185 protein-coding genes and 20 pseudogenes (1 of these 205 only partly in view) are annotated in these 230,686 nt (G+C 69.5%); 103 read left to right on the top strand and 102 right to left on the bottom strand.

Translation table 11 applies throughout. The features are described 5' to 3' along the window. Window positions 1–1,592 carry the 5' portion of a glycoside hydrolase family 127 protein gene (locus AAFF41_RS04665; protein WP_343323527.1) on the bottom strand. The gene continues 430 nt to the left of window position 1, outside the view, so the window shows 1,592 of its 2,022 coding nt (coding positions 1–1,592); the start codon lies at window positions 1,590–1,592; its stop codon lies off the left edge, out of view. Between the two features lie 247 nt (window positions 1,593–1,839). On the opposite strand from AAFF41_RS04665, the gene AAFF41_RS04660 reads away from it, so the two are divergent. Further along, window positions 1,840–2,859: a LacI family DNA-binding transcriptional regulator gene (locus AAFF41_RS04660; RefSeq protein ID WP_060895856.1), complete on the top strand. Its 1,020-nt coding sequence runs from the start codon at window positions 1,840–1,842 to the stop codon at window positions 2,857–2,859. A 79-nt stretch (window positions 2,860–2,938) separates the two neighbouring features. Here AAFF41_RS04660 and AAFF41_RS04655 read toward each other — a convergent pair whose 3' ends face one another. The 3 genes from AAFF41_RS04655 to AAFF41_RS04645 all read right to left on the bottom strand — a co-directional run bounded on the left by AAFF41_RS04655 (window position 2,939) and on the right by AAFF41_RS04645 (window position 5,145). Next, entirely contained in the window at window positions 2,939–3,538 is a 600-nt protein-coding gene (locus AAFF41_RS04655) for a histidine phosphatase family protein (RefSeq protein WP_343323526.1), read from the bottom strand. Next, entirely contained in the window at window positions 3,535–4,527 is a 993-nt protein-coding gene (locus AAFF41_RS04650) for a Ppx/GppA phosphatase family protein (protein WP_319752014.1), read from the bottom strand. Before AAFF41_RS04650 ends, AAFF41_RS04655 begins: the two co-directional genes overlap by 4 nt. A 198-nt stretch (window positions 4,528–4,725) precedes the next feature. Then, window positions 4,726–5,145 (bottom strand): arsenate reductase ArsC, encoded by a 420-nt coding sequence (locus AAFF41_RS04645; protein WP_343323525.1) that lies wholly within the window; start codon window positions 5,143–5,145, stop codon window positions 4,726–4,728. A 127-nt stretch (window positions 5,146–5,272) separates the two neighbouring features. On the opposite strand from AAFF41_RS04645, the gene AAFF41_RS04640 reads away from it, so the two are divergent. Further along, on the top strand, window positions 5,273–5,587 hold the full coding sequence (locus AAFF41_RS04640; protein WP_054229381.1) for an ArsR/SmtB family transcription factor: 315 nt from the start codon (window positions 5,273–5,275) through the stop codon (window positions 5,585–5,587). A gap of 49 nt (window positions 5,588–5,636) precedes the next feature. Here AAFF41_RS04640 and sbnA read toward each other — a convergent pair whose 3' ends face one another. Then, window positions 5,637–6,623, bottom strand: coding sequence for a 2,3-diaminopropionate biosynthesis protein SbnA (sbnA, locus tag AAFF41_RS04635; protein WP_319752012.1), 987 nt, complete (start codon window positions 6,621–6,623; stop codon window positions 5,637–5,639). Between the two features lie 487 nt (window positions 6,624–7,110). Between sbnA and AAFF41_RS04630 the strand changes: the two genes are divergently transcribed. The 3 genes from AAFF41_RS04630 to sbnB all read left to right on the top strand — a co-directional run bounded on the left by AAFF41_RS04630 (window position 7,111) and on the right by sbnB (window position 13,680). Then, window positions 7,111–9,756, top strand: a complete 2,646-nt coding sequence (locus tag AAFF41_RS04630; RefSeq protein WP_343323524.1) for a Pls/PosA family non-ribosomal peptide synthetase — start codon at window positions 7,111–7,113, stop codon at window positions 9,754–9,756. Window positions 9,757–9,791: 35 nt separating this feature from the next. Beyond that, on the top strand, window positions 9,792–12,347 hold the full coding sequence (locus AAFF41_RS04625) for a non-ribosomal peptide synthetase (RefSeq protein WP_343323523.1): 2,556 nt from the start codon (window positions 9,792–9,794) through the stop codon (window positions 12,345–12,347). Window positions 12,348–12,645: 298 nt separating this feature from the next. Next, the gene (gene sbnB / locus AAFF41_RS04620; protein WP_343323522.1) at window positions 12,646–13,680 is read left to right on the top strand and encodes a 2,3-diaminopropionate biosynthesis protein SbnB; all 1,035 of its coding nucleotides are present in this window, start codon (window positions 12,646–12,648) and stop codon (window positions 13,678–13,680) included. A 54-nt stretch (window positions 13,681–13,734) separates the two neighbouring features. Here the strand turns inward: sbnB and AAFF41_RS04615 are convergent, their stop codons facing one another. Next, entirely contained in the window at window positions 13,735–14,160 is a 426-nt protein-coding gene (locus AAFF41_RS04615; protein ID WP_054229379.1) for an ATP-binding protein, read from the bottom strand. A 198-nt stretch (window positions 14,161–14,358) separates the two neighbouring features. Here AAFF41_RS04615 and AAFF41_RS04610 point away from each other — a divergent pair, with 198 nt between their 5' ends. Both AAFF41_RS04610 and glpK read left to right on the top strand, forming a co-directional pair. Continuing rightward, window positions 14,359–15,123, top strand: a complete 765-nt coding sequence (locus AAFF41_RS04610; RefSeq protein WP_319752008.1) for an IclR family transcriptional regulator — start codon at window positions 14,359–14,361, stop codon at window positions 15,121–15,123. Between the two features lie 42 nt (window positions 15,124–15,165). Continuing rightward, window positions 15,166–16,680, top strand: a complete 1,515-nt coding sequence (gene glpK, locus AAFF41_RS04605) for a glycerol kinase GlpK (protein WP_319752007.1) — start codon at window positions 15,166–15,168, stop codon at window positions 16,678–16,680. Window positions 16,681–16,826: 146 nt separating this feature from the next. Here glpK and AAFF41_RS04600 read toward each other — a convergent pair whose 3' ends face one another. From AAFF41_RS04600 to AAFF41_RS04585, 4 genes are all read right to left on the bottom strand, one after another. Continuing rightward, complete coding sequence (locus AAFF41_RS04600; RefSeq protein WP_343326250.1) at window positions 16,827–18,893, bottom strand: DUF1996 domain-containing protein; 2,067 nt, start codon at window positions 18,891–18,893, stop codon at window positions 16,827–16,829. 177 nt (window positions 18,894–19,070) lie between these two features. Beyond that, complete coding sequence (locus AAFF41_RS04595; protein ID WP_319752006.1) at window positions 19,071–20,354, bottom strand: sugar ABC transporter permease; 1,284 nt, start codon at window positions 20,352–20,354, stop codon at window positions 19,071–19,073. A gap of 5 nt (window positions 20,355–20,359) precedes the next feature. Further along, complete coding sequence (locus AAFF41_RS04590; RefSeq protein ID WP_319752005.1) at window positions 20,360–21,142, bottom strand: ATP-binding cassette domain-containing protein; 783 nt, start codon at window positions 21,140–21,142, stop codon at window positions 20,360–20,362. A 38-nt stretch (window positions 21,143–21,180) separates the two neighbouring features. Beyond that, window positions 21,181–22,269 (bottom strand): substrate-binding domain-containing protein, encoded by a 1,089-nt coding sequence (locus AAFF41_RS04585; RefSeq protein ID WP_319752004.1) that lies wholly within the window; start codon window positions 22,267–22,269, stop codon window positions 21,181–21,183. A gap of 181 nt (window positions 22,270–22,450) precedes the next feature. Between AAFF41_RS04585 and AAFF41_RS04580 the strand changes: the two genes are divergently transcribed. Together AAFF41_RS04580 and AAFF41_RS04575 are read left to right on the top strand one after the other, a co-directional pair. Then, window positions 22,451–24,985: a SpoIIE family protein phosphatase gene (locus AAFF41_RS04580; RefSeq protein WP_343323521.1), complete on the top strand. Its 2,535-nt coding sequence runs from the start codon at window positions 22,451–22,453 to the stop codon at window positions 24,983–24,985. Then, window positions 24,982–26,067, top strand: coding sequence for a sugar ABC transporter substrate-binding protein (locus tag AAFF41_RS04575; protein ID WP_319752002.1), 1,086 nt, complete (start codon window positions 24,982–24,984; stop codon window positions 26,065–26,067). The genes AAFF41_RS04580 and AAFF41_RS04575 overlap by 4 nt, the downstream gene beginning before the upstream one ends. 40 nt (window positions 26,068–26,107) lie before the next feature. On the opposite strand, the gene AAFF41_RS04570 is transcribed toward AAFF41_RS04575, so the two are convergent. The 4 genes from AAFF41_RS04570 to AAFF41_RS04560 form a co-directional block, all read right to left on the bottom strand. Next, window positions 26,108–26,902 (bottom strand): polysaccharide deacetylase family protein, encoded by a 795-nt coding sequence (locus AAFF41_RS04570; RefSeq protein WP_319752001.1) that lies wholly within the window; start codon window positions 26,900–26,902, stop codon window positions 26,108–26,110. A gap of 78 nt (window positions 26,903–26,980) precedes the next feature. Next, complete coding sequence (locus AAFF41_RS51460; RefSeq protein ID WP_351521918.1) at window positions 26,981–27,184, bottom strand: hypothetical protein; 204 nt, start codon at window positions 27,182–27,184, stop codon at window positions 26,981–26,983. Next, a complete protein-coding gene (locus AAFF41_RS04565; RefSeq protein ID WP_343323520.1) occupies window positions 27,181–27,339 on the bottom strand; it encodes a hypothetical protein in 159 nt (52 codons plus the stop codon). The genes AAFF41_RS51460 and AAFF41_RS04565 overlap by 4 nt, the downstream gene beginning before the upstream one ends. Window positions 27,340–27,577: 238 nt before the next feature. Further along, window positions 27,578–27,808 (bottom strand): hypothetical protein, encoded by a 231-nt coding sequence (locus tag AAFF41_RS04560; RefSeq protein ID WP_343323519.1) that lies wholly within the window; start codon window positions 27,806–27,808, stop codon window positions 27,578–27,580. Window positions 27,809–27,895: 87 nt separating this feature from the next. Between AAFF41_RS04560 and AAFF41_RS04555 the strand changes: the two genes are divergently transcribed. After that, window positions 27,896–28,621, top strand: a complete 726-nt coding sequence (locus tag AAFF41_RS04555; RefSeq protein ID WP_343323518.1) for a GNAT family N-acetyltransferase — start codon at window positions 27,896–27,898, stop codon at window positions 28,619–28,621. A gap of 80 nt (window positions 28,622–28,701) precedes the next feature. Here AAFF41_RS04555 and AAFF41_RS04550 read toward each other — a convergent pair whose 3' ends face one another. Both AAFF41_RS04550 and AAFF41_RS04545 read right to left on the bottom strand, forming a co-directional pair. After that, window positions 28,702–30,372, bottom strand: coding sequence for an MFS transporter (locus AAFF41_RS04550; protein ID WP_415925975.1), 1,671 nt, complete (start codon window positions 30,370–30,372; stop codon window positions 28,702–28,704). 104 nt (window positions 30,373–30,476) lie between these two features. Further along, the gene (locus tag AAFF41_RS04545; RefSeq protein WP_319751996.1) at window positions 30,477–30,938 is read right to left on the bottom strand and encodes a MarR family winged helix-turn-helix transcriptional regulator; all 462 of its coding nucleotides are present in this window, start codon (window positions 30,936–30,938) and stop codon (window positions 30,477–30,479) included. Window positions 30,939–31,159: 221 nt separating this feature from the next. Between AAFF41_RS04545 and AAFF41_RS04540 the strand changes: the two genes are divergently transcribed. From AAFF41_RS04540 to AAFF41_RS04530, 3 genes are all read left to right on the top strand, one after another. Continuing rightward, window positions 31,160–32,716, top strand: coding sequence for a tol-pal system YbgF family protein (locus tag AAFF41_RS04540; protein ID WP_343323517.1), 1,557 nt, complete (start codon window positions 31,160–31,162; stop codon window positions 32,714–32,716). A gap of 125 nt (window positions 32,717–32,841) precedes the next feature. Continuing rightward, window positions 32,842–33,699, top strand: a complete 858-nt coding sequence (locus tag AAFF41_RS04535) for a class I SAM-dependent methyltransferase (RefSeq protein WP_319751994.1) — start codon at window positions 32,842–32,844, stop codon at window positions 33,697–33,699. 138 nt (window positions 33,700–33,837) lie between these two features. Continuing rightward, window positions 33,838–34,530 carry a class I SAM-dependent methyltransferase gene (locus AAFF41_RS04530; protein WP_343323516.1) on the top strand — a complete coding sequence of 231 codons (693 nt, stop codon included), beginning with the start codon at window positions 33,838–33,840 and terminating at the stop codon, window positions 34,528–34,530. Between the two features lie 36 nt (window positions 34,531–34,566). Here AAFF41_RS04530 and AAFF41_RS04525 read toward each other — a convergent pair whose 3' ends face one another. Both AAFF41_RS04525 and AAFF41_RS04520 read right to left on the bottom strand, forming a co-directional pair. Continuing rightward, window positions 34,567–35,034 (bottom strand): hypothetical protein, encoded by a 468-nt coding sequence (locus AAFF41_RS04525; protein WP_343323515.1) that lies wholly within the window; start codon window positions 35,032–35,034, stop codon window positions 34,567–34,569. Between the two features lie 43 nt (window positions 35,035–35,077). After that, a complete protein-coding gene (locus AAFF41_RS04520) occupies window positions 35,078–35,347 on the bottom strand; it encodes a hypothetical protein (protein ID WP_343323514.1) in 270 nt (89 codons plus the stop codon). A gap of 210 nt (window positions 35,348–35,557) precedes the next feature. Between AAFF41_RS04520 and AAFF41_RS04515 the strand changes: the two genes are divergently transcribed. Both AAFF41_RS04515 and AAFF41_RS04510 read left to right on the top strand, forming a co-directional pair. After that, entirely contained in the window at window positions 35,558–36,889 is a 1,332-nt protein-coding gene (locus AAFF41_RS04515) for a hypothetical protein (protein ID WP_343323513.1), read from the top strand. Window positions 36,890–37,191: 302 nt separating this feature from the next. Continuing rightward, window positions 37,192–37,905, top strand: coding sequence for a DUF3472 domain-containing protein (locus AAFF41_RS04510; RefSeq protein ID WP_343323512.1), 714 nt, complete (start codon window positions 37,192–37,194; stop codon window positions 37,903–37,905). A gap of 213 nt (window positions 37,906–38,118) precedes the next feature. Here the strand turns inward: AAFF41_RS04510 and AAFF41_RS04505 are convergent, their stop codons facing one another. Then, window positions 38,119–38,817, bottom strand: coding sequence for a response regulator transcription factor (locus AAFF41_RS04505; protein WP_319751990.1), 699 nt, complete (start codon window positions 38,815–38,817; stop codon window positions 38,119–38,121). A gap of 234 nt (window positions 38,818–39,051) precedes the next feature. Here AAFF41_RS04505 and argG point away from each other — a divergent pair, with 234 nt between their 5' ends. Beyond that, window positions 39,052–40,500 (top strand): argininosuccinate synthase, encoded by a 1,449-nt coding sequence (gene argG / locus AAFF41_RS04500; protein WP_075029507.1) that lies wholly within the window; start codon window positions 39,052–39,054, stop codon window positions 40,498–40,500. A gap of 274 nt (window positions 40,501–40,774) precedes the next feature. Here argG and AAFF41_RS04495 read toward each other — a convergent pair whose 3' ends face one another. After that, window positions 40,775–41,908, bottom strand: a complete 1,134-nt coding sequence (locus AAFF41_RS04495) for a glutathione-independent formaldehyde dehydrogenase (protein ID WP_343323511.1) — start codon at window positions 41,906–41,908, stop codon at window positions 40,775–40,777. Window positions 41,909–42,084: 176 nt separating this feature from the next. Between AAFF41_RS04495 and AAFF41_RS04490 the strand changes: the two genes are divergently transcribed. Continuing rightward, window positions 42,085–42,276 carry a hypothetical protein gene (locus AAFF41_RS04490; RefSeq protein ID WP_060896721.1) on the top strand — a complete coding sequence of 64 codons (192 nt, stop codon included), beginning with the start codon at window positions 42,085–42,087 and terminating at the stop codon, window positions 42,274–42,276. Between the two features lie 174 nt (window positions 42,277–42,450). Here AAFF41_RS04490 and AAFF41_RS04485 read toward each other — a convergent pair whose 3' ends face one another. Further along, window positions 42,451–43,749 carry an MFS transporter gene (locus AAFF41_RS04485; protein WP_319751988.1) on the bottom strand — a complete coding sequence of 433 codons (1,299 nt, stop codon included), beginning with the start codon at window positions 43,747–43,749 and terminating at the stop codon, window positions 42,451–42,453. Window positions 43,750–43,824: 75 nt separating this feature from the next. On the opposite strand from AAFF41_RS04485, the gene AAFF41_RS04480 reads away from it, so the two are divergent. Beyond that, window positions 43,825–44,382, top strand: coding sequence for a TetR/AcrR family transcriptional regulator (locus AAFF41_RS04480; RefSeq protein WP_319751987.1), 558 nt, complete (start codon window positions 43,825–43,827; stop codon window positions 44,380–44,382). A 74-nt stretch (window positions 44,383–44,456) separates the two neighbouring features. Here the strand turns inward: AAFF41_RS04480 and AAFF41_RS04475 are convergent, their stop codons facing one another. Next, window positions 44,457–44,900 carry a hypothetical protein gene (locus AAFF41_RS04475; protein WP_319751986.1) on the bottom strand — a complete coding sequence of 148 codons (444 nt, stop codon included), beginning with the start codon at window positions 44,898–44,900 and terminating at the stop codon, window positions 44,457–44,459. Between the two features lie 135 nt (window positions 44,901–45,035). Then, entirely contained in the window at window positions 45,036–46,487 is a 1,452-nt protein-coding gene (locus tag AAFF41_RS04470; protein WP_319751985.1) for a purine-cytosine permease family protein, read from the bottom strand. Between the two features lie 417 nt (window positions 46,488–46,904). On the opposite strand from AAFF41_RS04470, the pseudogene AAFF41_RS51455 reads away from it, so the two are divergent. Continuing rightward, window positions 46,905–47,147: pseudogene (locus AAFF41_RS51455) on the top strand (calcium-binding protein); the annotation flags it as partial. Between the two features lie 72 nt (window positions 47,148–47,219). Beyond that, window positions 47,220–47,834, top strand: coding sequence for a calcium-binding protein (locus AAFF41_RS04460; RefSeq protein ID WP_343326249.1), 615 nt, complete (start codon window positions 47,220–47,222; stop codon window positions 47,832–47,834). A 199-nt stretch (window positions 47,835–48,033) separates the two neighbouring features. Here the strand turns inward: AAFF41_RS04460 and AAFF41_RS04455 are convergent, their stop codons facing one another. Continuing rightward, on the bottom strand, window positions 48,034–48,342 hold the full coding sequence (locus AAFF41_RS04455) for a putative quinol monooxygenase (RefSeq protein ID WP_319751981.1): 309 nt from the start codon (window positions 48,340–48,342) through the stop codon (window positions 48,034–48,036). A gap of 594 nt (window positions 48,343–48,936) precedes the next feature. Then, complete coding sequence (locus AAFF41_RS04450) at window positions 48,937–49,311, bottom strand: helix-turn-helix transcriptional regulator (RefSeq protein ID WP_343323510.1); 375 nt, start codon at window positions 49,309–49,311, stop codon at window positions 48,937–48,939. 365 nt (window positions 49,312–49,676) lie between these two features. On the opposite strand from AAFF41_RS04450, the gene AAFF41_RS04445 reads away from it, so the two are divergent. After that, window positions 49,677–50,081, top strand: a complete 405-nt coding sequence (locus tag AAFF41_RS04445; protein ID WP_319751978.1) for an ANTAR domain-containing protein — start codon at window positions 49,677–49,679, stop codon at window positions 50,079–50,081. A 19-nt stretch (window positions 50,082–50,100) separates the two neighbouring features. Here AAFF41_RS04445 and AAFF41_RS04440 read toward each other — a convergent pair. Next, window positions 50,101–50,912 (bottom strand): annotated as a pseudogene (locus AAFF41_RS04440) (SAM-dependent methyltransferase). A 142-nt stretch (window positions 50,913–51,054) separates the two neighbouring features. On the opposite strand from AAFF41_RS04440, the gene AAFF41_RS04435 reads away from it, so the two are divergent. Both AAFF41_RS04435 and AAFF41_RS04430 read left to right on the top strand, forming a co-directional pair. Continuing rightward, the gene (locus AAFF41_RS04435; RefSeq protein WP_319751976.1) at window positions 51,055–52,458 is read left to right on the top strand and encodes a PP2C family protein-serine/threonine phosphatase; all 1,404 of its coding nucleotides are present in this window, start codon (window positions 51,055–51,057) and stop codon (window positions 52,456–52,458) included. An 80-nt stretch (window positions 52,459–52,538) separates the two neighbouring features. After that, entirely contained in the window at window positions 52,539–52,694 is a 156-nt protein-coding gene (locus tag AAFF41_RS04430) for a DUF6131 family protein (RefSeq protein ID WP_319751975.1), read from the top strand. Window positions 52,695–52,792: 98 nt separating this feature from the next. Here AAFF41_RS04430 and AAFF41_RS04425 read toward each other — a convergent pair whose 3' ends face one another. Together AAFF41_RS04425 and AAFF41_RS04420 are read right to left on the bottom strand one after the other, a co-directional pair. Further along, on the bottom strand, window positions 52,793–56,002 hold the full coding sequence (locus AAFF41_RS04425; RefSeq protein WP_319751974.1) for an alpha-L-rhamnosidase: 3,210 nt from the start codon (window positions 56,000–56,002) through the stop codon (window positions 52,793–52,795). 180 nt (window positions 56,003–56,182) lie between these two features. Further along, window positions 56,183–58,291: an acyltransferase family protein gene (locus tag AAFF41_RS04420; protein WP_343323509.1), complete on the bottom strand. Its 2,109-nt coding sequence runs from the start codon at window positions 58,289–58,291 to the stop codon at window positions 56,183–56,185. A 289-nt stretch (window positions 58,292–58,580) separates the two neighbouring features. On the opposite strand from AAFF41_RS04420, the pseudogene AAFF41_RS51450 reads away from it, so the two are divergent. The 7 genes and pseudogenes from AAFF41_RS51450 to AAFF41_RS04390 form a co-directional block, all read left to right on the top strand. Continuing rightward, a pseudogene (locus AAFF41_RS51450) lies at window positions 58,581–58,892 on the top strand (hypothetical protein); the annotation flags it as partial. Further along, window positions 58,847–59,392, top strand: a complete 546-nt coding sequence (locus AAFF41_RS04415) for an MFS transporter (RefSeq protein ID WP_343323508.1) — start codon at window positions 58,847–58,849, stop codon at window positions 59,390–59,392. The pseudogene AAFF41_RS51450 and the gene AAFF41_RS04415, both read left to right, overlap by 46 nt. A gap of 300 nt (window positions 59,393–59,692) precedes the next feature. Next, window positions 59,693–60,115 (top strand): nuclear transport factor 2 family protein, encoded by a 423-nt coding sequence (locus tag AAFF41_RS04410; protein ID WP_343323507.1) that lies wholly within the window; start codon window positions 59,693–59,695, stop codon window positions 60,113–60,115. Beyond that, on the top strand, window positions 60,115–60,954 hold the full coding sequence (locus tag AAFF41_RS04405) for an NmrA family NAD(P)-binding protein (RefSeq protein ID WP_319751970.1): 840 nt from the start codon (window positions 60,115–60,117) through the stop codon (window positions 60,952–60,954). The genes AAFF41_RS04410 and AAFF41_RS04405 overlap by 1 nt, the downstream gene beginning before the upstream one ends. Beyond that, window positions 60,951–61,295: a hypothetical protein gene (locus tag AAFF41_RS04400; RefSeq protein ID WP_343323506.1), complete on the top strand. Its 345-nt coding sequence runs from the start codon at window positions 60,951–60,953 to the stop codon at window positions 61,293–61,295. The genes AAFF41_RS04405 and AAFF41_RS04400 overlap by 4 nt, the downstream gene beginning before the upstream one ends. Further along, on the top strand, window positions 61,292–61,477 hold the full coding sequence (locus AAFF41_RS04395; protein WP_343323505.1) for a hypothetical protein: 186 nt from the start codon (window positions 61,292–61,294) through the stop codon (window positions 61,475–61,477). Before AAFF41_RS04400 ends, AAFF41_RS04395 begins: the two co-directional genes overlap by 4 nt. Window positions 61,478–61,615: 138 nt before the next feature. Beyond that, a complete protein-coding gene (locus AAFF41_RS04390) occupies window positions 61,616–62,221 on the top strand; it encodes a TetR/AcrR family transcriptional regulator (RefSeq protein ID WP_343323504.1) in 606 nt (201 codons plus the stop codon). A 539-nt stretch (window positions 62,222–62,760) separates the two neighbouring features. On the opposite strand, the gene AAFF41_RS04385 is transcribed toward AAFF41_RS04390, so the two are convergent. The 3 genes from AAFF41_RS04385 to AAFF41_RS04375 form a co-directional block, all read right to left on the bottom strand. Continuing rightward, window positions 62,761–62,967, bottom strand: coding sequence for a three-helix bundle dimerization domain-containing protein (locus AAFF41_RS04385; protein ID WP_343323503.1), 207 nt, complete (start codon window positions 62,965–62,967; stop codon window positions 62,761–62,763). 28 nt (window positions 62,968–62,995) lie between these two features. Beyond that, complete coding sequence (locus AAFF41_RS04380) at window positions 62,996–63,391, bottom strand: luciferase domain-containing protein (protein ID WP_319751966.1); 396 nt, start codon at window positions 63,389–63,391, stop codon at window positions 62,996–62,998. Between the two features lie 222 nt (window positions 63,392–63,613). After that, window positions 63,614–64,441, bottom strand: a complete 828-nt coding sequence (locus AAFF41_RS04375; protein ID WP_343323502.1) for an SDR family oxidoreductase — start codon at window positions 64,439–64,441, stop codon at window positions 63,614–63,616. A 77-nt stretch (window positions 64,442–64,518) separates the two neighbouring features. On the opposite strand from AAFF41_RS04375, the gene AAFF41_RS04370 reads away from it, so the two are divergent. Further along, window positions 64,519–64,968, top strand: coding sequence for a MarR family winged helix-turn-helix transcriptional regulator (locus AAFF41_RS04370; RefSeq protein ID WP_319751964.1), 450 nt, complete (start codon window positions 64,519–64,521; stop codon window positions 64,966–64,968). A gap of 74 nt (window positions 64,969–65,042) precedes the next feature. Here AAFF41_RS04370 and AAFF41_RS04365 read toward each other — a convergent pair whose 3' ends face one another. Further along, the gene (locus AAFF41_RS04365; protein ID WP_343323501.1) at window positions 65,043–65,981 is read right to left on the bottom strand and encodes a TIGR03620 family F420-dependent LLM class oxidoreductase; all 939 of its coding nucleotides are present in this window, start codon (window positions 65,979–65,981) and stop codon (window positions 65,043–65,045) included. A 188-nt stretch (window positions 65,982–66,169) separates the two neighbouring features. Here AAFF41_RS04365 and AAFF41_RS04360 point away from each other — a divergent pair, with 188 nt between their 5' ends. Continuing rightward, window positions 66,170–67,099, top strand: coding sequence for a LysR family transcriptional regulator (locus AAFF41_RS04360; protein ID WP_319751962.1), 930 nt, complete (start codon window positions 66,170–66,172; stop codon window positions 67,097–67,099). 110 nt (window positions 67,100–67,209) lie between these two features. On the opposite strand, the pseudogene AAFF41_RS04355 reads toward AAFF41_RS04360, so the two are convergent. The 3 genes and pseudogenes from AAFF41_RS04355 to AAFF41_RS04345 form a co-directional block, all read right to left on the bottom strand. Continuing rightward, window positions 67,210–67,639 (bottom strand): annotated as a pseudogene (locus tag AAFF41_RS04355) (DoxX family protein). Window positions 67,640–68,086: 447 nt separating this feature from the next. Continuing rightward, window positions 68,087–69,088: a zinc-dependent alcohol dehydrogenase family protein gene (locus tag AAFF41_RS04350; RefSeq protein WP_319751960.1), complete on the bottom strand. Its 1,002-nt coding sequence runs from the start codon at window positions 69,086–69,088 to the stop codon at window positions 68,087–68,089. An 88-nt stretch (window positions 69,089–69,176) separates the two neighbouring features. Beyond that, window positions 69,177–69,776, bottom strand: a complete 600-nt coding sequence (locus AAFF41_RS04345; RefSeq protein ID WP_343323500.1) for a TetR/AcrR family transcriptional regulator — start codon at window positions 69,774–69,776, stop codon at window positions 69,177–69,179. Window positions 69,777–69,966: 190 nt separating this feature from the next. Here AAFF41_RS04345 and AAFF41_RS04340 point away from each other — a divergent pair, with 190 nt between their 5' ends. Next, the gene (locus AAFF41_RS04340) at window positions 69,967–71,085 is read left to right on the top strand and encodes a PP2C family protein-serine/threonine phosphatase (protein ID WP_319751958.1); all 1,119 of its coding nucleotides are present in this window, start codon (window positions 69,967–69,969) and stop codon (window positions 71,083–71,085) included. A gap of 629 nt (window positions 71,086–71,714) precedes the next feature. Here the strand turns inward: AAFF41_RS04340 and AAFF41_RS04335 are convergent. After that, window positions 71,715–72,779, bottom strand: coding sequence for an LLM class flavin-dependent oxidoreductase (locus AAFF41_RS04335; RefSeq protein ID WP_319751957.1), 1,065 nt, complete (start codon window positions 72,777–72,779; stop codon window positions 71,715–71,717). 113 nt (window positions 72,780–72,892) lie between these two features. Then, window positions 72,893–73,453 (bottom strand): NADPH-dependent FMN reductase, encoded by a 561-nt coding sequence (locus tag AAFF41_RS04330; protein WP_343323499.1) that lies wholly within the window; start codon window positions 73,451–73,453, stop codon window positions 72,893–72,895. An 85-nt stretch (window positions 73,454–73,538) separates the two neighbouring features. On the opposite strand from AAFF41_RS04330, the gene AAFF41_RS04325 reads away from it, so the two are divergent. After that, window positions 73,539–74,000, top strand: a complete 462-nt coding sequence (locus tag AAFF41_RS04325) for a MarR family winged helix-turn-helix transcriptional regulator (protein ID WP_054233414.1) — start codon at window positions 73,539–73,541, stop codon at window positions 73,998–74,000. Between the two features lie 16 nt (window positions 74,001–74,016). Here the strand turns inward: AAFF41_RS04325 and AAFF41_RS04320 are convergent, their stop codons facing one another. The 7 genes from AAFF41_RS04320 to AAFF41_RS04290 all read right to left on the bottom strand — a co-directional run bounded on the left by AAFF41_RS04320 (window position 74,017) and on the right by AAFF41_RS04290 (window position 82,510). After that, on the bottom strand, window positions 74,017–75,207 hold the full coding sequence (locus AAFF41_RS04320) for a thiolase family protein (RefSeq protein ID WP_319751956.1): 1,191 nt from the start codon (window positions 75,205–75,207) through the stop codon (window positions 74,017–74,019). Between the two features lie 50 nt (window positions 75,208–75,257). Further along, a complete protein-coding gene (locus AAFF41_RS04315) occupies window positions 75,258–75,902 on the bottom strand; it encodes a CoA transferase subunit B (protein ID WP_343323498.1) in 645 nt (214 codons plus the stop codon). After that, the gene (locus AAFF41_RS04310) at window positions 75,902–76,684 is read right to left on the bottom strand and encodes a CoA transferase subunit A (RefSeq protein ID WP_319751954.1); all 783 of its coding nucleotides are present in this window, start codon (window positions 76,682–76,684) and stop codon (window positions 75,902–75,904) included. Before AAFF41_RS04310 ends, AAFF41_RS04315 begins: the two co-directional genes overlap by 1 nt. A 117-nt stretch (window positions 76,685–76,801) precedes the next feature. Beyond that, window positions 76,802–78,565 carry an FAD-dependent oxidoreductase gene (locus tag AAFF41_RS04305; protein WP_319751953.1) on the bottom strand — a complete coding sequence of 588 codons (1,764 nt, stop codon included), beginning with the start codon at window positions 78,563–78,565 and terminating at the stop codon, window positions 76,802–76,804. Between the two features lie 14 nt (window positions 78,566–78,579). Continuing rightward, window positions 78,580–80,571: a maleylacetate reductase and hydroxyquinol 1,2-dioxygenase domain-containing protein gene (locus AAFF41_RS04300; RefSeq protein ID WP_343323497.1), complete on the bottom strand. Its 1,992-nt coding sequence runs from the start codon at window positions 80,569–80,571 to the stop codon at window positions 78,580–78,582. 204 nt (window positions 80,572–80,775) lie between these two features. Next, window positions 80,776–81,651 (bottom strand): AraC family transcriptional regulator, encoded by an 876-nt coding sequence (locus tag AAFF41_RS04295; protein WP_319751951.1) that lies wholly within the window; start codon window positions 81,649–81,651, stop codon window positions 80,776–80,778. A 286-nt stretch (window positions 81,652–81,937) separates the two neighbouring features. Continuing rightward, a complete protein-coding gene (locus AAFF41_RS04290) occupies window positions 81,938–82,510 on the bottom strand; it encodes an ester cyclase (protein WP_319751950.1) in 573 nt (190 codons plus the stop codon). Window positions 82,511–82,668: 158 nt separating this feature from the next. Here AAFF41_RS04290 and AAFF41_RS04285 point away from each other — a divergent pair, with 158 nt between their 5' ends. The 3 genes from AAFF41_RS04285 (at window position 82,669) to AAFF41_RS04275 (ending at window position 84,188) form a co-directional block, all read left to right on the top strand. After that, window positions 82,669–83,280: a TetR/AcrR family transcriptional regulator gene (locus tag AAFF41_RS04285; protein WP_343323496.1), complete on the top strand. Its 612-nt coding sequence runs from the start codon at window positions 82,669–82,671 to the stop codon at window positions 83,278–83,280. 261 nt (window positions 83,281–83,541) lie between these two features. Next, window positions 83,542–83,994: an organic hydroperoxide resistance protein gene (locus AAFF41_RS04280; RefSeq protein WP_343323495.1), complete on the top strand. Its 453-nt coding sequence runs from the start codon at window positions 83,542–83,544 to the stop codon at window positions 83,992–83,994. Further along, entirely contained in the window at window positions 83,907–84,188 is a 282-nt protein-coding gene (locus AAFF41_RS04275) for an SDR family oxidoreductase (RefSeq protein ID WP_319751947.1), read from the top strand. The genes AAFF41_RS04280 and AAFF41_RS04275 overlap by 88 nt, the downstream gene beginning before the upstream one ends. A 50-nt stretch (window positions 84,189–84,238) precedes the next feature. Here AAFF41_RS04275 and AAFF41_RS04270 read toward each other — a convergent pair whose 3' ends face one another. After that, a complete protein-coding gene (locus AAFF41_RS04270) occupies window positions 84,239–84,679 on the bottom strand; it encodes a MarR family winged helix-turn-helix transcriptional regulator (RefSeq protein ID WP_319751946.1) in 441 nt (146 codons plus the stop codon). A 117-nt stretch (window positions 84,680–84,796) separates the two neighbouring features. Here AAFF41_RS04270 and AAFF41_RS04265 point away from each other — a divergent pair, with 117 nt between their 5' ends. Both AAFF41_RS04265 and AAFF41_RS04260 read left to right on the top strand, forming a co-directional pair. Beyond that, a complete protein-coding gene (locus AAFF41_RS04265) occupies window positions 84,797–85,633 on the top strand; it encodes an SDR family NAD(P)-dependent oxidoreductase (protein WP_343323494.1) in 837 nt (278 codons plus the stop codon). A gap of 224 nt (window positions 85,634–85,857) precedes the next feature. After that, window positions 85,858–87,024 carry an MBL fold metallo-hydrolase gene (locus AAFF41_RS04260; RefSeq protein WP_343323493.1) on the top strand — a complete coding sequence of 389 codons (1,167 nt, stop codon included), beginning with the start codon at window positions 85,858–85,860 and terminating at the stop codon, window positions 87,022–87,024. Window positions 87,025–87,202: 178 nt separating this feature from the next. Here the strand turns inward: AAFF41_RS04260 and AAFF41_RS04255 are convergent, their stop codons facing one another. Then, complete coding sequence (locus AAFF41_RS04255; protein ID WP_343323492.1) at window positions 87,203–87,958, bottom strand: helix-turn-helix domain-containing protein; 756 nt, start codon at window positions 87,956–87,958, stop codon at window positions 87,203–87,205. Window positions 87,959–88,196: 238 nt separating this feature from the next. Between AAFF41_RS04255 and AAFF41_RS04250 the strand changes: the two genes are divergently transcribed. From AAFF41_RS04250 to AAFF41_RS04240, 3 genes are all read left to right on the top strand, one after another. Next, the gene (locus tag AAFF41_RS04250; protein WP_319752021.1) at window positions 88,197–88,862 is read left to right on the top strand and encodes a DUF4097 family beta strand repeat-containing protein; all 666 of its coding nucleotides are present in this window, start codon (window positions 88,197–88,199) and stop codon (window positions 88,860–88,862) included. 33 nt (window positions 88,863–88,895) lie between these two features. Further along, window positions 88,896–89,726, top strand: a complete 831-nt coding sequence (locus AAFF41_RS04245; RefSeq protein WP_343323491.1) for an alpha/beta fold hydrolase — start codon at window positions 88,896–88,898, stop codon at window positions 89,724–89,726. A 438-nt stretch (window positions 89,727–90,164) separates the two neighbouring features. Further along, window positions 90,165–90,656, top strand: a complete 492-nt coding sequence (locus AAFF41_RS04240) for a hypothetical protein (protein WP_343323490.1) — start codon at window positions 90,165–90,167, stop codon at window positions 90,654–90,656. A 42-nt stretch (window positions 90,657–90,698) separates the two neighbouring features. On the opposite strand, the gene AAFF41_RS04235 is transcribed toward AAFF41_RS04240, so the two are convergent. From AAFF41_RS04235 to AAFF41_RS04225, 3 genes and pseudogenes are all read right to left on the bottom strand, one after another. Next, the gene (locus AAFF41_RS04235; RefSeq protein ID WP_425526232.1) at window positions 90,699–93,578 is read right to left on the bottom strand and encodes an AfsR/SARP family transcriptional regulator; all 2,880 of its coding nucleotides are present in this window, start codon (window positions 93,576–93,578) and stop codon (window positions 90,699–90,701) included. 52 nt (window positions 93,579–93,630) lie between these two features. After that, a complete protein-coding gene (locus AAFF41_RS04230; protein ID WP_319752023.1) occupies window positions 93,631–93,777 on the bottom strand; it encodes a hypothetical protein in 147 nt (48 codons plus the stop codon). Further along, window positions 93,778–93,899: pseudogene (locus AAFF41_RS04225) on the bottom strand (carotenoid oxygenase family protein); the annotation flags it as partial. 384 nt (window positions 93,900–94,283) lie between these two features. Between AAFF41_RS04225 and AAFF41_RS04220 the strand changes: the two are divergent. The 3 genes from AAFF41_RS04220 to AAFF41_RS04210 all read left to right on the top strand — a co-directional run bounded on the left by AAFF41_RS04220 (window position 94,284) and on the right by AAFF41_RS04210 (window position 98,691). Next, on the top strand, window positions 94,284–94,901 hold the full coding sequence (locus AAFF41_RS04220; RefSeq protein WP_319751939.1) for a DUF3159 domain-containing protein: 618 nt from the start codon (window positions 94,284–94,286) through the stop codon (window positions 94,899–94,901). Window positions 94,902–95,097: 196 nt separating this feature from the next. Next, window positions 95,098–96,306, top strand: a complete 1,209-nt coding sequence (locus AAFF41_RS04215) for a carbohydrate-binding protein (protein WP_319751938.1) — start codon at window positions 95,098–95,100, stop codon at window positions 96,304–96,306. A 291-nt stretch (window positions 96,307–96,597) separates the two neighbouring features. Then, window positions 96,598–98,691 carry an FUSC family protein gene (locus AAFF41_RS04210; protein ID WP_343323488.1) on the top strand — a complete coding sequence of 698 codons (2,094 nt, stop codon included), beginning with the start codon at window positions 96,598–96,600 and terminating at the stop codon, window positions 98,689–98,691. Window positions 98,692–99,350: 659 nt separating this feature from the next. Here the strand turns inward: AAFF41_RS04210 and AAFF41_RS04205 are convergent. The 4 genes from AAFF41_RS04205 to AAFF41_RS04190 form a co-directional block, all read right to left on the bottom strand. Continuing rightward, window positions 99,351–100,916 carry a DUF1254 domain-containing protein gene (locus tag AAFF41_RS04205; RefSeq protein ID WP_319751936.1) on the bottom strand — a complete coding sequence of 522 codons (1,566 nt, stop codon included), beginning with the start codon at window positions 100,914–100,916 and terminating at the stop codon, window positions 99,351–99,353. 96 nt (window positions 100,917–101,012) lie between these two features. Further along, window positions 101,013–101,882, bottom strand: a complete 870-nt coding sequence (locus AAFF41_RS04200; RefSeq protein ID WP_343326248.1) for a geranyl diphosphate 2-C-methyltransferase — start codon at window positions 101,880–101,882, stop codon at window positions 101,013–101,015. A gap of 83 nt (window positions 101,883–101,965) precedes the next feature. Further along, window positions 101,966–103,024, bottom strand: a complete 1,059-nt coding sequence (locus AAFF41_RS04195) for a family 2 encapsulin nanocompartment cargo protein terpene cyclase (RefSeq protein WP_319751935.1) — start codon at window positions 103,022–103,024, stop codon at window positions 101,966–101,968. Further along, the gene (locus AAFF41_RS04190) at window positions 103,021–104,451 is read right to left on the bottom strand and encodes a family 2B encapsulin nanocompartment shell protein (protein WP_343323487.1); all 1,431 of its coding nucleotides are present in this window, start codon (window positions 104,449–104,451) and stop codon (window positions 103,021–103,023) included. The genes AAFF41_RS04195 and AAFF41_RS04190 overlap by 4 nt, the downstream gene beginning before the upstream one ends. 537 nt (window positions 104,452–104,988) lie before the next feature. Between AAFF41_RS04190 and AAFF41_RS04185 the strand changes: the two genes are divergently transcribed. Next, window positions 104,989–106,434 (top strand): glyceraldehyde-3-phosphate dehydrogenase, encoded by a 1,446-nt coding sequence (locus AAFF41_RS04185; protein ID WP_060898151.1) that lies wholly within the window; start codon window positions 104,989–104,991, stop codon window positions 106,432–106,434. Window positions 106,435–106,534: 100 nt separating this feature from the next. Here the strand turns inward: AAFF41_RS04185 and AAFF41_RS04180 are convergent. Then, window positions 106,535–106,690: pseudogene (locus tag AAFF41_RS04180) on the bottom strand (sugar phosphate isomerase/epimerase); the annotation flags it as partial. Window positions 106,691–107,100: 410 nt separating this feature from the next. Here AAFF41_RS04180 and AAFF41_RS04175 point away from each other — a divergent pair. The 4 genes from AAFF41_RS04175 to AAFF41_RS04160 all read left to right on the top strand — a co-directional run bounded on the left by AAFF41_RS04175 (window position 107,101) and on the right by AAFF41_RS04160 (window position 112,431). Next, window positions 107,101–107,301, top strand: coding sequence for a DUF6229 family protein (locus AAFF41_RS04175; protein ID WP_095858363.1), 201 nt, complete (start codon window positions 107,101–107,103; stop codon window positions 107,299–107,301). Window positions 107,302–107,662: 361 nt separating this feature from the next. Further along, window positions 107,663–110,533 carry a type 2 lanthipeptide synthetase LanM family protein gene (locus tag AAFF41_RS04170; protein ID WP_343323486.1) on the top strand — a complete coding sequence of 957 codons (2,871 nt, stop codon included), beginning with the start codon at window positions 107,663–107,665 and terminating at the stop codon, window positions 110,531–110,533. A 279-nt stretch (window positions 110,534–110,812) separates the two neighbouring features. Continuing rightward, window positions 110,813–112,006, top strand: coding sequence for a PP2C family protein-serine/threonine phosphatase (locus tag AAFF41_RS04165; RefSeq protein WP_388412177.1), 1,194 nt, complete (start codon window positions 110,813–110,815; stop codon window positions 112,004–112,006). Window positions 112,007–112,239: 233 nt separating this feature from the next. Further along, on the top strand, window positions 112,240–112,431 hold the full coding sequence (locus AAFF41_RS04160; protein ID WP_343323485.1) for a hypothetical protein: 192 nt from the start codon (window positions 112,240–112,242) through the stop codon (window positions 112,429–112,431). Between the two features lie 73 nt (window positions 112,432–112,504). Here the strand turns inward: AAFF41_RS04160 and AAFF41_RS04155 are convergent, their stop codons facing one another. Then, a complete protein-coding gene (locus AAFF41_RS04155; RefSeq protein ID WP_319751931.1) occupies window positions 112,505–113,077 on the bottom strand; it encodes a dihydrofolate reductase family protein in 573 nt (190 codons plus the stop codon). A gap of 969 nt (window positions 113,078–114,046) precedes the next feature. Beyond that, on the bottom strand, window positions 114,047–115,720 hold the full coding sequence (locus tag AAFF41_RS04145; RefSeq protein ID WP_343326247.1) for a glycoside hydrolase family 76 protein: 1,674 nt from the start codon (window positions 115,718–115,720) through the stop codon (window positions 114,047–114,049). A gap of 511 nt (window positions 115,721–116,231) precedes the next feature. Here AAFF41_RS04145 and AAFF41_RS04140 point away from each other — a divergent pair. Continuing rightward, window positions 116,232–119,120: an alpha-L-rhamnosidase-related protein gene (locus AAFF41_RS04140; RefSeq protein ID WP_343323484.1), complete on the top strand. Its 2,889-nt coding sequence runs from the start codon at window positions 116,232–116,234 to the stop codon at window positions 119,118–119,120. A gap of 54 nt (window positions 119,121–119,174) precedes the next feature. On the opposite strand, the gene AAFF41_RS04135 is transcribed toward AAFF41_RS04140, so the two are convergent. The 4 genes and pseudogenes from AAFF41_RS04135 to AAFF41_RS04120 form a co-directional block, all read right to left on the bottom strand. Next, on the bottom strand, window positions 119,175–119,510 hold the full coding sequence (locus AAFF41_RS04135; RefSeq protein WP_319751929.1) for a hypothetical protein: 336 nt from the start codon (window positions 119,508–119,510) through the stop codon (window positions 119,175–119,177). A 289-nt stretch (window positions 119,511–119,799) separates the two neighbouring features. Continuing rightward, window positions 119,800–120,349: pseudogene (locus AAFF41_RS04130) on the bottom strand (extracellular solute-binding protein); the annotation flags it as partial. A 93-nt stretch (window positions 120,350–120,442) separates the two neighbouring features. Beyond that, window positions 120,443–122,068 (bottom strand): multicopper oxidase family protein, encoded by a 1,626-nt coding sequence (locus AAFF41_RS04125; RefSeq protein ID WP_343323483.1) that lies wholly within the window; start codon window positions 122,066–122,068, stop codon window positions 120,443–120,445. Window positions 122,069–122,143: 75 nt separating this feature from the next. Next, window positions 122,144–122,572, bottom strand: coding sequence for a DUF6153 family protein (locus tag AAFF41_RS04120; RefSeq protein ID WP_319751927.1), 429 nt, complete (start codon window positions 122,570–122,572; stop codon window positions 122,144–122,146). 124 nt (window positions 122,573–122,696) lie between these two features. On the opposite strand from AAFF41_RS04120, the gene AAFF41_RS04115 reads away from it, so the two are divergent. The 4 genes and pseudogenes from AAFF41_RS04115 (at window position 122,697) to AAFF41_RS04100 (ending at window position 125,658) form a co-directional block, all read left to right on the top strand. Then, window positions 122,697–122,828 carry a hypothetical protein gene (locus AAFF41_RS04115; RefSeq protein WP_319751926.1) on the top strand — a complete coding sequence of 44 codons (132 nt, stop codon included), beginning with the start codon at window positions 122,697–122,699 and terminating at the stop codon, window positions 122,826–122,828. A gap of 95 nt (window positions 122,829–122,923) precedes the next feature. Continuing rightward, window positions 122,924–123,127, top strand: coding sequence for a pyridoxine 5'-phosphate oxidase C-terminal domain-containing protein (locus tag AAFF41_RS04110; protein WP_319751925.1), 204 nt, complete (start codon window positions 122,924–122,926; stop codon window positions 123,125–123,127). Then, window positions 123,117–123,808 (top strand): annotated as a pseudogene (locus AAFF41_RS04105) (M24 family metallopeptidase). Before AAFF41_RS04110 ends, AAFF41_RS04105 begins: the two are co-directional and overlap by 11 nt. Window positions 123,809–124,047: 239 nt before the next feature. Continuing rightward, a complete protein-coding gene (locus AAFF41_RS04100; protein WP_319751924.1) occupies window positions 124,048–125,658 on the top strand; it encodes a purple acid phosphatase family protein in 1,611 nt (536 codons plus the stop codon). Window positions 125,659–125,719: 61 nt separating this feature from the next. On the opposite strand, the gene AAFF41_RS04095 is transcribed toward AAFF41_RS04100, so the two are convergent. Further along, on the bottom strand, window positions 125,720–126,190 hold the full coding sequence (locus AAFF41_RS04095) for an STAS domain-containing protein (protein ID WP_425526103.1): 471 nt from the start codon (window positions 126,188–126,190) through the stop codon (window positions 125,720–125,722). Between the two features lie 236 nt (window positions 126,191–126,426). Here AAFF41_RS04095 and AAFF41_RS04090 point away from each other — a divergent pair. The 5 genes and pseudogenes from AAFF41_RS04090 to AAFF41_RS51445 all read left to right on the top strand — a co-directional run. Next, window positions 126,427–127,226 (top strand): annotated as a pseudogene (locus tag AAFF41_RS04090) (alcohol dehydrogenase catalytic domain-containing protein); the annotation flags it as partial. An 86-nt stretch (window positions 127,227–127,312) separates the two neighbouring features. Continuing rightward, window positions 127,313–127,660 (top strand): annotated as a pseudogene (locus AAFF41_RS04085) (pyridoxamine 5'-phosphate oxidase family protein); the annotation flags it as partial. 215 nt (window positions 127,661–127,875) lie between these two features. Then, window positions 127,876–128,709: a universal stress protein gene (locus AAFF41_RS04080; protein ID WP_343323482.1), complete on the top strand. Its 834-nt coding sequence runs from the start codon at window positions 127,876–127,878 to the stop codon at window positions 128,707–128,709. A 135-nt stretch (window positions 128,710–128,844) separates the two neighbouring features. Then, window positions 128,845–129,462, top strand: a complete 618-nt coding sequence (locus AAFF41_RS04075; protein ID WP_319751922.1) for a DoxX family protein — start codon at window positions 128,845–128,847, stop codon at window positions 129,460–129,462. Between the two features lie 124 nt (window positions 129,463–129,586). Then, window positions 129,587–130,042: pseudogene (locus AAFF41_RS51445) on the top strand (universal stress protein); the annotation flags it as partial. A gap of 177 nt (window positions 130,043–130,219) precedes the next feature. Here the strand turns inward: AAFF41_RS51445 and AAFF41_RS04070 are convergent. Both AAFF41_RS04070 and AAFF41_RS04065 read right to left on the bottom strand, forming a co-directional pair. Next, window positions 130,220–130,639 (bottom strand): hypothetical protein, encoded by a 420-nt coding sequence (locus AAFF41_RS04070; RefSeq protein ID WP_319751921.1) that lies wholly within the window; start codon window positions 130,637–130,639, stop codon window positions 130,220–130,222. Window positions 130,640–131,400: 761 nt separating this feature from the next. Further along, window positions 131,401–131,736 carry a hypothetical protein gene (locus tag AAFF41_RS04065; RefSeq protein ID WP_319751920.1) on the bottom strand — a complete coding sequence of 112 codons (336 nt, stop codon included), beginning with the start codon at window positions 131,734–131,736 and terminating at the stop codon, window positions 131,401–131,403. Between the two features lie 432 nt (window positions 131,737–132,168). Here AAFF41_RS04065 and AAFF41_RS04060 point away from each other — a divergent pair, with 432 nt between their 5' ends. Further along, window positions 132,169–132,591, top strand: coding sequence for an Hsp20/alpha crystallin family protein (locus AAFF41_RS04060; protein WP_343323481.1), 423 nt, complete (start codon window positions 132,169–132,171; stop codon window positions 132,589–132,591). 566 nt (window positions 132,592–133,157) lie between these two features. Here AAFF41_RS04060 and AAFF41_RS04055 read toward each other — a convergent pair. From AAFF41_RS04055 to AAFF41_RS04045, 3 genes and pseudogenes are all read right to left on the bottom strand, one after another. Beyond that, window positions 133,158–133,670, bottom strand: coding sequence for a universal stress protein (locus AAFF41_RS04055; RefSeq protein ID WP_343323480.1), 513 nt, complete (start codon window positions 133,668–133,670; stop codon window positions 133,158–133,160). A gap of 132 nt (window positions 133,671–133,802) precedes the next feature. Next, window positions 133,803–134,455 (bottom strand): annotated as a pseudogene (locus AAFF41_RS04050) (DUF4389 domain-containing protein). Between the two features lie 30 nt (window positions 134,456–134,485). Next, window positions 134,486–134,710: a hypothetical protein gene (locus AAFF41_RS04045; protein ID WP_319751916.1), complete on the bottom strand. Its 225-nt coding sequence runs from the start codon at window positions 134,708–134,710 to the stop codon at window positions 134,486–134,488. Between the two features lie 1,270 nt (window positions 134,711–135,980). On the opposite strand from AAFF41_RS04045, the gene AAFF41_RS04035 reads away from it, so the two are divergent. Beyond that, window positions 135,981–136,181: a hypothetical protein gene (locus AAFF41_RS04035; protein WP_319751915.1), complete on the top strand. Its 201-nt coding sequence runs from the start codon at window positions 135,981–135,983 to the stop codon at window positions 136,179–136,181. A 367-nt stretch (window positions 136,182–136,548) separates the two neighbouring features. Here the strand turns inward: AAFF41_RS04035 and AAFF41_RS04030 are convergent. Continuing rightward, window positions 136,549–136,743: pseudogene (locus tag AAFF41_RS04030) on the bottom strand (transposase); the annotation flags it as partial. On the opposite strand from AAFF41_RS04030, the pseudogene AAFF41_RS04025 reads away from it, so the two are divergent. The 3 genes and pseudogenes from AAFF41_RS04025 to AAFF41_RS04015 all read left to right on the top strand — a co-directional run. Then, a pseudogene (locus AAFF41_RS04025) lies at window positions 136,744–139,176 on the top strand (bifunctional acetate--CoA ligase family protein/GNAT family N-acetyltransferase); the annotation flags it as partial. 12 nt (window positions 139,177–139,188) lie between these two features. Next, window positions 139,189–139,920, top strand: a complete 732-nt coding sequence (locus AAFF41_RS04020) for a CBS domain-containing protein (RefSeq protein WP_319754059.1) — start codon at window positions 139,189–139,191, stop codon at window positions 139,918–139,920. Window positions 139,921–139,941: 21 nt separating this feature from the next. Beyond that, window positions 139,942–140,450 (top strand): annotated as a pseudogene (locus tag AAFF41_RS04015) (flavodoxin domain-containing protein). Window positions 140,451–140,548: 98 nt separating this feature from the next. Here AAFF41_RS04015 and AAFF41_RS04010 read toward each other — a convergent pair. Next, window positions 140,549–141,526 (bottom strand): GerMN domain-containing protein, encoded by a 978-nt coding sequence (locus AAFF41_RS04010; RefSeq protein ID WP_319754061.1) that lies wholly within the window; start codon window positions 141,524–141,526, stop codon window positions 140,549–140,551. A gap of 247 nt (window positions 141,527–141,773) precedes the next feature. Between AAFF41_RS04010 and AAFF41_RS04005 the strand changes: the two genes are divergently transcribed. Then, the gene (locus tag AAFF41_RS04005) at window positions 141,774–142,760 is read left to right on the top strand and encodes an Acg family FMN-binding oxidoreductase (protein WP_343323479.1); all 987 of its coding nucleotides are present in this window, start codon (window positions 141,774–141,776) and stop codon (window positions 142,758–142,760) included. 136 nt (window positions 142,761–142,896) lie between these two features. Here the strand turns inward: AAFF41_RS04005 and hypE are convergent, their stop codons facing one another. From hypE to AAFF41_RS03950, 11 genes are all read right to left on the bottom strand, one after another. After that, on the bottom strand, window positions 142,897–143,931 hold the full coding sequence (gene hypE / locus AAFF41_RS04000) for a hydrogenase expression/formation protein HypE (protein WP_319754063.1): 1,035 nt from the start codon (window positions 143,929–143,931) through the stop codon (window positions 142,897–142,899). Next, complete coding sequence (gene hypD / locus AAFF41_RS03995) at window positions 143,928–145,031, bottom strand: hydrogenase formation protein HypD (RefSeq protein ID WP_319754064.1); 1,104 nt, start codon at window positions 145,029–145,031, stop codon at window positions 143,928–143,930. Before hypD ends, hypE begins: the two co-directional genes overlap by 4 nt. Next, the gene (locus AAFF41_RS03990) at window positions 145,028–145,648 is read right to left on the bottom strand and encodes a CBS domain-containing protein (protein WP_319754065.1); all 621 of its coding nucleotides are present in this window, start codon (window positions 145,646–145,648) and stop codon (window positions 145,028–145,030) included. The genes hypD and AAFF41_RS03990 overlap by 4 nt, the downstream gene beginning before the upstream one ends. Next, entirely contained in the window at window positions 145,641–147,002 is a 1,362-nt protein-coding gene (locus AAFF41_RS03985) for a Ni/Fe hydrogenase subunit alpha (RefSeq protein ID WP_343323478.1), read from the bottom strand. The genes AAFF41_RS03990 and AAFF41_RS03985 overlap by 8 nt, the downstream gene beginning before the upstream one ends. After that, on the bottom strand, window positions 146,999–147,751 hold the full coding sequence (locus tag AAFF41_RS03980) for an NADH-quinone oxidoreductase subunit B family protein (RefSeq protein WP_343323477.1): 753 nt from the start codon (window positions 147,749–147,751) through the stop codon (window positions 146,999–147,001). The genes AAFF41_RS03985 and AAFF41_RS03980 overlap by 4 nt, the downstream gene beginning before the upstream one ends. A 1-nt stretch (window position 147,752) precedes the next feature. Beyond that, window positions 147,753–148,559, bottom strand: coding sequence for an FAD/NAD(P)-binding protein (locus tag AAFF41_RS03975; protein ID WP_343323476.1), 807 nt, complete (start codon window positions 148,557–148,559; stop codon window positions 147,753–147,755). After that, window positions 148,556–149,020: a Crp/Fnr family transcriptional regulator gene (locus AAFF41_RS03970; protein ID WP_319754070.1), complete on the bottom strand. Its 465-nt coding sequence runs from the start codon at window positions 149,018–149,020 to the stop codon at window positions 148,556–148,558. The genes AAFF41_RS03975 and AAFF41_RS03970 overlap by 4 nt, the downstream gene beginning before the upstream one ends. Next, complete coding sequence (locus AAFF41_RS03965; protein WP_343323475.1) at window positions 149,020–150,159, bottom strand: 4Fe-4S dicluster domain-containing protein; 1,140 nt, start codon at window positions 150,157–150,159, stop codon at window positions 149,020–149,022. Before AAFF41_RS03965 ends, AAFF41_RS03970 begins: the two co-directional genes overlap by 1 nt. Window positions 150,160–150,308: 149 nt before the next feature. Continuing rightward, the gene (locus AAFF41_RS03960) at window positions 150,309–150,566 is read right to left on the bottom strand and encodes a HypC/HybG/HupF family hydrogenase formation chaperone (RefSeq protein ID WP_319754072.1); all 258 of its coding nucleotides are present in this window, start codon (window positions 150,564–150,566) and stop codon (window positions 150,309–150,311) included. Window positions 150,567–150,572: 6 nt separating this feature from the next. Beyond that, a complete protein-coding gene (gene hypF, locus AAFF41_RS03955) occupies window positions 150,573–152,861 on the bottom strand; it encodes a carbamoyltransferase HypF (protein WP_319754073.1) in 2,289 nt (762 codons plus the stop codon). Further along, complete coding sequence (locus AAFF41_RS03950; protein ID WP_343323474.1) at window positions 152,858–153,364, bottom strand: hydrogenase maturation protease; 507 nt, start codon at window positions 153,362–153,364, stop codon at window positions 152,858–152,860. Before AAFF41_RS03950 ends, hypF begins: the two co-directional genes overlap by 4 nt. A 1,047-nt stretch (window positions 153,365–154,411) precedes the next feature. On the opposite strand from AAFF41_RS03950, the gene AAFF41_RS03945 reads away from it, so the two are divergent. Together AAFF41_RS03945 and ppdK are read left to right on the top strand one after the other, a co-directional pair. Further along, window positions 154,412–155,314 carry a universal stress protein gene (locus AAFF41_RS03945; protein ID WP_343323473.1) on the top strand — a complete coding sequence of 301 codons (903 nt, stop codon included), beginning with the start codon at window positions 154,412–154,414 and terminating at the stop codon, window positions 155,312–155,314. A gap of 15 nt (window positions 155,315–155,329) precedes the next feature. Next, window positions 155,330–158,017 carry a pyruvate, phosphate dikinase gene (gene ppdK, locus AAFF41_RS03940; RefSeq protein ID WP_343323472.1) on the top strand — a complete coding sequence of 896 codons (2,688 nt, stop codon included), beginning with the start codon at window positions 155,330–155,332 and terminating at the stop codon, window positions 158,015–158,017. A 319-nt stretch (window positions 158,018–158,336) separates the two neighbouring features. Here ppdK and AAFF41_RS03935 read toward each other — a convergent pair whose 3' ends face one another. Then, on the bottom strand, window positions 158,337–158,960 hold the full coding sequence (locus tag AAFF41_RS03935; RefSeq protein WP_343323471.1) for an SGNH/GDSL hydrolase family protein: 624 nt from the start codon (window positions 158,958–158,960) through the stop codon (window positions 158,337–158,339). Window positions 158,961–159,472: 512 nt separating this feature from the next. Here AAFF41_RS03935 and trpC point away from each other — a divergent pair. The 4 genes and pseudogenes from trpC (at window position 159,473) to AAFF41_RS03915 (ending at window position 162,919) form a co-directional block, all read left to right on the top strand. Next, window positions 159,473–160,235 (top strand): annotated as a pseudogene (gene trpC, locus AAFF41_RS03930) (indole-3-glycerol phosphate synthase TrpC). Between the two features lie 650 nt (window positions 160,236–160,885). Then, entirely contained in the window at window positions 160,886–162,298 is a 1,413-nt protein-coding gene (locus AAFF41_RS03925; RefSeq protein ID WP_343323470.1) for a non-reducing end alpha-L-arabinofuranosidase family hydrolase, read from the top strand. Between the two features lie 246 nt (window positions 162,299–162,544). Beyond that, window positions 162,545–162,769 (top strand): hypothetical protein, encoded by a 225-nt coding sequence (locus AAFF41_RS03920; protein ID WP_319754079.1) that lies wholly within the window; start codon window positions 162,545–162,547, stop codon window positions 162,767–162,769. Next, window positions 162,770–162,919 (top strand): hypothetical protein, encoded by a 150-nt coding sequence (locus AAFF41_RS03915; RefSeq protein WP_319753240.1) that lies wholly within the window; start codon window positions 162,770–162,772, stop codon window positions 162,917–162,919. A 22-nt stretch (window positions 162,920–162,941) separates the two neighbouring features. On the opposite strand, the gene AAFF41_RS03910 is transcribed toward AAFF41_RS03915, so the two are convergent. The 3 genes from AAFF41_RS03910 to AAFF41_RS03900 form a co-directional block, all read right to left on the bottom strand. After that, entirely contained in the window at window positions 162,942–164,477 is a 1,536-nt protein-coding gene (locus AAFF41_RS03910) for an RICIN domain-containing protein (RefSeq protein ID WP_425526102.1), read from the bottom strand. A 288-nt stretch (window positions 164,478–164,765) separates the two neighbouring features. Beyond that, entirely contained in the window at window positions 164,766–164,900 is a 135-nt protein-coding gene (locus AAFF41_RS03905; RefSeq protein ID WP_319753242.1) for a hypothetical protein, read from the bottom strand. A gap of 117 nt (window positions 164,901–165,017) precedes the next feature. After that, window positions 165,018–167,249, bottom strand: coding sequence for an alpha-L-fucosidase (locus AAFF41_RS03900; RefSeq protein ID WP_343323469.1), 2,232 nt, complete (start codon window positions 167,247–167,249; stop codon window positions 165,018–165,020). Window positions 167,250–167,673: 424 nt separating this feature from the next. Here AAFF41_RS03900 and AAFF41_RS03895 point away from each other — a divergent pair, with 424 nt between their 5' ends. From AAFF41_RS03895 to AAFF41_RS03845, 11 genes are all read left to right on the top strand, one after another. After that, a complete protein-coding gene (locus AAFF41_RS03895) occupies window positions 167,674–168,735 on the top strand; it encodes a sugar ABC transporter substrate-binding protein (RefSeq protein WP_343323468.1) in 1,062 nt (353 codons plus the stop codon). Between the two features lie 45 nt (window positions 168,736–168,780). Beyond that, a complete protein-coding gene (locus tag AAFF41_RS03890; protein ID WP_343323467.1) occupies window positions 168,781–170,343 on the top strand; it encodes a sugar ABC transporter ATP-binding protein in 1,563 nt (520 codons plus the stop codon). Beyond that, entirely contained in the window at window positions 170,336–171,373 is a 1,038-nt protein-coding gene (locus tag AAFF41_RS03885) for an ABC transporter permease (protein WP_319753246.1), read from the top strand. The genes AAFF41_RS03890 and AAFF41_RS03885 overlap by 8 nt, the downstream gene beginning before the upstream one ends. A 94-nt stretch (window positions 171,374–171,467) precedes the next feature. Next, window positions 171,468–172,802, top strand: coding sequence for an enolase C-terminal domain-like protein (locus AAFF41_RS03880; protein WP_343323466.1), 1,335 nt, complete (start codon window positions 171,468–171,470; stop codon window positions 172,800–172,802). Between the two features lie 69 nt (window positions 172,803–172,871). Continuing rightward, complete coding sequence (locus tag AAFF41_RS03875) at window positions 172,872–173,309, top strand: RbsD/FucU family protein (RefSeq protein WP_319753248.1); 438 nt, start codon at window positions 172,872–172,874, stop codon at window positions 173,307–173,309. Further along, on the top strand, window positions 173,306–174,349 hold the full coding sequence (locus AAFF41_RS03870; RefSeq protein WP_319753249.1) for a zinc-dependent alcohol dehydrogenase: 1,044 nt from the start codon (window positions 173,306–173,308) through the stop codon (window positions 174,347–174,349). The genes AAFF41_RS03875 and AAFF41_RS03870 overlap by 4 nt, the downstream gene beginning before the upstream one ends. Continuing rightward, the gene (locus AAFF41_RS03865; protein WP_343323465.1) at window positions 174,346–175,107 is read left to right on the top strand and encodes an SDR family oxidoreductase; all 762 of its coding nucleotides are present in this window, start codon (window positions 174,346–174,348) and stop codon (window positions 175,105–175,107) included. The genes AAFF41_RS03870 and AAFF41_RS03865 overlap by 4 nt, the downstream gene beginning before the upstream one ends. Then, window positions 175,104–175,730, top strand: coding sequence for a bifunctional 4-hydroxy-2-oxoglutarate aldolase/2-dehydro-3-deoxy-phosphogluconate aldolase (locus tag AAFF41_RS03860; protein WP_343323464.1), 627 nt, complete (start codon window positions 175,104–175,106; stop codon window positions 175,728–175,730). The genes AAFF41_RS03865 and AAFF41_RS03860 overlap by 4 nt, the downstream gene beginning before the upstream one ends. Further along, window positions 175,727–176,764, top strand: a complete 1,038-nt coding sequence (locus AAFF41_RS03855) for a sugar kinase (protein WP_319753252.1) — start codon at window positions 175,727–175,729, stop codon at window positions 176,762–176,764. The genes AAFF41_RS03860 and AAFF41_RS03855 overlap by 4 nt, the downstream gene beginning before the upstream one ends. Before the next feature lie 35 nt (window positions 176,765–176,799). Further along, window positions 176,800–177,813 carry an aldo/keto reductase gene (locus AAFF41_RS03850; RefSeq protein ID WP_343323463.1) on the top strand — a complete coding sequence of 338 codons (1,014 nt, stop codon included), beginning with the start codon at window positions 176,800–176,802 and terminating at the stop codon, window positions 177,811–177,813. Further along, window positions 177,804–178,526, top strand: a complete 723-nt coding sequence (locus AAFF41_RS03845) for a FadR/GntR family transcriptional regulator (RefSeq protein WP_319753254.1) — start codon at window positions 177,804–177,806, stop codon at window positions 178,524–178,526. Before AAFF41_RS03850 ends, AAFF41_RS03845 begins: the two co-directional genes overlap by 10 nt. 29 nt (window positions 178,527–178,555) lie before the next feature. Here the strand turns inward: AAFF41_RS03845 and AAFF41_RS03840 are convergent. The 7 genes and pseudogenes from AAFF41_RS03840 to AAFF41_RS03810 form a co-directional block, all read right to left on the bottom strand. After that, a pseudogene (locus AAFF41_RS03840) lies at window positions 178,556–178,732 on the bottom strand (Zn-dependent alcohol dehydrogenase); the annotation flags it as partial. Window positions 178,733–178,844: 112 nt separating this feature from the next. Next, window positions 178,845–179,756 (bottom strand): amidohydrolase family protein, encoded by a 912-nt coding sequence (locus AAFF41_RS03835; protein ID WP_319753255.1) that lies wholly within the window; start codon window positions 179,754–179,756, stop codon window positions 178,845–178,847. Further along, window positions 179,753–180,094 carry an L-rhamnose mutarotase gene (locus tag AAFF41_RS03830; protein WP_319753256.1) on the bottom strand — a complete coding sequence of 114 codons (342 nt, stop codon included), beginning with the start codon at window positions 180,092–180,094 and terminating at the stop codon, window positions 179,753–179,755. Before AAFF41_RS03830 ends, AAFF41_RS03835 begins: the two co-directional genes overlap by 4 nt. After that, window positions 180,094–182,076, bottom strand: coding sequence for a DUF8034 domain-containing protein (locus AAFF41_RS03825; RefSeq protein WP_343323462.1), 1,983 nt, complete (start codon window positions 182,074–182,076; stop codon window positions 180,094–180,096). The genes AAFF41_RS03830 and AAFF41_RS03825 overlap by 1 nt, the downstream gene beginning before the upstream one ends. Before the next feature lie 74 nt (window positions 182,077–182,150). After that, entirely contained in the window at window positions 182,151–183,053 is a 903-nt protein-coding gene (locus AAFF41_RS03820; protein WP_343323461.1) for a carbohydrate ABC transporter permease, read from the bottom strand. Window positions 183,054–183,108: 55 nt separating this feature from the next. Then, the gene (locus AAFF41_RS03815; protein ID WP_319753259.1) at window positions 183,109–184,023 is read right to left on the bottom strand and encodes a carbohydrate ABC transporter permease; all 915 of its coding nucleotides are present in this window, start codon (window positions 184,021–184,023) and stop codon (window positions 183,109–183,111) included. After that, a complete protein-coding gene (locus AAFF41_RS03810; RefSeq protein ID WP_343323460.1) occupies window positions 184,020–185,384 on the bottom strand; it encodes an ABC transporter substrate-binding protein in 1,365 nt (454 codons plus the stop codon). Before AAFF41_RS03810 ends, AAFF41_RS03815 begins: the two co-directional genes overlap by 4 nt. Window positions 185,385–185,757: 373 nt before the next feature. On the opposite strand from AAFF41_RS03810, the gene AAFF41_RS03805 reads away from it, so the two are divergent. Then, window positions 185,758–186,555: a FadR/GntR family transcriptional regulator gene (locus tag AAFF41_RS03805; RefSeq protein WP_319753261.1), complete on the top strand. Its 798-nt coding sequence runs from the start codon at window positions 185,758–185,760 to the stop codon at window positions 186,553–186,555. Between the two features lie 737 nt (window positions 186,556–187,292). Then, window positions 187,293–187,589 (top strand): annotated as a pseudogene (locus AAFF41_RS51440) (cellulose binding domain-containing protein); the annotation flags it as partial. A 157-nt stretch (window positions 187,590–187,746) separates the two neighbouring features. On the opposite strand, the gene AAFF41_RS03795 reads toward AAFF41_RS51440, so the two are convergent. Continuing rightward, window positions 187,747–188,769: a LacI family DNA-binding transcriptional regulator gene (locus AAFF41_RS03795; protein WP_319753262.1), complete on the bottom strand. Its 1,023-nt coding sequence runs from the start codon at window positions 188,767–188,769 to the stop codon at window positions 187,747–187,749. Window positions 188,770–189,890: 1,121 nt separating this feature from the next. Between AAFF41_RS03795 and AAFF41_RS03790 the strand changes: the two genes are divergently transcribed. The 11 genes and pseudogenes from AAFF41_RS03790 to AAFF41_RS03740 all read left to right on the top strand — a co-directional run bounded on the left by AAFF41_RS03790 (window position 189,891) and on the right by AAFF41_RS03740 (window position 209,984). Further along, window positions 189,891–191,486 carry an arabinofuranosidase catalytic domain-containing protein gene (locus AAFF41_RS03790; protein WP_343323459.1) on the top strand — a complete coding sequence of 532 codons (1,596 nt, stop codon included), beginning with the start codon at window positions 189,891–189,893 and terminating at the stop codon, window positions 191,484–191,486. A gap of 246 nt (window positions 191,487–191,732) precedes the next feature. After that, window positions 191,733–194,183 carry an RICIN domain-containing protein gene (locus tag AAFF41_RS03785; protein WP_343323458.1) on the top strand — a complete coding sequence of 817 codons (2,451 nt, stop codon included), beginning with the start codon at window positions 191,733–191,735 and terminating at the stop codon, window positions 194,181–194,183. A gap of 57 nt (window positions 194,184–194,240) precedes the next feature. Further along, complete coding sequence (locus tag AAFF41_RS03780) at window positions 194,241–195,344, top strand: ricin-type beta-trefoil lectin domain protein (protein ID WP_343323457.1); 1,104 nt, start codon at window positions 194,241–194,243, stop codon at window positions 195,342–195,344. 71 nt (window positions 195,345–195,415) lie between these two features. Further along, window positions 195,416–196,882, top strand: a pseudogene (locus AAFF41_RS03775) (glycoside hydrolase family 10 protein); the annotation flags it as partial. 424 nt (window positions 196,883–197,306) lie between these two features. Further along, complete coding sequence (locus tag AAFF41_RS03770) at window positions 197,307–198,728, top strand: arabinofuranosidase catalytic domain-containing protein (RefSeq protein WP_343323456.1); 1,422 nt, start codon at window positions 197,307–197,309, stop codon at window positions 198,726–198,728. 42 nt (window positions 198,729–198,770) lie between these two features. Continuing rightward, a complete protein-coding gene (locus AAFF41_RS03765) occupies window positions 198,771–200,420 on the top strand; it encodes a glycoside hydrolase family 27 protein (protein ID WP_425526101.1) in 1,650 nt (549 codons plus the stop codon). 137 nt (window positions 200,421–200,557) lie between these two features. Further along, window positions 200,558–202,033: an arabinofuranosidase catalytic domain-containing protein gene (locus tag AAFF41_RS03760; protein ID WP_425526231.1), complete on the top strand. Its 1,476-nt coding sequence runs from the start codon at window positions 200,558–200,560 to the stop codon at window positions 202,031–202,033. A 90-nt stretch (window positions 202,034–202,123) separates the two neighbouring features. Continuing rightward, a complete protein-coding gene (locus AAFF41_RS03755; RefSeq protein ID WP_319753269.1) occupies window positions 202,124–203,956 on the top strand; it encodes an RICIN domain-containing protein in 1,833 nt (610 codons plus the stop codon). Window positions 203,957–204,099: 143 nt separating this feature from the next. Next, window positions 204,100–206,508 (top strand): ricin-type beta-trefoil lectin domain protein, encoded by a 2,409-nt coding sequence (locus AAFF41_RS03750; protein WP_343323453.1) that lies wholly within the window; start codon window positions 204,100–204,102, stop codon window positions 206,506–206,508. Window positions 206,509–206,566: 58 nt separating this feature from the next. Then, the gene (locus AAFF41_RS03745; RefSeq protein ID WP_343323452.1) at window positions 206,567–208,549 is read left to right on the top strand and encodes an alpha-L-fucosidase; all 1,983 of its coding nucleotides are present in this window, start codon (window positions 206,567–206,569) and stop codon (window positions 208,547–208,549) included. Between the two features lie 121 nt (window positions 208,550–208,670). Next, the gene (locus AAFF41_RS03740) at window positions 208,671–209,984 is read left to right on the top strand and encodes a ricin-type beta-trefoil lectin domain protein (protein WP_343323451.1); all 1,314 of its coding nucleotides are present in this window, start codon (window positions 208,671–208,673) and stop codon (window positions 209,982–209,984) included. A 1,550-nt stretch (window positions 209,985–211,534) separates the two neighbouring features. Here AAFF41_RS03740 and AAFF41_RS03735 read toward each other — a convergent pair. From AAFF41_RS03735 to AAFF41_RS03725, 3 genes are all read right to left on the bottom strand, one after another. Then, window positions 211,535–211,882, bottom strand: a complete 348-nt coding sequence (locus AAFF41_RS03735; protein WP_343323450.1) for a LamG-like jellyroll fold domain-containing protein — start codon at window positions 211,880–211,882, stop codon at window positions 211,535–211,537. 19 nt (window positions 211,883–211,901) lie between these two features. Beyond that, a protein-coding gene (locus tag AAFF41_RS03730) for an IS5 family transposase (protein ID WP_415925852.1) occupies window positions 211,902–212,695 on the bottom strand; the annotation gives its coding sequence in 2 pieces (ribosomal slippage) (window positions 211,902–212,360 and window positions 212,363–212,695; 792 coding nt in all). Further along, window positions 212,673–213,647, bottom strand: a complete 975-nt coding sequence (locus AAFF41_RS03725) for a LamG domain-containing protein (protein WP_343323449.1) — start codon at window positions 213,645–213,647, stop codon at window positions 212,673–212,675. Before AAFF41_RS03725 ends, AAFF41_RS03730 begins: the two co-directional genes overlap by 23 nt. A gap of 200 nt (window positions 213,648–213,847) precedes the next feature. On the opposite strand from AAFF41_RS03725, the gene AAFF41_RS03720 reads away from it, so the two are divergent. The 6 genes from AAFF41_RS03720 (at window position 213,848) to AAFF41_RS03695 (ending at window position 221,620) form a co-directional block, all read left to right on the top strand. After that, the gene (locus AAFF41_RS03720; RefSeq protein WP_343323448.1) at window positions 213,848–215,149 is read left to right on the top strand and encodes an IS256 family transposase; all 1,302 of its coding nucleotides are present in this window, start codon (window positions 213,848–213,850) and stop codon (window positions 215,147–215,149) included. A gap of 168 nt (window positions 215,150–215,317) precedes the next feature. Further along, on the top strand, window positions 215,318–216,952 hold the full coding sequence (locus AAFF41_RS03715; protein WP_343323447.1) for a polymorphic toxin-type HINT domain-containing protein: 1,635 nt from the start codon (window positions 215,318–215,320) through the stop codon (window positions 216,950–216,952). Window positions 216,953–216,969: 17 nt separating this feature from the next. Beyond that, entirely contained in the window at window positions 216,970–217,458 is a 489-nt protein-coding gene (locus tag AAFF41_RS03710) for a hypothetical protein (RefSeq protein WP_343323446.1), read from the top strand. A gap of 316 nt (window positions 217,459–217,774) precedes the next feature. Next, a complete protein-coding gene (locus AAFF41_RS03705; protein ID WP_343323445.1) occupies window positions 217,775–218,953 on the top strand; it encodes a DUF3556 domain-containing protein in 1,179 nt (392 codons plus the stop codon). Further along, on the top strand, window positions 218,946–220,361 hold the full coding sequence (locus AAFF41_RS03700; RefSeq protein ID WP_343323444.1) for a phytoene desaturase family protein: 1,416 nt from the start codon (window positions 218,946–218,948) through the stop codon (window positions 220,359–220,361). Before AAFF41_RS03705 ends, AAFF41_RS03700 begins: the two co-directional genes overlap by 8 nt. Then, complete coding sequence (locus AAFF41_RS03695) at window positions 220,358–221,620, top strand: PucR family transcriptional regulator (protein WP_319753278.1); 1,263 nt, start codon at window positions 220,358–220,360, stop codon at window positions 221,618–221,620. The genes AAFF41_RS03700 and AAFF41_RS03695 overlap by 4 nt, the downstream gene beginning before the upstream one ends. Before the next feature lie 67 nt (window positions 221,621–221,687). Here the strand turns inward: AAFF41_RS03695 and AAFF41_RS03690 are convergent, their stop codons facing one another. The 6 genes and pseudogenes from AAFF41_RS03690 to AAFF41_RS03665 form a co-directional block, all read right to left on the bottom strand. After that, window positions 221,688–222,137, bottom strand: a complete 450-nt coding sequence (locus AAFF41_RS03690; protein WP_343326244.1) for a TOBE domain-containing protein — start codon at window positions 222,135–222,137, stop codon at window positions 221,688–221,690. Window positions 222,138–222,329: 192 nt separating this feature from the next. Further along, window positions 222,330–222,808: pseudogene (locus AAFF41_RS03685) on the bottom strand (ABC transporter ATP-binding protein); the annotation flags it as partial. Window positions 222,809–222,811: 3 nt separating this feature from the next. Beyond that, complete coding sequence (locus tag AAFF41_RS03680) at window positions 222,812–223,342, bottom strand: ABC transporter permease (protein ID WP_343323443.1); 531 nt, start codon at window positions 223,340–223,342, stop codon at window positions 222,812–222,814. Further along, window positions 223,339–223,641, bottom strand: coding sequence for a hypothetical protein (locus AAFF41_RS03675; RefSeq protein ID WP_343323442.1), 303 nt, complete (start codon window positions 223,639–223,641; stop codon window positions 223,339–223,341). The genes AAFF41_RS03680 and AAFF41_RS03675 overlap by 4 nt, the downstream gene beginning before the upstream one ends. Beyond that, window positions 223,628–224,509 (bottom strand): ABC transporter permease, encoded by an 882-nt coding sequence (locus AAFF41_RS03670; RefSeq protein WP_319753282.1) that lies wholly within the window; start codon window positions 224,507–224,509, stop codon window positions 223,628–223,630. Before AAFF41_RS03670 ends, AAFF41_RS03675 begins: the two co-directional genes overlap by 14 nt. Then, window positions 224,509–225,618 carry an extracellular solute-binding protein gene (locus tag AAFF41_RS03665; RefSeq protein WP_319753283.1) on the bottom strand — a complete coding sequence of 370 codons (1,110 nt, stop codon included), beginning with the start codon at window positions 225,616–225,618 and terminating at the stop codon, window positions 224,509–224,511. Before AAFF41_RS03665 ends, AAFF41_RS03670 begins: the two co-directional genes overlap by 1 nt. A gap of 576 nt (window positions 225,619–226,194) precedes the next feature. Here AAFF41_RS03665 and AAFF41_RS03660 point away from each other — a divergent pair. Further along, the gene (locus tag AAFF41_RS03660) at window positions 226,195–227,640 is read left to right on the top strand and encodes a gamma-aminobutyraldehyde dehydrogenase (RefSeq protein ID WP_425526100.1); all 1,446 of its coding nucleotides are present in this window, start codon (window positions 226,195–226,197) and stop codon (window positions 227,638–227,640) included. Window positions 227,641–228,728: 1,088 nt separating this feature from the next. Here the strand turns inward: AAFF41_RS03660 and AAFF41_RS03655 are convergent. Both AAFF41_RS03655 and AAFF41_RS03650 read right to left on the bottom strand, forming a co-directional pair. Next, window positions 228,729–229,550, bottom strand: coding sequence for an SCO6745 family protein (locus AAFF41_RS03655; RefSeq protein ID WP_319753118.1), 822 nt, complete (start codon window positions 229,548–229,550; stop codon window positions 228,729–228,731). 46 nt (window positions 229,551–229,596) lie between these two features. After that, entirely contained in the window at window positions 229,597–230,436 is an 840-nt protein-coding gene (locus tag AAFF41_RS03650; protein ID WP_343323441.1) for an alpha/beta fold hydrolase, read from the bottom strand. Between the last annotated feature and the right edge of the window lie 250 nt (window positions 230,437–230,686).

Below are 230,686 nucleotides of genomic sequence, written 5' to 3'. Positions count from 1 at the left end.
CAGCCGTCGGCGACGGGGGCGTCGGCCTGGTCGTACGTCCGGTCGCCGCACCGCACGCGGTACTCGTGGCACCACTGCGGGATGCGCAGGGACAGCGTCCAGGGCCGCTCGCGCGGGGTCTCCTCGACGGTCAGGGACACCGCGCCGTGCCAGGGGTAGCCGGTCTCGGCGGACACGGTGACGGGCGTGCCGTCGAGGTCACCGCGGTAGCGGCCCGCGACGTACTGGTGGATCTGCAGGCCCTGTCCCTCGGCGTCGGTCGAGGAGAGGTAGTGCTCGAGCCCGGCCAACAGCCGCATCACGTTCGGGGGGCAGCAGGCGCAGCGGAACCAGCGGGTGCGGCGGGCCGACTGGTCGCCACCGGGGTCGGTGTGGCCGTCACGGACCTGGAGCGGATTGACGTACAGCCAGCCTTCGCCGTCCAGCGAGACACCGGCGAGGAACCCGTTGTACAGGGTGCGCTCGATCAGGTCGCTGTAGCGGGCCTCGCCGGTGAGCAGGGCCATGCGCCAGCTCCACTGGATCGAGGCGATGGCGGCGCAGGTCTCGCAGTAGGCGCGTTCGTTGGGCAGCTCGAACGGGTCGCCGAAGTCCTCCTCGTCGTGGTGCGCCCCGAGACCACCGGTCAGATGGGTCTTGGTCGTGGTCATCGCCCGCCACAACCGCTCGGCGGCGGAGCGCAGTTCGGCGTCGCCGGTCTCGGTGGCCACGTCCGTCGCACCGGCCAGCAGATACAACTGGCGCACGGCGTGCCCCTCGACGGTGACCGCCTCGCGCAACGGCACGCGGTCCTGGCAGTACGCCTCGCCGCCGAGCAGGCCGTGGCCGTAACGGTCGACGAAGTAGCCGGCGAGATCCAGATAGCGTCGCTCGCCGGTCTCCCGGTACAGCTCGACCAGGGCGGTCTCCACCTCCGGATGGCCGTCGACGCCGTCGATCGGCCTGCCGCTGCCGGGAAGGCCGAAGACGGAGTCGAGGTGGTCGGCGAACCGTCGCGCCACGAGGAGGAGTTCGTCGCGACCGGTCGCACGGTGATGGGCCACCGCCGCCTGGATCAGATGGCCCGCGCAGTACAACTCGTGCCCCCAGCGCAGGTCCTGGTAGCGCTCACCGTTCTTGCGGACCTGGAACCAGGTGTTGAGGTAGCCGTCGGACTGCTGGGCGTCGGCGACCAGGGCGATGATCCGCTCGACTTCGGCGGCGAGTTGACGCAGGTGGGGGCTGTTCTCCTCACCGTCGGCCGGTGGCCCGCTGCGGGCGAGCTGCCAGGAGGCGGCCTCCAGCCACTTGTAGACGTCGGTGTCGACGAAGGGGTAACCGCCCTGGAACGCGCCCTGGGCCGTGCCGGCCGCCAGGCGCAGGTTGTGCAGGTTTCCCGCGGACTCCAGCAGAGCGGGGCCCTGCGGGATCGAGGTGTGCGCGTTGACCTCGCGCCGCTCGTGCCAGAAGCCGGTGCGCACCTCCGCGGCGGCGGGGCGCAGCGCGGCGGGGGCGTCCGGGCCGAGCCGGACCGGGCCCACGGGGGCAGCTCCCCGTTCGGTGGCAGCCGAGACGTCGGTGCGGAAGGGCAGGGCGGAGTCTGTGCGGGGCATGGTTCTCCGAGAGGGGGGAGGGAGGGGCCGGGCTGCGGGGCAGGGCACGACGGCCCCCGTGCTCAAGAGGCGAGTGGTTCTCGGAACTCGTTTGAGCAACCGTTTTTCCTGCCGAGAAGTAGAGGGCAGCGGGGTAGTCGGGTCAAGAGTCGCGGCAAGAGATTTTTTCTGTTGCCCGTGGCTGGCACTCACCCCCGGGAGGCTGCGACGATGGACGGGCCGTTGCCGTCCAGGAAAAGGTTTGCTCGTGACCGTTGCTCCAGGTTCCCGCTCCGCCGGCCCGGCGAAGCTCGCCGACGTCGCCGCCCTGGCGGGCGTCAGTGTGGGTACGGCGTCGAAGGCGCTGAACGGCGGCGGGCGGATGCGTCCCGAGACCCGCCAGCGGGTCCTCGACGCCGTCGACGCACTCGGGTTCCGGCCCAACCAGCACGCGCAGAGCCTGCACACCGGGCGGAGCTGGACGGTCGGGCTGATGACGACCGACGGCATCGGCCGCTTCAGCACCCCCGTACTGCTCGGTGCCGAGGACGCGCTCGGGGCCGGCAAGATCTCCGTCCTGCTGTGCGACACCCGCGGCGACGCGATCCGGGAACAGCACCACCTGCGCAACCTGATGGACCGCCGGGTGGACGGCATCATCGTCACCGGCCGCCGTACGGACCCCCGTCCGCCCCTGGACGGCATCGAGGCCGTCCCCATCGTCTACGCGCTCTCGCCGTCCACCGATCCGGCCGACACCTCGGTGGTCTCCGACGACCGGGGCGGGGCCGTACTGGCCGTCGAGCACCTGCTGGCCGCGGGCCGCACGCGCATCGCCCACATCACCGGCCCGGAACACCACGCGGCCGCCCGCGACCGGGCCCGGCACGCGGTCGAGCATCTGGAGCGGGCCTCCCTCGGACTCTCGACGGGGCGGGTGCACCACGGGGAGTGGAGCGAGGCGTGGGGGCGCCGCGCCGCCGACGCGGTCCTGCGCACGGCACCGGACACGGACGCCTTCTTCTGCGGCAACGACCAGATCGCCCGGGGTGTGGCGGACGCGCTGCGCGAGCGGGGCGTCAACGTGCCCGGCGACATCGCGGTCGTCGGCTACGACAACTGGGACACCATGGCCCTGGCCAGCAGGCCGCCCCTCACGACGATCGACATGGACCTCACCGAGATCGGCCGGATCGCCGCCCTGCGACTCCTCGAAGCCATCGACGCCGACCCGGCACCGGGCGTGCACACCGTCCCGTGCCGACTGATCGTCCGCGAGTCCAGCTGAGGCGATCCGAGTCGCAGCGGGTCCCCGTGATCCGATCCCACAGTCGGCCGGGCGCAGCCGTCAGGTCGCGTGTGTCAGTTCAGTGGGTGCCGCCCTGATCGCCGCCCGCGGCGAGACCGAGCGGTCTCCCGAACGTCGCGTTCCAGCGTCCGGCGCGACCGCTGAACTCGGTGGCGGTCAGTGGCGGTACATCGATCCGCCAGAACGCCGACTCCGGTGCCCCGAGTGCCCGAACGGCCGCGGCTCGTACGACTTCCGGCTCCACCACGGCGACGGTCCGTCCGGAGAACCCCGCGGCCTCGTCCAGCCAGGCCGCGACCCGCTCGCACAACTGGTGCACCGACTCACCGCCGTGCGGTGCGGCGGCCGGGTCCGCCAGCCAGAGGGCGACGGCGTCCGGGGCGTCGGCGCTGACGTCGGCCAGCGTACGGCCCCGCCAACCACCCACGTCGAGCCCGGCCGGCGCGGTCTCGACAGCGCCGTCGAACCCCAACGCCGACGCGGTCTCCCGGCATCGCGGAGTGGGGGATACGAGTAGCCGCTGTGCTGCCGGAAGGGAGCCCGCGGCCGATCGCGCTCGCGCGGCGCCGGTGGCCTCGAGCGGGCATCCGTCGTCGAAGCGCGCCTCCCGCAGCGCCGCACTGATCGCGGGAGAGATCATCATCACTCGGCTCGTCATTCGCCCACCCTCATGTCCGACTTCCCGGTCCGCCCAGACCGGTGAGACTCCGGACCACCGGGTGTGTCGTGGAGGGCGGCGAGGTGCTCGAGCAGCAGGCCTTCGCGGGTGGACCAGGGGCAGACCTCGACCGCCTTCGCCTCGCAGGCCTCCATGAGGGCCTCGGCGACCAGAGCTCCGGCCAGGGACTGCTCGGCACGGTGCCGGGAGATGCCGGGGAGCTTGGCGCGGCGCGCCGGATTCGCGGCGGCCAGTACCGGGACGCAGGCATGCAACTGGGACAGGGCCAGCCTCCGTTGCGAGCGGTGTGCCTTGCCCCGGGCGGCGGCGAGCCGGGCGAGCTGCTCGAAGGTCTTGGAGCAGGCCAGCACGTGGGTGCCCGGTTCCGCCCGCGGCAGATCGGGGACGGCTTCCAGCTTTCGACGCAGATACCGACGGATCTCGGTGAGACCCTGTTTGGACGGGGCGATGCCGCCGGGCAGCCAGTCCCGGGTGATTCTGCGGGCGCCCAGGGGCAGGGAGTGGACGCTGTTCGGCTGGTCTCCGGTACCCGAGGCGATCTCCACGGTGCCGCCGCCGACGTCCAGGACCAGCAGTCGGCCGGCCGCCGGGCCGACCCACTGTCGGGCGGCCACGTAGGCAAGCCGCGCTTCCTCTTCGCCGTCCAGCACGCTCAGTTGGGTGCCGGTTCTGCGCGCCACGCGCCTGATGACCTCGTCGCGGTTGGGCGCGTCCCGGATGACGGAGGTGGCGAACGCGAACATGTCGGTGCCGCGCAGTCGGGGGTCGGCGGCGATCGCCTGGGCGACGGCGCGCTCGACGCTCTCCACCCCGGCGTCGTCGAGTCGGCCCTTGCGGTCGAGCGTCTCGTGCAGTCGCAGCCGCACCTTGTGGGAGAACACCGGCTCCATCACATGGCCCGGCCGCGATCGCACCACCGTGAGCAGCGCGCTGTGGCACCCGACGTCGAGTACACCGGCCTGCCGCATCCCATCGCCTCCCCTGGTCTCGTCCTCCATGTCGGAACGGATCGACTGCGTCTCCCCGTCGTCCGACGGCCCCGTCACCGACGTGCCGGGACTTCCGGTCCACTGCGTGCACGTTCCCTCACCAAGCGTGTACCCTACGTCCCGCTCGAATGAGACGGAGCCGCGGTCGACGCGCACCTGGAGGGAGGGCCGACGGCCTCACGCCTCCGGCCGGGCATCGATCTCGCTGATCAGGTTCTCGACACGGGCCTTGATCTCGTCCCGGATGGGGCGCACGGACTCCACACCCTTGCCTGCCGGGTCCTCCAGGGCCCAGTCGAGGTACTTCTTGCCGGGAAAGACCGGGCAGGCGTCGCCGCAGCCCATGGTGATCACGTAGTCGGACGCCTGGACGGCCTCGGTGGTGAGGAGCTTCGGCTGTCGGCCGGCGATGTCGACGCCGACCTCCCGCATGGCCTCGACCGCGGCCGGGTTGACCTGCTCGCCCGGGATCGAACCCGCCGAGCGGACCTCGATCCGGTCGCTCGCGAGATGCGAAAGGAAGCCGGCCGCCATCTGTGAACGCCCGGCGTTGTGCACACAGACGAACAGCACGGAGGCGAGCGGAGTGGCAGACATCGGTACTTCTTTCGCGGTCAACGGGTCGTGAGTCGTGAGGGGGTGAGTGTCGGCCCGGAGGGCGTGAACCCTGGTCGGTGTCGGCCGGAACTCGTATCAGCCTCGAGTGATGTGACAGTATCAGTCCATGCTGACGTCAGCCGATGCTGATCTGATGCGGGTCCTGGCCGACCCCCTCAGACTCCGGATCGTGACCCTCCTCGCCCGGGAGACGCTCTGTACCACGCACCTGATCGAGGAGACGGGCGCCAAGCAGACCAACCTCTCCAACCACCTGAAGGTGCTGCGCGAGTCCGGGATCGTGGAGACGGAGCCGTGCGGCCGGTTCGTCTACTACCGGCTCAGGCCCGAGGCGCTCGCCGCCCTCGCCGGTCGATTCGCCGACTTCGCCGCAACCGCGCGCACCACCGCCGAGAACAACACCAAGCGGTCCTGCCCCTGACCTGCCGTCAGTTTCCGTAACGGTTGCGGGACGCTGAACGGACACGGGGTCAGGCGGCCCGGGACGTGCCGGTCAACGCCTGGGAGTCGACGGCGTCCTCGCCGTACAGGTCCCGCACCCAGTTGGTCTGGTAGATGGTCTCCAGATACCGCTCACCCAGATCCGGGGCGATGGCCACCGCGGTCAACTCCCGCTCCTGGTGCCGGGCCAGCCAGTCCATCGCGCCGCTGACCACCGTGCCGGTGGACCCTCCGAACAGAAACCCGCGCCCGGCCAGCCGGTGACAGGCCCGGATGGTGTCGGTCTCGGCCACGCGCACCACGTCGTCCACATACGACTCGTCCAGCATCGGCGGGCGTCTGCTGGCGCCCAGGCCGGGAATCATCCGCCGACCGGCGTCGCCGCCGAACGTCACGGAGCCCACGCTGTCCACGGCCACGACGCGCACCGGGCGGTGCCACTCGCGGAAGTAGCGCGCGCAGCCCATCAGGGTCCCGGTCGTGCCGGCCCCGACGAACAGGACGTCCAGGTCCGGGAACTGCCGGGCGACGGCCGGTGCGGTCCTGCGGTAGTGGGCCATGCCGTTGTTGGGGTTGGTGTACTGGTTGAGCCACACATAGCGGTCCTCGGAGGCGCACAGCGCGCGGACGTGGTCGATGCGCGCGCCGAGGAAGCCGCTGACGGGGTCGGGTTCGGTGATGACGTGGACCTGGCCTCCCAGGGCTTCCATCATCAGCCGGGTCGCCAGGTTGCAGCGGGAGTCGGTCACGCACAGGAACGGGTAGCCCTTGGCGGCAGCGATCATGCTCAGAGCCACGCCCAGGTTGCCCGAGGACGACTCGACCAGAACCGAGCGCGGCCTCAGCAGGCCGTCGCGTTCGGCGGCCTCGACCATTTCGGTGGCGGCCTTGAGTTTGATCGAACCGGCGAAATTGAAGCCCTCGCACTTGAGGAACAGCGAGTGCCCGAACATTCCCTCCAGGTCGACGAAGAGATCGTCCTCGTTGTAGTCCTGGGGGACGGATATGACGGGCATGGTCGTCTCCTTCACTGCGGGGGTGGGATCGTCATCCGGTCGTCCTGCCGCTGATCCGTCCGGGTGCGGCGTGGAGAGGAATTCGGAGCGGCGAGTCGCGAGTCGCCGGAACGACTTCAGTACGCCCGAATCCAGGCCCCCTGTCATGCCACCGAAATTCGGGACTTGACACGCGCTGTCTGCGGGCAAAAGCAGTCGTGACCGGGCCGGGCGCGGCCGTTCAGCCCAATTCCCGGGTGGGTTTCCCGCGGGTCGAACGGGGCTCTGTGAGGCGTGGTCCTAAGCCTGCGCGACGCGCACGGAAAGTAGGGGATCGCGGGGCGAAGACGGGCAAAATGGCCGGACTGTCAAGACCCATGCGCTTCGTCAAGCCCCGAAATGCAGGGGCAGGACACGAAGCCCTCGGCCGGGCCTACTGGAGAGGCGCGGACATCACGAATCCGTCCGTACCGACCGACGCCGAATGAAACGTCATCGAGGAGCTCACGTGCTAGAGAAATCCGTGGAGGTCTTGACGGCCGAACCGGCTGACATCCCACCCCTCCAGGGCAGTGGGGACGCCGATGCGGCGACCGACACCGAAAGGCTTCTGGCCGACGTGCTGGCCGGGGTCGTCCGCGTCGAGCAGGTCCCGGTCGACGGCCACTTCTTCAACGACCTGGGTGCCGATTCCCTGGTGATGGCCCAGTTCTGCGCGCGGGTCAGGAAGCGGGGGGACATGCCGGCGGTGTCGATGAAGGACATCTACCGGCACCCCACCATCCGGAGCCTGGCCACCGCGCTCGTCGATGCCGCTCCCGCTCCTGCCCCCATCTCCACCGCCGCCCCCGTCCCGTCCCCGTCCGCGGAGGCGCCGTCACCGGCGCGGACACCGACCGACGTGCGGGCCTCTGCAGAGGGGACGGCGCGGGCCGAGGCGCAGGCGGCGGCTCGTACACGGCGCTACGTCGTCTGTGGAGTGCTGCAGTTCCTGATCTTCCTGGGCTATTCCTGCCTTGTCGCCCTGGCCGTCGAGGAAGGTCATGAGTGGATCTCCGCGGGATCAGGCCTGTTCGACCTCTATCTGCGGTCCGTCCTGCTCGCCGGCGCGGGCTTCCTCGGCCTGTGCGCCCTTCCGATCGTGGTGAAGTGGACGCTCGTCGGCCGCTGGCGGTCCGGGGAGTTCCCCCTGTGGGGCATGGCCTATGTGCGTTTCTGGGTCGTCAAGACGTTGATCCGCACCAGCCCCGTGCGTCTGTTCGCCGGTTCACCGCTCTACGTGCTCTACCTCAGGGCGCTCGGGGCACGGATCGGCAAGGGCGTCACGATCCTCTCCCACACGATCCCGGTCTGCACCGACCTGCTCACCGTCGGCGAGGGCACGATCATCCGCAAGGACGTGCTGCTGTCCTGCTACCGCGCCCACGCCGGCGTGATCCAGACCGGCCCGGTCACTCTCGGCAGCAACGTGCTCGTCAGCGAGCACACGGTCCTGGACATCGAGACCTCGATGGGCGACGGCGCCCAGCTGGGTCACGCATCCTCCCTGCACACCGGCCAGGTGGTGCCCGCCGGCGAACGCCGACACGGCTCCCCCGCGCAGCCGACCGAGGTGGACTACCGGAGGGTCGACCCCGCCGACTGCTCCACCGCCAAAAGGACCGCGTACGGCGTTGTACAGCTGCTGAGCCTGCTGGCGGTGTACCTGCCGCTGGCGCTGGGCGGCGTGACCGCCCTGCTCACGGGTCTCCCGCAGCTTCAGACGTTCCTGAACCCGCAGCCGATGGCCAGCCCGGCGTTCTACGTCGATGCCCTGATCGCCTCCGTGGTCCTCCTGTTCGGATCCCTGCTCGCCGGCCTCCTCGTCGTGGGCACCGTGCCGCGTTTTCTGAGCCGGGCCGTCCAACCCGGCAAGGTCTATCCGCTGTACGGCTTCCACTACGGCATTCAGCGGGCGATCGCGGTGATGACCAACAGGAAGTCCCTCACCACCCTCTTCGGCGACAGTTCCGGCATCGTCCACTACCTGCGCTACCTCGGATACGACCTGTCCCGCGTCGAGCAGACCGGGTCGAACTTCGGCACCGAAGTGCAGCACGAGAACCCCTACCTGAGCTCGGTCGGCACCGGCACCATGATCGCCGACGGACTGTCCCTCATGAACGCGGACTTCTCCAGCACGTCCTTCCGTGTGTCCCGCACGTCGATCGGGCCGCACAACTTCCTCGGAAACCGCATCGCCTACCCCGCGCAGGGCAGGACCGGAGACAACTGCCTGCTCGCGACGAAGGTCATGGTCCCCATCGACGGACCCGTGCGCGAAGGCGTGGGCCTGCTGGGCTCACCCAGCTTCGAGATCCCGCGCACGGTGATGCGCGACAACCGGTTCAACCACCTCGAGACCGGCGACGAACTGCGCCGCCGCCTGGCCGCCAAGAACAGGCACAACGCGGCGACCGCCGGCCTGTATCTGCTCGCGCGGCTGATCCACTTGTTCGTGATCACCCTCATCACCATGGGCGCGGTCGACCTCTACCCGTCGTTCGGCGCGCTGGCGATCGCACTGGCCAGTGTCCTCACCCTGACGTACACCGTCGTCCACTTCGCGCTCGTCGAGCGGGCCTCCACCGGATTCAAGCCCCAGAAGCCGTTGTACTGCTCGATCTACGAACCCTCCTTCTGGCGCCACGAACGCTTTTGGAAGATGGCCTCGGTCCACTACATCCAGGCCTTCGACGGCACCCCGTTCAAGAACGTGATCTGGCGGCTGCTGGGGGCCCGGATCGGCAAGCGGGTCTTCGACGACGGCTGCTTCTTCCCGGAGCGCACCCTCGTCACCATCGGCGACGACAGCACGCTGAACGCGGGCACCGTGGTCCAGTGCCACTCGCAGGAGGACGGCGCCTTCAAGTCCGACCGCAGTGCCCTCGGCAACGGCTGCACCCTCGGCGTCGGCGCCTTCGTCCACTACGGCGTGACCATCGCGGACGGCGCCGCGCTGGCCCCCGACTCCTTCCTCATGAAGGGCGAGGAGATCCCCTCGCACGCCCAATGGGGAGGCAACCCTGCCCGGGAGATGCCGGACCACAGGACCCAGGTCGAGGCCGGTAAGGAACCCCACACCAGCCAGTCCGCCCCGGCTCGCGGCCTCTGACACCGCGCGCCGCCGACAAGCAGAGGAAAGACCCGATGGACACGCATGTCAGTCCCAGTCGGACCGCCCGCGCATACTGGCGCGACGCACTGACAGCCGGGGGCTTCACCCCCGCCCCACGCTGGACCCTTCAGCCCGTGCCCGGCGTGGGGGAGTACGAGACACCGGTCCCCGAGGACACCGTGACCGGGCTGCGCCGTCTGGCGGCGGAGCTGGCGGTACCACCGGCCTCGCTCCTGCTGACCGCGCACGCCAAGGTGGTCGCGGCACTGTCCGGAGAGAGGGAGATCACCACCGGCTACGTCGCCCGGGGCGGCAGCCCGCTCCTGTGCCGGCTCACCACCGCGCCCGCCTCCTGGCGCGAGTTGCTGCACCACGCCCACCAGGTCGCCACCGAACTGCCGGCGCACCAGGACGTCCCGGCCGAGGACATCGACGCTCTGAAGAGCGAACTGGGCCTGACCGGGCCGCTGTTCGGGACCGTCCTCGACCTCACCGAGACCCTCTTCGACCCCACCGAGTCCGTTCTCGATCCCGCCGCGATCGACGGAGCCCTCACCGAGGACACCGCACTGCGGGTGGGCGTCCGTCACCACGACGGGCGGCTCGTACTGCGGCTGCGCTACCGCACCGACGCGCTCGACGCCGACAGCGCCGCCCGTATCGCCGGCTACCACCTGACCGCGCTCGCGCTGATCACCGCCGACCCCGATGCCGAGCACACGCACCAGAGCCTGCTGTCCGCCGAGGAATTGCGGTTCCAGCTCGACCAATTGGCCGGACCGGTCCGGGAACTGCCCGACGCGCGGATGCACGAGCTGTTCGAGGACCGGGTGCGCAAGCATCCGGACGCCGTCGCCGCCGTGCATGCCGACCGGCAGTGGACGTACGCGGAACTCAACGCCCGGGCCAACCGGCTCGCCCGCGCCCTGGTAGCTCGTGGGCTCGCCCGCGAAAGCGTGGTCGCGGTGGTGACCGCACGCAATCTGGACTGGCTGGCCGCCGTCATCGCGGTCTTCAAGGCCGGAGGCGCCTACCTCCCCGTCGAGCCGCACTTCCCGGCCGCACGCATCGCCGCCACGCTCTCCCGCGCCGCATGCACCCTGGTGCTGACCGAACCCGGCAGCACCACCACCCTCGACCGGGCCCTCGACTCCCTTCCCGGAACCGAGCGGCTCCTCGTCGACACGGCCTACGCGGAAGACCACCCCGACGGTGATCTCGGCATCCCGGTCACGCCCGACCAGCTCGCCTACATCTACTTCACCTCCGGCTCCACCGGTGAGCCCAAGGGCGCGATGTGCGAGCACGCGGGCATGCTCAACCACCTCTACGCCAAGATCGACGACCTCCACGTCGGCGAGGGACACGTGGTGGCCCAGACCGCGCCCCAGTGCTTCGACATCTCCCTGTGGCAGTTGGTCTGCGCGCTGCTGGTCGGCGGGCGGACCCTGCTGGTCGCACAGGACGTCATCCTCGACGTACCCCGCTTCCTCGACACCCTCACCGACGGCGAGGTCACCGTCCTCCAGGTCGTGCCGTCCTACCTCGAAGCCGTCCTGACGGAGCTCGAACAGCGCCCCCGCCCGCTGCCGGACCTGCGGTTCGTGTCGGTCACCGGCGAGGCGTTGAAGAAGGAACTCGCCGAGCGCTGGTTCGCCGTCCAGCCCGGGATCAAGCTGGTCAACGCCTACGGGCTGACCGAGACCTCGGACGACACCAACCACGAGGTCATGGACCGGGCGCCGGACCGCATCCTGCTCGGCCGCGCCGTCAACAACGTACGCGTCCACGTCGTCGACGAACACCTCACCCCGGTGCCGCTCGGCGCTCCGGGCGTGATCGCTTTCTCCGGGGTCTGCGTCGGCCGCGGCTACATCAACGACCCCGAACTCACCCGGGCCTCCTATCTGGTCGATCCGCACCGCGAAGGCACACGGCTGTACCTCGGCGGCGACCACGGCCGCTGGCACCCTTCGGGCAAGCTGGAGTTCCTCGGCCGCCGCGACGCCCAGGTCAAGATCCGCGGCTTCCGGATCGAGATCGGCGAGATCGAGAACACTCTGCTTCGTCTCCCCGGTGTCCGCGACGGCGCGGTGGTGACGGTCGAACGCGCCGACCGGAGCAAGCACTTGGTCGCCTTCTATTCCGGCCCGAAACCCCTGGACACGGGGACCCTCAGCGACCGGCTCGCCGAGTCGCTGCCCGAGTACATGGTCCCGTCGGCCTTCCACTGGCGCGAAAGCCTGCCGCTGACCGCCAACAGCAAGATCGACAAGAAGGCCCTGGCGGCACTCGCCGCAGCACCCGCCACCACCGACGACGAGCACCAGCCGCCGGTCACGTCGACCGAGCAGCGCCTGGCGGCCGCCTGGGCGAAGGTCCTCGGTGTCCCGCAGGACCGGATCGGACGCCGCGACCACTTCTTCGACCGCGGCGGCACCTCCCTCTCGGCGGTGAAGCTCGCCATCACCCTGGACCGCGCGGTCTCCCTCAAGGACGTCACCGCACACCCGGTCCTCACCGACCTCGCCGCGCTGGTCGACCACGGACCCCAACGCCACACGACCCCACCACCGACCTCCGCCTGACCGACATCGAAAGGACCTGACCGACATCGAAAGGACCTGACCGACATCGAAAGGATCAGCACCATGCGGTACGCGGCCCCGGCGTCCCTCGTCGAGGTGCACCTGAACCCCGGCGGACCCCCGACCCCGCACACCGACATCCCTGTTGTTCGCCTGCCTGAGCGCACAGCAGCGAGGCCTTCCAAGGGCCACGCGAGGTCCTCGCCATGGCCGAGCCGCTGCGCAGGGCCGCGTGGTCGCCGACCGGCGAGGTGAGCGCCGTACGACCCCCGACCTTTCCCTCGCACTGGAGCCCGTCATGTCCCAGCCGCACCTCGTGCCGACCTTCGCAGTGATCTCCGGCGCCCAGGTCCAGTACGCCCTTCAGGATCGGGAGAAGCAGATCGTGGACCTCGTCGAGGCCACCTATCACCTGCACGCCGCCGGAGAGTCGGTCAACCCCCCGTCCTACTTCCTGCGCTTTCCCGACCGGCCCACCGCCCGGATCATCGCGCTGCCCGCCTCGATCGGCGGACCGGCGCCGGTGGACGGCATCAAATGGATCTCCAGCTTTCCGGACAACGTCCAGGCCGGCATCCCCAGGGCCTCCGCGGTGCTGATCCTCAACGACCACGACACGGGCTACCCCTTCGCCTGCCTGGAAAGCTCCATCATCAGCGCCACCAGAACCGCCGCGTCGGCGGCACTGGCCGCCGACCACCTCACCCGCAACCGGCTGCGCCCCACCCGCATCGGGTTCTTCGGTACGGGTCTGATCGCCCGCTACATCCACACCTTCCTGACAGCCCTGGGATGGTCCTTCGAGGAGACCGGCGTCCACGACCTGTCGGGCGACAGTGCCGCCGGTTTCCGCGACCACGTCCAACAGAGCGACGCCACGGGACAGGTCACCGTGCACGAGACTCCCGAGGCGGTCATCCGCTCCAGCGACCTCGTCGTCTTCGCCACCGTCGCGGGCCGGCCGCACATCGGCGACCCGGCCTGGTTCGACCACAACCCCCTGGTCCTGCACGTGTCCCTGCGCGACCTCGCACCCGAGGTCATCCTCGCCTCGGCGAACATCGTCGACGACGTGGACCACTGCCTCAAGGCCGGCACGTCCCCCCATCTGGCCGAGCAGCTCACCGGCAACCGTGACTTCCTGCACGGAACACTCGCCGATGTCATGACCGGCCGAGTGACACCGCCCACCGACCGGCCCCTGGTGTTCTCACCCTTCGGACTCGGTGTGCTCGACCTCGCCGTCGGCGCATACGTCTACAACGAGACGGCCCGCTCCGGGCACCTCCACGTCATCGAGGACTTCTTCCACGACCTGCGCCGACACGGCTGATCGGCAGAGTTCGTTTCACACGGAGTGAGACATGCCCCAACGAGAGGTTTGCTCTCAGGGTGCGACGAGATCGGCCCAGCGAGTGATTCCGCCGGAGTGGACACGTATGCCGTGCCGAGCCGCCAGCGCGTGGACGATCTCCTGGCCCCGGCCGTGTTCGTCCGGATCGATTCCCGGGGGCGACTGTCCGGCCGGAAGCTTGGATCCTGCGTCGGTGACTTCGACGCGCAGCGTGCTGAGCCCCTCGGCCCGTACCCAGGACAGGCGCAGCTCCGCCGGGGGCAGGGCGTGGACGATCGCGTTGGTGAGCAGCTCCGACACCACCAGAAGACAGTCCTCGGCGATCTCGCAGGACACGTTCCAGTCGGCGAGGACCGCCTTCACCCGCCGGCGTGCGGCCGAGACGACCTCGGCGACGTGAGGCAGCGGACCGACGTGTTCGACCGCCTCCCGAAGCATCGTATTGAGCTGTGCCGCCATGTCTTCTCCTCCGGAGCGCTGTCGGCGGGTTGCCGAGCCTCAGCGCGCGTTGCCGGGCCTCAGTGAACGGTAGGAAGCGAAGTGGGGCCGGTCAATGAACGGCGGTCGCCATTACCGAACGCTCACCTTCGCCCGGTGGTGAACCGACGGTGGCCTGCACGTAAAGCGAACCCTCCGTGGCGGTACTAGGCTCGCCTCATGGCCGGCCCAGTCCAGTCGATCGAACGGGCGGCGGCGATCTTGCGTCTGCTCGCTGGTGGGCCCCGTCGACTCGGGCTCGGCGAGGTGGCGGCCTCGCTCGGGCTGGCGAAGGGCACGGCGCACGGCATTCTCCGCACCCTCCAGCACGTGGATTTCGTGGAGCAGGACGCGTCGACGGGAAAGTACCAGCTCGGCGCGGCGCTGCTGCACCTCGGCACGAGCTACCTCGACATCAATGAGCTGCGGTCGCGCTCCATCAACTGGGCCGATGCCCTGGCCGCCCGTAGTGGGGAAGCGGTCCGCCTGGGCACCCCCTTCGAGGGCCAGGTCCTCGTGATCCATCACGTGTTCCGGCCGGACGACACCCTCCAGACCCTGGACGTGGGTTCACTGCTGCCTCTGCACGCCTCCTCGCTCGGCAAGGTGCTGCTGGCGTACGGAACCGCGTCCCTGGAGTCGGCCTCGGAAGCCGGGCTGGAGGCCTACACCCGGCACACCCTGGTCGCACCGGAGAAACTCACCCGCGCGCTCGCCGGGGTCCGGGAAGTCGGCTGGGCCGCGGAGATCCAGGAGATGAGCATGGGGGAGGCCGGTATCGCCTCGCCGATCCGCGGGCACGGCGGCCTCGTCGTGGGCGCCGTCGGCCTCTCCGGCCCGGTCGAGAGGATCTGCGACAGCCACGGCCGTCCCCGGCCGAACCTGATCACCCTGCTTCGCGAGGCCGCACGGGCGATCTCCAGAGATCTGGGAGCAGCACGCTAGGAGAACCCCGCCTCCTCGACACATCGGAAGGCAGACCGGATCATGGTTGAACGGTATGTGATGTCCATCGATCAGGGCACCAACTCCACCCGATGCATTCTGTTCGACCACCACGGGCGGCTGGTGTCGGTCGTCCAGCGGGAGCATCAGCAGCACTTCCCCAAGCCCGGCTGGGTCGAGCACGACGCCGTCGAGATCTGGCGCAATCTGCGGCGCATCATGCCCGAGGCGCTCTCCGACGCCGACGTCGGCGCGGGAGAGGTCGCCGCCATCGGTATCGCCAATCAGCGCGAGACGACGGTGCTGTGGGACCGGCGGACGGGTGCGCCGCTGGGCAGGGCGATCGTCTGGCAGGACACGCGTACGGCACCGCTCGTCGAGGACCTGAGAAAGCGGCCCGGGGACGAATTCTTTCTCGAGCGTTGCGGTCTGCCCCCCTCGACCTACTTCTCGGCACCGCGGATCCGCTGGCTGTTCGACCACGTGAACGGGCTGGATCAGCGCGCCAAGGACGGCGAGGTGCTGTTCGGCACGATGGAGACCTGGCTGATCTGGAACCTCACCGGGGGCGCGGACGGTGGTCTGCACATCACCGACGCCACCAACGCCAGTCGCACCATGCTGATGAACATACGGGCCCTCACCTGGGACGAGGAGCTGCTGGAGTTCTTCGGGGTTCCCCGCCCCATGCTGCCCGAGATCCGGTCCTCGGCCGAGGGCTACGGGGATGCCCGCTCGGTCCTCCCGGGTGTCCGCATCACGGCAGCCCTCGGTGATCAGCAGGCCGCTCTGTTCGGCCAGACCTGCTTCACACCGGGTGAGGCGAAGTGCACGTACGGAACGGGCAGCTTTCTGCTGCTCAACACCGGTACCGATCTCGTGCGGTCCCGGCACGGACTCCTCACGACCGTCGCGTACAAGATCGGGGACCAGCCCCCGGTCTATGCCCTGGAAGGATCGATAGCCGTCACCGGCTCGCTGGTCCAGTGGTTCCGTGACCGACTGGGACTGATCAACAGCGCGCCGGAGATCGAGACGCTCGCGCGGACGGTCGATGACAACGGCGGTTGCTACATCGTCCCCGCGTTCTCGGGTCTCTTCGCACCCCACTGGCGCAGCGACGCACGCGGTGTCATCGTCGGTCTGACCTCCTACATCACCAAGGGACACCTGGCCAGAGCCGTCCTGGAGGCCACCGGCTGGCAGACGCGCGAGGTCGTCGACGCCATGAACGCCGACTTCCCGGTCGCGCTGAAGGAGCTCAAGGTGGACGGCGGCATGACGGCGGACAACCTGCTCATGCAGTTCGTCGCCGATGTGCTCGATGTGCCCGTGGTGCGGCCCATGGTCGCCGAGACGGTCTCCCTCGGCGCCGCCTACGCCGCGGGGCTTGCCTCCGGCTACTGGCCGGACCTGGAAGTGCTGCGCCGCAACTGGCATCGGGCCGCCCAGTGGCTGCCGGACATGGACCCCGAGCGGCGGGACCTCGAATACGACAACTGGCAGCGCGCCGTCGAGCGGTCGCTGGGGTGGATCAAACCGCCGAGGGCCAGGTGATTCCCGGGCGACGTCGACCGCGCGCCGGAGTGCCCGGCCGTGGGCTGCCGGGAACGACGAACACCGCGCCGCCCGTACCCGCGGAGTTGCGGGTACGGGCGGCGCGGTATGTGCGGTTCGGGGGTGTCGTTACCCCGGGGGTGTTGTTACACGGAGCCGCGCCGGATGCGGCGCAGGAGCACCAGGCCCGCGATCACGAGAACCCCTCCGGCCGCGGCCGGCCAGAGGTTCGTGCCGGTGTCGGCCAGATCGCCGGTGACCGTCTGCGGTTCGGTCTGCGACTGCGACTGCGACTGCGAACCTGCCGGTGACGTGTCCTGCGCTGTCGCCTGCGTGGACGGGGTGTCCGCGCCCGCGCCCGCGGCCGGCGTCTGCGGTCGGTGGGTCGCTTCGCTGCCGTGGTGCCCGTGCGCGCCGCCCTGCGGTGCGGCGGCCGTGTCGCTCGCCTCGGCCGAGGGTGACGTGTCCGCCTTGGGCACGACGACAGTGTGGCCGGTACCGGTGCCGGTGCCTGTGGTCTGGCCGCCGCGCGTCGGTTCGGTGGTGCCGGGCGTACTGGCCGGAGGCTGCGTGGTCTGCGTGTCCGTGGGGGTTGCGGAGGCTGTCGCGTCGTTGCCGCCGGACGAGGCGTCAGGACTCGGGGACGGCTCGCCCGTGCCGGCTCCGCCGTTGCCACCGGCACCGCCATTGTCACCGGCACCGCCGCCGGCCCCTCCACCGGCACCGTCGCCGCACTGTCGCCCGGCGTTGATGCAGTCCACCATCTCCCGCATGAGGGATGCGTCGAAGACGTTGATGAAGTCGTCGTGGTCCGTGATCGCCTTGTGCACCTGCTCCGGGAACCCGTCCACGGCGTACGGGTTCTTCACCTGGCCGTTCTCGAGGGTCGGCGCCGGAACGTCGTAGACCAGGCGCATCGTCAGCTGCGGGATCGCCTTGAAGCCGCCCGCGCAGTTGCCGTTGGCGTCGGCGAAGGCGACGTGCGTGCGGTGGTTGGCGCTGTCGATGTTCTGACCGTCCCAGCAGCTCTGGAAGGCGAACGACCGCACCACGCTGCTGCCCTGGGGACAGATCGGGTACTTGTCCGTCAGCTGCACCTTGTCCTCGAAGCCGGTGCAGCTCCAGTGGGCGTTGGCGTTCGCGGGGCCGTTGGTGAACGCCTTCGCGTCGCCCGTGATGATGCGCAGGAACGTCGGCATCTCGACGACCTTGCTCTGCGGGTTGCCGATGAACTCGATCTGCGCCTGCTTCGCCTGCAGGACCTTTCCGACGTTGCCCTCCAGGCCGCCCCCGTTCTTGTCGGCGTCGAACTCCTGCGTACCGTCCTGCACTCGGAGCACCGGCCAGTAGTACGTGGACTTGTCGCCCTGGTTCTGGCACGTGGTCGCGGCTTTGGCGAGATCGTCGTTCGTGGCGAACGCGTCGTTCGACTGGTTGCCGACGTAGTCGTGCAGGTGGTGGGCGCCGTTGGTGACACCGGGGGCGACGATCACGTTGTCGGTGTTGAACTTCTTGTTGGCGTTCACACCGCACGAGCTGGTGAACGTGCCGGTCGAGGCGTTGCCGCCGCTGCCCGGCTTCTGCGGCACGTTCGGCTGGAGCGTCGTGATGTCCACGAAGTCCGCTGCGACGGGGCCGCTGGCGGCGCTCGCGCCGCCGCCCTGCTGGCCGCCGCCCTGTTGCCCGCCCTGCTGGCCGCCGTTGTTGTTCTGCTGCTGGCCGTTGCCGTTCTGGCCACCGGCGTTGTTCTGGGGCTGGTCCGCGGGGACCGCGGTGCAGGTGGCCAGAGCGTCGAGCGAGTTCGGGGCTTCGGCGCCCGCGTTCTTGAAGCCGGTCTTGATGCGGTCGATGACCGCGCCCCGCTTCTCCTTCAGCGGACCGAGGATCGCGTTCTGGACGAAGTCCGCGTCCTGTGCCTTGGCCTGCTGCTCCGAGGTCATTCGTGCGTACGCCTCGGAGATCTGCTGGTCGAGAAGGGCGAGTTCCTTGTCGACGTCCGCCCGTGCCTGCTGTGGCACCTCGGCGAGTTTGCTGCCCACGTCCGGACAGTCGATCGTGGCGGCTCCCGACCAGGTCTGGTTGCTCGGGTTCGCCTGACCGGGCGCACCGGCCGAGCCGCTCTCGGTCGCTGAAGCGTAGACATTGACCGCTACGAGCCCTCCTCCGCCCAGTATCAGTGCGGCTGCGGCAAAGGTTGCACGCTGTGCCCCCATGGGGCGTCTGCGCGTGTTGCGTCTCACGTGTGTACTCCTACGTCCCGTGGCAGGCCAGGCATGGAAATCCCCCGTCCCATACGCAGGCGAGCCCGGTAGCGTTCAAACGCCGCACGAATTCACAGCAGCCTCGTAGCTCGCGGCCAAACCTGCCACGGTGATCTCGGGCCACACCCGTCAAGCCCGCCCGTGTGCCTTCTGCGAGCGGCGTGACAGCGAGTCGATGACCACCGCGGCGAAGAGCACCCCGCCCGTGATGACGAACTGGACGGCAGCGGGGATGTCCGTGAGTGCCATGCCCGAGGCGATCGACTGGATGATCAGCATGCCGAGCGCGGCGGACCAGGTCGTGCCGCGTCCTCCGAACAGGCTGGTGCCCCCGATGACGGCCGCCGCGATGGCATTGAGGAGCAGGACGCCCGAGCCCGAACTCTGGCTCACCGAGGTGATGCGCGAGGCCAGGAACAGACCGCCGATCGCGGCCATGGTGCCCGAGATCGCGAGCACCGCGGTCTGCACCCCCGTGACACTGAGACTGGCGCGGCGGGCTGCCTCGAGGCTGCCGCCGAGTGCGTAGATCTGCCGCCCGTAGTGTGTGCGGCGCAGCACGATGTCCAGGCCGGCCACCACGACGAGGAAGATCAGGAGGGCGAGCGGCAGGCCCTGGAAGCGGTTGAGCAGATACGCGCCGGTGAACGCGATCACCGCGAGTAGTCCGGTGCGCGCCACGATTCCCCGCAGCGAGCGGTACGGCATGCCGACGGTCTTGCGGCGCCGCCTGTCCTGGTAGCCCACGAGGAAGACCAGGGCCGCGGCGATCGCCGCCAAGCCGTAGGCGACGGCGTCGTTGGTGAAGTAGTAGCTGGTCAGCTTGGCGACGAGCCCTTTCTCGTCGAGGTTGACGGTGCCGCTGGTCCCGAGGATGTAGAGCATGAAGCCGTTCCAGGTGAGCAGTCCCGCGAGTGTGACGACGAACGCCGGCACCCGGGTTTTCGCGAAGGAGAAGCCCTGGATGGTTCCCGCCGCGGTACCCGTGAGCACCCCGATGATGGCGGCAAGCCATTCGGGCACGCCGTTGTTCACGTTGAGAACGGCGAAGACGGCCGCCGCGAGACCGCTGATCGAGCCGACCGACAGGTCGAGTTCACCGATCAGGAGGACGAAGACGATGCCTACCGCGATGAGACCGGTGCCCGCGACGTCCACGCTGAGATTGGACAGGTTCCGGGGCGAGAGGAAGCTCTGGTTCAGGGACTGGAAGGTGATCCAGACCGCGGCGAGGACGAGGACGACGGGCAGTGAGCCCAGTTCGCCGGCGCTGAGCTTGCGCCGGGCGACGGCGGCCCAGCGATGGACGACACCAACGACGGCGCGGACGAAGGCCTGCCCGTGACGGGGCCGCGGGGCCTCGGCGTCGGGTTCGGTGGGTTCGGCCCGAGCGTTGTCCGCCGTCCTGCGCATCCCTTTCACCACCCCGACTCGTGGGAGGCCATCCGGTGGGGCTCGTTCTCCGTGGCGCCGGTGACGGAGGAGATGATCTGTTCCTGAGATGCGGTGTTCACGTCGAAGAAGCCGTTGTTGCGACCGAGCCGCAGCACGACGGCCCGGTCCGCGAGAGCTTTGACGTCGCCCATGTTGTGACTGATGAGCAGTACTCCCAGGCCGCGGTCGCGCAGCTGGTCGACGAGGTCCAGGACCTCGCGCGTCTGCTCGAATCCCAGAGCCGCGGTCGGTTCGTCCAGGAGGAGAACCCGCGGGTTGCCGAGGAGTGAGCGGGCGATGGCGACTGTTTGCCGCTGGCCGCTGGAGAGTGAGACGGTGGGGACCCGCAGATCGGGGACACCTTTGGTCAGGCGTTCCAGCAGGTGCCTGGTGCGGCGCTCCATCTCCACCTCGTCGAGGAACCCGAACCTGCGGATCTCGCGTCCGAGGAAGAGGTTGCCGACGACATCGAGGTTCCCGCACAGCGCGAGGTCCTGATAGACGGTGGCGATACCGAGGTCCCGGGCGTCGTGGGGGCGTTTGATGGGGACCGCCCGGCCTTCCCACTCGATGGTGCCCTTGTCCGCGGGGGCGACGCCGGAGATGACATTGACGAGGGTGGACTTGCCGGCACCGTTGTCCCCCAGGAGAGCGACGACCTGGCCGGCGTAAATCTCCAGTTCGATGTCGGTGAGCACCTCGACGACGCCATAGCGCTTGCACACGCCACGCAGCGCCAACAAGGGGGGAGTCGGCACGGTCACCATCTCCTTCCCGGGGCCCGGACCTGCTCGGTACCTGCCCGTCAGGTGAGCCCCGCCTTGCCGCAGGCGGCCGCGAGTTGGGGTGTGCAGATCTGCCGGATCGTGTAGACGCCGTCCTTCACCAGGGTGTTCTTGATGTTGTCGGCGGTCACGGACACGGGGGTGAGCATGGTGGCGGGAACCGTCCTCCCGTCGCGGGTCCTCACCTTGCCCGTGGTGACCCGGTCGAGGTTTTCATGGCGGGCCGCGGCCACGGCCATGGCCGCGGCCGCGGAAGCCTCGGGAGCGAAGGGTTTGTAGACGGTCATGTACTGATCGCCGGCGACGATGCGCCGCAGGGCTCCCAGTTCGGCGTCCTGTCCGGTGACGGGAGGCAGTGGGGCGACCTTGTTCGCCTTGAGGGCGGAGATGCTGCCGGCGGCGAGGCCGTCGTTGGCGGCGTAGACCCCCTGGATGGCGGAGACACCGAGAGCGGAGATGGCGCCGGACATGTCGAGGTTCGCGCCCTCCGGCCGCCACTGGAGGATGTCGTACGCCTTGCCGATCTTCACTTTCCCGTTGAGCACGGACAGCGCGCCCTTCTTGAACGCCACCGCGTTGGGGTCGCTGGGATCGCCGTTCATCATGACGACCGCGCCGGTGCGCGCCTTGGCGCCCATCGCCTTCAGCAGTGCCCTGCCCTGGAGCCTGCCGACCTCTTCGCCGTCGAAGGAGGCATAACCGGAGATCGGGCCCTGGGAGAGACGGTCGTAGGCGATGACCGGGATACCTGCCGCATGGGCCTTCTTGACCACGACGCCGAGCGATCTGGCGTCGACGGCCGCGAGCACGATGGCATCGACCCCCCTGGTGATCATCGAGTCCATCTGCTCCTGCTGGGTGGCCACGTCGCCCTTGGCGTTGACGTGCTCGACCGTGCAGTCGTGGCACAGCTCCGTGATCTTCTTCGTGAGCAGCGGCGTGTCCTGTGTCTCCCAACGAGTCGTGGCGGCGTCGGGCAGCAGCACACCGATCGTCAGGTTGTTGCCACCGCCGGAGCCGCTCCCGGCGTCGTGCCCGCAGGCCGTGAGAGCGACGGCCGTCGAGATCGCGGTCACGACGACGACCGCGCCCCGGATGCAGGCCTTCATGCGAGAGACCTCCCTGTCCTTCACCTCGCGCGGCGAGGGCCCGGTGGCAGGACGACCACGTCGTAAGTGTGACACCGGCTGATGGATATGTCCTATTGATACCCATATACGATTCTGGTGTGCGGGTGCCTGATTTCCATCCGTCGGCACCTGACGCATCGACGGGAGGTAGGTCGCCGACATGCCTCATGACGGCCGTGCCCGGACCGGGGTCTCGGAGCCACGGGCACGCGAGGCCGACGCCTTCGACACCGGTTCACCGCCTCCGGTGCCGGAGGCGGTCACGAGCGAGCGGGCCCTGACGTTCGTGGGGGCGGCGCTGACAGCGGTCTATCTGCCCGGTGCCGGGAACCAGGAGCTTCGGCTGGTGGAAACCGCCGGAAGCGCCCGTCGCGAGTACGGGCTGCCGGAGCGTTTGCCGCTGTCCGGCGACTCACCCGCGGCGCACACCTTTCGCACCGGCCGGCCACTGTGGCTGACGTCCGAGGCGCTCGCCTCCTACTCCACGGGCGGGCCCACACCCCCGCGGCCGGAGGCGTCGCTCGCCACACTGCCGCTCGGGACGGAGCGCGGTCGCCTGGGCTGCCTCGTCGTCGTGGGGGATTCGGCGGACGGCTTCGAGGCCGAACAACGCCGCTTCCTGGAGCAGTACGCCGACGCGGTCCTCGCCGTGCTCCGGACGGGAACGGGCGGGCCCGCCCCGTCGCCGCTACTGAGTCCGGCCCTGCGGAGTCTGTGCGTCGGCTCCTTCGTCATCACGCCGGACACCGGTCTGATCGAGGCGGACGAGACGCTGCTCGAATTGGCCGGCATCACGCCCGATGACTTCGACGGCAAGGCGGACACGCTGCTCGCGCATGCCCTCCCGGAGGACATGCACGCGCTGATGTCGGTCCTGGAGCCCTCCACCCAGACGGTCGGCCGGCGGGAGCTGGAGTTCCGTGTCCGCCGCCCGACCGGTGAGATGCGCTGGCTGAGCCTGAGCTGCCGGGTGGCGGCGGGCTGTGACGGCCGGCCCGAACAGGTACTGGGTGTGGTGACGGCGACCTCGGTCCTGCGGCAGAGCGCCGACGACGTGTCCAGGATCCAGTGGCTGACTGCCGCACTCGACGATGCCGTAACGGTCCGTGACGTCAGCCGGGTGGTGGTCACCGCGCTGGGCGAGCCGCTGGGCGCAGACCGGGTGGCGCTCGCCGAGTTGCAGGACGACCGGTTCGCCGTCACCGTGCTCGATCCGCCCGAGCCCGCCGCCTGGCCGCAGTGGTGGCGTTCCGAGTGGCGTTCGGAGTGGCCCGACGCGCCCCTCAGTGCCCTGCCCACCCTTCAGATGGCTCTGCGGGACGGACGTATGGATCTGTGGTCCGCCGGCGCGGCCCTCGAACCCGGGCTCGCGGGCATCGGCGCCGGAGGTCTGGCCGTCCTGCCGCTCCCCGCCAAGGGCTGGGTCGCCGGCGTGTGCCTGGTCGGCTGGGACCAGCCGCACGAGTTCGTCCCCGAGGAGCGGTTCCTGCTGACCGCCACCGCGGCACTGGTGGGACAGGCCCTCAAACGTGCGCGCGCACACGACGCCGAACAGGAGCTCGCGACGATGCTGCAGCGCAGTCTCCTGCCCCGGCGCCTGCCCGAGCTGCCCGGCGGGACGGCCGTCGCCCGCTATCTGCCCGCGAAGCGGGGGTTGCAGGTGGGCGGTGACTGGTACGACGTCATAGCCCTCTCCGAGGACCGGGTGGCGCTCGTCATCGGTGACGTCCAGGGACACAGCGCCGGAGCCGCGACGATCATGGGCCAGATGCGTACCGCGATCAGGGCGTACGCCGTGGAGGGCCATCCGCCCGACGTGGTCGTCTCGCACGCCAACCGGCTCCTCGTCGGTATGGAGACCGATCTGTTCGCCACCTGCTGCTATGCCGAGTTGGACATGGAGGAGGGCAACGCCCTGTTCGTACGGGCCGGGCACCTCGCACCGCTCCTGCGCCACCCCGACGGCAGGACCGAGGAGGTACAGGTCGAGGGCGGACTCCCGCTGGGCATCCTCGCGGACGCGGAGTTCCCCATGACCACCTGCGCCCTGGCCCCCGGCACGGTGATCGTCATGGTCACCGACGGCCTGGTCGAGGGCGTCGACCTGCCGCTGGACGAGGGCATGGACCGGACCCGCACCGCGCTCGCCGCGGCTGATCCGGCGGATCCGGGGGAAATGGCCGACCAGCTGCTCGGCGAACTCGACCCTCGAGAGGACGACGTGGCGCTGTTGCTGCTGCGCTACGACGGCATGAAGACCCGACCGATACGGGCCGGCTGGGCGGTGTGGCGGCTGCCCGACGCCGTCATGCACGCACGCCGCTTCACCGCACGCGCGCTGCGTCGGTGGAAGGTCGAAGAAGTGACCGACGCGGCGTTGCTGGTCGTGTCGGAACTGGTCACCAACGGCCTCGTGCACACGCAGGGCCCGGTTCGCGTCGACCTGATGCTCCGCGGAGACCGGGTGCGGGTCAGCGTGAGCGACTGCTCGCCGCGTGCCCCGGCCAAGCCGGTGATCGTGGACTGGGACGCGACCGGCGGCCGAGGTCTGCTGCTCGTCGAAGCGATGTCGGAGTCCTTCGGCTCCGTGCCGGTGGCCGGCGGCAAGCAGGTGTGGAGCGAGCTCGTCGTGCCGCACTGCGAGCAGCCCCACGTGGACCCGGGGCCCCGGACGCAGCGAAGGGGGCTGCCATGAGGACCCGTACATGGCACGTCGTCGCGGTGCTCGTCGCGGGATTCATGACGACGTCCCTGGCCGCCTGCGAAGAACTGGAAGAGGGGAGGGGCAAGGACGGCTTCACCGTCGGCCTGCTGCTCCCGAGCCGAACCATCCCCCGCTGGGAGCGGTCCGACAAGCCGCTGATCGAGAAGCGGCTGAAGCAGCTGTGCCCCCACTGCACCTTGGAGTACGCCAACGCCCAGAACGACGCGATGAGGCAGCGGCAACAGATGAGCTCCATGATCACCAAAGGGGTCAGGGTCCTGATCCTGGACGCCACCGACACCAGGGCGCTGCGCTCCTCGATCCAGGAGGCGCACGAGTCGGGTGTCCCGGTCCTCGCCTACGACCGGCTCGCCGAAGGCCCGATCTCGGGCTACGTCAGTTTCGACGGCGCGCAGGTCGGCAGGCTCCAGGGCGAGGCGCTCCTGAAGGCGATGGGCGACAAGGCGAACGGCGGAAACGTCGTCATGATGAACGGTGATCCGAGCAGCCCCAACGCGGATTGGTTCCGTCGCGGCGCACTGTCCGTCGTCTCCGGCAAGGTGAAGATCGGAAGGGCGTACGACACCCAGGGCTGGAGCATGGACAGCGCCCACGCCAACATGTCCGCCGCGATGGCGGCCCTGGGCCCGGACCGGATCGACGGCGTCCTGGCGGCCAACGACACCATCGCCGCGGGCGTCATCTCCGCTCTGAAGAGCGCCCGGGTCAAGGACCTTCCTCCCGTCACCGGCCAGGACGCCAACCTTGACGCCGTGCAGCGCATCGTCAAGGGCGAGCAGTACATGACGGTCTACAAACCCTTCAAGGCGGAGGCCGACGCGGCCGCCGCCATGGCCGTCGCCCTGGGACGCGGAGAGGAACTGCGCAAGATCGCCACGACGACGACCGACAGTCCCACCACCAGGCACATCCCCTCCGTCCTGCTCACGCCGAGGGCGGTGACGGTGGACAAGATCAAGCCGACGCTCGTCAAGGACGGCATGTACAGGGTCGACGAGATCTGCACCGCCGAGCTCCGGCCCGCCTGCGAAAAGGACGGACTCACCCGCTGAAGGGTCGGACTCACCCGCTGAGAGGACGAGTGGCGGGTACTCAGCGCACGGGAAAGCCGAGGGAGTAGCCCTGCTGCTTCAGCCAGGGCAGGACCTCACGCAGGGCGGCCACGGTCTGGGAGCGGTCCCCGCCGGCGTCGTGGAAGAGGATGGTCGGGCCGTTGGAGATCTCGCTCTTGACGGTGGCGACGATGGCGCCCGTGCCGGGGTGTTCGAAGTCCTTGGAGTCGACGTTCCAGCCGAGCGGTCGCATGCGGTGGGAGGCGGCCAGGTGGCGGCTGTAGGGGGTGAAGGCGCCGCCCGGGGCGCGGTAGTACTCCGGCCGGACGCCTCCGGAGGCCTGGGTGATCATGCGTTCGGCGTCCAGGATCTGCTGGGACTGGTAGGCCTGGGACTTGGTGTCCATGGTGGTGTCGTGCGAGACGGTGTGGTCGCACAACCGGTGTCCGGCGGTCACCACCGCCCTGACCAGGTCAGGGTGGGTCTGGGCCTGGGTGCCCACCATGCAGAAGGTGGCCTTCACGCCGTTGTCCCGCAGCACCTGGAGGACCTGCGGCGTCCACGTGGGGTCCGGTCCGTCGTCGATGGTGATGTTGACACCGCGGGCCCCGCGGTCGGAGGAATGGGCGATGTCCACCGACACCGGCGTCCCGCCCGGAGCCTTGGACCCGGCGTTCGGCGCGCCGGAGTGCGCCGAGCTGGCGGCCGGTGTGTGCTGCCCCTCGACGGGATTGGCCTGCGCGGTCCACATCGAGGTGGCGGCAGCCGCAGCCGTCACCCCGACCGCCGCCGCGAGAACCCGACCGTGCCAACTCCGTCCCCCATGCCGCGACATGTCCGCCCCACTCCTCGTCGTGCTCGTGGATCTCGTGCATCCGTGAGGACGGCGATGGGCCGCCGGGGGATGCGTCCGTTACCGATCACGGACAATTCCGCGGGGATTCGGAGACAGAGCGGCGACACCACGCAGGGAAAGTCCTCCGAACGAGCGGCGGTGAGCCCGGTGTTGGTGCCCCCGACCCCCTTCTCCGACGGCGGCGAGCCCACCCGCGTCGTCGACCCTGAACATCACCTTGAGCGTCGCGTCGGGGACGAGACGGCCGTGGCTGTCAGTCACTTCGACGAGCACGCGCGCGTCATCGGGCGGCCGGGCCCGACGTCCCAGGGCCAGCTCGCCAACTCGTCGAAGTCGCCCCACCAGACGACCACTTGCTCGGTCCCCGGCAACGTCGCACGCTCCACCGGCATGTCCACCGGGCCGACGCCGGACACGGCCGCCCGCTCGGCGCGTGCGGTGTGGAGGCTCGGTGAGTCGGGGGACCACAGTGCGGCCCGCTCGATCGGGAGGTCGAGCGAGGAGTCGGCCGTGGCGCTCGATCCGACACTCCGTGCAGGAGCGTGTCGCGTGCCCGCGCGGGTCGAGGACCGTGACCCGTACGTACGCAGGGGCGGCCCGTGCGCCGAGGTTGGCGACCGACACCCGAGCGGTGCTCGCTCACCTCGGGCGTCGTCACGTGAACGCCCCGGAGCGGGATCCGCACAGGCCCCGCACGGTCAGCCACGTATGCCCCAGGTGCGGGGGCAGGTCGTCGGCGAACGCCGTGTAGCCGTAAGGGAGGAAACCCAGGTGCACGCCGTTGAGCCAGACGTCCGCGTTCTGGTGGACGCCGTTGTTCATCGTGTCGAACGGGCTTATCGCCTGGGGAGGTTCGGGCGCCGACGGGTCGGGTTCCTTGAGCACGAGGAGGGACGGGTCGCTGGTGCTCCGCCGTCGGTGGAGGTGGCGTACGGGAGGTCCTCGATGTTCCAGCCGTGCAGGATGAGGGCCATGTCGAGAGAAGCGCTGCTGGTCAGAGCCCGTGGGCTGTGGGAGGGCCTGGCCCGGGTGCCGGTGTCGTTCGCGCCGACGGGCGGTGTGAGCGTGGTGGAATCCCCGGAGTCCGAAATGTGCCCGGTCGGCTGGGTCGGCGTGGTCGCCCTGGGCGGATCGGCGATCGTGACCGTGCCGAGCGCGCGTGCCGCCGTGATCGTTCGCGACGCGTTGGCGGGTCTGTCGGTGGAAGACGCCGTGGATGGCGTTGCGGTCCGGGAGGTGCTGCCCGTGGCCCGGGTGCTGGGGCCGGCGGCGCTGGCGTACGTGTCTGCGGAGGCTTTCCGGCCGGTGGAAGCCGGTGCGTCGACGGTGGAGCAACTGCCCGCCAGTCACCCGGAACTGCGGCTCCTGGAGCGGGCGGCAGGTCGTGAGGACGCCGGCGAGGCCGTACTGGACGAGATCACGTCGCCCGTGTTCGTGGTCCGAGAGCATGGTCAGGTGGTCGCTGCTGCCGGGTATCGGGCCTGGCCGAGTCGGACGGCACACATCGGCGTACTGACGGCGCCAGGAGCGCGAGGACGCGGGCTGGCCCGGGTGACCGGCTCGGCGACGGTCGCGCATGCCCTCGCTGCCGGACTCCTGCCGCAATGGCGCGCGCGGCCTCCCGCCTCCCGACGTGTTGCCGCCGTACTGGGTTTCGTGGAACTGGGCTCCCAACTCAGCGTTGAGATCGCCGGTTGAGATCGCCCGGAAGCGGTCGACGGTCGTTCTCGTGCCGCCCGTACCGGCGTCGCACCGCCGGCCTGGGCGATGACCCGCGCCTACGAGGGTGCGTTGTTCCGGCGCTGTTCCGCCGGTGCCGGGTCGGCCACAGTGGGCGGTCGGCTCCGCGGCGGGTTGTCCGGAGCGGTACGCTGCCCGCCGCGTAGGGCCGAGGCGAGGGCGGAGACCAGCGCCATGCCCGCGGCGACGCCGAAGACGATGGCCAGGCCGTGGTGGAACGGACCGGAGACCAGTTGCGGGAAGAAGGTGTGACCGGTCAGGGCGGCGTGCTGGGCCGCGGTGAGGTGGGTGAGGGTTCCACCGGATCCGAGCAGATGCTCGATGGGGTTGTTGCCGAGGAACGTGGCGAACAACGTGCTCACCGGGGGCAGCGACGCGGCGTGCTCGGCGGTGCCGGCCGGTACGCCGTGCGCCTGGAGTCCGCTGCTGAGCGCCCCGGGCAGGGATGAGGCCAGTCCGGAGACCATCAGGGAGAAGAACACACCGATGGACAGAGCGGTGCCCGAGTTCTGGAACGTGGAGCGCATGCCCGAGGCGACGCCCCGGTACTCGGGCGGCACGCTGCCCATGATCGAGGACGTGTTCGGCGCGGAGAACATACCCTGGCCCAGCCCGTTGAGCAGGAGCAGCGCCGCGAAGAGCCCGTAGTCGAAGTCGATGGGTAGCGCGAGCAGCCCGAGGAAGGAGACCGCGACCACGACCAGGCCGGTCGTGGAGAACATCCGGGCGCCGAACCGGTCCGACAGGTAACCCGACACCGGACCCGCGATCAGGAAGCCGAGCGTCAGCGGCAACATGAAGATGCCCGCCCACAGCGGGGTGTCCTCGAACGCGTAGCCGTGCAGGGGCAGCCAGATGCCCTGCAGCCAGATGATGAGCATGAACTGCAGCCCGCCGCGTGCGATCGCGGTCAGCAGCGCCGCCAGGTTGCCCGCGGCGAACGCCCGTACCTTGAACAGCGACAGGGTGAACATGGGGTCGGCGACGCGCGACTCGACGTAGCAGAAGAGCAGCAGCAGTACGACGCCGCCGATCAGGCCGCTGAGCACCCACGGATTTCCCCAGCCGGTGGCGTCGGAGCCGTAGGGCTGGATGCCGTAGGTGATGCCGGCCAGCAGGATTCCGGCGCCCGCGGCGAAGGTGATGTTGCCCAGCCAGTCGATGCGGCCGGGGCGTCCCGCCGCGGTCTCGCGCAGGCTCAGGTACGACCAGATGGTGCCGGTGACGCTGATCGGCACGCTCACCCAGAACACCGCGCGCCAGTCGACGGCGGCGAGGAGGCCACCGGCGAGGAGGCCGAGGAACTGGCCGGCGAGCGCGGTGATCTGGTTGATGCCGAGGGCCATGCCGCGCTGCCGGGTGGGGAAGGCGTCGGTGAGGATCGCGGCCGAGTTGGCGGTGAGCATGGAGCCGCCGAAGGCCTGCACGATGCGCCAGAGAATCAGCCACATCGCGCCGGCGCCGGCCCGGAAGGGGTCGAGGGACAGCGCGACGGAGGCACAGGCGAAGATGAGGAAACCGAGGTTGTAGATCTTGACCCGGCCGTACATGTCGCCGAGTCGGCCGAGGACGACGACGAGTACGGCCGACACCAGGAGATACCCCAGGATCATCCAGAGCAGATAGCCGATGTTGCCGGGCGCGAGCGGGTCGAGCCCGATCCCGCGGAAGATCGCGGGCAGCGAGATGATCACGATGGAGGCGTCCATCGTGGCGATCAGCACACCGAGCGTGGTGTTGGACAGGGCGACCCACTTGTAGCCGGGGCCCGCGGGGGTGTCCTTCCGGCGCGTCCAGCGTGAGGTGCGCGCGGTCACAGCCGTTCCGCCAGTCGGTCGAGGAGGGGCAGGGCCGACGCGAGTGTCCCGCGCTCCTCCGGGGTGAACTCGTCGAGGACGGCCGAGAGCCGGTGTACGGACTCGGAGCGCCGCTCCGCCAGCATGGCCCGTCCCTCCTCGGTGATCGCCACGATGATCCGTCGCCCGTCCGCCGCGTCGGGGCCACGACCGACGAGCCCGCGCTGTTCTAGTACGGCGAGTGTGCCGGCCATCGCCTGTGGCCGTACGCGTTCCAGGTCGGCGAGGGATCCCGGGGAGCCGGGGCCGTCGGCGGCGAGCCGCGCGAGCACCGAAACGCCGGAGAGTGACACGTCCCCCACGGCGTGGGCCTGGCGCAGTCGCCTGGTCATGCGGCCCACGGCGAGGCGCAGGTCGGAGGCGAGCCGGACGGTGTCGGGCGGTCCGTGGGGGTGATCGGTACCTGCTTCTCTCTCCACCTGCACAAGTACTAACAATAGGTTTATCAGTCTGGGCTGGCAAATAAAATGTCGGTCATGACGAGCGGGTGATCTCCGACGGAGACAGGGTGATCCCCGACGCCGACACTCCGCTCACCGCGTGTCCGCACTGCCGCGGCGCATCCTCTGTCGCGCCCGAAAGATTGAACGTACTCTGACAAGTCATGGAACTTCGGGCGTGATTGACTGGGGGAGCCGTCATGTCCTGGGACAACAACGGCCCGCGCGCCGGATTCGTCGTACCGCCGATGCCGAGCGCACCGCCGCCCGCTGCGGCTGACGGGCTGCGAGCGGCCGCGGTGGCACTGCTGAACCTGTGCGGACTGGGCCTGGGTTATGCGCTGGTGCGCCGTCGGGGACTCATGGCGCTGTGCTGGGTCGCGACCGCGCTGCTGCTCTGGGTGGCCCTTCCCGCGGACCCGGACGGCGTCCCGGGCGCAGCCGTCGTCGCCTACCTGGTCTTCCTCGGTCTCGCGGTCGTTCACGGGGCGGTCGTGGGTCTGCGGACCCGTCTGGTGTGGGCGCCGCGCGCCTGGCTCGCGATCACGCTCGGGGTCGTCCTTCTGGCCGTGCCGACCGGAGGCGTCGTCCTCTATGACGGCGCGCGTGACGAGGCCACCGAGGCGATGCTCATGGACCGGTTGGAGCGGGCGGACAAGCTCGTCCAGACCGCCGGCAAGCAGCCGTTCGCGACGGCGGAGGCCGACTACCGTCGGGCACTGACGGTCTATCGGGGCCTGCGCGGCGACCATCCCGGCTCACGCGCGGCCGCCCGGGTCCCCGATCGGCTCAAGACGTACTACGCCACAGTCGGTGCGCCCTTCGACCGGAAGAACTACTGCGACGCCATAGCGCCCTTGAAGTACCTGCGCACGGTGCCGAGGACCATGGGCAAGCGGGACCTCGGAGCACTGTCCACGTGGCCCGACGATCGGCTGGCGACCTCGCTCTACGCGTGCGCGTCGCGGTCGCTGAGCGGTGGCGAGGCGGACTGGACCACGCACTTCAGCGATCTCCTGACGACGTTCCCGCGGTCCGCGGCGGCCGCGAAGGTGGAGCCGGCGGTCAAGACCGCGGTCGACAAGGCCGCGAAACAGGTGGCCGGCGGCGATCCCTGCACGGCCGTCCAGCACCTCAACAGCCTGGGTACCCAGGTCCGCGCGTTGCCCGGAGAAGAGGCGGGTGTGGCCGCGGACCTCGGCAAGGACGCAGACCGGGCCGACAGGACCGCGGACGCGGGTACGTACGCCTGCGGAGTGGACCAGTACAAGAACGGACGCTTCGACGAGGCCGTCACCACGATGAACGACTTCGTCAAGAACCATCCGCACCACACGAACCGAGCCCGCGCCCAGAAGATCGCCATCGCGGCGGAAATCGCCCAGACGGTGCCCGCCGCGGGCAAGAGGCTGCCCACGACGGCGTCCGGCGGCAGTATCTCCGTCACCGTCAAGAACGACAGCCCCGACGACATCACCGTGATGTACACGGGGCCGGTGACGGGAAGCTTCCCTCTCAAGGCCTGCGGGAGTTGCACGTCCTACTCCCTCGCCAGCACGCTGGTGCGAGGCTTCACACCGTGCAACGACAGCGGGAAGAACTATCCGCAACGGACCATCCGACTGCCCGCGGGCACCACGTACTTCGTGCACAAGGCCCGGAGCGGAACCGGGAAGTCCCCCGCCTCGGACACGGCCGAGCTGCGGTCCGGCTACATCTACACCGAGTGCGCCTACACCACGAGCTTCGGCTACTGAGGCGCCCCGGCGTGTGGGATGGTCGTGGCCCCGACTGATCGCGACGCTGTCGCCCGGTGCGCCGGGAACCCACGTCGCGGTCGTCCACGGCCGACTCGGAGACTGACCGCAAGGAGAGGGGCATCGTGGCGGACGAGCAGAGCGAGGTGCCGGACAGCACCGCGGTGCGCGTCGCCCTCTGGCGGGCGATGCACGTGCGGGTCGACTCGCCGCCCCACGTGATCGAGGACGAGATCGGGCTGCGACTGGCGGCACCTGACGAGGGATGGCAGCGCCGCCCGGACATGGATCCGCGGGGCACCAGCGGGTTCCGGGCGGCCATCGTGGCCCGAGCCCGGTTCATCGAGGACCTGGTGGCCGAGCGGGCCGGCCACGGCGTCGCCCAGTACGTCGTGCTGGGCGCCGGTCTGGACACCTTCGCCCAGCGCAGGCCCGAGATCGCCGCCCGCCTGAGGGTGTTCGAGATCGACCAGCCGGGCACCCAGGCCTGGAAGCGCCGACGCCTGATCGAACTCGGCTACGGGATCCCCGACTGGCTGCGACTCGTGCCGGTCGACTTCGAGGCGGGCGCGGACTGGTGGGAGCAACTGTCCGACGCCGGCTTCGATCCCGGCCGGCCGACGGTCGTCGCCTGCACCGGCGTCACCATGTACCTCACCAAAGACGCCACCGCGGCGACCCTGCGGCGACTCGCCCTGCTCGCCCCCGGCTCGACGCTCGCCGTGACCTTCATGCTGCCGGCCGAACTCGTCGATGACGCCGACCGCCCCGCGCTCGAGGCGACCAAGCCACGGGCGCAGGCGGCCGGAACGCCGTTCATCAGCTTCTACGCCCCGCAGGAGATGCTGGCGCTGGCCCGCGACGCCGGCTTCAAGGACGTCCACCACGTGTCGGGAACCGTCCTCGCCGAACGCTACTTCGCCGATCGGACCGACGACCTTCGCCCGTCGAGCGGAGAAGATCTGTTGGTGGCCACTACCTGACGGGTGCTCGCATGGCAGGTGACGTGAGATTCGAGCCCGATCTGTACCGCGGTACGGCCCACTACTACGACCGGTTCCGGCTTCCCTACCCCGACGCGATGATCGCCGATCTCGTACGCCGGGCAGCCCCCTCGGGGCGTGGGCGGCTGCTCGACCTGGCCTGCGGCACCGGCCAACTCGCCTTCCCGCTGCGCGGCTCCCGCGGAGGTGTGGTGCGTGGACGCCGAGCCCGACATGACCGAAGTGGTCCGCGCCAAGGCGATCGCCGTGGGCGCGACACACATTCGCGCGATCACCGTCGGCGCCGAGGATCTGCCCGCCGGGCCGGACAGCTTCGAGTCGATCGTCATCGGCAATGCCTTCCACCGGCTCCGCCGCGCCGCGGTCGCCGGACTCGCCCACACCTGGCTCAGGCCCGGTGGCTGCCTCGCACTGTGCTGGTCGGCCTCGCCCTGGGCGGGTTCCCGGGACTGGCAGCGGGCGCTCGCCGGCGTGCCGCGCACAGGGCGGAACGTCCTCGGCGCGGCCGGACGCCATCCGCCCGGCTGGGACCGGCCGAGGCAGCGGGACCCTGACCACGACGTGGTGTCCCGCGCAGGGTTCGAGCCCGCCGGACGCCACGAGTTCTCGGTCGAGCACCACTGGACGATCCGTGAACTCGCCGGACACATCCGGTCGACATCGTTCCTGCCGCCGCCGGTGCTCGCGGACCACGCCGCCGCCTTCGACGCCGACCTCACCGCCGAACTCGGCCGCCACACGGCCGACGACCGCCTCACCGAGACGGTCGGCTTCGCCTACGAACTGGCCCGCAAGCCGGCACGGGCGTGAAAGCAGGCGGGCCGCGGTGGTGGGTTGTGGGTTGCTTCAGGATGGCATCGGCTCGTCGAGGAGGGTGAGGGCGAGGCGGCGCAGCTCGTCGTCGTCCTTCCACGTGACGCGACGCGGAGAGGTGGCACAGAGTTCCAGCAGGGGCCGCAGCTCCGGCGGGGTGGTCGCGAGGGCGCCGGCTGTCCGCATGCCGGCAAGGACGCGCAGGGCATCACGGCGGTCGTACCAGGCGGTGTCGTTCGAGGCGTAGGTGGTGGTGGGTGCGGCCCGTGTGAGGAGGAGGGGGAGCACGGGCCGCGGGTTGCCGGTGATGCGCCAGTAGGCGTCGGCGGCCTGCGAACGGCCGTACTCCCGTGGGTCGTTGAGCAACGTGACGACCTCCGGCGCGAGTGGCGCAGCGAGCGGGCCCAGCCGCCCGACGGCAGGGAGGATGCCGGGCGGGGACGGCGTACGCAGCAGGCCGCGCAGGGTCTCGTCGAAGGCGGCGGCGTGGTCCGCGAGCACCGGCGGCGGCAGGAACGATGTCGACCGGATGTGTCCGGCGAGTTCACGGATCGTCCAGGACAGCTTCTCGATGCCAGGTCACGTGCAGCGCCAGATGGGCCAGGAACGGTACCGCTTCCACCGTCGCCGGATACAACGACCCCTGATGGTTGAGGTTGTTGATCAGCTCCTCACCGACGCTCTCGCCGCGCTCCGTCTCCGGGGACTCTTCCGCGTACAGGACGCGGATCATCTCCGGAACGTCGCCGGCCGGCCCATAGGCATGCTCAAGGGCCGCCCAGTCCACCTCGTTCAGCTCTTCGGGTGCGCGCACGCCCGCACCCTATCGACCTCGGCGGCGACCTCGACGGTGGCATCGTCGACGGACGGAACAAGGGACGCAGTAGAGTGGTCGAACGGGCGCGCGGGGCGCCTCCGGGTCCGCGGGAAGGGCAGAGCCCACCTGGTGTACACGAGGGCGTCATGACGGCCTACCGTCCCTTCGGCCGGTTCGGCGGACCACCGGTTCACCGAAGGAGGCTCCGTGCCGACCACACCAACGCCCGTGCCCCTGCCCGAGCGCGCCAGTCTGGAACAGCTCAGGAAGCGGGCGAAGGACTTGCGGCGGGCCGTGCGCTCCCAGCAGCCCACCGCCTTGGCGCTCGTCGCGCGGCACGCGCCCGAGAGTCGGGATCCACTGGCCGAATTCAACCTCGACACCGCGCAGTTGGTGATCGCCCGCCTGCATGGATTCCCGAGTTGGCCGCGCCTGCGGCAGCACCTCGCCGCGCATGCCGGGGCGTCCGGTGACCAACCACGCTCCGGCACTCGTCAGGTGGAGGACTTCTACCGTCTGCGGACCGGGTGGGCCTCCACGGCGGACGTACGCCGCTGCGCCGCGGCCGCGACGCGCGCGCATCCCGATCCGGCCGACTGGCAGCCGTTGTTCACCGCGGGCCGCAACGGCATCAGGGCGATCGCATTCGGCTCGCCGGACGGAGTGGTGTTCGCGGAACTCACCCCGAAGCGGGTCACGTTGTCCCGGCCAGCCGTCGGCGCGTCGGCCGGTGAAGGAGCGTCGGTGACGTTCCACACCGAGTTCGGCACCATCGCGGGCGTTGCCGCACCCGAGGTCGGCAGCCTGGTCGTGGAACGGCCCGCGGACCGGCGCCCGCTGGGATGGACGGTGGTCGCCGACGGTGTGTTCGTGGCTCCCAACGCGTTCCTCGTCGACGCCACCGGCCTCGTGCTGCGGACCAACGGCAGCCCCAAGGGCGAGATCGTGCCCGTCGCGGCCCTGCCGGCGCGCGCGACCGCCGTCGTGGACCGGCCCGCGTCGGCCGTCGAGGACCCCGCGCTCGCCACCGAGGATCTGAGCGCGGTTCTCGCGGCGGCCGACGCACCTCCGATCGTCGATCCGGAGCAGTGGCGACCCGGTGCTCACGCCGATCTCACACCGCGCGAACGAGTCCGGCTCGGCCGCTACGGCAAACTGCTCGTCTGGCACACCACCGGTGACCGACCGAGTGCCGAGGACCCGTTCGTGTTCGACTTCACTCCTCAACAGGGCCCGGTTCGGGACTTCGCCGTGGTCGGCAGGAACATCGCGGCCACCCGGATGTACTACGACTTCGCGGACGGCGCCAGTGGGACCATCGCGGTTGTGGGCCTGGTGGAAGACGCCCACATCGCCTCGGTCGTGCTGCGCCGCGACGGCATGCCCGACCTGGCGGCACGCATCACCGGAGGGACGTTCCTCATCGCGGGGCCCGACCTCACCGACCTGCCGGAACGCGGCCCCGTCACGGCCGTCCTGGTCGCCCGGGACCACTCCGGAAACGTACGCGAAGAGCTTCCCTACCAGCGGCAGGACTGACGCGACCGCACGGAAGGACGTGGACGAATACGCGCAAGTGCGGCGCGTGGACGTCGTAGAGGGGGCGTGACGGAGCACTCGGGCAGCGTGCCCTTACTTCTCCTCACGCCCCTTATGTCTTCTATGCCCGTTCGCCTAGCGTGGTGGCGCACGACCACCGCCGGGTCCGGACCGCCGACGCGGGGGTGGTCGGCGTGAACAGGGGGGTGGGGACGATCAACAGCGCAATGGCACGCCCACGGGGTCGGCGCTCTCGGGCGCGCGGGGTTCTGGGATTCGTCGCGGCCGTCTGCGCGGTGCTCATGCTGAGCACCGCGCCGGCACAGGCCGCACAACACCAGGACGCCAACGAGTACGCGATATGGAACTTCCACGGCGCCAACGGGTTCTGGAACATCGACCAGCGGGTGCAGATCACACAGAAGGCGAACCACTCGTACTGGGCCGTGATGTGGGACTTCACGGCCACACCGGGCAACGGCGGGTACATGGGCCTGCAGACCGACGGGACGCGCTTCAACCACACGACCGGTGAGACGGCGATCTTCTCGCTGTGGAACGCCAACGCCGGCAGGGGGAGCTGCGGGCCGTTCGGCGGCGAGGGAACGGGACTCAGCTGCCGGCTCGCTTATGCCATCGACCGGCAGACCGACTACCGGTTCCGGGTGTGGCGCCTGAACGCGGACGCCGGCGGGCAGTGGTGGGGCGCGTGGATCCGGAACATGAGGACAGGTGTCGACACCGCCATCGGAAGTCTCCGGGTGCCGCGCAACCAGACCCTGCTCGGCGTCCCGTCCAACTTCAGCGAGTACTTCGGCACCGCCGTCGCCTGCGACAAGGTGCCTCGGTCGGTCGCCTACTTCACCCAGCCCGCGGCGAATGCACAGGGCAACGGCACCTACCGATACGGCTCCACGTACGAACGCTCGACCCGCGGCCGTTGCACGGGCGGAAGCGTGCGGCTGGTCGACCTGGGGCGCACGAAGGCCGCCAAGGTGACGCTCGGCGGACGGTGACATCACGCTCGGGCGCCCCCAGTGGCCCACCCAGCTCGCGGTCGGCGAAGGTCGGAGAACGGCCTGACCTCCGTGGAGGTCAACAGCGGCGCGTTTTGGGGTCGCGGCGGCCTCGGTCGGGGCGCGGCGCGAGGGGGAGGCGTGGCCTGCGGGGAGTGGTACCGCGACCCGGACCTGCTCGCGGAGTCGCCGGCCGTGCGGTGGGGGTCGGCGTCAGGCGGCCGGTCGCACCAGGCCCGACTCGTAGGCGAAGGCCACCGCCTGTACGCGGGCGCGGGCCCCGATCTTGGCGAGGATGTGGCTGACGTGTGACTTGACGGTGGTCGGCGCGATGGACAGCCGCGTGGCGATCTCGGCGTTGGACCAGCCGGAGGCGACGGCGGTGAGGACGTCGCGTTCCCGCTCGGTGAGCATGTCGAGCCCTGTTTCCTGCTCGGGGGTGCGGGCCGGGCGCTCCTGGCGGACGGCGTCGATGAGCGCACGGGTGACGCTGGGAGTGGTGACGGCGTCTCCGGCGGCCACGATACGGACGGCCGCGGCCAGTTCGTCGGGGGTGGCGTCCTGGGGGAGGAACCCACCGGCTCCGGCGCGCAGTGCCGCGTAGGCGTACCCCTCGTGGCCGCTGGGGGTCAGGACCAGTACGCGCGGGGGGCGCCCGCCGGCTCTGACGGGCTCGGGCGCCGGAAGCGGGGTGAGGGGCCGGGTGATGCGACGGATGGCTTCGACGCCGTTCGGATCGGCTGCGTGGTCACCCATCACGACGACGTCGGGACCGAGCGCGGCGCTCATGGGGACCGCTTCGGTGCCACTCGTCGCCTGGCCGACGACGGTCAGGTCGGCCTCGGCCGCCAGCAGCATGTGCAGACCGAGCCGGTGCAGGGACTGGCTGTGCACGACGAGTACGGAGGTCATGACGGGCGCCCTTCGTGAGGGTGGGGGCGCGCCCGCCGACGTGGGTCGGGTGTCCGCCACCGCACTCCCCATGAACGAAACGGTTTCGTTCACTTCGATGGCATCAGCGTAGCTCCGGTGCTATCGAAACGGCATCGTTTTCTTTGTGGTCTCGGTCACTTCCTCGTCGGCGGGACGCCTGACCGTCGGCAGAGTGGCCTTGCATGACCATGCGAGATGTTGCATAATTTTGCCATGTCCAAGGTCCTCACTTCCCTCCCCACCGGCGAGCGCGTCGGCATTGCCTTCTCCGGCGGGCTCGACACTTCGGTCGCCGTCGCCTGGATGCGCGACAAGGGCGCGGTCCCGTGCACGTACACCGCCGACATCGGTCAGTACGACGAGCCCGACATCGCGTCCGTGCCCGGCCGTGCCACCGCGTACGGCGCCGAGATCACCCGGCTCGTCGACTGCCGTGCCGCGCTGGTCGAGGAGGGGCTGGCCGCGCTCGCCTGCGGCGCGTTCCACATCAGGTCGGGCGGGCGCCCGTACTTCAACACCACGCCGCTGGGGCGTGCCGTGACCGGCACGCTGCTGGTGCGGGCCATGCTCGAGGACGGGGTGCAGATCTGGGGCGACGGCTCCACGTTCAAGGGCAATGACATCGAGCGGTTCTACCGGTACGGGCTGCTCGCCAACCCGCACCTGCGGATCTACAAGCCCTGGCTGGACGCGGACTTCGTCACGGAGCTCGGCGGCCGCAAGGAGATGTCGGAGTGGCTGCTCGCGCACGGGCTGCCGTACCGGGACTCGACGGAGAAGGCGTACTCCACGGACGCCAACATCTGGGGCGCCACGCACGAGGCCAAGACCTTGGAGCACCTCGACACCGGTATCGAGACGGTCGACCCGATCATGGGCGTGCGGTTCTGGGACCCGTCGGTGGAGATCGCCACGGAGGACGTGACGGTCGGCTTCGACCAGGGCCGTCCGGTCACCGTCAACGGCAAGGAGTTCGGCTCCCCGGTCGACCTCGTCATGGAGGCCAACGCGATCGGTGGCCGGCACGGCCTCGGCATGTCCGACCAGATCGAGAACCGGATCATCGAGGCCAAGAGCCGCGGCATCTACGAGGCCCCCGGCATGGCGCTGCTGCACATCGCCTACGAGCGTCTGGTCAACGCGGTGCACAACGAGGACACCGTGGCCGCGTACCACAACGAGGGTCGGCGGCTGGGCCGGCTGCTCTACGAGGGCCGTTGGCTGGACCCGCAGGCACTGATGGTGCGCGAGTCGCTGCAGCGCTGGGTCGGCACGGCGATCACCGGCGAGGTGACCCTGCGGCTGCGCCGCGGCGAGGACTACTCGGTCCTCGACACCCGGGGCCCGGCGCTCAGTTACCACCCGGACAAGCTCTCCATGGAGCGGACCGAGGACTCGGCGTTCGGCCCGGTGGACCGCATCGGCCAGCTCACCATGCGGAACCTGGACATCGCCGACTCCCGTGCCCGTCTCGAGCAGTACGCGGGCCTGGGCCTGGTCGGCAGCGACCACCCGACGCCGATCGGCGCCGCGCAGGCGGCCTCGACCGGTCTGATCGGCGCCATGGACGAGGGTGGCGCCGAGGTGATCGCCTCGCGGGGCGAGGCCACGGACGAGGAGACGATGCTGGACCGCGCCGCGATGGAGTCCGGCACGGACTGACGCGGGTCACCGGTCGTACGTACCCGGGTGGCGGGCCCCGGCGGATTCTGTTCCGCCGGGGCCCGCCGTCGTCCGGTGCGCGAGCGGAGGGGGTTCACCGCCTTGGCTCCCGTCGCCGAAAGCGACCTCACGCATGGGGAGTGGCGGGGCCAGGCTCACTGACGCACCGTCCGCCGACGTTCCCTGCCCGCCGGGAAACTCCCGGCGCATCTGGCAGGACATCACATCGCGACAGCCGGCGAGCGGCAGTGGCCGGAGGCCGCGGTCCGCAGGGCTACGGGTGCAGTATCACCTTCGTGTAGCCCTCGATCCGCTTGTCGAACTTGTCGTAGCCCGACGGTGCCTGATCCAGGGGCAGTTCGTGGGAGACGACGAAACTGGGCTTCGCCCTGCCCCCGATGATCATGTCGCGCAGGTACCGGTTGTAGCGCTTCACGTTGCACTGTCCCGTCCCCATCCGCAGGCCCTTCTCGAAGAGCTTGCCGATCGAGACGAGGAGCTTGCCCTGCTTGGCCTGCTCGTCCGGGCCGCCGGGGTCGGAGGGCACATAGAGGCCGGGCACGCCCAGCGCTCCGGTGGCTCGAACCGTGCCGACGAGCGAGTTCAGGACGGTCGCCGGTTCTTCGCGGTCCGTGCCGTGCCCTGTCGCCTGGTAGCCGACGGCGTCAATGCCCTTGTCCGTGCCGATGCCGTCCGTCTGGTCCTTGATCTGCTCGATCGGGTTGCCCTCGGAGAAGTTGATCGGAACCGCGCCTATCTCCGCGGCCTTCTGCAGCCGTTCGGGGACCCGGTCCACGACGAAGACCTTCTTCGCGCCGCGCAGCAGAGCCGAGTAGGCGGCCATGAGTCCGACAGGCCCTCCGCCGTACACCGCGACGCTCTCGCCCGGGCGGACCTGGGCGAGCTCACAACCGTGGTATCCGGTGGGGAAAATGTCGGCGAGCAATATGAAATCACTCTCGTGCTCGTTTCCCGGCGGCAGCTTCAGGCAGTTGAAGTCGGCGAACGGTACGCGCAGGTATTCGGCCTGGCCGCCCTTCCAGGGGCCCATGGCGACGTATCCGTACGCGCCGCCCGCGAAACCGGGATTGACGGTCAGACAGTAACCGGTGAATCCCTCGACGCAGTTCATGCAGAACCCGCAGGCGACGTTGAAGGGCATGACCACACGGTCGCCCTCCTTGAGCGAGGTGATGCCCTGGCCGAGTTCTTCGATGATTCCCATGTTCTCGTGGCCGAAGACGATGCCGGGCTCGGCGGCGGTACGGCCCTCGTACATGTGCAGATCGGATCCGCATATCGCGGTGGAAGTGACCCGTACGATCACATCGTTCGGATGCTGGATGCTGGGCTTTTCAACCTCTTCGACCGCAACGCTGAACGGCCCTTTGTAAACGACGGCCTTCACGGCTGCCACCTCCGCTCGGTGACGCATGTATGTGATGTCCACGCCCCCGCCCACATTCTCCGCGTGACCCATCTCTCATGATTCTCCGTCCTGGGCGATCGGACAAGCCGGTACCGTCGATGTGAATAACTGCCCGGTGCCGTGCAGAGAAATGCAGTGGAGAGGGAGGCCGAAAGATGTCAGCACAGCGACTGGGAACGCTGCTTGTTCCCGTGCCGGGATTGTCCGGCACCACCTACCCGCCGGGAACGACCGTGACGGTCCGCGGCCGAGGCGCTACGGTCGACGGCTTCGTCAACGGCGACTGGCTTCCGCTGTCATGGTGGGAATTCTCCGACGGCCTGCGCGAGGACATCGCCGACCGCTGACCTTCCGCGCCGATGCCGTCGCGGGCATCGGTGGTGACGACGGTCCTGGGCGCGGTCGTGTCGTTCGTCTGGAAATCAAAGCTCCCCGGCAGTGGGCCTCTGTGCCTGCCGGGGGCTTCGTGTGCCCGCCACCCGTCATGGATGGGTGGTGAGGGTGTCCGTGTCGGGGTTTCTCTAGTGGTGGGCCGTGGCGGGCCGGCCGCACTGGCCGGTGTTCCTGGCCCGTCCCGTGCGGAGCCGTTGGGCGGCGAGCGCGAGGGCGCTGAAGGCGATGACGGCCGCGCTGTAGACGACCGAGGTCTCGTGCAGGCCGACGTTCGTGGCGGCGATCCCTGCGACCACGGCCGGGATGCTGAAGGCCAGGTAGGAGATCACGAACGCGACCGCGAACAGTTCGCCCCGCTCGGCCGGCTCGGCGATCCGGGCCAGAGTGCCGAAGCTGGCGAGAGCCGAGCCGCCGAAGCCGACTCCCGCGAGGGCGGTGCCGGACGCGGCCATGGTGAGCGAGTTCGCCTCCACGCCGCCCAGACCCACGGCCGTGCCGAGCAGCAGCAAGGTGGCCGAAAGGGCGAGCGTGCGCTCGGTGGGCCAGCCGCGCAGCGCGAACGCCGTGATCGAGGCGGGCACGCAGAGCAGGGTGACCACGAGGCCGCCGATGACATGGCTGGACAGGCCGAACAGGTTGGCGGCCACTGACGGACCGAGTGAGAGATACAGTCCGCCGAGTGCCCAGCTCGCCACCAGGATCGGGACGAGTGCCATCAGGTCCGTGCGCAGCCGCGGAGCGACGCCGAGGCGCGGCTGGAGCGACCGTACGACGCCGGGCCGGCGCTGTGCCGTCTCGGGTATGAGGGCGATGAGCAGACCGGCGAGGACCAGAGCCGCGAGCAGCAGCACGTAGACCAGTCGGGTCGGGTGCGGCCCGTACTCCGCGAGGACACCACAGCCCAGTGCACCGAGGCCCAGCCCGAACGTGGGGGCCGCACCGGTGATGACGCCGGCGCGGTGCGGTGCGTGGGGCGGGTTGAGATCGACGAGGGTCGCCCCGAGCGTGGTCATGGCCGCGCCGGTGGCGATGCCCTGGACGAAGCGGGCTGTCAGAAGGATCGAGACGTCGTCGGCGACGATGAACAGTGCCATCGCCAACGCTTCGAGGGCGATGGCCGATGCCAGGACCGGTCGGCGGCCGATGTGATCGGACAGCGCGCCGAGCACCAGGAGTGCCCCGATCATTCCTACGACGTACACCGCGAAAACGGTGGTCAGCGTGGTCGCCGAGAAGCTCCACTCGTGCTGGTAGATGACGTAGAGCGGCGACGGCGCGCTGGACGCGGCCATGAAGAGGACGAAGACGGCCGCGATGGAGGCGAAGGCCACCGGTCGGCTCAGCCCCCGCCGCACACGACCGGACGGCGGGCCACCTGGGGCTGAGGCCGACGGGACCTTCTTGTGGGACGTGGATACGTCAGGCATGCGCTCTCTCCGAATGCAGTGATCGCTGCGTTAGCAGTTCTCCCCTAACGCAGCGATCAGTGCGATAATTTCCGCATGACCGAAGCAACAGTCCAACCCCGTCCCGGCGGCCGATCCGCGCGGGTACGCGCGGCCGTTCACCGCGCGGTCGGGGAACTGCTCGCCGATGAGCCGGCCGAGGCGCTGACCATTCCCGCCATCGCGGCGCGCGCCGGCGTGCACGCGACCACGGTGTACCGGCGGTGGGGTTCAGTGGCGCAGCTCCTGGCCGACGTCGCCACGAGTCGGTTCAGTGGCGACGTCGTGGTGCCGGACACCGGCTCTCTGGTGGGTGACCTGGAGCGGTGGACGGGCGATGTCGCCACCGACCTCGCCGATCCCGACGTCCTCGCCCTGATGCGGGCGACGATCGGCTCGGGCCCGGAGGGCGGCAGCGCCTGCACGGCCGACCGGCACGCTCAGCTCGGGGCGATCATCGAGCGGGAGCGAGCTCGAGGAGGCAAGGTGCCGAGCGTGGAGCGGGCCGTCGACGGACTGCTCGGTCCGCTGTACTACCGCGCGATCTTCAGCGGGGAGCCCGCGTCCGGCGAGTGGGCGCGAGGTCTGGTCGCGCCGATGCTCGCGGCGGTCTAGTTCTGTGACCGCACAGGTCGGTCGGGGCGGAAGGGCAGTGGCAACCGCTCGTGCGGAAGGCGGCGTCGGCTGCGTCACACGTCGTACGCCGAGAAATCGACGACCGCTGTCGAGTCCTCGCCGTACTGCACGGTGATGTCTACCGCCATCGCCCCGCCTTCGGCTTCAGGGTGCAGATCGATGTGAGCGCAGACGTCCACCGGTGTCCCGGAGCAGTACTCCGACGTGAGACGGGTGCCGGGATAGGCCTCCTTCAGCCACGCGTCCAGATCCGCTCGTGTGATCGTGAATCGGGCCCGGTATTCCGTGTCCAGCCAGGCGCGGACGGTGCACTTCGCGTCTTGAGCCCCCTTGGGCAGCCCGTCCTGGTCCGCGTAGCGCAGGGCGTCCTCGCACGAGGCGGCTTCCACCTGGGTCATCGGGTCGGCGGTGAGGGCCGTGAAGACCGTCCAGGCGATCCACCCCACGAAAGCCACCGGAAACACCACGACTGCGGCGAGCACCCGTCTCCGCCTCATGATCACCCTTTGCTGTTGTTCGCGCCCCGAGCGGCGGCCGTCACTCCGCAAGACGGACAGGACGCATAAAAGTGCCCTGCGGTTCCCGGCCCGTAGCTCCGGGCGCCCATCGCAAGGTCGGCGTCCATGGCAAGGTCATGGCTCTCGGTGCTCATGGGCCGCCGATTCCAGCGTCGCGATCTCCGCCTCGGCCAGGCGGGCCTCGGCATCGACGTCGATCGACCGGGTGAGCAGCCAGTAGAGCACCGCGGAGACGGGCAGCCCGATGAACAGGGCGATGTCCGCACCGCCGAGCGCGTGGGCGGCGGGTCCGACGAAGAGCGTGCCGACGGAGAAGAACGGCACCATGACCGCGAAGCCGACCAGGTAGGCGATGATGCCGTGCCAGCCCCAGCGGCCGTAGATGCCGTGCGGGTTGAAGATCTCGGCGACCGCGTAGTGGCCGCGGCGCACCACGTAGTAGTCCATGAGGTTCACGGCGGTCCACGGAATGAACAGGTAGAGCACCAACAGCAGGAAGTTGTTGAAGTTCTCGAGGAAATGGGCGGTGGAGGCCAGTGCCCCCACCACGGAGAGCGCCGCGGTGAGGCCGATCGTCACGAGCCGTACGGCGACGGTCGGCCGCACTCTCTTGAACGAGTCGATCGCGCTGATGAGTGTGAGGGACCCGCCGTACATGTTCAGGGCGGTCACCGAGATCAGGCCCAGGGCGGAGAACAGCAGGACGATCGCGCCGAAGCCGCTGAAGACCTTGTCGCCCGCCGCGTTGATCGAGCGGACGGTCTCGAAGTCCTTGCCCGCCCACGCGGCGAGCAGAGCCCCGAGGCACATCAGCCAGATGCCGCCGAGCGCCGACCCGAAGTACGTCCAGTAGAAGGTCTTGCGGACGGTCACGTCCGGCGGGAGGTAGCGGGAGTAGTCCGAGACGTAGATGGCCCAGCTGATCTGGTATCCGGCGACCACGCCGAACTGCGCGAGGAACGGGGTCCACTGGAAGCCGCCGAGGTCGAAGGAGCCCGGGGGATAGTGCAGGGTGAGCAGGATGCCCACGGTGAAGATCCCGAAGACGACCAGGAAGGTGTAGGTGAGAATCCGCTCGGCGCGGTGGATGACGTCGTAGCCCACCAGCGCGATGACGAACCCGACGAGTGTGACCACGACGACCCACAGCTTGACGCCGCCGTGCACTGTGGTGTGCAGGGCCTCACCGGCCAGGATCGTGTTGAAGACGTTGAACCCCGCGTACTGCACATAGGCGAACAGCCATACGAGCAGAGCCCCGACGTAGCCGAACTGCGGCCGTGACTGGATCATCTGCGGCAGTCCCAGCTGCGGGCCCTGCGCGGAGTGGAAGGCCATGAAGAACGTGCCGAGGATGGTGCCCGCGGCGATCGCGATCAGCGACCAGATGAGGTTGCCGCCCTCGGTGATGCTGATCAGCCCTACCGCCAGGGTGGCGATCTGCGCGTTGGACATGAACCACAGAGGCCCCAGGTGCCAGAGTTTTCCGTGCCGCTCGTCGAGGGGGACGTAGTCGATGGAGCGGATTTCCAGACCCGATACCCGTGGCTGCGACGATGTGGTCACGAGTGCCTCCTTTGAGCGGGTTCATCATGTGATGAGAAGATTAACCATCTGTAATCACGTTCATACTCTTGTCGTACAAGCCGAGGGGGGCTGTACCGGTCACTATGTCCGGCCGGTGTGCCGTGCAACCCCAGGTGCGCCACGCCACTGAAAGGATGAAAACGACCCCGGCCGGGCTGCTCCGGGCGACGCGCCCTGGAAGGGATCCCGCGTCAGGTCATCGCGACGACCCCCGTGGAGCATCCGTGCCGGAGAACCGTCGGAAGGGACCGGGGCGTCTGGGCGTCCTGTCCTGCAGTGTCGTCGTCCTCGCGGCGACCGCCCTCGTAGGAGCGCGGGAGGCGCAGGCCGCCGTGCGGGTGCTCACCTGTTTCGGCCGGCCCGGCGACGGCCACGGGCACCAGCGGGACACCGGGGCCGGACGTGATCATCGGTACCGCGGGCGCCGACGTCATCGACGGCCGCGGTGGCAACGACCTGATCTGCGGTCTGGGCGGGGACGACCGTCTCATCGGTGGACCGGGTGCCGACTCCCTCGACGGCGGAGACGGTGACGACAGCCTGATCGGCGACAATTTCGGCGCCACCGGAGCCGTGAACGCCGCCACAGGCCGGGACCTGCTGTTCGGGCGTGCCGGGAACGACACTCTGGTGGGCGACAACTCCGCTCAGCAGGGCGCCGCGGTCGGCGCCTCGGCCGACCGCCTGTTCGGCGGCCCCGGAGACGACAGCATGGTCGGTGACAGCAGGGGCGACACCGCCTCCGGGGGTGCGAACGACCATCTCGAGGGCGGCGACGGCAATGACAGCCTCATCGGGGACGCCTTGGGATTCTTCGGCGCCTCGGGGGCCGGTGACGACGTACTCCTGGAGGGGCCCGGGGAGTTGGGTGACGCGACGGGCGACAGCGTCGCGGTCTCGGGGAACGCGAGTGGGGCCGGCGGTGACGACGTCATCGACCTCGGCGAGGACGGCGGCACGATCGCGATCGGGGACCACTCCGCTTCCGGGGGCACCGCGGTCGGCTCCGGCAACGACCGGATCGCGGGAGGAAGCGCGGGGGAGTTCCTCATCGTCGGCGACAGTTCCCTGGGGGACGCCACCGGGGCGACCGTCGGGCGCGATGTGATCTACGGGCGCGGTGGCAACGACCTGCTGTTCGGCGACAACATCGACCAGAACACCCGGAGCGTCCCGGGAGTGGGCGGGGGCGACTCGATCGACGGGGGAGCCGGGGACGACATCCTCAGGGGCGGCCCCAACGCCGATCTCCTCAACGGCAACACCGGTAGGGACGACTGCGACGGCGAGCAGGGGACCGACGTAGAGATCAACTGCGAGATCTGACCGACCAGGATCCGATGACCGAGCCGGAGCCGCCCGTCCTGCGCGAGATATGCCTGCGAGCAAGCGCCCACGCAACCTGCCGGCGGACTCCCTGCCACCAGGAGGGACACCCAACTCCCGAGCCTGCCTGCGGAGTCGTCACGTAACCGGTCACGTATTCCTCCGGGCACAGGGCCCGGGGGCCCCATGGGCCGCGGGATTACGCGCGGCCGGGGAGCTTGCTCGCGAGCACGCCGACGTACTCGATGGAGGGCGGTTCACGGAGCAGTTCGGGTCCCTTTTCCGAGAGTGCCTTGCCCACGCCGCCGACCAGGTGGGCCCGGCGGCCGGCGTCGTCGGGGAACGCGTCGAAGATGGCGAAGGTGGACTCGTCCAGTTGCACGGCGAACCACGCCACCGTTTCGGGTTCATCCTCGACGACGGCCCGAGCGCCGGTCAGAAACTCCGCGAGGTCCCTCTCCCTGCCGGGTTTGGCCTGGACCCGGACCCACAAGCCGACGTTGACCATGTCAGCCGCCTCCCAGCACGCAGCTTGTGGTCGTTTTGTCACTGCCTCAACCCTGCCATGCCCAGGGGGCATGTCAACCGGGGCCTCTTCCCCCGGGTCGGGCCCCCGGCGCCGCACCGCAGGGCTTCGACGCGGGCCGAGCGGATCGGTTTCCTTGACCGCGGACGCGTTTCCGGAGAAGGGTCCGGCGGGTACGTGTGCCACGGTCCCCGCGTCGGACGGCCGGGCTTCGACGGTCCTGTCGTGGGGCGGCGGCTGTGCGGCGTCCACCCGTGTGGGCGGATACGGGTGGTGAGGAGACGGCGGCGGAGCGGCCTGAGTGGCGAAGGTGTCCGGATGCCGGAGGGTCTCCGGGGCGGCGATCTGCTGAGTCCACCCCGGCTCGGTGAGGTCCGAAGCCCTGGCCGCTGGGGTCGGCGGTGCGCGGCCACTGACGCGGGTCCGGTACGGCGCTCGCGGCGTCCGGGGTCCTTGGCCACGCCCGCGATGGTCAGGTCACGCAGCGCGGGGTCGGTGACGGCGTCGATGTCCGGCTCCCTCAACAGCCCCCGGCGACACGCCGGTTGGCCGCAGCTCTCGTTCCGGCCGCGGAGGTCAGTCCGTCGCGTGCCGAGCGGGACGGTCGAACGCCAGCGAGTGGTGCTCGGGCTCGGGCCTGCCGTCGCGCCGTGCCTCGTGCTGGTCGAGGAGGGTCAGCAAGCCCTCTACGCTCAACCCGGCCTCCGCCGGGTGCCGGAGGATGGTCCCCGGTTCGATGTGGTAGACGTTGCAGCGGCCCTGGCGGGTGTGGGTGAGGTAGCCGTCCTGTTCCAGATCGGAAATGATCTTCTGAACGGCGCGCTCGGTGAGTCGGCACCGTGCGGCGATGTCGCGAATACGGGTTCCCTGATCCCTGGAGATCGCGGCCAGCACTCGGGCGTGGTTGGTGAGAAAGGTCCAGCCGGTATGTCCCTGCGGTACTTCACCCATGTCTCGAGGATACGGCTCGGCATTCGCGCATTCAAAAGGGTGAAAGAAAGTTCCTGTATCTCTTGACGTGTGAGGATCCGAAGGTCGACGCTTGGAGTAGTGAGATAGGCGGATGCCCCAGGAGCGACTGCCATGCACGAACGTCCACTCTCCGTCCAGGTCGGCAGCGAAGGCTTTGGCCGGCTTCTGAAGGTCGTGGCACGTTCGGCGGGTGGGCGGGCGGCCGTCGGGATCTCCGGTGACATCGACACCGAGCACCAACTCCAGCGCTCGCTGTGCGAAGCCCCTACGCGGTCGATCGGCGGACCGCCGACGGCCGTGACGGGCATCCCGGCAAGAACGACTGAGCGCACAAGGAGGACGGGTTGAGCGACGACGCCGAGCAGGACCTGCGCACCGAAGTCGTCCAGCTCAAACGGGCCATGCAGACCCGGCCGGTCATCGATCTGGCCCGGGGAGTCCTGATGGCCTCGTTCGGCCTGAGCGCCGCCGACGCCTGGAACGTATTGGTCGAGGTGTCCCAGCACGCCAACACCAAAGTCCACCATGTCGCCGAAGACCTGGTCGCCGCCGTCAATGGCGATCCGCTTCCCGACCCGCTCCGGCAACACGTGTCCGCGGCGGTCGCCGAAGTCCTCGGTCCCCATGCCCCCAACCATGCGAGCGCCGGGTGGACCCCTCCCGTCGACCGGACGTCACACGCAGACGGTGACAAGGACACGCCGCCCATGTCCGACCGACGTCGCGACCTGTCGTCGGACCCACTCTGACGCCCGGCCTTTGGTCCCGTCACGCCCGCTTGCGACCGACGCCCGCGTACACCCAGTACTCCGACGGGTTCTCCGGGACGTGGTCGTCAGGGGCCGGGCGCCACAGGGGTACGTAGACGAGGTCGGGCTCCACGAGGTCGAAGCCGTTGAAGAGATCCCGGATCTCGCCGTGCGAGCGGGCGGTCACCGGTGACGTGGCCTTGGACCGGTACAGCTGCCCCACGGCGGCGGCCGTGTCCGGGCGATCCTGGTTCGTCGCATGCGTGAGCGCCAGCCAGCTCCCCCCGGGAGGGCGTCCCGGAACGCGGCCACGATGCCGGCGGGGTTCTCCTCGGGCGTGATGAAGTGCAGGATCGTGATCATCAGCACCGCGACGGGCTGCTCGAAGTCGATCAGTTTCCGCACCTGCGGGGACGACAGGATGTCGGCCGGCCGGCGGATGTCGGCGTCGACGATGTCCGCGCCGGGGTTGTCGGCGAGCAGGGCGGTGCTGTGGGCCACGGCCACCGGGTCGCTGTCCACGTAGACCACCCGGGCGTCCGGGCTGGCCGCCTGGGCCACCTCATGCACGTTGCCCTGTGTCGGGATGCCCGATCCGAGGTCGATGAACTGCCGTACCCCGACCTCGATCAGAAAACGCACGGCCCGGCCGAGAAAGGCGCGATTGGCCCGCGCCAGCGTGCGCACCTGGGGGTCGATCGCCGTGAAGGCCGCCAACGCCTCCCGGTCTATGGGGAAATTGTGCTGTCCGCCGAGCATCGCGTCGTACATCCGGGCAACGCTCGCCTTGTCGGGATCGATCCCCTGCGGGAGACCGTCGTTGTCGGCCAACTCAACTCCCTGTCATGTCCGTGATCTTGACGCTCCATCATATAGTTGCCGACCATGTGTGGCGGGACGATGCCCAGGCCACGCTGCCGGAGTCGCGCCCCACCGGAAAGGCACAACCCTGCGGAACGAAGCGCACTGTCCCATGGACGACGAACCCGCCGCCGCGCGTTCACCCCGCCGGCCGGTCTTTTCCCCCGCGGCCGACGCCATCGGCTCGGAACTCGACCTGCGCCTGACCGGCAGCCATGTCGTCGACGCGCTGACGCCCGGGTTCTGCGACGCGGCCTCCGTCTACCTGTTGGAGCGCTGGCTGCTGGAGGAGAACGCGTACGCCTCCGCGGAACCACCCCAGATCGAGGCCCGTCGACTCGCGCTGCGCATCGGAACGGACGCGCCGGAGGACTGGGAGGGGCTGCTGCCGGTCGGCGAGGTCATCGTCTTTCCACGCGGGACGCCCTACACACGTGCCACCGCCACTCTTGAGACGCAACTGCTCGACACGGTCGACGCCCATACGTCCGCGCGGCTCAGCACCTCCGGCGGCGGCGACGCCCGCATGGACGTCCTCCTGCGCACGGCTTCCTTCCTCGTCGTCCCGCTGCATCTACGTGGTATCGCCGTCGGATTCGTCGCCTGCACGCGCGGCCCGGACCGGGCGCCCTTCCTGCCCGCCGAAGCCGAGGCCGTGGAGTCGCTGGCGGCGCGCGCCTGCGTGGCCCTGGACAACGCGCGCCGGTACGAACGCGAACGCCGTACGGCACTCGCCATCCGCCGAAGCCTGCTCCCCGCCACCGAGCAGGTGTTCGAGGGATGCCGTATCGCCCACGGCTACCTCCCCGCCGGGCATGACAACATCATCGGCGGTGACTGGTTCGACGTACTGCCCCGGTCGGGAGGCCGCGTCAGTCTGATCGTCGGGGACGCCATGGGGCACGGTCCGGAGTCGGCCGTCGCCATGATCCAGCTGCGCACCGCCGTCCGTACCCTGGCGGGGCTGGACATCAGCCCGGCCGAGTTGATGCACCGTCTCGACGCGCTCGCCTGTGACACACCGGGAGCTTCCTTCGCCACGTGCATGTACGCCGAATGGGACGCGAGGCGCCGTATCTGCACCTTTGTCGGAGCCGGCCATCCGCCGCCGCTGATCCGCGATCCGGGCGGACAAACCGGGCCGGTCACTCTCACCAGCCCGGGTCTGCCCCTCGGACTCGGCATGGGGACGTACGAACCCACCGTTCTGCACGTGCCCGACCCGGTGCTGCTCCTGCTCTACAGCGACGGCCTGGTCGAGTCCCGCCACACCGACATCGACCAGGGCATCGCCCGCCTCGCGGGCCTTCTCGACACGGACGGCGAGGACCCCGACCGCGTCACCGGCCCGGACACCCTGGAGTCGCTGTGCCGGCGGCTGCTGCGCGGCACGTCGGCCACCAACGACGGAGCGGACGACCGTACGCTCCTGCTCACCGAACTCGTACCCGCGAAGAGCCCACCCCCGCCGCAGGAGTCGGAGAGCTCCCCCGATCGCCTGCCGCAACCGCGTTAATCGCCTGCCGCGACCGCGTTAGGAGTTGCCCTGCGGTGGTACACGGAGGGCACGAGGGGGGCTCATTGCGGGAGGTTGCCATGCTTGTCCTCGGCATCATTCTGCTCGTCGTCGGTTTCGTCACGGGCATCAGCATTCTTTGGACGATCGGCGTGATCCTTGCGGTCATCGGACTCGTCCTGTGGATCCTCGGGGCTGCCGGACACGCTGTCGGTGGTCGCCGCCACTATTGGTGACTGGGCACGCGCGCGTCCTGCCGCACGGAAAGGTGGAGCAGTCTCACGGACACACACCCGCCCGCGGTTCCCGAGCCACGGGCAGGTCCGCGTGCCCGTTACGTCGTGAAGCGGTGCTCGCCGGAGCCGACCCGGTACACCACGCAGCCGGCCTCCGTCCGCAGCAACGTCGCGTGGGTGTGGGTCACCGCGTCCGGGTCTTCCCCGGGGACCCACACCTCCGCGGTCGTGTTGGGAGGCACGGCGCAGCTCAGGACGAACTCGCCGGATCGCTGCCGCCACCGCGTGGAGACCGGGCCGTAGCCGGAGGTGAACGTGGCGCGGGAGGAGGTGACGTCGCCGCCCGGGCGGGGGCGTATGACGATCTCGCGGTAGCCGGGCCGGCCCGCCGAGATACCGGCGATGTTGGCGTACATCCACTCGCCCACCGAGCCGTACGCGTAGTGGTTGAAGGAGTTCATGGCCGGGGTCTGGAAGCTGCCGTCGGGCTGGATGGAGTCCCAGCGCTCCCACATCGTGGTGGAGCCCTTGTCGATCTGGTAGCCCCAGCTGGGGAAGGAGCGTTGCCGAAGCAGCCGGTGGGCGACGTCGGTGTGGCCGGTGTCGGTGAGGACGGGCAGCAGCCGGGGTGTGCCGAGGAAGCCCGTCGAAAGGTGCCAGTCCTTGGCCTCGATGAGCGCGACGAGGCGGTCGGCCGACGCCTTGCGCAGCCCCTCCGGCAGCAGGTTCATCGACAGGGCGAGGACATAGGCCGTCTGCGTGTCGCCCTTCACCCTGCCCGCGGCGGTGACGTAGGCGTTCTGGAAAGCGGCGCGGACGCGCTCGAAGAGGTCGAGGTAGGGGGCGGAGTCCTTGCCGAGCTCCTTGGCCGTGCGGGCCGCGAGGTCGGCGCTGTGCGCGAAGTAAGCGGTGGCGATGACGTCCTTGGGAGTCTCGTCGGAGACGTTCAGCCAGTCGCCGTAACCGCCGGCCGGCCGCAGCAGGTGGTCGCTGTTCTTCTCCAGGTACTTCAGCCAGGCCTGGATGGAGGGCCAGGCATCTTCCAGGACCTGTCGGTCCCCGTACGCCTGGTACAGGGACCAGGGGACCGTGACGCCCGCGTCGCCCCATCCGGCGACACCGTTGCCGACCGTGCCGACCATGGGTGCCACGTCCGTGAAGGCGCCCTCCGGAGTCTGTGCGTCGCGCAGGTCCACGAGCCACTTGGTGAGGAAGCGGGCCGATTCCATCGTGTACGCCGCCGTGGGTGCGAAGACGTTGATGTCGCCCGTCCACCCCAGGCGCTCGTCGCGCGCGGGTGTGTCCGTCGGGATGGACAGGAAATTGCCGCGCTGTCCCCAAGTGATGTTGCTGTGCAGCTTGTTGAGCGTCGGGACGTCGGTCTCGAAGTCGAGGGTGAAGGGCGCGGAGGTGTGCATGACGCGGCCGGTCACGGCCGTCGCCGGGGGAGTGCCGGGGAACCCGGTCACCTCGACGTAGCGGAACCCGTGGAAGGTGAAGCGCGGCTCGTACGTCTCCTCGCCGCCGCCCTTGAGGGTGTACGTGTCGGTGGCCGAGGCGGTGCGCAGATTCGCGGTGTAGAGGGTGCCGTCGGGGTTGAGCACCTCGGCATGCCTCAGACGTACGGTCGTTCCCGCCTCGCCCGAGACGCGCAGCCGTACCGATCCGACCATGTTCTGGCCGAGATCGAAGACGAAGACGCCCGGTTCTGGTTCGGTCACCGTCTTTGCCGTGAGTTCCCCGGCAACCCGGACCGGGCCGTCCACCTGCGCGACGATCAGGCCGGGAGCGGCGTCGCCCGCGGCGCGGACGTCGAGCCAGGTACGGTCGTCGAAGCCGGGTGAGGTCCAGCCGGAGGTCTCCTTGCGCGCGTCGTACGTCTCGCCGCCCAGCAGGTCGGCGGAGACGATCGGTCCGGAGGCGGCCCGCCAGTCCGTGCCCGAGACGACGCGCTCACTCGTCCCGTCGGTGTACTCGACCTCCAACTGCGCGAGCAGCGCGGGGTGTTCGCCGTACTGATGGGGTCCGAACATACCGACGTTGCCCGCGTACCAGCCCGGGGCCACGTACGCGCCCACGGCGTTGGCCCCGGGCCGCAGGAGCGTAGTGACGTCGTACGTCTGGTACTGGACGCGTTGGCGGTAGTCCGTCCAGCCGGGAGCAAGCTGGTCGCGGCCCACGCGGCGGCCGTTGAGGTGGGCTTCGTACAGGCCCAGAGCCGTGGCGTACAGGCGGGCGCGGGCCACCTTCTTGCCCGGGAGCCTGAACTCGTGGCGCAGCTGGTTGGCCGCGTACGACGCCGGGACGACCCGCCCCCAAGGCCCGGCTCCCCAGGCGGCGGCCTCCTTCGCCGCCGGCCAGCCGCTGTCGTCGAAGTCCGCCTCGCGCCAGTCGGCGGCGGGCTCCTTGTCCGTCGACCTCCAGGAGTCGTCGGTGACGATCCGCTGTTCGCCGGTCGCCGTGTGCAGGACGAGAACGGCGACCAGACCGGCGGGTCCCTCGGTCGCGTTCGTCGCCGAGACCGCGAGGACGTTCTTCCCGGAGCGCACCTGAGCGAGGACGTCGAGCACGGCCGGCCGGCGCCAGCCCTCGTTGTCCGTCGCCAGGTCGGTACGGGCCACCTCGGTGCCGTTCACGGAAACGGCGTACACGTTGTCGGCGGTGATGGCCAGGGCCGCCGCCGTGACGCCGTCCGGGAGATCGAGGGTGCGACGGAACCAACGGGTGGCCGCGGGCGCGCTGTTGGCCGGTTCGCCCTCGGGGAACCAGATCCAGGCGCTGCCCTCCAGCGACGGTGCGTCGGTGAGAGCCGGAGGGGCCGAGACCCATTCCGCCGACCACTGCGCGGCGTCCATGAGGCCCGTCTCCCACCATGCCGCCGCGCTCCAGGCGGAGGCGTCGCCCTTGGCGTCCCAGACACGTACGGACCAGAAGTAGCGCGTCCGCGGCTTCAGTTGGGGGCCCGCGTACGGGACGAGTACGGACTCACCGGAGGTGACCTTCCCGCTGTCCCAGACATCCGGATGCGGGAGGCCCGATGCGCTGGAGGCGACACGGATCTGATAGGCACTCTGGCGCACCCCCGGATCGTCCGAGGCCATCGGCCAGCTCAGCCGCGGGTGTTGCGCGTCGAGGCCCAGGGGGTGCTGAACGTACTCGACGGTGGGCGTGGTGATGCGCAGGGCACCGCGTGACGCACCCGTTCGGGCCGGTGCGGACGCCGTTGCGGCCACTGCTGATCCGGTGTCGGCGACGGCCGCGGCCGTTGTGGCCGCCGATGCCGCCAGGAAGTTCCTCCTGCTGATCATTGGGGCCCCTCACGTAGAAACGATGAATCGATTCACGGCGGTGAACGTAGGGGCGTGCGGGGTGGAGGTCAATGAGTGTGCGGGATTTTCTTGCTGAGCTTCCGGGTGAGCACGTGCTTCGGGTGGAGCCCGACACGTCCGAGACGGGGGCGATTGAACGGTTTCAATCGCCCCGTGCGCTCAGGACGAACCGACGAGGCGGCCCAAGGAGTCGGCGAGGACGGGGGTGAGGGCCGCGGCGTAAGCCTCGGAGAGGTGGCTTTCGTCGCGGTAGACGACGGTGTTGGCGACGACGACGGGGCAGATGCCGGTGCGGACCGCGCAGACCCAGAAGCGGGGGTCGACGACCGTGGCGCCGGTCACGGCGGCGGCGCTGCGGATGGCGGACTGGCGGGTCGCATCGTGGATCGCGCCCGGCAGGTGGTTCGCGCAGGCGTGCAATTGCAGGGAGTTGTCGGCGGCGCAGTCGACCGGGTCGCCCTTGGGCCATGGGGTGTCGAGCAGGGCGGCCACATGGGCGCCGGAGGTGCCGAGGTCCCGGAAGGTGTCCTCGAAGCCGGTGGTCCACTGCCGCAGGGTGTCGTCGGCGGGCTCGGCGGGGTCGCCCGCGTCCGAGGAGGAGACGACCACCAGGGCAGGGTGAAGGGCGTTGATCCTCGCCACGGCGTTGGAACGCCAGGTGTCGCAGGCCGTGTACGGCTTGTGGCGGTTGATGATGGTCACGCCGGCGACCTTGCAGGAGGCCTTCGTCAGTGAGACCAGCTTCCATCCGCGCTCGGTCGCGAGGCCCTGCAGAGCCGGGAACCACTGGGCCGCGTGGGAGTCGCCGAACAGCACGACGGTCCGTGAGGACGCGCGGTTGCCGTAGACGCACGGCGGATTCCGCGTGCTGTCGTAGTCGACGTGGCAGCCGTCCCGGTAGACCGCGGACCGGGCGGACTTCACCTTCGGCAGGGCCGGGGCGAGGTTGTTCGGCAGGCTGCCGGAGGACGCGGCCAGGAGTTCGGCCAGCCGCGCCTGCGGGTCCGATGCGCCGGCCAGTTCCTGCGCCAGTACGGGCGCGGGGCCGCCGACTTCGATCGTCGGCGGGACTGCCGCCGCCGTCAGCGCCAGCACCGTCGCCCCCGCCGACAGCCCGACGCCGAGCGCCAGGGCCCGGTTCGGCCGTCCCCGGAACGCCCGGTGGAAGCGGACCGGGTTCTCGACGAGGCGCAGCGTCGGCCAGGCCAGGCCCAGCGCGACCGCGCACAGCCCGAGCGCGAGCGGCACCCCGGCGGTGCCGTCCGTGAGGCCCAGCGCCACCGGGGCTACGACCAGCAGCGGCCAGTGCCACAAGTACCAGCCGTACGAGAGCCCGCCCAGCCACACCATCGGCCGCCGCCCGAGCAGCCACCCCGCGCCGTGCGAGGCGGGCGCGCAGCCGCCGGCCAGGACGAGCGTGGCGCCGAGGACCGGCAGGAGGGCGTGGTAGCCCGGGAAGGGCGTCTCGTCGTCGTACCAGACCGCCGCCAGCGCGACGCAGGCCAGGCCGAGCCAGGTCAGCGGGACCGCGAGGGCGGCGGGCAGCCGTCCCAGCCGGGCCGTGGCAAGCGCCGGCAACGCGCCGGCGCCGAGCTCCCAGCCCCGGGTGGGGGAGCCGAAGTACGCCCAGGGCGCCGAGGAGTTCGTCACCAGGACGCTGACCACGAACGACCCCACGCACAGCGCCCCGAGCACCAGCGCGATCGGTCGGCGCCGGCCGCGGGCGGCCCGCCAGCTGAGCAGCAGGAGCAGCGGCCACACCAGGTAGAACTGCTCCTCCACGGCGAGCGACCAGAAGTGCTGGAACGGCGAAGGCGGACTGTTCTGGGCGAGATAGTCCGTACCGGCCGCCGCCAGCCGGAAGTTGACCGCGTACAGCGCGCTGCCGAGGGCGTCGCCCGCGTACTCGGCGAGCCGCGCCTTCGACAGGAACAGCCATGACCCGGCCAGCGTGACCGCGATGACCAGGGACGACGCGGGCAGCAGCCGCAGCGCACGGCGGGCGTAGAAGGTGCGGACCGACAAGCGGCCGGTGGTGGCGAGTTCGCGCAGCAGCAGGGACGTGATGAGGAAGCCGGAGATCACGAAGAAGACGTCGACCCCGACGTATCCGCCGCTGACCTGAGGCACCCCGGCGTGGGAGAGCACCACGAGCGTGACGGCCACCGCGCGCAGCCCCTGGATGTCCAACCTTGACGAGTGGCCTCGTGGTGCGGTTCTGCCGCCCGCTGGGGTGGTACGGACCTCGGCGGGCGTGGTGCTCGGCATCAGGCGCAACTCCTTGGGGGACTGACATGGATTGATGCCGTACTGTCCCGGCCGCCGCCCGGAGTTCGGGTGAACAACGCCTCAACTTCACGAGAATCCCCGGTGTGACGAGATGCCCCGGCGCGCGCGTGCGGATCCCGCTGGTCGGAGGGCTGACCCCGCCGTGCGGATGTCGGGCGGTCGAATGGGGGAGGGGAGGTGACCCGTTCGAGCGTCGCGGTCCGCCACCTGTCCGTGGCGATGGTGGTGGCGGGTCGGCTCCCGCACGATCTCCCGGGGGATTCCTGGAATGTCGTGCTCGAGTGAGAGACGTCTTGATTCCGCGACGGCGACCGACCATGCCGCCGTTCGTGCCATGCCGCTGGGCGAGGCGCTGGACGGCGCGCCGATGTCCCGGTTCCATGTCCGGTTCTGGCTGCTGGCGGGACTGGGCATCCTGCTGGACGGCTTCGACTTCTTCATCATCGGGGTGGCCGATCCGCTGGTCGCCAAGGACTTCACGATCGGTTCCGCGCTGCAGGAACTGGTCTCGGCCGCCGCGATCGTCGGTGCGATGTGCGGCGCCGCGCTGCTGGGGCCGTTGGGGGACCGGATCGGCCGCAAGCCGGATCTTCCGGCTGGACCTGTGGGTGTTCGTGGTCTTCTCGGTGCTGTGCACCCTGCACCCTCGCCTGGGACGCCTGGTCGCCGGCGGCGTGCAGATTCGCTCTGGGGCCGGCGGTCGGTCTCGACCACCCCATCGCCGCCGGCTGCCTCGCCGAGATCCTGCCGTCCAAGAACCGCGGGCGGAGGTTGGTGGGCGCGTTCAGTCTGCAGGCCGCGGGGATCCTGCTCGGCGCGGTGGTCGGTGTCGTGGTCCTCAACGTCCGGCCCGAGGTCGACTCCTGGCGGATCATGCTGGGGTTCGGCGTGCTGCCCGCCCTCCTGATCATCTGGCTGCGGCGCGCGGTGCCGGAGAGTCCGCGCTGGCTCGCCCGGAACGGACACGAGGAGGAAGCCTGCGAGATCGGTCGGGCACTCGCGGGTGGACCCGTGACGGTGACCGGTGCCGACCGGGAACGCCAGGAGGCGCGATCACCAGCGCGCTCGGCTTCCTGGTGACGTACCTCTTCCGCATCGAGCCGCGCGGACGGTCGTTGCAGGAACTGTCGGGACTCGACGCCGCCGCACTGGCGCCCCGTATCACCCCTCCGTGACCCGTCGGCGTCACCGGTCGCGCTCACGCTTGCGAAGCGGACTGGCGGTCCGTATGCTGCGGTACATGCGGACTGTCGGTCCGCTTTCATTCGAGTGGCCCGTCGCGGGGAACCGTCATCACTGGATAGCGCGCTTCTCGTGACGAGTGGCCGTACCCCACGGGCTGGGATCGCCGTGTCTTCGAGCAGAACGGAAACCTTGATCATGGCAATGCCGATGACGGCCGCTGAGCTGTTCCGCCACGGTCTGCGACTGCTGGTGGAGAAGGACGTCCCCGGCTGGGTGGACCTGTGGGACGAGGCAGGCGTCCTCGAGTTCCCCTTCGCGCCCCAGGGCTGGCCCCAGCGGCTGGAGGGCCGGCAGGCCATCGGGGACTACATGCGCCACTACCCCGACCACGTGGACGTCCACGACTTCCCCGACGTGACGATTCACCAGACCACCGTCCCCGAGACGATCGTGGTGGAGATGCGCGGAGTCGGCCGCCTGGTCGAGACCGACAGCCCCTTCGACATGACCTACATCGCCGTGGTCACGGTCAGGGACGGACGCATCACCTCCTACCGCGACTACTGGAACCCCCTCGCCGTTCAGCAGCCCGGCGCCGACTTCGTAGGAGCCCACTGATGAACGCCCGCAGTGCCACCTTGGTCATCGGGGCCACCGGCACCACCGGTAGCCGTGTCGTCGCCGGGCTGATCGCCGAGGGCCACCGCGTCAAGGCGGCCGGCCGAAGCGCCACCCCGGTGGAGGGTGCGGAGCCTGTCCGCTTCGACTGGAACGAGCCCGCCACCTTCGATCAGGCCCTCGACGGCGTCGACCGCGTCTATCTCATCCCGCCGATCGGCTCCTCGGACCCGGCCGCGGTCATGCTGCCCTTCCTCCGCCGGGCCCGATCGGCCGGCGTGCACCGCGCGGTGCTGCTCAGCTCATCGGCGATCCCCGCGGGCGGTCCTGCGGTGGGACAGGTCCACCAGGCCCTGCCCGGCCTGTTCGAGCAGTGGGCGGTGCTGCGGCCGTCCTGGTTCATGCAGAACTTCGCCGGCTTCACCCCCCACGCGCGCAGCATCCGCGAGGACGGCGTCGTCCTGACGGCCACGGGAGACGGCCGCGTCGGGTTCGTCGACGCGCAGGACATCGCTGCCGTCGCCGTACGCGCCCTGACCGACGAGCAGGCCCCCGACACCGACCTGATCCTGACCGGTCCGCAGGCCCTGAGCTACGACGACGTCGCCGCGATCATCACCGAGGTCGGCGGCCGGCCCGTCGTGCACCGGCATCTGACGTTCGACCAGCTGCGCGACCGCTGGGCGGCGGAGATACCACTGGAGTTCGCCACCATGCTGGCCGGCATGGACCGTGCCATCGCCGACGGCGCGGAGGACCGCACCTCGGACACCGTCCAGCGCCTCACGGGCCGCCCTCCGGGCACGTTCCGCGCCTTCGCCGAACGGGAGTTGTCATGAAACAGCTGATGTTCCACGACGATCCACCCTTCTGGTTCGAGACCCTGCGCACCCTGGGTCTCGCCGCCTACGGCGGCTCGGACGTCGGCGAAGTCATCGCCACCGCCTCCCGCGTCACTCCCGGCGACTACGACGGCTGGCACGACGCCTGGCTCTCCACCGCCGAACGCAACGCCTGGAGGCCGAGGCACGCGGAGCCCGATCCCGCGCTGGGCCTTCGACCACGGCCGCTACGTCACGAGGACCTCGAACAACCGCGAGTTCCTGGCCGAGGACGCCCGCTACAGCTTCAAGGACGGGAGCGCCGGGAACCACCTGCCCCGTGCTGGTCTGCGAGGTGACCGACGACCTGTTCTACTCCACCACCGAGGAATCCGATCCGCGCAAGCTGTACCGGCACCTCACTGCACCCAAGACGCTTCTCGGCTTCACCGAGGAGGAAGGCGGCGACGCCCACTGCCACCCGGGTGCCCTCCGTCTGGCCGTCGCGCGTACCTTCGACTGGCTCGACGGCACGATCTGACCCGTTGCGCGTCACGCGGAACGCTCGGCTGCAGCCCCTGTGCGCGGGAGGCGCAAGGCGGGCGCGAGCCGCCACTGACGCGAACCCACCGCATATCATTTCCGGGGGCCGGGACAGGCCGAAGACCAAGGAGGCCCCGTGGCCCAGCGCACAGAACGCGCGGACGCCCTGCGCAACCGAGAAGCCGTCCTGGCTGCCGCCGACGCCCTCTTCGCGGCCAGCAGCAGCCCTCACAGCGTGTCGATGGACGACATCGCCGCGGCCGCGGGTGTGGGCAAGGGCACCCTCTTCCGCCGCTTCGGCGACCGTGCCGGCCTGATCGGCGCTGTGATCGCCTCCCGTCTCGACCCCCTGCAGCGAGCCGTGCGGGAAGCGCAGGACGCGGCCGGATCATCACCGCGGCAGCGGGTGCTGGACCTCCTCGACGTCTCCCTGCGCTTCAAGATCGAGAACCGCAACCTGATGACGGCCGCGGAGGACGCCGGACTCAGCAGCCCCTACCAGGCCGAGCACTACGGCTGGTGGCACGAAATCCTCCGTGCGGCACTGGAACAGGTGCCCGGCGTCCACAACGCGGATTTCACCGCCCACGCCCTGCTGGCCGCCATCCGCGCCGACCTCGTGGCGCACCTGATCGACGATCAGAAGATGACGCCCGAAGGCCTGTGCTCTTCACTCGCGGCCTACATCGACAAAGTCCTCGGCGGCAGTTCCGATCAGCCCGGCACCCGCAAGGACGCGTGAGCGACTGCTCCCAGGCTGACATGCGGTGGGGCCGGGCGGGCGTCGGTTCGGGCTTGGTGCGGTCCGCCGTCATGAGCAGCAGCCGGTCGAAGAGCTCGGGCTTGTCGGCGGCACCGCGCAGGGCGACGTACGCGCCCAGCGACTGCCCGGTCAACGCGACCGGACGGCCGTGCCCGAACTCCTCTGCGGCGCGGCACACATCGGCCGCCGCGGCACACATCGGCCGCGTGCCGACCGATGACGTAGGGGCCGGGCACGGCGGCACTGCCGCCGCGACCGCGTGGGTCACGCGCGTACATGGTCCACTAGGCGGGCAGGTGCCGGGCCACCGCGCGGAACGATATCCAGGAAGCGGTGATGCCGTGTGCGGCGATCGCCGTGAGGGGGCCGCTGCCAGTACCGCAACGTCCCTTCGGCTACGGACAGTTCTCCTTCGGTCGGGTCGTCCGCGTGCTCTCCTCGAGGTCCCGCTGAACCTCTTCTCGGCGAACAGCTCGAGACCCGCCACAAGGATGCGTTTCGCCGTGCGAAGCGCGAAGTCAGCCCGCGGCCTCGTTCAAGAGGGCGCGCACCGTGCGTTCGACCAGGACCGGAACGAAGTCGCGCACGGGCCGCTCACTGAAGGCGGCGTGAGCCGTGGCTACAGCCGCCTCGAGCTGCTCGGACGTACACGTCTCGTCGTAGGCGCTCGTGAGACGTTCGACGACTCCGCGGATGGCGTCTTCCTCGTGCGTCTCGACAGCCACGACGTCCCCTGCCCGAAGGATGTACTCCTCAGCTTCCGCTGGAATGGTCACGCGGAAGCGCCAAGTCGTGGTGATCATTGCACTCGGCCGACGGCGCATCGCGGGAAACCGGCCACGCCTGATGGGCCTGAAGAGCGAGGCTCACCAGGGTCAGCAGCAGATCCATGTCCGTCTCGACTTCGAGGTGTATCGTCACCCACCGCGAACCGGGCACCAGACGGACCGCGGTCGCGCCCCTGAGGTGGTCTTCGAAACGCCGGATGGCGCGGGCGGTGAGGTGCAGGTCAACGTCCTGGTCCGTATGGAAGTGGACGATCTCGTTGTGGACCGTGCGCAGCGCCCGCCCCGTGCCACAGCTGGGCGGTGTCTCCGTGAGGTCCGGCCAACTCGCCAGTTGCGCCATGGCGCGCAAGGCCAACGTCATGTACGAATCATGCCCAGCTCACCACGAAGTCACCATGACTTGGGGAAGCCGTAACTGAGGCGCACCGTCTGACTGTCCGGATACCAGCTCGCAGGCCGACGGGGCTTCTACGGCGCCTTTGGCTCCCGGCGTCCGCCGTGGGTGACGCGCCATCACTTGAGGCGGCATGTTGGAGCGGTCGCCGGAGCCGACGTGGACAAGGTGGTCGTCGACCTGCAGCTCTCACGCCCCGAGCCAGGAGGTGGTCAGGGCCTGTACGGCCGAGCCGTCGGCGTCGGCCAGCTTGACCGCGGTGAAGCCGGCCGCGGACTCGGAGCTCTGGTAGCGGAACCGGGGCTCGACGGCGGTGAGCGCGCCCACGACGGTCTCCGCGCACTCCCGGGCCGACTGTGCCGCGGAGAACGCCTGTTGGGTGCGGGCCAGATAGCTGTTGATCACCGACTGGTAGTCCCCGGCTTCGGCGACCAGGGCCTCGACGTCCCGGTCGGCCCGCACGTTCGCGACGAACTCGGTGGCCACCGCGCCGGGCTCGATCACGCTCACCGCGACACCGAGCTTGCCGACGACCGGGGCGAGACTCTCCATCCAGCCCTCGACCGCGAACTTGGCCGCGCAGTAGGCCTCGTTGAACGGCTGGCCGACCACGCCTCCCACGCTGGTGACCGTGATCAGACGCCCTTCGGCAGCGCGAAGGTGCGGCAGCGCGGCCTTGGTGACCTGGACGACTCCGAAGAAGTTGACCTCCATGACGTCGCGGACGTCGTCGACGCTCTCCAGCTCGATGGTGCCGAGGTGTCCGGCCCCGGCGTTGTTGATCAGCGCGTCCAGCCGTCCGTGATCGGCGATCACACCGTCGACGCAGGCCCTGACCGAGTCCGGATCCGTCACGTCGAGCTGTCGGACGTCGGCGTCGGGCAGCCGCTCGAGCAGTGCCGCGGCCTTGGCGGTGTTCCGCATGGTGGCGACGACCCCGTAGCCCGCCTTTGCGGCGAGTACGGCGGTTTCCAGACCGATGCCGGTCGACGTGCCAGTGACGAGGGCGATCTTCATGACGAACCTCCATGGTTGCGTGTACACACACATATTAGAGTTGTGTGTGCGTGCACGCAAATTGGTAGACTCGCCTGGTGACGGACATCAGGCTCAAGCAGGCAGAACTGCCTGTCGAGGACCAGGCGTACTACCGCCTCGTAGGGGTGAGCAGTGCCCTCACCGCACGCGCGAGCGCCCGGCTGGAGGAGGACTTCCGCCTGCCGGCCTCCTGGTTCGAGGTACTGCTGTGGCTCTACCACCAGGACGGGCCGCTGTCGGCCACCGATCTCGGCTCCTGTGCGTTGATCAGCCGCAGCCAGGTCTCCCGGGTGATCGACGCCCTCCAGGCCCGCGAACTGGTCACCCGTGCCCCCTCGGCCACCGACGCCAGGTCCGTCGAGGTGACCATCACACCGCAGGGCCGCGACCTCTTCGAGCGCGCGGACGCCGCCCGCCGCGAAACCCTGTCGCCGGTCCTGGCGGACAGGCTGGACCCGGCCGAACTCGAAGAACTGGCCCGCATTCTCCTCAAGCTCAAGGGCTGACGGCGGTATCGGCCGGCGCCGCCCCGGTGCACGTCTGAGGGCGCACCGGGACCGGACCGCCGGACAACGCCGGTTCAACCTGAGGTGTCGACGCCGGCCAGCGCCGGGGCGAGCCACTCCAACTGGTCCACGCCGACCGAGAAGTCGGTGCCGACCTGCGACAGCAGCGTCACGTGATCCGCTCCGGCGGCCAGGTGCTCGCGTACCTTGGCCGCGATCGCGGCCGGATCGCCGTGGGCGATGATCGCGTCCACCAGCCGGTCACTCACCTCGGCGATGTCCTGGTCCGAGTAGCCCAGCCGGGCCAGCCCGGCGGCGTACGACAACTGGCCGAGGCCGGCCGACACCCGCTCCCGCGCGATCGCCCGCGCCCGGTCGCGGTCGCTGTCGGGGACCACGGACAGTCCCACGACCAGCAGCTTGTCCGGGCCGAGCACCTGCCGGGCCTGCGCGGTGAACTCGGGGGGCTGTACGGCGGGCAACGCTCCGTCGGCGATCTCGCCGGCGAATGCCAGCATCTTCGGACCGTTCGCGGCGATGATCCGGAGAACGGCGACGTCGGGCGCGGGCGGCTGGGTCGGGGCGGCCATCCGTTCCACGTAGTCGCGCATGGTGGCCAGCGGGCTGCCGAACTCCTGGCCCACGTCGGCCGCCTGCTGCGGGTGGCCGACCCCCAGGCCGAGCACGAACCGGCCGGGATGGGCCTGGGCGAGTACGGCCGCCGCACCGTGCAGGGTCTGCGGTTGCCGGGCCCAGATGTTCGCGATGCTGGTGCCGAACGCCAGCCGCTCCGTTGCCGACAGCAGCACGGCCAGCTGGACCAGGGCATCCTTGCCCCCGATGACCTCGTTGGTCCACACGGCGTGGTAGCCGACGCGTTCCAGGCGGTGGACGGCCTCGCGCTGGAGATCGATGGACAGGGGGGTGGTGAAGGAGACCGGCAGGGTCACGCCGACCGGCCCCAGGGCCCGGCGGGCCGCGTCGATCACGGTAGTGGTCCCCGTGGACCCCATGAATATCCTCCTCGGATCGTCGGCCCGACACGGAGCTCGACGGTGTCCGACCGGTGATTCCACTGTGTGACCCCCGTGCACTCCAGGTCCAATGAATGTTTCGCCATACGCATCCCGGTCTGCGCAACACCCCAGTTCGCGGCGGCCATTCGGGCGTACGTCGATCGGCGAGGGGTTACGCTGCAGATGTGCCCGACTCGCCACCCCCTGCCCAGGACCTCGACCTGAAGCTCGTGCGGTGCTTCACCGTCGTCGCCGAGCACCGGCACTTCGGTCGCGCGGCCACCGCCCTGCACCTCACCGCGTCGTCGCTGAGCCGGCAGATCAGTCGTCTCGAACAGCTCGTGGGCGCCCAACTGCTGGACCGCACCCCGCAGGGCAGCCGGCTCACCGAGGCCGGAGAGGTCTTCCTCCCGCTCGCCACAGCACTCCTGCGCTCCGCCCACCAGGCCACGGCACGGGCCCGGGCCGCCGCCCGGCCGGCCCGGATCACCATCGGCTACATCGCGAACATCATCGTCACTCCGGCGGTGCGCGAGTTGCGCCGGCGGCACCCCGACGCCGAGGTGCGCTCCGTCCACCTGCCCTGGAACGAACCACGGGCCGCGCTGCTCGATCACCGGGTGGACGTGGCGGTGGCCCGGCTGCCGTTTCCCACCGACGAACTGCACGTCACGGTCCTCTACGACGAACCCCGGGCGCTGCTGGTGCCCCTGGACCATCGCCTGGTCGGCAAGGAATCGGTCACCCTCGACGACATCGCCCACGAACCCCTGTCCCGGACGCTCGACCCCATCTGGAACGCCTTCTGGCGAGTCGATCCCCGACCCGACGGACGCCCGGCACCCGATGGTCCGCTCATCGAGGGGACCGTCGAGGACAAGATCGAACTCATCGCGGGCGGGCAGGCCGTGGCCATCGTCCCGGCCTGCGCCCGCATCAACAGCCTGCGTCCCGACCTCACCACGATCCCGCTGGACGGTGTCGAACCCAGCCACGTCGTGCTGGCCACCCGCGCCGGCGAGCACGGCCGTCTCGTGACCGCCTTCCGCCGATACGCCGAAACCCACCTCACGGCTCCCGCCCCAGGGAGTCCTGAGGCCGGCCCTCCCGCGTGATCCGCGGAATGACTCCGTGGCACGGCTGGAAAATGGCTGACGGCTGACGGCTGACGGCTGACGGCTGACGGCTGACGGCTGACGGCTGGCGAACGGCTACTGGCGGATGGTTAGAGGATGAGGACGATCGCGGCGCCTGTTCCGCCCAGGAACAGAGCGAGGGCCGCTTCGGTCCAACCTCCTTTGCCCCACGGGAAAAGACGGTCGACGGCCAGCTTTCCCGGGCCGATGGCCGCGACGGCGAGTGCGGTGACAGTGATACACACGCTGTACTCCACACCGCCTTGGGTGTCCCACAATCCATGCGCCCCGCTCACGGTCGCCATCGCATTGATCATCACGCCGATCAAGCGCAGCCGCCGCCAGCTGCGTGAACAGCCCCAGAGCGAAGCCGATCCCGCCCAGGAATTCCGAGCCGCCGCCCATGGCGGCGTACACCTTTCCGGGACGGTACCCCGGCGCGGCGAATCCCTTGCCCGTAGCGGTGAGGCCGTCGCCACCGAATATCCCGAAGAGCTTCTGGGCACCGTGTCCTGCCATGAGCAGGCCGAACGTGAGTCTGATGAGAAGCTGACCGCAGTCAGCGGCGGAGACCGCTGCCCGCGCGGGGGCGTCGACTGTCGGAGCGGTGGGAGAGCGCAGTCGCTGCGTCAGGTGATTCACGGGGTGCTCTTCTCCGCCACGCCCTCCGGAAAGGTACCGGCCGACCATCCAGGAGCTCGCAGAGCTGATGGTCCGGTCGCCCTGGCGCGTTGAAGACCTTCAAGACCCTCAGGACACCATGTACGGAGGGCCACAACGCTGCCGCACGCGGCCGGAAAGGAAGTTCTCGCGTCGGATCGCGTCGGGCCGCCGGTCGCTTTCTCGTGCGGCGATACGGCCGCACTCTCCCATCCTCACTCCCTTCCTTTCCGCATTCCTTTCCGCACGGTCGAGCGTTCGACGGGGAAGGTGCGCGAGCACTACAGGCGGAATACGGAGCGCGACTCACGGTCCGCCGGGAGTCTGGGCGATGTCCACCACGACCTTTCCTGCCGCGGTGCCCTGTTCGACCGCCGCGTGTGCGTCGGCGACGGAGTCGAGGGTGAAGGTGCGTGGGTCGAGCCGTGGCTTGAGGGAGCCCGCGTCGGCGAGGGCGGTGGCCTCGCGCATGATCTCGCCGTGGTGCGCGCAGTGGCTGCCGGTGAGCAATGGCATGAGGGTGAACACGCCGGAATAGGTGGCGCCCCGGAAGGAGAGGGGAGCGAGGGCGTGGGTGCCCCAACCGAGTGCGCTGACGACGTGGCCGGTGTACGTGCGCACGGCGGTGAAGGAGGCGTCGAGCACGGGACCGCCGACGGTGTCGAAGACGATGTCGAAGCCCTCGCCGCCGGTGTGTTTGCCGACGTACTCCGCCACGGACATCGCGGTGCGGTCGATGGGCGTGGCGCCGAGGCGCGCGACCGTCTCGGCGTGGGCGGGGGAGGTGGTGGCGTAGACGTCGGCGCCGTGGGCGCGGGCGATCTGGACGGCCACGTGTCCGATGCCGCCGGCTCCGCCGTGGATGAGGACCTTGTGTCCGGGACGGACTCGGGCCCGGTCGATCAGGCCCTCCCACGCGGTGATGAAGACCAGCGGCAGCGAGGCGGCCTCGCGCATGGACAGGGCGGCGGGTTTGACGGCCAGCAACCGGGCGTCGACCGCCGCGTACTGGGCGAGGGAGCCTTGGAGGTCGCCGACCCCGCCGGTGAGTCCGTAGACCTCGTCGCCGACTTCGATTCCGGTGACGTCGGCACCGACTTGCTCGACGACACCGGCGAGGTCGAGGCCGAGTACGGCAGGCAGGACGGTCCGGGCGTGTGCGGCCTTCCCCGCCCGGATCTTGATGTCGAGCGGGTTCACTCCGCTGGCCGCGATCTTCACCAGGACCTCGCCCCGGTCGGGGGTGGGCCGGGGGAGGTCTTTGAGGATCAGGGGTGCCCCGAACTGTTCGAGGATCGCTGCGCGCATGGCCCTGCCTTCCTTCCTGGAAGTTGTTCGTCAGTACGGAGCCGGAGGCGTGGGGCGTCTCACGGTCACGGGTGTGCCCGGTGGCCGGTCACGGGAGGTCGTCGGTCATGTCACGGCGGGTGTGGTCGGCGAGGAGGCGCCGGGCCGCGGATCTGGCCTGATCCACCACCGCGCGGTCCTGGAGCAGACGTCCGGACGCGAGGGCGCCGTCGATCAGGAGGCCGAGGTGACGGGCGAGGGAGTCGGGGTCGACGGCGCCCGCCTCTGTGCTGAGCCGTGTCAGCCAGGTGTGACGTCGTTCGGTGTGCTGCACGGTGATGGCCCGGGCCTCGGAGTCGAGCGCGGTCTCGACGGCGGCACTGACGAAAGGGCAACCGAAGAAGCCGTGCCGGTCGAAGGCGTCGGCCAGTGCGTCGAAGAGCCCGGTGATCCGGGCCGCCGCGTCGCCGCCCGCCCGCTCGGCGGCCGCCTCCAGTTGCGCGCGCCAGGATATGTCGGTTCTGCGCAGGTAGGCCGCGACCAGCTCGTCCTTGGAGCGGAAGTGGACGTAGAGGGTGGATTTCGCCACCCCTGAGGCGGCGATCACCTGGTCCACGCCGACGCCCCGCAGGCCGTTCGCGTAGAACAGCTCGGCCGCCGTGTCCAGGATCTTCTCGACCGTGTTCGTCCTTCTCGTGCGCGTCGCCATGTGCGGGCACCTCCCTTAATCGAACAGACTAGTCCGTTCGATTAAGGGAGGCAATGTCGGCCAACGAGATCGACACTCGTCGGCGCCGAACGTTTCGGACCGCTGTCCCGCCGTGCGTCTGAGGTCCGGAGTCTGGCCCCACCGCCTGGTGCCCCGCTCCATATCCACTTCGACCGATATGATGCGTTTTGTGATCACGTCCGGACGGCTGCGGCGCCGTCGTTCCCTCGGTGGTGGCTGGTGGGAAGCTGCCCCGCTGTCACCGGTGGTCCTCACCGTCCTCATCACCTGCCTGGCGTTCTCCACGCCGAGGGAGATCGCCGTCAGCCGACTCCTGCCTGCCGCCCCCGCCCTGGCCGCCGCGATGTGGCCCGTACTCCCCACGATCCTGCTGGGCACGTTCTGCCTGCTGGTCATGATCGGCCTCAGCTTCGTCTACACCGACCTGGGGACGCAGTACACCGCGGCTGCGATCGTCGCGGTCACCCTGGCGGCGGCCTACGCCAGCCATGTCCGACTTCAGCGGGAGGAGGTGCTCTTCCACATCCGCCTCGTCGCCGACGCGGCCCAGAAGGTACTGCTGCGCCCTCTGCCACGCCGCATGGACGACGTCGAGATCGAGTCGCTGTATCTGGCGGCTCAGCAACAGGCCAGGATCGGTGGTGACTTCTACGAAGCCGCCGCCACGCCGTACGGGGTCCGGCTGCTCATCGGCGACGTACGCGGCAAGGGCCTGTCCGCGGTGGGGGCGGCCTCGGCGGTGATCAGCTGCTTCAGGGAAGCCGCGTACGACGAGCCCGACCTGAGAGGTGTCATCCACCGTCTGGAGGTCAGCATCATCCGCTACAGCGCCGGGTTTCCGGCGCAGGACCTGCCGGAGCGCTTCGCCACCGCTCTCATCGCCGAGATCCCGCACGGCGGCGGCCACGTCAGACTTCTCAACTGTGGGCACCCTCCGCCGTTGCTCGCGCATCGCGGGAAGATCCGCGTCCTGGATCCCACCGCCCCCTCGCCGCCTCTCCACCTCGCGGCGCTCCTCGGAGACCACTACTGCGTCGACACCGTCGCCTTCACCCCGGGCGACCAGCTACTGCTCTACACCGACGGCGTAACGGAGACCCGAGGCCGCACCGGCGAGTTCTTCCCGCTCCCGGACTGGATGCGGCGGCAGGGCCCGCGGCCGCCGCGTGAGCTGCTCGACCGGCTTCACCAGGACCTGCTGCACTACAGCGGCGGCAGGCTCAACGACGACGTCGCGGCCCTCGCGGTGAGGTGCCCGAGTGCCCAGGCACCGGAGCACCCGGTGTAGGTGACCGGATGCCGTGGTCGGGGCCCGCGGTCGGATTCGCGGTGCGGCGCGGGCGGTGACGCGACGAAGTCGGCCAAGGCTCGTTGATCATCGCGTGAAGAACGTCGTCATGCGGCGGCAGTTGCACGTCCTGGCCACGGTTGCCGCCCTGACGCTGGGAGTCGTGGGCGCGGGAAGCGCACAGGCAGGCCCGGCGGGTCGGGGTTGTCCACTGCGTACCGCCCGGCTGAACGTCACGCGCGCCGGGGGCCGGCCGGTATGTGCATGACGGCCACCAAGGTCACGAACGCGGCCAGACTCCCGCACGCGAGACCGGGTCAGTCGGCCCAGTCGGGATCGGTGGGCGCGGACACCACGGCTCAGATGAGCCTGTCCGTGGACCATGCTGTCAGCTGGACGCATGGCCGGGAACGAAGGTTGCGGCGTCAGCGACGGGAAGGGGCGGTACCCGTCGGCCCTCCGTCGCGCACTCAGTGCGCGGGCCACGGATACCGCCCCGAAGGACACGGCTACGGCCGTGTCCGATGGGTCGCGTGCTCCCACAGTCGCGACCCTCCTGCAGCCGTGTCAGCCATCACGGGGGTGCAGGCGGCTTGGACGGCGACGCCGGTCGGCTTGGGTGGAACACCTCACGAGGCGATCAGCTCCCGCACCCGCGGGGCCACCTTGGTGCCGAAGAGCTCGATGGTCGTCATGAGCGTCTCGTGCGGCAGACCGTTCATCCCGTACTTGAGGTCGAAGCGGCTCGCGTCGAGCTCCCGGAGGGTGGTGACGATCTTCTGTGCCACGGTCTCCGGTGATCCGACGAACAGCCCGCCGCCGGGACCGACATCGTTCATGAAGTGCTCGAATGTCGGGACGCGGAATCCTCGCTGCCGGGCCATCATGCGGATGGTCTTCTCGTAGTACGGCCAGAACTCCTCCACCGCCTGCTCGTCGGTCGCGGCCACATGCCCCGGACTGTGCACGCCGACCGGCACATCGGGCCGGTCGAACTTCTCCAGTGCCTGGCGGAAGAGCTGCGAGAAGGGGGCGAAGCGCGCGGTCGGACCGCTGATGATCGCGAGCATCAGCGGGAATCCGTAGCGTGCTGCACGCACGACGGACTGAGGATTGCCGCCGACGCCGATCCAGGTGGGGATCGCTCCGGACTCGCTGTGCGGGTAGACGGGCTGGTTCGCCAGCGCCGGCCGGGTGCTGCCGGACCAGGAGACGGGCTTCTCCTTGCGCAGTTCGGCGAAGAGACCGACCTTCTCCTCGAAGAGGGTGTCGTAGTCGCCGAGGTCGTAGCCGAACAGCGGGAAGGACTCCGTGCTCGAGCCCCGGCCGAGAATCACCTCGGCACGGCCGTCGGACACGGCGTCGAGGGTCGCGTACCGCTGGTAGACCCGGACGGGGTCGTCCGAGCTGATGACGGTGACACCGGATCCCAGACGTATGCGCGACGTACGCGACGCGATCGCCCCGAGCACCACATCCGCCGCCGAGAGCGGCATCCAGTCGACGTGGTGCTCACCGATGGCGAAGTGGTCGAGTCCGACCTCATCGGCGAGGACACCCTCCGCCACCAGGTTGCGGATCGTCTCGCCGTGCGAGAGCGGTCGGCCCTGGGCGTCGTCGGTCACGTCGCCGAAGGTGTCCAGTCCAAGCGTGATCGGGTGCCCGCCCGCGGGGGAGGCAGCACGTTCTGACATCGGCGGATTTCTCTTTCCCGTAACGGTCGAAAGGGGGCTCAGGCCCCGCACCCCGCGCCGGTGTCGGACGCCGGTGCGGGGCATGGGTGGGCGGCGCCCCGTGATGCCGCGCGTCAGGCGGCGCGCAGCGGAGCGAGGGCGTTGCTCCATGCCACGACCTGGTCGAGGGTGGCGGTGACGGCGTCACGGTGGCTCTCGGCGGGCTTGAAGACGCTGAAGTTCTCGAAGTCGGTGAACAGGGAGAGCGCCACCTGGGAGCGGACGTCCGCCATCTGCAGTTCACCGGCGATCAGGCGCAGGTGCTCGACGGCGCGGACGCCCCCGGTGGAGCCGTAACTGACGAAGCCGACAGCCTTGTTGGCCCACTCGGCCGCCAGGAAGTCGATGGCGTTCTTCAGCGCGCCGGGCACCGAGTGGTTGTACTCGGGGGTCACGATGACGAAGCCGTCGAACGAGGCGATCTTCGCGGCCCACTGCTGCGTGTGCGGCTGGCTGTACTGGCCCATCGCCGGCGGAAAGGCCTCATCCAGCAGCGGCAGCTTGTAGTCCACCAGGTCGACGAGCTCGTACTGTGCGTCGGTGCGCCGCGTGGCCAGCTCGTGCACCCAGTGGGCGACGGCCTCGCCGTTGCGTCCGGGGCGCGTGCTGCCGAGGATGATGCCGATCCTTGTCATGGTGTGCACCTTCGCTTGTATGTGTGCTTGCTGTGTCAAGTAAATGTATGAGTGCTTGCCGTGTCAAGGAGATAGGGTGTGAGGCATGCCCTACGACGAACAGCCCCTGCGCCCCTTGGACCAGACCGAGGAATCACTCGTGCGCGCCCTGGCCCACGTCATGATGGCCCTGCCCCGACTGGTGGACGCGGACATGGTCGGCGACGGAGGGCTGCCCCTTTCCGAGTACACGCCGCTCATGTTCCTGTCCGAGGCGCCCCACCGCCGGATGCGGATGAGTGAGCTCGCCACCGCCTGCAATCTCTCGCTCAGCGGCATGACCCGTGTCGTCAACCGCCTCGAGAAGCAGGGATTCGTCCAACGAGCCAAGTGCCAGGAAGACCTGCGTGGTTGGAACGCCGTCCTCACCGACGACGGTCTCGCCCGTCTCCAGGAGGCCTGGCCCGCCCACCTGGCCAGCATCCGACGGCACGTCCTCGACAACCTCGCAGGTCATGACCTCGCGGCACTCACCGCCGCCCTCGAACGCGTGGCGACGACACCCTGACCCGCTGGCGGTCGCCTCAGCGCTCCAGGACCAGGGCCAGGGCCTGCCCGACTCCGATGCAGAGTGCGGCCAGGCCCGTGCCCGAGCCGGCTTCCGCGAGCTGATGGGCGACCGCTCCGGTGATGCGAGCGCCGGAGGCGCCGAGGGGATGCCCGATGGCGACGGCGCCGCCCTTCGGGTTGAGGATGCCGGAGTCGAGTTCCGGCAGGGCGGCGAGACAGCCCAACGCCTGGGCGGCGTATGCCTCGTTGAGTTCGACGGTGTGCAGGGCGTCGAAGGTGCGGCCCGCCTTCGCCAGGGCCTTGCGGATGGCGTCGACCGGGCCGAGGCCGAAGTACTGCGGCTCGATGCCCGTCACCGCACTGGCGCGGATTCTGGCCAGCGGCTCACGGCCCGTCTCGGCCAGCCCGGCCTCGTCGACCAGCAGCAGGGCAGCCGCGCCGTCGTTGAGAGGCGAGGCGTTGCCGGCCGTGACCGTGCCGCCCGCACGGAAGACCGGCTTGAGGCGGGCCAGCGCTTCGAGTGAGGTGTCGTCCCGGATCCCCTCGTCGCGGGGCAGGTCCACACTCTCGACGGGGACCACCTCGGCGTCGTACGCACCCACCTTCCACGCCCGGGCGGCCTTCTCGTGACTGGCGAGCGCGAAGGCGTCCTGGGCCTCGCGGGTGATGCCGTACTTGTCGGCGATCAGCTCGGCGCTCTCGCCGAGCGGGATGGTCCACGCCTCGGGCATCCGCGGGTTGACCATCCGCCAGCCGAGGGTGGTGGAGTACAGCTCCTGGTTGCCGACCGGGAAGGCCCGCCCCGGTTTGGGCAGGACCCACGGGGCGCGGCTCATGGACTCCACTCCGCCGGCCACGGCGACGGAGGCGTCGCCGAGCGCCACCGCGCGGGCGGCCTGGATGACCGCCTCCATCCCCGAGCCGCACAGCCGGTTGACGGTGGTTCCGGGGACCGTCACGGGAAGACCGGCCAGCAGCGCGGCCATACGGGCGACGTCCCGGTTGTCCTCCCCGGCACCGTTGGCGTTTCCGAAGAACACGTCACCGATGAGGGACGGGTCCAGGGCGGGACTGCGGCGGAGCAGTTCACGTACGACTCCGGCGGCGAGGTCGTCGGGGCGCACGGCGGACAGGGCACCGCCGTAGCGGCCGATCGGGGTGCGGACGGCGTCGACGACGTAGACGTCCCGCAGGCGCTCGTTCATCGGGACTCCTTGTGGTGGGGGGAGTTGGGCAGGGGAGGGCTGAAGCGGGGTCAGCCGACGGCGTCCGGCACGCGCACGGGCGCGGCGGTACGGCTGACGACCTCGTCCGTGCTGACGCCGGGAGCGGTCTCCACGAGGACGAGTCCGTCCTCGGTGACGTCCAGCACGCCGAGGTCGGTGATGACGCGGTCGACGCAGGCCACGCCGGTGAGGGGCAGGGAGCACACGTCGACGAGCTTCGGACTGCCGTCCTTGGCGCAGTGGTCCATGACGACGACGACTCGGCGGGCGCCGTGGATGAGGTCCATCGCACCGCCCATGCCCTTCACCATCTTGCCCGGGATCATCCAGTTGGCGAGGTCTCCGGTGGCGGAGACCTGCATGGCTCCCAGAATGGCGGTGTCGATGTGACCGCCCCTGATCATTCCGAAGGACAACGCGGAGTCGAAGAAACTCGCACCCGGCAGTACGGTGACCGTCTCCTTGCCGGCGTTGATCAGGTCGGGGTCCACGTCCTCCTCGGCCGGGTACGGCCCGACACCGAGGACGCCGTTCTCCGACTGGAGCACCACGTGCACTCCTTCGGCCACGTGCTCGGGCACCAGCGTGGGCAGTCCGATGCCGAGGTTGACGTAGTCGCCGTCCTGGATCTCCGCCGCCGCGCGTGCGGCCATCTCGTTCCTGGTCCATGGCATCAGTGCCGCACCGTCCCTCGTGCCGACGGCGCGGAGACAGTGCGCCGTTCGATGTGCTTGTCCGCGGCCTGTTCCGGCGTCAGTTCCACCACACGCTGGACGAAGACGCCGGGGAGATGGATCTCGTCCGGGTCGAGCTCGCCGGGCTCGGCCAACCGCTCGACCTCGGCGATCGTGACGCGGCCGGCCATCGCGGCGAGCGGGTTGAAGTTACGGGCCGAGCGGTGGAAGACGAGGTTGCCGTGGCGGTCGCCCCTGGCCGCCCGCACCAGTGCGAAGTCGGTGGTGATGCCGTGCTCGAGCACATGACGCCGGCCGTCGAACTCGCGTACCTCCTTGGGCGGTGAGGTGACGGCCACGGTGCCGTCGGGGGCGTAGCGCCAGGGCAGGCCGCCCTCGGCGACCTGGGTACCGACACCGGCGGGCGTGAAGAAGGCGGGGATGCCGCATCCGCCGGCGCGCAGGCGCTCGGCGAGCGTGCCCTGCGGCGTCAGTTCGACCAGCAGTTCACCGGAGAGGTACTGGCGGGCGAACTCCTTGTTGTCGCCGACGTACGAGCCGGTGACGCGGGCTATGCGTCCGGCGGCGAGCAGGATGCCCAGGCCGCCGCCGTCCACGCCACAGTTGTTGGAGACCACGCTCAGCCCGGTCACGCCGGTCGTGTACAGCGCGTGGATCAGCACGTCGGGGACGCCGCTGAGGCCGAAGCCGCCCACGGCCAGGGACGCTCCGTCCACGACGCCTGCCAGTGCCTCCTCGGCCGTGGCAACCACCTTGTCCATGTGCACTGCGCTCCGTTCCGGTCCGGCAGACTCGCCCCGAGCGGTGTCTGCCTCTGTTCGGGTTTCCGTGTGGGGGGTGTGAGTGTGTGGCTGTACGCGGGTGTCGCGTCGTGGTGGTCAACGGTGCAGTACGGTCCTCAGGGCTTCGAGCAGCTCGCCGTACGCCGCGGAGTCGGCGTCCGGCGCCGAGGAGGCCCGCCAGGCGATGTGTCCGTCCGGGCGGACGAGCAGGCACCCGTCCTCGGCCACCTCCGATGTCCGGCGCCACTCGCCGTAGGCGTCGCGGCTGTCCTCGGCGCCGATGCGGACGCACTTCAGGGGAATCCCCAGGGCCTCGGCGCAGTCGGCCGCGGCCGACTCCCACACGCCCCCGGACAGGCCGGTGATCAGCGTGAGTGTTCCCTTGCCGACGACGTCCAGCGTGGACAGGCGGTGGCCGTTGCCGTCGACGAGCCAGGCGTGCGGGAGTTTCGCGCCGGGGCGGGTCGTCGGCTGGTGGAAGAGCTCCGGATCCCGGGTCCATTCCTCGGCGGCGCCGGTGTCCTGGACGACAGCGGAGGAGTCGTAGCGCTGGTTCATCTCGACGCCATGGGCGTTGAACTCGTAGTTCTTCAACTGAATGGCCTCTTCCAGCGCCTGCCGTCGCTTGGTGCCCTCGGCCGTCCCGCTGCGGCACGCGGCGAGACCGTCGACGATGTCCTCCTCCTCGCTGTACTCGTCGAGTCCCAGCGCCTGGAAGATCGGGCCGAACTGGTCACGGCTGAGGTTGGCGCGATCGACGATCTGCCGGCCGACCGGTGCCCGCTCCGCGGTGTACGTGTCGAGGAGCCCCGGGCCGGCCTGACCGCGGATGACCATGGCGAGCTTCCAGGCGAGGTTGTACGAGTCCTGGATCGAGGTGTTGGAACCGAGGCCGTTGGACGGCGGGTGCCGGTGCACCGCGTCCCCGGCGCAGAAGACCCGCCCGGCCGAATACGTCGTCGCATAGCTGTGGTTGACCGTCCACAGCGAGCTCGACGTGATCTCGACGGGAATGTCGCGGTCGCCGATGAGGTCGTGGACGATGTCACGGGCGGTCGCCTCGTCCATGTGCGGCGGGGGCTGGTCGATGTCGTATCCCCACACCAGCAGCCATTCGTTCCACGGCCGCACCATGCGCACCAGCCCCATGCCGATGCCGCCCATGTGGGCGCCGGGACGCATCACCCAGTACAGAACGCTCGGGCGGTGGGCCACGTGCCGGGACAGGTCGGCCTTGAAGACGATGTTCATGCTGCCGGCCTTGCCGCTCTGCCCGGCGATCGGAAGTCCGATCTGCTCCGCGACGCCGCTGCGACCGCCGTCCGCACCGATCAGGTAGCGGGCTCGCACGGTGAACTCGTCTCCGCGCACCCGGTCCCGGAGCCGGGCGGTGACGCCGTCGGCGTCCTGTTCCAGGCTGAGGAACTCGGTGTCGAAACGGATCTTGGCTCCCCGCGCCGCGGCGTTCTTCACCAGGATCGGTTCCAGGAAGGTCTGCGGAAGGTCGATCATCTGCGCGGGGCTGGCGGCACCGTACTCGGTCGCCGCGTGCGGGCCGGTGCCCCAGCTGCGGATGCGGCCGATCTCCTCGCCGGCCAGGGCGGTGCACAGAACGGTGTCGCCCATGAGTTCGGCGGGGCTCCCGGCCGCGGCGGCCTCGCCGTCCACGCCGAGGTCGCGCAGTACCTCCATGGTGCGCTGGTTGGTGATGTGCGCACGGGGGGTGTCGGCCAGCCAGCCGTACTTGGTGACGAGCAGGGTGCGAATGCCGTACGTGGCCAGGAGCAGGGCCGCGGATCCACCGGCGGGGCCACTGCCGACCACGAGGACGTCGGTGTCGTAGGTGTGGGTCGAGTCCATGAGACTGCTCCAGGTCAGTGTGCGGGGCCGTCGGCCAGGCGGGCGATGCGGAAGGTGAACTGCAGGCTGCGCCACTCCCCGTCGACGGCACGGCCGTCCGGGGTCGGTCCGACCTGGGGGGTGAAATCCACGATCAGGCCCTCCTTGACGCCGAACACGGTGTCGGAGTCGATGTAGTGGCCGCCCTTCACGAACAGCTGGGTGACCAGCCGCTGGTGGCCGGTGGCGGAGATCATGAAGTGCAGGTGGGGCGCACGGTAGGGATGACGTTCGACGGCCTGGAGCAGCTGTCCCACCGGTCCGTCGTCCGGGATCGGGTACTCGGCCGGCAGGGTCGTCCAGAAGCGCAGGCGTCCCTGCTCGTCGGTGCGCAGGCGGCCCCGCAGCACCGGGCCGTCCAACTCGGGCAACTGGACGTCGTAGAAACCGTCCTTGTTGGCCTGCCAGACGTCCGTGACGGCATCCGGCACGGGCCGTCCGTCCGTGTCGGTGATGAGGATGTCGGCCCACAGGGGAGTGCCGGCCACCCCCTGCGAGATGTCGCCGCCCTGTGCGGTTTCCGGCGGTCCGTCCGTGTAGAAGGGGCCGAGGACCGCTGACGGTGTGGTCTGCGGGGTGCGTGAGTGGGTGAGCAGGTCGACGATGCTGGAGACACCGAGTGTGTCGGACAGCAGCACGAACTCCTGGCGGGTGCTGGTGGAGATCTGTCCGGTACGGGTCAGGAAGTCGATGGCCTGCTCCCACTCGGATTGGGTGACGTCATTGCTCGTCACGAAGTGGTGCAGGTGCCGCACCAGGTCGCTGAGCAGCTGCCTGCCCCGCGGATCGGGTGCGTCCGCGAAGCTCTCCACCACCTGGGCGGTCAGGCGCTCCACGTCCGCCGCCACTCCGTGCGCCGCGGGGGCAGCCAGTCCAGGGGTTCGCGGAGCAGGAGTCGGCGCCGCGGGAACCGTCGGACGGCGGCCCCGCCAGGCGTCGCGCAACAGGCTCTCGATTCCCGTGGGCGTCAGCTCACGGGGGTTGGGGTACGGCGTGGCGACCGCCAGCCGCGCGGCACGCGGCAGATCCGCCTCCGCCATGCCCTGCTCGCGCAGCGAGGTGGGGCCCCCGAGCGAGGTGATCAGGTCGAACATCCCGCTCGGAGCGTCCGGCACGCCGAGTGCGCCGGCGATGCGGCTCATGGCGTCCCGAGCGGCCGGGGCGTTGTAGGCCATCGCGTGCGGCAGGATCACGGTGTGCGTCGCGGCGTGCGGCAAGTCGAACGCGCCCCCCAGCGTGTGGCACAGCTTGTGATGCAGGCCCATGCCGACGGAGCCGAGGCAGGTACCGGCCAGCCACGCGGCACGCAGGAGGTCGGCGCGTGCGGCGGTGTCGGACGGCTCGGCCACGAGAGCCGGCAGGGCGCGGGCGCTCAGCGCGATCGCATCGAGCGCCATGGCGTCGATGACGGGGTTCGCCTGTGGCGCGTACAGGGCTTCCACGGCGTGTGCCATGGCGTTGACCGCGCTGGTGACCGACAGGCCCACCGGCAGGCCGAGAGTGAACTCGACGTCGTAGACGACGGTCTCGGGCAGGATCGCGGGCGAGGCCACCGTGGTCTTGCGTCCGTTCTGTGTCTCTCCGAGGACGGGGGTGACTTCCGAACCCGCGTAGGTGGTGGGAAGGATCAGCTGCGGCACATCGGTGCGGAGCGCGAGTGCCTTGGCCAGCCCCGTGGTGGAACCGCCGCCGACGGCCACCAGGCAGTCGGCGGAGTGTTCCCGAAGGACGTCGAGGGCCCGCTCGGTCACCTCGACCGGAGTGTGCATGGTGGCACCGTCGAACTCGGCCACGACGACGTCACCGAGGACGTCACGGACCCGTGCGGCGGCCTTGGCCACCGACGGAGTGGACAGGAGGAGGACTCGGGAACAGCCGAGTCGCTCGACCTCCTCGCGGACCTGGCCGACCGTTCCGGTGCCGAAGACGATCCGCGAGGGATGGGAGGTGTACACGAAATTCCTCATGGGGGTCCGCCTTCGCGTTGCCGTGGGTCCCTGAATTTCTGACACCGAGTGTGGGGACGGCGGGCCCTCGGACTCCTGCACGTTTCGAGCGTGTTTCTGCAGGATCGGCGCGGTGCGGTGGCTCTGGCGGGGGCGCGGGGCGGATGCGATGCCTGTGGTGCGCCGGAGGAAAGGTGGGGGTGGGGCAGGCCGCGGAACGCTGCGTCAGCGCGCGCGTCGGACCGCGGCGGGGGTCGTGCCGAGCTTGGCGCGCATCACGCGCGTCAGGTGTTCCTGGTGGGAGAAACCGCAGTGGACGGCCACGTCGGGGATGGGCAGGACCGTGGTGCGCAGCATCCGGCGTGCGTGGTCCAGCCGCAGTTGCAACAGGAACTGGTGCGGAGACTTTCCGGTGCTGGTCCTGAACTGCCGACTGAACTGGCTGGCACTCAGCCCGGTGGCCGCGGCCAGATCGGAGACGCGCAGCGGATCGGAGATGTGCTGCTCCATCAACTCCCGTGCGGACACGAGCTGCTGAGAGGTCAGCCCCGACATCGCGCCGGCCGGGGCCGCGGGCCGACCGGCCGTGTGCGCGTGGGCGAGCTGGGCGGCGAGCATGCCGACGAGGTGATCGACGTAGGTGCGCGCGGAGGGCTCCCACTGCCGCACGACGCCGTCCAGAGTCAGCATGACCTGCTCGATCAGGGGATCCGAGCTGCCCAGTTCCTCGGCGAGTTCCACCGCCTCACGGCCGCCGTGCGCTTCCTGGAGGGCCGAGTCGCTGAGATAGAGGTGGACGGTGTCGAGGCCCCCCTGGAGTTCGACATCCAGCGCGCGGCCTGCCGGGTGGACGAAGAGTCCCCCTGCCGGGATCCGCTGGGCCCGCATCGACCGGCCGGACCGGCGTCGGACGGTCACCGGGCCACTGAGGTGAAGGATCAGCAGATGAGTGGGGGCACCGTCGAAGGTCGAGTGGTACGGCGTTTCCCGCTGGGTGGACAGATACGCGTGCTCCCAGCCCAGACCCGAGCTCGTCCGGTCCGGGGCGACCCATGCCTGGCGCAGGATGCCAGCGGTGTCGAGGAGCCCCAGCTCAGACATAGTTCCATCCCCGATCTCGGCGGTGGTGCCCATGCGAGCCTCCCATACGGTCGGCGATCAGGTCCATATTGTTGAGTGCTAAATCATTGTCGGATATTCCCGCCGAGGGGAGGGGGCGAATCGGTCGGCGGGACGCCGACGAATGGCCGGGTCGGTCGGGCAGGCCGGGGCCGGAACGCACGGTCGTCGCGTGGTCGCGTGAACGTTGTCCCTGTAGTCCCGGCGGCGCCTGGCCTGCCGGGACGTCTAGGAGGCTTTCGGTTCAGCGACCCAGCGGTTCAGTGGCTCAGCGGCTCGGTCTTGGGGTGCCCTGCGAGCGGTCGGCCGCCTCGACGGCTTTCGCCGTGACGTCGGTCGCGGCGCGCGTGGCCCTTCCGGTCACTCGCCAGGCGACCATGCGCAGCGCGGTGGCCGGAGCGGGCGGGAAGACGCCGAGCTGGCCGAGCATGGTCATGTCGTCGCGCACCGCCTCGTGTCCGACCACCTGGCCGTCGCGGAGTTCGAGCACGTGGATCTGTTCGAAGTCGATGTCACGCCCGGTGGGGGGTATGGCCTGGTCGAGAGCGCCGTCACGGAAGCGGACGAAGGGACCTGTGTGGCGGCCCTGCATGCGAAGCCGTATCCAGACCTGCTCGTCGTTGCGGGCGATGGCGAGAACGGGGAAGGTCAGGCCGCTGAAGGCGAAGCGCATCCACGCGCCCGAGGCAAGGACTCCCGCCGGTCCGGGCAGTGCACAGGCCGTGGGCGACACGGCTGCCTCGCGATTGTGGAAGTCCTCGTGCACCACCTCGGCGGCCAGTGCCGGATCGCCTGTCTCGAGGACTCGGAAGAGTCCGTGGGCCAGGTCCGTGGCATCCATGCCCATTGCGTTGATCCCTTTCGACGGGTGTGTGATCCGAGGGGTGACGCCGACCGAGGGGGACGGGCGGTGCGGTCGTAGCCGGGGTCGAGCGCGAGGCCGACCGGCGATATTGAGGTTATAGCACGCCTAATGAATTCACGCCTTAGGATGACGCCATGCCGTCCAAGCGCCGCTACGTCTCTCCGCTGCGCGATCAGGCCGCCGCACGGACGCAGGCGCTGATCCTGGGTCAGGCCACGGAACTGTTCGCCGAGCACGGCTACGGTCGCGTGACCGTCGCCGACATCGCCTCAGCGGCCGGCGTCGCCTCGAAGACCGTCTTCGCGAGTGTCGGGAGCAAGAGCGACATCCTGAACCGGATCGTCGACCAGGGTGTGATCGCTTCTGGTTACGAGCAGGCCATGGAGGACCTGCTCGCCCTGCGGACGCCGGAGTCGGTCCTGAAAGCCCTGGCCCACGGCACGCGGATGGGCAACGAGGGGCAGTTCGCCGTGCATGAAGCGATCCGCAAGGCGCTGCCCGTGCATGAGAACGGCGAGGCCCTGTGGGAGCGCGCGACCGCGGCGTACCGGGACGCGCTCCGCGCGACCGCCCAGCACCTGCACCACCTGAGTCCGCCGCCCTCCCACTCGGTGAAGGAGACGGCCGACCTTCTCTGGTACTGGTTCGGTCCCACCGGCTGGCGCACGCTCGTGGTGGAGAACGGCTGGTCATGGGAGCGCGCCGAGGAAGTCCTCTACCGCACTTCGGTCGCCACCCTTCGCTGACACCGTTCGCCGAAATCCGCCGGCACGACAACGCTGGTCCGGACGCCATTCGACAGCTCCACACGTGCTCAGGACTCACTCCAGCGGCTGAAGCTGCGCCACGCACCGCGAATGCCGCATCGCTCTCTACGGCCGTCCGAAGAACCGAAGACGGTTGTGGCCGAAGAGGGCAGGGCCTTCGAAACGGATGGGTTCCTCGGGGTGCGAGAAAGGTCCCGGCCGTGGGCCGGGGCGATCGGCGGGTCCGGAAGGGAGATCGAGATGGCACGAGTTCTCTACACGGCGGAGGCAACCGTGACCGGCGGCCGTGTCAGCGGCCACGGGCGCACCCATGACGGTGTCCTGGACGTCCAGCTCCGTGTGCCGAAGGAGATGGGCGGCGACGGGGGCGGCACGAACCCCGAACAGCTCTTCGCGGTGGGTTACGCGGCCTGCTTCGAGGGCGCACTCGGCGTGGTGGGCCGTCGCGAAAGGGCCGAAACCGGCGACGCTTCGATCGAGAGCCGTGTCAGCCTCCTGTCGACCGAGGATCGTGGGTTCGCACTCGCCGTGGAGCTCCACGTGACCCTGCCACAGATCTCGGATCCCGAGCAGGCGGCGCAGATCGTCGCGGCCGCACATCAGGTGTGTCCCTACTCGAACGCCACCCGGGGCAACATCGACGTCACCTTGACCGCCAACGGTCACCAGGTCGACTCGGGCGTCGGCGACTGAGTCGGCGCGGCCCAGGCCCGGCCCCCTCCCGGCCCACTCCCGGAGGGGAAGCGGCTCCTTCCGGGTCGGGCCGTCACAACGACAGGAGTGCTCCCGAGGGAGTCGCTGCGGCCGCCGTCTTCCTCGCATCCGACGAGAGCAGCTTCTGCGCAGGCATGGAACTGAGCGTCGACGGCGGCATGGCACAAGTCTGAGGCGGGAGCCCGTCGAACGGGAGCTCCCGACCCCGTCACGTCGCGGCAGGTCAGGCGGCTCCCGACAGGGCCGCCCGGAGGGCGTCGAGCAACTGGTCCAAGTTCCCCAGCTGGTCGGGGCCCATCGCCCCGAAGACCTCCCGCAACACCTGTTCCCCCGCCGCGGTCCCCGCGATGAGCGCCTTGGTGCCCTCCGGGGTGAGGCGCACCAGCTTGGAGCGCCCGTCATGAGGATCCGCCGTCCGCTCGACCAGTCCCTCACGCTCCAGGGCCTCGACGGACTGGGTGACCGACCGTGGGGCCTGGCCGAGCTCCTGCGCCAGGACCGACTGACGTACGGTGCCCCGACGGTCGAGCACCTGCAAGACCTTCGTACGGGCAAGGGAAAGACCGCCGGTGGTCATGCTGTCGTCGACCACTCTGCGCAGGTCGTACCCGAGCGACAGATACCGCAGTCCGACCTCTACGGGGGTCACCTTCCGACCACGCACGGCCTTCGCTCCTCGGGGCTCTGTCCGGGTTCTCTCTCCCGGCCCTGGACTGGTGAGGTACCTCAGCGAATGTTACGTTGATGAGGTACCTCAGTATCAACTCGAAGAGAGAACCGCATGGATCTGCGGCCCGTCATCGTCATGACCGGCGCGACGAACGGCATGGGCCGGCTCGCCGCTCTCGACCTGGCCCGCCGCGGTGCCCACCTCGGCATCGTCGCCCGCAGTCGACCGAAGGCCGATGCGCTGCGGGAAGAGATCGAACGGGCGGCGCCGGGGACCCCGATCGACGTCTTCCGGGCCGATCTGTCCCTGCTGGCCGAGGTCCGTCGGGCGGGCGAGGAGATCGCTGCGCGCTATCCGCGGATCGACGTGCTGATCAACAACGCGGGCCTGCATGCCTTCTCCCAGCGGGTCACTTCGGAGGGGTACGCCGAGATGACCGCCGTGAACTACCTCGCGCCGTGGGTGCTCACCGACGCCCTGCGTGACAGGCTCACCGCATCCGCACCCGCCCGGATCGTCACGGTCGCCTCCCGGGCCTCGCTGCGGGCCCACACCATCGACCCGTCGCTGGACCTGACCGACACCGCGGACTTCACGCGCATCGGGTCGAGCCCGCGCTACGGCCGGTCCAAGCTGATGGACATCATGTTCACGCAGGAACTCGGCCGCCGGCTCCACGGCACGGGCGTCGCGGTCACCTGCTGCTGTCCCGGCTTCAACGCCACCGGGCTGGGGCGTGAACTCCCTCTCGCCGGTGCCCTGGAAAGGGCCCTCACCGCGCTGGGCGTCGGCAACCCCCAGCACGGGGCCGACATCAGCTACTTCGCCGCCAGGACCGCAAAGCCCCTGCGGTGCCCTGAGATCGGGAGAGGTGAAGCGGTTCAGCGTGCGCTGTGGGAGGCCACGGCCGAGCTCGTCCACGACATCCGGCGGCCGCACGACGCCTGAACGTCCCGCCCGACGGGAGTGCTCCGGTCGGCGCATGGCCATGCCCAGAAAATGTAGACACTGGCGACATTGTTGTCGTTGACATCATTGTTTCCAGTGACTACATTCAGGGGCGCAGATCCTGCGGAAACCCCGAGGGCTGTTGGTCGAGGCGGCAGGTCGACAGTGAACCTTCCGTCTCCTCTCAGCCTCGGCCCACCCGGCTATCACTACGGAGACCTCTCATGCCTCTGCCGCGCCTCGGGCGGTTGCTTCGCCCCGCCGCCTTCGGCGGCATCCCCACCGGTGCACGACTGGAGCGTATGCAGGCATCTCCTCAGTACGCCGACGGCAGCTTCCGCAACCCGACCAACACCCTGACCATGGCCTCCGGCTCCGCGCTCGACTTGGCCCGGACGAACGTCCACCGTGCCGATCGCGTCCGTCGCAGGCCGGCCACGGCGATCCCTCTGCACCGACCGGCCGTCACGGGACCCGACGCGGCGCCGGAATCCGGTCTGCGCCTGACCTGGACGGGGCACTCCACCGTTCTCACCGAGATCGACGGCGCGAGGCTGCTGTTCGACCCGGTATGGGGCGAGCGTTGTTCACCGGTGGGCTTCGCGGGACCCCGACGACTCCACCCGGTCCCGCTGCCCCTTGAGGACCTCGGCCCCGTGGACGTGGTGGTGATCTCCCATGACCACTACGACCATCTGGACATGCCCACCATTCGCGCTCTCGTCGGCACGGGCGCCCAGTTCGCGGTCCCGCTGGGCGTGGGGGCGCACCTGGAGCGCTGGGGAGTCGCACCCGAACGGATCACGGAACTGGACTGGCACGAGTCGGCGCAGGTCGCAGGTCTGACACTGACTGCCACACCGGCGCGGCACTTCTGCGGACGGGCCGTGCACCGCCGCACGCTCTGGGCATCCTGGGTGGCGAGCGGTCCCAGGCACCAGGTCTTCCACAGTGGGGACACGGGTTACTTTCCCGGCTTCGCCGAAATCGGGGCGGCACACGGTCCGTTCGACGCGGTGATGATGCAGATCGGCGCCTACAGCGACTTCTGGCCGGACATCCACATGACACCGGAGGAGGGTCTCCGCGCCCACCTCGACCTGGGCGGAGGCGAGCCGCACGGCGTGCTGCTGCCGATCCACTGGGGCACCTTCAACCTGGCCCCGCATCCGTGGGAGGAGCCCGCCGAGCGCACGTACGCGGCCGCTGCTGAAGCACGTGCTCGGGTTGCCCTGCCGATACCGGGCCAACCCTTCGAACCTGGCGGCGAATTGCCTCAAGCCCCGTGGTGGCGCACGGTGGCAGCGCCCGCATCCGACGCGGCCTCGACCGTCTCCAAGGCTCGCCGCCCGGCGGGCGCTCGCCCCGCTCCGGCCCAGCAGCAGCCGTAACTCCGACACGCAACAGGGCCGCGAGCGGTGTCTCGCGGCCCTGTATCGACCTGCGTCGCGCGGTCGCCTGCGCGGAGATTTCCGCGCGCTGTCGCGGACGGCCGCCGTGGTGGAACCTCATGTTTCCCCGAGGAGGCAGCCGACTTCGTCTCATGGCTGTGACGCTCGAGAGGGTTGTCTATCCGTGGTCCGGACCTGGTGGGGCGGTGTCGCTCGAGGTCGCTTCGGGTTTGGTGTGGAGGACTTCGCGGGCCTGTTCGGCGGCGCGGGTGATGCTTTCGCTGATGAAGTCGAGGAAGCGGGCGATGTTCTCCAGGCGGGTGGCGGCGGGGGTGTGGGGGCCGAGGATGGCGACGCCTTGGCGTGCGGTTTCGACGAGTTGGTCGTTGGCTCGGGCGCTGGCGATCGTCGCCTGGTAGAAAAGTTCGTCGTCGACGACGTAGCGGTCGCGGCGGCGTTCGTCGCGTTCCCGGCGGACGAGGCTCTGGCTCTCCAGGAAGGCGATCGCCTTGGAGATGGACGCCGGGCTGACCTGGAGGCGCTGGGCGAGCTGGGACGCGGTGAGGCTGCCCGCGTCGGTGGTGAACAGGCAGGTCAGCACCCGGGCCGTCATCTTGGTCAGGCCCGAAGCCATGAGGACGGTGGTGAACGTCTCCTCGTACTCGGCCACGGCCTCGGCGTCACGTCCGTGCGGTTGGGTGACTGACTCCGGTCCTCGGGAGGAGGCGGGCCTGCGCCGGTGGGCGCGGCGTTCGGTGGCGCGGTGGGCCAGGTCGGCGCGGTAGGCGGTGGGGCCGCCGTTGCGCATCACCTCACGCGTGATCGTCGAGGTCGGGCGGTCGAGGCGTCGGGCGATCTCGGCGTAGGGGAGGCCGTCGGCCAGCCCCAGCGCGATCTGCTGGCGTTCCTGCTGGGTGAGCCTGCCTCCCGGCATCGCAATCTCCTCGGTGGTCCTTCGTGGCGGTCCCTGATCCCGCCACTGTAGCGTTCACATCTCACCCATTGCAATGAACGGGGCAGGTGCCGTTGCGTTACTCTCAAGACCGTTGCAACAGTTTCCTGAACTCTACCTGCGCAGATGTCAATCCGATGCAACAAGCTCGTTGTCTGACAGTGGAAAGCAACGTAGCGTTTCCGATGTCAGAAACAACGAGCGAGCACGGGAGAGCATGATGCAGAAGTTCGACACCCCCGCCCCGATCTCCGCCGTCCTGGACATTCCCGCCGGACGCGTCCAGTTCATCGCCGCGGACCGCGCCGACACCACCGTCGAGGTCCTCCCCGCCGACCCCTCCAAGAGCCGCGACACCAAGACCGCCGAACAGACAGAAGTCGCCTACGCCGACGGCGTCCTGCGGATCACGGCCTCGGCCTCCGACAACCAGCTCTTCGGCCCCTCCGGATCCCTGGAGGTCACCGTCCAACTGCCCGCCGGCTCCCGCATCGAGGCCAAGACCGCCAGCGCCGAGCTCCGCGGCGTCGGACGCCTCGGCGACGTCGCCTTCGAAGGCGCGTACCGCCAGATCAAGATCGACGAGGCCGCGAGTGTCCGTCTCACCGCGATCGACGGCGACGTCGAGGTCGGCCGGCTGGGCGGCTCCGCGGAGATCAGCACCGCAAGGGGCGACATCCGGATCACCGAGGCCGTACGCGGCACGGTCGTGCTCCGCACCCAGTCCGGCGACATCTCGGTCGGCGCCGCCGCCGGCGTCTCCGCCGCCCTGGACGCCGGCACCGGCCACGGCCGCGTCAGCAACGCCCTCAAGAACGACGGCACCGCCGAACTCGACATCCGCGCCACCACCTCCCGCGGCGACATCACCGCCCGCAGCCTCTGAACGAACTGAACCAGAACCAGCCAGGGGGAACACATGACGAAGAACAGCACGTCCTCGACGAGTTCGAACAGTTCGAAGTGGACCGGCATGGTGTCGGTCGACGATACGGCCCTGGCCGTCACCGACATGGGCGGACCCGGCATCCCCGTGGTCTACCTCAATGGCCAGTTCGCCACGCAGGGGTACTGGCGGCGCGTCATCGCCGAACTGGGCACGGGGTGGCGCCACATCACCTACGACGAGCGGGCCCGCGGCAGATCGAAGCGCTCGGCGGACTATTCCTTCGAAGCAGCCGTCCGGGACGTCGATGCCGTTCTCGCGGCCAGGGGTGTGGACCGGGCGCTGGTGGTGGGCTGGTCCTACGGGGCGGTCGTCGGGGCGCACTGGGCCGGCCGGAACCCGGAGCGTGCCCTGGGCGCGGTCCTGGTCGACGGCGCGTTTCCCTACGACTGGCTCGACGAGGCCATGGAACAGCGGATCCGGAAGCTGTTCCGGCGGATGGGCTGGTTCCTGCCGCTGCTGCGCCCGACGGGCCTGGCCCCGCGGATGACCGCCGAACAGCAGGCGAACAGCAACATCGAGCTCGGCAGGCTCTCCCGCGAGCGCGAACTGGGCCCCGTGCTGGACGACATCACCGTCCCGGTGCGGTACGTGGTCGCTTCGGGGACGTCCTTCGGAAGCCGCGGTGACGAGCAGGAACGGATACGCACCGGCCTCGACGCGGTGACCGCCCGCAACCCGAACATCCAGATCAGTGCGAAGGTCGCCGGCAACCACGGCGCGATCCTCAAGAAGGACTTCCCGTCCATCGCCGAGGCCGTACGCGAGGTCGCCACCCTCGACCGCGCGGGGCGGACGGGGTGAAGCTGTAGCGGCCGAGCACGTCGAGGGGGTCACGGAAGCGCGCGGAGAAGCGCCGGCGAACTTCCCGTACGCCTAGGCCTGTTCATCAGTGGTGCCGGTCCGGGCCCCTTGGGCGCGGACCGGCACACGCGGGTCGATCGATCCCGTCAGTGGCCGTGGCCGCCACCGCGGTGGACGCTGTCGTGGTGGTCGCCGTCGCGGCCGACGATCGTCCACGGACGCATCAGGTCGGTGATGTACATCTTCGACATGAAGCGCATCCTCCAGGCGACCGTCAACAGTTCCGCGGTCGGCAAGGTGAGTGGCGGGTGGTCGGCGGACGGCTACCAGTACGTGATGCCGGCCGTCGGCTTCTACAGCCTCGCCTGAGGAGCCTGCAGTTCGACCAACGACGACTCCCGGCCGTGCTTCGGCTCCATCTCGCTGGACCGCAGCAGCGTGCCGGACAGCCTGGTCGCCACCGAGTGGTTCTCCTCCGGCGGCACGGAGCCGGCCCGCATCTGGCGGTACGACTTCAGCTCCGAGCCCGGCTACCTCGCCACGGACAGCAGCAGCCACGTGAACGCCTCGGCGGCGTACGAGACGAACGCCGTCGGGCTGCAGGGCGTGCTGTCGCACAGCGTCACCAGCGGTGGCACTCCGAACTTCTACGTCGACGACGCGCGCAGCGGTGTCGGCCAGCACGGCATCCTGTGGCGGCAGAACACCAGCGGAGCCACGGCGGCAGCCAACTGCGGGCAGGACATCGTGTACGCCTGCTGGGGCCAGCACACCGAGAGCATGTCCTACTGGTGGAGTACGGGCCGGGTGTGGACGCTCACCGAATGGGCGGCCGACAGCACAGGGCACTGGACAGGAACCGACCATGCGATTCCGCAACGGGTGCTGTTCTCCGTACCGTTGTCCTCGATAGACAGCTCACTCAACTGACCGCTGTGCCCCGGGCCAGAGATTCCCGGGGCACACATCCCGTCACGCGTCACCCAGCGGTTCGCCCCGTTCCTCGAGGCGCACACGGACGCGCTCGGCGTCGGGGTGGGCGAGTTCGGTGAAGAGGGTGAGGGCGCTGCGCCAGGCGGCGCGGGCGGCCTCGTGGTCGCCTGTCGCACGGTGTGTGTCACCGATACGGACGAGGGTTCCGGCCTCCTCGGCCGGCACGCCCAGGTCCCGGAAGATGGTGAGAGCGTTGCGGTAACTGGTGAGGGCCTGCGGGTGGTCGCCGAGGTTGTGGTGGGCGTAGGCGATGCTGTCCCAGGTGGCGGCCTGGCCGATGTGGTCTCCGAGATCCCTCTGAATGGTCAAGGCCTCGAGGCAGTGGTCGAGGGCCTGTTGGTGATCCCCGAGCGTCGCGTGGTCCCAGCCGACCGCGTTGAGGGCGGTCGCCTGCGCGGCCTGCCGGCCGGTGGCTCGGAAGAGATCCAGAGCCAGTTGGTCGTGCCGGAGGGCGCCGGGTAGGTCACCGTGCTGCTCGGCCTCCCAGCCGAGGCTCAGATGGACGTAGGCCCGTCCGACGTCGTCTCCGAGTTCGGTGAAGAGTCCCAGGACACGGTCGAGGTGGGCACCGGCTTCGTCGCGCAGGCCCAGTCGGCCCGCCACCCGGGCCAGTCCGAGCAGGCCGTGAGCCTCCACGACGGGGTCGGACAACCGCAGTGCGGCCTCGAGTGCGGTCCGTTGGACGGCCGCCCAGTCGTGCCAGTGCCCCTGCCGGTCGAAGAAGCGCTCCAAGGACGAGACGAGCAGGCAGACAAGGCGGTCCGAACCCGAGTTGGTGGCCACGTCGATGACGGCGAGCAGCACCGCGTACTCGGCTGCGAGCCAAGCCAGGGCCGACTCGTCGTCGGCGAGGGGTTCGGGGAGGGTCCCCTCGGGGAGAGGCGGGAGCGGCATGGTGTCCACGTACGGTGCGATCAGCCGACCGGCGGCGTGCGCCGTGTACAGATAGTGCTCGAACAGCTGGTTCACGGCCGCCCGACACCCGGCCTCGCCGTGCTGGGTGTGCGCCAGTTCGGCGGCGTAGGCGCGGAGCAGGTCGTGGAAGGCGTACCGGCCGGGGGCGTGCTCGTTGATGAGATGCACGCGGGAGAGCTCGGTCAGCAACAGCCGCGCCTCCCGCACCGCGAGCCCGGCCAGGGCGGCCGCGGCCGGCGCGGTGAAATCAGGTCCGGGATGCAGTCCGAGCAGGCGGAAGAGGCGGGCTGCGGCGGGGGAGAGGGCGCGGGAGGACCAGGAGAAGACCGCGCCGACATCGGCCGACGTGTCGGCCTCGATGAACGCGTCGAGGCTGCCATGGGCCTCGCGCAGCTCGGCGGCGACGGCCGACAGCGAGAAGTGCGGGTGGGTGGCCGCGCGGGCGGCGACACAGGCCAGGGCCAGCGGCAGACCGGCGCACAGTGCCGTGATCTCGGCCGCCGCCTCCCGCTCGGCGGACACCCGCTCGGCCCCCAGGCGGCGGATGAGGAGTTCCCGTCCCTCGTCGGTGCCGAGCGGACGCAGGGTGAGGGAGTGGGCCCCATGAGCGGCCACCAGACCGGAGAGCTGGTCGCGGCTGGTGACGATCGTGAGGCAGCCGGGCGTGCCGGGCAGCAGCGGCCGCACGTGATCGGAATCCCGCGCGTTGTCCAGCAGGACGAGGAACCGGCGTCCGGCCAGCATGCTGCGGAAGAGCGCGGCCTGGGCGTCCAGACCGTACGGGACGCGGTCCGGCGGTACCCCCAGCGCGTCCAGAAAACCGCGGACCGCTTCGTCGGGACGCATGACGGCCCCCGACGGGTCGAACCCCCGCAGATTGACGTAGAGCTGCCCGTCGGGATAGCGGTCCGCGACCCGATGGGCCCAGTGCACGGCGAGCGTGGTCTTTCCGATTCCGGCCATTCCGCCGATGGCACTGATCACCACCGTTTCGGCGGACCGCCCCTCGCTCGACCGCGGTGCGAGGACCTCGGTCAGTTCGGCCCGCCGACCGGTGAACGTGGGTAGGTCGAGCGGCAGTTGCGCGGGCACGGGCAGGGAGGCCGCTCGCGGACCGACGAGGTCCGAGGCCGCTGGACCCTGGGCGGTGCGCGCCTCGGAGTCGCCGGCCGCGGGCCCGGCCGCCATGGATGCCGTGTCGCGCAGCACCGCCTGGTGGGCGTCGCGCAGCTCCGGTCCAGGATCGATGCCCAACTCGTCGGCGAGACGGTTCGACACGGTGACGTATGTGCTGAGCGCCTCGGGCCGTCGACCGGTGGCCGAAAGGGCGAGCATCAGCCTGGCCATCAGCGGTTCGTCCAACGGGCTGTCGGCAGCGGCCTCCCGGAGCCGGGGGAGGACCACACCCGGCACGTCCGCACGCAGCGCGACATCGGCGGCCTCCTTCACGGTCGCGAGGCGCTCGTCCTCCAGCGAGACGAACGCCGGGTGTGCGCGCGCCTCCACGGGGATCCCGTGGGCCGTCGGCCCCTGCCACAGCGACAATGCCTCGGTGAGGAGATCCACGGCCCGTTCGGGTGCCCCGTCCGAGGCGGCCCGCCGGGCCTCGACCCGCAGCGCACGGAAGCGCAACAGGTCCAGAGAGTCGCTGTCGGCCACCAGGCGGTATCCGCCCGTGTCCCGGAGCAGCCACTGGCCCGTCGCACGGGTGGGAAGGCCGGGCTCCAACAGGCGGCGCAGTGCCCCTACATGCCGGTGGACCACATTGACCGCGGTGTCCGGCGGACGGCCGCCCCACAGGGCGCCGACGACCTCGCTCACGGAGACCGGCTGACCTGCCCGTACCAACAGCAGTGCCAGCAAAGCCCTTTCCTGTGGACGTCCGAGGTGCAGCTCCGTCCCCGCCCGCCAGACCCGAACCGGGCCGAGTACCGCGAACCGCACCGGATCCGGCGCCACCTCTTGCCCCTCTGGTCTTCCACCCCGGACGCTCACCCTACGTCACGCCGCTGGGACGCCTGTCTGAAGGACGACCGGCGTACGGCAGTGCCCTGGAGGCCAGACGGTCGTCGACGCCCGGGAACTCGACGTGCGAGTCGTCGAGCAGGGTGCGCCGCATGGTCCCGGCGGCCGGATCGATCACGGATCGTCCACACCCCGTGCAGCATGCCGTCGCCGTCGAGCGGACAGCGGTAGGAGCCGATGGGGCTGAAGCGCGGATTGGGGCCGGTTGCGGAGGTACGGCCCGTCCAGGTCGTGCGGCAGGTGCGAGGCGGGTGGGGTCCCACGTGGTGGTCGGGTGCGAGGCCATGACGATTCCCGGCGCGGCGGGAGTGGGCGAACTGTCCCGGCGCCGACGGACAGTCGGCCGTCACCCTTCAGTCAAACGCCGAGGTCCGCCGCCTGCAGACGGAGTCCCGAACAAGTACCGGGGGACTTCCGCAGCGGATGCGGCGGGGTTGGGGCGGTCGCAGCATGAGAAGCAGAGGTCCTCGCCTCAGCGCGCGGCCGGGGGTTTCCTCGCGCTCTCGGTTTCCGACATGGAGGCGCCATCCGCGGAGGTGTCCGATGGCTCAACCCGATGCGAATCGAGGCCTCGGAGCGACGGGGAGCGGCGAGTCTGCGCCGTCCCGAATGACGCCGTCCGGAATGCCGTCGGCCGATGCGCAGACCGGTGTGCGGGCCGATGTGTCCAGCGGCGAAGCCCCGCGCACCAACAATGTCTTCCTCGGTTTCGCCCCCTGGATCATCTTTGACGTGGTGGCGAGCCCCAGTACGTGGAAGTACGCCGCACTGGCGGCGCTCATCGCCGCCCTGGTGCTCAATGTCCCCGACCTGAGGCGCGGGAGCTTCAAGATTCTGGAGGCGGCGAGTCTGGTGTTCTTCGCCGTCCTCTTCGTACTCGGGCTCGCGGTGGACCGCCAGGACCTGATGTGGCTGGAGACCTACGCGCAGACGCTGGCCAACGGGGTGATCGCCGTCGTGGCACTCGGTTCCCTCGCCTTCACACCGTTCACCGAGCAGTACGCACGTGAGTCGGTGCCCCGCCAGTACTGGGACACACCCTTGTTCCGGCGCACCAACAGGATCCTGACGGCGACGTGGGGCGGGGTGTTCCTGGTCACGGCCCTGCTGGGGCTGCTCGCACTGCATGTGAGGTCCGGGTCGGACTGGCTCAACTGGGTCATCCCGATCGCCTTGCTGGTCGCAGCGATCCGCTTCACGAAGTGGTACCCGGCACATGTCAGGGCGCAGGCGCGGGGCTGACCCGGCGGAGGCCACGCTCCGCGGTGCGTGTGTCGACCGTGATGTCTCACCGTGTTCGGTTCCTCCGGTAGCGGGGGAGAGGTAAAGCAATCGTATGGTCTAGTCCAAGAGTTATCTGGTCTAGGCCAATCTATTGGCATGGGCGCAACACCTACAGGAAGCTGGGGCGACTCTCCCCACCTCCTGGAGGCACGCAGTGAGACGTCTTCGCGCATGTCTGGGCGCGGCGGCCGCCGTTGGACTCGCCGCAGCGGGCACGACCGCACTGGTCGCGGGCAGCGCTTCCGGCGCGACCTCCGCACTCGGCAACCGCTGGTACGCCGCGGCTCCCTACCTGATGCCGCTCGACAACGACCCGCCGGACACGGCCGCCATCATGGACGCCACCGGCCTCAAGGCGTTCCAGCTCGCCTTCGTCCTCGCCCCCAACGGCGGCGGCTGCAGCCCCACATGGGGCGGTACGGCCCCGGTCTCCTCGGACACCGCCGTGCAGTCGGTCGTCAACACCATCCGCGCCAAGGGCGGCGACGTCTCCATCTCCATCGGCGGTTACGGCGGCACCAAGCTCGGCCAGGTGTGCTCGGACGCGGCTGCCACGGCGGCGGCGTACCAGCAGGTCATCACCAAGTACGGTCTGCACGCCATCGACTTCGACCTCGAAGAGCCGGAGTACGAGAACACGGCGGCCATCAAGAACGAGATCGGCGCCGCGAAGATCCTCCAGCAGAACAACCCCGGACTCTACGTCTCCGTCACCACCGCCGGCACCGCGGACGGCACAGGCTGGTTCGGCAAGCAGATGCTGCTGGAGGCCAAGTCGCAGGGTTTCACACCGAACAACTTCTCCATCATGCCGTTCGACGGCGGCTTCAACGGCGCCGCGTCGCAGACCGGCGCGCTGACCAACTTCAACCAGATCCTGCAGTCCACCTTCGGATGGGACCAGGCGACCGCCTACGCCCACGAGGGCTTCTCCGGGATGAACGGGCGCAGCGACACCGGCGAGTTCTTCACGCAGACCGACTTCCAGACCGTGCTGGACTACGCCACCAGCCACAACATGGACCGCTTCACGTTCTGGTCCCTCAACCGCGACCGTCAGTGCACCCCGGCCGACAACGGCGGCCGGACCTCGGGCACCTGCTCCAGCGTGGCGCAGAACTCCTGGGACTTCGCCAAGTACTCGGTGACGTTCGCCGGGGCCACGCCGCCCTCCTCGACCCCCACCCCGACGCCCACGCCCCCTGGTACCGGGTGCAAGCCGGCCTGGAGCTCGACCGCGGTCTACACCGCCGGCAACGAGGTGTCGTACAACAACCACAACTGGAAGGCCAAGTGGTGGACTCAGAACGAGACCCCCGTCGCCTCCGACTGGGGCGTCTGGCAGGACGAGGGTGCCTGCTGACGATCTGACCACCTGACGACCTGACCGCCCGAGGTCTGCGGGACCGGATCGGCGGGGCCCGTGAGGTGCCCCGCCCACCGGGCGCCGCACGGCCCGGAGCCCAGTGCCTGTCGTGCGTCGATCAGGGCCGCCACCACGTGCGCCGGCTCTTCAGAGGGTCGAAAATGGGCAGAGGCCCGGTCGTCGAGGACACGCGGTGCCTGCCGAGAGGAACGTCGCCATGCGCGGACAGCCGCCACTGCCGTCAGGGGCCGTCCGCGGTGCACGTACCGGCGCGGGTGGCGAGCACGCATGACGCCGGGGCCGGGTGATGCCGCGATCCTGCGACGGTCGATTCAGGTCACCTGCTCGGCGAGCATCGGCTTCTACACGTTCCTCTACGGTCTTCAGCAACCCGTGGCGGCGCTGTACGCACTGTTCACACCGATCGCGCTCGGCCTCTTGTCCACCATTCCCGGGACCGGCCGGCAGCAGGCATGGATCACCTTGCGGACGCTGCCGTTCGGAGTGGTCTTCGTCGCGCTGGGCACGGCACTCGCGGTGAGCACGGCGGCCGCGGTGGCCGGCATGCTGATCGCCGGATTCCTGTTGAGCTTCACCGTGGTGGCCGGACCTCGTACGGCGGGCCCCGCCCCAGGTCTCCAACTCCTCTACATCCTGGCCTGCTTCCCGCCGTACGCCCCTCAGACGCTGGGCGCCCGGCTGACGGGCGCGGCCGTGGGCGTCGTACTCCTCTCCCTGTGTCAGGTGTTCGTGCTGTCCGGTCCACCTGCCACGAGCTACCGGATCGTGCTCGCCGACGCGCTGGAGACGGCCGCCGCGGCAGTGGTCGATCCGGCCCGCGTCTCCGTCGCGAGGCTGCGTGATCTCAGCGAGGGGATGCGGCTGTCGCAGGTTTCCCCGGGTGAGCGCCCGACCGGCCCGGGGCGCCGGGACCGGGCCCTGGCACAGGCGGGAGCCGCGGTCCGCCGGGTCGTGGACCAGTTGGCGTCGGGGAGCGCGACATCCGTGCCCCCTGGCGCGACACCGCGCACGGATCGATCGTCCGCCGCGCTCCGCGAACGCGTCGCGCGGACCTGCGAGGACACGGGTGCGGCCCTGCGCGCCGGTGAGCGGCCACCGACGGCCGACGCGCTCGACAAGGCGATCCGGCAGTTCCAGGCGGAACGGATCCGCCGTGCGGCCGACCCGGGGGCACCGGGCGCGGACACCGACGTCCTGCGGCGACAGGCGGCGGAGCTGACACTGGCCGAGTCGACGTGGATCGCGGTGACGGCCGTGGGTGTCTCTGCCGCCGGGCGCAGAACCTCACCTCTCCGGCCCCGCGAACTCTTCTGGTACGCCGACCTGCCCACGGCGGAGCTGTGGGCGCGTCGCATCGTGGGCAACGCGACGCATCGCTCGGTGTGGTTCCAGAACGCGGTACGGGTCGCGTGCGGCCTCGCCGTCGCCCGTCTTGTCGCCGGCACCCTCGACCTCGCGCACGGATTCTGGGTGCTCCTCGCGGTCCTCACCCTGGGGCGTACCACGGTCGGCGCCACCTGGCGGGCCGTGCGCCAGGCCATGGTCGGCAACCTGGTGGGGGCTGTCGCGGCAGGTGCGCTGCTCATCGCCCTCGGCCGGCACCTGGACGCCTACGCCGTCCTGCTCGTGCCGGGCATGCTCATCGCCTTCGCTCTGGGCCCGCGGCTCGGAATCGCCTACGCACAAGGGCTGTTCACGCTGGTGGTCACCCTCGCCTTCGCCCAGATCACCCCGACCAGCTGGCGACTGTCGGAAGCCCGCATCGTCGATGTCGTCACCGGCAGTGTCATCGGCCTCCTGTGTGGGCTGCTCGCCTGGCCGGCGGGAGCGAGGAGAGAGGTACACCGCACCATGGCGGGCCTGCTGCGCTCGTGCGGGGCGCTGGTACCCGCCACGGTCGAGGCGCTGCTGGCCCCGTCGGCGGCCGCTCCGTCTCCGCCCGCGACGTTGCCGACGCTGCGGCATCTGCGTCTGGCGGAGGCCGCCTACGCGCAGTTCCGCAGCGAGCCACCCACCGCCTGGGAGGGCGCCCAGGCCGACTGGCACGGGGTGCTCATCGTGGCGTACCACACGGTGCTCGGTGCCCAGCGGCTTCCTTGCTTCGAAGCGCCCCTGGCCGATGTGCCGCCGGACGCGCGCGCATGGGTCCGCGGGACGGCCGCCGAGCTGACGACGGACGCCGACCGCATCGCCACGTACTTCACCACCCACCAACGCCCCGCACCCGGCCGGAGCCCCCCTGGCCCACCGCTTCCGGAGCACCACCCGGCCCTGCCCACACTCATCGATCTCGAAGTGTGGTTGACCGACATCGACCACCAGCTCGCCCGCATCGAGGACTCCGTCGGACCCAAGACCTGATGCCCACGGGCCCCGGCGGGTCGTTGCGGCCCGCCATTCGCCGGGCGTCCACCGCGGCGCCGCAGGCCCCGGGCGCATAGGATTCGAGTGTCTGCTCCGTTATGCGGCCACCTTCCGGCATGCGCAGGAACGCCTGGACCGAGCCGCCTACCTCGATGAGGGCTGCTTCGGCCGCTGGCTCAACGCCGCCGAACTGATGCTCAGCGAGGGCGCCCCCGGCGAGATCAACGCCCGGGCCCGAGACCTTCGCGGCGAACACGTCGAAAATCCCCCCGTCTCCGTCTCCGTCCCCGACGCACACTGCTGACGGCTCCGGCCCGTCTCGACAACCCGCTGTCCAACCCGGTCCGACCGGTCCAAGAGCAAGAATGGCGACAGTCCCCTGCACAGTCTCAAGCGCAAAGTCGCCACGGCTGCACTCGTCGCAGGCGCACGGTTCGGCAGTCTGGCGGTTCCGGGAACGGCCTACGCCGCCAACAACTAGGTACAGCTCAAGGTCTGCAGCGGGTCCACCGAGACGGTGAAGTTCTACTTCGTCGGGGAGAACCAGTACGGCGAACGACACCAGCAACGGCGCCACATACCAGCTCTACATCCGCTGAGAGGGGCCCCGCGCGCGGGTCCGTGGGCCGCCACGCGCGGCCTGCGGACCCGTCAGGTCACTCGACGCGGGTGAGCGGAGGGCATTCCCATACCGCGTCCACGACCTCGCGGTGCGGACGGTACATGCGCAGGATCACGAACCAGGTGCCGGTTTCGGGTGTGGGCAGCCAGTTGGACTCGCGGTCCTCTCCCGGTGATGTGGACTGCAGATGGAGGGTCAGACCGCCGTCAGGGTCCATGGCGAGCCCGGTCGTGCGGTCCCCGACCGAGTAGCGGCCGGCCGGGTTGGGGATCAGGTTCATGTCGTCGCCGTACGCGGACAGGGACCAGAAGGCATCGACGGGTGGCATCGCGCCCGCGTCGAAGCGCAGCGCGTACCGGCCGGACGACAGCTTGTTGCCGTCCGCGTCGTCGTAGTTGAGCAGATAGACCGCCTCGTCGGGATCGTTGGCCATGATGCCCGCCAACGACTGGTCGGCGGCACGCTTGACGAAGTCGTCGCCGAAGCGGCCCATCTGTGGTGGCGGATACCGCCAACCGTTGACCACATGTGCCCACTCACCGCTGAGCATCTGCTGTCTGAGTATCGGCGTGCCGATGGCCGCAGCCCTGATGAGGTTCTGTCTGACCGCCTCAGGCTGGGCCTCGACGTCGAGACCGGGACCGATGCCGACCTCGGCGAACTGCTTGAGCAGGATCGCGTGGTGCGCCGGTGGCGGGTTCTCGGCCAGCATGGCGTTGAGCGTCTTCCAGGGGCCGAGGGGATCCTGCGCGGGGTCCACCGGCGCCGGCACCTCATGGCTCGCTGGGAGCCGCGCAGGGTCAACGGGGCCACCGCCCCTGTCGAAGAAGCTGAGCGGAGTGAGCCGGTACTGGGCTTGGAGCGTCTGTACGTTCGGCACGTCGTCCTCGCCGTCGACCAGCGTCCTGCCGAGGATCAGGATCCATGGGCTCGGCGCGGTCGCGACGCGGCGCACACCATCGGGAAGCTTCCCGCTCCAGTCCGGACCGACGATCGCGAAGTCGCCGGCCTCGGATCCCGTGGAGCGCTGGCCTATGTAGTCGAAGTTGTCGGAGGTGATGCCCATCAGCTCGAAGGAGAAGTAGCGATCACCCATGTCCGGATGCGAGAGGATGACCGGCTCGTCGCGCAGGTGCACCCACGCGCTGGAGTACAGGGTGTCGTTGTTGGGACAACCGCCGTCCCGGTACGAGGCGTCCAGGAGTTGTTGTGCGTGCCAGAAATGGTTGACCGCGGCGTACGGTACCGTCGCCGGGTGACGCGGCTGGGTCACCCACTGGTGGCGCAGCCTGGCGTTGTAGATGTACGGAAAACCGTAGACGAATGCCTGCTCACCCAATGTGTAGGCGTACTCTCCACGCCAGTCACGCACTCGTCCGGTCAGGATGGGTGTCACCGCCTGCCGCACCAGCGGCAGCGTCTGAGGCAGCTGCCGCAGCCGCTCCACCACGGCCTGGGGGTGCCGTACGGCATCCGCCGCGGCCCGACCGGCGGCGCCCGCGGCGCTCGCTGCCCGGTTGATGGTGGCCGTGACGCCTGCGGCATCGTCGTGCGTCCGCCGAAGCGGACGGTGATATGTGGGATGTGTGGCTTCGGACATGATCATGTCCTCCCCGTTGTGAACACTTCGTGGGAAGCCTCTGCACCTTTTCTCACCATAGGTCGCATCCGCAGGAGCGCCAACGCGGGGGAGATGTCAGACGCGGTCGGCCGCGATGAGCAGGTACTGGAAGCTGCCGTTCTCGTAGGCGCTCAGGAACGTTTCCTCGATGCCGGTGACCAGGTGGTCGGCCTGCTTGCGGAGTTCCCAGTAGGGGATGGTGCCGGCGGTCAGGTCCTGGACGTGGACGGGTACGAGACGGTTGCGGGCCATGGCGCGGAAGTATTCCGACCGTGGGTGGATGTCGCAGATGTAGTGGGCGTTGATGAGAGAAACCTTCCGGGAGGCTTGTCCGTAGGCGTCGTTGTAGCAGCCGGTGATGGTCACGTAGCGTCCGCCGCGGCGCAGCAGCCGTGCGTGCTCGGCGAACAGCAGGTCGAGTTCCACGTACATGGTGGACTCGTTGTTCCAGGAAGCCGCATACGCGCCGGAGGGCAGGCCGGTGTCGAGCATGTTCCGGTGGTGGTAGCGGACCTTGTCGTCGATGTTCCGAGTGCGGGCCTGGGCGTTGGCGAAGTCGGCCTGTTTCCTCGAGATGGTGACGCCGTCGGTGTGGCATCCGTACCGCAGATGGGCCACCACACTTCCGCCGCCGCGCCCGCAGCCGGCGTCGAGGACGCGGTCGGCGCGGGAGAGGGGGCCGAGATGGGAGGCGAGGAGGTCGGCCTGTGCCTGTTCCAGACGGTGCAGTTCGGCGGTGATCCGGTCACGGCGCAGGGCAGCACCGTCTCCGCCCCCGTCCCGGCTCTCGTCGATTACCGACCAGTCGACGTCCCCGATGCCGTAATGGTGGTGGTAGAGGTCGTCGATCTTTCCGAGTTCGAGGTTGACCGGGTTCTCCTCGGCGTTCCAGTAGTCCGCGACGCGGGTCTGGTACGTCGACTGGCAGGTGGCCCGGGTCGGCATCGGTGCTGCCGCGGTACCGGCATCGGTGATGGGCAAAGGTGACTCCTCGTGGCGCGGTGGACGATGGGCCGGGCGGCAGGGCGTTACCAGTAGTTCGGCAGGTGGTAGCGGTGGGTGTTGGTGGCGTGCCATTCGTGGTTGCCGGACACCCAGGCGGCCAGGCCCCCGGCGTAGCGCTCGACGAGAGGCGAGGTGGCGGACAGAGCCGCCGCCTCCTCCTCGAACGCCTCCATGACCTGGTTGTGGATCTCGACGGCCTTCAGGAAGGCGGCCTTCAGCCCACACCGTTCGTTCGCGGCGATGACCTGAGGCAGATTGAGATGGCTGGGATCGTTGGCCAGTTCCTTGGTGAAGGAGTACAGGTCGTTGACGATCGTGGTGGCGTTGCCGGCGAGTGCGGTGATCCGCTGGATCTCGGGCCGGACGTAGAGGGCCTCGGGCAGCTCGTAGCCGTCCACGGCGTCGACGATCGACAGGCAGGGGCGGAAGTTGTTGAACTGCCGCATCATCAGGTACTCCCAGACCGGCGGCACGTACCGGATCTCGGCCCAGGCGGCCTCGCCGAGATAGCCCAGATGCAGCCGGGCGAGATCGTGCACCAGCCGGTCGGTCTGGCTGGGGGTGGCGAAGACGGCGTAGTCCTTGAGAGCCCCGTGGTACGAGCGCAGCGGCCCGTCGGCCTGTACGCCGCGCCGCCACCGCGCTTCCAGTTCTGGAGTGGAGTGGAAGGGGTCGAGCGCGGACTGGGCCCTGATCAGTCTGCCGCCGAGGCCGCGCGATGAGCCGCCTCTGTCCTCGTCCTCCTCGCAGTAGCAGTTGTCGACGAGGTTCTCGGCCAGCAGCAACTTGCCGGCCGCGGTGAGACGTTCGAGGTCGGCCGCGCCCGGATGCTGGAGTACGACAGCCCGGCCGAACTGGAACCCCGCGAAGTCCCCCGTCCACGCCGTGGGGAACGCGTCGAGCCGACGGACCCAGGCCTCCAGCCTGCGGTCGACCTCTGCTGCCTTCCCCGGGTCCGTGGGGGCCGCGGGTCGGTGGCGCAGCCCGGGGATCGGACCGTTCCGTCGGGCTTGCGTGACAGGGACGAGGCGGGGCGGCCCGGGCAGTCGCGTCGGCGATCCGGAAGCCGATGAGGTGCTCATGCCGCGGTCCGCCCGATCTGGACGTTCTCCAGGATCCCCGCGGCGTCGGGTACGAGGATGGCCATCCCGTAGTAGGCGGTGACCAGATAGCTCGTGATCGCGGTGCTGTCGATGCCCATGAACCGTACGTTCAGACCCGGCTCGTACTCCTCCGGAATGCCCGTCTGGTGCAGACCTACGACCCCTTGGTCCTTCTCTCCGGTGCGCAGCGCGATGATGCTGCTGGTGTGCTGGGGACTGATCGGGATCTTGCTGCACGGAAAGAGCGGAACGCCGCGCCACGCCGGTACTTCGTGGCCGTCGAGGTTCACGGTGCCGGGCACCAGCCCGCGCCGGTTGCACTGCCGGAAGAAGGCCGCTATCGCCTTCGGGTGGGCCAGGAAGAGGCGGGTCTTGCGGCGCATCGACAGCAGTTCGTCGAGATCGTCGGGCGTGGGGGGACCGGAGAAGGTGCTGACGCGCTGGCCGTAGTCGATGTTGTGCAGCAGACCGAACTCGCGGTTGTTGACCAGCTCCCACTCCTGGCGCTCGCGGATCTCCTCGATGGTCAGGCGGAGTTGCTGCTCGGTCTGGTTCATCGGATGGTTGTAGAGGTCGGCGACCCTGGTGTGGACGCGCAGGACGGTCTGGGTCAGGGACAGCTCGTATTCGCGCGGGGCGAGGTCGTAGTCGACGAAGCCGCCGGCGAGGACCGGTTCGCCCACGTGCCCGGCCTGTACGGGTACGTCGGCCTCGCCCTTGCGGTTCACGGGCTTGCTCTGCTGCTGTGCGAAGGCGTCCAGCTGGGCGGCGAGCGACGGGGTGCGCTCCACGAACGCCATGAGCGTGCCCCAGGTGAGTGCCAGCACCACGCCCGGAGTCTCGGCCCGTACGGAGCTGAACCACAGCGGGTCGGCCTGGCCGATGGCCTCGTCCCCCATTCCGTCGCCGTCCGTGATGACTCCGGTGACTTCCTGCTCGCCGTACTTGCCGGTGGTGTAGCGGGTGAACCGGCCGTGGACGACGAGATAGGCCTCGGTGACGGGCTGCCCGGCGTCGAAGAGGACCTGGCCCGTACGCACCTCACGCACCCTGAACCGTGAGGAGATCTCCTGCAGGGCCGCGGTGTCGGAGTAGCCGCGCAGGGCGGGCAGCTCGGTCAGTGTGTCGGGAATGACCCTGATGTCGTCCGCGCCGTTCTGCTCGAACTGCACCCGGCCCCGGCCGACGCGGAGTTGGAGTCGCCGGTTCACCCGGTAGGTGCCGCCCTTGACGTCCACCCAAGGCAGCATCTTGAGCAGCCATCGCGAGGTGATGGCCTGCATCTGAGGTTCGGACTTGGTGGTGGTGGCCAGTTGACGTGCCGCGTCGGTGCTGAGACTGGTGGACCGTGGTCCGTCGGCGGTGGGCCCGGCGACGCTTTCTGGGGAGCTTTCCGGGACTGTCACATGTCCTCCTGATACGTGAGCGGGCGTGGGTGGATACGCACGAAGATCAGCGAACAAGGCGGGGCGTCGACGCCGTACGCCTCGGGCAGGGGCTCCTATGGGCCGGCCATGGACGACGTCTGACCTGAACCCGTGTCGACGGCGCGCCCCGGCGACGCGTCAGCAGCCGTGCGGCGTGGGTTCACGGAGGCGGTGGAGGTCGAAGACGGATTCCGGGGAGGTGGGCGCCAGGACAGTAATCTCGTGACGGTCCGGGCAGGTGGGCAGCGCGCGCCCCATGTCAAGCGAAACAGCCACCGGTGGCGGTCGGAACCGCGTGCAAGGGGCGCATTCATGCCCTCGAAGTGGGCATCCAAGGCGCGAGGCAGACCGGTCATGAGGGCGCGCTCGCACGCCGGTCGTCGGGACCCGCGCCACCGGCGCGAGGGCGTACGAGCGGCTCAGCTGCGTGTTCCTCTTGATCAGGTGGCCCCGCTCGAATGATCAAAAGGGGGTCGAGCTACCATCTGAGCGCCACCTAGCTCGAAAGATGAATCTGTGACTGTCAATGACGACTCGTTCACCAACTGGAACAACCGCGAGGAGATCGCGGAGTCGATGATCCCGATCATCGGGAAGCTGCACCGGGAACGGGACGTCACGGTCCTGCTGCACAGCCGTTCCCTGGTGAACAAGTCAGTGGTGAGCATCCTCAAGACCCACCGGTTCGCCCGGCAGATCGCCGGCGAGGAACTCTCGGTCATCCAGACGCTGCCGTTCCTGCAGGCTCTCACCACGCTCGATCTCGGCCCGTCGCAGATCGACATCGGCATGCTCGCCGCGACCTACAAGTCCGACGACCGTGGTCTGTCGGTGGCGGAGTTCACCGCCGAGGCCGTGGCCGGCGCCACGGGCGTCAACAAGATCGAGCGCCAGGAGCCGCGCGACGTCGTCCTCTACGGGTTCGGCCGCATCGGCCGCCTCGTCGCCCGCCTGCTCATCGAGAAGGCCGGCTCCGGCAACGGCCTGCGGCTGCGCGCCGTCGTCGTCCGCAAGGGTGCCGGCCAGGACATCGTCAAGCGCGCCTCGCTGCTGCGGCGTGACTCCATCCACGGCCAGTTCCGGGGCACGATCACCGTCGACGAGGCGAACAGCAAGATCGTCGCCAACGGCAACGAGATCAAGGTGATCTACTCCGACGACCCGCTGTCGGTGGACTACACGGAGTACGGCATCAAGGACGCCATCCTCATCGACAACACCGGCAGGTGGCGTGACCGTGAGGGCCTGTCCCAGCACCTTCGCCCCGGCATCGCCAAGGTCGTCCTGACCGCACCGGGCAAGGGCGACGTTCCCAACATCGTCCACGGCGTCAATCACGACACGATCAAGCCGGACGAGCAGATCATGTCCTGCGCCTCCTGCACCACCAACGCGATCGTCCCGCCGCTGAAGGCGATGGCGGACGAGTACGGCGTTCTGCGGGGCCACGTGGAGACCGTCCACTCGTTCACCAACGACCAGAACCTGCTGGACAACTACCACAATTCCGACCGCCGCGGTCGTTCGGCGCCGCTCAACATGGTCATCACCGAGACCGGTGCCGCCTCCGCCGTCGCCAAGGCGCTGCCCGACCTCAAGGCGAAGATCACCGGCAGCTCCATCCGCGTCCCGGTACCGGACGTGTCGATCGCCATCCTCAACCTGCAACTCGCCCGCGAGACCACGCGCGAGGAAGTCCTCGACCACCTCCGCGATGTCTCGCTGACCTCGCCTCTCAAGCGCCAGATCGACTTCATCAGCGCCCCCGACGCGGTCTCGAGCGACTTCATCGGCTCGCGTCATGCCTCGATCGTCGACGCCGGCGCGACCAAGGTCGAAGGCGACAACGCGATCCTCTACCTCTGGTACGACAACGAGTTCGGCTACTCCTGCCAGGTCGTCCGCGTCGTCCAGCACGTCTCCGGCGTGGAGTACCCGACCTTCCCGGCCCCGGCGGTCTGATCGCGGCGGCCTCTCCCGGTCGGCATCCAGGTGCCCTCCACTCCCATCCCACCGTGCCCCGGCGGTCTTCCGACCGTCGGGGCACGGTGGGTCGCTCGCCTTACGCGGAGAGCTCCTTGCTGATGCGGTCCAGCATGAACGCGGAGGATTCCTCGGCGCGTTCCTCCCAGGCGAAGACGCACGCGGTGGCGACGCCGTCGAAGTTCAGTTCCCGGAGCGTGCCGCAGAAGGCGTCCCAGTCGACCTCGCCCTGGCCCCGTCGGCGGCCGTCGACTTCATGGGAGCCGCCATCGGACACCGCCGGTGCGCTTGTTGGCCAAGTGGACGGTCTGGACCGGGACATGAGGAGGCGCGAGATCGGGGTCGTTCGGTTGCCTACCGGCCCGCGGTGACCGGACGAGTGCCGAGGCGCCCTAACTTCGCTCTTCAGGGGCTCCCCGGCGGTGCGCAGCCCAGGCCGGAGCTCGGAGTCGGAGCCGCGGCGTCCGCTGCGCCCGCCCGGTCGGCGCTCGGCCGTGCGACCGTCCCACCCGTCCCGTAGAAGGCGGCGGGCCGCATGAACACCACATGGCTTTGGCCAGATTGGACGTCTGACGGGTGTTCGAACCCGGCGATACTCAGGGCTGGGCAATCCGCCCCAATCCCCACATCCACCGGAGGTCTCTCATGCCCCAGACCAGCGTTGCCACCACCGCCGTGCTCGATGCCTGGCTGGCGGGCGCCGAGAGCGCGTACGGGCAGACCAACCCCGCCGGGCCCCTCTACGTCGGCGGCGCCGCCGCCGAAGCCGCGCTCACCGACCCGAGCGACTCCCTCTACGGCTTCTGTTCCAGCCCGAGTGGGTCGCACGGCAGCTGGTGTTGCTGATCGCCTGCGGTGACTCCAGGGCCCTTTGCGAAGGGCCTGCCCGCTGAGCGCCCTCTCCAGGGCGCGCTCATTGACCGTATCGCCTGCGGAGTACGCCTCTTCGGGAGCGCCCCTGCGGAGTGCGGTTCATCAAGCCGGAGCGTGGGAAACCGCGCGCCAAGCCACGACGCGTCCGCACCCGGGAACGCGCCGCAGCCTGCCGAGTCGGTTGCCGCCCGCCCCGCGCGCGTCGGGGATGCGGGGGTTTGCGGCTCGGTCGGTTGCTGCCGGGTGCGGACGGGTCCGGGCTGGTCGCACCGTTGCCGCGCTCCCTCGGAACGACCGCAAGAAGCGAGTTCACGGCGGATGGGGAGGGTGGACGGTGAGCGGATCGGCGCCGGAAAGATCGGAAAGGCCGGGGAAGCCGGGGGAGTCGGGAAGGCGGGACGAGGCGGAATGGTTCGCCCGACCCGTACGGACCATCGCCCGGCCTTGGCGGGAAGAGCTGGCCCGGCGGCTGACCTCCATTGACGCCCTGAGCAGGGAAGAACAAGAAGCGGTACTGGAAGCCGGCCACACCGCCCTGCTCAGGTCCCTGCACGCGAAGCTGTCCCGCCTGTTCCTGATCGAACTGCACGCGCTGCGCATGACAGCGGGCGGCGGACGCCACGCCGAGGACGCGGGGGCGGGATCCGACACGCGGACGTGGAGCGCGTTCCTGGAGCAGGCCGGGGAGGAGGGCTATCTCGACCGGCTGGCCGGCCGATACCCGAACGTCGGGCCGCGGATCGCGTCGGTGGCGCGGCTGGCGGTGGCGGCTACGGCCGGATTCGCGGAACGGCTCGCCGCGGACCGCGAAGTGCTGCGGCCGCTGCTGGGGGGACCCGCGGGGGAGATGCGAGCCGTCGCGTTCGGGGCGGGCGACACCCACCGGGGCGGCCTGACGGTCAGTCGGGTCGACTTCGCCGGCGGGAGCGTCATGTACAAGCCCCGGCCGTCCGAGTCCGACGTGGCGCTGGGCGCGCTGCTGGACGAGCTCTACGCGGACTTCCCCGGCGCACCGTCGCCCGACGAGCGCATCCGGGTGCCGCGGACACAAGCACGCGAGGGCTACGGCTGGGCCGAGTTCGTCCGTCACCGCTACTGCGCGGACGAGGCCGAACTCGCCGCGTTCTACCGGAACGTAGGGCACTGGCTGGCCGTCCTCCGCTTCACCGGCGGCACCGACATGCACGCGGAGAACATGATCGCCGCGGGTCCGGTGCCGGTGATCGTGGACGCCGAGACGCTCTTCGACGCCCCCGCGCCCTTCCCGCCCAGCGGCCGGGGCGACGCGGTGGACGTGGCCGCGGCGGCCATCCGCCGTACGGTGCTGCGTACCGGACTGCTGCCCGTACGCGGCACCGGCTTCGCGCTCGGCGGGGTCGACATCTCCGGAGTCGGGTCGCTGCCCGGCCAGCAGCCGCTGATCCCGAACCCGGTGATCGCGAACGCAGGCACCGCGGCGGCCCGTTTCCAGGTTGACCTGGTGGCGATGCCCACCGCGGACAACCACCCCAGCCCCACTCCCGTGCTGAGCGCGTACTGGGACCGGATTCTGGCCGGCTTCCGCGAGATGACCGCGCACCTGCGCCGGCCCGGGACGGATCCGCACCGGCTGCTGCGCCGCTTCGAAGGCGCCCAGGCGCGGCGGATCCTGCGGCCGACGCAGGCGTACGTCGACATCGGCCGGATGCTCTGGCACCCGGCGTCGTTGCACGACGAGGCGGCGGCGGTCGAACGGGCCCGGGACATCCTGCGGCGCAACGCCGAGGTGCTGCCCGGCGCGCCGACCGAGCGCGCGGCCATCGACGGCGAGATCGCGGACCTGTTGGCCGGTGACGTGCCGATGTTCACCTTCACCGTGGACTCGGCCGCCGTACGGACCACCGTGGAGGACTGGCGCACCGCCGACCTGGCGCTGGAGGAGGCGGTGATCCAGGACGCGCTGGTCGGTGCGTATCTCAACGAGCGTTCGCTGCCCACGCGGACGCAGGCCGCCGCCCGCGACCCGCACGCCCGCGACCGGGAGCGCCGACGCCGCGACCTGGCCGCGCAGATGGTACGACGGCTGTGCGACGGGGCGGTGCGCGGCGAGGACGGTACGGTCACCTGGATCAGCCCCGTCTTCACCCCCGCGGGGTGGTCGATCAGGGTGCTGCCCGCCGACCTCTACACCGGGCAGGGCGGGGTGGCGCTGACGCTCGCGGAGTACGTGACCGAGGTGCGGGCCGGGCGGGCGGAGGAGGTGCCGGGCGTCGCCGACACGTTCCAGGGGGCGCTGCGGGTCCTGGTCGGCACCGAGGACCGGACACCGACGCCCTCACCCGGGGCGTTCAGCGGTGCCGCGTCGCAGGTGTGGACGTGGCTGGCGCTGCACCGGGTGCTCGGTGAGGACTGGCTTCTGGAGCGGGCCGCCGAGAGGGCGCTGTTGCTCGCGGAGGGCCGACTGGTCGAGGACGACGTCGAGGTGGACCTCCTCAACGGGGCGGCAGGCGCGGTCGTCCCCCTGCTCGACCTGGCCGCGGCGACCGGGCAGGACCGCTGGCTCGGCGCCGCCGCGCGCATCGGCCGCCGGCTGACCGGGCTGGCCACCCTCGACGCGAGCGGCGCCCGCTGGACGACCCGGCTCAACCCCGAGGGCATCGGCGGCTTCGCCCACGGCGCCACCGGCATCGGCTGGGCACTGACCCGGCTCGCGCTCGGCGACGCGGGTTCCGCGGCCGAACGGCGCGAATGGAACCGCCTCGCCGAGCGGGCCTTCGCCTATCAGGAGTCCCTCTATCAACCCGAGCACGGCAACTGGCTCGATGTCCGCATCGGCGCCGAGGAGGACTTCTTCACCAGCTGGTGCCACGGCAGCGCGGGGGTGGGCATCGGCATGCTCGACCTCCACCGGCGCACGGGCGATCCCGCCCACCTCGACATGGCCCGTCGGGCCGCACGTGCCTGCGCCGCCGAGGGCTTCGGCTGGAGCCATACCCTGTGCCACGGCGACCTCGGCCTCTGGGAATTCCTCACGTCCATGGACTTCGGAGACCCCTCCGACCTCGACGCCGAAATCCTCACCGGCCTCGAGCAACGCGGCCCGGTCGGCGGCCTGGCCCGCGAGGCGTTCTCACCCAGCCTCATGTCCGGTCTCTCAGGAGTACTTCACACCCTCCTGCGCATGCACCCCGCGGCCACCCTGCCGAATCCCCTCCTCCTCGACTGATCCGACCTCGGGTGTCGCAACGGAGGTGGTCGCGCTCCGTATCCGACCGGGCGGCCACCGCGGTGGCCGACGCCGGACGGGCAGCGTGAGCCCCCTGGTCGCATGCGGTGGGCAGCCGGGCGGCAGCCTTGCCGACCCCGCGCCGACGCCGGTGCGGGGTCGGTCCCCTCGACGTGCGGTCCGGCGCGTGCGGGACGCGCTGGGCAGTCCTGCCGGCGCGTTGCCGAGAGTTCTCGGCTGCGCTCGCAAGCTGTCCTGGGGCGGTGCACTGTGGAACATGTGGGGATCTGGAATCGCTTTGCCGGCTTCGGCCCGGGGCCGTCGAAGCATGTGCTGCTGGCGATGCCCGTCCTGCTGGTCGTGGTGATCACGGTCATCGACATCGTTGCCCCGGCCGACATCCACCTGGGCCCGCTGCTGGTGATCGCGCCGGCGATCACCGCATCCTTCGCCGGTCCCCGGCTGACCGGGGCGATCGGCGTCCTGGCGCTCGCGGCCGAGGCCGGCATCGCCCTGCACGACGGCATCCTCTTCTCGCGCAACGTCGTCGTGCAGATGGTCGCCCTCGCCGTACTGAGCCTTCTGATCGTGGGCTACTCCGTGGTACGCGAGCGACACGGACGGCAACTGGCCCAGGTGAGATCGGTCGCCGAGGCCGCACAGCACGTACTGCTGTGGCCGCTGCCCAGCGGGATCGGCCCCCTGCGTACGGCGTCGGTATATCTGGCCGCCGAGGACGAGGCCGAGATCGGTGGAGACCTGTACGCCGTCACGCGTACCGACGACGCCACGCGCGTGCTCATCGGAGATGTCCGAGGCAAGGGCTTGGCGGCCATCGGCGAGGCCGCCCTGCTGCTCGGCGCGTTCCGCGAAGCCTCCCATCAGCACGCCGACCTCACCGCGCTGACGGACGCGCTGGAACAGAGCGTCGGCCGCTACCACGGCGAATTCACCCCGCCGGAGGACGAGGCCGGGGCCGAGGAGCGCTTCGTCACCGCGCTGTTGCTGGAGATCCCCGACGATGCCACCATCGTCACAATGACCAGCTGCGGGCACCCCGCGCCCCTGCTGCTCAGCCCGGAACACTCCGTCAGCGCACTGAGGCTGCACCCAGCACCCCCGCTGGGAGTCGGCGTCCTGGTCCCATCGCCGCGGACGCTGGACGTGTTCACCTTCGAAGTCGGGGAAACCCTCCTGCTCTACACCGACGGTGTCATCGAGGCGCGCAATCAGAGCGGTGACTTCTATCCGTTCGCCGAACGAGCCGCCCAGTGGACGGAGTGCGGCCCCGAACCGCTCCTGCGTCACATCCGGCGTGACCTCCTCGCCCACGTCGGTGGACGCCTCGGCGACGACGCCGCGCTCATCGCCCTTCGCCGGGCGCCCACCCCCTCCGGCCACCACCTCGCCAGGCTCATCCACGCCGAGTCCTCCAGAGGGTGGGTGCGGGACTCCCAGGAACGCAGCTCCTGAGCAAGTCGTGGCCCGGTTACCCGTGCGTCGGGGCGTGACCGTGGAGCCATGAACACGAACGGCACCGACGTGGGAAGCCGGGAACTGATCGTTGTCGTCGCCGTCGGTGTACTGGCGACGGGCCGGCTGTCGCGTCGTAGGTTCGGGGTCCCCGAGGCGGCCACCCTCCGCATGGCCCAGGACATCGAGGACCGTAGGGCCCCGCTCCCGGCTCCATTCGGCGCCGTGAGAGCGTGCGGTGCCTCGAACTCGCCCCGCTTCAGGGCGAGCGGGACACGCTCAGGGACCTGCGCGACGCCGGCCGCATCGACGACATCGTCCTCCGCCCCGCTCAGGAAGTGCACGATGTGGAGGAGGTCCGCCTGGGGACAAAGGCGTATCACCCCACGGCGGACACTTCCCCGGACGACCCCGCGCGCTCCTAGGGCCCTCTTCGGAAGTGGATCAAGGCCGTGCAGGGTGATCGCGTCCCGCGGCGCGGAAAGACCCGGGGCGTGGTCAGTGGACGACGTCGAGGACGTTCATCTGCAGGCCGTTGGAGTACACGGCGTGCTCGACGAGCCTCAGCTTCTGGGTGTCCTTGTCGGTGGCGGGGAACAGGCGCTTGCCCGCGCCGAGCAGCAGCGGGTGGACGAGCAGGTGGTAACGGTCGATCAGGCCGGCGTCGGCGAGGCTGTGGTTCAGGGCGACGCTGCCGTGGACGATGATCGGGCCTCCGTCGGTCTCCTTGAGGGCGGCGACCTCGTCGAGGGAGCGCAGGATGGTGCTCTCGCCCCAGTTCGAGACGAGCTTGTCCTCGGTGAGGGTGGTGGAGACGACGTACTTCGGCATGGTCTTGTAGCGGGCGAACTCGTTCATGTCCGGCCACACCGGGCTGAACGCCTCGTAGCTGGTCCGGCCCATCAGGACGGCGGTGGACTCCTGCTGTTCCCGTGCCTTGATGTCGAACGCCTCGGGGACGAACTCGACGTCCTTGAAGGTCCATCCGGAATTGCGGTAGCCGGGTTCGCCGCCCGGGCCCTCCACGACGCCGTCGAGCGAGATGAAGGCGGAGCTGATCAGGGTACGCATGCTGGTTTCCTTAGGGGTTTCCGGTGCGCGGTGGTCGATTGCTCGCCGCCGCTTCGACCACGTTCGAGGCGGCGGTCTCCTGGTGGGGACTCTTTGCGGGCCGCCCCGGAGGGAGGCCGGTGCGGCGCCGTCGGTATCCGGTGCGGTCCCGTGGCCGGGCCTGGGCGCAGGCCGCGCGGACGGGTGTCGGGACGCGTCTGCGGACGTCGGCCGAGAAGCCCCGCCGACGGAGCGGACCTGGATGCGCTCGTCGTCCGACCAGGCCGGCTCGCCGTCCAGCGGCGGCAGGCCCGTCGGCTCGGCATGCGCCCCAGCTCCTTCAGGTGGTCGTTGACCTTCTGGCGGGGCAGCCCCGGGCGGGTGGCCGGCATGGCGGCCGAGCCGGGCTCGGCCAGGGCGCCGAGGATCCGGGCCCGTCTCGGGTCCAGGAATCGGCCGCGGCGGGTTCTCGATCACAGCGTCGTCCAGCACCGCTCCAGAATCTCTCCGACAAAAAAAATTGTCAAGGCGGGAAATATTGTCGGTGGCGATCGGCTGCGGACGGGGCGGGCGTGGGAACCGTCGGACCCTGGGAAACGGCCTGGGATCCAGGAGGCAGGGGGTCCCCAACGCCTCTGCCCGCAAGTCTCACGAAGCCGATCTCATGAGCGCTTGTGATCCACGGCTGGTGAGGTCCTCGGCTCGTGCAGCGAGGGCGGTCGGTGCCCCATTGCGCGCGGTGTGAACCGACATGAGGGCCCGTTGAGTCGCTGGGGCATGCCGTGCGTTCGCGATCGGCTTGCCCGGGACCACGCCCGGGAAGTGTCATCGGTGACCTGGCTGGATCATCGAGAGCCGCGGCCGTAGCCGGGGCTGTTCGGCGAGGCGCCGGAGGAGCTCGTCGAGTCGTGGAGGGTCCAGCGTGCCCACGCCGACCGGCTCGCACACGGGTCGGGGACCCGCGTGCGAGCCGGCTCCTGGAACCGGTCGTCAGCCCGCGGCGGCGGTGAGCGCTTCGAGGGCGCCCGCCTGGGTACGCCAGTCGGTCGGGTTGGGGCTGGTACCGGCCCAGCGTTCGCCCAGGGCGTTGAGGGAGCTACGGTCCCGCGCCCACAGCGTGTCGGCCTGCTCCTGGACGTAACTCCGGTAGGTGCCGGAACCTGTGGCCTTCGCGAGGTCGGCGAAGTTCCGCATGAAGATGCCCTTGAACTGTTTCTGGTTGTCGTCGCAGGACGCCGAGCCGACGTCGCAGGACTCGGTGAGCACTCCGCCGGAGGTCAGCGTCGGGCTGCTGATCGCGGCATCGGCCAGGGTGCGCGCGGTGGTCAGCAGCGAGCCGTCCCCGGTCGTCCTCCACAGTTCGGTGAAGCCGCCGATGGCCAGTCCCTGGTTGTAACTCCACACGGTGGAGCCGTTGTTGGCGCAGGCGGAGGTGAGCCCGTCGTTCACCAGACCCGAGGAGCCGATCATCCCGCTGGACCGGTACCAGGCGGCGGACGTCTTGGCCCGCTGCAGCCATACGGTGTCGCCCGGGATGCGCTGGTGCAGCGCCGTGGTCAGCCAGAGGTACTGCCCGTTCGTCACGGCGTTCTTGTAGGTGCGCTCGCGGTCCCACCACACGCCGCCCCCGCAGGTGCCGGGGTCCCAGTACTGCTGGACGTAGTCGGCGATGGTGACCGCCTCGTTCAGATAGCGGGAGTCACCGGTGTAGTCGTACGCGTCGATCCAGGCGATGGCCCACCAGCCCGAGTCGTCGATGGAACGGCTGATGAAGTCGCCCTCGATCGCGTCCGAACTGCGCACACCGGCCGCGAAGGTGCCCTTGTTCCGGTCGAAGGTGCGCGCGATGACCCAGTCGTAGTCGTGCCTGCCGGTGGCCCGGGAGGAGTCGATGAGCGCGGTGAGGGCGGCGGCGGAGTTCCACCAACTGCTCGGCCACCAGCCGTTGTAGGGGTCGTACGAGGACGCCAGCGCGTCGGCCGCCGCGCGCGTCCTGGTCGGCACGGGCCTGACCCATGGGGTGCAACTGCCCTCGTTGTGGCTCGCCTCCCGGCCGCAGGCGCGGACCGCGCCGCCGTAGAGGAGCCCGCGCGGATCGCGGGTGGCGTACATCGCGGTACGGGTGCCGGTGGCACCGGACGGGGTGCTGGTGCGGCCGAGCGAGGAACCGTCCGGCCAGGTCGAGCCGCCGTCCCAGGAGCGGTCGAGCCAGATCTCGTCGCCGGCGCCACCGGTGTCGATGCTCGCCCAGGCCATGGAGTTCTTCTGGTCGACGTGCAGCCGGATCGTGCGGCCGTAGAGAGTCGTCGACGGCACCGGCTGATCGTCGCCGGCCGCCTTGCCCGAGTCGGTGCCGTCGCAGAGCGTGTCGCAGACCGTGGGGTAGACCCAGTTCGTACAGCCGACCCCCGCGGCGTCTCCGCAGGCCCGCACGAGACCGCGCCGGTGGTTGCGAGGATCGGTGATGTTGTGCATCAGCGTCCTGGTGCCGGTCCAGGTTCCCGGGATGCTCGCCTTGCCGAGCAGTCCTTCCCAGGTGGCGCCGCCGTCCCAGGAGCGGTCCAACCACACCGAGTCGCCGGTCACGCCGTTGTCGATGCCGGCCCAGGCCATGTCGTCCGCGTCGGACACATGCAGTTCGAGGCGACGGCCGTTGAGGTCCATGTTCGGCACCGGGAAGCTCTCCTGCCGGGCCTGTGAGGGGTCCAGCGTGTCACAGGCCAGTACGCACACCTGAGTTGCGGCGGCGGCGGGCGTCGCGACCGGGACCAGTGCCGCGAACACGAGAGCGGCCGTCAGCAGGAAGCTGAGAAGCCGCGGTCTGACAACGATGTCGGAGTGGCGTGAGGGCACCGGAACTCGCCTCGATCTCAGGGTGGGGGACGCCGGTTGGGTCTCACTGAGCCGGGCGGGGGACGGGTGCTGGTCCATACCTGCCCGGGGGGCAGTGAACCGGCTTGGTGGGGGACTGTCAATGTCTCCAACGGGAGTGATTCCGGGGGTGGTTCACGTCGGCTGTGACGGGTTGACACCCCGCTGTGGGGCGCACATCATCGGTGGAACTTCGGCGAGGCGCCTCGCACACCCACCGCTTCATGAGCCCCAGGCTTTCGTCAACGATCGATTTGAATCGATTCAAGAACCTCGTTCCCGCATCCAGACCCGGGAGGTACCCATGCGGCGCCGCCGCCCCGTGCTGATCCGAACGCCCCGCCCAGGGCGCCTACTCGGCCTCGCCACCATGGTGGCCGCCGCACTGCTCATGGCTCCCGCGCCGGCCACATCGGCGGCCACCTCGTCGCCAGCGACAGGGCTCGGCAAGGCGACCCTTGACGCCCTGAACTACTCGCCGACCTCGCGCACCCTCAAGCCGACCGCGATCCACCGGACGTCCGGCAGTGTCGCGAACCCGCAGAACGTCCTCAGCGGTCAGCCGACGCGCATCTCCGGCTCGCAGTCGGCCGTCACCCTCGACTTCGGCAAAGAGGTCGGCGGCGTGACAACGTTGTCCTTCGGCAGTACGAGCGACAGCGGCCAGCGCGTCGGCCTGGCCTTCAGCGAGTCGTCCCTGTACGTGGGCAACAACAGCGACCGCAGCAGCGGACGCGACGGCGAGGACGGGGCGCTCTACGCCACGGCCTCCGCCAACGGCACCTACACGGTGCCCACCGCTCAGCAGCGGGGTGGCTTCCGCTACTTGACGGTCTTCCTGGACACCTCGGGTTGGGTGGATCTCACGGGCGTCAGTCTCAACTTCACCGCGGCTCCGGGCAAGGCCGACCCGGCCGACTACGCCAACTACTTCTCCTCCAGCGACGACCTTCTCAACCGCATCTGGTATGCCGGGGCGTACACCGTGCAGCTCAACACGATCGCCCCCCACCAGGGCCGCGCCTGGCCCCCGCCGTCCTCGGCGTGGGACAACGGCGCCACCGTCGGCGTGGGTGACTCCGTCCTGGTCGACGGGGCCAAGCGCGACCGTACGGTGTGGCCCGGCGACATGGGCATCGCCGTACCCACGCAGTACGCGTACTCCAACGACCTCGTCTCGACCCGCAACGCGCTCACCACGATGTACAACGCGCAGTCGGCGGAAGGTGAAATCCCCTGGTCGGGACCGCCGTTCAACCTCACCGGCTCGGACACATACCACACCTGGACGCTGCTGGGGACGTCGACGTACTACACCTACTCGGCCGACCGGGCGTGGCTGGACTCCGAATGGGCCGGCTACAAGCGCGGGATGGCCTTCATCACCAACAAGATCGACGGCAACAACCTGCTCAACGTGACGCGCACCCAGGACTGGGCCCGGGTCGGCCAGGGCGGCGAGAACATCTCCGCCAACGCGTTGCTGTACGCCGCGCTCAAGGGCGGCGCCACCCTGGCCGCGGTCGAGGGCGACAGCGCGCTCGCCGCGAGCTGGAACAGCAAGGCGGCCGCCATCAAGACGGCGGCCAACTCCCTGCTGTGGGACGCCGCGAAGGGCATGTACAAGGACAACCCGACCAGTGGCCTGTACCCGCAGGACGGCAACTCGCTCGCCGTCTGGTACGGGTTGACCGACTCCGCGGCCAAGTCGAAGAGTGTCATCGTGGGGCTCGGGAAGAACTGGGGCATCTACGGCCCCACGACCCCCGAATGGGGCGGCAATGTGTCGCCCTTCACCGGCGGCATGGAGCTCAACGCCCGCTTCACCGCCCATGACGACTACACCGCCCTGGACCAGATCCGCCGCACCTGGGGCCACATGCTCACCAGCGACATCGGTACCAAGAGCACCTTCTGGGAGGGCATCAAGGCCGACGGCGGCCTCGCCTACGGCGGTTCGTTCATGAGCCTGGCCCACGGCTGGTCCACCGCGCCCACCTCCACGCTCACCTTCGACGTGCTCGGCACCGCACCCGAGTCCGCGACCGGCACGTACCGCTTCGTCCCGCACCCCGGCGACCTGACCAGCGCCGAGGGCCGCATCACCCTGCCCCAGGGCGCCGTCAACGCCTCCTGGTCCCGCGACCCGGCCGCCGGCACGTACTCGGCGCACCTCACCAGCCCGGCAGGCACCACCGGCCGCATCGGCGTCCCGAAGTTCGGCGGCGGCAACCTCTCGGTGTCCGTCAACGGCACCGTCGTCTGGAGCAACGGAACGTTCACACCCACCTCGGGAATCACCGGCGCGAGCCAGGACGACACCTACGTCTACCTCACCGGCGTCACCCCGGGCGGCTACACCGTGACCGCCACCGGACTGGGCAATCCGTCGCCACCCGCCGATCCCGCTACCGGCGCGCTGCGGGCGGGCTTCACCCGGTGCGCGGGCGAGGGCGGCACCTGCTCCTTCAGCGGCACCCGCTCGGTGGCCTACGGGGCTGGGACCTACACGTACACAACAGTGACCGGCAGCACCGCCTGCACCAACGACTCCTTCGCCGGCGACCCGGCGTCGAATCTCGTCAAGTCCTGCTACGTCGCCGACGCGGGCGGCCCGCCCGGATACACCGTCTGCGCGGCGGAGGGCGGCACCTGCGCCGTGCCGGGCTACAACCGTGACGTCGTCTACGGCGCCAACGGCAACTTCGTCCACCAGGTCACCAACGGGTCCGTCGCCTGCACCAACGCCCACTTCGGCGATCCCATCGACGGAGTGGCCAAGTCCTGCTACGTGGCGTCCGCAGGAGGACCGTCCGGTGGCTGGACCAAGTGCGCGGACCAGAACGGCACCTGCCCGGCCGCCGCGGGGCAGCCGGTGACATACGGCGCCTTCGGCGCGTTCACGACGATCGCGGCCACCGGCGACACCCCGTGCACCGACGCCACGTTCGGAGATCCGATCCCCGGCGAGTCGAAGGCCTGCTACACCGCCACCGGCGGCCCGGTCGGCTACGGCACCTCCTGCTCCGCCGAAGGCGGCACGTGCGCCTTCAGCGGACAGCAGACCGTCGCCTACGGCGCCCGGGGCCGTTTCCTCTACAAGGCGTTCACCGGCGGCACCGGCTGCACGACGGCGGCGTTCGGGACCGATCCGCTGCCGGGCGTGAGCAAAACCTGCTACCTCACCTCCTGAGCAGCGCAGCATCTCCGGCAGCCTCCGTTCCCCGCGTGTCAGGGGGCTGCCGGATCACTCCGGATGGGCCACTGCCTCCTTCTGCAGTTGCACCGCCGCCAGCAGGCTCAGTTTGGGTTCCGCCTGGCGCAGCGCCCGCACCGCCGCGACCGAGGTGATGTCTCCGGTGAAGCCGACGTCGGCCAGCCGGGAGCGGACCCAGCGGGCACGCAGCTGGGTCTCGGTGGCTGTGGCGGTGGACTCGACGAGCGCGGCAGCGCGTTCCAGACCGAGGCGCTCTTCCGGCGAGGCCTCGGCCAGTGCCCGGCGCAGGGTCGCCGCGACCACGTCCGCGTCCCGGATGGCCAGCACGAAGTTGTTCTTCTTGCTCAGTCCCGTGATTCCTGTCATGGGGATCAGCTTGACTGCCATGTTCTCCGCGCGCCAAGCGACTTGAGGAGGCTCAGAGGGTGGGCCACTCGCCGTCGGCCGGTGCGATCGGGGCGGCGGACCGCGCACCCGGTGCGTGCCTGCGCGCCGGGTGTGCGGTCGCCCCGGCCTTTCGTCATCGGGCGATGGGATCAGCTGCTGGGGACGGTGTCCTCGAACGTGGTGCCCGCGCCGCGGTACGCCGTCACCGTGGCGGCGACCTGCGCCGGTGTGAGGACCTGGTCGCTCCTCCTTCCGGTGCGTGGACGGTTCAGGAGCCGGGCTTCATGGCCGCGGTGATGGCCTCGGACGCGGTGGCGGCCTTCTCCTGGATGTCGCCTCCGGTGAGGACGGCCGTCATGTAGTCCTTGATCGGGTCCTTGGCCTCCACGGCGGCCCAGCCTGGGGTGTGGGGTGTGGCGTGGCCCTGGGCGGCGCCGACCGTCATGGCCGCGGCAGTGGGGTCGGCTGCGACCGCGGAGGCCAGGGTGGTCTTGTTCGGACGTAGCTCATGGCGACGGCGAGCTTCTTCTGCCAGGTGTCGCCGGTGAGTTCCTTGACGAAGGTGTAGGCCGCGTCCTGCTTGGTGGACGCCGTGGGGTTGACGAGGTCGGAGCCGCCGGTGAAGACCGCGCCGGGCTTGTCGGCGGCCTCCCCGGGATCGGGAAGAAGCCGAGCTTTCCCTTCAGAGCCGGGTTGTTCTGGATGACGAGGTTGGCGCCGCCGGGTGTCGAGATGACCTGGGCGACCTTCCCTTTGGCCATGACGTCCGCCTGCGGGGGGTTGGCCTCGTCGGAGTCCTTGGGGCCCTTGCCGAGGGCCGCACGGTCGACCCGTTCCTCGGCAATGCCGAGGAACGGGCAGCAACGCGACCGGTGGGCCGACGGGCCCGTCCAGGTGGCACGAGGAGAACGTCAGGCCTTGTAGGCCACGTTCGTCATCATCCCGGCCTCGCCGTGGTAGGCGTTGTGGCAGTGCATCATCCACTGGCCCGGGTTGTCGGCGTCGAGGAACACGGACACCGTCTTCTTGGGCAGCACGATCGCGGTGTCCTTGCGCGGCCCGGAGGTTCCGAGCTGGTACGTGTGGCCGTGCAGGTGCATCGGGTGCCACATCTCGGTCGTGTTGACGAAGTCGAGCCGTACCCGCTGGCCCTCCTCGATGACGATCGGGTGCGCCTCGGGATTCTTCATGTCGAACGGCGTGCCGTTGATGGCCCAGTTGTACTTCATCATGTTGCCGGTCAGCTTGATCTGGTGTGTGACGTCGGTCTTCGCCGACTTGAGACGCACATCGTCCGCGGCCCGCAGCTGGGACGCCGTCATGATCATGCCGTCGAGTTCCTGCGGACGGACGGACGCCTTCGGTGCGCTTCCGGAGCCCGTGCGCATCAGGGCCAGGCCGTTGGCGTTCTTGCCTTCGGCCAGGGCGACGAGCGGGAAGACGCCGTCGCCGAGGGTGACGAGGACGTCGTAGCGTTCGCCCATGCCGACCAGCAGGGCGTCCACCTCCTGGTGCCGGACGGGGAAGCCGTCGGTGTGGGTGAGGGTCAGTTTGTGGCCGCCGAGGGCGACCCGGTAGGCGGTGTCCGAGCCGGCGTTGATGATGCGCAGCCGTACCTTCCTGCCGGGCTTGCCGGTGTAGACATCCGGGTCGGCCGCCACGCGGCCGTTGATCAGGTGGTGCGGGTACTTCACGTCACCGGCGTCGCCGCCGAGCAGGCTGCTGGTGGCGCCCATGAGCATGAACTTCTTGGACATGCCGCCGGAGGAGGCCGAGGCGGACGGGGAGGCGGAACCGCCCATGTCCATCCCGCCCATGTCACCCATGCTGTCCGAGCTGCTGGGGCTCGGGCTGCTGCTCATGTCCATGCGGCTCATGTCGGCCATGCCCAGCTTGAGCTCGGAGAAGACTTCGTCGGGGGTGCCGGTGACGCCATCGACCCAGTCGTCGAGGAGGACGACCCACTCGTCGTCGTACGACAGAGGCTCCTTGGGGTCCTCGACGATCAGCGGGGCGTACAGACCACGGTCGAGCTGGACGCCGACATGGGGGTGGAAGAAGTACGTGCCCGGAGCGTCGGCGATGAACCTGTAGGTGAAGGTGGACCCGGCCCGGACCGCGGTCTGCGTGGCCGGGGGCACGCCGTCCATGTCGTTGCGCAGGGCGATGCCGTGCCAGTGGATTGATGTGGTCGTCTTGTCCGGGAGCTGGTTGGACAGCTCGGCCATCAGAGTGTCGCCGACGGAGAGGCGTACCTCCCTGCCCGGCGTACGGCCGTCGAAGGCCCAGGTCCGGGGCATGACGCCGCCGCCCAGGTCGATCATCGCGGGTGCCGCGGTCAGGGTGAGCTTCCGCTGCCGTCCACTGCTCGTGCGCTTCTTCTCGGCGGCGGCGACCGCCGGGGCGGTCGGGCTGACCAGGGAGTCGCCGCTGCCGGATCCGGTGCTGCCGGAGCCGCCACTGCAGGCGGCGAGGGCGCCGGTTCCGGCGGCTCCGAGCCCGGCGAGCAGGACGGAGCGACGGTTGATGCTGTTCATGACGTGGTGTCCTCTGTGTCGTAACTGCCGATGCGGTCGCGGAGGGACGGCACATCGCGCGCCGTCCGGCGCGGCCTAAATGCGCAGTTGAGAGAGGACGGACAGATCGGGCGGAGCTCTGCTCGCCACGGAGCCCGGTGCGCGTCCGGACAAGGCCCTCAGGAGATCGGCCGAGGGATCGAACGCGCTCCGCCCCGGTATGGCGAGATGCACGGTGGTGACGCTCGCCGAGCTGCAGTGCTGCATGCCGGGCATGGCGCACCCGCTGTCGCCGAGACTGTGCGTGGATGCGTCCGAGACGGACGACGCCGCGCCGTCCGGCAGCACGTGAGCGTCATGGGCTGGGCCCGGCATGGCCGCGTGGGCTGTGGCCGACATCGGCGAGTCGGTCATCCCGGATATCTCATGGTGAACGAGCACGGCCAGCGCGACGCACAGGGCGAGGAGCACCCCGTACACACAACGAACGGCTGTACCGCCGCTGTGCGCTGTCCGTATCCCCATGAGCTCCACCTTCACCGTGCGCACCGGACGCCCGAATCGCCATCTTACCCCCTGGGGGTACCTGCCCTCCCGCCGCAGGTGCGGCGTGGACTCGCCTCTAGGGGGGCACGCGAAGCAGGGAACCATGAAGGGCCGTCGATTCGAGCGCCTCGTGGCCCCGGGCACGGGCGCCAAAGCCAAGCTCACACCTGCGAACCGGATCGTGGACTCGCAGAAGGACGTCACGTACCGGGTCGACGACGCCCGGGCGACGTAGCCGATGCTGTCGTAGAAGGCGCCCAGGTCGGCGGAGGCGAGATCCAGTTCGGCCTGCACGAGGGCGCGCGTGCACTGCTCGCCGGGACCGAACCGGTGCCGCGCCCTGCCGGATGGACCGGATACCGCCTGGTCCCGGAGAGCACCGAGTTCTTGTACGCCAGCCCCGACCGACTGCACCGCAGGCTTCGCTACGACCGCGACCAGGGCCACGACTGGTCCTGGCAGCGGCTGCAGCCGTGCCGAATCCGCTTGCCGGACGATGATTCACATGTCTACGGTCGGCCCCATGGCGGATGACGAACTCACGCGCGCCGCACGTCTGCTGGATGCCCAGGCGAAAACGGAGCGGCTGTTCGCGGAGATCGAGGAGCGAGGCTGGTCGCACCGGGGGAGGGCGAGCGGGCGGTCAGCGACCGGATCCGGGACCTGGCGAACGAACTGTTCGGCACGACCCGTCACGGGCACAAACGCATCGTGCGCTCGGGCCCGAACACGCTGAAGCCCTACCGGGAGAACCCGCCGGACCGGGTGATCGGCGCGGACGACATCGTGTTCGCCGACTTCGGGCCCCTCTTCGAGGAGTACGAGGCCGACTTCGGGCGCACCTTCGTCCTCGGTGACGACCCGGTCAAGCAGCGGCTGCGTGACGACCTGCCCGAGGTCTTCGCGGCCGGGCGACGCTTCTTCGAGAGCGACCCGGACATCACGGGCAAGCGGCTGTACGCCGAGGTCGAGCGGCTTGCCACCGACGCGGGGTGGGAACTGGGCGGCTGGCACGCCGGACACCTGGTCGGCGAGTTCCCGCACGAGACGATCGACGGAGCGGACGTGGAGTCGTACGTCGCGCCGGGCAATGACACCCCGCTGCGACGCACCGACAAGGCCGGGCGCCGCTGCCACTGGATCCTCGAGATCCACCTCGTCGACCTGGCGCGCGAGTTCGGCGGCTTCTACGAGGAACTGCTCGACCTCGGCTGATCCGTCGCGCTCGTTCGACGAAGGGCGACCGGGTGGAAGGGACCCTCCCTCATCGAGGGCCGTGGTCCGGTCACGTCAACGGCGGGGCGGTCACTGGCAAAGGCAGGGGCAAGAATCGCCTTCGTGGCCCGCCTCTCGCGGCGCAACGACCGTCTGGCAACGCACCGTTCACTCAGGGGCCGCCGGGGCGCGCCAGGGTGCGGTCGTTGTCAGCTCAACTGCTCGCCAGAGAGGGCACCATGGCCACACAGACAGGGACATCGGACGAGTCGACGAAGTCTTCCGAGGGGGTCAGCCGTCGCCACGCGCTGGGCCTTCTCGGTACGGCGGGGGCCGGCGCGGCCGTCACCCCGCTGCTGGGAGCAGGTACGGCGCAGGCCGCTCCGCTCACCGCCCCGGCCCTTCACCTCACCGCGGACTCGGCCGGTGCGCCCCCGGTCCAAGGGCTGCACCTGACCTTCGGGGCGGACCCGCGCACCCAGATGACGGTGTCGTGGATCACCGACAGACCGGTGACCAGACCCGTTGTGCACTACGGCACGCTGGAGCACGGCTTCGGATCCAGCGCCGACGCCCGGACCGTCACCTACGTGGACGGCACCTCCAGCCGTACCGTCCACGTCCACCACGCCTCGCTGAACCGGCTCATCCCGGGCACCGACTACGTCTACCTCGCCACCCACGAAGGCACGACGCCCGACAGCGGTACCTTTCGCACCGCTCCGCGTGGACGGAAGCCGTTCACCTTCACCAGCTTCGGCGACCAGTCCGCTCCGCAGGTGACCTGGGCGGCCGACGGCAAGGTGGCGCTCGACGCGAACTCCACCCCCGCGACGAAGGACATCGTCACGGGCATCGAGCAGGTCGCCCCGCTCTTCCATCTGCTCAACGGCGACCTGTGCTACGCGAACCTGGACGTCGACCGGGTGCGTACCTGGAACAACTTCTTCACCAACAACACCCGTTCCGCGCGCTTTCGCCCCTGGATGCCCGCGGCAGGCAACCACGAGATCGAGAAGGCCAACGGACCGCTCGGGCTCGGCGCCTACCAGACCTACTTCACCCTGCCCTCCACCGAGACCGACGCCGAACTCGCGGGCCTGTGGTACGCGTTCACGGTCGGCTCCGTCCGGGTGATCGTGCTGCAGAACGACGACAACTGTCTCCAGGACGGTGGCGACGTCTACATCAGTGGCTATTCCGGCGGACGGCAACTCGCCTTCCTGGAGAAGGAGCTGAAGGCGGCGCGCTCCTCCGGTGACGTCGACTGGGTGGTCGTCGCCATGCACCAGGTCATGATCAGTTCCTCGGACGCGAACGGCGCCGACCTGGGCCTGCGCCAGAAGTACGGGCCCCTGTTCGACCGGTACGGCGTGGACCTCGTGCTGTGCGGCCATGAGCACAACTACGAGCGCTCGCTCGCCGTTCGCGGTGTCGTCACCGGCAGCGAGACACTGACCCCGCGCCCGGTCTCCCAGGCCACCGATTCCATCGACACCGGTCTTGGCACCGTGCACATGATCCTCGGCGGCGGAGGCGTCTCGGGCACGACGAACGAGAAGTTCTTCACGGACGGCACCGCCAAGGTGATCACCGCTGTGTCGGCGACCCCCGGCTCCAACGGCAAGCGCACCTCCACCTACACCAAGGAGGAGGCGGTCTGGACCGGGGTCCGGGACATCGAGCACCCCTACGGCTTCGCCGCCTTCACCGTCGACCCCGGAGGGCACCCCGGTGACACCACCCGCATGCACGTGACCTACTACAACGTGAACAAGCCGAACGGCGACCTGTCGGTGTTCGAGACCTTCACGCTCCACCGCCGACGCTCCGACGGCCACTCGAGGTGACCCTGCCGCCGGTCCGCAACGACGGGACAGGAGCTGAACCGTCCGCTGCACAGCGGAGGCGCTATGTCCGGTCGTGGAGACCGGCGTTGACGGCGACGTCGGCCACGACCGCGTGCGGTCCGGCGGACGTGACGGCGTAGCCGCGCGGTATCAACGTCCGGGCCGGCGGAGGCGTCTGCCTACGGGCCAGGGCGTCCGACAGCCGTGCGTGGACCTCGAAGACGCCACTGAGGTGGGTGTGGCGCAGGATCCGAAGGAAACGGGTGTCGTCGGTGACAAGCCGCAGACGTCCGTACCCTGCCGCGATCCGGTTCCGTGCCCGGCACAGGACACCCAGCCCGGCACAGTCGATGAAGGACAGGTGGCGCAGGTCCAGTACGAGATCGGGGCAGGGGCCCGCGGTCAGCGCGTCCAGACGCGCCGACAGCGGCTGCGCCGAGACGAGGTCGATCTCGCCACGCAGTTCCACGACGGTCGTCCCGGCGAGCACGCGCTCCGAGGAGCGCAGGGTGGTGGTGTGGATCTCGGTCATGGCCCGAGCCAACCGGCTCGGCGGGGCGCACGGAAGGGCCGATCGGACCCGCCCGTTTGTTCGACATGGGCCGCTCGGCCCAGCGCACGGCCGTCAAGTCGCAACGATGTGATCCGGCTACCCGACCACGAACGACCCCGTTGGCCGGGGCGCTGAGGGCCGACCGGCCCGAGCAAGGACCCACGTACCGGACAAGCTGAGACCAGCGGGGTGATCGGGAGAAACGAAGGGACGTCATGAAGGGCTTCGTCTTCCACGGCCCGGGACAGTCCTCCTGGGGGGAGGTCCCGGACCCCGGCGTCAAGGACCCCGCCGATGTGATCGTGCGTGTCGACGCCGTCACGATCTGCGGAACGGACCTGCACATCTTCAAGGGCGATGTGTCCGAGGTGCGCCCGGCACGGTCCTCGGCCACGAGGCGGTCGGAGACGTCGTGGAAGCGGGCTCCGACGTGTGTACCGTACGGCCCGGGGACCGTGTCCTGGTCTCCTGCATCACCGCCTGCGGACGCTGCGCGTACTGCCGCAAGGCCATGTACGGCCAGTGCGGGGGCGACGGAGGCTGGATCCTCGGCGACCTGATCGACGGCACCGGTCCGAGTAGGTGCGGGTGCCGCGCGCCGACCTGTCCGTCCACCTGTCCAGCACGCTGGACGCCAAGGACGCCGTCCTGTTCGCGGATATTTCCCCACCGCCTACGAGGTGGGCGTGCTCGACGGCCACATGCGCCCCGGAGACGCCGTCGCCGTCGCCGTCGTCGGCGCCGGCCCGGTCGGACCGGCGGTGATCGCAACCGCCCGGCTGTTTCTCGCCCGAGCGGGTCGTAGCCGTGGGTCTGGGCTTCGCCCGGCTGGACGCGGCGAAGCGGTTCGGCTCCGACGCCGTTGTGGATGCCCGAGCAACCCCCGAGCAGCTGATCACCGACCTCACCGACGGGTTGGGTGCGGACGTCGTCATCGAGGCGGTCGGCGTCCCGGAGACCTTCGAACCGTGCACGCATGGCGCGGCTCGGCGGGCACGTCGCCAACGTCGGCGTGCGGACGGCGCGGCGAGTGGGTGCGCATCGATCCCCTGAGCTTCGCAGGGCGCCGGATCGCGACGCGGTAAGGGACTCTCGCCTTAGAACACGCGCCAGGCCTTGCCCGCCGTACTGCCGGTCAACTTCTCCCTGGACGAGGACGGCGCGGTAGTGCTGCGCACCTCGGCGGCATCGGAACTGGTGCGTGCGATCGACGGCGCGGTGGTCGCCTTCGAGACCGACGCCGCCGCGCACTCCGGTGGGAGTGTCGTCCTCACCGGCATGGCCACGGTGGTGACCGGCCTGACTGAACGCGAACGCCTGACCCGCACGAGGCCGCGTTCCTGGGCGCCCTCGCCGGCAGACGTCTTCGTCCGCGTCGAGCCCGAGTTGGTGTCGGGGCGTGAACTTGTCGAGGGGCGCTCGATGTACGGGGTGGACCTCACTCCCTGAACGCCGGGACCGTACGGCCCTACGACAAGGGGCCGAACGGCGTGCCGACAGGTTCCCGTAGCCCCTGATTCGACCGCCCGTGGAGGACGAGCATCGTCTGCGGAGCCGCGGCGGGAACCCCTTTCCGTGAGCCGGCCCGAGGCGCGGTCGCCCGGGCCCGGGCGACCGCGCCTCGGGCCGAACACCGTGAGCACGGAGCAGAAGGGAAACGGGACATGACTCCCCAATATGTGGTCGTCGGAGTGGACGGTTCGCTGATCTCCGTCCGGGCGCTGGACTGGGCCGCGGACGAGGCCGTGCGGCGCGGAGTCGAACTGGTCGTCGTGTATGCCGTGCCCGACAGTGACGAGGCCGGACCGGTCCTGGCGTCTGCGGTCACGCGTCTCGGCGCACGTCACCCCGAACTGTCCGTGATGACCAGGGACGCCGTCGGCAGTCCAGTACGGACGCTCGTACGCGAGAGTGAGCACGCGGACCTGGTCGTTGTGGGGTCCCGTGGCATGGGCGGAGTCGCGGGGCTGTTGCTCGGCTCGGTGAGTCTGCGTCTGGCCGCGCATGTGCACAGTCCGTTGCTGGTGGTCCGCGGAGACCATCCGTGTGACGAAAGGGGGTCCGTACTGCTCGGCCTGGAGGACGACTCCGACGAGGAAGCGGCCGTCTACGCCTTCCGTGAGGCTGAGCGACGGAATGCCCCGCTGTGCGTCCTGCACTCCTGGACCCACCGGCATGTCAGCCCCGAACTGCCCCCGCTGGTACCGGCGACGAGCCCGGGCCCGGATCAACTCGCCCGTCAGAGTGGAGGGGAGGACGCCGTGCCACGTTTCGCTCTGGCCCGGCTGCGGGAGCGGTACCCCGGGGTCGAGGTGGAGAGTCGCACGATCCGCACCGGACCGGCGCGGGCCCTGCTGGAGGCCACGCGTGAGTCGGCCGTGGTGGTCGTCGGCGCCCACCGACGTACTCATGGGCTTGGGCCGCGACTGGGCCCGGTCGCGCACACTCTGCTGCATCGCTCCCACTGCCCCGTGGTCGTCATGCCCGGCGCCAAATGATCTGGCAGGAAAGGACGTTCGGCCCCTCGCGCGGGTCGTGCAGTCCCTGCGGAATTCCCGGCCGGAGCGAGATATTCGAAGTGCAACGAGAGTCGTCGAATCCAACGTGTCGTGTCCTGGAAAGGGATGAGCATCATGGCGATCCACAACCAACCGCACCACCGCCTGGAGTTCCGCATCCCGTCCCTGTACCGGACCGGGGCGGCACCGGTGGCCGCTACCGACACGGCGGCGGCCACCACCAGCGCCTACGTCCTCGCCGGGCTCCGTGTTCTGACCGGGTTCGTTTTCTTGTGGGCGTTCTTGGACAAGGCGTTCGGGTTTGGTTACGCGACTGCGTCCGGGAAGGGTTGGATCGAGGGCGGTTCGCCGACGAAGGGTTTCCTGAGTTCGGTGGCGGCGGGTCCGATGGAGTCCACGTTCCACGACTGGGCCGGTGCCGGCTGGGCGAACTGGCTGTTCATGCTCGGTCTGCTGGGCATCGGCGTCGCGCTTGTCCTCGGTGTCGCGCTGCGGCCGGCTGCCGTGGCGGGGACGGCGATGATGGCGTTGATGTGGATCGCGGAGTGGCCGCCGGCCAAGCACCTGTCCGACGGGTCGCTGAGCATGTCGTCCAACCCGTTCGCGGACTATCACCTCATCTACGCCGTCGTCCTGATCGCCCTCGCGGCCGTCGGCGCCGGTGCCACCTGGGGCCTGGGAAAGGTCTGGGCGCGGCTGCCGGTCGTCAGCCGGCACACCTGGCTCAAGTGACAGCCGGGCGCCCATCGTGATCGGGGGCACTGCCGCGCGACAGCGGCGGTGCCCCGAACAGTTGGGTGTGGCCGACCCGCACAAGGGCCGGTCGGCCGCATACGGACCTGTGGCCCGTTCTTCCATGAGGCACACGGGAGACAGGAGTGTGAGCACATCCTGGAGGAGGCTCCGCTCATGTCCTCCGGTGCTGTCACCGTCGGCCTGGACGGGTTCGCCCGAAAGCCTCGTAGCGGCCGACCGGGCCGCCCGTGAAGCGGTGCTCCGTGTGGCCCCGTCGCGTCTTGTTCACGCCTGCGGCCAACAGCCGCACGCATACGTACCGTTCGCAGGGCAGGTGCCGTCGCGCGGCGCGGACCGGTCCGTGCGGATGCTGCGTGAGGTCGAGACATCCCTGACCTGTCGTCACCCCGGTTTGCGGATCACAGCGGACCACATCGATCAGCGGCCTGTCGCGGCCCCGGCTGCCGTCGCACGGAAGGCACAGCTACTGGTGCTCGGTTCTCGGGGGCTGGGCCGAGGCACCGGCCATCTGCCCGGCTCCGTGGCGCTGTCCGTGGCAGCCTGCGCCGAGCGGCCCCCGGTCCTCGTGCCCGTCGGCGTGGGCCGTGCGGTTGGGCAGCTCCCGTACAGCCAGGAACCGCCCCGAGGCGACCTCGTGCCGCAGTGTCGTGCTCGGCCTCGGCCGGCACTAACCGATGAACCTGTCGACCGCCCCGACGATGCCCTGGGCCCGCGCGCGCAACCGCGGCGGTGGCTACGGTGTACGTTCCGCCCGGTCCTGCTCCTGGTCGTCGCTCGGGCCGCCGCGCCACGGGGGCGGGGTGGCCGACCTGCGGGCCGTGTCCGTGCGGTGTGCGACGCGCTCCATGCGGCTGCGCAGCCGGTCCTGCAGCCGGTCCGCGAGTGCGTGCGCGCTCGTCTCCCTGGCGTGGACGACCAAGAGGTCGCTTCCCACCTGGATCTCGGCGGTAGCTGACCAAGGCTGCTCGGCGTGATGCGCTGCGGCCCTGGTGATCCGCACCTCGCCGCCGATGCCGACCATCTCCGGTCGGTCGAACAGCGCGGTGAGCTTGGCCCGGGCGTAGGCGACGGATTCCTCGTCGACTTCGCCCTCGGTCCGTACCTGCACGGCGGCTGTCGTGGGGGCATGGCCGCCGGTGTGTCTTGAAGTCATCTGCTCCACTCCTTTGATCGTTCGTCAGCAAATCCAGACTGGCCCGGCCGCCGGGTCCGGACCCAGTGCCACCCGGTCCCGTGACCGGGTCCGTGAGTCCCCTTCCTGTGCCTTCGACCGGGGGCGGGAACAAGGTCGCGACACCGAGGCCGATTTCGTGCACCAGTGCGTCATGAGTGTGGGTGTGCGGCACGTGGCGAGGTGCATCCGACGGCGAACGGCCCGGCGCCGAGAGCCCCATCCGGGGGCCTCCTGCCGCACGACCAGGTGATACGGCCCGTGTGCACGGTCTGCTGAAGGACGGAACCGGCATCACCTTGGTCAGCGGTGGCGCTCGACATCCGACTGCCCGACGGCTACGGACGGGCGCCCGAGAGCGTGCTCGGGACCTACAAGGCCGAGCGTCGCCCCGGCGGCGCTCATTGAGTGCCCACACGTACGGGCAGTCGAGCACGCATGGCCGCGAACCGGGTCATCGGGCCCTGCACGACATCCTGGCTGTGCTGCTCGCCCCACCCGAGGCCAACGGACCGCGCCGGCGTGATCAGCGGTCTGAGGTCGACTACGGCGGGCCCGGCCACGCCTGCCCGAGATGCTGCCGGTCGGCGACGGGGTGCGGATCGGCGTGACCGTGGACAGGGATGCGCGGTCTCAGGTGTGAGGCCGAGCAGACGGTTGCCCAACTGCCGCTGGCGGTCGCGGTTCCGGCGGGTTCGTCGGGTCCGGCGGGATCCACCCCGTCGCCGTGGCGGGGCCTGGCGTCATTGCCCGTCGGGTTCAGACTTCTCGGAGGCGACGCTCGCGGAGTCGGCGTCGTGGTCCAGGTCGAACACGCTCTCACGCAGTGCCCGGGTCACCCCGTCCGGCTCGGCCACGCCGTGCATCAGCCGGATCTGCGCGGGATCCTCACCGATCACCCCGGCCGTGCTGTGCAGGTCCAGTCCGGCGTCGAAGATCTTCCGCACCACGCTCTCGCGGTGGTCAGCGACGATACGGTCCCGCTCCCGGGCCACAGACAGCTCGCGGACCTTCGCCTGCAACGCCGCGTTGGCCACCGAAGAGCCTCTGATACGGTCCCGCAGACCATGAGCCGCCACCGCGATCACTGAGGGCTGTCCAGAGCACCACGCGCCTGGTGACCACGGCACCGGGCGCCGCCTGAGCGATGGACGACGCCGCCTGGCCGGTCACCACCGCCACCACGCACGCCGACTCCCACTGGTGGTGGAAGAGTACCGACCTCGCCACACGACCCGCCCTGGCCGCGGTGGGGGCGGCCGCCCCTTTCGGCGAGGGGCAACTGGCCATTGCTCTCGTCGCCCCGAGACGGTGCTCGGCCCCGCCGGGCGCTTGCCGTGTGCGCTGCTGGGACCGTGCCGCCGTCCCGCCGTCCCGGACCCCGAATCCTTCTGAACCCCCGCAGCGATCGGCTGCCAGGGGCCGACCGGGTCGTCCACGGGCCCGGTCGGCCGACGCGCTCACCGCCTCCGCGCGCGACGCTGGAAAGGGCGAAGAAGAGGAGGGAGAACATGAGCGGCATGATCGAGCGGCTGCCTGGCTGGCCGACGCTCCCCGAGCTGTTCGGCTGGGTCGAGACAGGGCTCCCGGGCACGCACACGATTCCGGGACTGCACACCATCCGGATCGAGGAGCACCTGACCGACGGGACGTACGTGGTGCAGGCGGAGCTTCCAGGCATCGACCCCGCCAAGGATGTCGAGATCACGGTCACGGAAGGCGTTCTGACCCTGCGGTCCGAGCGCAGTGAGGAGACGACGGAGAAGCACCGCACGGAATTCCGCTACGGCAGTTTCGCCCGCTCCGTCCGGCTGCCGGCCGGTGCGAAGGGCGACGAGGCCACCGCCGAGTACAAGGACGGTGTCCTGACGATCACGGTCCCGGTGCCGGAGACGAAGACGGGCACCCGGACCATCCCGGTGCAGCACGGTTGAGCACGCGCACACGCCGTGTCGCGCCATGTGTGCGCGGCCGGGCCGGTTCTCCCGGCCGTGCACACGACCGACCCCGCTCCTTCGACGGGGAGACCGCGACGACCCTCAAGGAAGCACCACCGTCGGCACGACCCGTGGCAGCCCGCGTCGGACCCGCACTGCCCACCTTCCTGGGCGGCGTGGGAACGGTCACCGGCAGCTAGTTCCTCATCGAGGGCGTCAGTACGGGAGGCGTCGCCCGGACGGGGTCCGCAGGTCGAGCGGCGAGGGCCGGCGCGGGATCGAGGGGCGCCTGGTCTCCTGTACGCGCTACATGACCGCCGCCTCCCGGCGCCCCGCGGACCAGGTGCCTCTCACCCGGCCACCGCGTAGGCCCTGAGCCTCGTCCGTGAACGCCCGTACGACGAGGGGGCCTCCGACCCCGGTCCGTGGGCCACAGCGACCACGCACCAGAGCCGACCGGCCCCACCCCCTCGTATCCGTACGGCACACCCCGTTCCCCTCCGGCACGGGAACCGGCCCGGACCCCAGGTCCGAACCGGTCGGCCTTCCGCCTGTCCGTGGCGCTACGAGGCACTGCTCCCGGCCAGCGAAGGCGAGTTGACGGATCCGAGCGGACCCCGGGAGCGGTCCGCGACCGGCACGGTCACCACCGGAACCGTCGCGTGCCGCAGGCACTCACGGCCCACCGCGCCGATCGAGGCCAGTCCGAAGTGCCCGTGCGCCTTGCGTCCCAGGGCCAGCAGCAGGGCGCCACGCGCCTGTTGGAGCAGCACGCGAGCGGGCGGCCCCTCCACCACGACGCGGCGCACGGTGCCACCGATCCTGGGCCCCAGGGCCTCGCGCACGCTGGCGGCCAGGACCTGGGCCGCGCGATCGCGCTCCTGGGCGACCGTCGGACCAGCGGGCGCCGGAGCGTAGGGCGCGTGTCCGCTCGTGACCGGTTCCCAGGCGTGCACCGCGACGAGATCCGTGTGCAGGACTTCCGCCTGGTCGGCCGCCCAACGCAGGGCCGCCAGCGATGCCTCGGATCCGTCGACGCCCACCACGATGCCGTTGCCGTCGGTGTGTTCCGTCATGGCGGCCTCCTTGGTTGGCTCTTGTGACCACGGTGCCCCGGACACGGCAGCTGTGGCGTGGGCCGACGGGGCCCTGTCCGTGCCCAACGGTCCCTTGCGTCGGCGGCGGAGGGCCGGGGACGGGTGCAGCGGTCAGGACGAGGTTCCCGGTTCGTCACTTCCCTGGTCGAGCCGGAACGGCGGATAGACGTCGGTCAGGAGTGCCGCGTAGGCAACCACGCGCGGCACCCACCGGTCGAGCCCGATCACCAGGTCGAACAGACCGCGCGGGTAGCGCCCCCTGGCGGCCAGCGAGACCCCGGCGAACAGGGCGAGCAGGGCGATGAAGCCGCCCGAAGTCCAGGGCACCTTGAGCCCGCCGAGAAGGAAGGCCAGGATCAGGTAGTGCGGAACGCCCAGGAGCCACCACTTCACCAGGACGAGACCACGGGACAGTTTCTCCGGGTACGCCACATCCCAGTGCGTGGGGTAGTCGGGCACGTCGGCGAGAGTGAAGGGCGGGTAGCGGTCGGTGGCCAGGGCGCCGTACGCGTAGTAGAGCACGCGCCAACTCCACCTCAACACACCGTGTTGAAGTCGAACAGCGGGCGCGGGTAGCGGCCGGTGAACAGAATCGAGAAGAAGGCGCCGACGCTCGCCCCCACGAACGCCACCCACAGGAAGAGCAGGACGACGCAGTGGGGGAGGGCGAGCAGCCACTTCACGAGCCACAGCCAGCGGGACAGGGGTGGATCGAGGTCCGCGGCCAGCCGGGCCGGGTGTACCGCGGACATCGCTTCCTTCATGGCGAACGATCCTTTCGGAGGCCAACGCGGTCAACTCCGGTAGTGCTGGTGGTCGTCGTGCTTGCCGATGTAGTGCCGTTCCTCGATGACGGCCTCGCGCTCACCCGGGCGCAGCACGGTGCCGCGGGTGCTCAGGAACGCGATGAGGCCGAGGACCCCGGCCGCCATCAGGAAGAAGCCGACGACGAACGAGCTGTAGCCGAACACCAGGCAGCCGCCCAGCACGGTCGCGCCGATCAGAATGAGAGGAACCATGACCGTCTCCTTCAGTTGTCCGCGCGGATCTCTGAATGCCGTCTCTGTCGGGAGCCAGGGCATTCTTCCTCCGGCGTTACCGCCAGCGTCTCGATCCGATGTCCGGCGGCCCAGGGGCTGAGCGGGCAGACGGCTGGGCCGAGTGGCCTTCGTACCGCCCGGCCGCGCGTGCGAGGGTGACGGTGGAGCCTTGTGCTGCAGGACGCCGAAGTCCGGCGAAGAGGGGTGGGCGCGATGGAGCAGCCCCAGGTCGTGGGTGTCGACGGATCGGCCCCGAGCCTGCTCGCGGTCGACTGGGCGGTCGACGAGGCCGCCCGCTGGGTGTGCCGCCACGGCTGGTGCACGCCGTCGTCCCGGAGGAGCGCGACCAAGCGCTACCGCCCGGACCGGCGATCCCGATCCCCTGCCCGAGGGGCTCCCGGCGCAGGACGTAGTCTCCACGGCGGCGGCCCGCTGCCACGAGGCACGGGCCTCCGCCCTGCTGGACACCGCGGTCAGAGCTCCCTCGGCCTCCGGCCGGGCCGGATCGCGCACGCGCTGCCGCACCACGCGCAGTGCCCGGTCGCGGTCGTACCGCTGTCCGGTTGATCCTCATGCCGGATCCCGATGGCTTCGAAGGGCCGACGCCGTACGGATCCTGGCGGACCGCTCGCGTGAGGAGCACCGAAGTGACCACCTGGACCTGGCAGGACGAGGGCTACGAGGCAGCGCACGAGCGACGGGGGGAGTCGCTGTGCACCTTGGGCGACGATTGCTTCGCCACGCCGGAGCGCTGCCCGAGTGCACGGCGGACGACGTGTAACAGACGTGCCAGGTGTGGGGGCGAACAGCCAGGACCAGCCGGCCAGTTCGTTGTGTCCCAGCGATTCGACGACGGCGGCGCGACGGCCGGGTACGTGCGTGTCGAGGGCGATCGTGCCGATGCGGTGATCCGGAACCGGTCGGCGCGGGCGTCCTCCTCGAAGAGCCGAGTGCCAAGAGGGATCGACACCTCACCTGGGGCTTGACCAGCCGTTCGCGGTGCTCCGCGGGCAGGGTCCGCGGCATGCTCGTGGTGGGGAGAAGCGTTCATCGCGTGCCTCCAGAGAGTCTTGCGGACCTCCCACCTCCGGCGTGTGCCCGTGGGTTCCGACCTGCCATGGGCCACCCGGCCCGCGGACCGGGCCGACCGGCGCCCCCGCGGGAGCCCTGTGGCACCCTGTGCCACCCGGCCTCCCGCGGTTCGATGAAACCGTGAGAGGTACTCGGCAGACAGAGGGGGGTGAACACCGTGGGCACGACCTTGACACCGGAGTTCTGGAGGCAGTTCGCTGTCCTGCTGGTGATCGCGGCAGCGGTCACCCTCGTGCTCAGCGCCGCACTCGACGCGCTGGTGCTGCGGATGCGCGGCCGCCGGACACCGCAGCGGCCGCCGGTCACACCGGTCGTCCGCACGCACCGGCCGGCCCGGCGGACACCCGTCCACCACTGACACGCCGTTCGTGAAGAGCTGAACCCCTGCGCATCGCCCACGGCGGCAATGCCCACGTGTACCGGGGCGAGCGGCCCTATGCGGACGTCGAGCGGGCGAACACCGTCCGGGCCGCCGCCGCGCCCGCCCTGCCGGCCCACGAGCACGAGTTCGTGGGCCAGTTAGGCGACTGACTCCATGTCACCTGCTCTCGAGGAGATGGTGGCGGACCGGCGTTGAGCGCCCTTGGGTTCGGCACCCAGCCCCGGGTCCTGACGGGTCGCCGTCCGGAGCGTTCTCTTGATCCTTTCCGGCCCGGACTCCGGGGCACCGCGCTGGTCACCCATGTTCCTGTGCGCGGCGGCCTTCGACTGGCTCACGACGTTTGGTCGCCGGCCTGCGTGGTCAGCAGCCTGTCCCGGTGTCCCTTGCGCCAGGTCGTGCGCGTCTCGGAGTGCTCGCGCGGCGCGGCACCGATCACATCGGTGGCCTCGGCCTCGATCAGCTCCTGCAGGATGCGCTCGCGCACCACCCTGATTGCTTCAACTCCATCGGCCCGACGTAGCGACTCAAGCAGCCGCATGCCGAATACGACACCGGTGGCACCGGGACAGCGGCCGACATCTTCATCGCGGTCGCCGACGGGCTGCACCACCGGGGCGTCGGCACCCTCCTTGTCGAGCACCTGGTCTCCGCCGCCCGCGCCGAGGGGATCACCTCGTTCATGGCCGACGCGCTCAGCGAGAACCACGAGGTCCTGCGACTCTTCGCCGACCTCGGCCTGCGCACCGCCCGCCGCTTCGAGGGCCCCGAGACGCGCTGCACCATCGAACTCGACGAGGACGAGAACTATCTGTCGGCCATCGACGCACGCGGCCGCGCTGCCGACGTCGCCAGCCTCGAACCGCTGCTGCGCCCGGACGCGGTCGCCGTCGTCGGCGCGGGACGCACACCCGGGTCCGTGGGCCGGGCGATCCTGCACCACCTGCACGCCGGTGGCTTCACCCGCCGTCTCTTCGCAGTGAACCCCTCGGCCACCTCCATCCTCGGCGTGCCCAGCTACCCCTCGGTCAGTGCTCTGCCCAGGACACCCGACCTCGTGGTCGTCGCCGTACCGGCCGCGGCCGTGCCTGCCACCGCCGAGGAGTGCGGCAAGGCGGGCGTACGTGCCCTCACCGTCGTCACGGCGGGACTCGACCCGGCCCAGGTGGAAGCGCTCATGACCGCGTGCCGTACCTACGGCATGCGGCTCGTCGGCCCCAACTGCCTCGGCGTCTCCAACACCGACCCGGAACTGAGCCTCGACGCGACCTTCGCGGCCGATCACCCGCGCCCCGGCACGGCGGGCGTCGCCGTACAGTCCGGGGGCGTGGGCATCGCCCTGCTCGACGGGCTGTCCCGGCTCGGCATCGGCGTTTCGACCTTCGCGTCCCTGGGCGACAAGTTCGACGTCAGCGGCAATGACATGCTCCAGTGGTGGGAGAGCGATGGCCGCACCGACCTGGCCCTGTTGCACCTGGAGTCCTTCGGCAACCCTAGGGCGTTCTCCCGCACCGCCCGGCGGGTGACCCGCCGGATGCCCGTTCTGACGGTCGACGCGGGCCGCACCGACGCGGGCCGCCGCGCCGCCGCCTCGCACACCGCGGCCGCGGCCACCCTCACCATGACCCGCGGGGCGCTGTTCACCCAGGCAGGCATCACCGCGACCCGCTCCGTCGGTGAACTCCTCGAAGTCGCAGCCCTGTTGCACTCTCAGCCGCTGCCCACCGGATCACGGGTCGCGATCGTCACCAACGCGGGCGGAGCCGGGGTCCTCGCGGCCGACGCCTGCGCCGAGGCCGGGCTCACTCTGCCGATGCCCACCCCCGAACTCGTCGACGACCTGCTCGCCGTGCTGCCCGAAGGCGCCGCCGTCGGCAACCCCGTCGATGCCACCGCGGCCGTCACTGAGGAGCAACTCAAGGAGTGTTTGGACCGGATCACACGGCACGCCGGCGTCGACGCCGTCCTCGTAGCCCTGGTCCCCACGGCGGTCGCCGCGGCGACCGGGGACGACCTAGTCCGGGCCGTCACTCACGCAACCGGAAACGGGCCGAAGCCGATCGCCGTGGTCCGTCTCGAACAGGCCCTGTCTGTAGAGCTGTTGCCCACCGTCGGCAACCGGACCGTCCCCGCCTACGCCGAACCCCAAGCGGCCGCGCGGGCGTTGGCGCACGCCGTCCACCGTGCGGCCTGGATCGCCCGGCCCGCAGGGGCGATCCCCGACCTCGACGGAATCGACACCGCGCGCGCCCACACCGTCGTCGAGGCCTACTTCGACGCGAATCCGGACGGCGGCTGGCTCGACCCGCGCCAATGCGCCGAACTCCTCGACTGCTATGGCATTCCCCTGTCGGTCTGGGCCTGGGCCGACACCGAGGACGGCGCCGTCCTCGCCGCCGAACGGCTGTGCGGCGCCGACGGGCGGGTGGTCATGAAGGGCTACTGGCCGGGTCTGTTGCACAAGAGCGAACAGCACGCCGTCCAGCTCGACCTGCGCGGTGAACCCCAAGTGCGCGCCGCCTTCCGCGACTTGGAGACCCGGTTTGCAGGTCTGCTCACGGGCGTGGTCATGCAGCCGCTCGCCGAGCGCGGCACCGAGCTGTTCGCCGGCGTCGTCCAGGACCAGGTCTTCGGACCGCTCGTCCTGTTCGGCCTCGGCGGCACCGCGACCGGGATTCTCGCCGATCAGACCGCCCGGCTCGCCCCGCTCACCGACCACGACGTGCACGACCTGATCACGGCTCCGCGCTGCGCCCCGCTCCTGTTCGGTGCACACGGCAGCCGGCCCGTCGACCTCGAAGGCCTCGAACAGCTGCTGCTGCGGCTGTCCCGGATGGCGAACGACCTGCCGCAGCTGGCCGAGACGGACTTCAACCCCGTACTCGCGGCACCGGGCGGAGTATCCGTCCTCGATGCACGCGTCCGCCTTCTGCCCCGCAGGGCGCAGGACCCGTATCTGCGCCAACTTCGCTGAGGAGGGAACACCATGAAGCACAACACGGTCGGCTCCGTGATGACCACGGACGTTGTCCGTGCCACCCACGGAACGCCGTTCAAAGAGGTGGCACGGCTGCTCGGCGAACATCGCATCAGCGGCCTGCCCGTGGTCGACGACGACGACCGGGTCGTCGGAGTCGTCTCGGAGACGGACCTGATGGCCCACCAGGCCGAGGCACCCGACCCGTACGAACCGAAGAAGCGGTTCCGGTTCGCCGAGCTGACGCGCAGCGCCAGGCAGCGGGCCGCGAAGGCCACGGCCCGCACCGCCGGCCAGCTGATGACCGAGCCGCCCGTCACCGTGCACGCCGACGACACCATCGTCGAGGCGGCCCGGACCATGGCACGGCATCGTGTGGAGCGGCTGCCCGTCCTGGACCAGGAACAGCGGCTCGTCGGCATCGTCACCCGCCGCGATGTGCTCCAGGTCTTCCTGCGGCCGGACACGGAGATTCGCGACGAGGTGGTCGAAGAGGTGCTGGTGCGTGCCCTCTGGCAGGCGCCGCGCAGCATCGACGTCTCCGTGGTGGAGGGCGTCGTCACGCTCTTCGGCCAGATGGAGCGCAAGAGCGAGACGGAGATCGCCGTCTCCATGACCCGTCGGATCGACGGTGTCGTCGCGGTCGTCGACCAGCTCTCCTACCGGCGGGACGACTCGCGCATCCAGCCCGACGAGCAGAAATACCACGGTGTCACCGAGGACTGGGTGCACCACCTGTGAAGTGAGAGGAGGCGGACCGTCATGCCCACCAGCGTGCTGGTCGCCTACGGGACGACGAACGGATCGACCGCGCAGATCGCCGAGGCCGTGGCCGAGGTCCTGCGCAAGGGGGACTCATCCCCGACCTGTCGCCTGCCAGGTTCGTCGTGGACGTGACGCCGTACGACGCGGTGGTGCTCGGCAGCGGGCTGTACGCCGGCCGCCGGCACCGCGACGCTCGCCGGTTCGTGAGCCGACACGGCCGCCAACTGGCCGAGCGTCCGCTGTGGTTGTTCAGCAGCGGTCCGCTGGACTCCTCGGCATCGGAGCGGGACATCCCGCCTGTGCGCGGCGTACGACGCACCATGGTCCGGCTTGGTGCCAGGAGCCACGTCACCTTCGGTGGCTGTCTGGAGGAGGGAGCCACGGGACGCATCGCCCAGTCGATCGTGCGCAACGAGAAGGGCGGAGATTTCCGCGACTTCGGCGCGATCGAGGACTGGGCGGCGCGGATCGCCGCCGAACTGGCGGCGGCACAGCAGAAGGAGTGAGCAGGTGAGCAACGGCTGAATGTCGCTGGTGAGGCGGGTACGGGACGACCCCGGCGCGGAGAGTGCGCGCCGGGGTCGTCCCGTACCGGGGACCGGTGTCAGCGGTTCACGGTCAGCGACACGGTGTCGACGGTCACCGGTGTGCCGTCCCTGGGCGACAGGACGTACGCGGTGAGCAGACCCGGGCCGGTGCGAGCCGCCTTGTAGGGGAACGTCACGTCGAAGGTGCCGCGCGTGCCGGTACCGGACGTCGCCCTGACCACGACGTCCGCGGCGGTGCGCCCGGTGGTGTCGGTGACCCTCAGCCGGAACTGTGCTTCGAACGTGTCGGCGCTGCCCCACACCCTCAGCGGGGTGCGTGCGGTGTCACCGATCAGCGGCGACTCGACCAGCACGGCGGGAGCCCGGTCCTCGAAGTCGCTCCGGCCGACCGGTCCGTTCAGGACGATTCCCTCGCCGCCGAAGGACGTCACCGGCTTGCCGTCGACCTCGAAGGCGACCTTGTGGACGGTCGGGAAGCGGGTCACGGTGAACACGACCTGGGCGAGGCGTTCACGCATCGACAGGCTGCCGCCTTCGTCGTCGTAGCGGCCGGAGAGGTCGACCGTGGCTACGTGGTTGCGGACGACGAGGGAACGCAGCCGCGTTCCGGACGGGATGGCCGTGGCCCGGCCGTGGGCGCGTTCGTAGCGGTCGGGACCGGCCAGCAGGGCTCGTACGGCGGCGGTGGCTGTCGTCGGCGCGGTCACGGTGCGCGGGGCGGGGGAGACCTTCTCGCGGTGCAGGAAGTACACCCCCACACGGACGCGTGTCGTCGTGTCGCCGGAGGGAGCGGTGGTGGGCGCCGCCGTCGCCTCCGGCGCTGTGGGGACAGACGGAGGGCGTGCGCCCGATGTGCCGCCCGACGTGCCCGTGCCGGCAGTGGGAGGCGTGCTCGGGTTGGTGCCGCCAGGCGTTCCCGTACCGGTGGTCGTACCGCACGCGGTGACCGCGAGCAGGGGCAGCGTCAGCGCTGCGGTGACCACGGTGGAGCGGCGCCGGTGCCTGCGGGGTGTGAGCGATGGTGCGCTGTTCATGGCTTCCTCCTCCGACACTTCCAGCGAACTCCCACCGGGAGGCGGCGACCAGTGCCGTACGACCCGGGGCCAGGGCCGAACGGCCTGGCAACCCCGAACATTCGGAGCGAGCACGGCGGCAGCGCCGCGGGAGCCCAGGCACCGGCCCGGAGAGGGCCGCCCAGACCTGATGCGTGGACGGAAGGCCCATGGGCCGGGGGACGATGCGCGAGGATCCTGGAAGGGAACGGTTGATGAAGGGGGCACCATGTCTCTGGCGTACGAACAACACGGCCGTGCGGCTTTGCACCTGGCCCACGCCGCATCTCTCGCGCCCTCGCCGCACAACAACCAGCCCTGGTTCTTCGTCGAGGAGGGCCACGACCACGGCTTCGAGATCCACGCGGATCGTGGGCGCCGACTGGTCCTGACCGATCCGGGCGGCCGGGAGTCGGTCATCGCCTGCGGGGCGGCGCTGTTCAACGCGCGGATCGCCGTGCGCAACCTCGGATTCCAGCCTGTTGTCGACCTGCTGCCGGAGTCCGGCAACCCGGCGTACCTGGCGCGCGTGGCCTTCGCCGCCCATGCCCCGGCCACGTTCGACGAGGCGCTGATGGCGGGCACGATGGCGCACAGGCACACGCACCGCGGGCCGTTCGGGGCGGAGCATGTCGGGGCGGAGCTGCTCGACGAGCTGCGGGAACACGCACGCGCCGAGGGTGCTGCCCTCCACATCGTGGAGGACCCGGAGAGACTGCACCTGCTCGCGGATCTGGTGCGCACCGCGGAGAACGTGCACCGTGCCGACCGGGGGCACACGGCCGAGGTCGCGGGGTGTGTCGGACCGGCCGGAGTCCCGGCCGAGGCCTGCCTGTACCACCCGGACTGCGTACTGCTGGCCGCCCGTGACTATCTGGGCCTCGTCCGGCAGTTCGCTCTCCCACCCCAGAAATGGGTGTCGCGCACGGGTGTGGTCGCCATCCTCACCACGCCCTACGACACCCGTCCGGACTGGCTGCGCGCAGGTCAGGCGCTCCAACGCGTGCTGTTGTACGCGGCGGCCCACCGGGTCCGGGCGGCGTTCCACACCCAGCCCCTCGAAGTACCCTCGGTGCGCGCGGAGGTCCGGACGAGGCTAGCGTTCGGCCGCTTCCCGCAGATGATCCTGCGCCTCGGCCATACGACCCAGGGGCGGCCCATGCCCCGGCGCGGGCCTGCGGAGACGCTCGTCCGCAGTGGCGCGCCGGGCAGGTGAGGATCACGACACCCGGCAGGAGCGGACAGCCGGCCCGAGTGCGCGGGTGGCGGTTTCGGCGCAACCGGCTCGGGCGCCGCATCCACCTCGTGGAGGCCTGGTGCTGCTCGCCGCCTGGACCGTCCCGTGCCACCGGTCAGCAGATGCGGGGGAGCTGCTCGCCGAGCGGCATCTCCACGATGCGCCGTGCGCCGACCAGGGTCCGCAGAGTCACTCGCCCCCGCGGCCCCTCCCGGAGCACCTCGCCGATCCGCACGGCCCGTGCCCCCTCGGGAACCGACCGCATCGCGGCCAGCGCGCTCTCGGCCGCATCGGCTTCCACGAAGGCGACCAGACAGCCCTCGTTGGCGACGACCAGCGGGTCCAGGCCGAGCAGATCACAGGCCGAAGCGACCGCCTCGGGCACGGGAACCGCGCTCTCCTCGACCTCGACGGCAGCGGACGAGTCACGGGCGATCTCGTTGAGCGCCGCGGCGAGCCCGCCCCGGGTCGGGTCGCGCAGCACGTGCACGGCGTCCCCGAGCGGCGCCAGGGCCCGCACCAGCCGGTGCAGCGGCCGGGAGTCGGAGGCGATGTCGCTCTCGAAGCCGAGGCCCTCGCGCGTGCCGAGCACGGTCGTGCCGTGCAGTCCGATCGACCCCGACAGCAGTACGGCGTCCCCGGGGTGCGCCAACGCGGCCGACGGGGCGAGGAGTTCGTGTCGCTGTCCGACACCGGTGGTGTTGATGAACAGCCGGTCGGCCGCACCGCGCCCCACGACCTTCGTGTCTCCGGTGATCACGGGCACGCCGACGTCCTGGGCGGCCTTGCCCAACGACTCCATGACGGCTCGGAGTTCGGCGAGCGGCAGCCCCTCCTCGACGATCAGGGAAACCGACAGCGCGAGCGGCCACGCGCCCCGCATCGCGAGATCGTTGACTGTGCCGTGCACGGCCAGGGACCCGATGTCCCCGCCGGGGAAGAACAGCGGGCTGACGACGAAGCTGTCCGTGCTCATCACCAGGCGGGGATGCCCGGGCAGCAGCGCGGCGTCCTCCAGCGGACCCGTGCCGCCGCCGACGGCCGGCAGCACCAGTTGGTCGAGCAGTTCCCCGGTGAGCCGTCCGCCGGCGCCGTGGCCCAGCAGAACGACCTCGCCCTCGTGGGCGGGGAGGGGGCACTGGATGTTCATGCCGTGCTCCTCGTGGGAGTGCGTCCGGCCGTGTGGAAGGCGGCGCAGGTGCCCTCGGACGACACCATGGGCGCGCCGAGGGGATGACGGGGCGTGCAACGGGTGCCGTATGCGGTGCAGTCGGTGGGCAGCCGAGCCCCGGTGAGAATGGTGCCGGCGATGCACTCGGCGTCCTCGACCGGGCACAGACCGCCCACGTCGAAGCGCCGGGCGGCGTCGAACCCGTGGTACTCCTCGGCGAGTTCGAGCCCACTGTCGGGCAGCTCGCCGATCCCGCGCCAGGCCCGGTCGGTCACCCGGAACACCCGGCGCATCGCGTCCTGCGCCGCGGTGTTGCCAGCCCGTCGCACGGCCCGCACGTACTGGTTCTCCACCTCGTACCAGCCCGATTCCAACTGCCGTACGGCCATGAGGATGCCCTCCAGCAGATCCAGCGGCTCGAAGCCGGTGACCACGACGGGCACGTGGTAGCGGGCGGCGATCGGCTCGTACTCGCGCCAGCCCATCACCGCGCACACGTGCCCGGCGGCGAGGAAGGCCTGGACCTCGCAGTCGGGGTCGTCGAGCAGGGCGGTCATGGCCGGCGGTACGAGGACGTGACTGACCAGCATCGAGAAGTTGGCCAGTCCGAGGCGGGCCGCGTGCAGCACTGCCATCGCGTTCGCGGGCGCCGTCGTCTCGAAGCCGACCGCGAGGAACACGACCTCGCGGTCGGGGTGTTCTGCGGCCAGGCGTACGGCGTCCATCGGGGCGTAGACCACCCGTACGTCCGCGCCCCGCGCCCGTAGCGACAGCAGGTCGGTGTCCGTGCCGGGCACCCGCAGCATGTCGCCGAAGCTGGTGAGGAGCACACCGGGGCGGGCGGCGACGGCCATGGCCCGGTCCAGGGTCTCCAGCGGCGTGACGCAGACCGGGCAGCCCGGGCCATGGATCATCCGCATGCCGGCCGGCAGCAGTTCGTCGATGCCCTGCCGGACCAGGGTGTGGGTCTGTCCGCCGCACATCTCCATGATCCGCCAGGGGCGCGTGGCCGTCCGCCGCAGTTCGTCCAACAGCTGCCGCGCGAGCACCGGATCCCGGTACTCGTCCAGGTACTTCATCGGTGCGTGAGGTCGAGTCGGATGTCCACGACCCCCTCCACCGACCGCACCGCGTGGGCCACCACGGGCACGAGCGAGCGGTCGGGCAGGGAACCGCCGAGCGTGACCACGCCCTCGGCGACACTCAGCGTCAGGGCGGTGGTGACCGGGAGCCGGCCGAGCACGTGGTGCCGGATCTCCTCGGCGATCTCCTCGTCGCCCCGCAGAAACACCGTCAGCAGATCGCTGCGACTGACCACGCCCTGCAGCAGGCCGGCCCCGTCCACGACGGGCAGCCGCTTGACGTGCCGCCGGGCCGTGATGCGGGCGGCCTCGGCCGGCGTGGCGTCCGCGTGCACGGTGATCGCCGGGGCGCTCATCAGCTCGCCCGCGGTCACCGCGCTCGCCTTGGCGGGCACCGGCGCATCGCCTTCGACAGCGCCCCGGTACTCCTCCTTGGCCAGTAGATCCGCCTCGGACACCACCCCGACGACCCGTCCCTCGCCCGCCAGCACCGGCACGGCGCTGCCCTTGCACTGGTCGAGCGGTTCGACGATCTCCTTGAAGGGCGCCTCGCTCCCGATGGCGACGGCGGTGTGGGGCATCACATCGCTCACGGTGTATGGAGATTCAGACATCACAGCCTCCCGCGGATGGGTCCGAGGTACGGACGACGGTCAGGTCGAGGAAGTGGGTGGAGCACGAGATGCATGGGTCGTGGTTGCGGATCGCCCGCTCGCACAGCGCCGTCAACTCGTCGTCGTCCGGGTCGTGTTCGCTGATCGCACGCTGGGCCAGACGGTGCAGGTCGTCCTCGATCGCACCCTGGTTCTGCGCGGTGGGCGGTACCAGCAGCGCGCTCTTCACGATGCCGTCCGCGTCGAGTTCGTAGCGGTGGTAGAGCAGCCCGCGCGGCGCCTCGGTGGCGCCGTGCCCGACACCGGCTACCCGGGGCACCTGCGCGTACGGGTGCGCGGGCGGCTCGTAGCCGTCGATGATGCGCAGTGCCTCGGCGACGGCGTACACCGTCTCTACGGCCCGCACCAGGATGGACCGGTACGGATTGCGGCACACGGCACCCTCGCGCGGATCACCCAGCCCCGCCTCGACCGCCGCCTCCAGCGCCACCGGCGACAGCAGCCGGCCGTTGACCGCGAATCGGGCGAGGGAGCCGGTGAGATGAAGGCGCCCGTCGAGCCGTGAGTGCAGGGCGGTGGAGTGGGCGACGTGGGTCTCGACGACGTGCTCGGTGAAGTCCCGTACCGGGAAGGGGGAGTTGGTGCCGTCGGCGCGAAGGGCGGTCGGGGTGCCGCCCTCGATGGCGTACGTGTCCGGTTCTGCCAGCGCGAGCAGGTCGGCCTCGACACGCGCGTCCGGGAACTCGAAGCCCGCGACCCAGCGCACGGTCTCCCACGCATCGTCGAGGGCGCGCTTCAACTCCTCGGTCAGTGAGCTTAGTTCGTTGTGCGTGGGAGCGCGGTGGAAGCCGCCGAGACGGACGTTGACCGGGTGCACGGCCCGCCCACCGAGCAGCTCCATCAGGGAGTTGCCCGCCTTCTTCAGGCGCAGCCCCCGTTCGACCTCGGCGCGGTGCGTGCGCGCCAGGTCGATCGCGCTCGGCCGGCCCAGGAAGTCCGGAGCGTGCAGGAGGTAGATGTGCAGGGCCTGGCTCTCGATCCACTCGCCGCAGTACAGCAGCCGGCGCAGGTCGCGGATCGCCGGGTCGACGCTCACCCCGCAGGCGTCCTCGATCGCAGCGCACGCGCTCAGCTGGTAGGCCACCGGGCAGATCCCGCACACGCGGGCCGTGATGTCCGGCGGCTCGGTGTACGAACGGCCGCGCAGGAACGCCTCGAAGAAGCGCGGCGGCTCGTAGATCTCCAGCCGCGCGTCGGTGACCGTGCCGTCGTGCACATGGAGGGTGAGCGCGCCCTCGCCCTCGACCCGGGACAGCGAGCCGACGTGCAGCACACGGGATCCACGGTGCGTCACTTGCGTAACTCCTTATCGAAAGCGGGGGCGTTGAAGGTGCGCAGGATCCGCACCACGGCGTCCTCGTCGAGGCCGTCGCGGCGCAGCAGCGGGATCAGCGCGGGCAGGTTCACCGTGCCGGACGGGCCGAAGCAGCCGAAGCAGCCGCGGTGGTAGGCCGGGCACAGTGCGCCGCATCCGGCGTGCGTGACCGGGCCGAGGCAGGGGGTGCCGTGGGCGACGGTGACGCAGACCGTGCCGCGCCGCTTGCACTCGAAGCACACGCTGTGGTCCGGGACGTCCGGCTTGCGGCCGGCCAGGAACGCGGTGATCACCTCGATGAGCTGCCGCCGGTCGACCGGACAGCCGCGCAGTTCGAAGTCGACGTCCACATGGGCCGAGACGGGGGTGGAGGTGGCCAGCGTGGAGATGTGCTCGGGGTGCGCGTAGACCGTGCGCCGGTACTCGTCCACATCGGCGAAGTTGCGCAAGGCCTGGATGCCGCCGGCCGTCGCGCACGCCCCGATGGTCACCAGGTGCCGCGAGTCCGCGCGGATCGCCCGCACGCGTTCGGCGTCCTCGGGCGTGGTGACCGAGCCCTCGACGAGAGACAGGTCGTAGGGGCCGGGAGCCATCGCGCTGGACGCCTCCGGGAAGTGTGCGATCTCCACCTCGCGCGCCAGCGCCAGGAGTTCGTCCTCGCAGTCCAGCAGGGTGAGCTGGCAGCCGTCGCAGGAGGCCAGTTTGAACACCCCGAGTTTCAGTGCCACGTCACAACTCCCTTACAGAAAGCAGGGGTTCGGCCAGGTCCCAGCCCACGACCGCACCGGCCTGGCACAGCAGCACCGGACCGAGCTGGCAGTGCCCGCAGTGGCCGGTCGCACAGCGCATGTTGCGTTCCAGGGAGACCCGGATGCGGTCGCGGGGCACACCGCGGTGTGCGAGTTCGCGGGCGGTGGCACGGATCATCGGCTCCGGACCGCAGACGAACGCCGTCGTGTCGTCCGGATCGAAATGGGGCCGCCCCAGCAGCTGGGTGACCACGCCGACGTCCCCGCGCCAGCCCGCGTCGGGCAGGTCGACCGTCACGCCGGTGTACGCCGTGGCCCAGCTCTCGCCCTCCATGCGGGCGATCAGATCGTCCGGGGTGCGCGCCCCGATCAGCACGTTGACCCGGCGGTACGCCTCCGGTTCGGCCAACGCGCTCAGGATCAGCGGCCGCAGTGGGGCGAGCCCGATGCCGCCCGCCACGACCAGCACGTCCTGGCCGCGCGCCCGTTCCAGCTCCCAACTCGTGCCGTACGGGCCGCGGATGCCGACGACGTCCCCGACCCTGGCCGCACACAGCCCGTCGGAGACCGCGCCCACCGAACGGACCGTGTGCGCGAGACCACCCGTGGCCTGCACGGAACTCACCGAGACGGGGATCTCGCCGCGGCCGAAGCAGTGCACCATCGCGAACTGCCCCGGCACGAAGTCGGGCAGCGGCGTGTCCACCGGTTCGAGCCGCAGCGTCACCGTGTCACCGGTCTCCCGCCGGCGGCCGACCACACGGTGGGGGACCGGTACGGCGGTCATCGCGGTTCCTTCGTCTCGTACGTCCCGTACAGGTCGACCAGACGGGCGCGGGCCGCGTTGAGCCGGTGGGCCAGCACTCGTCCGACCCAGTGTTCGACGGCCTGTCCGAAGGCGGGGTCGTCCAGGCACATCAGCCGGACGGCGACCGCGTCGAACTCGTAGGCACGCAGCTGGGTCACCGCCGCGGCGCCCAACTGCCAGACGTAGGGCTCGTACAGCCACGACCAGCCGACGAGATCCCCGATCCCGAGCGTCTCGACGACCGGGGTCCGGCGGCCGGGCACCTGCATGTCGAGGGCGGCGGTGCCGTCCCGGACGATCCAGAACCGGTCGGCGTGTCGGTCCTCCTCGAACAGCCGGGTGCCCGCCGGGAAGCTGACTTCGCGGCCGACGTGCAGCAGTCGTTCACGGTGGTCGTGGGGCAGTGCGTGGTTCATGCGGAGGGCGATCGAGGGGGGCATCAGTCCGTCTCCGTTTCGTGTTCGGCCTCCAGCGCGGCGACTTCCTCCGTGATGTCGATACCGGCCGGGCACCAGGCGATGCAGCGGCCGCAGCCCACGCAGCCGGAGGTGCCGAACTGGTCGTACCAGGTGGAGAGTTTGTGGGTGAGCCACTGTCGGTAGCGGCTGCGGGGCGTGGAGCGGACCGGGCCGCCGTGCAGATACGAGAAGTCGAGGTCGAAGCAGGAGTCCCAGCGCTGCCAGCGCTCGGTGTGGTCACCGGTCAGGTCGGTGATCTCCTCCGTGGTGGTGCAGAAGCAGGTGGGACACACCATCGTGCAGTTGCCGCAGGTCAGACAGCGCTGGGCGATGTCGTTCCAGCGTTCGGCGTCCAGGCTCGCGCCCATCAGGGCCCGCAGGTCGACCGGCGGCATGGAACGACCCATGCGGTCGCGGGCCGCGTCCACCGATTCGCGGGCGGCGGCCTCAGTGACCAAGTCGGCCGTGCGGTGCGGGACTTGCTCGATCAGCCGGGCGCCCTCCGCGCTGCCGACGCGCACCAGGAACCGGTGACCTTCGTCGTCGATCACCTCCGTCAGGGCGAGGTCGTAGCCGGGACCGGCCGCGGGCCCGCCGCCCATGGACACGCAGAAGCAGGTCGCGCCCGGTTCGGTGCACTCGGCGGCGATCAGCAGCGCGCGCCGCCGGCGTTTCCCGTACCCGGTGTCCTCGTACCGTCCGTCGGTCAGGACGTGGTCCTGGATCGCGATGGCGCGCAGGTCGCAGGGGCGGACACCGAGGAAGGCGTATGACGACGGCTCGGGCTCGTGCGCGGTGAAAGCCACGCGGCCCTCCGGTGTCCGGTCGGCGCTCCACAGTCGCTCGCGCGAGGGGTGCAGATACGATTTCCAGGACTGCGGTCCCGCGCTGTGCGCGAAGGCGGCCCCGTCCTCCCGGGGGGCCAACCGGTAGCGTCCGGCGTCCAGTTCGACGCCCCAGCCGTAGGGGAGCGCGTTCGCCGAGGTCAGCTCCGACAGTACGATCGCGCCGTCGCGGAGGGTCGGTCCGACGACGGTGCGTCCCTGCGCCACCAGGGCCGCGACCAGGGCGTCCAGACCGTTCCGGTCGAGTACGGCGGTCGGGGCTGTGGTGGCGGTCATGTCGGTCCTCCCAGTCCAGGGGTTCGTCCGAGGCGGCTGCGTGTTCCTCCACCGCCAGGTTCGGCCCTCGGCCGGGTCCGGGGGAGGGGCCGACCGGCCCTTCGCGGCCGGGCCGAGCGGTCCTTGGGGGCCGACCGGCCCGCGAACCGTCAGGTAAGGGGCTCGCCCAACTCGCCCTCGACCGCGCCCGCCATCGCCCGCAGGACGTCGAGCGTGCGCCGTGCCTCCGCCTCATCGACCTGGGTGATCGCGAAACCGACGTGCACGATGACGTACGACCCGACGTCCGCCTCGGGCGTGCAGCTGAGGCAGACCTCGCGCCGGATGCCGCCGAAGTCGACCGTGGACATGCGCAGTCCGGCGTCGTCGTGGATTTCCAGGATCCGTCCCGGGATGCCCAGGCACATGCGTGTTCACCTCTCCCCGGCCAACCGCGCGGCCGCGACCGCCGCCTGGCCGTAGCTGATTCCGCCGTCCCCGACCGGAACGTGACCGCCGACCAGCACCCGCAGTCCCTGCGCGTGCAGTCGGCGCTTCACCTCGGTCAGCAGCCGCCGGTTGACGAAGCAGCCGCCGCCGAGGCACACCGTGTGCGGCGCGCCTTCGGCCACCGCCCGTGCGACCAGCTCCGCGGTGACCAGCCCGAGCGTCACATGGAAGGCGGCGGCCAGCCGGGCCGCGGGCTCCCCGTCCGCCTGCCGTTCCAGCAGGTCGGCGAGGGTGGGCGCGGGATCGTACACCCACAGGCCCTGCGCCCGTACGACACGGTGGGCGAGCGGGACGGCGTGCTCGTCGCCCGCCGCGGCTTCGAGCAGGACGGCCGCCTCGCCCTCGTAGCTGACCCGGTCGGCGAGGCCGAGCAAGGCCGCGACTGTGTCGAAGAGCCGTCCGGCGCTGGACGCGCGCGGGCAGTTGACGTCCCGGGCGATCATGGCGCGCACGATGGCCACTTCGGCCGGATCGAGCCGGTCCCTGAAGGACCGGGTGAGCCACGGGTACGGGCGAGGGAAACCCAGCGTTTCACCGCCGAGCAGGCGGCCGAGGGCCGTACGGGACGGATGGCGTACCGCCGCGTCGCCGCCGGGCAGGGGCGCGGTCGCGAACCTGCCCACGCGGCGGTAGCCGCTCAGGTCGGCGACGAGGATCTCGCCACCCCACAGCGTGCCGTCGTCGCCCAGCCCGAGACCGTCGTAGGCGACCCCGAGGAACCGGCCCCGCACCCCGTGTTCGGCCGCGCACGCGGCCACGTGCGCGTGATGGTGCTGCACCGGGATGCTGTGCAGCCGCTGCTCCTGTGCCCACTGCGTGGACAGATAGCCGGGGTGCAGGTCGTGCGCCAGGGCCACCGGCTCGATGCCCGTGAGTCGTTTGAGTTGGTCGTACGACGTCCGGAACGCGTCGTGGGTCGCCACATTCGCCAAGTCGCCCGTGTGCGGCCCCAGATGGGCCCGGCCGTCGGCGGCCAGCGTGAACGTGTGCTTCAGCTGGGCGCCGGCCCCGGCGACCGGTTCGTGTACGCGGAGGGGCAGCGGGGCCGGGGCCAGCCCGCGTGCCCGGCGGACCGTGATCCGGGTCCGGCCGGTGCACTGCACCACGGAGTCGTCGTAGCGGGAGTGGATCGGTCGGTCGTGCGTGAGGAAGCCGTCCGCGACGCCCGCCAGGACGCGCCGGGCCTCCGCGTCCTCGATGGTGATGGGCTCGTCGCCGAGGTTGCCGCTGGTGACCACGAGCGGCCGGACCAGCTCGTCGAGCAGGAGGTGGTGAAGGCCGGTGGTGGGCAGGAACAGGCCGATCCGGCGCACGCCGGGATGAACCTCGGGCGCGAGCGGGGCCGGGCCGTGCCACGGGCGCCGGGCGAGCAGCATCACCGGGCGCTCCGGAGATGTCAGGATGCCTCGCTCGGTGGCGCCGATCTGGGCCAGCCGGGCCGCCGTGCCGAGGTCGCGGACCATCACGGCGAACGGTTTCGTCGGGCGGCGCTTGCGGCGCCGCAGCTCAGACACGGCCGTCGGATCGCCCGCGTCGCACACCAGTTGGTAGCCGCCGAGTCCCTTCAACGCGACGATCCCGCCCCCTACGACGGTCTTGACCGCGGCTTGCAGGGCCGCCTCGCCGCGGAGTTCCTCCCAGGCCAACTCCGGTCCGCAGGCGGGACACGCGATGGGCTCGGCGTGGAAGCGCCGGTCGGCCGGGTCGGCGTACTCGGCCGCGCAGTCCGCGCACAGCGGGAACCGCCTCATAGTCGTGCGGATCCGGTCGTACGGCAGGTCCTCGACGATCGTGGCTCGCGGCCCGCAGTCCGTGCAGTTGATGAACGGGTAGCGGTGGCGCCGGTCCGCGGGATCGCGCAGTTCGTGCAGACAGGCCTCACAGATCGCCGCGTCGGATGGGACCTCGCGTCCCGTGCGATCGGCGGGTGCGGGCGCGCTGTGCCGCACGTGGAAGCCCGGGCGGTACGCCGACTGCCGTGTGCTGTCGGCCAGTTGGACCCGGCGTACCCGGGCCAGGACGGGTGCGCCGGCTTGCAGCCGGGCCGCGAACTCGTCGATGGCGGGGGGCGGTCCGGCGACCTCGCCCTCCACATGACCGTCGACGTTGGCCACCCAGCCGTCCAGGCCGAGCTCGGCGGCCGTCCGATAGACGAACGGGCGGAAGCCGACGCCCTGGACGGTGCCGTACACACGGAATTGCCGCATCATCATGACCGCCCCCCGCTGATCGCGTCCCGGTGCCGTGCAAGTTCGTCCTCGACGGCCGTCACGAGCGGATCCACGGCGGCCGCGACAGCGGGGGAGAGACCGGTGCCGAACGAACCGTCGGCGCCCTCCACCGCGTACACCACCAGGTGGTCCGGCAGGAGTCCGAGAACCCGGGCCAGTTCGACGGCCTCGCCGAGTCCCAGCCCGTGCGAACTCGTGGTCCGCGGCCGGTCGAGGAGTCCGGCATGCAGTTCGAGCCGGTGGACGCGGCCGGGGGCACCCGGGTGCGCGTGGGCCGCGTCGACGACCACGGCGAGCGCGGCGCGTTCCCACAGCCCGATCAGCCGGCCGGGGTCACCGTCGCAGGTCGCGAACACGGTGTCCGACGGGAGAGGCCCGTCGCCGGCCCGCTTCCGGAGCCGTTCGACCACGGCCCAGCCCACGCCGTCGTCGCGCCGGAACTCGTTCCCGACGCCGATGACGGCGAAGCGCGTACGCGTCCTCATACCTCTCACCGTGCGCCGGCGTCGTTCGATCCCACAGGGGCCGAACGACCCATCGCCCAGGGCCGATACGCCTGGCCCCGGCCTGGGCCGCACGACCGCGACCGGGCATCGCGCGTGCTCCAGGAGGGCCAGGGCGGTGTGTCGGCCGACCACCACCCACCCGGAGGTCTCCGAGGCGTGGGCCAGGGCCTCGGCCCGGGGAACAGCAGCGCGTCCGCCCGGACATCGACGGCCACGTACTTCGCGCGCCATGGCCGCGGCGCGTCGGACAGCAGGGCCACCTCGTGGTCCTCCCAGGCGGCGCGGTCCTTCTCCGGCACCGGGAAGGGCGACTCGGCTGCGCCCACCGGCAGCGCCCAGGTGTACGCCGTGCGGCCGGGCTGCCTCGAAGGCGAAGCCGGGCGCGCCGCCCGCCGGGTCCCGGGCGTCGACACCCACGGTCACGGCATCGATGTGGCCCGGTGCATCCGGCCCCGCGAGGGTCCCGGGTACTGGCACCAGCGGCCCGGCGCATCCGGTGACCAGGGCCGCTGCGGCCGAGCCCAGGAGCGCCTGGGTGCTGACCCTCGCCGCGCAGGCCGAGGACGACCAGTTCCGCGCGCGCTCGCCGCCCGCAGCTCGGGGACGGGCGCGCCGGCGAGGCTCACGGCCCGGACCGTCAACGACTGGTGCCAGCCAGTGAGTTCGGCGACCACGTGGTACGCCACCTGTTGGTGACCGTCCGGGCGGTAGGGCCGCTCCACCGGGCCCAGGTTCTCCGGCGGTGCCACATACACCGCCCGCAGGGGCAGCCTGTGCCGCAGCGCCTCGGGCGCGGCCCGGTCCGCGGCCGCACGGCCGCGTGCCGACCGGTCGACTCCGGCGGTGATCACTCGTTCCATGGTGTGCCGCGTTCCAGGTCCGTGGCCTCTCCACCCCGACTGTGCGAGGCGGGTGAGCGCTGGGGCCGAACGGACCTCGGGTGCAGACCTGGCGGCCCATACCTGCGGGTAGATCGCGGGGCGACGCTGGCAGGGAGGAGCAGACCGAGCGCAGGAGGTGCGGATCATGCTTCCGCCCGTCATCGCGGGAGTCGACGGCTCCGCCGAGAGTCTCGCCGCCGCTGAGTGGGCCGCCCATGAGGCGGCACGCCGCGATCTGCCGTTGCGGCTGACGCACGTCTGGAACTGGCATCCGCGCCAGGAGGACGGCGAACCCGTCACGGCCGCCCAGCGGCATCAGGCGCGGCGGGTCCTGCGGCAGGCGGAGGAGCGGGTGCGGTCGGCCGCCCCCGATGTCCACCTGTACGACGAGCAGGTGGAGGGTCCCGCGACCGCTGCCCTGCTGAAGACGGCCCAGGAGGCCGAGCTGATGGTGCTGGGCTCACGCGGTCTGAGCGGCTTCACCGGGTTCCTGATGGGCTCGGTCGCGCAGGGCGTCGTGGCCCGTGCCCCATGCCCCGTCGTCCTTGTCCGGGCGGACGAGGAAGTCTCCGACGAGCACCTTCCGGCGGACGACGGCGCCACCTCCACCCGGACCGGCCACCGGGATGTGGTCCTGGGCGTCGACCTGGGCGATCCCTGCGACGCGGTGATCGAGTTCGCCTTCGAGGCGGCCCGGCTCCGCGGCGCGCGGCTCCGTGTGGTCCACGCGTGGCAGCCACCGTCCCCGCTGGGGCTCGGCCCCGGCGAGATCGGCCTGGTGAACGGACCGCAGCGAGCCGAGGAATGGCACGGCTTCCTGTCCGCCGTACTCCAGGTGTGGCTCGACAAGTACCCCGGCGTCGAGGTCACCGAGACGGTCACGGAGGGCCGAGCCCGGTCCGCGCTGCTGCGGGCCGCCTCCGGGGCGGGCCTCCTGGTGGTCGGCCGGCACCTCACCGACCGGTCGGTGGGTCCGCGCATCGGCCCCGTCACGCATACCGCCATCCATCACGTCGGCTGCCCCGTGGCCGTCGTACCCCACGAGTGAGAGGCCCGAGTCCTGATGACTGCGCCGACCAAATACGTGTACGAGTTCGCCGAAGGCAGCCGGGAGATGGCCGCCCTGCTGGGCGGCAAGGGAGCCGGACTGGCCGAGATGACCCGGCTCGGGCTGCCGGTGCCGCCCGGCTTCACCGTCACCACCGAGGCCTGCAAGGTCTACTTGGAGTCGGGCGAGGAGCCGCCCGAGCTGAGCGTCGAGGCGGCCCGCGCGCTGGCCGGACTGGAACGGGCCATGGGCCGGACCCTCGGCGCGCCCGACGATCCGCTGCTGGTGTCCGTGCGCTCGGGCGCCCGCTTCTCCATGCCCGGAATGATGGAGACCATCCTCGACATCGGACTCAACGACCGGTCCGTCACCGGACTCGCCAAGGCCTCCGGACAGGAGCGGTTCGCGTGGGACTCCTACCGGCGGCTCATCCAGATGTTCGGCCACACCGTGATGGGTGTGGACGGCGACCTGTTCGAGCAGGCCATCGCCGAACACAAGGCACGGCGCGAGGTGGCTGGCGACCACGACCTCGACACCGCTGAACTCGCCCTGATCACGGAGGAGTTCAAGGCCATCATCCGCAAGGAGACCGGCGAGGACTTCCCGCAGGACCCGGCAGAGCAGCTGGCCCGCGCCATCCGCGCGGTCTTCGACTCCTGGAACGGCGAACGTGCCCGCGTCTACCGCCGCCGCGAACACATCTCCGAGGACCTCGGCACCGCGGTCAACGTCCAGGCGATGGTCTTCGGCAACCTCGGCCCCGACTCCGGCACCGGCGTCACCTTCACCCGTGACCCCGCCACCGGCGAACGCGGGATGTACGGCGACTACCTGCCCGACGCGCAGGGCGAGGACGTCGTGGCGGGCGTTCGTGACGCCCTGCCGCTGGTCGAGCTGAAGCGGCTCAACCCGCGCGCGTACGTTCAGCTCAGCGATCACTTGCGCACCCTGGAGCGGCACTACCGCGACCTGTGCGACATCGAGTTCACCGTCGAGCGCGACAAGCTGTGGATCCTGCAGACCCGCATCGGCAAGCGTACCGCCGAGGCCGCGTTCCGCATCGCCCACGACCTGTGCGAAGAGGGGACGATCACCGCGCACGAGTCCCTGGTCCGCGTCGACGGCGCCGACCTGACCCGTCTGATGTTCCCCCGCTTCGACACCACCCCGGCCGACGTGCCGCTCGCCCAGGGCGTCCCCGCCTCCCCGGGCGCGGCGGTCGGCGTCGTGGTCTTCGACTCCGCCGAGGCGGTACGACGTGCCGCGACCGGTGAGGACACGGTCCTCGTCCGCAGGGAGACCACTCCCGACGACCTCCCCGGCATGATCGCCGCACAGGCTGTCCTGACCAGCCGGGGCGGCAAGACCAGCCACGCCGCCGTCGTCGCACGCGGCATGGGCAAGGTCTGCGTCTGCGGCGCCGAAGCCCTCAACGTCGACCCGGCAGCTCGCCGGTTCACCACGGCATCGGGCGCGGTCGTGTACGAAGGCGACACCGTCTCCGTCGACGGCACCGCAGGCACAGTCCACCTCGGCGCACTCCCCCTGACCGCCTCCGACGTCGGCCGCGCACTGGAGACCGGTACCGCGAGCGGGCCGCTCACCGAGGCGGTCCTGGGCGCCCTCGGCCACGCCGATTCCGTACGGCGCCTCGAGGTGCGGGCCAACGCCGACACCCCCGAGGACGCCGTACGCGCCCGCGGTCTGGGCGCGCAGGGCATCGGACTGTGCCGTACCGAGCACATGTTCCTCGGTGAGCGCAGGGCGCTGGTCGAGGCGATGATCCTGGCCCGCGACGACAGTGCCCGCCAGCAGGCCCTGGGAGCCCTGCTGCCCCTCCAGCGCGAGGACTTCACCGGCATTCTCACGGCGATGGACGGCCTGCCGGTGACCATCCGGCTCATCGACCCGCCGCTGCACGAATTCCTTCCGGACCGCACGGAGTTGGCCGTACGGCTGGCTCGCGCCGAGCAGCCGGACCCGCACGACCGTGAACTGCTCTCCGCCGTCGAGCGTATGCACGAGCAGAACCCGATGCTCGGCCTGCGCGGCGTCCGGCTCGGCCTGGCCGTGCCCGGTCTGATGGCCATGCAGGTGCGGGCGGTCGCCGAGGCCGTGGTCGAGCGGCTGCGGGCCGGCGGCCGGCCGCGCGCCGAGATCATGATCCCGCTGGTCGGGACGGTCGAGGAACTGCGGCTGGCGCGCACTGAGGCGGAACGGGTCCTCACCGAGGTCCAGGAGGAGACCGGCACGACCCTCGACTGCCCGATCGGCACAATGATCGAGCTGCCGCGTGCCGCGCTCACCGCGGGACGCATCGCCGAGTGCGCGGACTTCTTCTCCTTCGGCACCAACGACCTGACCCAGACCACCTGGGGCCTGTCCCGCGATGACGCCGAGGCCTCCTTCTTCCCGCTGTACCTGGAGAAGGGCGTCTTCAGCGTGTCGCCGTTCGAGACGATCGACCAGGAGGGCGTCGGCCGACTGGTGGAGCTGGCCGTCGAAGCGGGCCGCAGCGTCAACACCCGCCTGGAGACGGGGGTGTGCGGCGAACACGGCGGCGACCCGGAGTCCATCCACTTCTTCCACCGGGCAGGTCTCGACTACGTCTCCTGCTCGCCGTTCCGCATCCCGGCGGCCCGGCTGGAGGCCGGACGGGCGGTCCTCATGGACACCACCGGGGGCAGCGACAGCAGGTGAGCAGAGCCGCGACGGCAGCTCGGGAGCGGGTCGCCCGCACGGGACCCGCGTCCGAGCTGCCCTTGGCGCTGCGACCCGTCACCGAAGGTCGGGACGCGCTCAGAACAGCGCCGGCACCGCCGCCTCGATGAGATGTGGTCCCGGCTCGGTGAAGGCCTCGCGCAACCGGTCCGTGAGATCTTCGGCGGTGGCGGCACGCGACGCTGGTACGCCCCTGCCGCGGGCGAGGGCGACGAGGTCGAGGCCGGGGCAGACCGAGCGGGTCTTGCGGTGGCCCCGGGGAGCCGGAGGCCCGAGGTATCGGCCTCGTCCAGCACGGTCACTGCCTCGCACGAGCGGTTCGCGATGCCGCATCCGAATGGTCCAGCTGGGCGGTGTTCCTCAGCCACCCGGCGCTGTCCGCGGACTGGATGCCGCGGTGGAAGGCGTCCGCTATCTTCACGTAGCCCGTGTCGTTGGGATGCAGGGTGTCGGTCAGGTCGGCGGTGGTCAGGCTGCTCATGTCCACGTATGCGACGTGCTTGCCCGCGGCCCGTGCCTCGCTCACGATGTGGGGGGCGGCCTGGTTGTACGAGGCACGGTACTGCTCCACCGTGCCGCTGGTGGATACGACCAGGGAAGCCACGAGGACGGTTGCGTCGGGGACGGCGGCGGTGATCTGGTTGACCAGCGACTTCAGCCGGGCGGTGGCGGTGGCGGGCTGGTAGTTCCCGTTGAGGTCATTGGTGCTGATCTCCAGCGTCACGACGTTGGGCCGGTGGCGGGTCAGCGAGGCGTCGGCGAGCGCGGCGATCTGGTCAATGCGGTATCCGGAGTGGCCTTCGTTGTCGGGGTCGGACATCGAACCGCCCCGCAACGTGCCGACGAAGTCCAGCGGATGGCCTTCCGCCGCAAGCTTGTCCCACAACGGACCCCGGTAGCCGTTGCCTACTGCTTCCCTCACCCCAGGTGATCGAGTCGCCCAACGGCATGACCCGCAAAGGCGTGTTGGAGGCGGCGGAGGCAGGGGTCACACCTGCCGTCGTCACCCCGAGCGCGCCAGTGGCAAGAGTGAGGAGCGATGAAGTCCAGGACTTTCTCATTCAGGCGTCCTCTCATGACGAGTGAGTGCCGAATCAACGGGGCTGAATCGCCATACGAGTCAGCAAACCGGCCGTCGTACCGTCCCGTTGGCGTCGACGGCCGACTCGTACAGATATCACGCACATCCCTGGCTGGACATCCCATGGATGTCAGAATTTAGGGATAGGCGACACAGGGTGAACTCTGCGGCGTTTTGATCGTCGCCGCTGCTCCGACGGCCTGTTTGCCGCTCCCCCTCTCCGGCAGTCACCCAGTAACACCCCATGTATGGTTGCTGGTGCACGAGAAGTTCAATTCCCGCGCTCCGAGGCAGGTCGATACGCCCGCCGTGATCGATTCGACAGGGAGAGGGCAACGACCGTTCTCGATGGGATCCTCGCGGGGGTTCGCGATGACTTGGAACAACGCAAGCGTGCGAGGTCGTTGGCGGAGCTGCGCTCCCGGGCAGCGGACGCGGTATCCGCGCTTGACCCCCTGCCCGCGTTCCGTGCGCCCGGGGTGTCGATCATCGCCGAGGTGAAGCGGAAGAGTCCCAGCAAGGTTGCGCTGGCGGACATCCCCGATCCCGCGTCCCTCGCGGCCCAGTACGCGGCCGGCGGCGCCGCTGCGATCAGCGTGCTCACCGAGAGCAGGCGTTTCGGCGGCTCCCTCGCCGATCTGGACGCCGTGCGTGCCCGGGTCGACGTGCCCGTCCTGCGCAAGGATTTCATCGTCGACCCCTATCGGCTGTGGGAGGCTCGCGCGCACGGCGCCGATCTTGCGCTTCTCATGGTCGTGTCGCTCGACGATGCCCAACTCGCCGACCTGATGGGGCTGTGCAAGGAGTTGGGTCCCACGCCGCTCGTGGAGGCGCACGGCCGACGAAGTCCGGCGCGCTGCCGCAGTAGCCGAGCTTCTCGGCATCAACGCGCGGGACCTGACAACGCTGGACGTGGATCGCACCGTGTTCGCGGACCTCGTGACGGGCATCCCCGAAGGCACGGTTAGGGGCGCGGAATCAGGAGTGACGGGCCCGAAGGGCGTTGCGGGGTACCGCGGTTGGGGAGCCGACGTAGCGCTGGTCGGCGAGGCACTCGTCCGCTCGGGGGACCCGCGCAGCGCCGTGCGCGAGTTCATCGGGGCCGCCGACGCGTGATGGCGTATGGCTAGGTCAGCGGCGCGCCTGGAAGGTGGCCGAGCCTCTCACCGTCAAACCCGCTAAAAACGGCCCCGGCCTCCACCGCGGCGGGGGCACGACCCCATGCAAGCGGCCGCTGTTCGTGAGCAACTGGGCTTGGGCGAGGGCGCGTTCTGCGCTGCAGCGGGCGGCGGGATTGCCTTGCCGACGCCGAACCTTCTCGTTCCATCGATCGGCTTCGCCTGCGGCGTTTCATTCATGGCGCCCTGCGAATGTTTCGGCGTTGCTCGCGAATCATGCGCGAGGTATTGACGCCGTTCATCGGTTCCCTATGATCCAGGTTGCTCGGCACTTCGATCCTCGTTCGGTATGACGAACGTACCAGAGCCGCTCCCCTCGCACAGCAGGGCACCTCCGGGTCACGCCCACCGCAACGGCCGAGTCGTAAGGGGCGTGTCGCGCGACGCATATGTCATGACCTCATCAATACGTGCTGGCCACTCGGTGCCCGTCCTCGACTTCGGCGCCAAGTGTGACCTGAACGGCGGGAAGCCGTAAAGGATCGGCCCGGTGCCCACGGACCGCTACGAACCGCACCACATCGACAGTCCGGACAGCCTCTAGACGAGGCCAACCGGAACCCCTTCGCCAAGGATGACGAGGTCCCCATGCGCAGACGAAGTTTCAGCCGCAGGCATCTGTCTGTGGTGCTCGCCGCCGCAGTTACGGTCCTGGTCGGGTTGGCGGCGATGCTCGTCGCCAACCCGGCTCAGGCGGCCACCAGCGGCGCCGTACGCGGTGTTGGTTCCGGCCGGTGTCTCGATGTGCCGAACGCCAGCCAGACCGACGGCACGTACCTGCAGATCTGGGACTGCTCGGGCGGGACCAACCAGCAGTGGACGTCGACGGACAGCAACCAGCTCACCGTGTACGGCAACAAGTGCCTGGATGTTCCGGGCCATGCCACCGCGGCCGGTACCCGGGTGCAGATCTGGACCTGTACCGGCGGTGCGAACCAGCAGTGGCGGGTGAACTCCGACGGCACGATCGTCGGCGTGGAGTCCGGGCTGTGCCTGGATGTTACGGGCGCCAATACGGCCAACGGCTCGGCGGTGGAGATCTGGACCTGCAACGGCGGCAGCAACCAGAAGTGGACCGGCCTGTCCGGGACGCCGGGCGGCTTGTGTGCTCTTCCGTCGACATACCGGTGGTCGTCGACGGGTGTGCTGGCGCAGCCCGCGAACGGGTGGGCCTCGCTGAAGGACTTCTCCAACGTGGTGTACAACGGCAAGCATCTGGTCTACGCGTCGAACGTGTCGGGATCGGGGTACGGCTCGATGGCGTTCAGTCCCTTCACGAGCTGGTCGGACATGGCGTCGGCCGGCCAGACCGGGATGAACCAGTCCACGGTGGCGCCCACGCTGTTCTACTTCGCACCCAAGAACATCTGGGTGCTGGCGTCCCAGTGGGGTGCGTGGCCCTTCTTCTACCGCACGTCGAGCGACCCCACCAACCCCAACGGCTGGTCCGCGCCGCAGGCGCTGTTCACCGGCAGCATCCCCAACTCCGCCCCGATCGACCAGACCCTGATCGCCGACGACCAGAACATGTACCTGTTCTTCGCCGGTGACAACGGCAAGATCTACCGTGCGAGCATGCCGATCGGGAACTTCCCGGGCAACTTCGGTTCCTCGTACACGACGATCATGAGCGACTCGACGAACAACCTGTTCGAGGCGCCGCAGGTCTACAAGGTCAAGGACCAGAACCAGTACCTCATGATCGTTGAGGCGATAGGTGCGAATGGGCGCTACTTCCGCTCGTTCACGGCCTCCAGCCTGGGCGGTTCGTGGACCCCGCAGGCCGCCAGCGAAAGCAACCCCTTCGCGGGCAAGGCCAACAGCGGTGCCAACTGGACCAACGACATCAGCCACGGTGACCTGGTCCGCAACGACCCGGACCAGACCATGACCATCGACCCCTGCAACCTGCAGTTCCTCTACCAGGGCAAGTCCCCCACCGCGGGCGGACCCTACGACCAACTGCCCTGGCGGCCGGGTGTCCTCACCCTGCTGCGCTGACCTGCTCACCGTCTCGAGGAACCCCAGACGCGCGTCGGCTGGGGTTCCTTCGCTGTTACGGCGAGGCCCGCCGGCGAATGTCGCCGAGTCGCTTTGAACAGGATCGAATTCATGGACGAGGCGGCGTAACCGTCGCAGGGTTGGCGCGAAGACCGCAGGTCACGACCCGTCATCGATCAGGTCGTCGACCTCGGCTCGCAGGGGTGGCGGCCGACGGCGGTCGGCCGCGGACTGAGGGAGACCATTATGCGCAGGATCACGCGGGGCGCCGCCGCGCTCGCCATCGCCGCGGCTGCTCTGACGGCGGTCGGTACCGGCTCGGCACACGCGAATGACAGGCCCGTGTACGGCTGTCCGGGCGGGGCGGTGTGTATCTACCCCGAGGGTGCGGACATCCATACGAGCACGCCGACGGACATCTTCTACAGCTACGGTGCCCACAATCTGAGCGACCAGTTCGGCGACCACTAGGTGCTCAACAACCAGTACGGCAGCGGCAACGCCACCGCTCGATTGTGCAACGGCTACAACGGCGTCGACTGCGTGACCGCCATCGAGCTCAACGAGTTCGGTGTCTTCAACCTGACGGCGATCAACTCGGTCGTACTGAACCGGACGTAGCCGCCCGTAGCCGCCCGTGCCGTCACCAGCCTGTCGGCAGACCGGCGATGAACGAGGTGAGCCGGTCGGCGATGAGTCGGTCGTCGTGGGCCGAGTAGTGCCAGTCGCAGCCGAGAAGGTCCAGGCCCGAGTCGTCGAGGGACCAGTAGCGGACCCGGCTGTCGCCGGCGTCGTTGCGCGCTTTGACGACCCGCTGGACATGGTCGGCGTACTGGCCGGCGCCTACCGCCACGATGGTGGTCGTGGCCCCGTAGCGCGTGCGGAGCTTCTGGATGAAGTCGCCGTAGGCGCTGCGGTAGCCGGCGGCGAGGCTGTCCGGTGTCCACGGCTCACCGGGGTTGATGGCGGTCGAGAAGTCGTTGGTGCCCAGGTTGACCACTACGACCTGGGGGCGCCAGGTGCCCGGGTTCTGCCAGACGTCGCCGGACACGTTCAGTAGGGCACGGTCGTAGAAGGTCCGGTACGTGACGTCCGGCGAGCCTCCGTTGTAGTTGCGCACCATGCCAAGGCCCGAGTAGCCGTTGATCTGGTAGTCGGCGTTCAGTTGCCGGGCGGTGAGGGCGCCGTAGCTCACATCGGAGTTGGTGTTCCGTTTGACCTGGTCCCAGGTGCAGGTGCGTGAGGTCGAGAGGTTGCCGTAGCCCACCGTGAGGGAGTCGCCGATGAACTCGATCTGGCGGTTGCGGGCGGCCGGTTTGCTCAGTACGGCACCGCCGGGCGCGGCCAGCAAGCCCCCGAACGTACTGGTGTCCCCCGGGGTGTCGTTGCGCTTGACGAGCCGGACGGTGTGCGTGCGGTTTGACAGGTCGTTGATCCAGTGCGTGGTGTCGCCGGGCGTGACGAGTGTGGCGACGGTGGTCCCGTCGACCTGGACGTCGTAGTCGGCGGCCGAGTCGTTGAGCACGATGCCCACGCCGGTGCCGATGACGCGGCCCTCGAAGTACACACCAGGCCAGCTGTACTGCACGGTGTTGCCGGCGTCCTTGACCCGTCCGGCGGTGTGCACCTGTGCCAGCACTCCTGTCGCGCGGACGAGTTGCCACTGCTGGTTGGCTCCGCCCCAGTCGGTGTACTGCACGACCTTGGCGCCGTCCGCGGTGGAGGCGTTGTCGACCTCGACGGCTTTGCCGCTGTTGCGGTTGATCAGCCGGTCGTAACCGTCAGAGGAGTCGGCCAGCCGGAACTGCTGGTTGGTGCCGTTGTCGTCGCTCCACTGCGCGATGTCCGCGTGGTCGGCGGTGGAGAAGTTGAGCACGTCCAGCACCTTGCCGGAGTGCTGCGCCCTGAGCCGGTAGTAGCCGCCGCCCGAGTCGACGAACTGGAACTGCTGGTTGGCGCCGTCGGTGCGGGGCCACTGCGTGAGGCCCGTCCCGTCGGCGGTGCTCGCGCCCACCACGTCGAGCACCTTGCCGCCGCTCCGGTTGACCAGCACGTACGACGCGCTCGTATCCACCGTGGCGGCCTGCGCCGCCCCAGCGGCACCCAGTCCGCTCAGGAGCGCCGCCAGTAAGGCCGTCACCGCGGTCAGCACTGCCGTACGCCTCCCACGTCCCACCACGAACGGAATGTCATATGCATGTCATCTCTCTGCATTTGTGTCCCTTTCACTGAGTGTGGCCGGCTGTCCCCGGGACACGTGCCCAGGCGCGTGGAGGCACGCTTTGGCATCCCTGACGCAACAGGATCGCTCCGCCGCCGTACACGGGAACAGTGCTGCGCCTGCTGATTTCCCGAGTCTTCGGAGCTGACGTCGGAGGTGTCGAGGCGGCAGCGACACGATCACCTCTCCTCACCTGATACGGCGCCGGATCCGGCCCGACACCGCCTACTGAAGCCTTCACACCGACTACGAGACGTCCAGGGCGTGCGGCGTATGCGTCCACGGCCGCGCGGCGAACAGCGCCTCCGCCCCGGTAAGGATCGCGCCGACGAGTGCGACGGCAGCGGCTGCGGCGGCACGATCCGCATCACGGTCATCCATGGAGAAAGGCTGCCCCTCTGCGGAATCGCGCTGAAGCCGAACGTCGCGCAACTGAGGCAGGTCCGGCTCGCGCGGCACGGATTGCGTCGCCACGTCCGCGGTAGTGCGCTGCGCCGGCTACAGCGCGGTGAAGGTCCACTGCAGGTTGGTGCTGCTGCCGTAGGTCCACTGCTTGGTGATCGAACCGGAGTCGACGTTGCCGCCGCCGTCGAGGGCCAGGCCGGTGGTGCGGTTGGCGATGGAATAGTGGTCGCCGCCGCGGTGGGTGATTGTCCACTGCTGGTTGGTTCCACCGTTCCAAGAGGCCTGTCTGGCTGCGGAGCCGTCGGAGGTGGCGCCCCAGCCGTCGGCGACCATGCCGTTCGTGCGGTTGACCAGCTTGTAGTAGCCGCCGCCGACCGCCACCGCCTGCCACTGCAGGTTGGTGCTGCCGCCCGGGGTCCATTGTTTGAGGTTGGAGCCGGAGGCGACGTCGCCGCCGCTGTCCAGGGCGAGTCCGTTGGTGACGTTGGTGATCCGGAAGTATGTGACCGGGTTGAACTGGACCTTCAGCGAGGTGATCTGGTCGTTGTTGCCAGTGACGCGCAGGTCGGGGTTCTCGGCAGTGAAGGTCCAGGAGGTGCCGGTGAAGTTGTCTCCGGAGTAGCCGATCACCTGGTAGCCGGGGGCCGGTCGGAGGGAGGAGAGGGTGCGCGGGCCCAGTCCGGCCGCGGTCAGATCGGCCGCGGTGTAGTCGCCGACGGTGAGAACGGCGGCGTTGCCGGTGTAGTTGACGTCCGCGAAGGCGATGGCGCCGGCGAGCGGCCGCAGGCCGGGGATCGTGCCGGAGAAGGTGAGCTTCAGGACGTAGGCGCCCGCGCTGTACGGCGCCGAGGACGGCAGGGTGACGGTGAGGCCGGAGGAGTTCTGGGCAGGCGTGGGCAGGTCGATGTAGGTGCCGACGGTGTTCCCGAGAAGCTTCACCGAGCTGAGCGAGGAGAGGTTGATCCGGTCCGAGCCGAGGGTCTTGACCGTCAGGGAGCTGCCGGGCCAGCCCAGGACGGTGGCGTACAGGACGTTGTCGGCCTTGTTGCGGGTGAAGCGGATGTCCTGCGGCGTGCCGGCGTGCGGGGTGGTGAACGCACCGCCGCCCATCTTCGTCGGGCCTTCGCCGTACGTCGTCCAGGCGCGGGTCGCGTAGACCGACTCGCCGAAGCGCTTCAGATGGTCTCCGATACCGAGCAGGATGTCCTTCTGCGCCTGGGGGATGGTGCCATCGGCCATCGGCGCGATGTTCAGCAGCACGTTGCCGTTTTTGCTGACCCGGTCGATGAACGAGTGCAGCATCTGCTGGATGGTGTAGTAGCCGATGCCCTGGGTGTAGCACCAACTGGAGCTGGAGATGCTGTCGTCGGTCAGCCAGTACGGAGTGGTGAGGTCGGCGGGACCACCGCGCTCGTAGTCGAAGACCTCGCCCTTGCCGTTCATGCCGTCCTTGTAGGTGGCGACGACTTCACGGCCCCAGCTGTTGGCCTGGTTGTAGTAATACGCCAGGAAGTTCAGCCGCTGCGTTTCGTCGACGGCGTCCAGCTTGAAGTCCTGCCACAGGATGTCGGGCTGGGCGCGGTCGATGACCTCCTTGAGCTTGTCGTACCAGAGCTGGTTCTCCGCGGTCGAGCCCAGTTGCCCGTAGAGCTTCTTGAGGCTGGGGTCCGTCTGGGCGGGGACGAACTCGTAGAAGCCGTTGAAGTGGTACGCGTGGTGCATGGCCACCAGTAGCTTCAGGCCCTTGGCGCGGATGGCCGTGGAGAACAGCCGCAGCAGGTTCAGCCCCGGACCCTTGTCCACCGAGTTCCACTCGTTGACCTGGCTGTCCCACATGGAGAAACCGTCATGGTGCTCGGCGACCGGGCCGGCGAACCTGGCGCCGGCGTCGACGAACAGCTGCACCCACTCGTCGGGGTCGAACTTCCCGCCGGCCGACTTCAGCTTCGGCGCGAACTTCACGGTGTTGCCCGCCAGGTCCTTCGCTCCGTTGATGAAGTTGTGGTAGGGCCATGCCGAGGGCTGGCCGTAGGTGGCGATGTGGTGCTGGTTCGCGTTGCTCCCGGCCTGGTACATGCTGCGCGGGTACCACTCGTTGTCGTAGGCGGGGACGCTGAAGACACCCCAGTGGAAGTAGACCCCGAACTTCGCGTCCTGGAACCACTCCGGGGCCGGCAGGTGCTGGTCGACCGAGTTCCAGTCGGGCGTGTACGTGCTGGGCGCCGCCTGGGCGACGCCGGCGCCGAACAGCCCTCCGGCAACGGCCGCCGTGGCCACGCAGGTTGCGGAGGCCAGAAACTGGCGTCTGTTGATCGAGCTCGACATGGACACATCCCTGATGCGGAAGGGGACAGGGGGAATACAGGGCCACGCATGAAGGTCGGCCATGCCGCCATGGGATGTCAATCAGCGTGCAGGGATGAAAGTGGCCAATGTATCGGGCGAGATGACGGATTTATCTTGATCTGGCATGTCTTGCGGTCACATAAACATGGCATGTCTTGCAGTACTTCATGGTGGGCCGTGAGACATCTAAGGGCGGCGATTGATGGGATGGATATTCTCCCTATGGATGCCTCTCCCGTACTCGCGGGTGTCTACGAGCTGGGATTTCATCGTGACTTGCGCAGAGGGCTGGACAAGCGGCCGAAAGTCGCTCTATAAACATCCCATCTCTACTGCGCGGCGATACGTGGATGTCGTCGAAGCGAAACCTTTCCCACTACGGGACCGGCGCGAGGAAGCACCGATGAGACTGAGAACCGCCCTCTGTTCCGCCGTCTCCACCCTGTCCGCACTCGCGCTGCTCAGTGCGTGCAGCAGCGGCTCCACGTCGGCGTCGGCGGGTGACGCGCCGCTCGTGGGCGTCGACTATCCGCGCTCCGACACCGACTTCTGGAACTCGTACATCAAGTACACGCCGGACTACGGCAAGAAGCTCGGCCTCTCGCTCAAGACCACCAACTCGCAGAACGACGTCGCCAAACTCACCGCCAACGCACAGACGTTCATCAGCCAGGGCGTCAAGGGCATCGCGATGGCCCCGCAGGACACCGCCGCCATCGCGCCGACCCTGGCGCAGCTGGAGTCGAAGAAGATCCCGGTCGTCACCGTGGACACCCGTCCCGACACCGGCAACGTCTACATGGTCGTCCGCGCCGACAACCGGGCCTACGGCGAGAAGGCGTGTCAGTACCTCGGCACCAAGCTCGACGGCAAGGGCAAGGTCGTCATGCTGGAGGGCGGTCTCGACTCCATCAACGGCCGTGACCGCACCGAGGCGTTCAACGACTGCATGAAGAAGAACTACCCCGGCATCAAGGTGTTCGGTGAGGCCACCAACTGGGACGGGGCCGTCGCCGCGCAGAAGCTGCAGACCGACCTGACCGCCCACCCGGACATCAAGGGTGTCTACATGGAGGCCAGCTTCGCCCTGTCCGGCACGCTCCAAGTCCTCAAGCAAAAGGGCCTGTTGGTCGACCCGAAGGATAGGAAGCACGTCTTCGTCGTGTCCAACGACGGCATCCCCGAGGAGCTCAAGTCCATCGCCGCCGGGAAGATCGACGCCACGGTCTCGCAGCCCGCCGACCTCTACGCCAAGTACGCCCTGTTCTACCTCAAGGCCGCGATCGACGGAAAGACGTTCAAGCCCGGCAAGACCGACCATGACAGCACCATCATCAAGGTCCGCGACGGCGTGCTGGAGGACCAGCTCTCCGCCCCGCTCGTCACCTCCGACGGCGGCACCTATGGCGGCGTGCCCAGCGTCAAGAGCGACGACAAGTCGCTGTGGGGCAACAACCTCGGCTGATCCCTCCTCCGGCACGCAACGGCTCACGAGAACAAGGCGGTTGAGATGAGCGACGGGGAGCGAGCGATCACCCCCGTGCCCGCCCCGGCGGATGACGGACGGGCCCTCTCGGACCCGCCCGTCGTCGAGGCGACGGGCATAGTCAAACGATTCGGTCCGACGGTGGCCCTGAACGGCGCCCGGATCACCATCAGGCCCGGCGAGACCCACGCGCTCGTCGGCCGCAACGGGGCGGGCAAGTCGACCCTGGTGTCGGTCCTCACCGGCCTTCAGACCCCCGACGAGGGAACGGTCACCTTCGGCTGCGAGCCTGCGCCCCGGCCCGCCGACCGGGACGCCTGGCGGCAACGCGTGGCCTGCGTCTACCAGAAGTCCACGATCATCCCCACGCTGACCGTCGCCGAGAACCTCTTCCTGCACCGGCACGACCACGGACGCAGCCGGCTCATCAGCTGGCAGGCCACCCGTCGCCGCGCCCAGGAACTGCTGGCGACCTGGTCGGTGGACGTCGACCCGCACACCCCGGCGGGCGAACTGAGCGTCGAGCAGCGGCAGTTCGTCGAGATCGCTCGCGCGCTGTCCTTCGGGGCGCGGTTCATCATCCTCGACGAGCCGACCGCCCAGCTCGACGGGGCGGCGATCAACCGGCTCTTCGACCGCATCCGCGACCTCCAACGCCAGGGCGTGACCTTCCTGTTCATCAGCCACCATCTCCAGGAGGTCTACGAGATCTGCGACATGGTGACGGTGTTCCGCGACGCTCGGCACATCGTGACCGCGCCGGTCGCGGAGCTCCCCCGCGTCGAACTCGTCGCCGCCATGACCGGTGAGGCGGCAGCCGGCCGGCGCGAGGAACGGGCAAGCACCCTCACCCCCGGCGCCACGGCCGCACTGAGCGTTCATGCTCTGCGAGGCGACGCGTACGACGACGTCGGCTTCCAGGTCGGGGCCGGTGAGATCGTCGGCCTCGCGGGCGCCGCCGGCAGCGGACGTACCGAGGTCGCCGAGACCGTCGTAGGGCTGCGGGCGGCAGCGGCGGGCGAGGTGGAGATCGCCGGGCAGCGGCCCCGGCCGGGCAGTGTGCCCGCGGCGCTCGCCGCCGGTGCCGGGTTCGTTCCACAGGACCGGCACCATCAGGGCTTCGTGCCCGACATGTCCATCGCGGACAACTCCACACTGTCCGTACCGAAGCGCCTCGGCTCGAACGGGTTCCTGAGCCGCAGCCGCCGGGACCGGCTCGCCGAGGGCATGATCGAGTACCTCGCGATCAAGACCCCCGGTCCCGAACTGCCCGTCTCCGCCCTTTCCGGAGGCAATCAGCAGAAGGTCGTCATGGCCCGCGCCCTGGCGAACGACCCGCGTCTGCTGGTCCTGATCAACCCGACCGCAGGCGTGGACGTGCGATCCAAGGAGTTCCTCCTCGGCAAGGTCGAGGAGACCGCGGCCACCGGCACCGGAGTGCTCATCGCCTCCGACGAACTCGACGATCTGCGCATGTGCGACCGGGTCCTGGTGATGTTCCAGGGCCATGTGACCTCAGAGATCGCCCGCGGCTGGCACGACCACGACCTCGTGGCCGCGATGGAAGGAGTGGACCTCCATGCCTGAAACCGTCCTCGCGGACACTGCCGCCCCCAGGGAAACGGAAGCGAAGCGAACCACGCTGCTCGGCGGCCGGATACCCCTGGCGCGCCTGCGCGATCTCGCGCTCGTCCCTGCCATCGTTGTCATCGCGATCGTCGGCCAGATCGTCAACCCGGTCTTCCTGCAGTCCGACAACCTCATCAACGTCCTGCAGACCATGTCCGAGATGGCCCTGCTGGTCCTCGCCCAGGCGATGATCCTGATCGTCAAGAAGATGGACCTGTCCCTCGAGTCCACGATGGGCCTCGCGCCCGGCGTGGCGGCCTGGCTGGTGGTGCCGACCGGCGCGGGACACGGTCTCGGGTTGCTGTCCGGCGCCTGGGCGGTCCCGGTCACGCTCGCCGTGGGCGCGCTGGTCGGCGTGATCAACGCCCTGCTGATCATCCGCTTCGGTCTCAACGGATTCATCGTCACCCTGGGCATGCTGATCGTGCTGCGCGGCGTCCTCACGGGCATCTCCGGCGGCCAGACCTTCTTCCAGCTGCCCGAGTCGATGCTCTACCTGGGTACCGCCGAATGGTTCGGGATGCCGGCCTCCATCTGGATCTGCCTGGTCCTGTTCGCCGTCGCCATCGTCGTCCTCGGCTGGACCAGCTTCGGCCGCTCGCTGTACGCCATCGGCGGCAACGTCGATGCGGCGAAGGCGGCCGGCATCCGCACCGACCGGGTGCTGTGGATCGTCATCGTCACCGGCAGCGTGCTCGCCGCCCTTGCTGGGCTGATGCTCTCCGGACGGCTGGCCTCCGTCGCCTCCGCACAGGGCAACGGCTACATCTTCACCGTCTTCGCCGCCGCCGTGATCGGCGGGATCAGCCTCAACGGCGGCAAGGGCACCATGTTCGGGGCGTTCTGCGGCATCCTGCTGCTCTTCATGATCCAGAACGTGCTCACCCTGGGCGGCGTCCCCGCCCAGTGGATCGGCGCCCTCAACGGCCTGATCATCCTGGTCGCCCTCGCCATCTCCCGCATCACGGGCGGCAAGGTCCAGGAGTGAACCGGGCGGCCCTTAGGGCCGCCCGACACCCTGCGCCGCCCCATTTCACGTCGCAAGGGCCCGTATTGCCCCTGCTTTTACAGGAGTTGCCGCCATGTCATCCGCGCTGCCCGCTTCCCCGGCTTCTGCCCGCATCACCGCCCTGGACGTCCTGGACGTACGCTTCCCGACGTCCGAGCACCTGGACGGGTCGGACGCGATGAACCCCGAACCCGACTACTCCGCCGCCTACGTCGTCCTGCGCACCGAGGCCGGCGACGGACTCGAGGGCCACGCCCTGGCCTTCACCACCGGCCGCGGCAACGATGTCCAGGCGGCGGCCATCGCGGCCCTCGCCCCACACGTGGTCGGCCTCTCGGCCGAGGAGGTCTGCGGCGACCTCGGTGCCTTCTCCCGCTCCCTGGTCCACGACCCCCAACTGCGCTGGCTCGGCCCGGAGAAGGGCGCCATCCACATGGCCACCGGCGCGGTCGTCAACGCCGCCTGGGACCTCGCCGCCAAGCGGGCCGGCAAGCCCGTGTGGCGGTTTCTCGGCGAGATGTCGCCCGAGGACCTGGTCGCACAGGTCGACTTCCGCTGGCTCAGCGACGCCCTCACCCCCGAGGAGGCCCTGGAGATCCTGCGCCGCGCCGAACGCGGCCGCGAACAGCGCATCGGCGACCTGCTCGACCGGGGTTACCCCGCCTACACCACCACCCCCGGCTGGCTCGGCTACTCCGACGAGAAACTGGCCCGCCTGGCCCGCGAGGCCGTCGCCGACGGCTTCACCCAGATCAAGCTGAAGGTCGGCGCGGACCTGGAGGACGACGTACGCCGCATGCGCACCGCCCGCGAAACGGTCGGCGACTCCATCCGCATCGCCGTCGACGCCAACCAGAGATGGGACGTCCAGCCCGCCATCGACTGGATGCGCGCCCTGGCCCCCTACGACCCGTACTGGATCGAGGAGCCCACCTCCCCCGACGACATCCTCGGCCACGCCGCCGTCCGCAAGGCCGTCAGCCCCATCAAGGTCGCCACCGGCGAGCACATCGCCAACCGGGTCGTCTTCAAGCAACTCCTCCAGGCCGGCGCGGTGGACATCGTGCAGATCGACTCCGCGCGGGTCGGCGGCGTCAACGAGAACATCGCGATCCTGCTGCTTGCCGCCAAGTTCGGCATCCCCGTCTGCCCGCACGCCGGCGGCGTGGGCCTGTGCGAGATGGTCCAGCACCTGTCGATGTTCGACTACGTGGCCGTATCCCGCACGGTCGAAGACCGCGTCATCGAGTACGTCGACCACCTGCACGAGCACTTCGTCGACCCGGTCCGCATCGTCGACGGCCACTACCTGGCGCCGATGCTGCCGGGGCTGAGCGCGCAGATGCGCCCCGAATCCCTCAAGGAGTACACGTACCCCGACGGCCCGGTCTGGTCCGCCCGTGTCTGACGTGTCTGAAGTGTCCGACGTGCCGGACCGCTGCGCCGCCGCCGTCGGACAGAAGGAGAGGACACTCCCGTGCTCCTGACCGAACTACTGCATCCCGGCATCCTCGAATCCCTGGCCGGCGCTGGTCACGGCGCCCGCGTCCTGCTCGCGGACGGCCACTACCCGGCTAGCACCGCCACCGGTGAGCGCGCCAGGACCGTCCACCTCAACCTGGCGCCCGGCCTGTTGGACGTCACCACCGTGCTCGACGTCCTGCTGCGCGCCCTGCCGGTCGAGGCGGCCCACGTGATGGTGCCGGCGGAGGGCGAACCGGAGCCACCGGCCATCGCCGAGTACCGCTCGATGTTGGCACCCATCCCGGTCGAGACGCTCGGGCGCTTCGAGTTCTACGACGCCGCCCGCTCGCCCGACCTGGCGCTGGCCATCGTCACCGCCGACACCCGTACCTACGCCAACCTGCTGCTGACCATCGGTGTCCGCACTGAAGGGACCCTGACGACACGATGACTCTTGCCGTCCGTTACACATCGGCCCGAACCCTGGACACGGCTCCCGTCGAGCCCTCCCCGCCCGGTCCGGGTGAGGTGGAGCTGGCTCCCGCCTACGTGGGGATCTGCGGTACCGATCTGCACATCTTCCACGGCGACATGGACGCCCGGGTCGATACGCCCGCCGTTCTGGGACACGAGATGTCCGGCCGCGTGGTGCGGGTTGGGCCGGGTGTGGAGGGCTGGGCGCCTGGTGACGCGGTGACCGTGATGCCGCTGCGCTGGGACGACACCTGCCCGGCCTGCCGGGCCGGGCACCAGCACATCTGCCAGCACCTGGACTTCATCGGTATCGACTCGCCGGGTGCGATGCAGCAGCGCTGGACGGTGCCCGCCTCGACGCTGATCCGGCTGCCGGAGTCGCTGGCCCTGGACCGGGCCGCGCTTGTCGAGCCGACGGCGGTGGCCGTGCACGACGTGGGCCGGGCGAAGGTCACCGAGGGCGAGAAGGTCGTGGTGGTCGGCGGTGGGCCGGTCGGTGTGCTGATCGCGCTGGTCGCGCGGGCCGCGAGTGCCGAGGTGCGGTTGGTGGAGCTGAGCGCCCACCGTCGGCTGCTGGCCAAGGAGTTGGGGCTGACCGTCTGGGACCCGGCCGCGGACGACATCGGCGCCCTGGTCGGCGAGTGGACGCAGGATGCGGGCGCGGATGTCGCGTTCGAGGTGTCCGGCGCGGCGGGCGGCGTGGACACCGCCGTCGACGTCCTCGGAGTGCGTGGCCGTCTCTGCCTGGTCGCCATCCATCCCCGCCCCCGTGAGGTGAACCTGCACCGTTTCTTCTGGCGCGAACTGACCCTGGTGGGCGCCCGGTTGTACGGCCGTTCGGACTTCGAGCTGGCGGTGGCGTTGGTGGCGGACGGCACGATTCCGGCCGAGCGGCTGATCAGCAAGGTCGTGCCGCTCACCGAGGCGCCCGCGGCGTTCGCTGCCCTGGAGGGCGGCGGTGACGTGATGAAGATCCTGGTGGACTGCATCGACGACGCCCAGGGAGTGGCCGGATGACCGCCTTCGACCTCACCGGGAAGCTCGCTGTCGTCACCGGGGCCCGGCGCGGTATCGGCCGGGCCATGGCCCGTGCCCTGGCCGGGGCCGGCGCGGATGTCCTCGGTGTGAGTGCCTCGCTGGAGGAGTCCGGCAGCGCGGTGGAGAAGGACGTGCACGCCGCCGGCCGTAGCTTCGAGGCGGTCCGGGCCGACTTCGCCGACCCGGAGGCCGTACGAGCGCTGGGCGCGGACCTCGCCGGACGCGATCGCCCGGTGGACATCCTGGTCAACAATGCGGGCACGATCCGCCGTGCCCCGGCCGCCGGACACACGGACGCGGACTGGGCGCTGGTGCTCCAGGTCAACCTCACCGCGCAGTTCGCGCTGACCCGGGCGGTGGGCGCGTCGATGGTCGCCCGCGGCCAGGGGAAGGTCATCTTCACCGCGTCGCTGCTCAGCTTCCAGGGTGGCATCACGGTGCCGGGCTATACCGCCGCCAAGCACGGCATCGCGGGTCTGACCAAGGCGCTGGCCAACGAGTGGGCGCCGCGCGGGGTGAACGTCAACGCGCTTGCACCGGGCTACATCGCCACCGACAACACCCAGGCGCTGCAGGACGACCCGGTGCGCAGCAGGGCGATCCTGGACCGCATCCCGGCCGGCCGCTGGGGCGACGCCGACGACCTGGCCGGTGCCACCGTCTTCCTGGCCTCGGACGCTGCGGCCTACGTCCACGGCGTCGTGCTGCCCGTCGACGGCGGATGGCTGGGCCGATGACCGGCACCGACCTGGCCGCCGTGCTGGCCGGCGCCCGCGTGATGCCGGTGCTCACCGTGCCCGAACCGGCCACGGCCGGCCCGCTGGCCGACGCGCTCGCGGCGGGCGGCGCCCGGTGCACCGAGGTCACCTTCCGCACCCCCGGCGCCGAGCAGGTGCTCAAGACGATGGCGGCCCACGGTGGCCTGGCCGTCGGCGCCGGCACGGTCCTCACCGCAGAGCAGGCGGAACGGGCGGTGGCGGCCGGGGCCCGCTTCGTCGTCTCGCCCGGCTTCGACGAGGAAGTCATCGCCAAGTGCCGCGCGTTGGGGGTGCCCGTGGTGCCCGGTATCGCCACCGCCACCGAGTTGATGCGTGCCCTGAAAGCGGGTATCACCACCATCAAGCTCTTCCCCGCCGAAGCGCTCGGGCGGACGCTGTGCGCGCTCGCGGCGCCGTTCCCAGGAGTGCGTTTCGTGCCGACCGGCGGGATCGACGCCTCCCGCCTGGCCGGCTACCTCGCCGACCCGACGGTCCTCGCCGTGGGCGGCAGCTGGATGGCCACCCCCGCGCACCTCGACAAGGGCGACTATGAGGAGATCCGTCGCCTGACGGCCGACGCGGTGGAGAGGAGCACGACGTGATCGACGTGGTGGCCCTCGGCGAGGTGATGCTGCGCTTCGACCCGGGCGAGGGACGGATCCGCACCGCCCGCTCCTTCCAGGTGTGGGAGGGCGGCGGCGAGTACAACGTCGTCCGGGGACTGCGCCGCTGTTTCGGGCTGCGGACAGCCGTCGTGACCGCGCTCGCCGACAACGCCGTGGGCCGGCTCGTCGAGGACCTGATCCTCCAGGGCGGCGTCGACACCTCGCTGATCCGCTGGGTACCCGACGACGGCATCGGCCGCACCGCCCGCAACGGGCTGAACTTCGTCGAACGCGGCTACGGCATCCGCGGCGCGCTGGGCGTGAGCGACCGCGCGCACACCGCCGTGTCCCAGCTCCGCAAAGGGGAGGTCGACTGGGACGCCGTGTTCTCCGGCGGGGTGCGCTGGTTCCACACCGGCGGCATCTTCGCGGGCCTGTCCGCCACCACGGTGGACGTCGCGGACGAGGCCATGGCCGCGGCCCGCAGCCACGGCGTCACCGTCTCCTACGATCCCAACTACCGTCCCAGCCTCTGGCCGGGCCGGGGCGGCGCCGAGCGTGCCCGCGAGGTCGATCTGCGGCTCGCCCGGCAGGCCGACGTCGTGGTGGGCGCCCTGGGCCTGGCCGGGACGTACCCGGGACAGGCACGCGTCGGGGCCGACGAGGTGGCGGACGCGCTCGTCGAGGTGGCCGGCCTGCTCCCCGAGGTGAAAGTACTGGCGACGACCCTGCGCGAGGTGCCCTCGGCCGGGATCAACGACTGGTCCTCGGCCGCCTGGTCCGCCGAAACGGGCTTCGTCACCGGCCCGCGGATGCCCGCCCTGCATGTCCTGGACCGCATCGGCTCCGGCGACGGCTTCGCCGCCGGCCTGATGTACGGGCTGCTCGGCGACACAGGCCTGGAGCGCGCCCTGGCCTACGGCACCGCCCACGGCGCGCTCACCATGACCACGCCCGGGGACGTCTCCATGGCCTCGCTCGCCGAGGTCGAGGCGCTCATCGCGGGCGGGTCGGCCCACGTCAGTCGCTGACCGGCGCCCCGTCGCCCGTATCCCAGGAGCACGTCTTGCACCACCGGAAGATCCAGAACACATCCGTCTCCGTCACCGAGCTCGGCTTCGGGGCGTCCGTGATCGGCAACCTCTACCGGGTCACCCCGGCCGGTGAGGCGGCAGCCGCCGTCGACGTGGCGTGGGAGGCCGGAATCCGCTACTTCGACACCGCCCCGCATTACGGCCTCGGCCTTTCCGAGCGTCGTCTGGGCGCCGCCCTGCGGGGTCGCCCGCGTGACGAGTACGTCATCTCCTCCAAGGTGGGCAGGCTGCTGGTGCCCAACGAGGAACCGCGCGGCGTGGACACCGAGGGCTTCGTCGTGCGGGACGACCTGCGCCGGCAGTGGGACTTCAGCCGGGACGGTGTGCTCCGCTCCATCGAGGACACGCTGGAGCGCACCGGTCTGGACCGCCTCGACATCGTCTACCTGCACGATCCGGACGCCCACTGGCGACAGGCGGCCGAGGAGGCCATGCCCACGCTCGCGGAACTGCGCGACCAGGGTGTGATCGGCGCGATCGGCGTCGGCATGAACCAGTCGGCGATGCTCGCCCGCTTCCTGCGCGAGACCGCCGCCGACGTGGTCATGCTCGCCGGCCGCTACACCCTCCTGGACCAGTCCGCACTGGACGACGTCCTGCCCGCCGCACAGGAACACGGCAAGAGCGTCGTCGCGGTCGGCGTCTTCAACTCGGGCCTGCTCTCCAGCGACCGGCCCGCCGAGGGCATGAAATACGACTACCAGGACGCCCCGCCGGCCCTCGTCGCCCGCGCTCGGACGATCGCCGAGGTCTGCGCAGGCCACTGGACCACTCTGCCCGCCGCCGCGATCGCCTTCCCGTACACGCATCCCAGTATCATCAACGTCACCCTCGGCATGCGGACTGCGGAACAGGTCGGACGAAACGTGGAACTCCATGATCGGCAAGTCCCGGATAGCCTCTGGGGCGATCTCCGCGCTCAGGGGCTGATCAGGTCGGACGTGCTCACGGGGCACGGTGGGGGGAGGGATGAGCGGTGTCTCTGACGGACAAGGCCATTGAGGAGATCCGTGAGCTGATCCGGTCCGGTGCCCTGCCTCCGGGCTCGAAGCTTCCGCCGGAGCCGGACCTGGCCGCCCAGCTGGGACTGTCCCGCAACCTCGCCCGCGAAGCGGTCAAGGCGCTGGCCGTCGCGCGGGTCCTGGAGGTCCGGCGGGGCGACGGCACGTATGTGACCAGCCTCCAGCCGAGCCTGCTGCTGGAGGGGCTCGGCGGCGCGGTGGAACTGCTGCAGGGCGACTCGGTCGCCCTGCAGGACCTCATGGAGGTACGGCGGCTGCTCGAACCGATCGCCACGGCGCTTGCCGCCACCCGGATCTCCGACGCCCAACTGGCCGAGGTGAAGCGGCACCTGGACGCCATGCGCGAGGCCCGCGACGACGTCGGACAGCTCAACGCCCACGACGCCGCCTTCCACCGCGCCGTCGTCTCGGCCACGGGTAACGAGACTCTCCTCACCCTCCTGGAAGGGATCTCCGGCCGCACCCTGCGTGCCCGCATCTGGCGCGGTCTGGTCGACGACAAGGCCGCCGGCCGCACTCTCACCGAGCACGAGGCGATCTTCAACGCGCTGTCCACCCGTGACTCCGCCCTCAGCCAGGCCGCCGCACTGCTGCACGTGAGCAACACCGAGCAGTGGCTGAGGGAACACCTGCGTTCCGGCGAACCCCTCCCCTTCGGAACGACAGCGCGGAAGTGACGGGCGGGCGCTGCCGCGTGCTGTCGGAACAAAACAGCGGGCGCCGCGACCCGGGCATCCATGTCACCGTGGAAGATGTGCAGATCGGTATCGCAGATACCGACAAAAGCGGGCGCCAGCTCCACCTCACCCGGACCAGGTTCGGAAGGCTGGACGACCGCGGTGTCCAGGGTGCGGGCGCAGGCGTAACGGACGGCAAGAGTCAATGTCGTGAGGGTCCCTTCAGTGCGGACACCGATGGTCGGCAGACGTGTGTGGTGTCCAGCGCGGGTTCGTCGGTGTGTGCGACGGGTGCGTATGTCGGGGTGGGCGTGCCGGTCAGGAGAAGCGCGTGGCGACGTCGGCTTCTTCTGAAACGGAGGGGAGACGGTAGAAGGCGGTCGCGGTGCCGGCGAGCACCGCGTGGATCTCGGTGTCGGAAAAGCCGTCGAGCAGTTCGTCCACGGTGGCGGCCCAGCGGTTCCAGCCGCCCGCGAGGTTCGCGACCGGCCAGTCGGAGCCGAACATCAAGCGGCCGGGGCCGAAGGCGGAGAGCAGGACGTCCCACACCGGGCGGATGTCGTCGACGGTCCACTTCTCATGGTTCGCCTCGGTGATCAGCCCCGACACCTTGCAGACCACGTGCGGGTGTGCGGCCAACAGGCGCAACTGGCGTTCCCAGTCGGCCAGTTCACCGTCGGCGATCGACGGCTTGCCGGCGTGGTCGAGCACCTGGGGCAGGTCCGGGAACCGCTCGGCCAGCCGGATCGCCTGGTCGAGCTGATGGCTGCGGACGAGCACGTCGTAGCAGAGCTCGCGGTCCCGGGCCGCCGCCAACCCGCGCTCGACATCGGGGCGTTGCAGCCATTCCGGATCCGTCTCGCCCTGCACGAGATGACGCAGGGACCGCAGGTATGTACCGCCCGGCCCGGCGCGCAACCCGTCGAGCAGGTCGCCGATCCCGGGGGACGTCAGATCCGCCCAGCCGACCACGGCCCCGATCAGCGGCTCCCGCTCCGCGAGCGCGAGCAGGTCCTCCGTCTCGGGCACGTCCGGCACGCACTGCACGGCCACCGTGCTGTGCAGACGGCGGCCCGCGATGAGTTGAGTGGCGGTGGTGCGCAGGTCGTCGGGGGTGAAGGTGCGGCGGATCGTTGCCAGGGCGGGGTCGTCGAGCCAGGGTTGCGGACGCTCGTCGAGGTCCCACAGGTGGTGGTGGGCGTCGATGAGCGGGGTGGCGGTGGGGGTCACTGGTCGTCCAATGACGGGCTCAGGTGCCAGATCTCGGGGAGTTCCGTCCACTGGCGTGAATCGCCCCGGTCGGGCAAGGGCTCCTGGCAGGGATCGGTGAGTTTCCACCAGTCCTGGGTTTCGGGGTCGGCTTCGAGTGCCGCCATGTCGGCCTCGAAGTCGTCGCCGTGGTACTCGAAGTAGGCGAACAGGACGTCACCGTGGAGGAAGATGCTGTAGTTGCGGATCTGTGCCCGGTGCAGGGCGGCTTCGACTCCGGGCCAGACGGCGGAGTGGAGTTCGAGATACGCCGTGCGGCGTTCGGGCCGCAGCCCGATGGTCTGGGCGATGCGCTTCATCACACACGCTCCTGGGAGGTGAAGGGCGTCCGGTAGCTGGGTGTGTTGGCGCGCAGCTGGAGGCGCAGGGTGAGCTTGACGCGGCTGGAGGCGGGCAGCCGGACCGTCAGGAAGGCGCTGTCGCAGACCTGATCCGACTCGGTCACGACGGGCTCGGAGTGGCCGTAGTCGTACATGTCCCCTACCCAGGTGTCGTCCTGGCAGGTGGTGTACCGGACGGCGGTGATGGTGTGCTCGGCGAAGGCGCCGGCCTGCACGATCACCGTGCGCGTGGACTCGGGGGAGAGGTTGACGAGTTCGACGGTGGTCGCGTCGGGGTCGATGGAGGTGACCAGCGCGGCCACGTCCGGCGGCAGGCCGGCACGGCGGGTCTCGGCGTCGTGGTAGCGCAGCCGGGCCTGCTGCAGGCCGCCGTTGTACAGCACCTGCGGGCCGCCCCAGGTCAGCTGGACCAGGGCTTCGGTGACCACGGGGTTGGACTGTTGCCACACATGGATATCGGCCTCGGGCACGTCCAGGTCGCGGTAGCGCTCGATGCGCCGCAGGCGGTGGCGGACCTGGGCCTGGGCGGTCGCGAGGATCCGCTCGGGGTAGCCGGGGTCGTCGCCGGCGAGGAAGGCGAACCACGCCTTCTCGTGCCCGGACTCCTCCTTGGCTCTGAACGGCCGGACGGTGCGCCAGTCGATGCCGTCGACTTCGCGCAGCCCCTCCAGTCGGGCGCGGTCGGCGGCGGAGGCCGTGTGGTGCCACAGGGCCACCGGGACGGGCGGGGTGGCCGGGTTGTAGTCGAACCAGCCCGATTCGTTGTGGCGGAAGGGGAGGTGCGGGGTGGGTGTGTGGATGTCGGGGCCGAGTTCGACCGCCCATTTGGAGGGGAGGCTGGAGTCCGCTTCGGTGTGGGGCATCACCTTGCCGCGTTGGATCAGGGCGTCGAGGGAGGTCGCGACCATGGAGAGGTAGTCGTCGTCCCCGGTGACCGTGGCCGCCGCCAGCGCCGCCACACAGGCCGCGTGGCCCACGCTGTGCCAGCCGTGCGGCCAGGACCAGCCGTAGTGGCCGCCGTACCAGCGGCCCTCCAGCAGGCTACCGACGACGCCGTCCGGGCCGACGTTGTCCGGGATGAGACCTCCGTTTGCCTCGGTGCGCTCCCGCCACGCGCCGACGTACTCGACGATCCAGTCGCGGTAGCGGTCCTCGCCGGACAGGATCCAGGCGTTGAGGACCAGCCCGGCCGCGGCGAGGTTGACCGCGGTGTCGCCGACGCCCATCCGGTCCCGCATCTGCGCGCCGAGACGCGGGTCCGCGGAGAGGGGGTGGGGGCGGTCGCCGGCCCCGGGGATCCAGTCGAGCGGGAAGCCGTACGTCTGCGCTTCCTTCTCCAGCCAGGGATAGACGTCACCGTCGAACAGGCCCGTGCGGTCGGGGTCGCTGCCGTTGTGCGCGCGGGTGATGACGCGATGCTCGGGGTCGTAGTTGCCATTGGCCGGGTCGACGTACAACTCGGCGAAGCGCAGGGCGCGTTCGGACCAGTGGTCGGGGGCGGCCATGCTGAGGAAGTAGAGCAGCAGCAGGCTCTCGCCCTGGTGGAACCAGTCGTATCCGCGCTCGAACTCCTCGCGCAGCATGCCAAGTTCGGTGAGCTGCCGGGTCACGCCCTCCCAGTGCTTCTCACTGACGGGCAGCAGATCGTCGGCGCCGCCGAGGAGATACAGCTGGGGCCAGTTGAAGAACACCTCGTAGAAGTCGTCCACACCATCACGGGTGGTCAGCGGGCCGGAGTAGTTCAGCCGTCCGTCCGGACCGGTGAAGTCGTGGGCGAAGCGCCGCCAGGCGTAGTCGAGGAGGTCGAACAGGGACCGCTGGGCCACGGCCCAGCCGGGCGGTTCGAGCAGCGGCACCCCCGCCTCGATCTCGGGTGGCGCGACCGGGGGCTCGCGGGGGGCGTCCTCGGCCGGGGTGCGGTCGGCAGAGCTGAAGGGCATGGGAGATCTCCGTTCGGGGCGGGCGGCGGGACGGCGCACGCCGGGGACGACAGCCGGGCGGTCGGGACGGGCCGCTATTCCTTGGTGGCGCCGGCGAGCATCCCGCTGACCAGGAAGCGCTGGGCGAAGAGGAAGACGATCAGCACGGGCGTGATGGCCACGAGCGTCGCCAGAGCCAGCTGCGGCCGTTCGATCGCGAGGTTGCCGACGGCCGGATTGAAGGACGGCACGTTGCTGAGCAGGGATCCGACGCCCACCTGGATGGGCATCTGGCTGCTCTCGGGGAGCATGACGTACGGCAGGAAGTAGTTGGTCCAGTTGGCGACGAAGCTGAAGAAGCCCACGAGCGCGATGACCGGGGTCGCCAGCGGCAGCGCGATGTGCCAGAAGACGCGGAACTCCGAGCAACCGTCCATCCGTGCCGCCGCCAGCAGGTCCTTCGGTACGGCGGTGGTGAAGTAGATGTACGTCAGGTACACGCCGAACGGGTAGAACGAGTACGGCAGGATGATCGACCACATCGTGCCGATCAGGTGCACCGCGTTGATCTCCAGGAACAACGGCACCACCAGGGTGGCGTTCGGCATGAGCATCACGACCAGCGTCGCGACCAGCAGGGTGTGCCGGCCGCGGAACTCGGTCATGGCCAGGGCATATCCCGCGGGAATGGCGACGCCGAGAGTGATGACCAGTGAGATCACCGCGTAGAGCGCGGAGTTGCCCAGCCACTGCATGACGGCGTTGTCCTGGAACGCCGTGAGCGCGTCCCAGTTGGCCTTCAGCGCAGGGAAGGAGCCGAAGGACAGCGGATTGTCGTGGACCAGTTGCTGGTCGGTCTTGGTCGCCGCGAGGACGAGCCACAGCACCGGCAGCACGAAGAAGGCGAGGAACCCGGCCAGTACGGATCCGGTCAGCAGCCGGGAGGCCAGGCGCCGTACGGGCCGGCGGTGCGGCGGCTGGTGGTGAGATCGGCTCATGAGGGGTGCTTCCCGTTCCGAGCTCGCCGTGGCGGCGACTCGACTGACAGGGGTTCTAGTCGGCATCGAAGAACCCCGACCGTGCGACGAAGACGGCCGCGGCCGACACACTGACGACCAGGAGCTCCACCGAGACCGCGGCGGCGCCGTTGATGTTGTTCATCTGGAAGGCGAAGTCGTACGTCAGCTGGTTCAGCGAGTAGTCGCGTCCGGCCACGCCCACGCTGGCGAGGGACAGCAACTGCGGCTCGACGAAGAGCTGGGCGCCGCCCGCGAACGCCAGGATCACCATGTACACGATCCACTTGCGGAGCATCGGGATCTGCACGTGCCAGGCGGTCTGCCAGGCGCCCGCGCCATCGACGCGCGCGGCTTCCATCACGTCCGTGGGGATGTTGTTGAGCGCGCCGTACATGACGACGATCCAGCCGCCCGCGCCGGTCCAGAACGCGATGATGGTGAACAGCAGGGGCAGGTTGCCGGGCGCGATCACCTCGCCGAAGGTGTGGAATCCCAGCGCGCCCAAGAGCGAACTGACCGGGCTCACCGTCGGGTCGAGCATGAACAGCCACACCAGCACACTCGCGGCGCCGGCGAGCGCTCCCGGGATGTAGTAGAGGAAACGCAGCGCCTTGCTGGCGGAACCCGAGGCCAGGCGGTGCAGCAGCAGCGCCAGGGCCACCACGAACACCACCAGGGACAGGAGCCAGAAGGCGAGGTAGGTGGCGACATGGCCCACGGCGTCCAGGAAGCGGAAGTCCTGCGCCGTGGTCACGAAGTTGGTGAAGCCGGTGACCCTGCCCCCGGCGTCGGTGAAGGCGAAGTAGATCGCGTAAGCGGTCGGAAGGACGCCGAAGGCGATCAGCAGGACCACGTAGGCGGCGACGAAGGCCATACCGGCCCGGCTCTGCCGGGCGCCCCCGCGACGGCGCCGGGTGGCAGAACCGGCCCGGGAGTGGGTGAGGGTCACTGGGAGACCTTGTATCCGTTGGACTTGGCGTACTTGACGATGGAGTCCTGCCAGGCCGGCAGCATTGAGACGACGCTCTTGCCCTGGGTCAGACCGGGCTTGACGGTGGCGGCCCAGATCGCCTCCTGGCTGAACTGGCCCGAGCCCCAGCCGTTCCAGACCTGGGAGGAGGCGGCCTTGAGGGCGCTCAGGTCGCTCGCGAAGTAGCCGGAGGCGTCCTGTCCCTTCAGCCACGTCTCGGCCGCCGGAGTGTACGCGGGGAAGCCCGGCGCCTTCTTGCCCTGGTAGGCGTTGTCGGTGGTGACCCACTTCAGGAAGTCGGTGGCGACCTTGATGTGCGCGGAGTGCTTGGACAGCAGCCAGGTGCCGCCGCCGACGTTGCCGGTGGACGGCGAGGTCTCCCCCTGCCACTGGGGGATGGGTGCGGCCGCGATGTGCTTGGCCGGCGTCTTGAAGGTGCCCTCGAACAGCGCGCCGCCATACCAGGCCGGACCCGGCATGAGCAGGACCTTGTCGGCCTTGTTCTTGCCGAAGTCGGTGCTGAAGACCCCGCTGATGGACATGGACTTGTTCTCGATCAGCACGTCCATGAGCTTGGCCATCTTGGTGCAGGCCTCGCTGGAGGTGTTCACCGACACAGCCTTCGGGCCGGTGATGTGGTTGGCGCCGCACTTGCTCGCCCACAGGTAGATCTCGGGCGTGAAGGAGTCGCCGGCGTCACCCACGAGGTAGCCCGGGTGCTCCTTGGCCATCTTCTCGCCGAGCTTTTGGTACTCCTCCCACGTCGTCGGCACCGAGTAGCCGAACTTCTTCAGCAGCGGAGCGTTGTACCAGAGCACTGCCTGGGAGAGGTCGTTGCGCAGACAGTAGACGGTGCCGCCCACCGTGCAGACGTCGTTGGCCCCGCTCGCGAACTTCCCCAGGGATGCCGAGGGGATCAGGCCCTTGGTGAGCGGAGCGGCGAAGCCCGCGTCGACCGCCCAGCTCGCCTCGTTGTTCTGGGAGCTGAACACGACGTCCGGCCAGCCCTTGCCGGTGCGGTTGAACAGCTGGACCTTGGTCTGGAGGTAGTTCGAACCGTTGGCGTCGCCGTCGTAGGTGACGATGTCCAGCTTCACGTTCGGGTGCTGCTGCTGGTACAGCTTCGCGGCCTCCACACGGGTCGCGTCCACCCAGACGGTCAACGCACCGTCCTTCTGCGGCGCCTGAGCGAAGCCGTCCTTGGTCGTCGTACCCGTGGCGCCGCCGCCTCCACAGGCAGTCAGGGCCAGCGCGGCGGTGGCCGCGCAGCCGGCCAGCAACGCCGCACGCCTCTTGCTGGACGCACTCTCCCGGCCGGACGAAGGCTTGTTGACGGTCATGTGCGACTCCACTTGTTTCACAGGGCGCCCCGAGCAGATGGGCAGGTGGCGCGTGGATGGGTCGACGCCGGGCCGAACCGGTCGGGCGTCGGGGACCGCGACGGCCGTCCCGATTGCCGTCGCGGAAGAAATTAGCCGCCCTATCGAGGGTTCCGTCAAGGGTTTGTGCGGGCTTCATCCCAGCGAATTGCGTGCGATGCGGTGTCGAAGAACGAGGAATGTCTAATAGGGGACCGTTCATACCAGTTAGGATCCCGCTCTATGATGTGGATCTACTTGCCTGATGAGTACGACTCATTGATGCTTGGGATACGATGAGCGCGGCTCCACAGCGATCAGCCGCCCCAGTTGCGTCAGCCAGGAGGCAGGACAGATGAACGACACGCCCGCGGCCCAGCCGGCCTTGCCGACGCAGGCACCTCCCGTTGCGGCGGCAGCGGCGAACGGCGCGGACGAGCGGCGTGACTACCGGCCCGGCTACGAGATCGTGGCGGAGCGGATCCTCGAGTTCATCGCCGAGGCCCGTCTGGTGGCAGGTGATCGGCTGCCCACGGAGAACGATCTGGCCCAGAGGCTGAACACCAGCAGGGCGGTGGTGCGGGAGGCCGTGAAGATCCTCTCGGCGCTCGGCAGGGTCCGGGCGCACAAGGGGCGCGGGCTGTTCGTCGCGGACGACGAGGGCATGCTCATCACCAGCCGCTGGGGCGGCTTCTTCCGCCCCGTCGACCTCGATCACGTACTCATGCTGTTCGAGTTCCGCAGGGTTCAGGAGATGGCCGCGAGCAGTCTGGCCGCCACCCGTGCCACGCCCGCCGAGCTGCGGACCATCGAGGTGGCCATGCAGCAGTGTCGGCACGGGTTCGTCAACGGTCAGGTCGAAGTGTTCAACGAGGCGGACGAGGACTTCCATATGGGCGTTGCCGTCGCCTCGCACAACACCTTCCTCGTCAGCGCCGTGCGTGACGCGCGCCGACTGCAGCGGCAGTCCAGCGCGATCGGGATCCACGACACGCTCGGTGAAGGAACCGAGTCCGCGGTCGTGGAGCACGAGGTGATCTACCGGGCCATTCGCGACGGCCGGCCCGACGAGGCGGCCGAGGCCACGGCGACACACCTCGACAGGACGCTCGAGGACTACCGGCGGGAGATCCAGCGACGCCTGTTTGGATAGCGTTCAGGGTCGGAGTTCCGTCAAGCGAGCCGTCAACAGGAACATCCCATGGGCAGCCGGGCCCGCCGCAGTCCGGCCACCAGTACGACGTCTCCTTCCTCAGTGCCTGTGTCAGGTCCTTGCTTGACGAGTCGAGTGGTCTGTTGATGCAGCGTAGAGCCAGACGTTGCTTCGGGCGGATCCGCCCGAAGCAACGTGTCCCGTCTCAGCGGACATGGTCCCAATCTCGAATGATCTGGTCCGATTCGCTCGTCGCCTCAGGTGATCTGGTTCGCGTGAATGTGCTGTCCCGGATCGATGAAGGTGGCGGAGTCCCGCAACGGTGAGGGGCACGGAGCCCCGTGCCTGGACACTGGGGAGAGCCAACGCAGGGGTATGCGGGCAAGGATGTCGGGGTTCGTTCCCGATGGCCCCTCCGATTCAGCTACGGAGAGGCCATCTCGTACGCCCTGGCCAGGGCGAAGCGCTGTCGTGTCGACGCACAGGTCCGCCGCGATGGCTGTACCGCCCAGAACCCGCCGGAGCCGGCCCAGGGCAGCCTGACGCGCCGGGTCACCGCCTATTCGGGCTGTTCGGCCGGGCATCCGGTCGTCTGGGCCGCGTTCGACGAAGGACCCATCGCCGCCCCGCAGGACGGGGTCGCTGGTGACAGCGGAACCAGGACCTGGGTGCCGCAGGAGGTCTGGAATTTCTTCACGCAGTTCCAGACCTCCAACCCACCGCCGGGGACGGCGACCTGCCGGGTCACCAACACCGTCAGCGCCTGGAACACCGGCCTGACGTCGAACATCACTATCACCAACACCGGCACCACCGCGATCGACGGCTGGTCCCTCGTCTTCACCCTCCCCGACGACCAGACCATCACCTCCGGCTGGAACGCGGACTACTCGCCCGCCTCCGGCCAGGTGACGGCCAGGAACGTCGCCCACAACGCCGCCATCACTCCAGACGCGTCAGTCGACATCGGCTTCCAGGCGACCCACACCGGCAACTGCCGGCCGTGGCTGCAGGCGGTGGGCGAAACGTTCTGACAGGACGGTCCCATTCGGCACAGGGTGTAGAGACCGTCCAGCGGCGTCCAGTCAATCCACGGCAGGCGCAGGACTCGGCCTGTGGAACGGTGGGCGTCGGGCGCGTCTTGTGGACGCGATCGTCGTACCGCCCGGCTCAGCGCGCCGCGCGGTCGACTCACACCTGCCGGCCGGTGCGTGCGGCGGCTGTGCTGGAGCGCAGCGAGATCGCGGGGGTCAACAGGATGTGCCGAGGCGGGGTGTTCGGCGCGGTGATGCGTTCCACCAGCAGGGAAACGGCTTTCTCGCCCATTTCCAGAGCCGGTACGTCCGCTGCCGTGAGCGGAGGGCGGAAGTCCTCGGCCCAGGCCTTGGCCGCCACTCCGGTGATGGAGAAGTCGTACGGCACTTGGAGGCCGGCGTCCGCCAGCGCGCGCTGGATGCCGGGCAGGGCGGCCTCGTTGATGGTGGTGACAGCGGTGAGGTCCGGATGGCTGCGCAGGAGCGCCTCGACGCATTCGTGACCTGAGCGGGCGTCGTCCCCGCAAGGCACTTCGATGCCATCGAGGCCGCGTTCCGCTACGGCGGCCTCGAAACCGTCTCTGGCCCTGCGTGCCGGGCCGTAACCGGCCGAGACGAGTTCCGGGGAACGAGTGATCAGAGCCACTCGGCGGTGCCCCAGATCGGCGAGGTGTCGCACGCAGTGCTGGACCAAGCCGGCGTAGTCGACGTCGATCCAGGACATCTGCTGGTCGCCGGCCGTGTGCCCGATGCCGACGAAGGGCAGCCCGGCGTCCTGCAGGCGACCCACACGAAGGTCCTCCATGCGGATCTCCATCAGGATGACACCGTCCACGCGGCCCTCCGAGGCCAACCGCTCGAAGGAGCGGTCATGATCCCCGCCGGAAGGGGACAGCAGCACATCCAGGTCGATCCGGGCAGCGGCGTCGACCACGCTGGCAACGAAGTCCAGTTGCATGTGTGTGAGCCTGTTGCCGGCCGGCGGGATGACGAGACCGATCGTTCGGGTCCGGCCCTCCTTGAGGGCCCGCGCGGTCGCGTTGGGGCGATATCCCAATTCGTCGATCACGTCTTGGATACGTCTCCGGGTCTTGCTCGAGACGGGTCGTTTGCCGCTGAGCGCGTAGGACACCGTGCTGCGTGACACGCCGGCGCGCCGAGCGATCTCCCCGATGTTCATGCAGCTCCCCGACAACTTGACCGCGGGCCGAAGGATACCTCGCGCGCATCTGCTCGCCATCAGGCCCAGGGTGTCGGCGAGGCAGGGTACGGCCTTCGGCAAGGCTGACGACCGTGGCTCTTCGCCGGGGCGCGAGGACGACGTCGTAGTCGGTGCGGCTGTTGTTCTCGACGCCGGTCACGACGAAACGTGACCGTCGCGGGACTTGTCGCTGCGATGCTCGTGACCCTCCAGCCGGCGTCGGCGGCCGGCGACCCCACCTGATCGCGGCCGCAACCGTCGTGACGGGCCGTGCCCCCCAACCCGGGCTGTGTCCGGCTGGAGGGGAAGTTCTCGGGCTTCCGCCGTAATGTGCGCTTCTTGGCGTCGGTAACCCCCATGGTGCACCAGGCAACCTCCTTGGGGGGAGTCGTCAGGGACGGTGCTGGTCGAGCGCCCTCTTGCCCGGCGGTGCATGCGGCCGGTCTGCGCTGCGCCCTGGCGGGCTCGGGCCGACGAAGGATGCCCGAGTGCCATGAGTCGCGGGGAACGGCGTCGAGCTGCCGGGAATCGTCACACGTTCCGCGTCTGAGGTATGACGGGACGGCATGCAGCGAATCGATTCCGCACAAGCGCTTCGACGGGATGATACGACTGGTGGAGTTCGGGGGCGATGGCGTCATGCGGTGAAGACGGCGCGCACGCGCGGGCCGAGGCGCCGCCGCTTCGGCCGACGCCCTCCGAACCGGCGCTGCGCGGTCTGGGGCGTTTCTGCTACGTCCCTGTTCACCGGCATGATGGTGAGTCATCCGGTGATCCGGGCCCGGCCGTCGGGCACACCCGCGCGGCCCGCAGCGCCCGCACGGCGGGCGGTCGCGCCGTCGTCCGCTGCCGTCACATCGCAACTTTTCGAGAGCGCTGAGACCTTGCGCACCACAGGAATCAGCGGTCGAATCGATTCCGCCACAAGGTTCGCGGCAGGGACCTCCGCATCCTTGACAGTCCTTCGAGACCGGGAGCACCGTCTCCCCCTGAAACCTCTCTGCAATCCCACTGCACAACGGCACGTTCAAGCGCTTCGGCATTTGTCAGTGCCACCACCACAACCTGACCGGGTTGCGTCGGCACGGTAGGGAGATCAGATGGGAACCACACGTACGAGACGCCACCTGCTGGCCGGGCGCGGTGGCGTCCAACGGCTGCTCGCGGCGGTGCGGCGCCGTGGCAGGCCGGAGAATGTGCCGGATCAGACACTTGCCCGCCAATGGGAGCGCTCCCATCACTCCCGGCTGAAAACGTTCACCCGGGCGGGGGCCGCGACCGTGCTCGTCGTCGGCGCGCTGGCCGGTGCCACAGCCACGGCCGAGACGGCCCGGGCCGCCACGTCCGGGCCGTGTGATCTCTATGCGGCAGGCGGTACGCCCTGTGTGGCGGCGCACAGTACGACGCGAGCGTTGTACGCCTCCTACAACGGGCCGCTTTACCAGGTCCGGCGTGCCTCGGACAACACCACCCGGAACATCGGCGTCCTGAGCGTGGGCGGTTACGCCGACGCAGCCGCCCAGGACTCGTTCTGCTTGGGGACGACCTGCCTGATCACGATCATCTACGACCAGTCAGGCCGCGGCAACAACCTCACCCAGGCGCCGGGCGGCGGTGCCGCGGGCGGCCCCGACAACCTCGCCAACGCGACCGCCGCGCCCACCACGGTGGAGGGTCACAAGGCCTACGGCGTCTTCGTGGCGCCCGGTACGGGTTACCGCAACAACCACACCAACGGCATCGCCACCGGGGACAACCCCGAGGGCATGTACGCGATCTTCGACGGCACGCACTACAACGGCGGCTGCTGCTTCGACTACGGCAATGCCGAGACGGACAGCAACGACGACGGCAACGGCACCATGGAGGCCATCTACTTCGGCAACATCAAGGTCTGGGGCTACGGTTCGGGCAACGGCCCCTGGATTATGGCCGACCTGGAGAACGGCCTGTTCTCCGGGGTCAACCAGCACTACAACGCGGGCGACCCGACCATCAACCACCGGTACACGACCGCCATCATCAAGGGCGGCCCGAACCACTGGGCGATCCGTGGGGGCAACGCGCAGTCCGGCGGCCTGTCCACCTTCTACGACGGACCGCGTCCCAACGTCCCAGGCTACAACCCGATGCGGAAGCAGGGTGCCATCATCCTGGGCATAGGCGGCGACAACAGCAAGGGCGCCCAAGGCACCTTCTACGAGGGCGTGATGACCTCCGGCTACCCGTCGGACGCCACCGAGAACGCGGTCCAGGCCAACATCACCGCGGCCGGATACAGCAACTCCTCCGGCGGGACGAGCACCGGTGCGCTGCACGCGGTGGGCGCGGGCAAGTGCCTGGACGTGCCGAACTCGTCCACCACGGCCGGTACACAGCTGCAGGTCTGGGACTGCAGTGGTGCTGCCAACCAGACCTGGACCCGCACGTCCTCCAACCAGCTGACTGTCTACAGCGGCAGCAGCCAGATGTGCCTGGACGCGTACAACAACCAGACGTCCGCCAACACCAAGGTGGTGACCTGGCCGTGCAACGGCGGTGCCAACCAGCAATGGCAGCTGAACTCGGACGGCACCGTCACCGGCACCCAGTCCGGACTCTGCCTCGACGTCACCGGCGCCGACACGGCCAACGGCGCCCTGGCCGAACTCTGGCCGTGCAACGGCCAATCCAATCAGCGATGGAGTCTCAACTGACCTGAACGGCTCCAGCCCGTGGTCGGCTCATCCCCCGGCCACGGGCCACCGCCACCGGATACTGGCATCCCCGTGCCCGACGCCCGGCGGGCAGCTCCACATGGATTCTCCGACCGTCCGGCCGAATCGCCCGATCCCCCTCGCCCAACCCCTGAGTGGGCGCGTTGTACGGGCGGCCTCGACGGCGAACAACGCCACACCGCCCCGACACCACCGGCCCATGTGCGCCACCACTGGAGGATGACGATGTCCAGAACCAGAGTGCTCCGCGGCCTCTGGGCCGCCCCCGTGGCTCTGCTCGCCTTACCGGCCCAGAGCCTGGCCGCGGCCGGGGCCGTGTACGCCGTACCCGCCGAGCGCCAGGCGTCGGCAGCCGCCCTGTACGTGGTGCCGGGTGCGGCTCCTGGCGGGAACGGCACCGCCGAGCAGCCGTTCGCGACGATCGACCAGGCGCAGCAACCCGCGCACCGGCTCTCGGCCGATTCGGACGTCATGGTCTACCTGGCCGGTGGCACCTATCGGCTGTCCAAGCCGCTGACCTTCGGCTCCGGCGACGGCGGCCAGAACAGCCACACCATCACGTATCAGGCCGTCTCCGGGCAGCAGCCGTTCGTGAGCGGCGCCCAGCAGATATCGGGTTGGCAGGTGCATGATCAGAGCAGCGATATCTGGTCGGCCCATGTCGGCACCGGTGTGAACACGCGTCAGTTGTACGTGAACGGCAAGGAGGCGCCGCGGGCGGCGATCCAGGTGCCCCGCTCCGCCTTCACCTTCACCCAGACCGGCCTCACTGTCTCCGACTCCTCCCTCGACTACCTGGCCGGGCTCTCGGACAAGAGCCACATGGAAGTCGAGAGCCTCAACTCCTTCACCGACCGCTACGCGCCGGTCCAGTCGATCAGCGGCAGGACCATCACCATGCAGCAGCCCGCGTGGAACAACAACTCCTGGGGATACGACACCATCAACGCGCCGTTCGCCGGCGGGACCATGTATCTCGAGAACAACTACGCGTTCCTCAAGCAGGCCGGACAATGGTATCTCGACTCGTCCACCGGCGACCTCTACTACCGGGTCCAGCCGGGGCAGAACCCGAACGGCCTCGACGTCGAACTGCCCCGGCTGCAGAGTCTGCTGGGCATCAGCGGCAGCTACAGCTCACCGGCGACCGGCCTGAGCTTCACCGGCATCCGGTTCACGGGATCCTCCTGGCTCGGCCCGAGCGGATCCGACGGATACGCGGACCAGCAGAGCGGCGCGCACATCACCGGTGCCTACGCGATGCCCGCCAACTGGCTGAGCACTTGTAAGTCGGGGTGCCCACAGTTCGAGGCCGCCCGTAACCACTGGGTGCAGATGCCCGCGGCCGTACAGGTCTCCGCCGCCACCGGCATCACGTTCTCCGGCAACACGTTCTCCGAACTCGGGCAGGCCGGACTGGGTGTGGGCAACGACGGTGTCGCCACGGCCTCCGGCACCGGACTCGGCGCGGGCGGCGTCACCATCACCGGCAACACGTTCACCGACATCGCCGGCAGCGGCATCCAGGTCGGCGGGATCCAGCCGGACGCGCACCACCCCGGCAACCCACAGATGACCAACCAGAACATCGTGATCAGCGACAACCGGGTCAGCGAGGTGGGCACCGACTACAAGGAGACCGCGGGCATCCTGTCCACCTACGTCTCGAACGCGACGATCACCCACAACCAGTGCGACCACCTTCCCTACGACGGGATCGACATCGGCTGGGGCTGGGGGATCAACGACCCCGGCGGCAGCCAGGACTACGTCAACCGGGGCACGTACACCTACCAGCCCGTCTACAGCACTCCCACGACGCTGAAGAACAGCACCGTCTCCCACAACCTGGTCTTCGACACCAAGAAGGCGATGTTCGACGGCGGCAGTATCTACACCCTGTCCGCGAGCCCCGGTTCGGTGATCTCCGACAACTACATGTACGGCAACAACCACACCACCGCGCTGTACCTCGACGAGGGCTCCCGGCATCTGACGGTGTCCCACAACGTGGTGCAGGACGCCGGTAACTGGGCCCTCACCAACGCCAACGCGAACAACCACACCGACGACAGCACCTTCTCCGGCAACTGGTACAACGGCGGCAATACGTACGTGGCCACCGGTCCTCCGCACAACAACGTCCTTACCGGCAACGTCCTGGTCAGCGGCACCAACTGGCCGCAGGGCGCGCAGCAGGTGATCCAGCAGGCAGGCGTCCGGGCGTCGGGCGGCGGTGGTGGCTTCCCCACCGGCTCCCACCAGCTGGTAATCGGCAGTGACAGTCTGTGCCTGGACGTGTACGGCAGCTCCACCAGCGCGGGTGCCGCGATCGACCAGTGGACCTGCAACGGGCAGAGCAACCAGCGGTTCGAGTTCGTGCCGGCCACGGGCGGTTACGGACAGCTGCGGACGCAGAACTCCGGACAGGTCGTGGCGGTGTCGGGCGGATCCACGACCGCCGGTACGCCCGACATCGTGCAGCAGGCCCCGGACGGAGCGGCCGCCAGTCCGTGGCTGCCGGTACCGCAGTCCGACGGCTCGTACTCCTTCCAGAACAAGAACAGCGGTCTGTGTCTTGACGTCTACGGCGGCGGCAGCAACCTCGGCCAGCAGCTCGACCAATGGCCCTGCAAGAACACGGCCGGCAGCAACCAGGACTTCACCCCCCGCTGACCCGCTCGCGTGCTCGTTCACCCCCCACCCACTGTCCCGCACCAGTGAGGAACGCTGATGAAGAAGTACGCGGCACCCCAGGCCGCCGCGCTGACGGCCGCGCTCGGCGTCGGCACCGCCCTGCCCGCGGCGGCCGCCACTGGCACCGAACCGCCGCCCTCCGCCGCGCGGGCCGCCGCAACGCCCACCGGCCTGCGGCTGATGCCGTTGGGCGACTCGATCACCTGGGGTGTCGGCAGCCCGTCCGGGAACAGTTACCGGGGCTTTCTGCGGAACCAGTTGTCGACCGAGGGCCACGCCCTCGACTTCGTCGGCTCGGGCCGGGGCGGCACCATGTCCGACCCGGACAACGAAGGCTGCTCCGGCTGGCGCATCGACCAGATAACCGGCATCGCGGACTCCGTGCTGGCCCGTTACCGGCCGAACGTGGTCACCCTGGAGATCGGCACCAACGACCTGAACGGCGGCTACCAGATCCCGACCGCCCCCGACCGGCTCCGCGCGCTCATCGACCGGATCACCAACGACGCACCCGACGCGACCGTCCTCGTCGGCACCGTGATCATCTCCACCAGCGGCACCGAGGAGGCCAACCGGACCGCGTTCAACGCCGAGTCACCCGGCATCGTGCAGGCCGAGCAGGACGCCGGCAAGCATGTACGCCTGTTGGACACGAGCGCCCTGACCAGCGTGGACCTGGCCGACTCCCCGCACCCCAACGACAACGGCTACCGCAAGATGGCGGTCGCCTTCAACGCCGGGGTCCAGGCCGCGGAAGCGGCAGGCTGGATCAAACCGCCGGCTTCCGCGGGCGGTCAGGTGCGCTCCGGAATCGCCGGAAAGTGCCTGGACGTGAACGGCGGCAACAACGCCAACGGGACTGCCGCGGACATCGCGACCTGCAACGGCTTCGACGCGCAGCAGTGGTCCGCACACTCCGACGGCACCCTGCGGGCCCTCGGCAAGTGCCTCGACGCCACCGGCCGCGGTACCGCCAACGGCACCACGATCGAGGTCTGGGACTGCAACGGCGGAACCAACCAGCAATGGCAGGCGTACAACGGCGGCTACCGCAACCCGGTCTCCGGCCGCTGCCTCGACGACCCCGGTGCATCCACCACTGACGGTACGCACCGCTCTGCCGGTCTCCTGAGCCCGTGACCCCACTCCACTCGCAGCAGCGTCTCGCGGTCGGTGTCTTCCCCTCTCACACACAAGGAGAATGATCCTTTATGTCCTGGCTCAATGAGCGGCCCCGTCTTCGCAAGGCCCTCGTCTCGGTCACCGGTCTGACAGCAGGCACGGTACTGGCCCTGGCGGGCACAGCGGCGCCCACCGCCCATGCGGCTTCCAGCACGCTGGGCGCGGCCGCGGCCGACAGCGGCCGCTATTTCGGCACGGCTGTGGCCGCCGGGAGGCTGGGCGATTCGACGTATTCCACGATTCTCGACCGGGAATTCAACATGATCACCCCGGAGAACGAGATGAAGTGGGACACCACCGAACCGTCCCGCGGCAACTTCAACTTCGGCCCGGGCGACCAGATCGTCGGCCACGCCACCGCGCACGGTCAGCGGATGCGTGGCCATACCCTGGTGTGGCACTCGCAGTTACCCGGCTGGGTGAGTGGCATCAGGGACGCGAACACCCTGCGCAGCGTGATGAACAACCACATCACGACGGTGATGAACCACTACAAGGGCAAGATCTACGCCTGGGACGTGGTCAACGAAGCCTTCGCCGACGGCTCCACCCAGCACCGCAGCTCAGTGTTCCAGGACGTGCTCGGCAACGGCTTCATCGAGGAGGCGTTCCGCACCGCCCGGGCCACCGACCCTTCGGCCAAGCTCTGCTACAACGACTACAACATCGAGAACTGGTCGGACGCCAAGACCCAGGGCGTCTACAACATGGTGCGCGACTTCAAGTCCCGCGGCGTGCCCATCGACTGCGTCGGCCTCCAGAGCCACTTCGGCGCCGGCGGCCCGCCGTCGAGCTTCCAAACCACCCTGGCCAACTTCGCAGCCCTCGGCGTCGACGTCCAGATCACCGAACTCGACATCGCCCAGGCGTCGCCGACCGCCTACGCCAACACGGTGCAGGCGTGCATGAACGTCCCCCGCTGCACCGGCATCACCGTGTGGGGGATCAGGGACAGCGACTCGTGGCGGTCGAGCGACAACCCGCTGCTGTTCAGCGGCAACGGCAGCAAGAAGCCGGCCTACGACGCGGTCCTGTCCGCGCTGGGCGGCGGTACGGGGAACTCGGGGGGCATCGTCTCGGGCCAGGTGTACGCGCTGAGCGATGTCGCCGCGGGGCGGGTGCTGGACGTGCCGAGCGGGCAGACGGCGAACGGCACGCCGTTGCAGGCCTGGGACGCCAACGGTGGTGCCGCGAACCAGCAGTGGCGGGCGAATCAGAACGGTGACGGTTCGTACACGCTGACGAATATCGGCAGTGGGCGGGTTCTGGACGAGCCGGGTGGCCAGACCGGCAATGGCACGCGGATGGAGATCTGGGATGCCAATGGCGGTGCGAACCAGCACTGGCGGGCGAGCCGGAACGGCGACGGTTCGTACACCCTGATCAACGTCGCTTCCGGCCGGGCGCTGGAGATTCCCGGCGGGCAGACTGCCAACGGGGCCCCCGTCCAGGTCTGGGACTCCACCGGCGGCGCCAACCAGCACTGGAACTTCAGGTGAGGTGATCGGCGCCAAGCGCGCGCTCCTGCCCGCGGTCCGTTTCGGAGTACCGCGAATCCATCCCCGTGTCCGGCACGGTGACCGTCGCCGGACGCGGGTTCCGGCATGCCGTCATGGCGAGCTGACCAGGACAAACATGGGATGGATCGAGTTCTGATTCGGTGAGACGCGTGCGTTGACACTGTGTCAGGTGTGTGGGATCACTATGGAACATGGGATGTCTGAGTGTTCTCTGTGAGTACATTCGGGCCCGCTGGCGGGAGCGGTCGACGGACCGCCCCGGCTGGATTCCCTCGGACAGGCACGGCACTCTCTGCCCCCTTCCCCCACATCTTCGAGGAACAGAATGCAGCCTTCATCCGTTTCGCCCCGGAACCCCGCTCGTAGACCACGCTTGTCGGCAACCGCCGCCGTATGCGTGATGGCACTGCTCACCGTCTTGCTGGCGACCGCGCCGACCTGGTCGGTATCGGCACCTGTGGCTCCCCTGGTGGGTTCGGCGTCGGGGCGGTGCCTGGACGTCAAGGGCAACGTCGACACGCCGGGTACGGCGTTGGACATCTGGGACTGCAACGACCAGGTCAATCAGGCGTTCGAGTTCACGTCGGCGGGTGAGCTGAGGACGATGAACGGCACCCGGTGCGTGGACACCTACGACAACCAGACGGCTCCCGGAGCCCCGGTGGTCATCCGGTCGTGCGACGGGCGGCCAACCCAGGTGTGGCGACAGAACTCCGACGGGTCCGTCACCGGTGTGGCGTCCGGATTCTGCCTGGACGTCAACGGAGCGGGCACGGGCAACGGCACCGCGGTCATCCTGTGGACCTGCAACGGCCAGAGCAACCAGAAGTGGAGCACCCCGACACCTCCGCCCAGCGGATCGGGCCCGTGCGACATCTACTTCGCGGGCGGTACGCCCTGCGTGGCCGCGCACAGTACGGTGCGGGCGCTCTACGGTTCGTACAACGGCGCCCTGTACCAGGTCAGGCGTTCCTCGGACAACGCGACCAGGGACATCGGTGTGCTGACGCCCGGCGGCTTCGCCGACGCGGCGGCGCAGGACTCGTTCTGCGCGGGGACCTCGTGTGTGATCACGGTCGTCCGCGACCAGTCCGGACACGGCAACGACCTGTGGTACCAGGGCTCGGCCCAGGTCTCGGGATCGAGTCAGAGCAGCCCCGCGAAGGCGACCTCCGAGTCGCTGACCGCAGGGGGCACCAAGGCGTACTCGCTGTACATCAATCCCGGGAACAGCTACTGGCGGGACGGTCACCTGACGGGCGTGCCGGCCGGCGCCGCACCCGAAGGGGCGTACATGGTCACCAGTGGCACTCACGTCAACAGTGGCTGCTGCTTCGACTACGGCAACAGCGAGACGACCAGGAAGGCCGACGCCGCCGGGGCGATGGACGCGATCAACTTTGGTACCGAGTGCTGGTTCGGCGGCTGCGTCGGCAGCGGCCCCTGGGTGCAGGCCGATCTCGAGTGGGGCCTGTACTCCGGCGGCAGCCAGTCCTGGAACACCAACCAGCGTGCTTTTCCCAGCAAGTTCGTTACCGCGATGCTGAAGAACAACGGGACGTCGAGGTTCGCCCTCAAGGGCGCCAATGCGCAGTCCGGCGGCCTGACCACCCTGTGGGACGGCGGGCTTCCGGACGGATACAGCCCCATGAAGAAACAGGGAGCCATCGTCCTGGGCAGCGGCGGCGACTGCTGCAAGCCCGGCGGCGGCGCCAACCTGAGCGCCGGCACCTTCTACGAAGGGGCGGTAGTCGCCGGCTATCCCTCCGACGCGACCGACAACGCGGTGCAGGCCAATATCACAGCCGCCAACTATCGCTGAACTCCGCGAAGCTCCCCAACTCATCCCAGGAGTCGATGACTTATGCCCATGACCACTGCGAGAGCCAGGGGTCTTCGGCCGCTGTCCACGCTGCTGTCCCTGCGCAGAACCCTGGCGCTCACCTTCTCGGCCGTGCTGCTCACCGCGGCGGCCCCCCTCCTTTCCCTGAGCACGGCGCAGCCCGCCGCCGCGCTCGGCAACGGGCTGGCGCTGACCCCGCAGATGGGCTTCAACGACTGGAACGCGTACGGCTGCAACGTCTCCGAGTCGCTGATCAAGTCCACCGCGCAGGCCATGCACACGAACGGCATGCAGGCGGCGGGCTACTCGTACGTCAACATCGACGACTGCTGGATGACCCACAACCGCGATACCGGCGGCCACTTGGTGCCGGACCCGGCCAAGTTCCCCGACGGCATCAAGGGCACCGCGGACTACGTGCACTCGCTCGGGCTGAAGCTGGGAATCTACGAGGACGCCGGCACCGCGACCTGCGCGGAGTATCCGGGCAGCCTGGGGCACGAGACCACGGACGCGCAGTCGTTCGCGTCGTGGGGCGTGGACTATCTGAAGTACGACAACTGCAACAACACCGGGGCGCCGGCGCGGACCCGGTACACCACGATGCGGGACGCCCTGGCGGCCACCGGCCGGCCGATCCTGTTCAGCCTGTGCAACTGGGGCCAGGAGAACGTGTGGACCTGGGGCGCGGGCGTGGGCAACAGCTGGCGCACCACCGGGGACATCAGCCCGAGTTTCTCCAGCATGCTGTCGATCTTCCACAGCAACGTGGGACTGGCCGCCTACGCCGGACCCGGCCACTGGAACGACCCGGACATGCTGGAGGTCGGCAACGGCTCGATGACGGCCACCGAGAGCCGCAGTGAGTTCAGTCTGTGGGCGGAGATGGCCGCGCCGCTGATCGCGGGCACCAACATCCCCTCGGCCAGTGCGGACACCTTGTCCACTCTGACCAACTCCCGAGTGATCGCGGTCGACCAGGACCCACTGGGCAAGCAGGGCACCACGGTCTCCTCCTCGGGCGGCCGGGACGTGCTGGCCAAGCCGCTGGCGGGCGGGGACGTGTCGGTGGCGCTGTTCAACGAGACGGATTCGACCGCGACCGTCACCACCACCGCGGCCGCGATCGGGAAGACCGGGGCGTCCGCTTACACGCTGACCGACCTGTGGTCGGGGGCGGTCTCGACCACCTCGGGCACGATCAGCGCCTCGGTGTCGGCGCACGGCACGGTGATGTACCGGGTCGCGGGCGGCACCAGCGGCGGCGGCACCAGCGTGACCGGTGAGCTGCACGCGGTGGGTTCGGGCAAGTGCCTGGACGTACCGAACTCCACCACGACCGCCGGCACCCAGGTGGAGATCTGGAGCTGCAACGGCGGGGTCAACCAGATATGGACGCACTCCACGCCCAACCAGCTCACCGTCTACTCCGGCAGCGGCCAGATGTGCCTGGACGCCTACAACAACCAGACCACGCCGGGGACGAAGGTGGAGATCTGGCCGTGCAACGGCCAGAGCAACCAGCAGTGGACGCTGAACTCCAACGGGACGATCACGGGTGTCCAATCCGGCCTGTGCCTGGACGTCACCGGAGGGGCCACGGCTGACGGAACCCTCGCCGAGCTGTGGACCTGCAATGGCAGCAGCAGCCAGCGATGGACGCTGGCATGACTCCCCCCTCGCCTCGGTCACCGGCAGCTTCGGTGCCGTCGTGCGGTGGCACCGCCACAGAGGAGGTCTCCTTGCCCGGATCAGCAACCGATCGCAGACGAAGGCGATTCCCGGCCGCGCTCCTGATCGCCCTTGCGATGGCCCTGGCCGCGTTGGGCACACCGGCGTTCGCCACATCCCCGCCGACCGGTACGCCCGCCGCCGTGCACCCGGCGACCCCGCCGACGAACGCGTCTGCGGCCGACGCGTCGCTTCCGTGCGACATCTATGCCGCGGGCGGCACGCCGTGTGTGACGGCGCATGCCACGACGAGGGCGCTCTTCGCGTCGTACAACGGGCCGCTGTACCAGATCCAGCGGTCCTCCGACCGCAGCTACCACGACATCGGGGTGCTCGGCGCGGGCGGGTACGCCGACGCCGCGTCCCAGGTGTCGTTCTGCGCGGGCACGTCGTGCACGATCACGAAGATCTACGACCAGACCCCCAGACACAACGACCTGCCGATCTCCTGGGGCGGCTACTGGAAGGGCCCCGGCCCGAATGGATCCGACGTGGGGGCCGACGCCATGACTCTGCCGGTGACCGCGGCCGGCCATCAGGTCTTCGGCGTCAAGGTCACTCCCGGTGTCGGCTACCGGATCGACCACGCGAGCGGCGTGGCCACCGGATCCCAGCCCGAAGGCATCTACATGGTGACGTCGTCGAACTACACGAACCAGTGGTGCTGCTTCGACTACGGCAGCGGTGAGAACTCCCACACCGACACCGGCAACGCCACCATGAACGCCATCTACTGGGGCAACGCCTGCTGGTTCGGCGGCTGCACCGGCAGCGGCCCCTGGGTCGAGGCCGACCTGGAGAACGGCATGTTCCACACCAACGCCGGCTCCAACAAGGACCTGAACAATCAGGGCGTGCACTATCCGTTCGTCAGCGCGTGGCTGAAGAACAACGGCACCAGCAACTTCACGCTCAAATACGGCAACGGCAGCAGCGGTGGTCTGACCACCACCTTCTCCGGTCCCCTGCCGAACGGCTACTCACCGATGAAGGTGGACAGTTCGGTCCTGCTCGGCACCGGGGGCGACAACAGTCCCAATGGCGTGGGCGAGTTCTTCGAAGGCGCGATGACGGCGGGCTATCCCTCCGACGCCACCGAGAACGCCGTGCAGGCCGCCATCACCGCCGCCGGCTACGGGGTGGGCGGCGGCGGTGGCACGACGGGTGCGCTGCACGCGGTGGGTGCGGGCAGGTGTCTGGAGGTGCCGGGCTCGTCCACGCCGCCGGGTACGCAGACACAGATCCGGGACTGCGCCGGTGCGGCGAACCAGACCTGGTCGAAGACCGCCTCCCAGGAGCTCACCGTGTACTCCGGCGGCAGCCGGCTGTGCCTGGACGCTTCCGGGCGGGGCACCAGCTCCGGCACCAAGGTCATCACCTGGACCTGCAACGGCCAGAGCAATCAGCAGTGGACGCTGAACGCCAACGGCACCATCACCAGCGCCCAGTCCGGCCTGTGCCTGGACGTCACCGGCGCCGCCACCGCCAACGGCACCCCAGTGGAGCTGTGGACCTGCAACGGCCAATCCAACCAGCAATGGTCGCTGAGCTGACCCGGTGAGGGACCCGCACTCGACTCCGGGGCGTCGCCCCCGCATGTCGCCGCGCCGCAGCGCAGCGGCACCCAATCGCAGGAGGAACGGATGAGGACGAGAGCGAGACCCAGCCGTCCGGCACTGGTGGCCGGCATCGTCCTGGCACTCGTGCTGTCGCTGCTGTCGACGTCCACGAGCCAGGCCGCCTCGGCCACGTCGCTGAGCGTGAACCTGGCGTCGCCCCGGGGGCCGTCGACCGGCGTGGGGGAGGGGTTCCTCTACGGCATCAGCGAAGACGGCAGCCAGCCCGTAGCCCAGTTCCTTCAGCCGCTGGGGATCAACGCGTTCCGCGGCGGCGGATGGTTCTCCGGCGGCTGGATCAGGGACGGCTACCAGTACGGCTCGGCCACCCGGGCCGACGTCGACTCGATCATCGCGCAGGCGAAACGGCTCACCCGGCCGCCCTATCACGCGCAGTACCAGGTGCTGGTGAGCGACATCTACGGCGCGAACGGCGGCCAGCCATCGAACACGATGTACCCGTGCAACAACGGCGACTGCTCCAACTGGATCGACTTCATCGACTCCACGGTGGGAGCGCTCCAGGCTTCGGGGCTCACTTACTCCTACGACATCTGGAACGAGCCGGATATCTCCGCCTTCTGGACCCGCGGTGTGAACAGCGCCCAGTACTTCCAGATGTGGGACACCGCCTACCGGGAGATCCGGCGCATCGCCCCCGGTGCGCAGATCGTGGGGCCGTCACTCGCGTTCACCCCGCAGCGCAACCCGGGTGAATGGCAGACCTGGCTCACGCACGTGAAGGCGGCCGGGACGGTGCCGGACATGATCACCAACCACAACGAGGGCGATGTCGACGACCCGGTCACGGTCGCGCAGAGCCTCGACAACGCACTGAGCTCGGCGGGTATCGGTCCGTTGCCACTGTCCTCGAACGAGTACCAGCCGGCCGACCGGCAGACCGCCGGGGTGACGGCCTGGTACCTGGCGCGGTTCGCGCTGTCCGGGTACGCCAACGCGATGCGCGGCAACTGGGTGTGCTGCGTCACCCCGAACCTGACGGGAGTCCTCACCCAGAGCGGGGGCAGCTGGCAGCCGACCGGCAACTGGTGGGCCCTTCGGGACTACGCCGACATGACCGGCACCCTCGTCGACACCTCCGGCCAGGTCGGCTCGACGGCGATCTCGGCCTCCGAGGACTCCGCCAACAAACGTGCAGTGGCCGTCATCGGCGACTCGAACGGGTACACCGGCGCCGCGTCCGTGACCTTCAACGGGCTGTCGTCCGTACCCTGGCTGACGAACGTCGGCAGCGTGCACGTCACCGTCCACCGCATCCCGGACCAGGCGCCGCTCGGTGCGCCGCAGACCGTGTACGACCAGAACGTGAGCGCCTCGGGCGGCTCGATCACCGTGCCGTTCACGTTCCAGGGTTCGCACGACGCGTTCGCCGTCTATCTGACACCGGCCTCGTCCGGCGGCGGAGGCTTCCCGGACGGCTACCACCAACTCGTGGTCGCCAACAACAACTTGTGCCTGGACGTGTACGGCAACTCCGGCAGCGCGGGCGCCGCGATCGACCAGTGGACCTGCAACGGGCAGAGCAACCAGCAGTTCCGGTTCGTGCCCGCCTCGGGCGGCTACGGCGAACTGCGGGCGCAGAACTCCGGCCTGGACGTGGCGGTAGCCGGCAGTTCCACGGCGGCGGGCACCCCGGACATCGTCCAGCAGGCCACCGGCGCGGCGGCGGGCAGCCTCTGGCTGCCCATGCGGCAGCCCGACGGCTCCTACGACTTCCAGAACAAGAACAGCGGTCTGTGCCTGGACGGCTACGGAGCCGGCAGCAACCTGGGGCAGCAACTGGACCAGTGGCAGTGCAAGAACACGCCCGGCACGAACCAGGACTTCATCCTCCGCTGACTGCGGCTCCACGGGCGCCGGCCCGCGAGCGACCTTCGGCAACCGTGGAGCCACGGCCGCCACGAGCAGCACAGCCATCGCGACCCTTGGCCGGACCGCCCCGGCGGCCACGGGACACCTCCGACCTGCGAAAGGAACTCACTGTGTCAGCATTCAGCCGGCTGTTCCGGCGCCTGCGCGCCTCGACGGCCGTGCTCGCGGGCCTCATCCTGACCGCCGGCGGCATCGTGGGCACGGCCGCCGCGCCGGCCCAGGCCGCCACCTCCATCACGATCAACGGCGCGTCCGGCGGCCGGACCTTCGACGGCGTCGGCGCGATCAGCGGCGGGGGTGGCAACAGCAGACTCCTGATCGACTATCCCGAGCCCGAGCGCAGCCAGATCCTCGACTACCTGTTCCGGCCCGGCTACGGCGCCTCCCTGCAGATCCTCAAAGCGGAGATCGGCGGTGACACCAACTCCACCTCGGGGGCCGAGCCCAGTCACCAGCACACCCGGTCCGACCTGAACTGCGACCGGGGCTACGAATGGTGGCTGATGGAGCAGGCCAAAGCGCGCAACCCGGACATCAAGCTGTACGGGCTCGCCTGGGGTGCGCCCGGCTGGATCGGCGGCGGGAACTTCTGGTCCACCGACATGACCAACTACCTGCTCTCGTGGCTGGGCTGCGCCAAGCAGCACGGGCTGAGCATCGACTACCTCGGCGGGTGGAACGAGCGAGGCTACAGCGTCTCCTGGTACCAGCAGCTGCGCGGCGCGCTCAACAGCAACGGCTACGGCAACGTCAAGATCGTCTCCGCTGACTCGGACTGGGCCGTGGCGGGCGACATCAACTCCAACCCGGCGTTCGCCGCCTCGGTGAGCGTCATCGGCACGCACTATCCCTGCGGCTACCGGTCGTCCCAGTCCGACTGCTCGGTGCCGTCGGTCGCCACATCGTCGGGCAAGACGCTGTGGGCGAGCGAGAACGGCTCGGACGACTACAACGAGGGAGCGCAGGCCATGGCCCGCGGCATCAACCGCGGATACATCGACGGACGGATGACCGCGTACCTCAACTGGCCGGTGGTCGCCGCGATCACACCCAACCTCCCGTACCCCACCATGGGGCTCGCCCTGGCCTCGCAGCCGTGGTCAGGCTCGTACTCGATCGGCAAGAACACCTGGGTGATGGCACACACCAGCCAGTTCACCGCCCCGGGGTGGCGGTACCTCGACGCCTCCAGCGGCTACATCGGAGGCAACCGCAACAACGGCAGCTACGTCTCGCTCAAGTCAACCAACAACTCCGACTACTCCACGGTCATCGAGACGATGGACGCGGGCAGCGCCCAGACGCTGAACTTCAACATCACCGGGGGGCTGTCCGCCAAAACCGTCCACGTCTGGTCCACCGACGTCACTTCCGGAAACCCGGCCAACTACTTCGTGCACGCCACGGACGTCACCCCGTCCGGCAGCGGTTTCAGCCTGACCGTACAGCCCGGACACATGTACACCCTGACCACCACGACCGGACAGGGCAAGGGCACCGCCGCCGGTCCCGGACGTGGCACGCTGAGTCTGCCGTACAGCGACTCCTTCGACGGCTACGCCACCGGCACCGAGGCGAAGTACCTCATGGACTGGCAGGGCGCTTTCGAGGTGGCGGTCTGCGGCGGCGGCCGCAGCGGCAAGTGCGTGCAGCAGATGAGCCCGCAGAAGCCGATCACCTGGGACGCGCTGTCCGATCCGCACGCCCTGCTCGGTGACGTGAGCTGGAGCAACTACACCGTCTCGTCCGAGATGATGCTCGAACAGCCCGGATACGCCGAGTTGATCGGCCGTGCCAACGCACAGGACTACAGCAGCACCGGAGGGCTGAACGCCTATCACCTGCGGGTGAGCGACACCGGGGCCTGGTCGATCCTGAACTCGAACACCAACGGCAACGTCACCACCCTGGCCAGCGGCACGACCACGGCGCTGGGCACCAACCGGTGGCACCCCCTGGCCCTCACCTTCTCCGGCACCGGCATCACCGCCGTCATCGACGGTGCCACGGTCGGTTCCGTGAACGACCGCACCTGGGCAGGCGGGCAGGTCGGCTACGCGACCAGCCAGGGCGAGACGGCGCAGTTCGACAACCTGTCCATCACCCCCGGCAGCGGCGGAAACAACGGCGGCACGACCGGCGCGATCGTCGGGGTCGGTTCCGGCCGGTGCGTGGACGTGCCGAACCAGTCGCAGACGGCCGGTACCCAGGTGGAGCTGTGGGACTGCAACGGTGGCAGCAACCAGCAGTGGACGGATACCTCGGCCGACGAGCTGCGGGTCTACGGCAGCGACTGCCTGGACGCCTCGGGCCAGGGCACCAGCCCCGGTACCAAGGTGGACATCTGGGACTGCACCGGCGGCAACAACCAGAAGTGGACGATCCATCCCGACGGCACGATCACCGGTGTCCAGTCCGGCCTGTGCCTGGACGCCACCGGCGCGGGAACGGCCAACGGCACCTTGCTGCAGCTGTGGACCTGCAACGGGAGCAGCAACCAGAAGTGGACGCGCGGTTGATCCCGTGACCGCTGACGCTCTTCCTGAGCCCCCCGCCAACCCTTCTGAGAGGCCCCACATGACTTCCTCGCCACTCCCGCTCAGCCGACGCCGACTGCTGGCGGCGGCCGGCGCGGCCACGGCCTTCGGCCTGCTGCGGTTCGCCCCCGAAGCCGCCGCCACCGACGGTCCCGGAAGCTACACCGCGAGTTGGTCCTCCGTGGACCAGCACCCCCCGGCCCCGGCCTGGTTCCAGGACGCCAAGTTCGGCATCTACTACCACTGGGGCGTCTTCAGCGTCCCCGCGTTCGGGAACGAGTGGTATCCGCGAAACATGTACATCGGCGGCTCGGCCGAGAACCAGCACCACGTCGCCACCTACGGCGACCCCTCGGTATGGCCGTACAACAACTTCATCGACGGTGCCCGCGACAAGGCCGGAAACTACGTGCAGTTCGCCCCGAAACTGGCCTCCCAGGGCGGCAAGTGGGATCCGGACGCCTGGGCGCAGCTGTTCAAGGCCGCGGGCGCCAAGTTCGCCGGACCGGTCGCCGAGCACCACGACGGCTTCTCCATGTGGAACAGTCGCTCCAACCCGTGGAACTCGGTCCAGCACGGCCCCAGAATCGACCTCGTGGGGCTGCACGCGCAGGCCATCCGCGGGCAGGGGCTGAAGTTCATGGCCTCGCTGCACCACGCCTACCACTTCAACGGCTTCTTCGACCACGTGCCGTCCCAGTCGGACGCGACGCTCCGCATTCTCTACGGCCAGCAGGGCTCGGCCGCGGAGAACAAGCTCTGGTACGACAAGCTGGTCGAGATCATCGACGGGTACCAGCCGGACCTGGTCTGGCAGGACTTTGACCTGGGCCTGGTGCAGGAGTCGTACCGGCTCCAGTTCCTCGCGCACTACTACAACCAGGCGGTCTCGTGGAACAAGGACGTGGCCGCGACCTACAAGGACGGCCTCGACAACAAGGGTGAGGTCTTCGACTTCGAGCGAGGCGGCCCGGCAGGGCTGCTCACCCCCTACTGGTTGACCGACGACAGCATCTCCTCCTCCAGCTGGTGCTACACGGTGGGCATCGGCTACTACTCGACGCAGGCACTGCTCCACTCGCTGATCGACCGGGTCAGCAAGGGCGGCAACATGCTGCTGAACATCGCACCGATGGCCGACGGCACCATCCCCTCCGGGCAGCAGTCCATCCTGCTCGGCATGGGCGACTGGCTCGGCCGCTTCGGAGAGGCGGTCTACGCCACCCGCTCCTGGGCCAGTTACGGCGAGGGCCCCACCAAGATGGGCGGAGGCTCGTTCAGCGGACCGGTGGCCGGCAAACCGCAGGACATCCGGTTCACCCGCAGCCGGGACAACAAGGTCCTCTACGCCACCGCGCTGGGCTGGCAGGGCGGCACCATGACCATCACGACGCTGAACTCGAGTCAGATCAACCTCAGCAGCCTGACGGGCGCGAAACTGCTGAACAACACCGCCGGCACCTACATCGACCTGCCCGCACCGACCCAGGATGCTTCCGGCCTGCACCTCACCATGCCCTCGTCCAACCCGCCGTTCAACGCCCTGGCGTACACAGTCAAGCTCACCTTCTCCGCTGAGATCCCCGTCCTGGGCGCGCCGGGCGGGTCCAGCACCTGGGTCAAGATCGCCAACGTGACCAGCGGACTGGTGCTGGACAGCGGGGGCAACGTCGCCTCCGGCTCCAACCTCAAGCAGTGGAACTCCGACGGGAGCAGCAACCTGCAGTGGCAGCTGATCGACCTCGGCAACGGCTACTCCCGCATCATGAATCGCACCAACGGCATGGCTGCCGACAGCTGGGGCAACTCCGCCAACGGCGCACCCGCCCGCCAGGGGGCGTGGAACGGCGGCAACAACCAGCAGTGGTCGCTCAACAGTCTCGGCGGCGACCGCTATCAGATCGTCAATCGGGGCACCGGCACCGCCCTTGACGGCAGCGGCACCACCACCGTCGGCTCCACCACGGTGATGTGGACACCGAACTCCAGCACCAACAACGAATGGACCATCACCGCCGTCTGAACCGCCGCCTCATTCGTCGCGGTGTCACCGCCGCACACAGCGCCCCTCCCCAACCGGCCGGCGCTCCCTGCCCATCGCCCGACTACGGAAGAAGGAATGGATGAAACGCAAACCGCTCTTAATGTCCATCGTGGCCGCGGTACTTCTCGTACTCACAGCTGCGGGAACCTCGTTCAGCAGCGGCCTCGGCCCGCCCACGTCGGCCACGACCACCGGCGCCCTCAGTCCGACCGCCGGCTGCGGCAAGGCCCCCACGCTGACGAGTGGCACACACACGATTCAGAGCGGCGGCCAGACCCGGAGTTACATACTGCGGGTCCCCGCCGGCTACGACAACAACCACCCCTACCGGCTGATCTTCGGTTTCCACTGGCGGGGCGGCACGGCCAACGACGTCGACTCGGGCGGAACGGACGGTTACAACTGGTCCTACTACGGCTTGCGGCGCCTGGCGGACAACGCGAACAACAGCACGATCTTCGTCGCCCCCCAGGGCAACGGCAACGGCTGGGCCAACCCCGGCGGCCAGGACGTGGCCTTCGTCGACGCCATGGTCAGCCAGCTCGAAGCGGGTCTGTGCGTCGACACCACCCAGTTGTTCTCCGCCGGCTTCAGCTACGGCGGCGCGATGTCGTACGCCCTGGCCTGCTCACGAGCGACCGTCTTCCGTGCGGTCGCGGTCTACTCCGGCGCGAACCTCAGCGGGTGCAACGGCGGGACTCAGCCCATCGCCTACATGGGTCTGCACGGCCTGAGGGACAACGTGCTGTCCATCTCATCGGGACGGGAACTGCGCGACACGTTCGTCCAGGCGAATGGCTGCACCCCGCAGAACCCGCCCGAGCCGGCCAATGGAAGCCTGACGCACATCATCACCACCTACTCCGGATGCAGGTCCGGATACCCCGTCGTCTGGGCCGCGTTCGACGGAGCGGGCCACGATCCCGGTCCCATCGACGGCTCCACCGGTGACGGCTGGCGCACCTGGACGTCGGCAGCGGTGTGGCAGTTCTTCACACAGTTCGGCTCGAATTCGCCACCGCCGTCCGGCAACCAGGAGATCGTCGGCCAGCAGTCGGGGCGCTGCCTGGACATCAACAACTTCACCACGACCAACGGTACGCAGGCACAACTGTGGGACTGCAACGGCGGCTCCAACCAACGGTGGACCTACACCGCCGGAAAGCAGCTCGTTGTCTACGGCAACAAGTGCCTGGGCGTCGGCCAGACAGCGGGCAACGGCACCCCGGCGGCGATCTGGGACTGCAGCGGGCAGGCAGATCAGCAATGGAACGTCAATCCGGACGGCACGATCAAAGCAGCACAATCGGGGCTCTGCCTGGACGCCAGCGGCCAGGGGACCGCCAACGGGACGAAAGTCCAGCTATGGAGTTGCACGGGCGGTGCGAACCAGCACTGGAGCCTGCAGAACTGACACACCGGGGTCAGGCCCGCACGGCACCGTGCGGGCCTGACCCGCAGACCTCGACGCACGCCAACCCGGAACCGCGCAGGCTCGGCTACCGTGAACGCCCATGCCCGCAGGCGACGTTCGCCGAACAGGTCGACGGACTGACCTTCCGGCACGGGCGGCGACGCGCCGCCCGGCGCCCAGCGCGGCGTGCGCTTTCCGTACGGCGGACGGGTTCGTGGCCCTTTCTGGGGCGGGCCGCCCGGTTGGCTGCCGGTGACTCACTTCTGGAGGCCGCGCGATCAGCGACGCGGGACTGCCCTTGGTGTGCCGAGAAGGGCACCTGACGCGCATCTTCCCTGGTCAGGCGCCCTCTTTCTGCGTCTAGAAGAAGCCGAGCTTCTGCGCCGAGTACGACACGAGAAGGTTCTTCGTCTGCTGGTGGTACACGCCTGACCTCACTCCTGACCTGCGACAAAGAGTGGAAACGTCGAGTGCCAGGCTGAGTCGGTCCGCACCTGGTCCGGATCTTGATGAGTGGTACGTGGTGCTAGCGAGTGGGCCGCGGTACCACATGGCACATGTCGTAGAAGCCGTCCAGGGTCGTCCATCCAGTCCTATGCGGACATGTATGTCCAGTTTCGGGATCCTGTGCCGGGAGGGTGTCCACGGGGTCTGTGATTCGCGCGTGACACCTTCGTCGTGCGGCTGGCCAGGATGGATTGGTGCTCGTGCTGGCGGCTCCGTTGTACTCGGGCTCACCGCTTTCGAGTACGCGGAGGAGCGAGGCGGTGACGACGCGGGCTGCGCGGCCGATCAGCAGCACGCGGCAAAAGAACTCCCCACGACGCACAGGGTCGTAGCCCTTCGACCTCGACATGCCGAACGCCTGGGCGGCGTCCTCGACGCTCGCGATACCACTCCAGGTGGCACGGATGCGCTCGGGGCTGAACGGTTCGTGCTGCAATTCGCTGTTCTGGCTCGGCATTCCCGTTAGCACGGCCTTTCGGGTTTGGTTGCTTCCGGGGCAGAGGGGAAGCGGGGAGACGCGGTGGACTGCCAACAATCCGAGGGATCACCGGTTTCGGTAGCTGGCCATTGACGCCTACCCTGCTCCGCTCGGCGTTGTCTCCACGTGTTCCCGATGACCTCGCATGTGGAGTGCGTGGCGGTTCTGGAGCCTGTTGGAAAGGGCGTCTGACCTGCGTTTTGTCGCAGGCTGCGACTCGTTCGACCTGTTTCCCGGTGAGCATGACGTGGTCTGCGTCGGATACTTTGAGAAGGCAGGCTGACCAGGTGTTTCACTCGGTTTACGCGATGAACCCGGGTGCCGTGTATCGGCTTTGCGAGGCTGTCGGGGGGTTCTTCTGACGCTCATTTGACGCTGGTGCTGATGACGTGTCAGCTTTATGAAGCAGTGTCCGGTGAGTTACGTCCGCGGATCCGACGGATCGCTTCATCGTTGGGTACCGAGGTGCCGTCAGAACGGCGCTGCCATTTAGTCTCGGCCGAGGACACGAAGGGGCCCCGCCGCTCCTGGCGGGAACGGCGGGGCCCGGGTGGCGGCGGTGGGGTCAGTGCAGTGCGCCGACCTCGGTTGCCGAGAGCGTCCGTGGGTAGACGTGGAGGTCGGCCACGGAGCCGGGGAAGGCCAGGTAGGGGCTGGTGGCTGCGGCGCTGTTGACGCAGCCGCCGATGGTCAGGGGCATGGAGGAGTCGTACTGGGGGCTGAGGTTGGTGGCGGTTCCCATCAGGGTGCCGTTTTGGTAGAGGGCCATCGAGCCGGTTCCGGACTTTCCGGCGATGGGTGCCCGGTAGGCGGCGACGAGGTGGGTCCAGGTGCCGATGGGGCCGGTGTTGGGATCTCCTTCCGCGGTGGGGAAGTCGGAGTTCTCGTCGTTGGTGGTGGTCGTCTGGAACATCCAGGCCTTAGACGTCGTCTCATTTGGTGAGTCGGCGGTAGCAAATGAGGGTGCAGGCGATGGCGGTGAAGGCCAGGAAGTGTTCGGCCTTGCGCTCGTAGCGGCGGTGGAGCCGACGGCAGCCGGCGAGCCAGGCCATGGTGCGCTCGATCGTCCAGCGGTGGCGGCCCAGCCGTGTGGAGGATTCGATGCCCTTGCGTGCGATGCGGTGGGTGATGCCGCGCTTGCGCAGCCATCGACGCAGGTGGTCGTAGTCGTAGCCCTTGTCGGCGTGCAGCTTGGCGGGCTTACGTCGGCGTGGGCCGCGGCGGGAGCGGATCGGCGGGATCCCGCGCACGAGTGGCTCCAGCGCCTGACTGTCGTGCAGGTTGGCGGCCGAGATACCGACGGAGAGGGGTAAACCGGTCCGCTCCGTGATCAGGTGGATCTTCGAGCCTTTCTTGCCCCGGTCGACAGGATTCGGACCTGTCAGATCCCCCCTTTCAGGGCCCGCATGTTCACCGAGTCGATCGCGCACCTCGACCAGTCCAGGTTCCCGCGGGCGCCGAGTTCGTCCAGCACCAGGCGGTGCAGCTTGGCCCAGACCCGCGCCCTGCTCCACTCGCCGAACCGGCGGTGCGCGGTCGGCCCCGACGGGCCGAACGACGGCGGCAGTTGCTTCCAGGTGCACCCCGACGTGGCCACGAACACAATCGCGGCCAGCACCTCACGATCCCCGTACCGCCGCCGGCCACCGCCCTGAGGCCGCGTCGGAGCGGGCGGCACCACCCGCTCGAACAACTCCCACAACTCATCCGGCACCAGACGCTCCACAATGTCCACAAGCGCAGACTACCGACCGAGCCAAATGAGATGGCCTCTTACTGGGCTTGTCGTACGAGAGGTAGAACGCCTGGTGTTGCGTAGTGCCCTGGCAGCCGGCCGTGGTGCCGAGTGCCGAGTTGATCTTCACCCAGGCTGAGACGGTGTAGTCGCCGAGTGTGTTCACCGCGCTCTGCTTGCTCTTGAGGAAGCCGGTGTTCCCGTCGAAGGCGACGCTGCCGGCCATCCCGCTCGGCGCGTCGGTGCCGTAGGTGGCGCTGCCGGAAGCGGTGAACGGGTTGAGGGCGGCGGTGTCGGTCCCGCTGGTGGCGAGCTTCCATTCGTCCTCGGGCATCCCGTTGCCCCAGCCCATGGGAACGATCACGCTGTCTGCGCTGGCCTGGTCGGTCGGCATTGCGTACGGGTAGGTATGGACGTCTGCCACGGAGCCGGGGAAGGCGGCATACGGCGTGGTCGCGTCGACGCTGTTGACGCAGCCGCCGATGGTCAGGGGCATGGACGAGTCGTACTGCGGGGTGACGTTGGTGGCCGTCCCCATCAGGCTGCCGTTCTGGTACAGCGACATCACGCCCGTGCTGGAGTCTCCGTCGACGGGGGCCGTGTAGGTGACCAAGAGATGAGCCCAGGTGCCGACGGCGGCGGTGTTGCTGTCTCCTTCCGCGGTGGGGAAGCCGGCATTGGCGTCGTTGGTGGTTGTGGTCTGGAACATCCAGCCCTTGTTGCCGCTGTCGTAGCCGATGTAGAGGGCCTGGTGCTGGCTGGTGCCCTGGCAGATGGCGGTGGCGCCGACATCCGAGTTGATCTTCACCCAGGCGGAGATGGTGTAGTCACCGGAGGTGTTGACGGCGGTGTGGTCGCTCTCCAGGAATCCGGTGCTGCCGTCGAAGGACGCCGCGCCGGCGCCGGCGTTGACCGCGTCCGGGCCATCAGAACTGAAGGTCACGCCGCCGACCGTGGCCAACGAGTTGTCCCCGTTGCTGTCGGTGCCGTCGGTGGCCAGCTCCCAGTCGTCCTCGGGGGTGTCATTGCCGGTGGCGAGCGGGACGATCAGGTTCGGCTTGGGGACTGTCCTGAAGTTTGTGTGTCTGGCCTGGTATGACCCTAGTTGGCATGAGATGGGTTCTCTGCCGGGAAGGATCACAGATGGGCAGCAAGGACGAACCGGGCCCCGTTGAAAGCGAGCACCAGGTGCGGACGGGGGCAGAGTTGGCGCGGATCGCTGAGAAGAACCGGCATTTGGCCGAGGAGTTGGTGGAACGGGCCCGACGGGACGGGCTCCAGTTGGTGGGCGAGAGCGGTCTGCTCACCGGGCTGGTGAAGCTGGTCCTGGAGGGTGCGCTGGAGGCCGAGATGGCCGAGCACCTGGGCTACGAGAAAGGAGACCCGGCCGGCGCGGGGTCGGGCAACCACCGCAACGGCACCAGCCGCAAGACCGTGCTCTCCCAGGTGGGGCCGGTGACCATCGACATCCCCCGCAACCGCGCGAGATCGTTCACGCCACAGATCGTGCCCAAGCACGCCCGCCGCGTCGAGGGCTTCACCGAGACCGTCGTCTCCCTGTACGCGAAGGGCCTGACTACCGGGGAGATCCAGGCCCACCTCGCGGAGGTCTACGACGTGGAGGTCTCCCGCGACCTGGTCTCCCGCGCCACTGCCCAGGTCGCCCAGGACCTGGCCGCCTGGCGCACCCAGCCGCTGGACCGCGTCTACGCGGTGCTGCTGATCGACTGCATCTACATCAAGATCCGCGACGGCGCGGTCGCGAACAAGCCGGTCTACATCGCGGTCGGCATCAACCTCGATGGGGACCGCGACGTGCTCGGGATGTGGGTCGGCACCGGCAGCGAGGGCGCCAAGCAGTGGATGACCTGGCTGACCGAACTACGCAACCGCGGCGTTGGGGACGTCCTGATCGCCTGCTGCGACGGCCTCAAGGGGCTGCCGGAGTCGATCAACGACGTGTGGCCCCAGACCGACGTCCAGCTCTGCGTGGTCCACCTCGTGCGCACCAGCCTGCGCTACTCGGCCAAGCAGCACTGGGCCGCCATCGCCCGCCAGCTTCGCGAGGTCTACACGGCCAAGACCGCCGACGAGGCCGAGCAGCGCTTCGTCCGCTTCGAAGAGGAGTGGGGCCAGCGCTACCCGGCAGTGATCGACACCTGGCGCCGCAACTGGGAACACGTGATCGTCTTCATGCGCTTCCCGGCCCCGATCCGCCGCGTCGTCTACACCACCAACATGATCGAGTCCCTCAACTCCCGCTTCCGGCAAGCAACGCGGCGACGCGGCCACTTCCCCGACGACGACGCGGCATTGAAGGTGCTCTACCTGGTCATCCGCAACCCGATCAAGAACCGGGCCAACGTCACCGGCAAGACACCCGCCTGGAAGCAGGCCATCAACATCCTCGCCAGCTACTACGGCGACCGCGTCACCAACCACTGACAGGAATCATCCACACCAGACCGCACACAAAGATCCAGACACTCCCACACCGAGATCGTCGTCAACACCAGCGTCACCCCCAACGTCATCCTCGGCGCCGTCCGCACCTACAGCCACGGCGGCGCCGGGACCCCTGTGGCCGTCCGCTCCAGCCTCGCGAACGGTGGAGTGAAGTACCTCTTCAACGACCCGCACGGCACCGCGACCCTCTCGATGGACATCACCACCCAGCAGGTCGCCCGCCAGCAGAACACCCCCTACGGCCAGCCACGAGCCAGCTCCAACACCACCACCTGGCCCGACCCCACGCACTCCTACCTCGGCAAACCCCAGGACACCACCACCGGCTACACCGACATCGGCGCCCGCAAATACGACCCCACCCTGGGCCGCTTCATCAGCGCCGACCCGCTCCTCCAGCCGACCAGCCCGCAGTCACTCGGCGGCTACACCTACGCCGACGACAACCCCCTCACCAACAGCGACCCAAGCGGCCTGATGGCCTGCGCAAGCCCTGACGAGTGCGGTGGCGGAGCCCAGTACGGCAACAACACCCCAACCCTGAACAGTGGCGGCAAGGCGCTCAACGACGCTTCCTGGGGCTGCAACGGCTGTGACGTTGTCAACAGCTCCAACAGCGACCCGAACAACCAGGGAGAGGTGGACGCAAACAGACGCCACGCTGCCAGCGCTGCCTTCCACAAGAAATACATGGAGATCTACCCGCAGGTCTTCATCCCCCGCAACTGGAAATACGCCAACCAGTTCGCCGAGGTCTTCAACCAAGAGGCTGACACCTGGTGCCATGGCTATGGCTGGGACTGCCTGACTAACGCGCAGGACGCTTCAGAAGCTGAGGCCAACCAGCACATCATTACCCACCTGAAATTCCTCAGCTGCATGGCACTTGGCCACGGAAAGGGCTGCCTGGGTAAGACTGGTTCCTCCATTGGGGCGTCCGCAGCGGCAATATTCGCACTCACAGGAGGTGCCGGCGAGGGTCCTGGCGGCGGTTTTAGGGGCGAAGGCTCTGACGGCAGTTTGAGGGGCGAGGGCTCTGGCGGCGGCTCGAAGTGCAGCTTCTCGCCCGACACCCCCGTCCTCATGGCCAAGGGCAAGACCAAGCCCATCGGCAAGATCAAGCCGGGTGACAAGGTCGAAGCCGCCGACCCCACGACCGGCGAGGACAAGGGCAGCCGCATGGTCCAGCACGTCTGGATCAATCACGACAACGACCTCCTCGACGTCGCCATCAATACCGGTCACGGCCGAACAGAGATCATCCACACCACATCCAATCACCCCTTCTACGACGCCACCACCCACACCTGGACACCCGCCGGCAACCTCAAACCCGGCGACCGCCTCGCCAGCGTCCACCACCAACCCGCCACCGTCGCCAGCGTCCACACCACACCCGGCGCTGCCAACCGTTACAACCTCACCGTTCAGCAGCTCCACACGTACTATGTACTCGCGGGCGAGACGCCGGTGCTGGTACACAATTGCGGCCCCATGGATTTGAATTTTAATCAAATCCGTCAGCGAATCAAGAATCATGTGATGGTCAACCATGGTGATACCGCTGTCACCGGAACGAAGTTCAATCCTGACCTCACAGAAAAGGACCTATTTGACGGTCTCGTGAACAGGATCGGCGAAGGAAATGCCACTGGTCGCGTGAATGAAGGTGGGAATCATGAACACATTTTGCCCTGGCCCGGTGCGGGCGCTAATGGGGAGAATTCCGTTCGAGTCTGGATGACTCCAAAAGGTGAGCTCGGCAGCATGTGGCCAATATAGGGTTAATTGGGGTATGAGTGATCGAGCTTGGATTCGTTATCAAGGGTTATCCTGGATCTGGCAGGAAGATTGAAGCAGAGCCAGACCTGGACCTGGTCAGCAGTCCCGATCTGGTCCAGGGGGCCTTCATGGGCGACGCTGTCTTCAAAGTGGGTGCTGTGGACTTCAGTACGAAATTCGGGTGGGTAACGCTACTCGATTGGTGTCTTCGTCTCACTGTCTCCCTAGACGACTTGGCGACCAAGGATTCGAGGCAGTTTGAATTTTCCGAATCGGATGACTTCGTTGCGTTTGAGCGTCGTCAAGGTGACCTTCTAATTTCCTGTAGCTATGATCTGGCGGTCGCCACAGTAGGCTACGGAGAATTGAAATCTGCTGTACGTGATTTCGTTGACGATCGCCTGAAGTGGATTGAACGGGAGTTTCCTGCTGCCATGCGTAATCAAGCCATGCCGGACGTTTTTTCTCGGCTGCGTCGGCCTTTCCCTCCGTTGCGAGAAGAGTAGCGCTTCGTTTCCATTGTGCTCTCCGGTGGTCTGACTCCAGCCTGGAGAGTTGACCCGAAGATTGGGGTCAACCCATTCCGAGGCTTTTGCGTGGTATGCGACAAGGTTTCCGCTGAATGTTCTTGGTGAACGAAACCGAGATGCTTGAACTTCTTGAGTGGGCGCGCTCTGCTATACCCGAAGATGCCGACGTCGTAGGCGTCGGTGACGGGCAGGACCCGGGCGCCGGGAGTCTGGTCCAGCCAGCCCTTGGCCGCGTCGGCGCCCGTGCCGACGCCAGCGAAGAAGTGGACCTGGTTGCAGGAGGACACGGACCATGGTCGGCGCGTCGGGGGCCGTCTTCCTTGCCGCCCGTGCGGAACACTACGGACTGACGCTGCTGGTCTTCCTCTTCCCGGTGAGCGACATGACCGCCGCGCTGAAACTGGTCATGCTCGCCCTGTGGTGGGGCGCCACATCCTCCAAGCTCAACCGCCACTTCCCGTTCGTGGTGGCCGTGATGATCAGCAACAGCCCGCTGCACCCGGCCTGGTTCAAGCGCCGGCTGTACCGGCACTACCCCGACGATCTCAGGCCGTCCGCTCTCGCCGCCGCGGCCGCGCACGGCGGTACGGTCATCGAGTACGGGGTGCCGCTGGTCCTGGTGCTCTCCCACGGCGGGACCGTCACCACGATCGCCCTGGCCGTGATGGTCGTCTTCCATCTGCACATCATGTCGGCCTTCCCGATGGGGGTGCCGCTGGAGTGGAACGTCTTCTTCATCTACTCGGCGCTCGTCCTCTTCGGCCACGACGCGGGGGTCAGCGCTTTCGCCGTGCACTCCCCGCTGCTGGCCGCGGTGCTGGTGCTGGGCCTGGTGGTGGTCCCGCTGCTCGGGCATGTCCGCCCCGACCTGGTGTCGTTCCTCCCATCGATGCGCTACTACGCCGGCAACTGGCCCACCAGCCTGTGGTGTTTCCGCAAGGGCACCGAGCACCGGCTCAACGAGTACATCGTCAAGGCCTCCGGTCTGCCGGTCGACCAGCTCACCCGCCTGTACGGCGCCGAGACCGCCGAGCTGGTGCTGCACCAGGGGCTGGCCTGGCGGGCGATGCACAGCCACGGCCGCGCGCTGGCCGGACTGTTGCCGCGGGCCGTGGACGACGTGGAGTCCTACGATGTGCGCGAGGGCGAAACGGTGGCGGGAGCGGTCCTCGGCTGGAACTTCGGCGACGGCCATCTGCACAACGAGCAGCTGGTGGCCGCCGTACAGCAGCGGTGCGGCTTCGCGCCGGGCGACCTGCGTGTCGTCCTGCTCGAGTCACAGCCGACGCACCGCCAGCGCCAGTACTACCGGATCGTGGACGCGTCGAGCGGTCTGATCGAGGAGGGCCATGTGAACGTGCGGGAGATGGTGGTCCGGCAGCCATGGCTCGACGACGAGACGCCTGCGCTTCCCGTCGAGCCCGTCGCGTGCCCGCGACCGGCGACCGAGGTGGCGGCCGTACATGAGTGACGCGATCGTGGTGGGGGCCGGCCCGAACGGGCTGGCCGCCGCCGTCGCCCTGGCCAAGCGGGGCCTGAAGGTGACCGTCCTGGAAGCCGCCGACGAGATCGGCGGCGGTACGAGGAGCAGCGAGCTGACCCTTCCCGGACTGCTGCACGACCATTGCTCCGCGGTCCACCCGCTGGGCGTGGGCTCGCCGTTCCTGCGGACCCTCGGCCTGGAGCGCTACGGCCTGGACTGGGCGTGGCCCGAGGTCGATCTGGCTCACCCGCTGGACGGTGGGCGGGCCGGGGTGCTGGTCCGGTCCGTGGAGCGGACCGTGCGAGGGCTCGGCGCGGACGGCCCTGCCTGGCAGCGGCTGTTCGCCCCGCTGGCCGACGACTTCGACGCGCTCACCGAGGACGTACTGCGCCCGGTGCCGCATCTGCCCGCCCACCCGGTGGCGCTGGCCCGGTTCGGGCTCAGGGCGCTCCAGCCCGCCACGGCGGTGGCCCGGCGCTGGCGCACCGAGGAAGCCAGGGCGCTGTTCGCGGGGGCGGCGGCGCATCTGATGTATCCGCTGACCGGGCCGGCCAGTTCCGCGGTCGGGCTGATGCTCGTCGGCGCCGCCCACCGCTTCGGCTGGCCCGTCGCCCGGGGAGGGTCGCGGACCATCACCGAGGCACTGGCCGCACTGCTCGCCCAGCTCGGCGGGACCATCGAGACGGGAGTGCGGGTGGACTCCCTGGCCGAACTGGCCCCCGCCCGGATCATCATGCTCGACACCGCGCCCGGAGCTGCGGCACGCATCTGCGGCGACCGGTTGCCCGGCCGGGTACGGCGGGCCTACCGCAGCTGGCGGCACGGCCCGGCGGCGTTCAAGGTCGACCTCGCCGTCCGGGACGGCATCCCGTGGACCCATGAGGCATGCCGCCGCGCCGGCACCGTGCACCTGGGCGGCACCCTGGAGGAGGTCGTTCGTACGGAAGCGCAGACCGCCGCCGGGCGGATGCCCGAGCGCCCGTTCGTCCTGGTCGGCCAGCAGTACCTCGCCGACCCCGACCGTTCCCGCGGCGACATTCACCCCGTCTGGGCGTACGCCCACGTCCCGCACGGCCACCCCGGTGACGCCACCGAGGCGGTGCTGCGTCAGATCGAGCGGTTCGCGCCGGGGGTCCGGGAGCGGATCGTGGGACTCTCGGCGCGCTCGTCCACCGAACTGGCCCGCTACAACGCGAACTTCGTCGGCGGCGACATCGTCGCCGGTGCCAACACCGCACGACAGGTCGCGCTGCGTCCCCGGATGTCCTTCGACCCCTACAGCACCGGCATCCCCGGCGTGTACCTGTGCTCGGCGGCCACCCCACCCGGTGCGGGGGTGCACGGCATGTGCGGTGCGAACGCGGCCCGCTCCGCACTGCGGTACCTGGACCGGTGAGCGGTCCTGCGCAGCGGCCGGACGGGGCACCGGATCCGGTCGTTCTCGCGGCCCAGGTGATACAGGCCAACCGGGACGAGGTCATCGCCGGGCTGGTCGCCACGACCGAGGCGGAGATCGCCCAGCTGGAACACGACGAATCGCTGCACGGACTTCTGGAAGCCAGCATCACCGAGAACATCGTCACCGCCCTGCACGTCATCATCAACCGCATCGACCCGCAGACCGTCGACGCGCCGGCCTCGGCCGTCTCCTACGCACGCAGGCTCGCCCAGCGCGACGTTCCGCTCTCGGCCTTGCTGCGCGCCTACCGGATCGGCCATGCGCAGAGCCTGGACCTGGTCCTCGGCGAGGCAGTCCGACTGGGGCTGCCGGACCCGGCCGGCACGGTCATCACCCTGGTCAGCCTCACCTCGGCTTTTCTGGACCGGGTCTGCGACCAGATCGGCCGTGTCTACGAGGAGGAGCGCGAACGCTGGGTGGGCGGCCGAGGCGTGCTGCGCCAGTACTGGGTCAACCAGCTCCTCGACAACCCCCGGGTCGATCTGCGGCAGGCCGAGGCCGCCCTCGACCACCGGTTGTCCGGCAGCCATCTGGCCGTCGAGGGCTGGCTCGACGGCACGACGGCGACCATCGACCACGCCGCCGTCTTCGACCGGCTGACCTCGCTGCTGTACACCGTCCTGCATGCACGCGGCCGGCCCCTGCTGGTCCACACGGACGAGGCGGACGCCCGGATCTGGCTCGCCGTCAGGCCTGGCTGCCCGGTGGACCCCGACGTCGTCGCCGCCGAACTGGGCGACGCCGCGCTACCGGTACGCGTCGCCCTCGGCATCGTCCGTCCGGGCCTCGACGGCTTCCGCCGCAGCACCCGCGCCGCCGCCCGCGCCAAGGCCCTCGCCCTCTCCGCGGGGGCCGGCGCACCCAAAGTGGTGGCCTTCACCCGCGTCGCCCCCATAGCTCTCCTGGCCGACGAGCCCCGCGAACTGGCCGACTTCGTCTTCGACACTCTCGGCGACCTCGCCGTGGACGACCGCCGCCGCGAACTCCTCCGCGAGACGCTCCGGGTCTTCCTCGCCACCAACCGCAGCTACGCCGCCACCGCGGACCAGCTGATGGTCCACCGCAACACCGTCCACTACCGCGTCCAGCGCGCCGTCGACCACTACCACCTCGACCTCGAGGCCAACGCCTTCGACCTCCACTTCGCTCTCACGATCTGCCGCTGGCACGGGTCGAAGGTCCTGCGCCGCAAGTGAAGACGGAGCGCAGGGGCCGCCTCGACGGTGGTCCACCCGTACACCTGGCCGGCGGTCCAGCGTCCCCTCACTGCTCCAGTACGAGCAGCTGTGCCTCCTCCGGTGACCAACCGACCGTCACCTCGGTGTCGAGGTCGCCGGTCGCGCGCGAGCCCGTGCCGAGCTCGCGCATGACCACGTCCCGGCCGCCTACGTGCAGTCGGTGACGGATCGTGGCGCCGAGGCTGGTGGACGACAGCAACCGGCCGGAGCCGCGGTTCTCGGTGCGGTCGACGTCGACGAAACGCAGATGCTCGGGGCGGACGGAGACCGCGTACGCGTCGCCCTTCACCCCGCGGTCCCTTACCCGGCCGACTCCCCAGGCGCCGAGGTCGACGACGGCCTCGCCGTCCCCCCGCTCCAGCACCGTGCAGGGCAGCAGGTTGGTGTCGCCGAGGAAGTTGGCCACCCAGTCGGTACTGGGATGCGCGTACACGTCCTCGGGGGCGCCTTCCTGCACGATCCTGCCGTCGCGCATGACCACGATCCGGTCGGACATGGACATCGCCTCGTCCTGGTCATGGGTGACGAACAGGACGGAGATGCCGAGCGACTGCTGCAGTGTCTTCACCTCGTCCTGCATCTGCTCACGCAGTCGCTTGTCCAGAGCGGCCATCGGTTCGTCCAGCAGCAGGGCAGCCGGGTTGAACACCAGGGCGCGGGCGAGTGCGACACGCTGCTGCTGGCCGCCGGACATCTGACGCGGACGACGGTCGCCGAGCCCGGCCAGTCCGACGCGGGTGAGAGCCTCTTCCGCTCGCCTGCGCCGCTCGCCCCGCTGGACCCCTCGCATGCGCAACGGGAACTCGACGTTCTCGGCGGCGCTCATGTGCGGGAACAGGGCGTAACTCTGGAAGACGACGCCGAGGTTGCGGTCTTTCGGGGAAGCCGGTCCACGGGTTCGCCGTCGATCAGCACCGTACCGGAGGTGAGTTCCTCGAAACCGGCGACCATCATCATCGTCGTGGTCTTGCCGGAGCCGCTCGGGCCGAGCAGCGTCACGAACTCGCCGGGCTCGACCGACAGATCGAGATGGTCGACGGCGGCGACGTCGCCGTACGTCTTACGGACGCTCCGCAACTCGATGGCGCCACGGCGCTCTTCACTGGGCGCCGAGGCGGATGCCTGCTGTGTGGTCGTGGTCGTCATGGTTCACCCTGTCTGTTCGGGAGCGGTCAAGGGGAGCAGCCGTGCGACGGAGCGGCGGCGGATGGTGAGGCAGACCTGGACGAGCAGACCGAGTGTGGCGACGGTGACGAGCATCGCCGATGACACGGCGATCTTCGGGGTCAGGTTGTACTGAATGTCGGTGAACATCTTCACCGGCAGCGTCGTCGCGTCCGGGGACTGCAGGAACAGCGCGATCACCGTCTCGTCGATGGACACGGAGAAGGCGAACAGGGCCCCCGCGACCAGCCCCGGCCGGATGACCGGCAGATAGACGAACCGCATGACGGAGAAGGCTCCCGCGCCCAGGCTGCTCGCCGAGCGGACGAGCGCCGGATTCAGCCCGGCGAGGCTGGCCCGCACGGTGAGGAAGGCGTACGGCACCGCGATCACGGCATGGGCGAGACCGATCGGCAGGACCGTCCCCACCATGCCCAGGGAGATGAAGAACTGGTAGAACGCCAGTGCCATCACCACCGCAGGCACGATCATGGGTGCGAGCAGCAGGCCCGTCACCGCCGCCTTCCCGGGAAACCTACGCCCGTGCAGCGCCACCGCTGCCGTCCCCCGATCGCCACGGCGATCGCCACCGCGACGCCGGCTGCCTGGAGACTCGCGGAGAGGGCAGCCATCCACGCCTGGTCGCGGAAGAAGCCGGCGACCGCGTCCGTGGACAACTGCCCGGGCGGGAAGGTGATGTAGCGGCTGCCGGTGAACGCCACCGGCAGCACGATCAGCGTCGGCACCACAAGGAACACGAAGACCGGCACCGAGACGATCAGCGAGGACACATGCCGAGGTTTAGTGAGCCTCATATTCGCCTCCTGCGCGAAGGATCCGCTGGTACACGGCGACGAGTACGCTGACGACGGCGGTCAGCAGCAGCGCGAGCGCCGACGCTCCGGCGAAGTCGGTCAACTGGCGTGCGTAGAAGTCGATCTGATTGGCGATCATCATGTCACCGGGGCCGCCGAGCACGACGGGCGTGATGAAGAACCCCGTACTGATGATGAACACCAGCAGACCCGCGGCGGAGACCCCTGGCACTGTCAGGGGCAGGATGATCCGCCGGAAGACCGATGCCTCGCCCGCCCCCAGTGACCGGGCCGCGAGTTCGAGCCGGTCGTCGATCGCGGCCAGCGCCGCGAAGATCGGGAAGACGGCGTACGGCAGCAGATAGTGCACCATGCCGACCACGACGGCGAAGCGGTCGTGGAGCAGGGCCAGCGGGGCGTCGGTGAGGCCGAGCCCCTGCAGCGCGGTGTTCACCAGGCCGTTGTCCTGCAGGAGCACCGCCCACGCGAAGTTCTTCACCAGGACGCCCGTCCAGAAGGGCAGCAGCACCAGAGCGAAGAGGACGACCCGCGCCAGCGGGCCACGCCGCCAGATCACCATGGCCAGCAGGTAGCCGAGTACGACCGTGGCGAGCGTGGACAGCGCGCTGATCTCGAAGGTGTTGAGCAGCGACCGGGACACCAGCGGGTCCTTCAGCACGCGCTGGTAGGCGTGGTCGTGGGTGCTCGCCGCGACGAGTTTGCCGAGAGGCGTCAGGAAGAGTACGGCGTCGAAGGCGAGTGCGGGCGCCAGAAGCAGCAACCAGGTGCCGCGCGGACGCCTGCGCCGCCGCGGCGTGTCGGCGCCTGCGGACGCGGAGGCCGCGGCAGGCGTCACGGTGGACGTCATCAGCTGCCCGCCTGCCACAGCTTGAAGCGCTGCTCGGTCGCCTTGAGGTTCTTGGCCCACCAGGCGTCGTCGCGGACCAGGATGGAGTCTGCCAGCTTGGGGCTGGTGGGCAGGGAGTCGGCGACCGAGGCAGGCAGCTTGGCGAGGGCCGGGGTGTTGGCCAGGGTGAGGTTCGTGGTCTGGATGAAGTCGGCGCCGGCTGCGGCGTCGTTGCTCATGAAGTCCAGAAGCCGGAAGGCCGCCTCCTTGTTCCTGGCGCCCTTGGGGACCACGAAGTAGTCGCCCGCGACGACACTGTTCCTGGCGGTGAAGTTCAGCCTTGCCCCGTCCTTGCGGGCGGCGCTGATCCGGTTGTTGAAGCTGGTCGAGAGTGCGACCTCACCCGAGGTCAGCTGTTGGATCGGCTCCTGGTTGGCGGTGTGGTAGATCAGTTCGTCGCGCCCGGGTTGCTGCGCCAGGTATTTCAGGGCGGCATCGACGTCGAGTGGGTAGATCTTGTCGAAGGGGACGCCCGCGGCGAGCCGTGCAGCCTCCAGGATCGAGCTGTCGGACAACTGCGCGTAGACGGAACGCTTGCCCTTGTAGCGCCCCGGGTCGAGGAACTGCTCCCAGTTCTTGGGCGCCTGCGCGTCGGGAATGTGCTTCTGGTCCCAGGCCATCACGAACAGGAAACTCAGGTACTTGATGCCGTAGTCGGCCTTCGCGTAGGACGGCAGCCCCTTGTCGCTGATGACGCCGTAGTCGAGCTTCTCCAGCAGCCCCTCGTCGACCGCCTGGAGGTACTCCGGTGCGGTCAACTCCACGATGTCCCACTGGACATCGCCGGACTGCACCTGGGCCTTGAGGCCGGCGAGGCTGGTGTTGGCCAGCAGCGACGGGCGCACACCCGTCTTCTTCTCGAACGGCTTGAGCAGGGTCTTCGTCAGCTGGTCGTTGTACGAGCCGCCGTAGGAAGTGACGGTCACGGTGGTGTTCGGCTTGGCCGAAGGGGTGGACTTGGTGCTGCACGCGGTGAGCAGACTCCCCGCGAGGGGTGCCGCAAGCGCGGAGGCTCCGGCCGCCCGGAGGATCGACCGGCGGCTCGTGTTTCTGTGTGACTGCTCGTTCATGGTGGGCATGCCTTTCCAGCAATGAAGGGGCACGGCAGGGATCAGCCCCAGAGGGGAAAGAGGGAATTCCGCGAACTGCGATGTGTGCCGAGAGTGGACAGACCGGAGTGTGGCCCGCGGCTTACAGCCGTCGCTCATGGCACATGACATTCCGGAACGCGTTGACATCCGCCGCCACGATCAGGCGACCTGCGGAAGGGGAACGAGCCGGTACACGCGGTCTGCGCCAGCCCGGCGACCGCGTGGCGCAACAGTAGGGACATGTCCTCCGCGCGTCAACGCTCAGAGGCAGTGTGCAAACCATACTTTGAGGTGGCGGGAGCATGGATGAATCCGCCACTTCTTGGCTGGTCGCGTGATGGATAGCGTCGTCGTTGCCCCTTCCACATCGTCCGGGTCGACCCCTCGCCCCGGCATGACCGGAACGCGGTCGCACGGCGTCCCCCACCCCCTGGGGCGCCGCGTCACCGCCATCGTCCAGCCAGCCCGAGCACACAGATCTGCCGACAGCAGCTTTCCGTCAGATCGCCGATCGCCCCTGCCATGATTCCCGAGCCACGAGGAGCACAGAACGTCGTGAGCGAAATCCAGGTGCTGCGCAATTACATCGACGGTGCATGTGTCGACGCGAAGGACGGCCGTACGCTGCCGGTACTCGACCCCACCACCGGTGAGGTCTACGCGAACTCACCGCTCTCGGGGCCGGCGGACGTGGACGCGGCGATGGCGGCCGCGGCGGCGGCCTTTGCCGTATGGCGCGACTCAACCCCCGGTATCCGGCAGCGGCTGCTCCTGAACATCGCGGACGCCGTCGAGGCACGTGCTGAGGAACTGGTCGAGACGGAGTGCCGGGACACCGGCAAGCCCCGCGCCCTGACCAGGACCGAAGAGATCGTTCCCATGGTCGACCAGTTGCGCTTCTTCGCGGGCGTGGCACGCCTGTTGGAGGGCAAGGCGGCGGGGGAGTACGCGGAGGGCCTCACCTCTGTCATCCGGCGCGAGCCGATCGGTGTGTGCGCCCAGGTCGCGCCCTGGAACTACCCCATGATGACGGCGGTGTGGAAGTTCGCACCGGCCATCGCCGCGGGGAACACCGTGGTCCTCAAGCCGTCGGACACCACTCCCGCGTCCACGGTGCTGCTCGCGTCGATCGTGGGTGAGGTACTGAAGAAGCTGGATCTTCCCGCCGGTGTGCTCAATGTCGTGTGCGGCGATCGGAACACCGGGCAGCTGATGGTCGAGCACGCGGTTCCAGCCCTGGCCGCGATAACCGGTTCGGTCCGTGCCGGCATCCAGGTCGCCCAGAGCGCCGCCAAGGACGTCAAACGGGTCCACCTGGAGCTCGGCGGCAAGGCACCCGTGGTCGTCTTCGAGGACGCGGACATCGTGCAGGCCGTCGAGGGCATCACGACCGCGGGCTTCTTCAACGCGGGGCAGGACTGCACGGCCGCCGCCCGCGTGCTCGTGCACCAGGACGTCCACGACGAGTTCGTCACCGAGCTGGCCAAGGCCGCCACCGGCGTCAAGACCGGTGGCGTCGACGAGGAGGGCGTGCTTTTCGGCCCGCTCAACAATGCCAACCAACTCGCGCAGGTGGGCGGATTCGTCGACCGGCTCCCCTCGCACGCCACTGTCGAGGCAGGGGGTCACCGTGTCGGTGACAGGGGCTACTTCTACGCTCCCACTGTCGTCTCCGGCCTCAGGCAGGACGACGAGATCATCCAGAACGAGGTCTTCGGCCCGGTCATCACCGTCCAGTCCTTCGCCGACGAGGATCAGGCCGTGGAGTGGGCCAACGGCGTCGACTACGCTCTCGCCTCCTCGGTCTGGACAAAGGACCACGCTCGCGCGATGCGCATGTCGAAGCGCCTGGACTTCGGCTGCGTATGGATCAACACCCACATGGTCCTCGTCGCCGAGATGCCCCACGGCGGGTACAAGAAGTCCGGCTACGGCAAGGACCTTTCGGCGTACGGCTTCGAGGACTACACCCGCATCAAGCACGTCATGACATCGTTGTGATGTGGGCTGAACGCGGTGCCGCACGACGGATGCGACACGTCGCCGTCACCGCGCGCCCATAAGGTTCGGTCCTCAAGATCTGCTACGCCTGACCATCTGGAGAGTGCTTTTTGCGATGGGGCACTGCCTCGGCCGGCTGCCGGGTGTCGGCGGTGAAGGTCTGGGCCGGAGACCCGATACCACCAAACATGTGCGGGCTCGTGGTCCCATGCCGAACCTCAATCACCAGCTCGACCGCGACGCACACATCGAACAAGCGCCGGGTCTGCGGACCGTGCGGTCTCAGTCAGGCCAGCCAAGGCGCTCGGGCCGGTGACTGCCAGGCATTGTGTCACCCGGCGCGCGACACCGAACTCCGCCGGTTCGCACCCGCCTGCGGGGTCGATGAGCGCGAGTTCGCCCCCGATCACGGAGATGGCCGCAGCCACGTCACAGGTCGTCAGGTTGTTCAAATCAGGCGCACCTGACACCGTCGGCCGGAGTGGCGCGCTTGCAGGGCTTCCTAGGGCCCAAGCTGTGACGCCGTACGGGTCTGGCACTGGGCCGCACTGCCCTCGCCCGACGGCGTGTTGCACGTCCTTGAGGATCCGGCGATCGAGCCGGTTCTGCTGCATGGTCCTGCGGTCGGGTTCAATCTCCTGGGAGTCTGTTCGACGTCTTCCGCGAGCTCGGCTCACGAAAGCGCGAGGCAGGTCCAGCTGGTTGGCAGGCAGCGTCAGGACTCAGAGGACGGTTCATCGCGGTGCTGTGCATCTCCCGGACAGAGTGCGACGAACTGATTGTCTCCGGTGGCGACTTCACGTTCCGCACCCGTGACCGGTGCAGGTCCGCGGAGGCATGTCCTACGACGTGGCCTGGCGGTTGGCTCGGGTGACCCTCCTCTCGATGAAAGGGGTGTACCGCTACCACGGGCACGTCGTCGAAGACGGACAGGAACACCATGGGCGTCAGCCGGGCTCGCAGCTATCGCTGTCGCCGATCCCGTCACGGGCGCATACCGTCGTCCGTCCGCTGTCGCGGACACGGCCTTCTCGCAGGGCATGGCCACCAGCAGATCAAGCACGAGGCGGAGGCGGGGAAACGCCTGGTCAGCCGAGCTTGAGAAGGCCGGCTTCGATGACGGCGCGGCCGAAGGGGCTCGCGAGTTCGGCGAGGCGCTCACAAGCGGTATCGCCCAGGGCGGCGTAGGCGGGAAGGGCCAGGCGGTCGGTGATGTCCTCGATGTGCCGGCGGAGGAGTGCGCCTTCCGGGCTGAGGGAGTCGCCGTCGAGGAGGCCTCGCTTGCGTAGGCGCTCCTGGGTGCCGGCCCACTCCTCCTCGGGCCACGCGCGGCTCGCCTTGAGGAAGTCGACGGGGACGTCACCGGTGGCGGCGTGCAGAATCAGGGCCTCCAACCCCCCGACGCCCTCGCTCAGCAGACATGCGACATGGCCGTCTCCACGGAACTCCCGGAGCAGCGTCTGGGCGTGCCACAGCTGCAGTACCGGCTCTTCGGGCCAAGGCAGTGCGGCATGTGCGGCGAAGAGCGGGCGGCCCTGCGTGTGTTCGCAGGCCGCCTCGGCGGCCCGACGGGTCAGCGCCAGTACCTCGTCCAAGTCGGGCAGCTCGTGGATTCCCGCCCGCCGTAGGGCTTCGCCCGCCGCGGCGTACCGCGCGTCCAACACCTGCTGCGGCGTCGTTGCGTCCCAGGCCCCGTCGATCGCCTGCCGTACGAAATCGGGGTTGAAGTTGTAGAAGGTCGAGATGACCAGCTCGGCCGATGCTCGGCCGAACGCGGCACTGCGGGAGGCGAAGTACCCGGCGCGTCCGCTCAGTCCGAGGTCCGCGTACCGTCGCCTTCCCTCGGGGACGAAGTAGATCATGCCGTGTACGGGCTCGAGGCGGCGCCAGGCCGCGCGTGCTGACTTCATGGGGTACCTCTTCGGAGAGTCGACGAACCGGGTATTCCCTGCGGGTTCAGCCCTCGCCGTGGGCTCGCAGGTGTTGCAGCAACAGGCGGCTCAGCGTTTCGGGCGCCTCCTCGGGGACCCAGTGGCTGACGCCTTGGAGGGTCTCGAACCGGTACGGTCCTTTGACCCACCGTCCGGTCTCCTGTGCGGCGGCCGGGCCGAACGCGCTGTCCTCGGTGCTCCAGACGTACAGCGTGGGCACATCGATGACTCCGATCGCGCCGTCGGGGCGGCCGGCCCGGTACCAGTTCAGCGCCGCGGTGAGAGCGCCCGGCTGGGACAGGTGGCGCACGTAGGCCTCGGCACTGTCGAGCGGGACCTTTCCGGCGTAGAGGTCGCGAAGCTCTTGGGCGTCGTGGGCGAGCATGCGCTCTTCGGTCGTGGATGTGTCGCGCCAGTCGATCATGTAGTGCGAGCGTTCGCGCTGTTCCTGGTCGGTGCGCAGGGTGGTGGCCAGAGCGCCGGGGTGCGGGGTCGAGACAACCGTCAGGGTGCGTACGCGGCCGGGGTGGGCGTGAGCGGTCCACCAGGCCACCGCGCCTCCCCAGTCATGGCCGACCAGATCGAACGCCGCCCAGCCCAGTTCCTCACTGATCGCCACCACGTCGTCGACGAGAAGGCTGATGCGGTAGTCCTCGGGCCGCTCGGGGCGGGCGCCGGGGGAGTATCCACGCTGGTCGGGTGCCACCACCCGGTAGCCGTGCGCGGCCAACGTCGCGATCTGCCGGTGCCACACCAGCCCCGTCTGCGGGAAGCCGTGCAGCAGCAGCACCGGGCGGCCCTCGGGCGGACCCGCCACGATCGCGTCGAACACGCCCGCACCGGTGGAGATGCTCGGCTCGGTCACATCCACCCCTCCGTACTGACTGGTCGGTAGCTTTCAGGTAGGAGAGATGGGCTGTCAAGACCCCGAACATGCGCGCATCCCGGCAGCGGCAGCCGCGCACTGGCGCTTTGGGTGCGCCTTGGTGTCGGACCGTTACCTCACGCTTCCCTGTTCGACCAAGGCCTTGGTTGAACATGACGCCGAATTCAACTATAACGGATCGGGAGGCTGGCTTCCGTCGACCCTGCGGCCATGGCTCATGTCATCGGTC

Source organism: Streptomyces mirabilis (genome assembly GCF_039503195.1).
Taxonomy (GTDB): domain Bacteria; phylum Actinomycetota; class Actinomycetes; order Streptomycetales; family Streptomycetaceae; genus Streptomyces; species Streptomyces mirabilis_D.
This window is presented reverse-complemented; position numbering and strand designations above follow the sequence as displayed.

Coding starts and splice junctions, on each gene's coding strand:
- AAFF41_RS04655 (WP_343323526.1), bottom strand. CDS start 3,538: ATGACGAGCCGAGTGATGATGATCTCTCCCGCGATCAGTGCGGCGCTG.
- AAFF41_RS04650 (WP_319752014.1), bottom strand. CDS start 4,527: ATGCGGCAGGCCGGTGTACTCGACGTCGGGTGCCACAGCGCGCTGCTC.
- AAFF41_RS04645 (WP_343323525.1), bottom strand. CDS start 5,145: ATGTCTGCCACTCCGCTCGCCTCCGTGCTGTTCGTCTGTGTGCACAAC.
- AAFF41_RS04640 (WP_054229381.1), top strand. CDS start 5,273: ATGCTGACGTCAGCCGATGCTGATCTGATGCGGGTCCTGGCCGACCCC.
- sbnA (WP_319752012.1), bottom strand. CDS start 6,623: ATGCCCGTCATATCCGTCCCCCAGGACTACAACGAGGACGATCTCTTC.
- AAFF41_RS04625 (WP_343323523.1), top strand. CDS start 9,792: ATGGACACGCATGTCAGTCCCAGTCGGACCGCCCGCGCATACTGGCGC.
- sbnB (WP_343323522.1), top strand. CDS start 12,646: ATGTCCCAGCCGCACCTCGTGCCGACCTTCGCAGTGATCTCCGGCGCC.
- AAFF41_RS04615 (WP_054229379.1), bottom strand. CDS start 14,160: ATGGCGGCACAGCTCAATACGATGCTTCGGGAGGCGGTCGAACACGTC.
- AAFF41_RS04610 (WP_319752008.1), top strand. CDS start 14,359: ATGGCCGGCCCAGTCCAGTCGATCGAACGGGCGGCGGCGATCTTGCGT.
- glpK (WP_319752007.1), top strand. CDS start 15,166: ATGGTTGAACGGTATGTGATGTCCATCGATCAGGGCACCAACTCCACC.
- AAFF41_RS04600 (WP_343326250.1), bottom strand. CDS start 18,893: ATGGGGGCACAGCGTGCAACCTTTGCCGCAGCCGCACTGATACTGGGC.
- AAFF41_RS04595 (WP_319752006.1), bottom strand. CDS start 20,354: ATGCGCAGGACGGCGGACAACGCTCGGGCCGAACCCACCGAACCCGAC.
- AAFF41_RS04590 (WP_319752005.1), bottom strand. CDS start 21,142: ATGGTGACCGTGCCGACTCCCCCCTTGTTGGCGCTGCGTGGCGTGTGC.
- AAFF41_RS04585 (WP_319752004.1), bottom strand. CDS start 22,269: ATGAAGGCCTGCATCCGGGGCGCGGTCGTCGTCGTGACCGCGATCTCG.
- AAFF41_RS04580 (WP_343323521.1), top strand. CDS start 22,451: ATGCCTCATGACGGCCGTGCCCGGACCGGGGTCTCGGAGCCACGGGCA.
- AAFF41_RS04575 (WP_319752002.1), top strand. CDS start 24,982: ATGAGGACCCGTACATGGCACGTCGTCGCGGTGCTCGTCGCGGGATTC.
- AAFF41_RS04570 (WP_319752001.1), bottom strand. CDS start 26,902: ATGTCGCGGCATGGGGGACGGAGTTGGCACGGTCGGGTTCTCGCGGCG.
- AAFF41_RS04555 (WP_343323518.1), top strand. CDS start 27,896: ATGTCGAGAGAAGCGCTGCTGGTCAGAGCCCGTGGGCTGTGGGAGGGC.
- AAFF41_RS04550 (WP_415925975.1), bottom strand. CDS start 30,372: ATGGACGCCTCCATCGTGATCATCTCGCTGCCCGCGATCTTCCGCGGG.
- AAFF41_RS04540 (WP_343323517.1), top strand. CDS start 31,160: ATGTCCTGGGACAACAACGGCCCGCGCGCCGGATTCGTCGTACCGCCG.
- AAFF41_RS04510 (WP_343323512.1), top strand. CDS start 37,192: ATGCTGAGCACCGCGCCGGCACAGGCCGCACAACACCAGGACGCCAAC.
- AAFF41_RS04505 (WP_319751990.1), bottom strand. CDS start 38,817: ATGACCTCCGTACTCGTCGTGCACAGCCAGTCCCTGCACCGGCTCGGT.
- argG (WP_075029507.1), top strand. CDS start 39,052: ATGTCCAAGGTCCTCACTTCCCTCCCCACCGGCGAGCGCGTCGGCATT.
- AAFF41_RS04490 (WP_060896721.1), top strand. CDS start 42,085: ATGTCAGCACAGCGACTGGGAACGCTGCTTGTTCCCGTGCCGGGATTG.
- AAFF41_RS04485 (WP_319751988.1), bottom strand. CDS start 43,749: ATGCCTGACGTATCCACGTCCCACAAGAAGGTCCCGTCGGCCTCAGCC.
- AAFF41_RS04480 (WP_319751987.1), top strand. CDS start 43,825: ATGACCGAAGCAACAGTCCAACCCCGTCCCGGCGGCCGATCCGCGCGG.
- AAFF41_RS04475 (WP_319751986.1), bottom strand. CDS start 44,900: ATGAGGCGGAGACGGGTGCTCGCCGCAGTCGTGGTGTTTCCGGTGGCT.
- AAFF41_RS04460 (WP_343326249.1), top strand. CDS start 47,220: ATGGTCGGTGACAGCAGGGGCGACACCGCCTCCGGGGGTGCGAACGAC.
- AAFF41_RS04455 (WP_319751981.1), bottom strand. CDS start 48,342: ATGGTCAACGTCGGCTTGTGGGTCCGGGTCCAGGCCAAACCCGGCAGG.
- AAFF41_RS04450 (WP_343323510.1), bottom strand. CDS start 49,311: ATGGGTGAAGTACCGCAGGGACATACCGGCTGGACCTTTCTCACCAAC.
- AAFF41_RS04435 (WP_319751976.1), top strand. CDS start 51,055: ATGGACGACGAACCCGCCGCCGCGCGTTCACCCCGCCGGCCGGTCTTT.
- AAFF41_RS04430 (WP_319751975.1), top strand. CDS start 52,539: ATGCTTGTCCTCGGCATCATTCTGCTCGTCGTCGGTTTCGTCACGGGC.
- AAFF41_RS04425 (WP_319751974.1), bottom strand. CDS start 56,002: ATGATCAGCAGGAGGAACTTCCTGGCGGCATCGGCGGCCACAACGGCC.
- AAFF41_RS04420 (WP_343323509.1), bottom strand. CDS start 58,291: ATGCCGAGCACCACGCCCGCCGAGGTCCGTACCACCCCAGCGGGCGGC.
- AAFF41_RS04410 (WP_343323507.1), top strand. CDS start 59,693: ATGGCAATGCCGATGACGGCCGCTGAGCTGTTCCGCCACGGTCTGCGA.
- AAFF41_RS04405 (WP_319751970.1), top strand. CDS start 60,115: ATGAACGCCCGCAGTGCCACCTTGGTCATCGGGGCCACCGGCACCACC.
- AAFF41_RS04400 (WP_343323506.1), top strand. CDS start 60,951: ATGAAACAGCTGATGTTCCACGACGATCCACCCTTCTGGTTCGAGACC.
- AAFF41_RS04380 (WP_319751966.1), bottom strand. CDS start 63,391: ATGACGTTGGCCTTGCGCGCCATGGCGCAACTGGCGAGTTGGCCGGAC.
- AAFF41_RS04375 (WP_343323502.1), bottom strand. CDS start 64,441: ATGAAGATCGCCCTCGTCACTGGCACGTCGACCGGCATCGGTCTGGAA.
- AAFF41_RS04365 (WP_343323501.1), bottom strand. CDS start 65,981: ATGGGGTCCACGGGGACCACTACCGTGATCGACGCGGCCCGCCGGGCC.
- AAFF41_RS04350 (WP_319751960.1), bottom strand. CDS start 69,088: ATGCGCGCAGCGATCCTCGAACAGTTCGGGGCACCCCTGATCCTCAAA.
- AAFF41_RS04345 (WP_343323500.1), bottom strand. CDS start 69,776: ATGGCGACGCGCACGAGAAGGACGAACACGGTCGAGAAGATCCTGGAC.
- AAFF41_RS04335 (WP_319751957.1), bottom strand. CDS start 72,779: ATGTCAGAACGTGCTGCCTCCCCCGCGGGCGGGCACCCGATCACGCTT.
- AAFF41_RS04330 (WP_343323499.1), bottom strand. CDS start 73,453: ATGACAAGGATCGGCATCATCCTCGGCAGCACGCGCCCCGGACGCAAC.
- AAFF41_RS04325 (WP_054233414.1), top strand. CDS start 73,539: ATGCCCTACGACGAACAGCCCCTGCGCCCCTTGGACCAGACCGAGGAA.
- AAFF41_RS04320 (WP_319751956.1), bottom strand. CDS start 75,207: ATGAACGAGCGCCTGCGGGACGTCTACGTCGTCGACGCCGTCCGCACC.
- AAFF41_RS04315 (WP_343323498.1), bottom strand. CDS start 75,902: ATGCCATGGACCAGGAACGAGATGGCCGCACGCGCGGCGGCGGAGATC.
- AAFF41_RS04310 (WP_319751954.1), bottom strand. CDS start 76,684: ATGGACAAGGTGGTTGCCACGGCCGAGGAGGCACTGGCAGGCGTCGTG.
- AAFF41_RS04305 (WP_319751953.1), bottom strand. CDS start 78,565: ATGGACTCGACCCACACCTACGACACCGACGTCCTCGTGGTCGGCAGT.
- AAFF41_RS04300 (WP_343323497.1), bottom strand. CDS start 80,571: ATGAGGAATTTCGTGTACACCTCCCATCCCTCGCGGATCGTCTTCGGC.
- AAFF41_RS04295 (WP_319751951.1), bottom strand. CDS start 81,651: ATGTCTGAGCTGGGGCTCCTCGACACCGCTGGCATCCTGCGCCAGGCA.
- AAFF41_RS04290 (WP_319751950.1), bottom strand. CDS start 82,510: ATGGATGCCACGGACCTGGCCCACGGACTCTTCCGAGTCCTCGAGACA.
- AAFF41_RS04285 (WP_343323496.1), top strand. CDS start 82,669: ATGCCGTCCAAGCGCCGCTACGTCTCTCCGCTGCGCGATCAGGCCGCC.
- AAFF41_RS04280 (WP_343323495.1), top strand. CDS start 83,542: ATGGCACGAGTTCTCTACACGGCGGAGGCAACCGTGACCGGCGGCCGT.
- AAFF41_RS04265 (WP_343323494.1), top strand. CDS start 84,797: ATGGATCTGCGGCCCGTCATCGTCATGACCGGCGCGACGAACGGCATG.
- AAFF41_RS04260 (WP_343323493.1), top strand. CDS start 85,858: ATGCCTCTGCCGCGCCTCGGGCGGTTGCTTCGCCCCGCCGCCTTCGGC.
- AAFF41_RS04255 (WP_343323492.1), bottom strand. CDS start 87,958: ATGCCGGGAGGCAGGCTCACCCAGCAGGAACGCCAGCAGATCGCGCTG.
- AAFF41_RS04250 (WP_319752021.1), top strand. CDS start 88,197: ATGCAGAAGTTCGACACCCCCGCCCCGATCTCCGCCGTCCTGGACATT.
- AAFF41_RS04245 (WP_343323491.1), top strand. CDS start 88,896: ATGACGAAGAACAGCACGTCCTCGACGAGTTCGAACAGTTCGAAGTGG.
- AAFF41_RS04220 (WP_319751939.1), top strand. CDS start 94,284: ATGCCGTCGGCCGATGCGCAGACCGGTGTGCGGGCCGATGTGTCCAGC.
- AAFF41_RS04210 (WP_343323488.1), top strand. CDS start 96,598: ATGACGCCGGGGCCGGGTGATGCCGCGATCCTGCGACGGTCGATTCAG.
- AAFF41_RS04205 (WP_319751936.1), bottom strand. CDS start 100,916: ATGTCCGAAGCCACACATCCCACATATCACCGTCCGCTTCGGCGGACG.
- AAFF41_RS04200 (WP_343326248.1), bottom strand. CDS start 101,882: ATGCCGACCCGGGCCACCTGCCAGTCGACGTACCAGACCCGCGTCGCG.
- AAFF41_RS04195 (WP_319751935.1), bottom strand. CDS start 103,024: ATGAGCACCTCATCGGCTTCCGGATCGCCGACGCGACTGCCCGGGCCG.
- AAFF41_RS04175 (WP_095858363.1), top strand. CDS start 107,101: ATGCCCCAGACCAGCGTTGCCACCACCGCCGTGCTCGATGCCTGGCTG.
- AAFF41_RS04155 (WP_319751931.1), bottom strand. CDS start 113,077: ATGCGTACCCTGATCAGCTCCGCCTTCATCTCGCTCGACGGCGTCGTG.
- AAFF41_RS04145 (WP_343326247.1), bottom strand. CDS start 115,720: ATGGACCTCAACGGCCGTCGCCTCGAACTGCATGTGTCCGACGCGGAC.
- AAFF41_RS04140 (WP_343323484.1), top strand. CDS start 116,232: ATGCGGCGCCGCCGCCCCGTGCTGATCCGAACGCCCCGCCCAGGGCGC.
- AAFF41_RS04135 (WP_319751929.1), bottom strand. CDS start 119,510: ATGACAGGAATCACGGGACTGAGCAAGAAGAACAACTTCGTGCTGGCC.
- AAFF41_RS04125 (WP_343323483.1), bottom strand. CDS start 122,068: ATGAACAGCATCAACCGTCGCTCCGTCCTGCTCGCCGGGCTCGGAGCC.
- AAFF41_RS04120 (WP_319751927.1), bottom strand. CDS start 122,572: ATGGGGATACGGACAGCGCACAGCGGCGGTACAGCCGTTCGTTGTGTG.
- AAFF41_RS04115 (WP_319751926.1), top strand. CDS start 122,697: ATGAAGGGCCGTCGATTCGAGCGCCTCGTGGCCCCGGGCACGGGCGCC.
- AAFF41_RS04100 (WP_319751924.1), top strand. CDS start 124,048: ATGGCCACACAGACAGGGACATCGGACGAGTCGACGAAGTCTTCCGAG.
- AAFF41_RS04095 (WP_425526103.1), bottom strand. CDS start 126,190: ATGACCGAGATCCACACCACCACCCTGCGCTCCTCGGAGCGCGTGCTC.
- AAFF41_RS04080 (WP_343323482.1), top strand. CDS start 127,876: ATGACTCCCCAATATGTGGTCGTCGGAGTGGACGGTTCGCTGATCTCC.
- AAFF41_RS04075 (WP_319751922.1), top strand. CDS start 128,845: ATGGCGATCCACAACCAACCGCACCACCGCCTGGAGTTCCGCATCCCG.
- AAFF41_RS04070 (WP_319751921.1), bottom strand. CDS start 130,639: ATGACTTCAAGACACACCGGCGGCCATGCCCCCACGACAGCCGCCGTG.
- AAFF41_RS04060 (WP_343323481.1), top strand. CDS start 132,169: ATGAGCGGCATGATCGAGCGGCTGCCTGGCTGGCCGACGCTCCCCGAG.
- AAFF41_RS04055 (WP_343323480.1), bottom strand. CDS start 133,670: ATGACGGAACACACCGACGGCAACGGCATCGTGGTGGGCGTCGACGGA.
- AAFF41_RS04045 (WP_319751916.1), bottom strand. CDS start 134,710: ATGGTTCCTCTCATTCTGATCGGCGCGACCGTGCTGGGCGGCTGCCTG.
- AAFF41_RS04020 (WP_319754059.1), top strand. CDS start 139,189: ATGAAGCACAACACGGTCGGCTCCGTGATGACCACGGACGTTGTCCGT.
- AAFF41_RS04010 (WP_319754061.1), bottom strand. CDS start 141,526: ATGAACAGCGCACCATCGCTCACACCCCGCAGGCACCGGCGCCGCTCC.
- AAFF41_RS04005 (WP_343323479.1), top strand. CDS start 141,774: ATGTCTCTGGCGTACGAACAACACGGCCGTGCGGCTTTGCACCTGGCC.
- hypE (WP_319754063.1), bottom strand. CDS start 143,931: ATGAACATCCAGTGCCCCCTCCCCGCCCACGAGGGCGAGGTCGTTCTG.
- hypD (WP_319754064.1), bottom strand. CDS start 145,031: ATGAAGTACCTGGACGAGTACCGGGATCCGGTGCTCGCGCGGCAGCTG.
- AAFF41_RS03990 (WP_319754065.1), bottom strand. CDS start 145,648: ATGTCTGAATCTCCATACACCGTGAGCGATGTGATGCCCCACACCGCC.
- AAFF41_RS03975 (WP_343323476.1), bottom strand. CDS start 148,559: ATGACCGCCGTACCGGTCCCCCACCGTGTGGTCGGCCGCCGGCGGGAG.
- AAFF41_RS03970 (WP_319754070.1), bottom strand. CDS start 149,020: ATGCCCCCCTCGATCGCCCTCCGCATGAACCACGCACTGCCCCACGAC.
- AAFF41_RS03965 (WP_343323475.1), bottom strand. CDS start 150,159: ATGACCGCCACCACAGCCCCGACCGCCGTACTCGACCGGAACGGTCTG.
- AAFF41_RS03960 (WP_319754072.1), bottom strand. CDS start 150,566: ATGTGCCTGGGCATCCCGGGACGGATCCTGGAAATCCACGACGACGCC.
- hypF (WP_319754073.1), bottom strand. CDS start 152,861: ATGATGATGCGGCAATTCCGTGTGTACGGCACCGTCCAGGGCGTCGGC.
- AAFF41_RS03950 (WP_343323474.1), bottom strand. CDS start 153,364: ATGAGGACGCGTACGCGCTTCGCCGTCATCGGCGTCGGGAACGAGTTC.
- AAFF41_RS03945 (WP_343323473.1), top strand. CDS start 154,412: ATGCTTCCGCCCGTCATCGCGGGAGTCGACGGCTCCGCCGAGAGTCTC.
- ppdK (WP_343323472.1), top strand. CDS start 155,330: ATGACTGCGCCGACCAAATACGTGTACGAGTTCGCCGAAGGCAGCCGG.
- AAFF41_RS03925 (WP_343323470.1), top strand. CDS start 160,886: ATGCGCAGACGAAGTTTCAGCCGCAGGCATCTGTCTGTGGTGCTCGCC.
- AAFF41_RS03920 (WP_319754079.1), top strand. CDS start 162,545: ATGCGCAGGATCACGCGGGGCGCCGCCGCGCTCGCCATCGCCGCGGCT.
- AAFF41_RS03905 (WP_319753242.1), bottom strand. CDS start 164,900: ATGGATGACCGTGATGCGGATCGTGCCGCCGCAGCCGCTGCCGTCGCA.
- AAFF41_RS03900 (WP_343323469.1), bottom strand. CDS start 167,249: ATGTCGAGCTCGATCAACAGACGCCAGTTTCTGGCCTCCGCAACCTGC.
- AAFF41_RS03895 (WP_343323468.1), top strand. CDS start 167,674: ATGAGACTGAGAACCGCCCTCTGTTCCGCCGTCTCCACCCTGTCCGCA.
- AAFF41_RS03890 (WP_343323467.1), top strand. CDS start 168,781: ATGAGCGACGGGGAGCGAGCGATCACCCCCGTGCCCGCCCCGGCGGAT.
- AAFF41_RS03885 (WP_319753246.1), top strand. CDS start 170,336: ATGCCTGAAACCGTCCTCGCGGACACTGCCGCCCCCAGGGAAACGGAA.
- AAFF41_RS03880 (WP_343323466.1), top strand. CDS start 171,468: ATGTCATCCGCGCTGCCCGCTTCCCCGGCTTCTGCCCGCATCACCGCC.
- AAFF41_RS03870 (WP_319753249.1), top strand. CDS start 173,306: ATGACTCTTGCCGTCCGTTACACATCGGCCCGAACCCTGGACACGGCT.
- AAFF41_RS03865 (WP_343323465.1), top strand. CDS start 174,346: ATGACCGCCTTCGACCTCACCGGGAAGCTCGCTGTCGTCACCGGGGCC.
- AAFF41_RS03860 (WP_343323464.1), top strand. CDS start 175,104: ATGACCGGCACCGACCTGGCCGCCGTGCTGGCCGGCGCCCGCGTGATG.
- AAFF41_RS03830 (WP_319753256.1), bottom strand. CDS start 180,094: ATGAAGCGCATCGCCCAGACCATCGGGCTGCGGCCCGAACGCCGCACG.
- AAFF41_RS03825 (WP_343323462.1), bottom strand. CDS start 182,076: ATGCCCTTCAGCTCTGCCGACCGCACCCCGGCCGAGGACGCCCCCCGC.
- AAFF41_RS03820 (WP_343323461.1), bottom strand. CDS start 183,053: ATGAGCCGATCTCACCACCAGCCGCCGCACCGCCGGCCCGTACGGCGC.
- AAFF41_RS03810 (WP_343323460.1), bottom strand. CDS start 185,384: ATGACCGTCAACAAGCCTTCGTCCGGCCGGGAGAGTGCGTCCAGCAAG.
- AAFF41_RS03805 (WP_319753261.1), top strand. CDS start 185,758: ATGAACGACACGCCCGCGGCCCAGCCGGCCTTGCCGACGCAGGCACCT.
- AAFF41_RS03795 (WP_319753262.1), bottom strand. CDS start 188,769: ATGAACATCGGGGAGATCGCTCGGCGCGCCGGCGTGTCACGCAGCACG.
- AAFF41_RS03790 (WP_343323459.1), top strand. CDS start 189,891: ATGGGAACCACACGTACGAGACGCCACCTGCTGGCCGGGCGCGGTGGC.
- AAFF41_RS03785 (WP_343323458.1), top strand. CDS start 191,733: ATGTCCAGAACCAGAGTGCTCCGCGGCCTCTGGGCCGCCCCCGTGGCT.
- AAFF41_RS03780 (WP_343323457.1), top strand. CDS start 194,241: ATGAAGAAGTACGCGGCACCCCAGGCCGCCGCGCTGACGGCCGCGCTC.
- AAFF41_RS03770 (WP_343323456.1), top strand. CDS start 197,307: ATGGCACTGCTCACCGTCTTGCTGGCGACCGCGCCGACCTGGTCGGTA.
- AAFF41_RS03765 (WP_425526101.1), top strand. CDS start 198,771: ATGCCCATGACCACTGCGAGAGCCAGGGGTCTTCGGCCGCTGTCCACG.
- AAFF41_RS03760 (WP_425526231.1), top strand. CDS start 200,558: ATGGCCCTGGCCGCGTTGGGCACACCGGCGTTCGCCACATCCCCGCCG.
- AAFF41_RS03755 (WP_319753269.1), top strand. CDS start 202,124: ATGAGGACGAGAGCGAGACCCAGCCGTCCGGCACTGGTGGCCGGCATC.
- AAFF41_RS03745 (WP_343323452.1), top strand. CDS start 206,567: ATGACTTCCTCGCCACTCCCGCTCAGCCGACGCCGACTGCTGGCGGCG.
- AAFF41_RS03740 (WP_343323451.1), top strand. CDS start 208,671: ATGTCCATCGTGGCCGCGGTACTTCTCGTACTCACAGCTGCGGGAACC.
- AAFF41_RS03735 (WP_343323450.1), bottom strand. CDS start 211,882: ATGTTCCAGACGACCACCACCAACGACGAGAACTCCGACTTCCCCACC.
- AAFF41_RS03720 (WP_343323448.1), top strand. CDS start 213,848: ATGGGCAGCAAGGACGAACCGGGCCCCGTTGAAAGCGAGCACCAGGTG.
- AAFF41_RS03705 (WP_343323445.1), top strand. CDS start 217,775: ATGGTCGGCGCGTCGGGGGCCGTCTTCCTTGCCGCCCGTGCGGAACAC.
- AAFF41_RS03700 (WP_343323444.1), top strand. CDS start 218,946: ATGAGTGACGCGATCGTGGTGGGGGCCGGCCCGAACGGGCTGGCCGCC.
- AAFF41_RS03690 (WP_343326244.1), bottom strand. CDS start 222,137: ATGCGCGACGGCAGGATCGTGCAGGAAGGCGCCCCCGAGGACGTGTAC.
- AAFF41_RS03675 (WP_343323442.1), bottom strand. CDS start 223,641: ATGAGGCTCACTAAACCTCGGCATGTGTCCTCGCTGATCGTCTCGGTG.
- AAFF41_RS03670 (WP_319753282.1), bottom strand. CDS start 224,509: ATGACGTCCACCGTGACGCCTGCCGCGGCCTCCGCGTCCGCAGGCGCC.
- AAFF41_RS03665 (WP_319753283.1), bottom strand. CDS start 225,618: ATGAACGAGCAGTCACACAGAAACACGAGCCGCCGGTCGATCCTCCGG.
- AAFF41_RS03655 (WP_319753118.1), bottom strand. CDS start 229,550: ATGAAGTCAGCACGCGCGGCCTGGCGCCGCCTCGAGCCCGTACACGGC.